Below are 228,173 nucleotides of genomic sequence, written 5' to 3'. Positions count from 1 at the left end.
AGACTTCCTCCACACCTACAACCACCACCGCACCCACACCGCACTCGGCGGCCAGCCACCCATCACCCGCGTCAACAACCCTCCAGGTCAATACACCTAGGCGTTCGCGAGGACCACGCAGGCGGTGAGGTGCCAGGTGGGGGCCGCGGAGCGGACGCGGCCGTCCGGCGTCTTCGCGCATCCGTCAGGGGTCGACTGCCGCGCGGCGGACGGGCGTTGGGGGCGGGGGCACCGCTGGCCCCAAAGGGTGAATGTCCATACATATGTGCTTGTGGTGGCGCGAGCGCGTCCCGGCCTACCGTTGATTGTTGCCCGCTGTCGCCGCGCGGCGGCGGGCACGGGTGCTTCGTGGTTCGGGTCGAGGTCGAGGGGGACCGCTCATGGCCAGCGCGTTTCAGGAGCAGAAGCTCAGGGGGATGTTCGGCGCGTTCGACGCCGACGGTGACGGCTACCTGCGCGAGGAGGACTTCAGGGCGCTCGTCGCCCGCTGGAACCGGCTGCCCGCGGTGGCGCCGGGCACGGAGTTGCGCGCACGCGTCGAGACGCTGCTGATGGGCTGGTGGGCGGCGCTGCTGGAGACCGGCGACACCAATGGGGACGGCGCGGTCGACTGGGGTGAACTGCTCGCGCTCGTCGACCGGTTGCCCACGATGATCGCGGACGTCGTCGCCACCGCCGACACCGTGTTCGAGGCCGTGGACGCCAACGGTGACGGCGTCATCTCCCCGGAGGAGCACCGCACGCTCGTGGAGACCTGGAACGGCCGGCCCGTCGACATGACCGGCGTCTTCGAACTCCTCGACCTCAACGGGGACGGCCACCTCAGCCGTGAGGAATTCACCCTGCTGTGGCGCCAGTTCTGGATCAGCGACGACCCGGCGGAGCCGGGCAACTGGCTGTGCGGACGGTTCCCGACGCAGCGGCACTGAGGTCGCCGCCGCGGGCCCGTGCGTGAGGCGCCGGGCCCGCGTCACGACGGCAGGCGCGATCACCTCCGGCATCCCCGGCAAGTGCGTCGACATCGCGAACAGCGGCACCGCGAACGGCACGGCCGTCCAGCTCTACACCTGCAACGGCACGGCCGCGCAGAAGTGGACGGTCACTCCCGGCGCGGGCGGTGCGGTCCGCGCGCTGGGCGGCTGCCTCGACATCACCGGGGCCGCCACCGCCAACGGCGCCCTCGTGGAACTCTGGGACTGCGACGGCGGCGCGAATCAGCGCTGGGTCGCGCGGTCCGACGGGCCGCTGCTCAATCCGCGGTCGGGCCGCTGCCTCGACGATCCGGGCTTCTCGACGGCCGACTGGACGCGGTTGCAGATCTGGGACTGCGACGGGGGCGCGAACCAGGCGTGGACGCTTCCGGGCTGAGCCCGGCCCGGCCTCGGGCGGGTGGGCGGCCGGTGCCCCGACAAGCCGGTGCGCGGGTCCCGGCCGCGGCGGGAGGGGCGTACGTGCCCGCGTACGTACGCCCCCGCGGTACGTCTCTACGCCCGCCCCCGACGCCCGGCCTCCCCGACCGGGCCCGGACCAGCCACCGGCCGCTCCCGGATCAGGCCCCGATCAGGCACCGGCCACGCCCCGGCCGCTCCCGGATCAGGCCCGGACCAGGCACCGGCCGCGCCCGCGGCCCCTGTGCTCACGATCACACCGCTCGGCGGCGCGGTGCCCGTGGCCGTGGCGTGCCCGGCTCCCCGCCGCCGCCCGGCCTCCCGCGGCGGGAGAATGTGGCCCGCACGGCCGCTCCCCGCCCCCGTCCGTGGTTATTGTTGCCATACGTCAAATGTTTGGCGTCCGTCGGTGTGCGCGGCGGCTCCTCTCTGGCCCCCGGTCGCGGGTGGCCGGGATCGTCCGGGAGGGCGCTGCGATGCAGGGTGTGGCTTTCCGGGGCGGGCTGCGGGCGGACGGGCTGCCCGCCGCGCTCGACGATCCGAGGCGGCTGGCCGCGGTGGCGGCGACCGGCCTGCTGGACACCGGTCCCGAGCCGGAGTTCGAGGACCTGGCGGCCCTGGCCGGTGCGGTGACCGGCTGCTCCCGGGCGTTCATCACGCTGGTCGACGAGCGCCGCTCGTTCTGGAAGTCGTGCGTCGGGGTCGACATCACGGAGATCGCGGGGCGGCAGAATCCGGTGCGGGAGAGCTTCTGCTACTTCCTGGTCGGCCTGGACGGCGAGCCCTTCGCCGTCGAGGACGCGGCCACCGACCCGCGCACCCGCGACCACCCCTCCGTACAGCCGATGAAGATCGGCGCGTGGGCGGGTTACCCGATCCTCGGACCGGGCGGCGAGGTGCTGGGCAGCATGTGCGTGATCGACGACCGCCCGCACGCCTGGCGCCCGACGGAACTGGCCACGCTGGCCACCCTCGCGCGGGCGGTCGGCAACGAGATCAATCTGCGGACCTCGCTGGAGACGGCGCGCACCGCGCTGGCCGCGACCACCGACCTCGTACGCAGCCTCCAGGACAGTTTCCTGCCGCCCGTCCTGCCGACGGTCTCCGGTCTGGACGCCGCCGCCTCGTACACCCCGGCGGACGGCGGCATGGTCGTCGGCGACTTCTACGACCTCTTCCAGGCCCGCGGCCCCTGGTGGTGCGCCACGATGGGCGACGTGTGCGGGAAGGGCCCGGAGGCCGCCAAGGTCACGGCGCTGGCCCGGTACACCCTGCGCGCGCAGGCCACGCAACACCTGTCGCCCGCCGTGGTCCTCGACCACCTCAATTCCGCGCTGCTCGACCAGCGCACGGACGGCCGGTTCCTGACCGCCGTGCACGCCACCTTCCGTACCACCGCCACCGGCGTGTCCGGCCGGCTGTGCACCGCCGGGCACCCGCCCGCCCTGATCCTGCGCGCCGACGGCCGCGTCCAGGAGTCGGGCCGCCGCGGCAGCCTGCTGGGCGTCCTGCCCGACGTGCACCTCACCGACGTCCGCTTCCGGCTCGCGCCCGGCGACACGCTTCTGCTCTACACCGACGGCGCCACCGAGGCCCGTCCCCGCCCCATCGTCCCGGGAGCACCGCGGCCGCTGTTCGGCGAGGAGAATCTCGCCGCCGCCCTCGCCGCCTGCCACGGCATGGACGCCCCTTCCGTCGTCCAGCGGATCGGCCGCGTCCTCGACGACCACAGCGGTGGGTGGGCGAGCGACGACACCGCCCTGCTGGCGCTCCGCGTCCCGCCCCGCACGGCCGGTATCTGACCCCGCCCGGCCCCCCGGGGCCGCCGCCCCCTGTTGACCTCAGCGATTCACTTCGGCGCCCTGAGGACAAAAGCCGCATAGCGCCCTAGCCTCATCTCATGGCTGACCTCCCTTTCGACGACGTCCGGGACTTCGCGAACGCCGACCGCGGCTTCGTCGCCGCGCCCGCGTCCACCGCGGTGACGGCCGAGGACGGGTCCGTGGTGTGGGACTGCGGGGCGTACGCGTTCATGACGGCGGCGCAGTGCCCGCCGACCGCGAATCCGTCGCTGTGGCGGCAGGGGCAGCTCTGCGCCCGGTACGGCCTGTACGAGGTCACGCGGGGGATCTACCAGGTCAGGGGGTTCGACCTGTCGAACATGACCCTGGTCGAGGGGGAGCGCGGCGTCGTCGTCATCGACCCGCTGATCTCGACGGAGACCGCGGCGGCGGCCCTGGCGCTGTACCGCGAGCACCGCGGCGACCGCCCGGTCACCGGATTGGTCTACACCCACTCCCACGGCGACCACTTCGGCGGCTCGCGCGCCATCGTCCCGCACGGCAGCGAGCAGGACATCCCGGTCCTGGCCCCGGCCGGATTCCTGGAGCACGCGGTCGCGGAGAACGTGTACGCGGGCACCGCGATGACCCGCCGTGCGGTCTACATGTACGGGGCGGAGCTGCCCAAGGGACCGGCGGGCCAGATCGGCGCCGGTCTCGGCGCGACGACCTCGACCGGCACGATCAGCCTGGTGCCGCCGACGGTGCACATCACCAGCACCGGGCAGGAGGAGACGGTCGACGGCGTACGCATCGCCTTCCAGCTCACCCCCGGCACCGAGGCCCCCTCGGAGATGAACTTCCTCTTCCCCGACCACCGGGCCCTGTGCATGGCCGAGAACGCCACCCACACGCTGCACAATGTGCTGACCCTGCGCGGCGCGGTCGTCCGCGACCCCCGGATCTGGGCACACTACCTCTCCGGGGCCCTGGCGATGTTCGAGGGCAAGGCGGACGTCGTCTTCGCCTCGCACCACTGGCCCACCTGGGGACAGGAGGAGATCACCGCGTTCCTCACCGGGCAGCGCGACCTCTACTCCTACCTCCACGACCAGACCCTGCGGCTCATCAACCAGGGCCTGACCGGCCCGGAGATCGCCGAGGAGCTCACCCTCCCGCCCGCTCTGGAACGTACGTGGGCGGCCCGCGGCTACTACGGCTCGGTCTCGCACAACGTCAAGGCGGTCTACCAGCGCTACATGGGCTGGTTCGACGGCAACCCGGCCCACCTGTGGGAGCACCCGCCGGTCGAGCAGGCCCGCCGCTTCGCCGCCGACTACGGCGGCACCGACGCCCTCGTGGCCAAGGGACGGGAGTACGCCGACGCCGACGACCTGCGGTTCGCCGCCACGCTCCTCAACCACGCCGTGTTCGCCGAGCCCGGACACCGGGGCGCGCGCGAGGCGCTGGCCGCCGTCTACGACCGCCTCGGCCAGGGCGCGGAGAACGGCACCTGGCGCAACTTCTACCTCACCGGCGCCATGGAGCTGCGCGGCCGCCTCGCCAAGGTCCGCCTCGACACCGCCAACCCCGAGATGGCCATGGCCCTCACCGTCGACCAGCTCATCGACTCCCTCGCCGTCCGCGTCGACGGCCCCCGCGCCTGGGACACCCGGCTGACGATGGACTGGCACGTCACCGACCACCGCCGCACCTGGCGCCTGACCCTGTCCAACGGCGCCCTCACCTACCGGTCCACTCCCGGCGCCCCCACCGCCACCACCGCGGACCTCACCCTGACCCTCACCCAAGCCCAGCTCCTCACCGCCCTCGCCACCCGGAACCTCGACAACGTCACCACCGAGGGCACCCCCGACACCCTCTCCCGCCTCCTCTCCCTCCTCGCCACCCCGGACCCGGACTTCCCCCTCGTCACGCCGTGAGCGCCGCCCGTCGTTCTGGGTGATGAGAGCGCACTGGTACCGCGGTACCAGTGCCGTGCCGAAGGGTCTCCCACGGTTCCAGGGATCGCCCCGCCCGCCCTCGTAACGTCGAAGGTGCGGGTCGCGCCGCGTTCTCGACGAGTGCGAGGAGTGCGATGAGTGCGAGGAGTGCGACGAGCGCGATGAGTGCGACGACTGCTGCGAACGCGGTGAGCGCGTGAGTTCCGTACGCGAGGCGTGCGCGCGGGACGTGAGAGGACCAGGGGACCAGAGGCCGATGATCGAAGTGCGTGAACTGACGAAGCGGTACGGGGACAAGACGGTGGTCGACCGGCTGTCGTTCTCCGTGAAGCCCGGTGAGGTGACGGGCTTCCTCGGGCCGAACGGCGCGGGGAAGTCGACGACGATGCGCATGATCGTCGGCCTGGACGCCCCGACCCGGGGCTCGGCGACCGTCGGGGGCCGCCCGTACGCCCGGCACCGGGCGCCGTTGCGCCAGATCGGTGTCCTGCTCGACGCCAAGGGGGTCCACCCGGGGCGCAGCGCGTTCGGGCACCTGAAGGCGCTCGCGCTCACGCACGGCATTCCGCGCGGCCGGGTGGACGAGGTCATCGAACTGGCGGGACTCGGCAGCGTGGCGGGCAAGCGGGTGGGCGCGTTCTCGCTCGGCATGGGCCAGCGGCTCGGCATCGCCGCCGCCCTGCTCGGCGACCCCGAGGCCGTCATGCTCGACGAGCCGGTCAACGGCCTCGACCCCGAGGGCGTGCTGTGGGTGCGCAATCTGCTGACCGGGCTGGCCGCCGAGGGCCGGGCCGTGATGCTCTCCTCGCACCTGATGAGCGAGATGGAGCTGATCGCCGATCACCTCGTGGTCATCGGGCGCGGACGGCTCCTCGCCGACACCTCGCTCAAGGACTTCACGCACCAGGCCGGCGGCGGCGGGGTGCGGGTTGTCAGCGGCGAGGCCGCCCGGCTGCGGGACGCGCTGGCCGCGCCCGGCGTCACCATCACGTCCTCCTCCGACGAGGAGTTGCTCGTCCACGGCTGGGCGGCCCGCGACATCGGTACGGTCGCCGCGCACTGCGGGATCGCGCTGTACGAACTGGCCCCGCAGACCGTCTCGTTGGAGACGGCCTTCATGCGCCTCACCCATGACTCCGTGGAGTACCACAGCGACCCCGCGGGCACTGAGCGGAAGGCCGCCTGATGACCACCGACACGATCGCCGTCGCCGTACGCGCCGACCGGGACGGGCAGGGGGTGACCGGCCGCCGCGTCCTGCGCTCGGAGCTGAGCAAGTTCCTTTCGCTGCGCTCCAGTTGGATCACCCTGGGGGCCTCGGTCGCCGTACTCGTCGCCTTCGGCGTGATCGCCGCCGCCGTCTACCGTCCCCCCGGCGCCGACGCGACCGGGACGCCCGACGACCCGGTCGGCCTCGCGCTGACGGGCGCGGGCGTCACCGGCCTGATCGTCGGCGTGCTCGGGGTGATGATGTCCGCGGGCGAGTACAGCACCGGCATGGTCCGTTCGACCTACGTGGCGGTGCCGCGCCGGTGGCCGGTCCTGGCGTCGAAGAGCGCCGTGATCGGCTCGCTGGTCCTGGTCCTCACCGCGGTCGCCGCCGTGGTCACCTTCGGCCTGGGCGCGGCGAGCCTGCGCGGCGACGACATCGCGCTGTCCCTGGGCGACGAGGGCGTGCTGCGCGGCCTGGTCGGCGCCGGTGTCTACCTCGCGCTGTTCGCCGTGTTCGGCGTGGCCCTGGGGACGCTGATCCGCTCCGCCTCCGGGAGCATCGCCGCCCTGGTCGGCCTGCTGATGCTGCTGCCCGGCCTGACCGCGCTGCTGCCCGACTCGCTCCAGGACGCGGTCGAGCGGTACACCCCCGGCAACGCGGGCTCGGCGATCTACGCCCTGCACAAGGCGTCGGACTCCCTGTCGCCCGGCGCGGGACTCGCCGTCTTCGCCGCCTGGGTGGCGGTGGCCCTGGGCGCCGCAGCCATCCGGCTGAAGCGGTCCGACGTCTGATCGTCGCGGCGGCCGACCGTTCGTCGTTCGTCGGAAGGGTCACCAGCGGTGACAATGAGGCTTATGCACCGGGACCGGGACTTCAGGGCCACGATCGCGGCCCGGGGCCGGGATGTCAGGGCCACGATCGCGGCTCGTGGCCGGGATGTCAGGGACGGGCTCGCGGCTCGTGGCCGGGATGTCAGGGCGCGGTTCCTGGCCGGGAGGCGGGATCTCAGGGTCGGGTTTCTGGCCAGGAGGCGGAACCCCCGCGTCGAGGTCTCCGCCCGGGACCGGGGCCCCGGGGCCGGATTCTCCGACCGCGACCCCCGAACCGCCTTCGCCGCCCCGGACCGGGGGACGCCGGTGCCGTCCCTCGGTCCCGAGGCCGCCCTGGGGCACCCGGTCCTGAACCTCATGCTGCGAGCCAGCGGCCTCCTGCGGGAGTACGACCGGCGGCACCCCTGGCTGCTGGACACCGCGGTCGTCCTGCTCTTCGCGGGCGTCTGCCTGCCCAACCTGCTCTCCGGCGGCGCGCCCGCGGCCGTCGCGGCGGCCGACGCGCACGGGGCGCCGTCGACCGCCACCCTCTACGTGCTGTTCGCCGCGCTCGTCCTGCCGCTGTGGTGGCGCCGCCGCGCCCCGGCCACCGTGCTGGTCGTGACGATCGCCGCCTTCCTCGTCCAGTCCGCGATGGACGCCGGGCTCGTCGCCTCGTTCAGCCCGCTCATCGCCCTGCACAATGTCGCCCGGCACAGCTCCCCGCGCGTGCTGGGCTGGGCCACCGCCGTGGCCGCCGCCGCGAACGTGGTCGACGTCTTCGCCCTGGAGCCCGCGGGCAGCGAGTTCCTCGTCCTCTTCTTCCTCCTCGGACTGGTGACCGCCGCCGTCGCCACCGGTCTGACCCTGCGGACCCGCAGGTTGTACCTGACCGCGCTGGAGGACCGCGCCCGGCGCCTGGAGGTCGAACGGGACCAGCGCGCGAGGCTCACCGCCGCCGCCGAACGCACCCGTATCGCCCGCGAGATGCACGACATCGTCGGCCACAACCTCTCCGTCATGGTCACCCTCGCCGACGGCGCCTCGACGCTCGCCGCCCGCAACAACGAGAGCTCGACCCCGGTCCTGCGCATGGTCGGCGACACCGGGCGGCAGGCGCTGGGCGAACTGCGCCGCGTGCTCGGCGTCCTGCGCGGGGACGACGACGCCGCGGACCGGCGGCTCAGACCCCAACCGGGCATCGGCGACCTCGACATGCTCCTCGCACGGGTCCGCGCGGCCGGCCTCGCGGTCACGTACCGCACCACGGGCGAACTCGCCAAGCTGGGCGAGGGCCTGCAACTCACCGTCTACCGCATCGTCCAGGAAGCCCTGACCAACACCCTCAAGCACGCCGGTACGGCCACCGCCTCGCAGGTCACCGTGACCGCCGACGCGGGGACGGTACGCATCCGCGTCACCGACACCGGCCCTCCGTCGCACGCCGCCGGCCCCGCGGCGCCCGCCACCGGGGACGACGAGCACGGCCACGGCCTCGTCGGCATCCGCCAGCGCGTCGCCCTCTACGGCGGTACGGTCACCATCGGCCCCACCACCGACCAGCCCGGATGGACCGTCGACGTCCAGCTCGACGCGACCGTCGACCCCACCGACCACAAGGCGGAAAGCCACCTGCCATGACCACCTCCGTGCTGATCGTCGACGACCAGCCCATGCAGCGCTTCGGCCTGCGCATGCTCCTCGAGGGCAGCCCCGGCGTGACCCCCGTCGGCGAGGCCACCCACGGCGCCGAGGCCGTCCGCATGGCCGCCGAACTGCGCCCCGACGTCGTCCTCATGGACATCCGCATGCCCGGCATGGACGGGCTGGAGGCCACCCGCCAGATCATCGCGGCCGGCGGCCGTACCCGCGTCCTCATCGTGACCACCTTCGACCTCGACGAGTACGCCTACGAGGGCCTGCGCGCCGGGGCCAGCGGCTTCCTCCTCAAGGACGCGGGCCCCGAGGAACTTGTCTCGGGCATCCAGGCCGTGGCCACCGGTGACGCCGTCGTCGCCCCCAGCCTCACCCGCCGCCTCCTCGACGCCCACGCCCACCACGTCCTCACCCCGCCCGACTCCCCGGCCGCCCAGGACCCCCGACTCCGCGAACTCAGCGCCCGCGAACGCGAAGTCCTCGTCGCCATCGGCAACGGCTGGACCAACTCCGAGATCGCCCGCCACCTCGTCCTCTCCGAGTCCACCGTCAAAAAACACGTCGGCCGCGTCCTCGCCAAGATCGGCGCCCGCGACCGCATCCAAGCCGTCATCCTCGCCTACGACGCCGGCCTGGTCCGCTCCAAACGCTGACCGCCGGAACGTACGGATTCCGCCGCCCTCCCGCCACGTCCCACGTCCCACGCTCGGCTCGGCCCGCGCCCGGCCCCGAGGTCTCGCGGGACGGCGGCTTCCGGCACGGAACCGATCCACCCGTACGCGCCCGGCGACGCGTACGGGCAACGGGAATCCCCGGGGCGCGGGCCCGAAACCTCGGGGTGCGGCCTTGCGCTTCGTGACCACTAGGATCCCGCCATGTCTGACGATCTCGGCTTCACGTGTTCGTGCTGCGGAAACCATCACGCGGAGCTCCCCATGAGCTACTCGACCCCCGCCCCGGACGTCTGGGACCCCGCCTTCGAGGCCGATACGAACAGCATGCTGTCGTCGGACCAGTGCGTCATCAGGGGCCAGCACTTCTTCATCAAGGGCCTGATCGAGATACCCGTGATCGGCGGCGAGGACGTCTTCTCGTGGGGCGTCTGGGTCTCCCTGAGCAAGGACAGTTTCACCCGCGCCGTCGACCTGTGGGACACCGAGGGCCGCGAGGCCGAGAAGCCGTACTTCGGCTGGCTCAGCACCGAGCTGTCCCTCTATCCCGAGAGCACCACCGACCTCAAGACCAACGCCCACACCCGGCCGCTCGGCACCCGCCCCTTCATCAAGCTCGAACCCACCGACCACCCCCTCGCCGTCGAACAGCGCACCGGAATCACGCCCGCCCGCGTCCGCGAGATCGCCACGGCGGTACTCCACCCGGCCTGACCACACCCGAGGCAAACCGGCAATGGCCCGGCGCCCGCGTTCCCGATCGCGTCAAGTACCCCACCACCGCCGGGCATCGGCTCGCCGGATCGGTGTCCCGCCAGCAGCCCGGCAGTGCGGGGGAAGGCGCGGGTGGTTCGTATCTGCGGACGATGACCTCGCTGAAGTTCTTCAAGACCGAGCGCGAGTGCACGGAGCCGTCCTACGGGTGGTGGCTGGCGGAGAAGAGCCCGGTGAAGGCGGGGTTCGGGGACATCGACGGCGACCGGTACGCGGACGTGCTGTCCCGCGACCTGGCCGGTCGGCTGTGGTTCGTTCCCGGCAGCAGCGGTCGCGGACGGCTGATCGGCCCCGGCTGGAATTCCATGACGGCGATGACCCGGCACGGCGACTTCACCGGTGACGGCATCGAGGACCGGCGCCGATTGGTACGGCCTCAACGGCACCTTCTGACCCCGGCACGCGCCAACTCCCGGCTCGCGCCGCGCAGTTGATCACCAGGTAGGAGGTGTCACTGTCGGCGTCGGCCGGGGCGCGGAGCCGCAGATCAGTCAGGTTGTCGGAGTCCGGGCCCGCCGCGCGGACCTCGGCGATCAAGACCGTGGACTGCTACGATCCTGGCGAATTCGAACGTGGGGGGCCGCCGGAGGATTCACGTTCCCGGCGGATCGGTACCGTTCGAACCGTCCCTCCTCACGCCTCACGCCTCGCGCCCCGCGCCACGCCGCCGTTGCCGGTTCCGGCGGATGTCATCAGCGCCGGTACGACCGGCTTCCTCTCGATCGGCCTGGACTCCGACCTGCTGTGGACCCGGTACGCGGGCGGCGCCACCACGCCGCTCGGCAGGGACATCGGCCGGTCCACCGCGACCTTGATGCACGGGTCGGTGTCCGACGTCGTGGCCCTGGAGCGCGGCACCGAGTACGACACGGACCACCGGGTGGAACTGCACGACATGGGGACCGGTGACATCTCGGTCGTTCCGTTGGGGAGGAACCGCTCCCTGAAAGGGGTCGTCGGATCGACGGTGGTGGCGTGCCGGGTGCCGTATCCCACGGATGACACGTGCACCGAGGCGCACTTGATGAGTGTCGCTGACGGAGTCACGACCGACCGGGTGGTCACGGGCCTGCCCGGCGGTGCCTTCGGACTGCGGGCGGCGGCCGCCACGACCGGCGCGCTCGCGCTGTCCTACAAGACCTCCGCGGCGGGCGGGACCACGGCCGACGGTCTCGCGGTGGTCGACCTCGCGTCCGGTACCGCGACCACGTCGCACCTCGCCTCGGCCGGATTCACGACCGCCATTTCCCCGGCGTACGTGTCCAGCGTGAGCACCGGGAACGCTCCGGTGCTGAGCGTGGAGAACCGGGCCACGGGCACGGTGACGCGGCTGTCCGCGCTGGGTCCCGGCTACCCCCTGACCGGCCTGGCAGGGAACTGGGCGGTGTTCGGTCCGAACACACAGCTCGGGGCGGGCTCGGCCGACTGGGACTTCTCCTTGCGGGCCGTCCCGGTGGGCGGCGGCGCCGTGCGCAAGGTCCTGGACCACGCCACCACCGTCGTCCCCGCGCCGGACGGCGCGGTGCTCGTGACGGGCGGCACCGTCGCCAAGGGCGAGGGCGTGTACCGAATTTCCGTCGGCCCCGACGGCGCGCCGGTCGCCGACATGGTCGCCAGCAAGGGAGCTCCGACCAAGCTCGCTCTCCTCGGCTCCAGCGTCCCCGCGGTGGCGACTCTCGACCCGGCGCCGTGGAAGGCGCGGTGGCAACTGTCCCGCAGTAACGCCGAAGTGACCGTCACCCTGCGCCACACCGCGACGGGAGCCGTGGGCCGGTGGCATCTGGACCGGACCGACAACACCACCGATTGGGTGCGGATGGACTGGGCCGGGCGGATCTTCATGGACTGGACGGGGGGATCGACAGCGGCTCCGCCCCCAATGGCGCCTACACCTGGCAGATCACGGCGAAGCCGTACGACAATCTCGGGCCGACGCTGAACGTGAGCGGCGGCTTCACCGTCGCGCGCCCGCCCGCTCCGCACGACTACACCGACAACGGCTCCCCGGACATCCTGGCCCGCGACAGTTCCGGCGTCCTGTGGCGCGAGGACACCGTGTACTACCCCGAGAGCCACCAACTGACCGGCTCCGACCGGGTCAAGGTCGGGCCGGGCTGGAACATCTACAGCCGGATCGTCGCGGTCGGCAACGTCGCCGGCTCCTCAGCCGGTGACCTGATCGCCCGGGACAACGCGGGCGTCCTGTGGCTCTACACCGGTACGGGCAAGGGCACGTTCGCCGCGCGGACGAAGATCGGTCCGGGCTGGAACGTCTACACCCAGATGTTCGGCATCGGCGACAGCAACATCGACGGCAAGCCCGACCTCATCACCCGGGACAGCACCGGCACGACATGGCGCTACCTCGGCACCGGAAACGCCGCCGCCCCCTTCGCCAAACGAGAGCTCACCGGCGTCCTCCCCGCCCACCCGTACAACACCGCCCTCTGACCGCCAGTTCCCCGCCGCGTAGCAACTCGCGCGCTATCCGCGTGATCCATGGGGGACGATGACCCGGCCGGATGCCCTCCGAGCCACGGCCGGACCAGTATTGGCGACCGATCCGGCGGAGTCCGTCCCCGCACTGGTCCGCTCCGCGGCACCGAACACGCCGACGAGGCGGACCAGGAACCCCTGACGGGCCCCACCCCGCCCCCCGCCGACCACGTCGTCACGGCCTCCCTGACAGCCGCTGTCACGGACATGGCCGGCGGCGTCGCCAACGCCGAACTCGCGTGTGGTTGTCCCTCCGGGCAACCTCGCTGTGATGACCGAACCGTGGACCGCCGCATACGGCTCAGCGAAGTTCCTCAGGGCATGGGCCCAACAGCCGGGCTTCCGCCTCCTGAAATAGTCGGACTCAGTCCCCCCGCTGATCGCAGCCCCATCCTTCGAACCTGCCGTCAGCACGTACCGCATCTGGGCCGCCCGCGCCTCCAACCTCGACCACCCGGGAGGCTCCCACAACGCCGTGGGGGCGGTCTTCCGCATCGGAAGACCGCCCCTCACCTGCAGTTTCACCAGTCGCAGCGGCGGGATTTGAACCCACGACCACTTCGTCCCGAATGAGGCCCTGACCCCTCCCTGACCTGCGGGATTCGGGAAACCGCAGGTCAGGGGGTTGGTAAGGGTTGGTCTGAGCGGGTCTCGGGAGGCGGGTTTTTCATGATCGTCTCCCAATTTTCTCCCAGCGGGGCCACACGAGATGTGCCGCGATGACACCCGGGCGTCGAACGGCATCGTCGGAGCCGTGGCCGGCTCCGTGCAGGGCGAGGCCCGCAACGGACCTACCCCTCAAGCCCGAACTGGGCTCTCAGCCACGGCGGGTTGAGCTTCAGTGTCTTGTTGTCAGGGAGGAGCTCGAGGACCTGGACTCCGTCCATGTTCAGGAGCTGGGTGAGGATGGCGGCGTAGCCGCGAGCCCGGGCCGGTGGCATGCCCGCGGCGGCGGCCACAGCTGTCAGAGGGAGGGTGTTGTTCTCACAGAGTGCTGCGAGGGCCTGGCGAAGTCTCTCCGGGTCCTGTTTGCGAGGGAGGAGAGCGAGCTGGTCGCTGAAGGCTCGGGAGGCGAAGAGGTCGTCCAGGAGCTGCTCCACCGGCGACTGAGCTGCCACGGCTGGCAGTGTTCCCTCGGTCGCGGAGGGTTTGGGGGACACCGCGATGTCGAACAGACCCGCGTCCTGTGGAGCGGACTTCTTTGGGGTGCGCCTAGGCTTCGTCTCCTGTGCCGTCCCGGTCTCCGTGGAGGGCGGTGTCGAGGTCGTGCGCAGGCGCGTGGTGTCCAGTTTCCACCAGTCCGGCTCGTAGGTGTCAGTGAGTTGCCGCCAACCTGGTGGGATGTGCTCGGTCGAACCGTCCGGCAGGTACGCGAGCACAGGGATGGTGAACTCGGCCGGGTGGACTCCTCCGTGGTATCCGGCGGCGCGGCTCGTGTAGCGGGTGTCGGCCGACCACAGGGCGACGATGGGGCCCCCGACCACTCGTGGGCCAGCGAGCACCGTCTCCGCTTCGCTGACCAGTGGTTCGGCGACACCGTCCGGGACGTCGCGATAGCGGGCGTTGACGGCCTCGGGGGTGGGGACCTTCACGCCCCGGTGCTCCAGTACGTGACCGTGGTCGCTGGTGATCAGTACGGCCATGCCTCGTCGGCGGGCCTCGTCCAGGAGCGGGGTCAGGGCATCGATGTCATCGATCGTCCAGTCCCATTCGTCGAGGCGTTCGTCATTCTGCAGGCCGTCGTCGACGGTATTGAGGACGACCGCGAGGTGTGAGACATCGTCGGCCAGCGCGGCCTCCAGGGCGGGCCCGAAGCGTCCACCTGTGCTGGTCGGACGGAGGTCGTCCTTGTGGAAAACGGCCGCCTTGTGCCCCGACCACAGTCGCAGGGACGGGAATTCACGTTTCTCGGTCTTCTGGTCCCCTCGTTGCAGGGTGCCGGTGAGGAGAGTGGTACGGCTGACGGCGGTGACGGTGGGCAGGGCGGCGGCCATCGCTTGGCGGGTGGGGGGCGTTTGCTTCTCGCCGGTGGGGTCGTACTCGGTCCAGTTCGCCGCAAGTTCCTCGCCGAGCTGTCCCGCCAGGGCGGCACTCATGCCGTCCACGACGAGCAGCATCAGTCGCCGCTGGGACTTCACCACAGGCTTCGCGACCCGCTCGAGGAAGGACTCGACCGTCAGCATCGAACCGGGAGCGGTACCCGCTGTAGTCCATTCGGCGACCCGCTCGGCAAAAGCCCGGTCCATGCGGCGCCGCACCTTACGCACGTCGGCGCCGAGCGCGTCGTAGGCGACGGACAGGACGGGCTCGGTATCGCCGCCCGCCTCCAGGTACTCCAAAGCACGGTCGGCCCAGGAGAGTTCGGCGTTGTAGTGGGCGAGGGCGCCCGCGACGGTGTCCGGTGTCCATTCAGGTTCGGCGGCCAACCACTGCACCAGGCGCACGGCCATCCGGGCGCGGCCGATCCGGGTGCGGGCCGTCTCGGCAAGGTGGTGCGCCTGCACTGCGCGTAGCGCCGTATGGCAGGCGTCGAGATCGCGGCCGGCAATCGCCGAACCCACGGCGGCCAGGCGCGCTTCGAGTCCTGCGGGCAGGTAGGGGCTGTGGCGTACGGCCTCGGTCGCACCCAGATGTCCGGCGAGCCGTTCGGCGTCCGGGGTGACCTCGGCGAGGAGCTGTGCGTTGCGTGCGACGAGGTTCTCGGCGGATTCCCCGTAGCGCCGCATGGCCTCGTCGGTGAACTCGCGGCCGAGTATGTTCTCCGCTCGGCCGCGCGCCCGGTAGACCTCGGGGCCGTTCGGGGCGTGCTGCCACAGCGCGGCGGCGACAAGCCCGAACGGCAGGGCGACCGACGGCTCGTCGTGCTCGGCGATCGACAGAAGGGCATCGGCGGTCGGACCGGCCTGGTCCACCTCGGCGAGGAAGCGCCGCAGCCCGGCACGCTCCCCGTCGCGCAGCGCGCGGTAGGCGCGCGGCCCCTCGGAGGAGGTGCGGCTCCACAGCAGCAGAGTGTCGATGTCGAGCTGGGCGTCCGCGCCGAGCAGCAGCCGCCGCCGCGCGAGGGCGGTGAGGGCGTGCGTACGGGACAGTACCTGCCGGTTGAGGCCGGGCCAGCCGCCCGCGGGGGTGGCTTCGAGGAGTGCCTCGGCCACCCCCCAGGTCTCGTCGCCGAGTCGTGGATCGATACCGGAGGCGGCGAAGGTCTCGCGGATGAGGTCCCAGTTGTCGACGTGCTGGATGGCGTGCCGGTACGCGCGGACCAGGATGCCGGGGTCGAGTTCGGCGTCCTCCCGGTCGGTAAGCAGGACGAGCAGCGACGGGTCCCCTACCGAACCGGGACCAGGGGCGTCGAGGTGGCTGAGCGCCTCCTCGTAGATGGCGAGCACGGACGGCGCGGCAGCCACCCGTGCGCGCCGGCCGCCGTTCCAGGGCAGGATCGCCTGCTCCTCCCACGTGGGTGCCGAACGCAGGAGCACCACCTGGCGAGCGTCGCCGTCCGGCTGCTCGGGGCCTTTGAGCAGCGCGCGCTGACCCGCAAGGTAGTTCGCGACGGCGGTGGGCGTGAGGCGGGCGATGCCCCGACCGGCCTGGGGCATCAGTCGACCACCTTCCACGTGATCTCGATGGCCTTGCCGGCATGCGCAGCCGCCACCTGGTGCAGGGCCTGCTCGACCTCGGCAGCGCTGCCCCGCACCGAGCCTGTACGAGCAGTGGTCTCGACCTTCGAGTGCGAGGTGTCGGCGGTCAGCGGCACCTGGTCCGGGGTGGGCAAGGCCGGGGTGGCAACCGGTGGTTCGGTCCGCCTCTGCTGTTGCCGCTGGACGGCCAGGGCCTGGGTGATCGCCCGCTGAGCACGCGGCAGGGCGTCCTGCAGCTTCCTGCTGAACTGGTCCTCGCGCGCGTCCTCCTGGAGGGTGGTGAGGGCATCCATGCCCGCGCCGAGTTCGAGCACGTCCCAGGACGCGTTCTGCAGGGCGGACGCCACCGCGTCCGCCGTCGTGACGGATGAGCCGATCCGTTCCGGCGTCAGTTCGCCGAGGCCGAAGGCGGCGAGGGCCTCGACGACCCGCTTGGCCCCGCGTCCCTTCTCGGCGAGCAGCTCCTCGAGCAGGGCAAGGCCGCGGCGTGCGGTGTGCAGACGGCCGGTGACGGCGGTGTCGTCGAGGCCGAGGAAGTCCGCTCGCCGCTCCAGCTCGGCCACCAGCTCGCGATTGGCCGGCAAGAGCTTGTCGACTTCGGTACGCACCAGATCGGCGAAGGAGTTGACGATCCGCCCGCGCAACTGCACGAGGGCCTTCTTGCCGAAGACCTTCTCGCAGCGCGCGCGGGCCGACTCCCAGTCCGGCTCGGAGGGCAAGGGCTGGCGCCGCAACGCCCAGCCGTCCTTGATCTCGCCCAGCTTGAGGTCGGCTACGGGGGCCCCGCCGATGACCCACACTCGGTCCTCCATCTCGCCGTACGCGGCCGCGATGAGCTGCTGGATGTGGGTCGGGAGCCCCATACGCTGCGGTTCGTCCATCCACGCGGTCAGCGAGCCGTAGCCTATGTCCGGGTTCGGGTCGTTCTTCGCGAGCCGGTTGAAGTGCTCGCGCCAATGCCCGCTGAGGGTGAAGTAGCTCTCCCCCATCGTGCCGAGCTTGAGCGGCTGTGCGACCGTCCGCATCAGCTCCTGGTCTCCGCGCGCGATCTCCGCCTTGCCCTCGCGGGCCCCGGCAGCGTCGCTGATGTACCCGAGGACGGTACGCGCCTGGGCGGGCGTGACGGCCTGTGCGCCGAGGTCGGGGTGCGCCGGGTACTGCCAGGCGAGCATCTTGCCCGCAATGTCACGGATCGCTTCGCGCGGTGCGGCGCTCAAACCGAGCGCGGGCGTGGTCGCGCCCGGCTTGGTGGCGATGTGGTCCGAGAAGTCGTCGAGGACGTCCCCCTCCTGCTTTTTTGCCAGGCCATACGCCTGCTTGAACGCGGCGAGAACCCGGTCGCGCAGGGTGTCGGCCTGCGTGGCGAGCAGCCCTCGTGCTCGCACCCGGTCGTCGGGGCCGAGGTGAGCGGCAAAACGGCTGTCGAAGTCGCTGCCGCTGTTCAGGATCCGCTTGATGACCACGTACCGGTTGAAGTCCGCATACATCGTCGTCGTCATATGGGTGGGCACCCAGGCAAGGGAGTGCTGGACTTCGGGGTGCCGCTCCCAGAAGCTGTTCATACGGTTCAGGTCCTCGCGCGGCCCGAACTCGCCCTCGTCCCACGGAAGGTCGACGACGAGTCGCCAGGTCTCTGTGTCGGTCGGAGTGAGCGTGGAGTCGGGGGTCTCCTCCCGGTCGGCGATATTGGCGAAGACGACCTCGGTACGCCGCTTGCTGCCCCGCCAGGTGAAGTCGACGGTGTCGTACGCGTCGAAACCGCCCTGCCCCTTGGCCACGGTCAGTGCGAACTCCGAGCGCAGTAGCTCGACAGCGGCATCGTGACGGTAGCGGGGCTTGTCGAAGGCTTCGCGGCCGTTACGGACGACAGAGTCGATGTCCACACCGGTCAGTTCCAGGCGTACGGTCATCGCCACGCCGTCGCCCGCGAGCTTGATCTCAGGGATGCGGCCCGCCCACTCCTTCAGTTTGTTGATCAAAGCGGGTATCTCGCCGCCGGGGAGGAGCGCCTTGATGGTGCCGGCGTTGAGGGCCAGGAGCCGCTTGACCGTCATGTTCTGGAAGGCGGGCGCGGCGGGCGCGAGGGCGGACAGGACAAGGGTCGACATCAACCGGTCGTCGTCGGTGAACTGCTTGAGCCTGCGGGAGAGGTCACCATCCTCGATGGCGGCAGGGTCCTGTTGGTACGCCGCGACCTGCCTCGGTTCGACCCGGTGCTGGTCGAGGAGGTAAGGACGCATCCGGTTGCGGTACAGCCGGTCTGCCTCCTCGAACACAGCCCGCAGCTCGTCGGTGAACGGCTTGTCGCCGCCGCCCGAGATCAGTGCCCAGACGTCGCCGAGCGGTACCAGCTCGCCAACGCGCAGCAGATTGCGCCGCGCGGCGAGGAGTTCACCCATCAGTTTGAGGCCGGTGCGCGAGCGCTGAAGGGCCGAGGACAGGTGGACGAGGGTGTCCATGAAGGCTGGCGAGAAGGGGTACGTGAAGCGGAACGCGGTCTCCGTGGCACCCACGTTGTTCCCGTCGCCGCCCAGGAGTTCGTCCCAGAACTTGGCGTTGGTGGACTTCGCCTTCTTGAACGCCTCCCCGATCACCGCATTCGCCTCGGTCGACAGCGGCCTCAGGAGGCGCGAGTGGGCTATCTGAGGAAGGTTGCGATCCTCTAGGCTGATGCGGTCGAACCGCCCCGAGGCAAGTTCCAGGTTGTCGACGATGGCGCGCTGATAGCGGCCCCCGTCCTCAGCAGACCCGACCAGGTCGCGAAGGTCGCGCTGGCGGGCGATGAACGACACGACGGGGACGGCCCGGCGTTCGTCGCCACCCTCCACCAGGTTCGTGATCTTCGCGGTCTCGCGGGATACGAACTCCGAGGAGGAGATACGGGAGGCGAACCAAAGGATCAGCTCGTCGAGGAAGAGCACGATCCCGTCGTAGTTCAGACTCTTCGCGTGCTGGGCGATCACCGACAGGCCCCGGTCGAGGCTGATGAAGCCGCCGTCCTGCTCGACGGCGCGCTCCTCGTAGCCGGGCAGCACCTTGGCGGTGTCCTGGGCAAGCCGGGCCCGCAGCTCCCCCGGGGCGGACGGGTCAGCGGGGTTGAACTCCTCTCCGACCTCCAGCTCCTCGGCGGCCATGGCCTCATCGAGCAGCTCGGAGGTCCAGGCGAAATCGGCCCCGAACTCGCCCCAGTCTCCGCTGGTTTCGGCAGGCACGGCACCCGCCAGGAACTCGATCACGGCCTCGTCGCCCAGCCGTTCCCGCATGGACTGCAGGTCTCGGAACATGGCATCGGTGCGGTACACCCGCGGGGTCGAAGCCTTGGGCTCTAACTCCTTGATCCGCTTGACGTACCCGCCGAGGATCCGCTGCTCCATCGACTTGGCGTCGAGCATGTGCACCGGCACCATCAGGAACCGCCGGTGGCCGTCCTGCAGCCACCCGTTCTTCGCGAACACCGGGTCGAAGTCGGTCTTGTTGCGAGCCGCCGGAGCCTGGTTGAGCAGGGCGTGCAGTACGGCCATGAAGTGCGACTTACCGGCACCGAAGGAGGCGTGCAGATACGCGGCCTTCGAGGAGTGGCTGTCCACCGCCGACTTGATAATGCCGAGGGCCTCGTTGAAGTGCTGCACGAGGTCGTCGGTGACGACGTAATCGGCCAGAGCCTTCTCAGCGCCCTCGGGTGTGGTGGCGTCGGCGAGCTGGAGGACGTAGTCGGAGCTGGACACCTCCGGCTTGATGTGGATCAGCTCGCGGAGGAGGGGGGTGCCGGGGTTGCCGTTTGCGGGGTTCGCTGCCATGTCTTTGTCCCTACTCACTTCGTCTTCTTGGCGCGGCCACCGCGCGCCGCCGCCACAGGCCGCCAGGCCCGGATGTCCTCGTCGGTCAGCCCAAGCCCGCCCTGGAGACCGAGACGGAAGTCGTGGTACGCCTGCGCCGCGGACTGCCCGAAGTCGGGGAGGTACTCGCCGTGCCACTGGCCCAGCCAGGGCTGGAGTTCAAGCAGGGCGGCGAGGTACGGGACGAGCTCATCCTGCGTCAGCTGGTTCTCGTTTAGATAACCGACGACGGCCTGCGCCTGCTGGAGATGGTCCCAGCCCGCCCAGCCGAGGAGCGCGGGCGTCTGGACGTTCTGCGCGCCGTGGGAGATGAAGCGCTCCTTGGGGACATCGAGCTTGCCGCGCTGCGCCCAGAAGCTGGTGCGCAGGAAGTCGGCGGAGGTGTACTTGGGCGGCACTGCGGTCGCCTCACGGATCTTCCGCTTCTCTTCCTCGGAGGCGGCGGCGTCCTCGTTGCGCTGCATCTCCCAAGTGCGCTCCCAGTCGGCGCGCTTCTTGAGGCCGGCGGGCTTGTAACGCAGGGCGGCGGCGGCCGGGACGTGCTGGTCGCTGACCAACTCGGCGACTGTCTTCGCGAAGTCGGCGCGAGGCGCGTAGAGGCTGAGGACGGCGGCGAAGTCGTCGTCCTCCTGGAGGCGGTCGGTCAGGCGAGACAGGGAGATGAGCGTGGGCTGGTCGGCACTGTCGAACCACAGCTCACGCTTGGCCTCGATCCGGTCGAGCAGCCAGGCACGGAGCGCCTGCTTCTGCATGGTGTCCCAGCCGTCGGTGGCCCAGCGCCGCTTGTACTCGGGGCGCTCGACCATGCCGATGGCGGAGTTCGAATCCATCATCGCGATGCGCTGGTTGACGATGTCCTTGTACGCGGCCGGCCAGTGGGCGGGGAACTCGGTAATGGGTGCGGAGTTGTGCCGAGTGAACCACTCGGAGGACGCCTCGCCGCGCTCGATGGCACGGGCCAGCACGATCTCGAAGGCGCGCTCGCCGAGAGCGAGGGGCGGGACGTCGGCCGGGTCGGCGGGGCGAAGGTCGGTGTCGGTGAGACCGTAGAGCACGTAGACGTGCCAGTCCAGCTCCTCTTGGAGGGCGATCATCTGGGCACGGGTGGCGTCGTAGGTGGTGCGGGCTTCGCGGAGGGCGGCGGCGCTGGGAGTGGCGGAGGTGGCTACGGCGGTGGGGGTGGTGGTGGCGAGTTGCTGTGCGAAGGTGTCTAGGGCGATGGCGAGGGTGGTGGAGTAGGCGGGCGGGAGGGGGAAATCTTGGACGTTCATACCGTTAAACTGGTAAAAGCGCTCCCATTCCCCACTCGCAATTCCACCGCCAATACCGCCATTACCCTTGTCGTGGCAGACCATTTTGAGCCAGAGCGCAGCCGTGGAGCTGTTGAGCACGCCGAGCAACTGGAGGTGCTCCTCCTCAGTCGCTTCTTCTCTCAGCTTGACCACCGGAGCAGTCCTGTTGAACACGTTTCCACTCCGGTCCAACACGAAGTGGTTATGGGTTGCGACTTCGCCCCAGGTGATGGAGAGGGGAGAACGCAGCTTGGCGGCATAGAGCTCCTGCCATTCATACCAGGCAAGTCCGCGCTCAATCATGGGAGTGCCAAAACGGCGGCGCCGCGAAATCGCCGCACGGTAAGGCGTCAGATATTTGGCGACCTCTGGGATCTCCGCCAGGGGAAGGACTTTAAACTTCTCGTCGTACGGCCAAACCGTGTCGTATGTGTAACGGATCTCGTGGTCGCGGATGGCGTCACCAGTCACAAGTGGATGAGTCTGCGGCACACCGATCCGCGACGCCGTGCAGTCGGCTGGCAGCAGGTACAAATCGTCTTCGCCTGTGACCGACATGATGCCGGCCTCGCTTGCGAGTGCGGACAGTGATCCATTCGAGCTGTCCGCAAGCCGGGACAGCATCTCTCGACCACCGGCTGCCAATACCCACGGATGCCTCCCGAAGTACTCCCCCCGGTCCAGGTCCCCCACCGAAAGCCACTGACTCACCGACCCCGGCTCATCGATCTGCTCGACGATTGCCGACCACACCAGTCCCCGTTCCGGCTCCTTCGGAGCCGAAGGCTCCCCCTGCACCGAGCGCACCGTGCGAATCGTGTCCCCCCGCCCCTGCGTCCAGTCACGGTTCCGTCCGACAAGGATGACCGTCGGCGTCCCGTGTCCTGGGACGTACGCCCCGCTCATGTCAATGACCTCGGTCAGTTCCACCGCATCACGGAAGAAGGATTCGATGAGCTTCGTCCCGAACTCCCGCTTCATAAAGGAGTTCGCCGTGATCTGGCCGACCATGCCATAGCCCTTGCCGTCGGCCCCGCCCTTCTTCGCTAACTCGAAGAAGCGCTGAGCAAACGGCACCGACAGCGCGTACTTACCTGAGCAGGCGTCGTACAACTCCCGATAGTGCTTGTTGAGTTCCTTGTCCTTGACCGTGATGTACGGCGGATTGCCCACGACCACGTCGTAGCGGCCCTCGTCCAGAAGGTGCGGACGGTCCTGGATGTCCTCGGTCGCGTACTTGAACTCGGCCAGCGGGTCGCCCTCGGCCGTGAACAGTCGGCCCGTCACCTCGCGTGGCTTTATGAGGCTGTCCCCCACCGCTAACTGCATAGGCCAATCGATCCCCGCCGCCTCCCCCAGCGTCCGCACCCCTGCCGCCGCCATTGCCGCGATCAGCAGCCGGAACCGCGCGATCGCCACCGCGAATGGGTTGATGTCCACCCCGTGCACCGACTTCAGCGCCCCGCGCACCCGCGCGTACGCATCCAGCTCCGGCCGCTGCGCAGCCCACTCCCGTACCAGCCGCCGGAAGGCACCGAGCACGAAGTGGCCCGACCCGCACGTCGGGTCGATCATCTTCAGGCCTTCGACGCCGCCCCGCTCCCGTATCACCGGGTTCATCGTCCGGTCGAGGATGAACTCCTCCACGAACTCCGGGGTCTGCAGCAGCGCGTAGTTCTTCCGGGCGGCCTCGCTCAGGTCCTGGTACAGGTCGCCCAGGAACCGGGTGTCCCACCCCTCTGTCCCGTCGCCGTCGCCCGACAGCGGGTCCGTGAAGTCATGGATCAGCGTGCCGACCTCATCGTCGATCGTGCGCTGCCAGAAGTCCCGCAGCGCTCCCGCTCCCTCGTGCGAGAGCGGGATCTGCCGTAACGGATTGTGCGGCGAGAACAGCAGTGCCCCCGCCGGCCCTTCCGCAAGTTCTTCGAAGGCTCGCTCGAACCAGCCGCGGTACGTGGGGTCCTTCGCCTTATCCACGTACTCGTCGTACCGTGCCTGCGCGACCTCGCGCCCGGCGATGTCGGGCGCGGTAATGTACGGCTCCGGTACCAGGCCGTTGTCCTCGACGAACCGTACGAAGACGGTTCCGAGCACCCACGCCACCGCCACCTGCGTGATCCGCTCATCGAGCCAGGACTGCCAGGTCGCCGCCGTACGGCCGACCTTCTTCGAGGCTTCGTACTCGGCACGGAGCCGTTCGCGTACCGCGCTTTCCCTCTTCGCCTGACCCTCGAGGTCTGTCTCCGCCGCCTTAACCTGTGCCTGCAGGTCGGATAACAGCGCCTTGCGGTCGATCACGTGGTGGCTCCTTCAAGGGCGTTCGGTTCGTGCATGCGGGTCCAGGACTTGGGAATGGAGATCCACTCCTGCTGGGCCTCGAGGTACGGGACGGGGCGTCCGGCGAATTTCGGGACAGCGGATTCGTCGTCCTGGGCGACCAAGACCCACAGGGGGCAGCCGCCACGCCTGGCGAGCGCGGTCAGCCGGTCGAGGACGTGCATGCCGTCGTAGCGGGCGAAGACGGCGGCGTCGGTGAGGAGAACGGGGCCCTGGCCGGCGTCAGCCTCGTGTCCCGTCGCCAGCTCCCCTTCCAGGACTCCCTGCACGGCCTGCCACACCGCCGCCAGCAGGTTCGCGAACCCCGTCGGCCGCTGCCCGGCCGGGAGGGTGTCCGCCTTGACGACGACTTCCCACTTCGGCATCTCGCGCCCGGGCGTGAGGTCGCCCCGCAGCCCCTTCAGGAACAATTCGGTCACCGACATTGCCCGAGCCCCGTACTGGCGGTGCAGCTCCCGTCCCACCACCGGCGCGATCCGCGCGCGCACGGTCAGCACTCGGAGCCCGTCGCGGCGTGCGGCGCCCGCCAGCTGCGCATCGGCCCGAGCTGCGGTCGACTCCCGATCCAGCAGGCCTCCGGTTCCGGAGCCGCTGCCGCTGAGGGCCGAGATGTACGACTGGACCGCCTCGAATTTCCGGGGCAGGAACGTCTTCTTGTCGGCCGCGTACTTGAGGTCGAACCCTGCCTCGCGAAGCGCCTTGAGGAGCTCTTCGGGCCTGTCCTTCATCCCGGTGAGCACTGCCAGAGCGGGGAAGCGGTCGTTGACCCGTTCGAGGACCTCGCGCAGGGGGAGCCCTGGCTGCTGCTGCTCGGGCAGACCCGGCAGGATGCGGACCAGACCCGCCTGGGTGAGCCGCAGGGCGCGATCGAGGCCCAGGTCGCGCGGGTAGATCTCGAGCCGCGGCGACAGCGCGGCGTTCTGACTCGCCTGGGCGGCGAGGGTGGCGACGCGCCGGTCGTCCCAGGGGAAGTCACCCTCGGGCAGTCTCACGGCGCTGAGCTCGGCGAGGACGGTGCTCAAGCCGGGCAGGGCGTCCCGGCCCGCGAGCCGGTCGGCGGCGTCGCCGAGCCGCTTCACATAGCTCAGCAGCGCGGGCGCGGTCGGGGTGTCGGGGCCGTCGGCTTCGTTGTCCGGGTCGACCTCCAGCGCGAGGAAGCCCGCGCGGCGCACCGGATCGGTTGCCTTGTACGGGGCGAAGTGCTGGAAGGCCCGCTCATCGACGGGCAGATGCTGCTCGCGTTCAATCAGCGCGCGCAGCACGGCGAAGGCGGCGGCCCGTCGTACCTCCGGATCGCCCAGGGAGTAGCCACGGGTGCCGAGCAGCCAGCCCGCAAGGGCATCCACGGAGGCGACTCGGCCGAGCACGCGGAGCTGCTCCAGAACCGCCGCTCGCGGCTCCAGCAGGCCCTCGTCCTCCGCCCAGCGCTTGCGTAACTTCTTCAACTCGCCCGAGATCGACGCTTGGTTGGCGAACCCGACAGCCTGCGCTGCGTCGTACTGTCGCGGCCACACCGGAAGGTTCGGTAGCGTCCCGTCGGCGCCGGGTACACGCAGCAGGTGCACGGCCACCTCGTGCAGCCGCTTCGTCCGACCGGCGGCAGGCGGGACGATCCCGACCAGGAGATGGTCGATGTCCTGGGCGTCGGAGACCACCCCGACAATGCGCTCGGGATCCGCCTCGCGCTGCGTCCTCTCCTCCGGCGACGGCTCTGGCTCCGGTTCCGGCTCGGGCCGCGAGCCAAGGCGGGCACGCCACTCCTTCTGCCGGCGCTGGATCTCCGTACGTGTCCGGGCGCCGAGCCCCGGCCGGTTGATGAACGTCTGGCTGGCCCGGTCGAGGAACGCACCGACCGTGGTGAGCTTCATGTCCCGCAGGATCGAGTAAGCGGACGGTGTCAGACCCGCACGCACCAGAGGAGTGTCACGGGTGGCGACCTCGGCCAGCTGGTCGCGCAGCTCAGCGGTGTCTGCTTCGCTGTCCGGCGCGGAGCTCTGTCCTTGCCGCCTCAGTGACTCGTGTCCGGCGCTGGCGGCCAGCCGCTGCGCGTCCTGAAACACCCTCTGCCAGGACGTCCGCATGTCCCGCAGGTCCTTGTGGCGCTGCTTCGCATCTCTACTTAACGCCTTGCGGAAGAACTCGGTCAGCCCGTCGCGCAGTTCGTCCTCGAAGCCCTCCGACTGGATCGTCGGGTACGGCCACTCCTTCGGATCCGTCATACGTGGGGTGACGGACCCGTCGCCCCACTGGGGCAGCTCGTTCGAGGCCATCTGGTGCAGTGTCACGGCGAGCGCGTACCGCTCCGCGGCGTCGTCGTACAGGTTCCGCATGACAGTGCCGACGAACGGGTCCAGATAGCCGGATGTGCCGGCGCCGGTCTCGCGGGCCGAGACGGCGGCCAGCGAGAAGTCGAGGAGCAGAGCCTGCCTAGTGCCGTTGGGACGGATCCGGATCGCGATGTTGTCCGGCTTGATGTCGCGATGCCAGACGCTCTCGCCTTCCAGGTAGTAGAGGGCGTTGAAAAGGTTGTCGCTGTAGCGCTCCAGGTCGTCCATGGTGAGACGGCCCTGGCGACCCAAGACGCGCGCCATGGTCTCGTCCCGCGCGGTGCGGTCGTCGCGCTTGTCGTCGGCCTCGGCCTTGATGTTGCCGACGTACTCGGTGGCCAGGACCGTACGCCCGCCCACGGTGAACGTGCCAGGCACGAGCAGCCGGATGATGTTCGAGTCCCGCAGTCGACCGAGGGTTTCCGCCTCGCGCTGCAATGCCTCCGACTTGTCGTCGTCGAGCGCCACCTTCAGCACCGCGAACGCGTCGTTCTTCCCCTGCTGCTCGTCGAGTACGAGGAGGGCGCGCGCCGTCGAGCCGGTACCGAGGCGGCGGCGTACCAGCCAGCGTCCCCGCAACAACGTGCCGGGTGGGACCTCCAGCGGATCGAGGTCGTCGGCGGCCTCCTCCTGCAGCGGTTGCTCGTCGTCCGGTACAGCAGCGGGCCGGAGGTCCTCCTCGACGTCCGCCAGCATCTCCAGGAAGTCGCCCACTGCGTCGAGTCGCCGGTCCGGCTGTTGGGCGGTGGCGGCATCGATCAGGTCATCCAGGAATGGCGGGATGCCGTCCTTGACCACCGACGGTGCCAGCCGCTCGCCCCTCTCCGCGCCGGCCTGCAGCTCCGCGCGGGTCGGGGCGGGAGCGCTGCCGGCGGTGAGAAGATAGGCGAGCGTGCCGATGCCGTACACGTCCATGCGCGCCGGATCGGCCTTCGGGGCGGTCAACTCCGGCGCCAGGTAAGGGTCCGAGGCGTCGTCGACACTCCCGCCCGACACGGTGGACGGCGCCAGGGACACTCCACTGGAGGTCACCGTACGCGAGGCCAACTGCCAGTCGGAGACCTGCATCACGGGCCGCCGCCAGCGCTCCTCCTCGCTCAGCTCACGCCCTGCCGCGCCCTTGGAACGGGGGATGACATGGATCGAGCGTGGGGTGAGGGCGCGGTGATAAAGCCGCTTGGCGTGTGCGTACTTGATCGCCTCGGCGATCTGGCGGACAAGTGCGAGCCGATCCTCCAGGTCCAGCTTCCCGCCCCACCGGTCGAGGAACTCGTCCAGGTGCAGCCGCTCCGGATGGTGATCGAAGGTGAGCGCCGGGCCCGCTTCATGGTCGGAGGGGTAGTAGTCCCGGATGCGCACCACACCTGGGTGGTGGATCCGCTTCAGTGTGTCGGCCTCCCGCCTCGCCGCCTCGACCAGTGCTTTGCGCGCCTCGCTGCTCGAATTACGGGGCCGCAGATGGACCCGTACCCGTACGGTCTCGGATAGTTGCTCGTGGCTGCCCACGTAATCGGCCCAGGTGGCACCAGTGTCGAAGGGCCGCTTGTCCAGGATGAACGGTCCGACCTTCGCCTCCCTGACAACTTGCTGGATACCGACCTGGGCGAGCGTCCTGTCGATGTCGACGCTGCCCTGGGACGAGATTCTGAACCGGTCCTCGCGCGGCGGCAGCTGAAGTTCTGCGAGGAGGGCCGGGATGCCGTTGTAGATGTGGGCGTTCAACTCGTGCGGCGGCAGCGCCAGGTCGAGGCCGTCCTCGGTGAAGCACACACCCTCGGTGATGTATACCTTCGCGCCGTACCTGCGCAGCAGGGAAGCCAGTTCCTTGGACTTCTGGTTGGTGAGGCGCAGGGGATCGCCGAGACCCTTGCCGTACCCGCGTCGGTTCCCCGGCGGGATCTGCACCCACTGGCCGCCACGCCGTTCCACCCGGCCGTGCAGACTCTTCAGTTCGATCATGTGCACGCCACCCGGCGTCACGACCAGGAGGTCGACCTCACGAACGTGACCCGTCTGACTGACGAAGGTGAAGTTGGACCAGGCCCGCCATGGACCGTCGTCCGGCAGAGGCGTGAGGATCCTCTCTAGGGCCGCCTGCTCGTGCGGGAACTCGGAAGGAGCGACGGCCGTCCAGCGACCCTTCTTCATCAGCCTTGCTCTCCGATCCCCCCGCGCCCTGCCGTAAGTGCTGACCCCGGTGGTGAACGGTTGCACCGAGCAGCTCGTGTCCGGCATCCCGACAGCCACCCTGATGGGTTGTCAGTTTGTCAGATTGTACGGGCGCGATCACCTTCCCCCAGCCCTTTTCCGCTCATCCCGCACATGGGCCTTCCGGCCCCGGGATCGCGGTACCGAAGTCATCGCGCACACCGACTCCCGGGCAGCAGCAGGTCAGGTTTGCGAGGATGGTGCCCGTGAATGACGTACGTGGTCAGGTCAGCGCCGTACGGCGACGAGGCGTCGTGGACGCACTGCGACGGGGAGCCGTGCCCGAGCAGGGGCTCGATCTGCTCGCGACCGGCCTCGACCGGTTCACCCCCGCTTTGGACGAGGAGCTGGAAACCGTCGCAGGCGGCGGCTCCGTTTTCAAAGCAGTGCGTGGCGAGTACGGCTCCGGCAAGACGTTCTTCACCCGATGGCTCGCCGAGCGCGGCAAGGCCCGCGGCCTTGCCGTCTGTGAGATCCAGGTGTCGGAGAACGAGACGCCGCTGCACAAACTCGAAACCGTCTACCGAAGGCTCATCGAGCGGCTCACCACTGCGGCCTATCCACCCAGTGCGCTTCAGCAGGTTGTGGACGGCTGGTTCTACGCACTGGAGGAGGATGCCCTCGCCGACGGTGTCGCCGAGGACGCGCTCGCTGACGCCGTTGAGCGTTTGATGTCGGCACGCCTCGCCGAGGTCTCCCGGCAAGCGCCGGCTTTCGCCGCCGCTCTGCGCGGCTACCGACAGGCGCTCGAGGTCGGCGACGATACATCGGCCGCCGCCGTCCTCGCCTGGCTCGGTGGGCAGCCGCACGTGTCCGCCGCGGCGCGCAAGGCGGCCGGGGTGCGCGGTGACCTCGACCACTTCGGGGCACTCGGGTTCCTCCAGGGGCTCCTCACCGTCCTGCGCGACACCGGTCACGCCGGCCTCGTCGTCGTATTCGATGAGGTGGAGACGCTGCAGCGGGTCCGCTCCGACGCCCGCGACAAGGCCCTCAACGCGCTGCGCCAGCTCATCGATGAGGTGCACTCCGGACGATTCCCCGGCCTCTATCTGGTGATCACCGGCACCCCGGCCTTCTACGACGGGCCGCAGGGTGTGCAGCGACTCGCCCCCCTCGCGCAGCGGCTCGCCACCGACTTCTCGACCGACCCGCGCTTCGACAACCCGCGCGCCGTACAGATCCGGTTGCCGGGCTTCACCGGGGAGCGCCTCGTCCAGCTCGGGCTGAAGGTCCGGGACCTTTACGCCGCCGGGGCAGGCGATCCAGTACGGATCCGGGAGGTGGCCGACGAGGCTTACATCGGTGACCTCGCCAAGGCCGTCGGCGGGCGACTAGGCGGGAAGGTCGGCGTCGCCCCGCGGATCTTCTTGAAGAAGCTCGTCGGGGACGTCCTCGACCGGATCGACCAGTTCGAGGAGTTCGACCCGCGGGTCCACTACCACCTCACCGTTTCCCGGACCGAGTTGAGCGATGTGGAACGCAACGCGGCGGCCGCCGACGACATCGGCCTGGAACTGTGATGGCATCGGACCAGGCGGAGCGCCCAGATCCGGTGAATCGCCTGCATCCCGTACTCCTGCACCACATCGTCAACACCCTCGGCTGGCCCGACCTGCGTCCCCTGCAGAAGGCCGCCATCGACCCGCTGATGGACGGGGAGGACACCGTACTGCTCGCCCCCACCGCGGGTGGCAAGACCGAGGCGGCCTCCTTCCCGCTGCTCGCGGCCATGGAAAACAGCGACTGGCAGGGCACGTCGGTGCTCTACCTCGCTCCCCTCAAAGCTCTCCTCAACAACCTCGAACCGCGCCTCGAGACCTACGCGGGATGGCTAGGCCGTACGGCGGGGCTGTGGCACGGCGACACCAGGGAATCCGCCCGCAAGCGGATGAGGGTCGAAAGCCCCGACATCCTCCTGACCACACCCGAATCTCTCGAAGCGCAGCTCATCAGCAAGAAGACTGACCACAAGCACATGCTCGGCGGGGTGCGGGCCGTCGTCGTCGACGAGGTGCACGCCTTTGCCTCGGACGACCGCGGCTGGCACCTGCTCGCCGTACTCGAGCGACTCGAGCGCCTCGTAGGGCGGCGCATCCAGCGCATCGGTCTGTCCGCCACCGTCGGTAACCCCGAGGACCTGCTGCACTGGCTGCAAGGGGCACAACCACACGAGCGCGCGGGCCGCGTCGTCGCACCTGGCGTTCATCGCACGGCGCCCGCAGGAAGCGCCCCACCACCCGGCGACATCGAACTCGACTATGTGGGCTCCCTCGACAACGCAGCCAAACTCATCTCCCTCCTCCACAGTGGCGAGAAGCGTCTCGTCTTCTGCGACTCCCGCGCCTCGGTCGAGGAACTCGGTGAGAAGCTCCGCCTCCGCGGCGTGACGACCTACCTCTCCCACTCTTCCCTCTCCCTCGACGAGCGGCGCCGCTCCGAAGAAGCCTTCGCAGAGGCCCGCGACTGCGTGATTGTCTCCACGTCGACCCTTGAACTCGGCATAGACGTAGGTGACTTGGATCGAGTCATCCAGGTCGGCGCCCCTGACACTGTCGCCGCCTTCCTGCAACGCCTGGGCCGCACGGGACGGCGCACCGGGACCATACGCAATGCCCTCTTCCTCGCCGTCGACGAGCCTGCCTTCCTGAAAGCCGCGGCACTGCTCCTGCTGTGGGGCCGTCACTGGATCGAGCCCGTCGTCCCGCCGCCACAGCCGCGCCACCTCGTTGCCCAGCAGATTCTCGCCGCGGTCCTGCAGCAGCACACGCTCGGCGACCACACCTGGCACGAGGAGTGGAACGGTCTCGCCCCCTTCGACAAGAGCGCGACGCCGATCCTGAAGTACCTGGTCGGTGAGGGCTTCCTCGACACCGACGACGGACTCCTCTTCATCGGCTCCCAGGCCGAGAAGCACTTCGGCCGCCGCCACTTCATGGCCCTCACTGCTGCCTTCACCGCCCCGCCGCAATTCACCGTCTACTTCGGCCGCAAGGATCTCGGCACTATCGACCCAGGGCTTCTGTTGGAACAGCGGGATGGGCCGCGCCTGCTACTCCTAGGCGGACGCAGCTGGCAGGTCGGCCATATCGACTTCAACCGCAGACGCGCCTTCGTCGAACCCGCCGAAGGCGGCGGTCGCGCCCGATGGGAGAGCTACGGACTCAGCGGCCTCTCCTTCCCGCTCACCCGCGCCATGCGCGACGTACTCCTCGGCGCGGACCCGCCCGTCCGCTTCACCCGGCGCGCACAAGCACGCCTCGCCGAGCTCCGCGAGAACCGCGCCGCACACGTCGACGCGCGCGGGACACTCCTGCTCCGCGAGGGTGACAAACTCGAATGGTGGACCTGGGCCGGCTTCCGCGCCAACGCCACCCTCATTGCCTCCCTCGGTGCCGTCGCTGACCCCGTACAACAGCCCGACGACGCCTGTATCCGCCTCAGTGCAGCAATGACACGGCAGAGTTGGCAGGATGCCCTCGCCGACCTCACCGAGCGCCTGGTCCTACCCGAGGTCAACCCCCGCGCCGTACAGGGTCTGAAGTTTTCGGCCGCCCTGCCCGAGCACCTCGCCGCACACACCGTCGCCGCCCGTCTGGCCGACTTCGACGGGGCCCGGTTCGTCCTTGAGGAGGCGGTGCGATGGGAGACGCGGCAGTGACAGCCCGTCGACTCAACTGCCGGGCAGGCTCAGCACGATGTACGTCATGCCCTGAAGGTTGCCCGCCTCCACCCACTGCGTGAATCCTCGCCGCAGTACGAGCTGGGCTACTGCTTGGGGCAGTTCGGGCTCGCTCGTACTGACGCTGCAGCCTGGTGCTACGTTCGCGCTATGACTCTTTCGGTGTCTCCGGTTCGCGCGGTCGCCGTGCGGCGGTCGGTGACGACGCTGCCGCCGAGGAAGGCAGCTCGTGCGTCGGGATGGTGTTCTTCCACAACGCCGCGAGCGGCGTCGATCGGTTCCATGAAGGATTCTCGGTGGCATGCGGATTGAGCGCGTCGTATTTCGTGCTGGAGCGACGGGAGCAGGGGTCCTTTGAGCCCTCGCGGACCGATCAGACCAGCAGTTCGCCCTCCTCGTTCCACGTACTGCTGCCACCCCGGAAGATGCCCGTGTCCTCAAGGATGTCTGGTACCTCGGGAACGAGGGTAGCGGTCAGGCCGTAATGGCCCTCAGCCTTCCCTCGGCCAGCTCCCGCAGCTTCTCCTGGCTCTCGGGGTCCGTTGAGTACACCACCGTGCCGACCATGCCGCGCGTGAGCAGGACCTTGTAGGTGTTACGGATCAGGCGGTCCACGTCGGCGTCGGACGTGGTCTTCTTGAAAGCCGGGTCCTTGGACTTCGTGCGGTCGGTGACCCAGCGGTCGCCGCGCCAGACGAAGTCGGGGCCGATGATGACGCCGGACCAGTCGTATTCGAACCCCTGCGCGGTGTAGACGCAGCCGATCTGGCCGAAGCCGGCCGGGTCGGTGGCCCACAGTGCGGACGGCGGGGCCCCGGAGATGGCGCGCTCGCCCTTGAGGTTCCAGGGGCGGGCCCAGTCGCCGATCACCACGTCCGCCGGCAGTGGCTGCCCGGGCTTCGCCTCGGACCAGGGCCAGCAGTAGCCCGCGGTCATGCGGGCGCCGTAGCGCTCGCCGCGCCGGTCCTGGAGGAACGCCTCCATCTCCTCCGGGCTCCCGGCGACCTGGAGCTGCATGCGGTCGTCGGGAGCCCAGGCGACCGGACCACCTGGCTCCAGGCCGAGGAGGCGCACGACCCACCGCAGATAGGCGTCACTGCCGCCGCAGCGGTACTGGCTCTCCAGACGGACGACGGAACACTCGACCCCCTTGCGGGTCGCGGCTGCCTTGATCTCGGCGACCGTCCCCATTTCGCCAGGCCGTACTACCTGGTGTTCGTCCAGGAGGAAGACCGGGACCCGGGCCACGTCGATGAGTTCGTCAATCTGCGGTCGGCCCGTCCGGTGGGCGGCAGAGGTGAAGCGGTTGGCCGAGGTCTCCCGGATGCGGTGGGCCTCGTCGCAGATCAGCACGTCGAGGGAGTTCTTCTCGGCCGTCATGAAGCCGTTGAAGAACTTGAAGAGATCCTGCACCTCGCGCTTGCGCGCGCCGGCCACCTTCCGCATGGTCTGGGTAAACGACTTGGAGCCGGTGGCGTGCAGTGCCGGGACGCCCTGCCGGTACAGCTCACCGAGAACGGACAGCGCGATGACGCTCTTGCCGGTGCCCGGCCCGCCGGTGACGACTACGACCTCCTTGTGGTCGGACTGCTTCGCCTTGCGGACCGCGTTCAGGACCATCCGATACGCGACCTGCTGCTCGTCGAGCAGAACGAACTGCTCGCGCTCCCGCACCTCCTGCGCAGCCAACGCCATGAGTTGCTTGGACGGCGCCGTCTTGCCTGCCAGCAGCTCGTCGGCCGCCCGTGCTCCCGGATGCTTGTCGCTCAGCCTGGTGCGGAGGTGGTCGAGGAACGAGCCTCGGCTCTCGGCGGTGAAGAGCTGACCCCGATCGTCGGTCTCGATCTCCCGCAGTCCGCTCATGCCGAACTCCGTTGCGTTGTGGAGGTACGCCACCCCGCTGACCCGTTTCGGGTGCTCCGCGAGGGCGCCGTTGAAGTTGACCAGGTACTCGCAGTAGCGGCGCACCTGCTCGATCGGGTTGAGTACGGGCTGCGCGTAGGCGTCGATGTGGCAGAGCAGCGGATCGTCCTCGTGCGGCTCTGCGTGGCTCCACTGCTTCAGCTCGACCACGACGTAGGACGGCTCCCCGGTGACCGGATGCACTCCGGCGAGTACGGCGTCGGCGCGCTTGCTGTTCAGCGGCAGGGCGTACTCCAGCATCACTTCGATGTCATCGAGACCGGCGTCACCGAGAGCCGAGGCCAGTGCCGGGATGCTGCGTTCCCACGAGCGAACCTCGGAGGTTCCGGGGCGGTATCCGTGCATGTGGACGAACTGTTCGGTGAGGTGCAGGAAGAGCGAGCCGTCGAGCGCCATGACGGCGACCGTCCTGGCTGACGCGCGGAACAGCAAGGATTTCCCCCAGGCAGCACGAAATGACTCGTGCGGGTGGGGGCATGTCCTTCGAGACTCCACCTGAGTGGAGCGGAAGCCCGTCGGGCCGCGATGACGACGGGGTCAGATTACCCGGAGACCGGATGGAGTAAGGAGCGCTTCGGCTATCGGCGATGGGTTCCGTTGAGGATTGCCCCGCGCTGTTCCGCATCCGTCGGTCGCACGACGGTAGGCGTAGAGGCCTTCCGATCCAGGTCATCTATGCCATCACCCAGCGGCTGGCGCGGACCGCGCGGCAGAATCGAGCGGTGACAGACGCGGGAACCGACCTCTGCAGCCTCGTATTACCGTCCATCGCCCGCACGGCCCTGGCCCAGCCGCGAGTCGAGAGCATTGACCACCATGAGGTCGCCGTCCCCACGGTTTGGTGGAATGCCGCGCTCGCCCATTACCGGCTGCCCGGCGGACCGGTCTCGGGACGCACCAGCCACGGCGGCAGAACCGTGATCAGCCGAGGGCAGCTGTTCGCGCTCGCTTCCGATGCCGATCTTGAGAGCGAGCACGACGTGCTGCGCTTGCTGTGGCACATCCTGGCCTGGGGCAGTGGCTTCAAGCTCCGCCACAATCACAAACGGCTCAGGGGCATCGCCAAGGACCCCCTTGCGGCGGCCGCCACCTTGCGCGCAGCCGCATTCCTCGCCCGAATAGACCCCGAATCCGCCTATGCCAAACTCTACCGTGCAACCGGCACCCCCATTCCCCACCTGGGGCCGGCCTTCTTCACCAAGTACCTCTACTTCGCCGGTGGCGGATTCCCCACCCATCCGAGCACCATCCTCGACAGCCGCGTCGCCCATACCCTCCACACCCGATGCGGGTGGACCTCGCTGCGGAGCGGCGGCAATTGGCCACCGCGCACTTACCAGCGCTACTGCAGCCTCCTGGCTCGCTGGGCGGCCGAAGAAAGTGCGCACCTCGGTCGGGAAGTCGGCCCGGACGAGATCGAGCGCTGGCTCTTCGGGGCTTAGACCGTGTCCTATGTGGTGAGGCGTCGTTGGTCTCGGTATGGGGCGGGGTACGTGGAGTTGGATTGTTCCGGACGGGCTGTGGGAGATCGCGAAGCCGCTGATCCCTCCGTCCAGGGTGCGGCCGCAGGGCGGCGGAACGCAGGACACGCCTGATGAGACCCTGTTCGCGGCCATCATCTACGTGCTGGTGTCCGGCTGCGCCTGGCGGGCTCTGCCGCCCTGTTTCGGGATATCGAAGTCCACGGCCCACCGCCGCTTCACGGTCTGGTCCCGCGCCGGCGTCTGGGGCCGTCTCCACGAGGCCGTGACCATCGGCTGGACGATGCCGGCCTCCTCGACGTCACCCGCGTCGTTCTCGACACCGCCCACGTCAGGGCCAAAAAGGGGGTGAACACACAGGCCCGAGCCCCGTGGACCGCGGCAAGCCGGGTTCCAAGATGCACGTCCTGTCGGACGCGAACGGACTGCCCCTCCTTGTCGGCGTCTCGGCCGGCAACACCCACGACAGCGAAGGGCTGAAGCCCATGGTCGAGGGTCACCAAACGAGACACGACCCTCATCGAGGCCGCCACTTCAAGCCTCAGCGCCTCCACGCGGACAAAGCCTACGACCGCACCGACCTGCGGAAATGGTTACGAGGCAAGCACATCGGAGTCCGCATCGCCCGTAAAGGAATCGAGTCCAGCGAACGACTCGGGCGACGCCGCTGGGTCATCGAGCGCACCATGTCGTGGCTATCCGGCTACCGCAGACTCAGCCCACGATACGAACGAAACCCCCGCAACTACCTGGCCTTCCTGGGGCTTGCCGCCGCCATCTGCTGCTACAAGCGTCTCGTTCGCCTCACCACATAGGACACGGTCTTAACGCGCGTTTCGATCGCAGCTCTCTCCGAGATCGGTCAGTTTGCCGGGCGGTTGGCCTTCGACGCGGCCGATCACGGTCTGAGCCAGCGCTATTTCGTCAGTGCCCTGCGCGCCGGGCGCCTGGTGACGACCGGCCGCGTCGGCCTGGCTTCCACGCGACCGGTTGAGTTTGACCCGTCGCTCTCGAACAGGTTCATGTCCCAACACACCTCGGCGTCTTTTCCGCCCGGCTAGGGTCGAAGACAATGACCGCAAACGATCACGTCGTTGTCATCGGAGCCGGGGTCTCCGGGCTGACCACCGCCATCGTGCTCGCGGAAGCCGGCGCGAGGGTGAGAGTGATCGCCGAGGAAGTGCCCGGCGCCACTTCCCTCGCCGCTGAAGCCATGTGGGGGCCGTACCTCGTCGAGCCGAAGGACAAGGTCGCGCGGTAGAGCCGGCGCTCCCTTGAGGTCTCCGCTCAACCCGAGCCTCTTCCAGCTGTCCTGTCCTGGCGGCGCCGACGAGGTCTTCGACACGGACTCCGGTGTCGGCAGCACACCGGACGCCCACGTGCTGTGGGGCAAGTCGCAGAGCTGGGAAGAGGCGTGTGTGTTCGCCAAGACGGCCAATAGCGTTCAGATCGAGTTGACCCCGATGGACACCTCTGGCGACGTCTGGTACCGCACAGCGATCTTCACTGGCAGTGTGCGGTAGCCCACACTTATGTGACGATCCCAAAAGGAGCCTGACCTTGAACGACGAGATACAGCTGATCAGCGACGACGACGGCCTCCTGGTCGTCGGGGAGCGAGAGATGGTCGAGCGCTTCCTCACCTCCGAGGGGCTGACACCGTCCCAGAACCTCGGACGGAGTCGGCTGCGGTTGCTCTTCGGCAGCGCGTCCGAAGCCTCCAAGCTGGGCTCCGAGATCGCCGCCGAGTCCGGGCGCTGGGTGAAGTTGACGAAGGAGTCCGCCGGGCTCATAGGCAAGCACGGTCTGCGGCGAAATGCAGCGACAGGTGTTGCCACCGGCGTGCTCAAAGGGAAGCACGGCCAGATCAAGGGCTTCGTCGAATTCGTGAAAGGGCCGGGGGCGGGGCTGACCAACCCCGGGTCTCTGTCCGGCCTGGCGGGTGTGATGTCCCAACTCGCGATGGAGCAGACCATAGCCGAGATCACCGACTACCTCGCCGCGATCGAAGAGAAGGTCGACGACGTGCTCCGGGCCCAGAAGGACGCCGCCGTGGCCGCGATGATAGGCGTGGACCTCGTGATCGCGGACGCGATGGCCGTGCGAGCGACGGTGGGCCAGGTGTCCTCGGTCACCTGGTCCAGAGTCCAGGCGGCGCCGATGGCGATCGCGACGACCCAGGCGTACGCGCTCCGTCAACTCGACGCCCTCGCCAAGAAAGTGGAAGGCAAGGCCAAGGTTGGCGACCTTGCGAAGGCGGCCAAGGCGGTCGAGCCCAAGGCCCGGGAGTGGCTCGCCGTACTCGCGCGTTGCTTCCAACTGCAGGACGAACTCGCGGTGCTCGAACTCGACCGGGTGCTGAGTTCCACGCCGGACGAACTGGACCGGCACCGCGTCGGTCTCCAGATCGCCCGGAAGAACCGCCGCGAACTCATCGCCCGCAGCACCGAGCGACTGGTGACCCGCATGCAGGTGGCCGCCGAAACGGCCAACGCGAAGGTGCTGTTGCATCCGACCACTTCCCCGGACGTGGTGCGTTCGAGCAACCACGTCGAGAGTGGCGTCATGGACTTCCACGAGCGGCTCGGCATCGAGCGAGGACGGAGGGAGCTGGAGGCGCGTCGCTGGGTCGACGCGGTCACGGACGTGCGCGACAAGGCCATCGAGAAGGGCTCCGAGGGCGCCGATGCCGCCCGGGCCCTCCGTAACGAGGCCCTCGACCGCGCCGGTTCGGCGGCGGGCCGGCTCTCCAACGGAATCGCCGAACGCGTGCGCCGCCGCCGCGGGGACATCGAAGAGGAATGACCTCCGACGGCCTCCCGTGCGCCGTCCAAGAACAACGTGGAGGCTGTGGGCCTTGAATCGCCCCCGCACATGGGAGAATTCGGGTCGATTGCCACGGTGGGAAGGCGACTCCGTCGCTCGTACACCCGCCCAGGGAGGAGCCCCCAGCATGGCCGCACTGTCGCCGAGCCTGAAGTGGCCCACCACGTTCGACTACGTCCACAACTGGGTGCTGGTGGACGTAGAGACCTCGGGACTGCGGCCGGGCCGGGACCGCGTCCTGTCGTTGGCGATCCTGAGGCTGGACGGGCATGGCCGGCAGATGGGGGAGTTCTCCACCCTGTTCAATCCTGGTTGCGACCCCGGCCCGGTGCATATCCACGGCCTCACTCCCGCCCGACTGGTGGGAGCACCGACCTTCGAGGAGATCGCTCCCCAGGTAGAGGCGTTGCTGGGCGGCGGCGTCATGGTCGCGCACAACGCCCAGTTCGACTACGACTTCCTGGCCCATGAGTTCGCCCGTGCCCGCTCCTTCGCCCCGGTCAGCAGCCGTCTGTGCACACTGGCACTCAACCGCTTAATCGGACCGGCCACCCCTGACCTCAAACTGGGCACCCTCGCCGCGTACTACGGCGTACGGCAGGAACGGGCCCACGACGCCCGGGACGATGTACGCGTCCTCTCCGGCGTGTTGCGCGGCTCGCTGGAGGCCGCCGACCAACTCGGTCTCTCCTTGCCCTTGCTGACCTGTCCGCCACGTCAGGACTACCGGCCATATGTGCCCAAGACGCCCTGCGCCTACCGCAACCCGGGTCGATGGACGGCGGGCGGACCGCTGGTGCAAGGCATGAAGGTCGCCGTTACCGGGGACACACGGGTCGCACGGGAGGACCTGATCGTCCGCTCCGTGGCTGCCGGGCTGAACATGGTGACGTCGGTCAGCGGACAAACAAGCGTCGTCGTCACCAACGACCCAGGCGCCGGGTCCAGCAAACTCCGCCGTGCCGCGACGGAGGGGGTTCCTCTCATCGACGAGTCGGCCTATCTGCGGCTGCTGGAGAACGTGCGGCCCGGTCAGTCCAAGGGAGCCGCGCTTCCGGCCCCGATGCCACGCGGCAGGGCGGGTATGCCCGGCAGGGCGACGACGGCCCAAAACCCCTCCGGTGCCGGTGCCCCGTCACCCGCCGACGGAGTGGCTCAGCTGCTGACCGGACGCCGCGTCCTGGTCCTGGGCGGCACTCATGAGGAGGCGGCAGCGGCGCGCGTGCGCGTCGTCGACTTCGGCGCGTCGGCGGCGGTCAACCTCTCGGCCAAGGTCACGGATGTCGTGGTGCTCCCCGGCGGCGAATCGGATCGGCGTATGGCCCGTATCGCATTGCTCGGGCTGCGCGTGCACGACGCCGATTGGCTTGTCGCGCCCGCGCCCCCAGGCCCTGTCGTGAACGAGTCGGACGCGGCGGAAGTACTGGTCCGCGGAGCGGTGATCGACCTGCCGGATTCCGACGGTACGGCCTGGACGGTAACCGCCGCGTGGGAGCAGCACACTGCCTGCGCGATCGACGTCGTCGCCTTCCGGCTGGACGTGCACGAACGGGTCGCGGGGGACGAGGACTTCATCTTCTACAACGCCCCCGAGCACCCGGACGGCGTCGTTCGCCTGGCCACCCACAGCCCGACCGAGCAAGCCGTCACCGTCGACCTGGAACGGCTGCCCCTGGAAGTGTCCCGGGTAGTCGTCGCGGCAGCGATTGACGGCAGCGCCACCTTCTCCGACGTCGGCGCCATCGAGGTGACCGCCACTCGTGGGATCGCCGCAGCCCCTACCGTCCGGGCAACCCTTGACGCGGCCACCACGGAGCGCACGATGCTGCTCGCGGAAATCTACCGTCGCGGCGAAGGCTGGCGCCTTCGCGCCATAGGCCAGGGCTACGACCACGGCCTCGTCGCGCTCGCCCGCGGTTACGGAGTCGACGTCGACGAATAGCACAGGAGACCGATGAGTCGCAGCCCCCGCAGATCTGGGGCGACGGTGGCTCGGTCAGGCATACGAGAGGCAAGGGCGTTCGTTACGGTGCAGGTGTGCGGCGACCCCTGGTTCTCTTCGACCTCGACAACACCCTCGTGGACCGTCGGGGGACGCTCGATGGTTGGGCTGCCGAGTTCGTTTCTCGGCACGGGCTGGGAGACGAGGCGCGTACGTACGTCCTGGGGATGGTGTCCGAGCGGACGTATCCGTCTACCTTCGACACGATCCGAACCCGCTTTCGGCTGACCGCGCCAACGGAGGAGCTGTGGCGGTTGTACTGCGCGGACATCGCGGCCATGGTGTCCTGCCCCCGTGAAGTGCTGGACGGGCTGGACGAGTTGCGTGCGGCCGGCTGGCGGGTCGGGGTGGCGACCAACGGGGCGGCGGACATCCAGTGGGCCAAGTTGCGGGCCACCGGTATCGCCAACCATGTGGACGGTGCCTTTGTCTCCGAGGAGGCCGACGCGCGGAAACCTGACGTTCGCCATTTCGCTCTTGCCGCGGAGCGGTGCGGGGTTGCGCTGGAGGATGGCGGCTGGATGGTGGGGGACAATCCCGTCAACGACGTGGGGGGTGGTCACACGGCAGGGCTGCGTACGATCTGGGTCGACAACGGCCGGCCCTGGGATTCACGGGTTCCCGCCCCCGACCACACGGTTGCCGATGTCATCGACGCTATCGACCGCCTGCTTCATATCGAGGCGGATCACGTGAGCACCGTCTCGTGACGACGGTCGGGCTGCTGCATCCGGGCAGCATGGGGGCCGCCTTCGGCGCGCAACTGCGTGCGCGCGGTCACACGGTCCTGTGGTGCCCTGACGGTCGCAGCGACGCGACCCGTCTTCGGGCGGAAGCCGCGGGCCTCCGCCCCGTCGCACTGGCGGAACTCAGTGCTCGCTCCGAGGTGCTGCTTTCCTTGTGCCCTCCGGCTGCCGCTGAGGAGGTTGCAGCTGCGGTCGCGGCAGTTCGGCCCACGAGCGTGGACGCGACCTACGTCGAAGCCAACGCGGTGACGCCCTCACGCGTGCAACATGCCGCCGATCTGCTCGCACCCGTGCCGGTGGTCGACGCTTCGGTCGTCGGCTCGCCCCCGATCGGAGGCAAGACGCCGACTCTCTATCTCGCCGGCGTCCACGACCGGACCGACCGGATCGTGCAGCTCTTTGCCGGTACGGATATTCGGACGCACGTCCTCGGCGACAGCCTCGGCGCGGCCTCCGCTCTGAAGCTCGCGTACACCAGCTACCAGAAGGTCTCCCGTGTGCTGGCCGCCGTGGCGTACGGAGCGGCCGACGCATACGGCGTCGGGGACGAGCTGCTGGCGATCGCGGTCAAGCGCACCCGCAGCTACCTCGTCGAGACCGACTACATCCCCAAGACCGCCGCCCGTGCCTGGCGCTGGGGCCCGGAGATCGAGGACTCCGCCGACCTGCTCGCCGATGCCGGGTTGCCGGACTCTCTCATGCACGCGGCTGCCGCGACACTCGCCCGGTGGGACGGCAGCAAGGACCAGCAGCTCACCATCGCCGAGGCGCTGGAAGCATTGCGCGAAGAGCCGGACGACCCGACGTAGGCCCACCGGCAGACCTGCTTCGGTCAGGACTGCGGTGCGGCGCTGCGGACGAACGCGTCGATCTGCTGGGACGCCTCCTGCGGCGTGGCCACATCTGTGTCCACCCGCACCTCCCACCTGGCCCGAGGGTATGAATGGAGGTCTTTCCGGGTGGCGTCCCACGCGGCCAGCCGCGCCGCCGTGTCCGTATCGCCCCGACGCTGCGACCGCTCGGCCGTAGATGCCCGGGAGCACCACAGCAGTACGCGTACCCAGCACACCCCGGAGAGGGCGGCGACCTGCCCCACCCCAGTCACCTGGCCGAGATGAACGACCGGCACCGCTCCACCCTCGAAGGCCCGGTCGAGCCCTGGCCGGTCGACGACGTAGACGTTGCCGTACCGCTCGTTGCGGTAGATGACGTCACCGCATGCCTCCATTTCGGCCAACTGAGCGGCCGTACTCATGCGGTAGCCCGACGACTTCCCGCTGCCGATCTTGAGCCGCCGGAAGCGGACGTACCGCCCGTCAAGTGCGGCCAGAGCCGTAGTGACCGTGTCCTTGCCCGCCGCCGGCGGCCCGTACAGCAGAATGCCCGACCTCATGGGAACAGTCTGTTGTAGGAGTTGCCTACGCAGCCCACGCCCCCGAGCGCAGTCTCACCATCGATGAACTCGTGGCCTGCGAACTCACCGTCCAGGCGCTGTGGTGTTTCTCTCGCCAGATCCAGACGCTCGTCGAGGACGGCCAGGACCCTTCCACCCCCGACGACTTCGGCTGGCGCTTCCTGCGTGCCGGCTATTCCCGCCTCACCATGGCCCGCGCTCAGGAGACCGCGCAGCACTGCCTCATGCGAGAGGCCATCATGAAGACAAGCGGTCTCGCGGAACGACTGCGCGCCGCGCAGGACGCCCTTCGGGACAGTGTCGGCTGACGACGACAGGAGACACCGCAGCCATGGACGTCGACAACGCGGCCCTGATCGTCATCGACATGCAGAACGGCTTCACCAACCATCACAGTCGGCACGTCGTCCCCGTCGTGGCCGGGCTGGTGGAGCGTTGGTCGGCCGCCGGACGCCCTGTTGTCTTCACGCGCTATCTCAACTACGCGGACAGCCCCTTCGAGCGGTTCTTCGACTGGTCCCGGCTCCGGCACGCCCCCGATACCGACATCGTCGCCGAGCTGGCGGAGCAGGCCGCGTCCGCGTATGCCGTGCTCGACAAGCCCGCGTACTCCCTCTACACCGAGGAAGGTGTCGCGCTCGTTGAGCGGGCTGGACGGACGGACCTTGTCTTCTGCGGCATCGCCACCGAGAGCTGCGTCCTCAAATCCGCCGCTGACGCGTTCGAGCGGGGCCACTCACCGTGGATCGTCACCGACGCGTCGGCCAGCGACGCCGGCCCCTCCGTCCATGACGCCGGCCTGGTCGTGGCGCGCCGCCTCATCGGGCGTCGGCAGCTCATCAGCACCGACGACGTTCTCCGTCAACTCGCACCGCGGCTCCAGGCCCCGGTGCTGGAATAGGTGTCATGGCAGTCACTCCACGTCCCGATGGTCACGTCGACCTGATCATTGTGGGCGGAGGCCCGGCGGGCTGCGCGGCGGCGCTGATGGCTGCGAGTGTCGGCATGCGCTCGGTCCTGGTCGAGGCGGGGGATGCGCTGTGCGGCAAGCTTCAGCACATCGCGGCGGTCAACAATGTCGCCGGCGGCCACACCAGCGGCCCCGAGCTGGCCGCTGACATTGGCAAGGACGTCGCCCGTACCGACCTCTGTGAAGTCCAGCTCGGCGTGCGCGCCACCGGAATCGACGCCTCCGACGATCATGTTGCCGTCACTCTCGACACGGGCCGCCGGCTGACCGCGGCCTACGCAATCGTGGCTACCGGTGTGGGGCCGTTGTCGGCAGACGACGTCTCCTGGCTGACGGTCGCCGAGGACATGGTGCTGCCCACTCTCTGGGGAGCGGCGATCCCTGGCGGCGAGCCCGGCCCGCTGCTTGTCCTCGGTGCCGACCGCCCGCTCGGAACCTTCCTACGAGCCCACGCCTTGCACTCCACCGCAGTCGTGGTGGCGTACCCGCCCGGCGACGACTACAAGGCCGACGAGGTACGGAGCGACCCCCGCGTGACGCTCCTGCCGCTGACACGACTGTCAGTACGTCCTGCCGCCGACGCCACCTTCGCCGCGGAATGGACCGACAGACAGGACCAATCCGGCACTCTGACAGCCCGCGCCGTCTACCTCAACTTGGGCAGCGCCCCCACGCCCCCACCCGGCGCTCTCATCCCCGACAGCACCGGCTACTGCCCGCCCGAGACCCAGCACCCCCACATCCTCACCGCGGGAGACCTCCGCTCCTCCCGCTTCCAACGCATCATGACCGCCACCGGATCCGGCAGCGAAGCAGCACTCCGCACCTACTACGCCCAGCAGAACCTGCCTCCGTCCGGACGAGGCCGTTACGCCACCTGACCCCGCACTTCAATTTCGTTCTGAGGAGCGTCAATTGGAGGACCCGTTGTGACGGATCAAGGCGTCGACAGCCGCCCCCGCATCTCAGCTGCGGTCGTCGTCCAGCGCGGTCGCGTACTAATGGTGCGACGGCGGATCGCGGAAGGATCGCTGTCGTGGCAGTTCCCCGCGGGCAAGATCGAGTCGGGTGAGTCGCCGGAGGGAGCCGCCGTCCGCGAGACCCTCGAAGAAGCCGGCCTCTGCGTCGCGGCGGTTCGGTCGCTGGGCGAGCGCGTCCACCCGGATACGCACCGACACATGTCGTACATCGCCTGTGAGGTCGTCTCCGGCACAGCCCACGTTGCCGACAGAGATGAAGTGGCAGAGGTGACTTGGTGTGCGCACTCCGAGATCTTGGCGTACGTTCCCGCTGGTCTTTTCCCGCCGGTCCAGGAGTATCTCGACGGCGTCCTTCCGAGATGAGGAGCGGCTTGTCCGGCCCCCCGCCGGACCAAACGTGGGAAGACCGCCCTCCGACTACGCTGCCCCCATGATCCGTGCCGTGGTGTTCGACGTCGGTGAGTGCCTGGTGGATGAGACCCGGGAGTACGGCACTTGGGCGGATTGGCTCGGTGTGCCTCGGCATACCTTTGCGGCCGTGTTCGGCGCGGTCATCGCGCAGGGGCGTGACTACCGCGAGACGTTCCAGGTCTTCCGGCCCGGCTTCGACCTCGACGAGGAGCGGGACCGGAGAGCGGAGGCGGGCAAGCCGGAGTGGTTCGGCGAGGACGACCTCTATCCGGATGTACGGCCTGCCCTGAGCGCACTGCGGTCGGCGGGTCTATGGGTAGGAATCGCAGGCAACCAGACGTCCCGCGCCGGAGGGATCCTGCGGAGCCTCGACCTGCCCGCCGACTCCATCGCGACGAGCGACGACATGGGCGTATCGAAGCCTGACGTCGCCTTCTTCGAGCACATCGTCAAGACAGCGCCCGCTGAGCCGGACGAGATTCTGTACGTCGGAGACCGTCTGGACAACGACATACGGCCGGCGGTGCGGGCTGGCCTGCTGACCGCGCTCATCCGCCGAGGACCGTGGGGAACGATCCAGCAGCACGATCCCGACGCCGCCAATGCGACGATGCGTGTCGACTCTCTCGCCGAACTGCCACATCGCATTGCCGAGTTCAACGTTGAGCGGAGTTGATGGCCGTACCTCCGGCCGTGGAAAAGAGGAGCGCGTGGTACTACCGGCCCATGTCCTGGCCTTCGTTGAGGAGGCGGTCGGGTCGGTCCACTCCGCTGTGGACTGCTCCTGGCCGCGCGAGAACTCCCGTGTCTGGCGAACCGTCGCCGGTCGGGAGAAGCGGACTTGGTACGTCAAGCAGCATCCCACCCCGAAGTTCCACGCTCGCGAGGTAGAGGCGTACGCGCGCTGGGCGCCGGCTCTCGGCCCTGGCCGCGTACCCGAGTTACAAGCCGAGAGTACGGACCTTGCCGCAATCCTCCTCAGCGCCGTGCCCGGGATCAGCCCATACCACCACAAGCCACCGCCTGGCGAAGAGTGCGAGATCCAACGCCAGTTGGGGGAGTTGCTCCGCGCCTTCCACCGCAGCGGACCGCCGCGTCCGCCTGCCGGCGCCGGTTCGAGCCTCGGCAAAGTCCAGCGCCACCTGACCGCAGCCGAACCGCATATCACTCCCGAGGCCGCCGACCTCATCACTCGTATGGCCACTCGCCTCGCCGCGCTGGCACCGCTGCCGCACGTCCCCACCCACGGCGACGCCCAGATCCGCAACACGATCTGGAACCCCGAGACCCGCACCGTCGCGCTCATCGACTTCGAACGCGCCGAGTATGGCCCTGCTGTAAGGGACTTGATCCGCCTCGAGTACGGCCCGTGGGACGGGCGTCCGGACCTGAGGGGAGCGTTCTTCGACGGGTTCGGCCGTGTCCTGACGGCAGTGGAGCGCGAGCACTTGCAGGCGATGGCAGCACTCGACGCGGTCAGCGGCATCGCCTTCGGCACGTTGGCGGGTGATGCCGAAGTTGTCAGTCGGGGCCATCGGACGCTTGACCGACTCCTTCGTGGCATCAGTTCGTAGAGACGGACAGCCGATCGTCTTCCAGCCAGGAGACTTGCTGTCCCACGGCCATCTCGAAGGGGAAGATCCGATCATGAAGAACGAGTACGAAGCGAAATTCCTCGCCGTCGACGAGGCAGGGCTTCAGGCCAAGCTCGCGGCCCTCGGTGCGGTCCAGGCGTTCCCCCGCACCCTACTCACCAGGAAGATCTTCGAGAGCGACGTCCTCGACGGCTCCCAGTGGGTGCGCCTGCGCAACGAAGGCACCCGCACGACCCTCACGCTCAAGCAGGTCACCGACGCCACGTCCATCCACGGCACGACCGAGATCGAGAGCGAGGTCGGCGACCTCCACGCCATGGCCGAGATCCTCACCAACCTCGGTCTGCGCGAGGTCCGTTACCAGGAGAACTTCCGCGAGGAATGGCAGCTCGGCGATGTCGCCTTCGACTTCGACACCTGGCCCGACCTCCCCACCTTCCTGGAGATCGAAGGCCCCGACGAGCCGTCCGTCCGCGACGCCGCAGCCCGCCTCGGCCTCGACTACTCCGACGCCCGGTTCGGCAGCGTCGACGCCATCTACAGGAGCGAGGCCAGCCGCGACATCATCGACGAGCCGACCCTTCTCTTCAATGACGACACACCGCGGTGACGGTTGGGCTGGCTGTCGCCTCGCTGCGCAGTACGGTCCGGTGTCCCCCGGCGAGAACTCGCTGGCGTGCACGCCACCTATCGTCTGAGTATGGCTACACAGGAGCACGTCGTAGTGATCGGAGCGGGGGTCTCTGGGCTCACTACCGCCATCGTGCTGGCGGAGAGCGGCGTGGCCGTCCACATCATCGCCGATGAGCTGCCTGGTCGTACGTCGCTCGCGGCAGGCGCGATGTGGGGGCCGTATCTGGTGGAGCCCAAGGAGACGGTTGGTCGATGGAGCCAACGATCTCTGGCCGTCTTCCAGGAGCTTGCTGCCAACCCGGCGACTGGCGTTCGGCTGGTCGGCGGTACGGAAGCATCGCGGCATGAAGACAGGCCGCCCGACTGGGCTGTCTCACTCCCCGGCTTTCAACCGTGCGCGATCGCTGAGTTACCCGCCGGGTTCACTGCTGGCTACCGCGCCACTGTGCCGCTGGTCGACATGCCGGTCTACCTGGGCTACCTCCAACACCGGCTGTGCGACCTCGGTGGAACCTTCGAGCAGCGACGACTCAGCTCGCTGGACGGAGTTCGACCAGTGTCGGTGGTCGTCAACTGCTCAGGGATGGGAGCCCGCTTGCTGGTCTCCGACCCGGAACTGCATCCGATCCGCGGCCAGCACGTCGTCGTCAGCAACCCCGGCCTGACCGAGTTCTTCTCCGAGGACACCGGTGCGTCGCCGGATCTCCTGTGTATCTATCCGCACGGTGACACCGTCGTACTCGGCGGCACTGCGATCGACGATGACAGCGACCTGCGTCTGGACGAGGAGGCGGCGTCGGCCATCCTCCGGCGATGCGTGGACGTGGTGCCCCGGTTGGCCGAAGCGCGTGTTCTCGCCCACCGGATCGGGGCCAGACCCACGCGTAGCCGAGTACGAGTCGAAGTCGAGCGCATGGCTGACGGCACGTGGGTGGTGCACAACTATGGACACGGAGGCGCGGGCGTCACGCTGTCCTGGGGGTGCGCAGAGACCGTTCTGAGCCTCCTCATCGATCGATGACAAGCGGACATCGCCCGGCCTGTTCGGACTTGGCCCCAGGAGACCCTGGCAGGAGAAGCTCGCGTGGCCCCAGCGAGATGTGTTCTTTCGACGGGACCTCGTCCGGATCGTGCTTCTGGCCCGTTGACACACTCGTAAAAAAGTAACTCTCAGTAGTTATTTTCGAGAGTACGTGCACAGCGTCCAGATGAGGCGTGCGTCTTCCGAGCACAATCAACTGCACTTGCGAAGTCATCCGTGATGATTCCCGTCTACCGTCCTGTGGGCCGGTAATTAATACCGGCCCACAGGACGGTTCTTGGGAGACATAATCTATCTAGCTATGAGATATTCGACTGTTTTTATCGAGAGTTATTCGTTCGCTGCCAAGCGCGGATTATTGTTGCGGCTGCCGTTCCGATTGCTGCTATGCTTACTGCGCCGGGATTTTTGAAGGCCAGTATTACGCAGAAGCCCAGGATAAGAATGAGTGGGAAGATGCCTTGCAACCACCTCTTCACGGTAGAAGCACGACCTGGGATACCCTGGATCACCTGGGCGTTCGCTTCGTTGAGCTCTACGTATGTTGGTGGCTCTTCGCTGGCGCTGCTATAATTTTCTTCGGGATTCGTTTCGCGATTCTCGTGCGCTTCGTTCAATTGGACTCACTCCACTTGTTTGAGGCAAAAGGAAGCCCCCGGATGCTCTCGACAAAGACACCTCCGGGGGCTTCCACTATAGCCGCTCTCGAGGGCGGGGCGTAGCCACCATCTGGGAATGTGAAGCCTGTTCTGCGGGGAGTGCGGCAGCGACCTGCATAAACGGCCGGGTGAGGTCTTCGAATTTGCTTGGAGTGGGTCTTCGGCAACCGTCAAGCGTCGCCCATTCGGTGTGATCATTCCCGGCCGCTTACGGCTCCATCGAGGCGCTGACCTGCGGGTATGCGAAAATTTCCCTCTACGGGGCTAGTCGCAGAGTCCGAAAGTGATTGGCCACTCGTCCTCCGGTTCTCCTCCCAGGGGGCTTCTGTGAGTTTTCGCAGGTCAGATGGATTATCGATGGCCCGATATGGAATATTTGCACCGATTTTAGCGATCCGTGATCGAGTCTGGATGTGGAGCAAGGTGAGTCATTGGTGACTCTGTGTAGTCATGAGTTTGTTAGGGTGCGGTTGCCTCAGGCAGCGCGGTTAGGCCTCGGCAGCAGTGTCGACTGCGCGGCATGGGCATCGTGGGGCCCGCTCCTACGAGTCGCATCAGCCCAAGGCCGGCCGGGAAGCCGAGCACTGTCGCTTGGAGGAGGCGCTCAGACTCCTCAGGCCTGTTGTGCACGCGAAGCGCGGGGTGATCACCGCCGTCGAGTCGAGGCCTGGCTCGGCATCGGAACTGTGGCTGGCGCTGTCGGAGCCTGCCGGCGTTGTGGCTGTCGCTGGGCCGCTGATGGTGGGGTGGCCGGGAGGTTCGCCTCGTGGCGGAGGCGCCAGAGGAGGACGTCGCTCAGGGAGTCGGCTGTGGTGAGTTCGTGGGTGTCCACGACCCTGTGGAGGAGGGCGACGGGGTCGTGGCCTGACTGGGCGGCTTCGGTGAGGGTGGCGGCCAGTGCGGGCCAGTTGGGTTCGGCCTGGATGCGGGCCGCCTCCTTGGGTAGCACCGCCTGGATGTTGGCGAATGCCTCGTGGCGGGCGGGTGCCGGGAGCGACTGGCCGGTGGTGCGCATGGTGGTGAGGGGTGCATTGGCGGCGGCCTGATAGGCCGCGCGGAGCTGGGTGGCGATCTGGCGGGAGGCGGCGGCTTGCTGGGCGTGGCCTCGGGCGGCGTGCCAGTGGGCGGCCATCACGGCGGCCGTGATCAGGATGCTCAGGAGCATGGCAGTTGCCGCGCCGTCCTCGCCCTTGCCGAGGGCCATGCCAGACTGGATGAGGGCTCGGGCGGCCCTGCGGAGAGCTTGGTTGTGAGAGTTGCTGGCCTGGATGTGGGAGCGGGTGGCGCGTTCGAAGCTGCGCGCTGCCGCTTGGAGTTCGGCGCGGGTGTTGGCGGGGCTGGTCTGTGCGAGGGCGTCGAGGACTTCGCCGATGCCGACGAGCTGGTCGGCGACTTCTCCGTCGTCGTCATCGTTCAGGGGACGGTCTTCGGCGGCGGTACGGACGGAGCAGTGCCAGATCGTCGTCTTCGGCCGCTGCTCGCGGGGGAGGGACTTGACGGGGAGGTCGAGCTGACGGGCGAGTTTCGTGATCGCCTCTCGGCTGGCGGTGGGGCCGGGGTCGGGCGCGAAGCCGTTCCAGGAGGCGACCATGTGCTGGTCGGTGTGCTCGTTGGCCTTGCCGGGACCGTAGAGATACGTGATCAGGCCGTACGTACCGCCGCTGCCCTCCGTGATCTTCGGGATCACCGGTCCGCTACTTCCCCGCCATGGCGGCTGCTGTGCGGTCGACGGCGTAAAGGGCGTAGCGGACGAGTACGAGGACGCGGTCGGCAATGGGGAGGTGCGGGAGAAGCTGGGTGAGGTTGTTGCCGACGGCGGCGAGTTGGCGATTGGAGTTCATCAGCTCTTCGAGCTGGCGACGCGTGTCGGCGATGGCTGCCCTCGGGTTCTGCGAGCGCGCGGCCACGAGCGTGGCGGCTGCCGCGTACCCGCCGGGCTTGAGGCCGCAGGCGCTCGCCGCAGCGGTGAGGTCGGCCCATTCGCTGTCGCTGAAGCAGGGGTGGGTGCGGTTCCGGCGGGCGACGCGCGATCGTCGGCGGTGGCAGCGGCCGATGTCGGCGGCTGGCGTCGTTGGCCAGGATGGCTGCTTCGTTCCGGCCGTAGGAAGGGCGGTTACGGCCGAGGCTACGTGTGTGACGGCGAGCGCGACGCTTTCGAGGAGGCGGGCGGCCGGTTCGGGGCTCGGAGTACCGGCGGAATTGACGTAGCGAGTGAGGGTGTTGAGTCGGCCGCCAATGGCGTGGAGGTCGGCGTTGGCATCCATGAGGACTACGAGCCTGCGGCGTTCATCGCTGAGGCCGGCGCGCCGCTCGGCACGGGCGAAGGCAATCGCCGCGGCGCTCGTGAAGCCGCCGGGCGTGAGCTCGCATGCCCTGGCTGCGGTGGTGATCTCCGTCCATTCGTCGTCGCTGAAGCAGGGGTCGACGCGGTGGCGGCGCGGTACGACGAGGCGTCGGCGGTGGTGCGCGATGGTTTCGGTGGGGCTGAAGGTCGCGGAAGCGGTGGCGCGCGGCGTGGGCGCCGGGTCGTCGTAGGTCCTGCTCGGCACCCCTGGGCCGAGGGTTGCCGCCGACGTCGGCCGCCCCCTGGCGGTGGCTTCGGCCCGGCCCGCCACCTCTGGGGCGGGCAAAACCCCGGGATGACTCATCCCGGGACAACTTGCTCCGCCGGACGGCGGCCCGTCGCGGTGGTCGGCGGACGTCGGTGCAGCGGTCGAGACGGGCTGGTTGGAGGAGGCTGGGCTGTGGCTGCTTGCAGGGGTCGGCATGGCGGACTCCGTGGCTGTGGGCGGCTCCGGGACGTTGGCACGGTCGGCGGCGGGGGTTCTCAGCGGGCTGGTTGCGCCGGGCCTACGCGCACCCCCGCCGCCTCGTCGGCTCAGCCCTCGGCGGACGGGGGTTGGTCCTGGGCGAGCTGGGCGAGGGCTTGGGCGATGCGGTCGTTGCCGGCGGACAGCCCGGCTGCCTGGATCGCCTCGCGGGCGGCGCCCGGGTTATCTGGCCGGATTGGCCGTGTGCGCTGGCGATGACCGCGGCCAGCTCGTCGATGGAGGCGTCGGCTCGACGGCCGGGGCGGCCGGTGCTGGTCCGCGGACCTGAACGGCTCGGGCCGGTACGGCTCGTGGACGCTTTCCGTCCGGAGGCTTCGGCGACCGGGGCCGTCGGAGATACGGCTGGGCGAGAAGTTGTCCGTTCGACGGCCGGAATGCCGCCCGGAACGGGCGGTGCCACGCTCGGCGTTCCGGCCGTCGCCGATTCCGGCCGCTGCGTGCGGCCGTGGCGGGTGACCAGGATGTGGAGGTGGGGGGTGCCGCCGAGGGCCATCGGGGTGATCGTCGAGAGGACGGCGACGGTGTGGTTGCCGAGGACCAGGACGTGGGTGCCCGGGGAGTTGAACCCGCAGCGAGTGCAGGGAGTTGGCCCACAGGCTGGCGGCGGTGGCGGCGCCGAAGAGGGTCCAGGCGTAGAGGCGGGCGCTTCGGGGAGCGTCGCGGAGCAGCAGGATCGCGCGGACGCCGTATGCGATGAAGCCGTCGATCACGACGGGGAAGAGGTAGCTCAGGTCGGCACGGACGTGGGTGGCCAGGGCGACCTGGCGCAGCGAGTCGAAGGACAGCACGCATCCGCAGGCGCCGAGCAGCAGGAGCACGAGGCGGTCGAAGGGGAGCGACCGGTGGCGTGGCCGGTCCGGCATCGGAGCGCGGTGCTCGGGCTGGGGCGGAATGGACGTGGGCATGCGGAGCTCCAGGCATGGCGGTGGGCGGCGCGGCGCGCGGGTCAGCGCGGGCAGGCGGCATCACCCGGTGGGTCGGGGGAGGGGCGCGCGTCAGGACTGGGACGGGCGCGGAGCGGCGTCAGCCGCGAAAGACGAGGTCAGGCTCTCGCGCCTGCCAACGGGCGCGGGTGACGGTCGCTGAGGGCGGCGCGGACCAAGGCGCGGCCTCGGACGGCGGTACGGGCACGCTCGTCGACGGCGTCGGGCGGTGCGGCGTCCGCGCCTGCGCAGGTGCGGCAGATGCCCTCGTACGGCGTCGGGCGCGCACATGACGAGCACTCGGATCGGCGGGGCCGCGACGATACGGCCGCCGGTTCGACGGCCGGAGGCAGCTTGCGGGTCAGACGGTCGCGCAGGAGGGCAGACGCGCTGTGGACGCGTTCGGGCAGGCCGCCCAGCAGGGCGAAGCCGAGATCACGCGGACCCAGGCCACGCTCCAGCCAGGGCTCCACCAGCGGCGCGAGCGTCATCGCCTCTGCCGCGCCGAGGCGTAGGCGGGGCTCAGCCGAGGTCACCTTGTGGAGTACTGCTGCCGCCTCGGCGAGTGCCGGACTTGAGGGTGCGGGCGGGGTCTCCCGCCGCCCGCCCAGGGCCATCCGCCGGGCGGGGAGGGTGGGTTCTTTCCCACGGTCCTTTACGGGGTGGGCGTCACGCGTGCCGTCGGCCGGTCGACCGGAGCCCGGGAGTACGGCACCCGGCACCACCTGGGCGGTCGCGTACGCGGTGTGCGGGGTGTCGTACACGTGACTTTCGCTGACGAAAGTGCCGTCCGGGCGGCGCACCCGCTCGACGCGGTAATACCCGGCGGCGGTCAGCTCGCGCAGGGCCTTGGCGACGGTGAGGCGGCCCTGGGGGCTGGTGTCGGCCATGTGGCGGCCGTCCTCGCGCCAGCCGTCGGGGCGGGAGAGGAGGTCGGCCAGCAGGCCGCGGGCGGTGTAGGACAGCCGCCGGTCCTGCAACAACGCGTTGGGCAGGACCGTGAAGCCGCGCGTATGGCGGCTACGATGAATCTGCATGGGGAGCTTGGACTCCTTGTGCCGGACCCCGGAGCGTTGGCGCGCTGCCGGGGTCACCCTATTAAGTTCGTCGGTGACAGAACGTACCACGCGGTTCGCCCAAGATCGACTGCTCTTGGGCGACTTGCGATCAGACGGAACGTTCCTCCGGAGGGCGGGGACGCCGACGCCGGCGTGAAGCGAGTGCACGGCGCCTCCCTCTGTCAGTCCGAGCTGAGCCCGATGGTGGGAGCGGCACGGTACACCCTTTTCCCGGATGGTCCTCCGACGCCGATTCCCGTATGGCCCTGGCGCCCGCGGGGGTTCACGGTCCGGCGGGTCACTCCGTGGTGAAGGGCGCGTAACCCACCGGCAGCTCGCTGACCTGCAGATCTGAGAAGACCAGGGTGAGACGGTGGGCGTTGGTCTCGATGCGGACCTCATGGAAGTCGATCCCGATGCTCTGCTTCCAACGACGTGCGGTCTCGGACTCGGAGAGGACGGTGGCGCCCGGGTAGAGGGCGTGCCACTTCACGCCCCAGACGTATCCATCGAGGTCGACGCCTTTCTCGTGGTCGATGAGGCGCTCGTCGAGCGAGATCCGCCAGATGTCGGGCCGCACCGTGGTCTCACACCGGGCCTCGACGCAGTACCTGAAGAGGTATCGGAGATGGGTCGGCTCGATGCCGCTGCTGGGAGCCGCTGTCGCGTAAACGATCACCTCGTAGTCGCGCATGTAGCTGGTGTAGCCGTGGTGCACGACGGCTGTGTCGAAGGCGTCGTCCAGTAACTGTTCGAGGAGCACGGGATCCATGTCGCTGTTCTACTGCACACGATCCCGTCCTCCCGGGGCGCGTCCAGGATTCCGTGCTACCGTCCCGCCACGACCGCCCGACCAGGGCGAAGTCGTACACGAATACGCTTCCGCAGGGCCGCGACGACGAGGTACAACAGCACCTCCGCCTCCTGACCGCCGCGACCGACCAACCGAAAGAGGAGGGCTCATGCATTCGCCAGTCACGCGCCGCTGGGCCCTCAACCAGTCTCGTAGAGCGATGCACTGACGCTTCGTCAGTCTGAGTGAGCACCCGGTCCGACCGCGCCGCGCCGCCGCGCCCGGTCGCCGGGGCCCAGGCACGCATCCGCACGCCCTCACGAGGACCCGCCATGTCTCCTCCCGATCCCGTCAACCTGCCCGTCCTCTACCAGCCCGCCCAGATCGCCGACGTCCTCGGCTGCTCGGAGTGGTGGGTCAAGGAGCAGGCCCGGCGCCGCCGGATTCCGTTCACCCGGCTCGGTGGCAGCTACCGCTTCACCGCTGGCCACCTCGCGGAGATCATCCGGATCTTCGAGGAACGGCCGCTCGCCCCTCCTGACGCCGGCACCCTGCCGTCCGCCAGGTCGGCGTACCGACCGGCCCGCGCCGCGCCCGTCGTGGCCGAGCCTCGGCTCAACGCCCGGCCGGCGCGACGGCGGAGGTCACCCGCAGGACCCCAGACCACCACTCCGGAAGGAGCCAGACGTGGGATACGGCGAAAAGCGCGGCGACTACTGGCGCGCCCGCTACAAGATCGCGCCCGGCAAGTACCGCACCCTTGCCGACGGCAACGGCGAGCTGCTGCGCTTCCGGACGAAGCGGGCCGCCGAACAGGCCGCCAACGAGGAGGAGGCGAAGGTACGTGGCGGGCGGTGGCACGATCCGGCGGCGGCGCGGATCACCTTCGGGGAGTACGCCAACCGCTGGTTCACCCTGCAGGACCTGGCCCTCTCCACCATGCAGAACTACCGGCGGCACATCGAGGAGCACCTGCTGCCGTACTTCAACGACCTGGAGGTCGGCGAGATCAACCGGCACCACGTCGAGCAGTGGGAGCGGCAGGAGCGGGGGCGAGGCTACGCGCCTGCCACCTTGAAGACCTGGCGCAGCACCCTGCACCTGATCCTCGGAGACGCCGTGGACGACGGGCTGCGGGAGACCAATCCCGCCGCCCGGCGAAGGGGGCGCGGCAAGCGGGCCGGGCGTTCGCGCAGTCGCGGCCCGGAGAAGGTGATCACCGACGCGCTCGGCATCCTGCTCATCGCCGAGCGCGCCGCGCTGCTGACCGGGCGGGACGACGAGTTCGTCGCCGTCGTCACCAAGGGCTACACCGGTGTCCGGTGGGGCGAACTCATGGGCCCGGAGACGCAGTTCATACGGACCGGCTCCCTCCGCGTCGAGTGGCAGCTCTACGAGTGGACGGAGGCGAATTCCACCGCTGCCCGCCCAAGGACGACTCCTACCGGACCATCGACACCCCGGACTTCCTGACGAGGCTGCTCACGCGGCACATCGCCGCCAAGCGGCCGGAGCCCTGCCGCTGCAACGGACTGCGCTATGCCTTCAACGGCTACAGCGCGGCCAACGGCGCCGCCCGCCGGCCGGGGGCGAAGCTCGTCGACGTCGCCCGCAAGGCCGGAGTCTCCGCCGGGACCGTCTTCAACGTGCTCAACTGGCCGGGCCTCGTATCGGAGACAGGCGGCTCCGGGTAGAGGCTGCCATCGCCGAGTTGGGGTACGTCCGAAACGCCGCCTCAGGCGAACTCGCACCCCACTGGCGGCGCAGCGGCTTCGCCTCGTGGCTCTTCTATCCGGCCACCACCGGCTCGTACCCGACCCGGGCTCCTCGCGACGCCCACCCCGTGCCGCTGCTCGCCGAGCCCTGGCCCGGCATCCCCGCCCGGGGGAGGGGCGCTGCCCGGCGTGCCCAGGCCTGCTGGGTGCCGATCGCGCCCGGGCTGACGCCCCACGGGCTCCGGCACACCCACCGGACGATCATGGAGGAGGCCGGCACCCCGCCCAAGCTCATGGACGAGCGGCTCGGACACGAGGACGGCTCCGTCCAGGCCCGCTACTCCCACGTCACCCCGCGCATGCGCGCCCGCCTCATGGACGTGCTCACCGAGCAGTGGGAGGAGGCACTCGACATACGCCGCGCAATGAGTCCCGGCTCCCCGGTCGGGGCGCTCGACGGGCTCCTCAGATCGGGAGAAAGACCAGGCCAGAAGGCGGAAGAAGAGAGCCCCCGACCAAGATCTTCTCCCAATATTCTCCCAAGACCGCCCCTCACGTGCAGTGTCACCAGTCGGGGTGGCGGGATTTGAACCCACGGCCTCTTCGTCCCGAATTCTCGGCAGGGCGGTTGCTGAGGTCATCTACGCAGGTCGGACGCGGCCGCAGGTGCAGCGAGGGCCACTTTGGGTCGGACTGGTTGCTGTACTTCGCTGCTGTACTTTCGGCCCAGAGTTCGGTGGCCATCGGGGCCAGACGCTCAGCGATGGACCTACTCTCTTTGGGCTCAGCATGTAGCGCCTACCTCGGGCGCCGTTTCGGTGGTATCGGCCCGGGAATGACGTCCAGGTTCATGTGCTCCTTGAACAGGTGCACCAAGTTCGCTCCGTCGAGGAGTTCGAGCCGTCCATGCTCGTTGGCGAACGCCTCGCTGGCCCGGCCGAACCAAGAGGTGGTCACCAGGATGCCCTTGGCCGCTCGCTTGTGTTCCACGACGCCGGCGAGTGCGGAGACGGTCTCGAAGGGGACCACGTTCTTCGTGCGCTTTGCCTGGATGATGCACAGGCCCTTCATGACCGGGTCGGTGTTCATCGCGACTGCGTCGACGCCCTCGTCTTTCGAGGGCTGGGTGTTCACGCTGTCGAGCCCGATGGCTTCGAACAGTTGCCGGATGAGGTGTTCGAACTCCGTGGGCTTCAGGTCCATCAGTACGGGGCGGCTGTCGAGGCCGGCCACGACATCCAAGCTGTCCATGAGCCGGTACTTGGAGAGGTCGAAGGTGACGAGCGGGCGTACCGGTTCGAGCTCGTACGGGTTCGGTGAGATGAGCGAGCGCAACCGCTTCAAGCAGGCCCGCGGGTCGACCTGGGTCAGCACCAGTTGGTTGAACTCGGTGCGTTCTGCCTGAAGTGTGATCAAGCACGGATGTACTTTTCGTCCTGTGGCCCGGTCGATGGTGGCTACGTGTCCGTTCAGTGCGATCGATTGGATCACGCTGTCGGTGTCGGCCACGAAGAGTTCATGCACCGTGCGCAGGGCCGTCTGCGCCAGGACCGATGCGTACAGCTCCTTCCGCTCTTTCTCGGGGCGTGAGACAGGCACCATCTCGTCGCGCGCCTTTACGTAGCGGTAGGCGCGAGCGGCCGGGACCACATCTTCCAACGGGAGGTCGATCTCAACGAGGAGGTCGCCCGTATCGGCCTGAAATGAGACCTGATGAGCCTTCGGGAAACCGTGGGGGTACGTGGAAGCGGCGAGGACTTGGTCGATGAACCACTCGACCGCTTCGACATCCCGGTCACGATAGGCGCTGCGACGCTGCTCAAGCGCGTCGTTCCACGCCTTGATCCGAGCGGCCTCGTCCTGGTTCTGCTCCGCGTGCTGAGCGCGGGCCCTCTGTAGCTTCTCACCGCGCTTCTTCTCATCGCGCGCGTGATCCCGCAGCGCCCTGTCGAAGCGCTCGTGTGCCGCTTCGACCTCCGCCTCATACCCACGCCGCCCGAAGCCGAGTGCCCCACGCAGACCGCGTGGCGGCTCCGGTTCGTATTCTTCCCAACGAGGCGTTGCTGCGGCTTTGGTACGTCCGACGGGCGGGATGAACGGGGCGGGGACGAACTCCTGCCGCAATCCGTCGAAGGTCAGCGGACGTCCATCTATCACCGCCGTACGCAACAGCGTCGACAACTGTTCGATGTCGTGCTCGGTCACGCTGGTACGGTCGACCGCTTCCTGCGCGCGGGCTGTCTCGTACGCGAGCTTCTCCTCGCGTGCCTTCCGTTTGGCCTCGGCCTCGGCCGCCTTCCGGGCCTTCTCCTGCTCCCTGGCCTGCCGTGCGAGTTCCCGTGCGTATGGGTCGTTCGCCCCCGCCACCGTGTCCCCCCAGCTCTGTGCTCGATCCTCAAATCGGAGCCATTCCGTAGTATCCCGCAGCAAGTGGATCGCGTCAGTAGGCCCTCGTCGAGGAGCTCGCTAGTCACAAACAGCCCTGATGGAGAGGCAACTGGACGCCGTGCTGTCTTCCTCGGGGGCGGGTCGGCGGCCTGCTTGACCAGTGGTGGGGCAGTCGTTCGACTGCCCCTTCAGCGTCCACCGTGGTAGCTCCTGACTGCCTGAGAGGCTGGCTTCTGCGGTCTCGACAGCGTCGGAAGCCGGACAGCGACTGCACTGGCCTCGCTGCGTGACTTCGAGATATCCCTCCACCCTTAATTTTTCCTGTGATATTTTTACGCCTGTGATTAAGCCCGAAGTCGCGCTCATCCGCGACGCCACAGCAGAGCTCTGTGAGCCGTTTCACGACGCCTTCGCTTGGGCGCACCAGCGCCAGCGCAAGCAACTGCCGGAACTTCTCAGCCCGCAGTACGGCTGGTTGAGGACCCACCTGATCCGAGGACTTGCCCACAGTCGACTGTGCAAACTCGGTCTCGGAGCGTGGACGCTGAGCGGGAACCACGCTCGTAACGGTGAGCTATGGCTGACTGGCGGAGACTACCGAGTGCGCCTACTTCACGGCTTCCGGGACGATCACGTCCCCGCCCCGGGCCTGAACCACGAGCGAAGGGCCTACTACTACAACCCGCGGCTGCCTGCGGTGCAGCAGGAACCCCTGTCGGGGCCGACGCACGACAAGCTGCTCATCCTCTGGCGCATTGATCACAAGGGCGCTCCACTCTTCCGGGTCGTTCGAACGACAAGGCCGTGGGCCTTCGGGAAGATGGCGGAAGTCGATCTAGACTTCCCCCTGCTTGCCACTGCTGAGGACCTCCGTGGGCTGCGGTTCGAGCCGCAGGACGAAGGTCTGGAACTCCAACTTCCCAACGAGGAGACACTCGATGCCGACCGCGCTGGAGGCTTCCCCCGGTGAGCGGCTCCGTACTCTTCGAGACCTCCTCGGACTGACAGGCGCCAGCCTGACTGCGATGTCCGGAGTTAGCCAGAGCTGGATCTCCCAAGTAGAGACGGGGGCACGAGAGCCTTCTGAGGATCGTCTGCGCTTGATCGCTGAAGCCACGGACACCCCGATGTCGTTTTTCCTCGCTCAGCCCTCTTCGGTCCCGCTGGACTCCCTCCGGTTCCGGAAGATGGCGTCAGCGAGCCGCACACTCACCCGGCGCATCAGTGCGTTTTACGGTGAAAGTTTTCGTGTCACGGAAGAGGTCACGACCCGATCAGGCTATCCAGCTCCGCCACTGCCTTTCGCCACCAATGCGGAAGTGAGCCGTAGCGACATCGAAGAGCTGGCCGCCCAGACGCGGGTCGCCCTACGTTTGGCGCCGGACAAGCCGATTCCCCACCTGACACGTGCTCTGGAGCGGGCTGGTGTAGCTGTCGCACCCATCGTCCTCCCAGACCCCAACGGGGAGACATCAAGCACGACGAACAAGCACTTTGGGGTGTCCTATTGGGCAGGTATCGGCGAAACTGCCCTCATCGCCTACTTCCCAGGTCAGCAGGGTGATCGTGATCGCTTCACTCTGGCCCACGAACTTGGGCACATGGTCCTGCACTCATTCCGGCCCAAGGCAGCTGACCCTGAGACCGAGGCCAACTGGTTCGCTGGCAGTCTCTTGGTCCCGGAGGGCCGTGCTGAGCAAGAGATCACCGACCGACTGACGCTTGAAGGCTACGCCCGGTTGAAGGCTACTTGGGGAGTCTCGATCCAGGCTCTGATCATGCGAGGGGCTGCCGTAGGCACCATCGACGAGAGTCGCAAGCGGTCTCTCTACGTGCAGGTAACCCAGCGAGGATGGCGCAAGAACGAGCCCGTGACAGTGGGCCACGAGTCACCTCTGCTGCTCTGGAAGCTGCTGTCCAAGCAGTTCGGCGACAAGCCGTATCTTCCAGCAGCGGAAGCGCTGGCAATCCAGCCAGCGGTGCTTCGCTCGATCGCACCCCAACCAGATTCGCGACCCTCGTCCGCCGACCAACCCCCGGCGGGACGGGTTGTCGCATTCCGCCCTCGCCCAGCTCCCTCCTTCGATGACGGCTCCGACGCTCAGGCGCGTTGAAGCTCACCACAAACTCGGGCCACCCGAAGAGGCAGGGGCTTACGATTTTCAGAAGGGCGGCTCTGCTCCATTAGTCGTTTCTTTGCGCTGACTGAGAGCCGTTGTTAGTTCGACCGTAGCCAGATACCACCAGAAGATCCAGTCGAGGAAGGCGGGATCGTAATCATCCTGCTGTGATGCGTCTCGATGGCGGATCTCGAACTTGTTGGCGATCATGAAGAGCGCGCCGTCATCAGGTTTTCCAAGCTCTGTCCGGATCAGTTCGCGTCGCTCCTCAAGAATTCCTGCCAGGACGATGATCGCAGATCGCTTTTCTTCGGTAGCGGCCCTGCGACTGCGGTAGAGGGCAATGGCGTGCTCCGTCCGCTGTTTGATGTCGGGATCGGTAACTGCCAAAGTGCGATGTACGAGGACCGTCCGTGCCTCATCCGTGATCGCCACCAGCCGTCCCTGGTCCTCGCCCTCATCGGCCAACCGATAGCGGACGCCGGCACCCGTGAGCAGCCGGTTCACCCTCCATCGATACAGGACTCGTGCGGGGCCGGAGTGGAACTCACGGTGATGCCAACCACATTGGTCCCATGAGTGAAAGGTTCGGTTTCGCGGGCGTGATACCAAGTCGTGAAAGACCTCTATCAGACCGAAAAAGGTGTCCTCGTCCCATCGTTGCGGTTTGAGGGGCCAGAGGTTCTCAGAGCCTAGTCACAGCTCCAGGATCTCGGCGGCGTCCGGCAGCTCCTCATCGACATCGACGCATTCCTCGCCGAAGTGTTCAGCAAGATAGCCGCAACTCTGCATTTCCCGGATGAGCCGTGCGAAGCCGAGCCGCAATGACTCAGGGTCCGTCGGCCCTTTGATGCCGGCATTCCCTTTGCGGTGCGGCCAGTAGGGACGGGGCTCCGTGAACTGCCGTAGCTCCTGGGCACGCTTTATCAACTCCTGGAACCAGATCCGCTGTGTGAGAACGGGGGGTAGGTCCCAGGAGGCTACGACTTCCGCACTCCAGGGATCGTCGGCCTTCGGGGCTGAGGCTGGCATACTCTCGAAATCTGAGCAGGCGCTGCCTCCATGAAATGCCTCGGTGAGCAGCCACTCGGCCCTTGATGCCCAGTCACGCTTGCCGGACATAGATATGTGGCTGGCTTCGGCAACGAACAGCGTTACGGGCCAGGTCAGTTCGTAGTTGCTGAGATCGATCACCAGGGACCTCCCACGGCTGCTGGTGACAGAGTTGCCAGGGGCAGGCCGACCAAGCGTCACGCCAGTCACCACTGTCGTGACGATACCTCTGAGGCTGAACACGCACAGCGAGTTGCCACCGCCGCTTCGTAACGTCCCTCTTGTCTCGGACTGGCAGGGTCTTTCTACGTGCTGCCCCTGGCAGCGCTGACTGTTCACATAAGCGCCGCTTCGGCGGTATCCAGCGTGGCTGCAAGGTCGGCGTAGAGGCCATCCGGGAGAGAGCCCGTTCCGAGGGCACAGGAGCGGGCCAGATTTCGGCAGCCCTGGACTTGGCTGTCCCTGGTGAGCCTGGCTGTACAGGGGTGCGCCAGGAGTTCGCGGGCGGCGTAGCCGTCACGCGCGTCCGTGGTACGGCGGGCCATGCTCTCGGTGAGACGGCGCGCTTCGGGATGATCTACGCCGCCCATCGTGTCGAGGACTGTTAGGCCGAGGCGGATGTCGAAGACGGTCAAGCCGGGCTTTGCCTCGTGGACCAGGTAGGCGTTGACCAGGTCTGCGACGTGGTTGTCCATTGGCTGGCCAGCGTCACGACGGCAGAACACCGTCAGGCACGCGGTGACGATCTGTTCCCATGACTCGCCAAGCGTTGTGTTCGTAAGCAGTTTGTTGGCGCGGTCGGGGTTGTCTTCGACCAGGGCAGCGATCACGGCGACTTGGCGGCCGTCGAGCATGCGGGTGCCGATGCCGTGGTGGCGCTCGATGTGGGCGAGGGCTTTGGGCCAGCGGCCTGTGGTGGTCAGGGTGCGGGTGCCGTCGGCCAGGAGGACGCGCCAGAGCCAGGCGTGGACTTCGCGGCGGCCTTCGTCGGTGCGGGTGAGGTCGGCCGGGACGGTGATGCCCTCGAACGTGGCCGGGGTGCCGGTGCCGACAGCTTCGTACAAGTCCAGGAGGCGTTGGCGGGCGTCGTCGGGGTGGCCGGCGCGGATCTGTAGGCGGGCGAGGTTGATCAGGGGTTCGAGGCCGCGGATGGCGCTCATGGCGGGCAGCGGGCCTGCGGTCAGGTACGCCTGGGCGTGGCGGTGGCACATCGACCGGGCGAGGTCGGGGAGGCCGACGTCGGAGGCGAGGAGGGCGGCCTGGTTGAAGACGGTGGAAGCCAGGCCTGGGTCGTTGTGCTGGGCTGCCCGAGAGGCCAGTTCGGTCAGGGCTTGCACCCGCTCGGGCAGGGGCAGACACGCGGGGCGGAAGCGGGCCACAAGCGGGAAACGTTTGGCTATCGGGCCGTGCGGGTCCATGAGATCTCCCCGAGCAACGAAGGCGCAGGTAAGCGTCGGCGGTGCCCGTCGGTGGGATCGACGGGCACCATCTGCCTCGTAACCGGCCGGGTGTTACTGCCAGTTGGCGACGATGCGGTTCAGCGGGGTGTCGATGGCGAACAGGCCCGGCTGCTGCTCGATCGGCGGGGCGTCGAGGCGCTGGATCTCGAAGGACGCCTCGCGGTTCCGGTAGTCGCGGTCCCAGGTTCGGATCGCGTCGGCGACCCGGGCGGCCAGTTCGTCGCTGCCGGGGCCGTGGCCGATGACGCCGAATTCCCAGAGTTTGCCGCCCTCGGGGGTCTTCTGTTCTGACAGGCGCCGGGCGAGGTAGGTGACGGCGCCCTTGTCGACGGCTGCTGTGGACGACGGGTAGGGGTCCTCGGTGAGCAGCGTGCCCTTGGCGTCGGCCGGGAACAGCATCCGGATCAGGCCGGAGGGCAGGGAGCAGGAGACGAACAGCTCCATCCATTCCGGGGACTCCATGGCGCGGACCGTCATGCCGGTCCACTCCTCGGTGCGAGGCTGGTCCAGTACGCCGGCCAGGGCGTCGGCGTCGATGGGCTGGCCGGCGGGAGCTTGGAGCCGCACCGTGCTGTCCGCGCTGAGGGGGATGACGCGACGGTCATCGTCGGCGATGCCGCGCCGCAGCGGCATGAAGGTGTTCATCTTGCTGCTGACGCTGGTCCAGCGGCCGTCGCACTGTTCGTAGGCGATGGAGCGGGACACGCTGCCCTTGAGCCGTTGGGGGACGACGAGCCGTCCGCCCGGGGCGAGTTGGTCGAGCCAGGCGTGCGGGACGCCGTGCGCGCCGACGGTGGCGATGATCCGGTCGTACGGGGCTCCCGCGGCATTGCCGACCGCCCCGTCACGGGCCAGCGCCTCAACGTTGCTGAACCCGGCGGTGGCCAGGTGGGCACGGGCTCCCTCCACGAGGTCGTCGTCGACGTCGATCGTGGTGACATTCCCGTCCTCGCCGACGAGGTGGGCGAGGAGGGCGGCGTTGTAGCCGGTGCCGGCGCCGAGTTCGAGGATGCGCTGGCCGGGCTGGACGTCGAGTTGGTCCAGCATGAGGGCGACGACTCCGGGTTGGGAGGCGCAGGAGATCGACGTGCCGTCGGTGTCGTACTTGATGTTGACCGGGCTGTTGGCGTAGGCGTCTTCGAGGGTCGCGTCGGGCACGAACAGGTGGCGGGGGACGGTGCGCAGCGCGGTTTCGACGGCGGGTGTGTGGGCGTATCCGGATGCGCGGATCTGGTCGACCAGGGCGTTGCGGAGCCGTACGGACTCGTCGCTCGGCGTGGCGATGGTGTGGGAGGTCACTGCCCCGACGCTAGTGGCCCCGGGCGTCCCTTCAGCGGACGACGCGGTGTTGTCATTCGATCCCATGACTGCCTCTCGTGCGGTGGTGAACAGCGCGTTCTGGTCCCCAGGGAGGAGACCGGCGCGGTTGGCGTGGAAGATCACGTGGTGGGCGATGACGGCGCGCAGACCGCGCGACAGCCCCCCGTCGGACGCGAGGTGGGCCAGGGTCGTGCCGGCCCTCTCGAAGGCGGCCACCCACTCGCCGTGCCTGTGGAGGGGACGGCCCGCGCGGCACAGGGTGAAGGCGTCGACGGTCATCAGCGTGTGCATCGCCGACATGAGGGCGGTGACCCGGTGCGGGGCGACGTCGGTGGCCGGTCGCAGTGCGGCGGCCTTGGCCCATACGTCGCCCTGCTCGAACCAGTCCAGGTCGGCGGCGCGCATCATCGCGCTGATCAGGAGGACGGCGGTCTCGCGGCGGCCGAGGTGTCCGGGGCCCGGCTGGTAGCTGAGCAGGTGGCGGCTGTCCTCGTGGAAGAGGTCGTGGGCGGCGTCCACGGCGAGGGCTCCGCCGAAGGCGGTGGCCTCCGGCTCGTAGATGCCGTGCAGCCAGTAGTCCACCGTGCCGTCGTCGACGAGCTCGCTCAGGACCGACTCGACCAGCGGTGACGGCTGCGCGGCCCGGTAGCGCAGTGGCCAGGGCTGCTTGTTCATGAACCACCAGCCGTCGAGCTGCTTCGCTTCCTCGGCCGCGAGCAGGGCGGGGCCGAGGCGTTCGGTGATGGCGCGCTTGCCGCTTTCGCGGTCGGTGAACACGACGTTGTGCTGGTGCCAGTGGTCCGGGTCCATGGGCGGGCGTCCTTCGATCGGGGAGGTCAGGCGAGGAGCAGGCAGGAGTCCCACGAGGTGGTGGGCGGGGCGCCGGATGCGGGCGCTTGGAGCGCGAGGGCAACACCTGCGGCGCCGTCGAGGAATCCCGGTCCTGCCTTCTCGTCCTGCACCAGCGCGGTGGCCGTGGTGGCTGGGTCGATGTCCGGCGGACACACCGAGGCCAGCAGCGACGGAATGGATGCGCGGAGCTGGGCGGCAGTCGAGTGGTGGGCGTCGTCGGCGGCTCGGGCCGCGATGTGGGCGAGGCCCGCGAAGCCGTGGCACAGGCCGTTGTCGGTAGTCGCCTTGAGCTGTGCGGGATCGGTGAGGGCGGACGCGAGCGCGTTCTCCGCTTCGATCTGTCGGCGTGTGTCGCCGAGCGCGAGGGCGGCGAGTTGCTGGGCGCGGGCGAGGCCGGCGGTGCCGTAGCACCACGACGGACGGCGTGGCGCGGACGGGGCGAGACGCTCTTCGCGCAGCTCGGCACGGGTGACCCAGTACGGCCAGGCGGTGCCGGAGTTCTCCTGCCGACGGTCCAGCCAGGCCAGGATTGTGCGGATGGCGTCGTGGTGTCCGCCGACCGTATTGCCGTGCCTGGCGGCGAGGGCCAGCAGCGCGAGTACGCCGCCGATGCCGTGTGCCATGCCGTTGTTGGCGTGCCCGCCGGGGAACCGTTGGTCCGGGCGACCGGAGGGTCCGGTGGCGGTCCACCAGCCGGGTACCGTCTCGCCGTCGTCGCTGACCGGTTCGGTGAGGCGGACGCAGTAGTGAAGGACCCTGTTCAGGGTTGGGCCGAGCCGGTCGCGCTGAAGCAGATAGGCGCCGTAGCCGGTGAGCCCGCGGATCACGTCGAACTCGGCCAGTTGGGGCAGGTGGCCTGCGTCGATGCGGCGGTGCGCGATGTCGAGGCGCCGGCGGACGTCACGGTCGATCTGCGCGTCGAGGTCGGCGAGGGCGCGCTGGTACGGCCTGGGTTGATGCTCGGCGACGCAGACCACGGCGTGGGCCACGGCCGGGGCCCCGTAGAAGGGGTGGCTGTCGGGTCCGCTGGTGAACGGTTCCCGAGTGGCGGCGGTTAGCCAGTCGTGGGCGCGCTGCCACGGTCCCAAGCCGACCGCGGCGCGTTCGATGTGCAGCAGCGCGACGCCGGTCGGCCCATAGGCGAGGTGCTGGCGGTACGAGACGGCAGCCGGTCCTCTCAGTGCGGTGGCCGGATCGGCCAGGAGGTCGGCGACGGCGTCCGACACCTTCAGCGCGAGGGGATCGGTCACCGCTTCCTCCGGGACAGCCACGCCAGGGCGGCGGCGCGGGTGAGGTAGAGGCAGATTTCTTCCTCGGGGAAGTCCACGGCGATGTGCCGGACGAAGTGGACGTGCAGCAGCGAGGACAGGACGTCGTCCAGGCGGATGCCTTGGGCGTCCGGGCCGGGGAGGTGGCGCCGGTAGGCGGTGAGCGCCGCGTTCCGGTCGGCCCACGTCTCCACCACGGTCTGACCGCCGGGTACGTTGCGCAGCGCCGCCCAGTCGTTGGAGGGGTCGGCCAGCCGTACAGCCTCGGTGAACTGCGGGCGCGGCGCCGGAGCGGGCGCGGTGGCGGGAATATGCGCGATCAGCCAACGCATCGCTGCCTCGGTGCTGCCCAGGAACGCGGTGACGATGGCGACGGTATGCGCGGCCACCAGCGCGCGCTGGGGCGGGCGTTGGGGCTGGGAGAGTTGGGCGACGACGGCCCGCGAGTCGGCGCGGAACACCTCTTCGGCGGCGTCCCAGGCCGGGCCGGAGCCCCAACGTCCCATCTCGCGGAAGGAGGTGGGGAAGCGCAGGTCCGACACCATTCCGGCGGCACGCAGTTCGTCGGCCCAGGCGCCGACGGTTCGGGCGGTTGCCGCGAAGGCTTCGGGATCGGGCAGGGCGATGCGCAGCCGCAGGTGGTGCTCGGGGTCGCGGAAGCGGATGAACCACCATGGCGGGCCGCCGAGTCGGTGCAGCAGGTCCGGGATGTGCTGGGCGAGGAGGGTGTCCTGCCTGCGCAGGTCGCCGTACAGGGTGGTCAGCAGCAGTGTGGAAGTGCCGGGCGTCTGGATCTGCGCCGGGGAGAAGAGGCGGGCCGGGGTGGGAGTCGGCAGCGCGGGCCAGGCCAGGAGTCGGGTTGCCTTGATCGGCACGACGATCTCGTGCGCGCGGCCGTCGCACCAGCCGTAGGCGTCGGCGTCCGGAGCTTCCACGAGGACCGCCACGGGAGCGCGGTGCAGGTGCTGGCGCAGCAGGGTTCGGTGTGCGGCTTGGTCGAGGTCGAGGAGCAGGCGTTGGTCGCCTTCGGTCAGGTGGATCCGCTGTGGCATTCGCCGGCGGGTCCTCCAGTCCTCAAGGGCGGTGTCCCATTGGGCTTGCGGCTGGTCGCGGCCGGGCAGCTCGGCGGCTTCCAGCCGCCACCGGGCCGGGGCGAGCACCGTACGGCCGTAGCGCAGCCGGGGCAGGAACGGCATCGCGTTGGCCGCGCCCCAGTCGAACATGGTGACCTGTGCACACTGGGCGCGGGACAGCTCCGTGAGGAACCGCACCAGCGGCGGCGTGTGTTCTTTCAAGTTCAGCGCGTGCATGCCCGCGGCCTCGATTCGTTGCCCGCGTGCGGGCGCGGCCAGGTACATGCGGCGTCCGTCGCAGGCCACCGCCAGGTCGGCCGGGGTGAGCACGTCGCCGGTCGGGTCACGGTGCTCCTGGACGCTGATCACGGTGGGCAGGACCTGCGGGGCGCGGGTGACGTGGGCGCTGGCGGGGTGCAGCGGCGGGAAGGACAGCTGGGCCGCGACGGTGCCGGCGTCGGCGGCCGGGAGGTCGGCCAGCTCCGCTGTCAGCCGCGCGCGGTTCTCGGGGGCCAGCACGCTGAGGAACCGGCCGGTGGTGACGCCGACGCCCCGGGACACGCTCGCGACTTCCAGCCGGAACCGACCGCGCTGCAACTCCTCCGCGCTGGCAGCTTGCACTCGGACGCCGACTTCCAAGTGCGGCGGCACCCTGGGACGTTCGGGCCCCAGGTCCATCGCGGCGATCAGTTCGTCGGTGAGGACGACCTCGTCGCAGCCGTCGAGGGCGGCGGCCTGCGCCAGTCGCACCAGGACGTCTTCCCGCGCCGAGGGGCGGGAGTGCTGCTCGGCGGCCTGGGTGCCCGGATATCCGTCGGGGTAGCCGCTGCCGCTGTCGGCGACGACCTCGGCGAGCGGCACCATCGTGCCGATGCCGTACCGCTCGTAGAACCGCCGCTGGTACGCCTTCCACGCCGCCGTCCCGTAAGGGTGGGCGCTGACCCGGGTCAGGACGTCGGCGGCGCCCTCAACCTCGCGGGCCACCTCTTCGGGAAGCTCGACCTTGGCGTCCAGGCGCAGGTCGAGGGCAAGGGGGTGGCGGCGCAGGTGCGGGACCAGGGCTCGCATCCGTGCGGCGGCTCCGGCCCGGCCGGCCCGAGAGCCACAGCCGCGTACGTCAGCTTGTGCGGAACGCAGTTCGCGAACCAGAGCGGCGACCGATGCCACGGCGTCGGCGTTCACAGCGTCGAGCTGGCCCAGCAGGTAGTCCAAGGCGTCGGTCTCGGTACTCGGCGCGTGCAGGCTGGTGATCAACACGTGGTTGTGGATCAGCCCTTGTACGAGCTGCCGGGCCCGTTCCGGACCTGCCGTGAAGAAGTCCGCGCCCAGCTTGTCCGCGAGAACGTCTACGCCGATGGGCTTGCGGGCCGCGTCCAGAACCATGCGGACCGGTTCGGTCAGGGTGATGGATGCCTCAACGGCCCGCCGCCGGCCAATGCCGGCAACGGACGTGTACGGCACGACGAGCCGATCGCCGCGCTGTGCAGCGGTGTTGTTAACGATCACCGGCACGCGCACCAGCAATTCGGTGCACGACTCCAGACGTTCGACGACAGCCGTCATCCACTCGGCGCTCGGCCGCCCCACGACCCCGTGGTCGGAGCCCCACGTCGCGTAGGCCCGCGGCCCGAAGCCGGCAGCGGCCACACCGGCGAACAGGCCGAACGGGGTCGCCCGGTGCTCGGCACGCAGCACGTAACGGACGACGGAGATGACAGCCCGGCGCACGTCACGGGCAGACGGTGCGGTGGCGGAGCACAGGGCCTGTACCTGGGAGGCGAGCGCGGGGCTGGCGTGCCCCAGCGCCTCCGCGAGGTCCTCCTCGGACCACACCTCCTGCAACCACGCCAACCGGGCAGCCGCCCCGCGCGGGGAAGGGTCGTCGAGATCAGGGACCGAGGAGACGGGCAGTTCCGGCCGGGCGACCGCACGGAGGAGCGCGGTCCTGCCGGCGCGGAACGCGGTGGTGCTCGAAGCCATCACAACCTCCTGGTCCAGATGGGCGGCCGGTGCCCTCGCACCACGGATCACGAAGACACCGGCCGGGGTTTGCGCGCGCTTGCGGTCAGGCCACGTTGGTGGTGCAGGCGCCGCAGGTCTCGCCGCAGCCGTCGTCGGTCAGGCTGATCAGGCCGGCGACGTCGCCGACCTCGACCAGAGTGACGTCGAGGTCGAAGCCGTCCGACGCGGTCGTGCCGGTGGCCGCCGGCTGCGTCTTGGTGGTGTGCGTGATGGTGGGGCTCATGCCGATTTCCTTTCTTCGGTGGGGTCGTTCTGCTGCGGGGCGGGTGCCGTCGCGGCGGTGTGGTGCGTTGCCCACTCGGCGCGGGCTGCGACGAGTTGGGGTCGGAGGACGTTCTCGAAGCGGTCGGCCAGGGTGTGCAGGGTGGCGGCGACGGCCGTGAGAGCGTCGGGGTCGAGTCCCGTCATCCAGTAGTCCGGCGTGATCTGGACCTCCGCGAAGGGGATACGGGGTTCGCCGGGCTGGTGCGGGTCGGGGTAGGGGTGGCAGACGATGCTGCTGCCGAAGACCTGGACCGCGGCGGCGGGTCCGTCGGCGCCGCCGGTCTCGGCGCTGAACGTCGTCAGCGCGGCACCCTCGAAGTCTGCCCAGTGGGTGACCCCGACGAGCACCGCCGGGAGTTCGTCTGCGCGGACGCCCTTGGCGCTGGGGTCGTCCTGGGCCCACTCGGGCAGGTAGCCGGTGACGACGGAGCCGTCGTTCGCAGTGATCGTCCACTGACGAGCCTCCGTCCTCCCCTTTCCCGTCCCGTCGAGTGTCTGGGCAGCGGAGGGCGGGAGGTGCGCGGAGATGGAACGTCGGTCGAGGAGGGCGGTGGCGGGAGGGGGCATGGAACTCGGTCCTTCTTCTTTCGTGGTTGCGTTACGTGCCGGGGTACTTGTGGTTCGCGTCGCGGGCCGTGTCCAGGTGGGGTCCTCCCGGTCCGCGTTCTGGGGGGTGCCGACGTAGCGGGATCCCGCCGAAGGCCGGCTCACGGCGACCGGGAAGCCTCGTTGAAGCACGCGGCGGCCTGTTCCAGCAGGTCCTGTACCGCAAGTGCCAGCCGTGTCAGCTCAGTTGTGCCAGGTGCTGCGATGGCGTCGTCGCCCGGATCGTCCAGCAGCGTCCGAACGACATCGGTGAAGCCGGCGCTCGGGGCCACTCGTGACGACAGGCGGCGCAACGTGCCGTACAGGCGTGGTGCCAACTCCGTTGCCCCTGGGCCGCTAACGGGCTCGCAGTCCGTTCCTTCGAGGACCGCTGCGAGAGCGTCGAGGTCGGCGTCCTCCACGGGGAGGTCAGCCAGATAGCGGTCGGCCTGCGACAGCGCCAGCAAGGTGTGCGTCCTGGTGAGCGTGGCCAGGTCGTCGCGGTACACGCCACCCAGCGGCGCGGCAGCTTCAGCTCCGCAAGCACCCGGCCAGGAGTTCGCTCGCGCTGCCGGCTCCGTGCCCGACGCGGAAAGCGTCAGGCACGCCCAGACCACCTTCCCGGAAAAGCCCTCACAGGAGGCGAAACCCCATGCGCCGTGGCTCAGGTCAGCCACGAGTTGCAGCCCCCGACCGCTTTCCGCCTTGTCGGACGGCCCCCGTGGCACGGGGATTTGCCTGCTCCCGTCCTGTACGGCGACATAGAGGCGGTCGTCGCACAACCGCAGGTCCAGGGTGAACGCGGTCGACCCCGAGGGCCCCTGTCCCATCGAGGGTTCTTCCAACCCGGTGCCCGCGTGCTGGACGGCGTTGGTCGTCAACTCGCCCAAGACGACGAGCGCGTCGTACAGCACGTCATCGGGCACGCCCCAGGAGCGGAGAATCCCGCGGGCATGACCGCGAGCGCGCGGCACGGCACCGGCCTCGCAGGCCAGTTCAAGTCGGTCGTGGAAACTCGCGGAAGCCATCGCTTCACCTCCTCATCCATCGGGGCTACCGCCCGGAGGCGTGTGATCCGCTCCGGCGTTCCGCAAGTCAACGGCGGTCCGAGGCCAAGCGGGAGTGTCCGCCGAGGGGTTCGCGCGCACAGGGAGGTTCACCGTTCACCGAGGGGGTTCGTCCGTGAACCCCTGCCGCGGGCCGCCACAGCGTGACAGCATTGCCACATGCCGTCACCGTCCGATGGCAGGGGGACCATGGACAGAGAGCCCAACCAACGGCTGGCCGCGCTGATGGCCGAGGCCCGCGCGACCAACAAGGGCCTGGCCCGCCGGGTGCGAGACGCCGCCCAACGCCACGGCGTACGCCTAGGCACCACGCACGTGTCGGTGCAGCGCTGGCTCGACGGCGCGGGCATCCAAGCGGAGACCGCGTCCTACGTCGCCGAAGCGCTCGGCGCCAAGTTAGGCCGCCGGATCACCACGTCCGACCTCGGCTTCGCCGGACTGACGATGAGGCCGGCACCTCTCGGCGCCAGCTATGCGACATCTCTGGCGGACGCCCTCGGAGTCCTGGACGGCCTGACACAGCTACGCCCGGAAGAGAAGGTGTCCGCCAGCGACTTGCTGCACGACAACGAGGTGGACTCCGCCGTCCTGTCGTGGCTCGTCTCCCGCCCGGATGGCCTGCCGACCAGCGGGGCCGGGGCACCGCGCCGCGTCGGGATGCGCGACGTGGCGGCAGTTCGGACCGCGAACGCGATGTTCATGCGGCTGGACTTCCTCTTCGGTGGAGGCCACGGCCACGCCGCGCTTCGGCACTACTTCCGCCAGGAGGTTCTGCCGTTGCTGAACGCCGGTTATTCCGAGAAGGTCGGCCAAGCCCTGTTCACGGCAGCGTCCGAGATGGGCGAAGTCCTGGCGTGGACGGCCTACGACGTCGGCAACCACCACCTGGCCAACCGCTACCTGCTGGCTTCGCTCCGCCTTACCCAGGCAACCGACGACCGCATGATGGGCGCCACCATCCTCGCCAACATGAGCCACCAGGCCAACTACCTCGGAGAGGTCCCGCGAGCCGCCCGGCTTGCGCGCGCCGCCGTCGAAGGCGGCCGAGGCCGGGCGACACCCCGAGCCCAGGCCATGTTCGCCGCCCACGAGGCGCGTGCGCTGGCCAGCGCTCACGACCTTGTCGGCGCCTCGCGTGCCATGAACGAGGCCGAACGCCACTTCGAACGGGCGGATTCCGCCACCGACCCGGACTGGCTCGCCTACTTCGACGAGGCAGAGCTGATCGGTGAGTTCTCGCACTGCTTCCGCGACCTCGAACGCCCAGCAGACGCCCTCCGGTTCGCGGAACTCGCCGTCGAGAAGACGGAGCCCCAGTACGCGCGAACACTGGCGTTCTGCCGAATGGTGCTCGCCCAGAGCCAGTACCTGCACGGCGAGGTGGAAGCGGCGATCACCACGGCGACAACAGCCGTCCGTGAGGGCGAATCCGTACAGTCGGCCCGGTTCCGCCACTACGTCTCAGAGTTCCAGCGGAAGATCTCACCGCATGCGGCAAACGCCGCTGTACGGGACTTCAATGATCATGTGCGGCTCGCATTCGCCGATCCTGCGGACGAGTAGCGGGCGTCACCCTGGATGCCAGTTGCGGGGTGCGCGGTCATCCCGAAGTGAGGCTATGCGCCGCGCGTACTCGGCGGCGGTCTCACTGCTCTCGCCGACGTTCTGCATGAGCCAGGTCGTCATCTTGAACTCCTGTACCGCGCACAGCGTTTCGAAGCCCGGCCACTCCCTCAGGTCCCTTCCGTATGCGCTGGTGAACGCCGCGTACTGCTCGTCGGTCACCCACCCCAAGCGGTCGTACTCGTGAGCGGCCACCATGAGGTCCCATTCGCTGTGGTCGCAGCAGAAGGTCTCGAAGTCGATCAGGCGGATATGACCCTGATCGTCGACCATCAGGTTGCTCGTGTGCGCGTCGCCATGAACCGGCCCGCGAGGCGACGCGCACTCCAACTCCGACATGCGGCTGCTGAGTTCGGCGTGGTGCTCTCGCAGGAAATCCCGGTCCTCCTCCGGGATGCCGGCCGCCTTCTCGATCCTCAGCGCCGACCGGCCAAGTGCGTCGAACCGCGGCAGATCCAGACTGTCCGGCACTCGCAGCGCGTGCAAGTCGCGAAGCACAGAGCCGAGTTCACCGTATGTCGCCTTCCTGTCACTCTCCTCGATCAGGTGCCAGAACGTCACTGGATGCCCGGACACCACGACGGCCTGCTCGATGTCTTCCACGACGCATGCAGCGGGGAACCCCTCTGCCGCGAGCCACTGCGAGACGCGCACCTCGACGCGCGCGGTGCCCAGATACTCCGCAGACCGAGCGATCCGTACGATCACCGGCCGACGCACCAGCCGGAACAGCGCGTTCTCGCCGAGCCGGATGAGCCGCGCACCTTCGGCGTCCAGACCCGCTCTGGCGCACGCCTCCGCCATCACTTGATAGGCGCGAGCCGAGGTGAACCCCCCGTGCCCGAGCGCAGCACCTGACGACGACGGCATTCCGCCACCACTCCAAAGACTCGTTCCATGACGTACTGCTGGAGGCCGTTCGCCGCGGAGACCTCCGCGACGTGCTGTGCCCGCGACTCCGACGGTACAGAAGAACCAGAAGCCGACTCGCACGCCGAGTGCGGCGCATCGAACGGCAGCGCTGGTACCGACCGGGACTGTCTGGGACGAGCCTTCGGCGATTGCCGTTGGAGCCACGGCTATGCCGACTGTCAGCCGGGAACATCTGCCCGGCGAACCGAAGCGGTCATCGGCGCGGACAGCACTATCGCCGTGATCGGAAGCGGTCAGGCGCCGATACTGAAGTCGAGGGTGGCGTCCGTGCCTCCGTCGTCGGCTGGGGCCGGGAGGCGAATGTCTGAGAGCGGAGGCGGGCGGCCTCGGCCCGTCGGTTGGGTGCGGGGTTGCGTGCTGTGTGCTGGATACGGGAGATCAGGACGCGGGCGGGTTGGCGGGCAGTGTGGAGTTCGCGCTGGGCTGCGGCTTCTTTGAGGAGGCGGGCTGGTCGGTGGCCGCCGGCTTCTGCGTCGGCGAGGACGGTGGCGAGGGCGGGCCAGTCGGGGTCGGCGAGGATGTGGGCGGCGTGGTCGGGGACGGCGGCTCGTACCTCGTTGGTGAGAGTGGCGCGGGTGTCCGGGTTGGGCTGGCGCTGGGCGACGGCGGCGAGTTGGGGTGCGGTGGACTGGGCGTAGGCGGCTTGCAGGTGCTGGACGGCCTGGTGGGCTGCGGCGGCTTGTTGGGTGTGGCCTCGGGCGGTGTGCCAGCGGCTGGCGAGGATCGCGGACCAGACCAGGGCGGCGAGCAGGACAGCGAGGGCGCTGCCGTCCTGGCCGGTGCCGGCGTTGACGAGGTCACGGGCGGCGCTGCGCAGACCGGCTGCCGTGCTGTGCTCGGCGCGGATCTGAGAACGTTGCGCGTGGGCGAAGGCTCCTGCTGCCGTTCGTAGTTCCGCGCGCAGTTCCGCGGGGGCGGCCTGGGCGGTGGCCTCGATCAGTTCTCCGAGGGCGGCGATCTGGGCCTGTCCGCGAGTGTCAGAGCTGTCACCGGTGCCGGTGATCTCGGCGTGGAGGGTGTCGAGGGTTTCGGTGGCGTGCTGCCAGGGTGTGCCGGGCCGGTTGCGGCGGGCGGTGGGGTACTCCTCGGGTGTGCTGGCTTCCAGGTGGGCTTTCAGCTTGGGCAGGGTGAGGTCAGGGGCGATCTTCCCGCCGGGGTGGTAGATCTGCTCGCCGTCGTTATTGAGGTCGCCTGGGCGGCCGGCGGCGTAGCCGAGGAGGTCGCCAGACGGCCCGCGCCGTGGCTTGACGATGACGTCGCCGGCTTCGAGGTAGGCGAGGAGTTCTTCGGCGGTGGTGGCGTGGGGGATGGCGGCGCGGATGCGGTCCTGGAGCCAGGCGCGGCTGGTCTGTTCCCAGCCCAAGCGCGCCGCCTTGTGCATCTCGGCCTGGCTGGGGGCACGGGTGGCGGTGCGGTCGCCCTTGTTCAGGCGGCGCAGGCCGTAGTCCTTCTCGATCTCGCGGCATTCGTTGCCGACACGGATGCCGCTGTCGTGGAGTTTGGGCCGGCGGCCGTCTTCGCGGACGGTGGTGGCGAGGATGTGGATGTGGTCGTCGGCGTGGCGCACCGCGATCCACCGGCAGGCGAGGTCGTCGCCTTCGGGGGCGATGCCGGCGGCGGTGACGATGCGCCGGGCGATCTCGCCCCACTCGGTGTCGGAGAGGTAGCGGTCTTCGGGGGCTGCGCGGACGGGGCAGTGCCAGACATGGTCGGTGAACGGCTTGCCGAACTCGCTGTTGCGCAGCTTGACGGGTGCGTCGAGGTAGCGGCCGAGTTCCGTCAGGGTGGCGCCTTGGTCGCGGCCGGGTTCGGGCATGCCGAGCATGGCGAAGCCGGCCACGAGGTGCGGGTCGAGGTGCTCGTCATGACGGCCGGGGCCGTAGAGGTAGGCGAGCAGGCCTCGGGTGTTGGCGCCGGCCGGCTTGATGGCGGCGATCACGGTCGTCCCACCTCCGCCTCGTCGGCCGGTTGACGCAGGGCCTCGGCGATCGTGGCGAGCAGGTGGTATAGGTCGTCGAGACGTTCGCGGATGTCGGGCGGGGTGTAGTCGCTGTTGAGGGCGCGGGCGATCTGGTTGATGTTGTTGCCGATGCGGCTCAGGGCGCGCAGGACCTGGGCGCGGAACATGTGGGTACGGCGCCGGTCTTCCGAGAGCGGGAGGTTAGCGGTGAACCGACCGGTGAGGAAGGCCAGGACGATGTCGGCGGCGAGACCGGATTCGCCCTTGTAGCCGTGCTCCGCAGCGGCTTCGCGGAGGAGGGTGTGTTCGTCGGGGGTGAAGCGCAGGGGGCCGACGCGTACGGTGCGCTTGTCGCCGGTGAAGCGGCGGATCGTGGGCTGCACACTGTGCACGCTCGGCGGGGCGAGCTCAGCGGACGCGCGGTCGAGAACGGCGCGCTGGGCGGTGTGGAGCGTGTCCGAGTCGGGGCCAGCCCCGGCGTCCTGGCTCGGCGCGCCCTCGCGCCGGGCCGCCTCCGCCACCCCAGGGGCGGAGATCCCCCCGATCTGGCCGCGAGTCGGACTCGGGGTACTACTGGCTCCGCCAGGGGCCGTCTTCCCGAACGCCCGCTGCCAACGCTCCCTCAGCGTAGAAGACGTCCCGGGCTCATCGGGGCCTTTGTCAGTGGGCTCGACAAGGGATCGGCTCCGGGGCATGGCTTTCCGCTCCTGTAGATGATCGGCGTGTTGAGCAACGAGGCGAAGAGGGGCCCGGCTCCGGAGAACTCAGGCGATGAGCCCGGCGGGCGCGTTGGCGGAAGTCGGCCAGCCTCCTCCGGACTTCCGCCAAAGGGAACGCTGTTCCGTTCGGACACTTCCCCGCTTGGAGGAGAGTCCGTTCAGTCCACGCCGGGGTGAGCCCGCCCCCGTTGGGAGAGGCTTTGGTCCTGTTCAGTGCGCAGCCGCTTCATGAGTTGCGTGAAGCGCGCGCTGCCTACGGGAAGGTCGGCGGCGCGGACCGCGTCCTTGACCACGGCGACGGTGAGGCCATGCTTCTCGACCGCAGGGCGCGCGGCGGCCAGGAGCTGTTCCATGGTCGCTCCCGGAGGGCGACCGGTCCGCCTGCGCCGAGCGGTCGGTTCGCGGTCCGTCCTGGTCTTTGCCGTGGCAGTTGGCTGGCTGATGCGATCGGCGTTCTTCGGAGTGATCTGCGTCGGAACACCATCCGGGCCACCCGGTTGCCCAGCTTTGGATGCGGGGCGATTCGGGGTGTCGGGGTCCCCGTCAGCCGCGTGCCGAGCGATGAGAATGCCGAGATGGACCGCTCCCGCCAAGGCCAGCGGAGCGATCATCGACAGGGCGCCGACAGCCGTGTCGCCGAGGCGGAGTCCTGATCCGGCGGAGGTCTGCTCGTTGAGTCGAACGGCGTGCAGTGTGTTGGCCCAGACGCTGGCGGTCGTGGAAGCTAGGAAGAGCGCCCATGCGTAGGCGCGGGCGCTGAAGGGAGCGGTCCGCAGGACGAGCAGTGCCCGTATTCCGTAGGCGATGAACCCGTCGATGATCAGCGGGAAGACGTATGTCAGGACGTGCCGGACGTGGATGGCCTCGGCGGTCTGCCGCAGAGCGTCGTACGACAGCGTGAAGCCGGCCAGTGCGAGGACGGCGATGGCGGCGCGGTCCCAGTACGTCATGGTCTTGGCGGGCTGGACGGTTCGGGCGGGCGTCACAGGTGCTGGTCCTCCTGAATGGTCGCGTGCCGGGGCATGAGGCCGAGCGCGGGGGAGTTCACGGCGGGCCTGGCCGAGGGGCGGTGCGCTCGTCGGGGCCGTACACGCGGGGGCGTTCACGCGAGCCCCCTTCTAAAGGGGGGCTCGCGCGTGAACGCTCCGCCGTGTGAACGCCGTGAACGGTCGCGTGATCGCTCTACCTGCGGTTTGTCGGCACCGCGTGAGGTGTGGGAACGGGACGGGGGAGGCCACCACCGACGGGTGCGCGTGGACGCTCCCGTGATCGTTTGACTCGGTCAGCCGACGCCGTCGCGTCGGTCTCCGATGGGGCTGCGCGGCCTGCGGCCACTGCGAGCGCAACCGCGGGCTGACCTGCGAGGTCGGCGGTCGGCTGAGGGCCGCTGGGCGCGATGTGGCGGCTGGATGCCCGGTAGCGGGCCTTCTGACCGCCTCCGGTGCCTCCGGCGGCGCCGCCGTCCCGGACGGCGAGCCCGGCCCTGACGAGGCCGTCGAGGTGGCGACGGGCCTTCTCGATGGCACCCGGTCCGGGTTTGGCCTCTCCGGTGAGGACGACGGCCAGCTCTTTGACGGTGAGGCCCTCGGCGGCGGCTTGGAGCAGGACGACGGGGTCGAGGGTGTCCTCGACCTGGGTGGTGCCGCGGGTGTGGTCGTGGACGACGTTGAGCGGGCCGATCTCGCCGGTCACCGTCTTCAGGTGGTGGATGGTGACGGCGGGATCGCCCGCCTCGCCGGAGATGAACAGGACGCTGCCCGCCCCGGACGTGAGCCAGGTGGAGCCGTACACCCGGTCCAGCGTGGGGCGTTGACCGCGCGGTGCGTCGGCGGTGGCCTTGCGCTGGTGGTGGAGTTCCATGATCTGGAAGCCCTCGCGGAGGGCGTGGTTGCGGGCGTTGTTGTAGGCGATGGCGAGGGTGTCGTCGACGAGGGTACTGACGGCGTCTTTCAGGCTGTCGATGACGATGCTGTCCGCGCGATGGGCAGCCGCCAGCTCGGCGAGAAGGTTCGGCTCCTTGTCGAGGCCGGCCGGAAGCGGGCCTTGCCAGACGACGAGGCGGTCGCGGAGGCGGGCTTCGTCGTACGCGGTGATGCTGCGGGCCATGGCACGGGCGATCTGCTGCGGCCGGTCCATGGCCAGGTACAGCACGCGTTCGCCTTCGGCGACAGGCATGCCGAGGGTTCCACCCTGGACGCCGATCCGGGCGAGGACGACCTGGTGGGCGAGGGTCGTCTTGCCGACACCGGGTGCGCCGACGATCATCAGGCTTTCCCCGGCTGCCCAGGCGGTCTGCTCCCGGGTGCCCCACAGGGGTTCCTTGTCGGCACCGGTCTTGGTGACGAAGTCCCAGCCGTTGACGGCGTAGCGCGACAGGCGGCTGCTGCCCGAAGCGAGGGCGCGTTCGCGTTCGTCGCGGAGGTCGGCCTCGACGGCGCTGCGGATCTCGTCGGGGTCCGCGCCCGGGGTCAAGGCGCGCTGGACGGTACGGATCCCTGTGGCCTGCAGGGCGCGGAGGGCAGCCTGTCGGCGGACGATCGCGGCGTAGCGGTCGGCGTGGATGGTCGAGGCGGTGGCGACGAGAGCGTGCAGGTAGGAGGCACCACCGACCCGGGTGAGGTCGTCGTTGCTCCGGAGACGGTCGGCAAGGACTACGGGGTCAGTTGGCGCGTTTTCCGCGTGCAGGGCCAGGATCGCGCGCCAGATCGTCTCGTGGGCAGGGCGGTAGAAATCTCCGGCTGCCAGCACGTCCCGGACGCTTTCGACCGCTGTGCCGCCGCGCATGCAGGCGCCCAGGACCGCCCGCTCGGCGTCGAGGTCGTGCGGCGGTCCTCCGAGCCCGTCGTTGAACGACGGCGGGACGTTCGCCGGAGGGGCGCCGTGCGGCTGGTTTGTCGACGGTCCGCGAGGCGGGACCGTAGGCTGGGACATGGAATCCCTTCCCGGAGCGCATCCGGCCCTGGCAGGCCCGCGCTCCGGTTGATCGTCTTGATGGGTGGTCATCAGGGAGCCCTACGGCCCTCGGTGCGCTAACACCGGGGGCCGACCCCGTTCTGCGGCTGCTGTTTCGGTGGCCCCTTCCCGAAGATCGCCGACGTAGGTACTCGCTAGAGCATCCACACGCGGAACGACACAGTCAATAGTGATTCGTGTGTCGATTCAGAACATCGACTGTGCTGTCGCGTGTCAATCTCTCGCGATCCATGTCTTGCCATGAGCAGCGACGGCAAGGTATGCCTGTACCTATGACGCAGATCGACTGGCAGGCGCGGCTGACCGGCCGCGTAGCCGACACGGTCCGACGCCTCCGGGAAGAACGCGGGATGACCGCCCAGGAGGTCGCTGACGCCTGTGCGGCCCTCGGGCACCGCATGCCGCGCAGCGTGATCGCCAACCTGGAGAACGGTCGTCGGTCCGGCATCGACCTGACCGAGCTCCTGGTACTCGCCAAGGTGCTGGACGTGCCGCCGGTCGCCCTCCTGGTTCCTGCCGGACAGGTCAGCTCCGTCGAGCTGCTACCTGGCCGGGACATGCCGACGGACGAGGCACTGGAGTGGGTCAGCGGTGAACTGCCGCTGGGTACCGAACCGGAAGAAGACACCCTCGAAGAACGCTACGACCAGCTCCGCCGCCACGCCCAAGGCGTGCGGAACGTCCTGCTCGCCACGAAGACGGCGGACGAGTACCGGCGCGCCCTGACCCTCATCCGCGACCCCAAGCAGCGGGCTGCCCAGGAGGACTGGGTCGGGAAGATGGACATGTACACCAGCCAGACCGTCCACGACCTCCAGGACTACCGCGCCGCGATGCGGGCGAGAGGCATCACGCCGCCGGCCCTGCCGGAAGAGCTGGACCACCTCGATCTGATCCAGACCGAGGACGGCTGGGTGCCCATCGACGACAGCCCCAAGCCCGACGAGAGCTGAATTGCTCCCGACCCCTTCATCTGCGGACCTGCGTACGTCCGCCCCAATGACTCCTGCGGCGCCTCGCCACGGCCCGCAGGCCGACCTCCGCTCCAGACGTTAGCGCGCCCCGAGCGGAGCGATCCGCCACGACGACCACCCATCAACATGATCACGCCGCTGGGGTGCCAGCCCCGTACAAGCGGCGAGGAGGCCCATGCCCCGGTCAAGCGCGCCCGAGCGCGACCTGACGACCATCACCGTTCCGACCCCGCAAGCCGACGCCTCACTCTCGACCAGCCACTCCACCGTCATCGAGCGGAAGTGGTACACCACCGCCGAAGTCGCGGACATGCTCGGCTTCGGCCTGTCCAAGACCAAGACCCTCGTCCTGACCGGCGAAATCCGCTCCGTACGCATCGGCCGCAACCGACGCATCCTCCCGACCTGGGTCGACGAGTACGTCGCCCGCGTGGTCGCCTCGGCTGAGCAGGTGGCGGCTTGAGCGGCAAGCGCGGCAACGGAGAGGGGTCCATCTACCCTCGCGGCAACGGCTTTGCCGCGTACACCTGGGTCACCACCCCCACGGGCAAACGAGCGCGGAAGTACGTCTACGGCAAGACGCGCGCCGAGGTCCACGACAAGTGGATCAAGCTCCACACGGCCGCCAAGGCCGGCCCCGTAGCCACCAGCAGCCCCACGCTGGACCAGTACCTCGCCTACTGGATCACCGACGTCGTGGAGCGCAACCTCAAGCCCCTCACCGCGGCGACGTATGAGACCGCTGTCCGCCTCTACATCGTCCCCTTCATCGGCGCCAAGCGCGTCGACAAGCTCACCGTCCGCGACGTGCGCGAGTGGCTGAACAAGCTGGCCGACACGTGCCAGTGCTGCGTCCAACGCAAGGACGAGGCCCGCCCCCAGGAGCGGCGTCGCTGCTGCGCCCTCGGCAAGTGCTGCCACAAGACCCTGTCCCAGCGCTCGGTCGGCGACGCCCGCACCGTCCTGCGCAGTGCCCTCACCTACGCCATGACCGAGGAGATGATCGCCCGCAACGTCGCCCAGCTCGTCAAGCTCCCCAAGCCCCGCAGCCGCAAGCCGGTTCCCTGGTCCGTCGAGGAGGCCAGCCGCTTCCTGGAGTCCGCCCGCGCCGCCCGTGATCCGCTGTACGCGGCCTATGTGCTGATCCTGGTCCTCGGCCTGCGCAAGGGGGAGGTGCTGGGGCTGTCCTGGTCCGACGTGACCTTCGACCGCCACGAACTCCACATCCGCAAGCAGCTCCAGCGCGTCCGCCGCCGGCTACTCCACTCCGAGACCAAGACGGAGGCATCAGAGGCCGTCCTCCCGTTGCCGGACATCTGCGAGGCGGCACTCCACATCCGCGAGAAGCGCCGCGACGCCCACAAGCTGGCCGCCCGCGAACTGTGGACCGAGTCCGACCTCGTCTTCACCACCCGGTACGGCACCCCGGTCGAACCTCGGAACTTCAACCGCCGCTTCGCCTTCCGCTGCGAGCAGGCTGGCGTCCGCCTGATCCGCGTCCACGACACCCGCCACACCTGCGGCTCCCTGCTCGCGGCCCTGGACGTCCACCCACGCGTCGCGATGCAGATCCTCCGCCACACCCAGATCGCCGTAACGATGGAGGTCTACACGCACGTCCCCTCGGAGGAAACCCGCAAGGCCCTCCGCAAGCTCGGTGTAACCCTAAATGGTTGTCATAACGAGATATCCGGTGACGAAAAGAGAGTATCCGTGCGATCTGGCCCTGAGGCGTAGCACGTCAACCCCTTCTGTGATTGCCGCACCCGTTGTACCTGTCGCAGGTCCAACGGGTGCGGTTCGTGGGGTGGAACTATAGCGGCGCGACCTATGTCAGGTCTCTCGCTAATGCATTGGTCAAGGTTCGTCGCGCCACTCATAGTGTGGTTGCCGTGAAGTGAACGGAGTGCGCCCGCAGCCTCTGTGCTCTCCATCAATCCACTTGGCAATTTCATCTTCGATAAAGTCGAAGCACATGATGAGCGAATAGCTATCCAATTCAATCAAGGTGCGGGCATTTTCCTCTGCGGTGCGTTGAGGGTCGAAAGTGAGGGCGTCGTCGTCGCATATAAATCCGAGATCAGTTCTATCGACTTTCAGATCGCTGATCGCGTACGATTCTTGACGGACCATCTCAAGAGCGCAGTTGGTAGCTGTTTGGAGGTAGCTCAGGCCCACCAAGTCACGTCTGAGCCAGCGTCTGCACCGAGAATCGAATGCGGGTAGAACATTTACTCGGGTGACCTCCTCTTCGTCGAGAAAGGGGGAAAAGCGCGCGATCCTCTGAAGGGCTTCGATTGCCTCCTTCGGTGTGATCCGGAAAAATTCTCTGCGGTTATTTACTCGCTGATGAGAGAATTTCTCGTGCAGGCGCCTCTCGACTCCTACACAGTCGGCCACTAGTTCGTCATAGGCGACAACGAACGGCGTTGGAACTCCAGTGCTATATAGATCACTTGCGCGCAATTTTGACGTGCCCCTGGTTAAGCCAATCTTAACGAGGTCGGTCAAAGATGAGTTTACAAGGATATAGACGTAACCGGGTGTCTGATCGTCGTCATCCGTCATGGTCATGTTGTACCAGTAGGGACTGACAGGTAAGGTGTTATTGACCGCGATCAAGAACATCTGCACATGTCGGACGGCGAACTGGCAGAGCAGACGTTGAACCTAGCTGGGTTCGGAGTGGTGTTTCAGCTGCCGAAGACAGTGCGATACGCCTCTTCACCTTGGTGGATCACTGTGGCGAGACCGGCAGTGGCGGTCGTGATCGCGCTTAGTCCGCTGAGGACGCGGTGGTAGGCGGCCCGGACTCGGCTGGGTTCTGGATTTTGGGCCGCTGTTTCCTCGCCGAGGACTTCGGCGTCGTGGATCAGCTCCGCCTGCTGGGCTGGCTCCATACCGAAGGTCGGGGCGAACTGCTGCACCACGGCGGCGAAGTCGCGCAGCGCCGTGGGGTCCAGGCCGAAAGTATTGCTTTGCACTACTCGGTTCTCTCGCCCGGCGACAAAGCCCTGAGAGTTGTTGATGGTATAGCTGTCGCCAGCCCTCGGCCGGTTCAGGTAGTCGGACACGGTTCCTCCGGATAGGACGCACTCGATGCCGTCGGGCGTGATGGCAACGGTCGGCGGATCGGTGTTGATCCCCGCGACGAACCCCGCGTGATTCAAGCGCGCTACGGCTTGATGCAGCTCATCGCCGGTGATCCCGTCGCCGGCGTAGTAGGCAGCGGGGACAGCGAAGAAGCCGACGGGATCGACCGGCTTCTGATCGTGGGCTGCGGTGTAGAGCCAGCGGAGGAACGCTTCGGCGGCGTAGCGGTGCCGGGCGGCGTGATCTTGTTGCAATTCCTTCAGGTGGTGCACAGCCACACGGCCGTCGTCGGTGAGGTGCACATCGGGTGTCCCCGCCAGATTTCGGGCGATGGTAACCAGCCCGCGTTGCTCGAGTTGGAAGGCGAGTACGGCCGCGTCCTGAGCTGGCAGCCCTTGCTCTTCGACGAACTGGGTGACGTCTACGAATTGGGCTGGGTATTGCTGTGCGTAGGTGTCCAGCCACATGAGCAGCAGGGCCACATATGGACTGTTTCCGATCGCAGTACCGCTGTCCCAGCCGCCCCCATGCACCGACGCCTCTGCACCGACGGGCATACGGATGGGGTGCTTCCTGGAAGCGCGCTCGAACTCCTTGGCGATGTCCTTCACGAACTTGTCGATCGCACGCCGGTCGATCCCTGGATTCTGGGGCACGTGGGCCTCCTGTACGCCTCACCTTTGCTCCAGCCTAGCGAGTGGGACCGACAGCGACGCCGCTATGGAGAGGTGTGCTCGGCAGCCCAGCAGCGGGCGTCTGTAGGTTCCCCCGGCTTTGAGGGGGCCGCAGTCGGTTTGACACATGATCGTTACCCCCGCCAGCGCTCTCCGCCAGCAACGCAGTCCCGGGCACCTGCTGCTGTGATGCAGCAGTGCACGCTTGCTGAGCGCCGCACTGGGCTGCTGGTGGCCGAGGAGGGCCAGGCGGTTGCTGTACTTCGCTGCTGTACGGGTACGCCAGAGGCCCTGCAGGATGATCCTGCAGGGCCTCTGACCTGGGTCGGGGTGGCGGGATTTGAACCCACGGCCTCTTCGTCCCGAACGAAGCGCGCTACCAAGCTGCGCCACACCCCGGTGCAACGGGGTTTACTTTAGCGGACGGGGGGCTGAGGGCGAAATCCGGTTTCCTCGGGGGGCGGGGCGGTGGTGGTCGAGGAGGATCAGGAGGAGGGAGAGGGCGGCGAAGGCGAGGGCGAGGAGGAGGGCGGTGAGGAGGGTGGCGGGGTAGCCGCGGGTGTCGACGTCGAGGAAGGGATAGGGGTAGCCGGAGAAGGGGCCGCGGATGAGGGCGAAGGCGAAGTAGGCGAGGGGGAGCAGGAGCCATTGGCCGGCGTAGCGCCAGGGGAAGCGGCCGGGGGCGGTGAGCAGGAGCCAGTCGAGGACGACCGTGAGGGGGGTCACGGTGTGGAGGAGCTGGTTGGAGAAGGCGAGGGCGCCGGTGCGGGCGCCCAGGGCCTCGGACTCGGAGAAGTCGCTCGCGTCATTGGCGAGGACGAGGTGGTAGACGAGGCCGGTGATCACGATGCAGAGCAGGACAGCGCCGTGGATCAGCGGGGGGATCGGGGGACGCCGGGTCCAGGTGCGGTACGCGGACCAGGCGAAGGTCAGCGCGATCGCCGCGTTGGTGAGGACCGTGAAGTACGTGAAGACCCGCAGCGCCGGGAAGTGCGCACACTCGATGGTGATTCCCGTCACCGCCGCTGCCGCGATCAGCAGCCGGAAGGCCGCCACGTACGAACGGGGGATTGCAGGCATGCCTCACCGTACGAGACGGCGGACGGCGGGACGGGTCAGCGGCTGGTGAGCGTCAGGAGTGTCGCCTCGGGCGGGCAGGCGATACGGACCGGGGTGAAGCGGTTGGCGCCGCAGCCCGCGGAGACGTGCAGGTAGGACGTGGAGCCGGTGGCCGTATGGGTGGACAGGCCCTTGACGCGGTCGGTGTCGAGGTCGCAGTTGGTGACCAGCGCGCCGTAGAAGGGGACGCAGATCTGGCCGCCGTGGGTGTGCCCGGCGAGGATCAGCGGGTAGCGGTCGGAGGTGAAGGCGTCCAGGACGCGCAGGTAGGGCGCGTGGACGACCGCCAGGTTGAAGTCGGTGTCCGGGTCGGGGCCGCCCGCGACCGCGGCGTAGCGGTCGCGCTTGATGTGCGGGTCGTCCAGGCCGGTGAGGCCGAGCACGGGGCCGTGGTCGAGCTTGAGCTGCCCGCGGGAGTTGCTGAGGCCGACCCAGCCCGCCGCGTCGAACGCGTCGCGCAGCTCGCCCCAGGGGTTGCGCAGGACGCCGTGCGCGGCGCGGTCCTTGCCGTTCAGCCCGTGCTGGCCGCGCGCCTTCTCCACCAAGTACCGGGCGGGATTACGGAACTTGGGGCCGTAGTAGTCGTTCGACCCGAAGACGTACGTGCCGGGGAACTGCATCAACGGGCCCAGCGCGTCCAGGACTTCGGGTACGGCGGTGGGGTCCGACAGATTGTCGCCGGTGTTGACGACCAGGTCGGGGCGCAGGCCCGCCAGCGACTGGAGCCAGCGGCGCTTCTTGTCCTGGCCCGACACCATGTGGATGTCGGAGACCTGGAGGATACGGATCGGGCGCATGCCCTCGGGCAGCACCGGGACGTCGACGCGGCGCAGGCGGAAGGACCGCGCCTCGAAACCGGCCGCGTACGCCAGGCCGGCCGCGCCGGCCGCCGTCACACCGAGGGGAATTCCGTATCGCGCGCGCATACGTCCATCGTGTCAGAGTCCGGGCCGTACGCGCGCCAAGGCCCCTCGACCGGCGCCGGGCGCATCCTTCAGCCGGGCGCACCCTTCAAACGGGCGCCCTTCAGCCGGGCGCACCCTTCAGACAGGAGCCCCCTCCAGCCGGGCACCCTTCAGCCAGGGCGCACCCTGCCACGGCCAGCCGCACAGACCCCCCGACGGGCAGTCGCCCCCCGCCTCCCTCGTATATGCGGCGCGACCGCCGCGCAGGGATGCGAAACTCGGCGTATGACCACCACGCTCAAGCAGCGACTGCACGACGACCTCACCAAGGCGATCAAGGGACGCGACGAACTGCGCTCCGCCACGCTCCGGCTCACCCTCACGGCCATCACGAAGGAGGAGGTCGCGGGCACCACCGCGCGCACCCTCTCCGACGACGAGGTGCTGAAGGTGATCACGCGCGAGGCGAAGAAGCGGCGGGAGGCGGCCGAGGCCTTCGCGCAGGGCGGCCGGGCGGAGTCGGCGGAGCGGGAGCGCGCCGAGGGCGAGGTGCTGGCGGAGTACCTGCCCAAGCAGCTCGGGGACGAGGAGCTGACCGCGATCGTCCGGGACGCCATCGCCGAGTCGGGGGCCGAGGGACCGCGCGCCATGGGCGCCGTCATGAAGATCGTCAACCCGAAGGTGGCCGGGCTCGCGGAGGGCGGCCGGGTCGCCGCCGAGGTGAAGCGCCAGCTCGCGGGCTGATCCGCGCACTCATCAGCAGACCTCACGCGTAAGGGGCGCCCTCCCAGGAGGGCGCCCCTTACGACGTCACTTATGCGCGGGCCGACGCCTCACACCTGCGCCGACCTGCGCCGACCTGCGCCGACCTGCGCCGACCTGCGTCGGCCCGCATCGGCCCGCGTCGACCCCTACGTCGCCCCCGTCGTACCCCCCGCCCGGCCGTTCCCGCCGCCTGTGGTCAGGCCGGGGAAGGTCGGGAAGGGGTTGGGGCTGCCGTTGGTGGCGCCGTTGGCACCGGTCGCGCCCACGGTCGTACCCGTCGTCGTACCGCCGTTGGTGCCGCCGCCGGCGGCGCCCGCCGTGATGGCGCCGGTGGTCGTGCCCATCGTGGTGACGCCGCCGGGGCCGTGGCCGCGGCCCTTGTGCTTGTCGTCGGTGTTGGTGGCGTTGCCCGGGTTGTTCGGATCGGGCGACGCCGGGGGGTTCTTGCCCTTGTCCTGGATGTTGAGCGGCACCGTCACGAAGCTGAGCACCGGCTTGCCCTCCAGGGACGCGGAGACGGCGTCCTTCCAGATGGGGGCGGGGCCGTCGGCGCCGTACACCAGCGGGTAGTACTTGCCGCCGATGGTGATGTTCTTCATCTTCTTGGAGTGCTTGGGGTCACCCATCCATACGGCCGCCGCCATGTTCGGCGTGTAGCCGGCGAACCAGGCCGCCCACCGGTCGTCGGTCGTACCGGTCTTACCGGCGGTGTCCCGGCCGTCGTCCAGGTTGGCCGCCTCGCCCGTACCGTCGTCGACGACGCCCTTGAGCATCGTGTTGATGGTGTCGGCCGTGTTCTGCGACATGGCCTGCGAGCAGAGCGACTTGGGCACCGTCAGCTTCTTGCCGCCCGCGGCCGTCACGGACTGGATGGCGATCGGCGTGCAGTAGACGCCGCGGTTGGCGAAGGCGGCGTACGCGGCGGCCACATTGAGCGGCGACACCTCGTTGGTGCCGAGGGTGAGCGAGGCGATCTGGTTCAGCGGCTTGCCGTCGGCGCGGTTGAGGCCCAGCTTGGTCGCCATGTTGACGATCGGGCAGAGCCCGGTCTGGCTCTCGAGCTGGAGGAAGTAGGTGTTGATCGACTTCTTCAGCGCCTCGGGCATCTGGTACGGGCCCACCTCGGACGGGTCCTCGTTGCCCGTCTCGTCGGTGCCGTGGATCGTGTTGTTGTCGCAGGTCGTGACGTCGGGGTACGTCATCTTGTTCGGCGACGGCTCCGACTGGTCCGGCTTGTAGCCCGCTTCGAGCGCCGCGGCGGCCGTGATCGGCTTGAACGTCGAACCGTTCTGGAAGCCCTGGCCGCCGCCCATGTTGGCGTTGACCGAGAAGTTGATCTGCGTCTCGTTCTTGCCGAAGCCGTACGGCTTGCTCTGGCCCATCGCGACGATCTTGCCGGTGCCGGGCTCCACCAGGGTGACGGCGGCGGCGATGGCGTCGCTCTTGTAGACGTGCTTGCTGATGCCGTCCAGCACACCCGCCTGCGCCTTGGGGTCGAGCGTGGTCTTGATGGTCAGACCGCCGGTGTCCCAGGTCTTGGCGCGCTCCTCCTTCGTCTTGCCGAAGGCGGCGTTGGTGAGGAAGGTGTTGCGCACGTAGTCGCAGAAGAAGCCCGCGCCGTTGACGGCGGTGATGCAGCCGTTCTTCGGCGAGCTGACCTTCAGGCCGAGCGGCGCCTTCTGCGCGGTGGCGGACTGCTCAGGGGTGATGTCCTTGAGCTGCGCCATGCGCGCCAGCACCGTATTGCGGCGCTTGAGGGCTTCCTGCTCGTCGTTGATCGGGTCGTAGCGGCTCGGCGACTGGACCAGGCCCGCCAGCAGCGCGGCCTCGGTGAGCGACAGGTTCTTGGCGTGCTTGCTGAAATACCGCTGTGAGGCCGCCTCGACGCCGTACGCCTGCTCGCCGAAGAAGGTGATGTTGAGGTAGTTCTCCAGGATCTTCTTCTTGCCGAGTTCCTTCTCGACCTGGATCGCGTACTTCATTTCCTTGATCTTGCGGCCGATCGTCTGCTGGGTGGCGAGGGCGACCTTGTTGGGGTCGTCGCCCGCCTCCTCCACGAAGACGTTCTTCACGTACTGCTGCGTCAGGGTCGAGGCACCCTGGGTGCCGCCCTCCGACGCGTTGTTGCTGAGCGCGCGCAGGATGCCCTTGGGGTCGAGCGCGCCGTGCTCGTAGAAGCGCGAGTCCTCGATGGCGACGATGGCGCTGAGGACATTGGGGCTCATGTCCTCGATCGGGACGACGGTGCGGTCGCGCGAGTAGACCGTGGCGATCAGGCCGCCGTGCGCGTCCAGGATCTTCGACGCCTGGCTGAGCGGCGGGGTCTTCAGCTCGCCCGGCAGGTCGTCGAAGCCGGCCGCGGTGCCCTTGGCCGACAGGCCGAGCGCGCCCACGGCGGGCAGCGCGATGCCCGCGAGGACCACGCCGGAGAGCACGCTGACGCCGAGGAACTTGGCGGCCTGCTGGGCTGTGCTCAGCCCCCCGCCCGATCGCTTGTGTGCCATGGAGGCAGCCTACGTTGCGATTCCCCGGACGTGCGCCCAACTGTTCGCCTACTCTGTAACGGACAGGGCGCGATCGTCGGGCGCGTTCCTGCCTTCCTTCGTCACTCTTGTGAGTGATGAGAACTGCCCGAAATTCGGCATATGCCGAGGGACTTGTCCCTTATGGCGAGACGATGTGTGCTACTTCGCCTCTTAAGTCCGATATTGGTGCCACATAAGCCCGCCTCACTCCGTTGGGTGATCTCCCGCGCACGCATAGTCCGTTCGGGCCATGCAAGATTGGGCCGGAAAGGGCTGTTGCGCCGCGCCTACCTTCCGTAACGTCCTCAACTGGCAACGGTGAATATGCCGCTTGCCGCCGTGGGGGAGCCTCGATTCGGGAGAGGACGGCGCCAGCATGAGTAGCTGGGTAACCGACTGGAGCACGCAGGCGGCGTGCAGGACCACAGATCCGGACGAGCTGTTCGTCCAGGGCGCGGCTCAGAACAGGGCCAAGGCGGTGTGCACCGGCTGCCCGGTGCGGACCGAGTGCCTGGCGGACGCGCTCGACAACCGGGTGGAGTTCGGCGTGTGGGGGGGTATGACCGAGCGTGAACGCCGTGCGCTGCTGCGACGGCGCCCCATGGTGACCTCGTGGCGCAGACTGCTGGAGACGGCACGCACCGAGTACGAGCGCAGCACCGGCCTCATCCCGCTCGACGACGAGGACGACTACGCCGCCGCGGGCTGACGACCGGTCAGAACCGCACCATGACGTACGTGGTCCGGCCCCGCGTCACCGCGCGGTCCGACCTCGCACCACTACGCGGCCGCGGGCCGACCGTCCGCCAACTGCTCGCCGATCGCCCGCAACCCGGTCAGATCGTGTACGTCACCGGGCAGCGCTGTCACGTCCACCATGGGCACCTCCGGGTGGACGGACACAAAGCGGTCGCGCGTGCGTCGTTCACGCGCGACCACCTGCATGCGTTCGGCATGGAGGCGCAGCAATCCGGCGGCCAGCCGTTCGGTACCGGCCGCGGTCGCTGTGCTGGACGTGCTCGCTGTGCTGCCCGTGCTCGCAGTGCTGGACGTGCCTGAGCCGCTGGCGCTCGAGCTGCCGGCGGTGCTTGCCTGACTGGACGCGGAGGCCCGCTGGGAGTCAGCCTTCCCGGTCGGATGATCCACAATGCCGCCGTCCGCAAGATTTTCTTCCAGCGCCTCCTCCAGGGCCTCGGCGGCGGCCAGCGCCCGCTCCGCGGTGAGGTGCGCGGCGCCGCTGCCGTGGACGCGGTTGAGGACGAGACCGGCGAGCGGCATGTCCTCGGCCGCCAGGCGTTCCACGAAGTAGGCCGCCTCCCGAAGGGCGTCCCGCTCCGGGGCGGCGACCACCAGGAAGGCCGTGCCCGGCGCCTGGAGCAGCCGGTACGTGGCGTCGGCGCGGGTCCTGAAGCCGCCGAACATGGTGTCCATGGCCGCCACGAAGGTCTGCACGTCACGCAGCAGTCCCGCGCCCATCACCTTGCTGAGGGTGCCGGTCATCATCGACATCCCGATGTTGAGGAATTTCACCCCGGCCCGGCCGCCGACCTTGGCCGGGGCCATCAGCAGCTTGATGAACTTGCCGTCGAGGAAGGAGCCGAGCCGCTTGGGCGCGTCCAGGAAGTCCAGCGCGCTGCGGCTCGGCGGGGTGTCGACGATGATCAGGTCCCAGGCGTCCTGGGCCCTGAGCTGGCCCAGCTTCTCCATCGCCATGTACTCCTGCGTGCCCGCGAAACCGGCCGACAGGGACTGGTAGAAGGGGTTCTCCAGGATCGCGCGGGCCCGCTCCTGATCGGAGTGCTGGACCACGACCTCGTCGAAGGTCCGCTTCATGTCCAGCATCATCGCGTGCAGCGAACCGCCGGCGGACCGATCGATTCCGGCCACCTCGCGCGGGGTGTTGTCCAGTTCGGTCAGGCCCATGGACTGGGCCAGCCGCCGCGCCGGGTCGATCGTGAGTACGACGGCCGTACGGCCGCGCTCGGCCGCGCGTACGCCCAGGGACGCGGCGGTCGTCGTCTTGCCGACACCGCCGGAACCGCAGCACACGATGATCCGCGTCTTGGGGTCGTCGAGCAGCGGGTCGATCTCCAGCACGGGGCTCTCCAGGCTCATGGGTCAGGCCTCGTCTCCGGTGTCGGTGTCTTCGTCCGGGTGAGCGGCGGATTTCCCGCGGGCGCCGTCCTTGGCGAAGGTGCCGCCGAAGCCCGGCACGGCCTGCTTGCGCAGGCTGTCGGCCAGCCGGTAGAGCCCGCCGAGGTCCACGCCCTCGCCGATCAGCTCCAACTCCCGTACGGGAAGGCCGAGTCCGCCGATCTCGGCGCGCTGCTCGCGCTCCAGGACCACCCGCTCGGCGTGCTCGTACGCCTGGGCGAGCAGCGGGTCGACCAGCCGCTCGGCGACCCCGCCGCGCCGGGCGCCGCCGAGCCCGGCCTGGGACAGCGCCTTGGCGACGGCCGTGCGCCGCTTGCCGACGCCGCCACCGCTGCCGCCCGCCGGGAGGTCGGTGACCTGGGCGAGGGCGGCGTCCTCCAGGAGGACGGGGCGCACCATGTTGACGATGACGGCGCCCACCGGCAGCCCGGCGGAGCGCAGGTCCGCGACGCCGTCCATCGTCTCCTGGACCGGCATCTCCTCCAGGAGCGTCACCAGGTGGACGGCGGTCTGCGGGGACTTCATCACGCGCATCACGGTCTGCGCCTGGTTGTGTATGGGGCCCATCCGGGCCAGCCCGGCGACCTCGTCGTTGACGTTGAGGAAGCGGGTGATCCGCCCGGTGGGCGGGGCGTCGAGCACCACCGCGTCGTACACCGGCCAGCCCGCCTTGTCCTTGCGGCGGACGGCCTCGCAGACCTTGCCGGTCAGCAGCACGTCCCGCAGCCCGGGGGCGACGGTGGTGGCGAAGTCGATCGCGCCGAGCTTCTTGAGCGCGCGCCCGGCGCGGCCGAGCTTGTAGAACATGTCCAGGTAGTCCAGCATCGCCAGCTCGGCGTCGATGGCCAGCGCGTGCACCTCGCCGCCGCCGGGTGCGGAAGCGATTTTCCGCTCCTGGTACGGCAGCGCCTCGGTCTCGAAGAGCTGGGCGATGCCCTGCCGCTCCTCCACCTCGGCCAGCAGCACACGCCGTCCCTCGGACGCGAGCGCGAGGGACAGCGCGGCGGCGACCGTGGTCTTTCCCGTGCCGCCCTTGCCCGTCACGATGTGGAGCCTGACGGCGGAAGACTGTTGAGGGCTCACCTTGCGAGCCTAACCACTGAAGGCACCACGTACTCGGGCGGCCGTGCGGTTGGGGTGACGGCGCGATGACCGCCGGGTGTCGATCCGGGGCGGCGGCGCGATGACCGCCGGGTGTCGATTCGGGGCGGCGGCGCGGGGCCGAACGGGGGGCGCGGCAGTGGTCCGCGGGTGGTCCGCGTACGGTCCCCGCCGGTCGGGGAGCGCCGTGCCGGACGGCCGCCGGGGAGGCACTACAGTCGCCGTATGGCGAAGAAGTGGGAATACGCGACCGTGCCGCTGCTCGTGCACGCGACGAAGCAGATCCTCGACACGTGGGGCGAGGACGGCTGGGAACTGGTGCAGGTCGTGCCGGGGATGAGCCCCGAGCAGCTCGTGGCGTACTTCAAGCGGGAGAAGGCCGCGTGAGCGGCGCCGTCGACGCGCGGCTCGCGGAGCTGGGGCTGACGCTGCCGGACGTGGTCCCGCCGCTGGCGGCCTACCAGCCCGCGGTGATCTCCGGGCGGTACGTCTTCACCTCGGGGCAGCTCCCCATGGTCGAGGGCAAGCTCGCGCTGACCGGCAAGGTCGGCGCCGAGGTCACCGCCGACGAGGCGAAGGACCTGGCCCGCATCTGCGCGCTCAACGCGCTGGCCGCCGTCCGCTCGGTCATCGGTGACCTCGACCGGATCGCCCGTGTGGTCAAGGTCGTCGGCTTCGTTGCCTCCGCCCCCGACTTCACCGGCCAGCCCGGTGTGATCAACGGCGCCAGCGAGCTGCTCGGCGAGGTCCTCGGTGAGAAGGGCGTGCACGCGCGCAGCGCCGTCGGCGTGGCCGTCCTCCCGCTGGACGCCCCGGTCGAGGTCGAGGTTCAGGTCGAGCTGACGGACTGAGTCCGCCTGTCCGCCGGTCCGCCGCCCGCGGGGGAGGTCCCCGCGGGCGGCGGCTCTCGAACGTCGCGGGGAGGTCCCTGCGGGCGGCGGCTCTCGAACGTCGCGGGGAGGTCCCCGCGGGCGGCGGCTCTCGAACATCGCGCCGGATGGACGTAGCATCCCGCCCATGACCAGGACCGACGGACAGATGTTCCCCGCCTCGTGGCCGGACCGCATCCGGGCGCTGACGAGCGGGGAACTGGTCCCCGTCACGCCGCGGCGGGCGGCGACCGTACTGCTGCTGCGGGACACCGACGCCGGCGGACCGGCCGTCCACATGCTGCGCAGACGCGCCTCCATGGCCTTCGCCGGGGGCGCGTACGCGTATCCGGGCGGCGGCGTGGACCCGCGCGACGAGCGTCCCGTGGGGTGGGCCGGGCCGTCGCTGGAGGCGTGGGCGGCGGCGCTGGGGGCGAGCGAGGCGGTCGCGCAGGCCGTGGTGTGCGCGGCGGTGCGGGAGACCTTCGAGGAGTCGGGGGTGCTGCTCGCCGGGCCCGACCCCGAGACCGTCGTCGCCGACATCACCGGGGCGGACTGGGAGGCGGACCGGGCCGCGCTGGCCGCTCACCACCTGTCCTTCGCCGACTTCCTGGCCCGCCGCGAACTCGTCCTGCGCTCCGACCTGCTCGGCCCCTGGGCCCGCTGGATCACCCCGGAGTTCGAGGAGCGCCGCTACGACACCTGGTTCTTCCTCGCCACCCTCCCGGCCGGGCAGCGCACGCGGGACGTGTCGGGCGAGGCGGACCACACCGTGTGGCTGCCGCCCGCCGAGGCCGTCGCGGGCTACGACCGCGGCGAGCTGAGCATGCTGCCGCCGACCGTCACCACACTGCGCGACCTGCTGCCGTACGCCTCTGCCGCGGACGCGCTCACCGCCGCGGGTGACCGGGACCTCACCCCGGTCCTGGCCCGCGCCGCCCTCGACGAGCACGGCGACGTCGTCCTGACCTGGCCGGGACACGACGAGTTCACCCGCTTCATCCCGGGCACGGCGGGCCCGCTGCCGGACCGGGGCCAGGGCCAAATCCAGGGTCAGGGCCGGGACCCGGACCCGGCTCAGGACCAGGGCCAGGGCCAGACTCAGGACCGGGGCCGGGCTCAGGACGCGGCGCGGAGCGAGGACCCGGACCGGGCCCAGGACGAGGGAGCGGGCCGATGACCGCCGCGAAGCCGCCCGGCGAGCCGCAGGCCACCATCGGCGGCCGGGCCACCGCCCGCGCCCTGTGCGTGCTGGCGCCCAACCCCTCGGCGATGACCCTGGACGGCACCAACACCTGGATCGTGGCAGAACCCGACTCACCGCTGGCCGTCGTCATCGACCCCGGCCCGCTGGACGAGGGCCACCTCGCCCACGTCGTGGAGGTCGCCGAGCGGGCGGGCAAGCGCGTCGCCCTCACCCTGCTCACCCACGGCCACCCCGACCACGCGGAGGGCGCGGCCCGCTTCGCCGAACTGACCGGCACCCGCGTACGGGCCCTGGACCCGGCGCTGCGGCTCGGCGACGAGGGCCTGGCCGCGGGCGACACCGTCACCACCGGCGGCCTGGAACTCCAGGTCGTCTCCACACCCGGCCACACCGCCGACTCGCTCTCCTTCCACCTCCCGGCCGACGGCGCCGTCCTGACCGGCGACACCGTGCTGGGCCGCGGCACCACCGTGGTCGCGCACCCCGACGGGCGGCTCGGCGACTACCTGGACTCGCTGCGGCGGCTCCAGGCCCTGACGGTCGACGGCGGGGTGGACACCGTGCTGCCCGGGCACGGCCCCGTGCTCACCGACGCCCGCGGCGCCGTCGAGTACTACCTCGCCCACCGCGCGCACCGGCTCGCCCAGGTCGAGACCGCTGTCGAGTCGGGGCTGCTCACCGCCGCCGACGTCGTCGCCCATGTCTACGCCGACGTCGACCGCTCCCTGTGGCCCGCCGCCGAGCTCTCCGTCCAGGCCCAGCTGGCCTACCTACGCGAACACGGACTCATCGATCTGCCATGACACCCACCCCTCCCGCGTCACCCGCCGCCCCTTCGTCCGGACCCGCCTTCGAGCCCTGGTCGCCCTCCTTCGTCGCCGACCCCTACCCGGCCTACGAGGCCCTGCGCGCGGCCGGCCGCGCGCACTGGTTCGAGCCGACCAGGCAGTGGCTCATCCCGCACTACGACGACGTCAACGCCCTGCTGCGCGACCGCCGTCTGGGCCGCACCTACCTGCACCGCTTCACCCACGAGGAGTTCGGCCGCGAGGCGCCGCCCGCCGAGCACGAGCCGTTCACCACGCTCAACGGCAACGGGATGCTGGACCTCGAAGCCCCCGCGCACTCCCGCATCCGCCGCCTGGTCGCCAAGGCCTTCACCCCGCGCACGGTGGAGAATCTGGCCCCCACCGTCGAGCGCCTGGCCGCCGGACTCATCACCTCCCTGCACGCCGACGGCGGCGGCGACCTGCTCTCCCGGGTCGCCGAGCCGCTGCCGGTCGCGGTCATCGCCGAGATGCTGGGCATCCCGGCCGCCGACCGCGGTCTGCTGCGGCCCTGGTCGGCGGCGATCACCGGGATGTTCGAGCTGAACCCCACCGAGGAGAGCGCCCGCCGCGCGGTCACCGCCAGCGAGGAGTTCTCCGCGTATCTGCACGAACTCATCGCCGCCCGGCGCACCGACCCCGGCGAGGACCTGATCAGCGCGCTGATCGCGGCCCGCGAGGACGGGGACGTGCTCAGCGAGCAGGAGATGATCTCCACCATCGTGCTGCTGCTGAACGCGGGCCACGAGGCCACGGTCAACACCACCACCATCGGCTGGCTCACCCTCTTCCACCACCCCGACCAGCTCCAACTCCTCTACGACGCCCCCGAGCGGCTGCGGGACGGCGTGGACGAGATGCTGCGCTACGACACCCCCTTGCAGATGTTCGAACGCTGGGTGCTGGACGACATCGAGGTCGGCGGCACGGTCATCCCGCGCGGTTCCGAGGTCGCCCTGCTCTTCGGCTCCGCCAACCGCGACCCGGCCCGCTTCACCGACCCCGACCGCTTCGACGTCACCCGCCCCGCCGCCGACAACCGCCATGTCAGCTTCGGCGCGGGCATCCACTACTGCCTCGGCGCCCCGCTGGCCCGTCTCGAACTCGGCGCGTCCTTCGGCACCTTCCTGCGCCAGGCGCCCGGCCTGCGGCTGGTCGCCGAGCCCGCCTGGAGCCCCGGCTATGTGATCCGCGGACCGGAGGAGCTGCTGGTCACCTGGTGACGGCGCGGAACCGCGCGCAGGGCCGTGGGGTGGACGGGCCCAGGACCGTACGGGCAGCCGTGCGCGGGACCGTACGGCGGGCCCGCGCGCACGGCCCCCTGCGCGGATCGCCGCGGGTCAGCCGGTGACGAGGTCGCGGCGGCGCAGCCCGGCCAGGCCGGCCGCGAGGGTCCCGGCGGCCACGAGTATCAGCCAGGCGTACGGCGTCGCGGTGATATCGCCGCCGGGCAGCTTCGGCACGTGGGTGAACGGCGACAGGTCGAGCAGCGGCTGCGGCAGCCGCAGCACCGGGCCGAGCTGGCCCATCATCACGAAGAGCCCGAGCAGGCCCCAGGCGGCCGTGGACGCCCTCGGCAGCAGGCCGAACAGCAGGGTGCCGAGCCCGATCAGCACCCACACGGCGGGCGCCTGCGCGACGGCCGCCCCGATCAGCCGGGGGACCTGCCCGCCGATGTCGTCGATGGCGCCGCCGTAGGCCAGGCCCATCAGTAGGCCGCCGGTGGCCAGCAGGACGACCGTGCCGAGCAGCGCGTGGACGATGTGGCTCGCGGCCCAGCGCACCCTGCCGACCGACTGGGCGAGCACGGCCTCCGCGCCCTGCCCGGTCTCCTCGGTGCGCAGCCGCAGCACGCTCTGCACGGCGAAGACGGCGGCCATGATGCCGAGCAGGCCCATCGCGGTCGACAGGAACGCGTCGGTCAGGCCCTGGTGGCCGCCCATCCGCTGGAAGATGTCGTCCACCTGGCCGTTGCCGCCGATCAGGTCCCCGACGGAGTCGGTGACCGAGCCGTAGACCCCGCCCGCGACCGCCAGGCCCGCGGCCCACGCGTACAGGGTGCCGCGCTGCAACCGCCAGGCCAGGGCGAGGGGTCCGTTCAGCGAGCGGGCCGCCCGCGCGGGTCCCGGACGGGCGGGCAGCAGACCGGCCCCGGTGTCCCGGCGGGCGACCAGCGCGTACGCGGCGCCGCAGGTCAGTACGGCGAAGGCGGCGGCGGGCAGCAGCACCCACCACGCCTCGTCGGCGTACGGATGGAGGTGTTCGAGCCAGCCCAGCGGCGAGATCCACACCAGGGGCGAGGAGGAGTCGGTGGTCGCGGCGTCCCCGGCGGCGCGCAGCAGGAAGGCGCCGCCGAGCACGGCTCCCGCGACGCCCTTGGCGAGCCGCGCGGTCTCGGTGACCTGGGCGGTCACCGCGGCGACCCCGGCGAACATCATGCCGCCGACCGCGAGGGCGAGGGCGAGCGCGACCGAGCCCGTCAGGCTCTGGCCGAGCACGGTCATGCCGCACAGCACGACCAGGGCGATGGCGACGTCGGCGGTCGCGGCGGCCGACAGGGCGGCGGTGAGCGGGGCCCGGCGGTCGACCATGGTCGCGCCGAGCATGTCCTGGCGGCCGGTCTCCTCTTCCTCACGGGTGTGCCGGACGACGATCAGCATGCTCATCAGCCCGGTGAGGGACGCGCCGAGCACGCCCATCCGCCAGCCGGTGAGCGCGCCGATCGTGTCCCAGTCGTAGATGGGTCCGAAGAGCGCGCGCAGCGGCGCGCTGGCGTTGGTGCTGCGCGCGAGGTCCGCGCGTTCGGCCTGGTCGCCGTAGAGCGTGCGGAAGGAGGCGGCGGTGCCGATGACGGACGCGGCCAGCACGTACAGCCAGGCCGGGATCATCAGCCGGTCGCGGCGCAGGGCCAGTTGGGTGAGGGCGCCGGTGCCCGCGAAGCCGCTCATCGGGGCGTCGCCTTACGCGGACCGGTCGCGGACATCCCGTCGGGTCCGGACGGCGTACCGGCCCGGCCCTCGGCAGCCGACGCGTGACCGTCGGCGTCCGGGTCCTCGTAGTGCCTGCGGAACAGCTCCTCCAGGGTGGGCGGGCGGCTGGTGAGGCTGCGGACGCCGGCGTCGGCGAGGGCGCGCAGCAGGGCGTCGAGCTTGTCGGTGTCGGCCTGGAGGGTGACGTGGTGCCCGCTGACGTCCACGTCGTGCACGCCGGGCAGTTCGTCGAGGCCGCGCGGTGGGGCGGCCAGTTCCGCGGTGACGCTGGTGCGGGTCAGATGGCGCAGCTCGCCGAGGGCGCCGGTCTCCACGGTGCGGCCCTGGCGGATGATGCTGACCCGGTCGCAGAGCGCCTCGACCTCGCTGAGGATGTGGCTGGACAGCAGCACGGTCGCCCCGCGGTCCCTGGCCTGCTCCACGCAGCCCTGGAAGACCTCTTCCATCAGCGGGTCGAGTCCCGAGGTCGGCTCGTCCAGGATCAGCAGGTCGGCGTCCGAGGCGAAGGCGGCGACCAGGGCGACCTTCTGCCGGTTGCCCTTCGAATACGCGCCGCCCTTCTTCGTCGGATCCAGCTCGAACCGGTCGAGCAGTTCCTGTTTCCGGCTCGCGGCACCGCCGTCGCCCCGCTCGCCGGTCTCCCCGCGCCCGCGCCCGCGCCACCGGCCGCGCACAGCGCCTCCGCCGCCCCCGCCGCGCAGTCTGCCGAAGAGGTCGATGATCTCGCCGCCGCTGAGATTGGGCCACAGCGTGACATCGCCCGGCACGTAGGCGATCCGCCGGTGCAGGGCCACCGCGTCCCGCCACGGGTCGCCGCCGAGCAGCCGGGCCTCGCCGCCGTCGGCTCTGATCAGGCCGAGCAGGACGCGGATCGTGGTGGACTTCCCCGCCCCGTTGGGACCCAGGAAGCCGTGCACCTCGCCGGTGCGGACGGACAGGTCGAGTCCGTCGAGTGCGTGTGTGCGGCCGAAGGTCTTGTGGAGCCCGGCCACCATGATTGCGTCCGTCATGCTTGTGAAGCTACAGTACATTCAGAAATTTGTGAAGATGACGAAGCGGATAAACTTCACTCAGCGTGACGTGATCGGATCGGACGAGGGAGGCGGCGGCCATGGCGGACCCGCGGGACGAAGAGAGACCTGCGGAGGTGCTGACCTTCATCGAGCGCTTCGCCGCCGAGATGGTCGAGGCCGGAATGCAGCGGATGGCCGCCCGGGTCTTCTCCGCGCTGCTCGTGTCCGAGAACGGCGCGCTCAGTTCCGCCGAGCTGAGCGAAAGGCTCCAGGTCAGCCCGGCCGCGGTCTCCGGCGCCGTGCGCTACCTCGCCCAGGTCGGCATGGTGCACCGCGAGCGCGACCCCGGCTCGCGCCGAGAGCTGTACCGGGTGCACCACGACCAGTGGTACGAGACGTTCACCAGCCGCAGCGGCGTCCTCGCCCGCTGGGAGAACACCTTGCGCACCGGAATAGACACCGTCGGCGAGGAGACGGACGCGGGTCAGCGGCTCGCCGAGACCGCCGCCTTCTTCGACTTCCTGCAAAGGGAGCTCGGCGCGATGATGGACCGCTGGCGGGAGCACAAGGCCACGATGTGACGCGCGGCCCGCTGAAACGCTCCTGCCGCCCTCAGCGCGGCACCGTCAGCCGCCACGCCGACCGCTCCACCGTCCACGTACGGCTGCGCACCGGCCCGGTGACGGCGGAGTCCGCGCGGTAGCGGAAGTCCCGGCCCGAGACGGTGATGGTCCGCGCCTGCGCGCGTACGTGCTCCGCGCCCTCCGTACGGCGGACGAAGACCTCCGCCACGCCCGACGGCGAGGTGCGGACCGAGATCTCCTGCACCGGCTGGTCCAGATCGGCCAGCAGCACCCCGTCGGCCTCCACGCGCAGCCGTTGCCGCGGCTGCTGACCGTTGACCGGGATCGGCGCGGTGAGGGTGCGGACCAGGGAGCGGGCGGTCTTCTCGACCGGCGTCCACCAGTGCGCGGCGGTCTGCGAGACCGGGGTGCCGCACGGGATGCTCAGCGTGCCGAGCACGATCCCGCCGCTCTCGTCGACCAGCAGGTCGAGCTCCCGCTCGACGCCGTCGAGCACCGCCCGCGCCGCCGCCAGCACCTGGCCCGGCACCCCGAGGCCGCGGGCCAGCGCGGACCGCGGCCCGATCGGCACCAGCGCGACCGGCGCCTCCCCGAGCGTGCGGTCGCGGTGCAGCGCGCGCACCATCCGCAGCAGCGCCGCGTCGTCGCCGAGCACCACAGGGTGACGGCGACCGCGGTGCGCCAGCGCGCGCTCCGCCTCCTCCGCGGAATCCGGGACGCAAACTTTTACGGAGTACGCGCCCGCGCACAGGACATCTTTGGCGATCCGCACGGATTCGCCGTCGACCGCGCGTGCCGCGGGGTCGATGACCAGGAGCAGGGGGTGCCCCCGGTCGGAGTCCGGGGGAGGATGCCCAGGAGACACGGCCGACACCTTGGTCCTTCCTCAGGTAAAATCTCGGTGCAAGAGCCCCTTGCGCCTTTGCGTCAGGGGCTTCGTCTATTCCGGGGCAGGTTCGACGGCTCTCTGCACGTTGGACATGCCCCGCCCGGAAGGGGTGTACGCCTGTGCCCGCACTTGTGCTGCTCGGTGCTCAGTGGGGTGACGAGGGCAAGGGGAAGGCCACCGACCTGCTCGGTGGCTCCGTGGACTATGTGGTGCGATACCAGGGCGGCAACAACGCCGGCCACACGGTCGTCGTCGGCGACCAGAAGTACGCACTGCATCTCCTCCCCTCCGGAATCCTGTCACCGGGGTGCACCCCGGTCATTGGGAACGGTGTCGTCGTCGACCCGGCGGTCCTGCTCTCCGAGCTGAGCGGGCTGAACGAGCGCGGTGTCGACACGTCCAAGCTCCTGATCAGCGGCAACGCGCACCTGATCACGCCGTATCACCAGACCATCGACAAGGTGACGGAGCGGTTCCTCGGCAACCGCAAGATCGGCACCACCGGGCGCGGCATCGGCCCGGCCTACGCCGACAAGATCAACCGGGTGGGCATCCGCATCCAGGACCTGTTCGACGAATCGATCCTCCAGCAGAAGGTCGACGCGGCGCTCAGCGAGAAGAACCAGGTGCTGGTCAAGCTCTTCAACCGGCGCGCGATCAGCACCGCCCAGGTCGTCGAGGAGTACCTCGGCTACGCGGAGCAGATCAGGAGCTACGTCGCCGACACGACCCTGATCCTCAACAACGCGCTCGACGAGGGCAAGGTCGTCCTGATGGAGGGCGGCCAGGGCACGCTCCTCGACGTCGACCACGGCACGTACCCCTTCGTCACGTCGTCCAACCCGACGTCCGGCGGCGCCTGCACCGGCAGCGGTATCGGCCCCACGAAGATCAGCCGGGTGATCGGCATCCTCAAGGCCTACACCACGCGTGTGGGCTCCGGGCCGTTCCCCACCGAGCTGTTCGACGCGGACGGCGAGCGACTGCGCACCGTGGGGCACGAGTTCGGCGTCACCACCGGGCGCAACCGGCGCTGCGGCTGGTTCGACGCGGTCATCGCCCGTTACGCGACCCGGGTCAACGGCCTCACCGATTTCTTCCTCACCAAGCTGGACATCCTCACCGGCTGGGAGCAGATCCCGGTCTGCGTCGCGTACGAGATCGACGGCCGCCGGGTCGAGGAACTGCCCTACAGCCAGTCCGACTTCCACCACGCCAAGCCGGTCTACGAGTACCTGCCCGGCTGGACGGAGGACATCAGCAAGGCCAAGTCGCTCTCCGACCTGCCGAAGAACGCGCAGGCGTACGTGAAGGCGCTGGAGGAGATGTCGGGCGCGCCGATCTCCGCGATCGGCGTCGGCCCCGGCCGTACCGAGACGATCGAGATCAACTCGTTCCTCTAGAACGGCCCCAGGTCCCGGGCCCAAGCCCGCTTCCGGTTCCACAGGTAAGCCCCGCCCACCCAGGTGAGCGGGGCTTACCTGTGTCCGTACGCGGTCAGCGGTCGACCTTGGTGTACGTCAGCGGCGCCTTGCTCGTGTCGAGGTTGTCGCGGCGCAGATGGGTGCCGTCCACCAGGGTGAGCGTGGTGCCGTCGCCGGGGCTGCACGAGGACGCGGGCGTCCCCGTCACCACCTGCGACGGGCTCAACTCGACCGGCGGGCCCACCGAGACGACGTGCATGGACCAGAAGCAGGCGTAGGAGGCGCTGTCGCCCGACAGTTCCACGGAGCCGTCCGCCTTCACCGTCAGCGTCCGGGTGTTGTCGCCCGCGTCGTCACTGGTGAAGGAGGTCCGCCAGGTGCCGACCATGCCGCTGGGCACCGCCGCGTTCGCGGGGTCCGCCTGGCCCGGCGACGTCCGCGCGGGACCCGAGACCGGCGGGGACGTCGGACCGGTGGGTGTGCTCACACCGGGGTCCGGATCGGCCGTGTTCTTCGTGCCCCCCTGGCCCGCGATGTACGCCGTCACGCCGCCCGCGACGACCACCAGGGCGACGATCGCCGCGATCAGCGGCCCGCGCCGCGTCTTGCGCGGCCCGCCCGCGTCCGGCCCTGCCGCCTGCGGTTGCGTGTACGTCGGCGGGGGCGGCGTCGGACCGGCCGGTGCCGCACCGGCCGGGGGCGCGTACGAGCCGTAGGTCGGTGAGTACGCGGTCGGCGGCGGTTGCCTGACCGGGGTCGCGCCGTCGGTGCGCGCGCCGGTGTCCGAGAGGTGGCCGGGGTCCGCCCGTGTCGGCGTGGGGGCGCCCGGTCCGCCCGCGGCCACGACCCCCACGTCCAGCTCCGTGGGCGTGGGGGACTCCGCCGCCGCCTCCACCTCCAGCAGCCGCACCGCGTGCCGTCCGAGCTGCGCCACGATCGCGCCGGACAGCCACGGCTCGGCCCTCGAGTCCTGCGCCGCGCTGTCGTCGCTCCCGCCGTCCGCCTCGCCCAGCCGCTCCAGCACCCGCGCCAGCGAGGGCCGCTCCTCGGGCTCCTTCACCAGGCAGGCGGCCACCAACTCGCGCAGCCCGTCGGGCACTTCGTCCAGGTCGGGCGGCTCCTGCACGATCCGGAACATCTGGGCGTGCACACCGCTGGCCGCCGCGCCGAACGGCTGGAGACCGGTCGACGCGTAGGCCAGCACCGAACCGAGGCAGAAGATGTCGCAGGCGGGCGTCACCCGGTCGCCGCGCACCTGCTCGGGCGACATGAAGCCGGGGGAGCCCACCATGGCGCCGGTATAGGTGAGGGAGCCGCCGTCGACGACCGTCTCCAGGGCGCGCGCGATTCCGAAGTCGATCACCCGCGGACCGTCGATGGTGATCATCACGTTCGAGGGTTTGAGATCGCGGTGCACCAGACCGGCGGCGTGGATGTCGCGCAGCGCGTGCGCGAGCCCGGAGGCGAGCACCCGCACCGAACGCTCCGGCAGCGGACCGTACTCCTTGACCACCTGGCTGAGCGAGGGCCCCGCCACATAACCGGTCGCCACCCACGGGACCTCGGCCTCGGTGTCGGCGTCCAGCACCGGCGCGGTCCACTTCCCGCCCACCCGGCGCGCGGCCTGCACCTCACGGCGGAAACGGGTGCGGAACTCCTCCTGGGACGCCAGTTCGTCGCGGACCAGCTTCACCGCCACCGTGCGCCCGCGCTCGGAACGCGCCAGGTAGACGATGCCCATCCCGCCCACCCCGAGCCTGCCCAGGAGGCGGTACGCGCCGATCGACCGCGGATCGCCGGACCTCAGCTCGTCCATCGTCGCTCTTCCCCGTCCCGCTCCGCACTGTGCGGCTCCGTCCCGGCACCGCGCCGCCGCCCACCCGTACGGCGAAGAATAAGCGTATGAACGGCAGGGGGTCAGAGGTGTTCCCCGTTCCGCTCGCCGCGCATACGCGTACGGGCTTCGCATATCGTGTGCGGCAGTCACCCGCGCGTACGAACGTACGAATCACCGGAGTACGTGGGCGCGCGCGACGCACAAGGACGACGAAGGAGACGGCATGCCGGACGGCGGCGTATCGCCTGTGCGGCGCAGCAGTCTGCGCCAGCAGATCGCCGACGCCCTGCGCGACGAGGTGCTGACCGGACGGCTCCAGGCCGGCCGCCACTTCACCGTCAAGGAGATCGCCGAGCTGTACGGCGTCTCCGCGACCCCCGTCCGCGAGGCCCTGGTCGACCTCGCGGCACAGGGACTGCTCGAAGTCGAGCAGCACCGCGGCTTCCAGGTCCGCCGTTTCACCGCGCAGGACTTCCGCACCCTCACCGAAGCGCGGCTCTTCGTCGTCGAGGCGTCCTTCCGGCGGATGGCCGAGGTCGGCATGGGCGACGTGCCGCCCGACGCCATCGCGTCCGTGCGGCGCCGCGCCGAAGCCGCGGCCCGCGCCGCCCGCTCCGGTGTCCTCGACATCCTCATCGGCTGCGACCTGCGCTTCTGGCGCGAGTTGACCGCCCTCGGCGGCAACCCGCACATCTGCGAATTCCTCGACCGCATGCGCACCCAGACCTGGATCTACGCCGTCCCCCACCTGCGCGCCCTGCACGACACCGCCGGGGTCTGCTGGTCCGACCACGTCGCCCTCGTGGACGCCGTCGCCGCCCGCGACACCGCGACCGCCCGGCAGCTCACCCTGGAGCACAGCGACCACACCAGCGCCCTCATCGAAAAGCTCGTCCCCGCCCGGCCATGACGCGACCGGCACGGGCGTTTTAGGCTGTACGCCCCCGACCGGATGGAGTGTTCGTGGCCTGCGACTTGTGGCTGGTGCCCCTCGTGGACGTGCTCTGCCACAGCCCGGAAAACCCCTTCTCCGAGGAACTCGCCCGATACGACAAGGCGTTGAACGACGCCGGACAGCCGCCCGTCCCCGTCTACAACTACATGCCGGGGCTGTCGGGCGACGTCGGCCCGATCGCGTGCTTCGACTACGACGCGCTGCACTTCCTGCGCCGCGCCTATCTGCTCAGCCTCCAGGGGCTCGAGGTCACCCCGGTCGACGCCCTCGGCGGCGACTACGAACAGCTCCTGGAGATGTTCGAGGCCACCGCCCAGCGGTCGCACCTGGTCTGGCACTACGACCACGCGGGCGCGTACGTCCCCCTCGACTTCCCCCAGCCCGTCGTCAACGACGAACTCCTCGAAGGCGGCGGCCCCCTCGGCTCCAGTCACGGGCTGCTGCGCGAACTCGAATTCGTGGCCCCCGTCATCGGCATCGACCCCGCCAACCCGCCGCTGCCGCCCGCGCCGCCCGAACACCACACCACTCTTGAGGAGCCGGCCGTCTCACCGGTCGTGGGCAACGGGCCGTTCGCGCGGGAACACCACGTGTGGCTCGGCCTGCACGCGGCGGCGACGCGGAGCCTGGGCCAGGGCTCGATGATCGTCTTCAGCTAATCGCACCGGGCTCCTTGGTGAGCCGCACCGCGCTGCCTGGCGAGCCGCACCCGGCCACCCCGGCCACTTGGTGAGCCGCCCCGGCTACCTCGGGCTCTCCGGCGGCCGTTGGCGCGGCATGCTGGGGCGCGTGCTCGGGTGCGCCAGGCGCGGACCCGGCGACGGCTCCTGGCGGCTCGGCCACCAGGCGGCGGACTGGGTGCGCAGCGGAGCGCCGGAGGTGTGGCCGCCGAATTCGACGATCCAGTCGGACGTCTCCATCCGGACGAGGTCGGCGAGGTCGTCGCAGAAGCGGCGCAGGATGGCCAGACAGCGTTCCGCGGCCTCGGCGGCGGTGCCCTCGGTGGGGCCGAGGACCTCGCGGACGCTCTCGGAGGCCCAGTCGAAGCGCAGGGACTCCAGGCGGCGCTGGACGGCCTGGGCGGTGGCGACGTCCCGCATCCACCCCGAGGTCAGGCCGAAGAGGCGGTCGGTGCCGAGGCAGACACCCGCCAGGAGCAGCGCGAGATAGCCCCAGCTCGCGCTGGTGTCCGCGGTGCCGGTCAGCTCCACCAGCGGCAGGGCGGCGCCGGCGGTGCCGAAGAGCACGGCGCCCAGACGCAGGGCGCGGGCGCCGCGGCGCTTGCGGATACGGTCGTCGAGGTACCAGTCGGCGGTGCGCAGGGCGCCCGTCTCGGCCCAGCGGTACAGCTCCGCCAGGCGTTCCGCGGGCTCGCCCCAGTCGCCGAGCGGGAACGGCAGCGCCCGCAGGTCCTCGTGCTGATGGTGCAGCGCCCGCCGCTGAGGCTCGTCCCGAGGTGCTTCCTCGGGAAACATGTCCGGCTGGCTCACTGCACGCTCCCTCGTATGGCCCCAAGGGCCCCTCGTGGACCTCATATGCGGCTTTCGGCGCCGGATGTCCGGCCCGGTGGTGAAGCACTCTTCTTACCGCCGAACGGCTGAGCGCGGGGTAGCGATCTCCGGATATCCGCCCATACGGGCAGCGTGATCAGGTATAGGCCGATGAATGCGGTCGCTCGAAAGAGTGAGGGCGGCCCGCCGCCCCGCGGCCCACTACCCTGGTGCGCGTGAAGGTCCTTGTCATCGGCGGCGGCGCCCGCGAACACGCCCTGTGCCGCTCCCTCTCGCTCGACCCCGACGTCACCTCGCTGCACTGCGCGCCCGGCAACGCCGGAATCGGCGAGGTCGCCGAGCTGCACCAGGTCGACGCCCTCGACGGCGCGGCCGTCGCAGAACTCGCCGTCTCCCTCGGCGCCGACTTCGTGATCGTGGGGCCCGAGGCCCCGCTGGTCGCCGGGGTCGCCGACGCGGTACGGGCCAGCGGCATCGACTGCTTCGGCCCGACGGCGCGGGCCGCGGAGCTGGAGGGCTCCAAGGCGTTCGCCAAGGACGTGATGGCGGCGGCCGGGGTGCCGACCGCGCGCAGTTACGTCTGCACGACGGCCGACGAGGTCGACGTGGCGCTCGACGCCTTCGGCGCGCCCTATGTCGTCAAGGACGACGGGCTCGCGGCGGGCAAGGGCGTGGTCGTCACCGGCGACCTGGCCACCGCCCGCGCGCACGCGCTGAGCTGCGACCGGGTGGTCATCGAGGAGTTCCTCGACGGGCCCGAGGTGTCGCTGTTCGCGGTCACCGACGGCGAGACGGTCGTACCGCTCCAGCCCGCGCAGGACTTCAAGCGGGCGCTGGACGACGACGAGGGCCCCAACACCGGCGGTATGGGCGCCTATTCGCCGCTGCCGTGGGCCGACCCCAAGCTCGTCGACGAGGTCGAGCGGACCGTGCTCCAGCCGACCGTGGACGAACTGCGCCGCCGCGGCACGCCCTTCGCGGGCCTGCTCTACGCCGGTCTCGCCATCACCTCGCGCGGTGTGCGGGTCATCGAGTTCAACGCGCGCTTCGGCGACCCCGAGACGCAGGTCGTACTCGCCCGGCTCAAGACGCCGCTGGCCGGACTGCTGCGGGCCGCGGCCACCGGGCAGCTCGCCGCCTTCCCGCGGCTGCGCTGGAGCGACGGCGCGGCGGTGACCGTGGTCATCGCCTCGTACAACTACCCGGACACCCCGCGCACCGGCGACCCGATCTCCGGGCTCGCGGACGTCGCCGAGAAGGACGAGCACGCGTATGTCCTGCACGCGGGCACCCGGGAGGACGACGGGCGGATCGTCAGCGCGGGCGGCCGGGTGCTGTCGGTCACCGCGACCGGGTCCGACCTCGCCAAGGCCCGTGACCGGGCCTACCGCGCGGTCGACCGGATCGGTCTCGACGGTGGCCACCACCGTACGGACATCGCCGCGAAAGCGGCCGGTCTCTGACCAAAGCCACTCCAAGGAGTGATGACTCGGCCATAAGGCTGACTCCTTCCCGGCGCCGAACTAGGGTGCCCCGAAAGCGCACTGCGGGACATTGCGGCAATCAGCCGTACGGCCATTGCGATGTCCGTGGGCGGTGCGACAGTGGGGGGAGGCCGCCATCGGGGCGGTCACCACAGCGCAGGGGGTGAGTCGCCGATGGCCGGAGAAGCAGGTGAGGCGGTCGCGCGCTCCCGTGCCCTGGCGGTGCTCCGGGTCCGGGGCGCCGCGCTCGGCGCGGCCCTGCTGCCCGCCGCCGTCGCCGTCGTCCTGCACGCGGGCGGCGCGACCGGCCGGATCGGCTCGCGCTGGGACGGTGTGCGCTGGGGGATGACCGGTGGCGCGCTCGTGGTGCTGCTGGTCGCGGCGGCCGTCGCGGCGGTGATCGTACGGGCCAGGCCCGCGGTCAGTCCCGCGGTGCCGGTGGCCGAGACCGCCGCGCCCGACCTCTACCGGATGGTCCGCGACCTGGCGGAGCGGATGGAGGTGCCCGCGCCGTCGGCGATAGAGCTGACGCCGGACTGCGACAGCTGGCTGGAGGAGCGCAGGGCCGACCGGCCCGCGGGCCGCAAGGCCAGGAAGGCCGCCAGGGAAGAGGGCAGGCGGACCGCGCCCGTGCTGGTGATCGGCTCGCCCTTCATGTGGTGGATGCGGATCGCGGAGCTGCGCGCGCTGCTCGCGCCCGTGGTGGCGGGCACGGGACCCGCCGCCGATCCGGAGATAGCGGCCGCCCGCCGCTTCGTGCGCGGCCTCGACGCGGCGGCCGGAGTCGCCGCGCACGGCCGCGAGGGCACTGTGCTGCTGCGACCGGTGTTCGGCGTCCTCGGCTGGACGGTCCGGCTGCTGCTGAACGGCTGCCGTGTCCATGTCGCCGAGATGGAGCGGGGCGTCGCCGCCTCCGCCTCCGAGCGCGCGCAGGCCGTCGACTACGGGCTGCGGATCGTCGCCCAGGAACAGGTGGGCCTGGCATACGCGGGCTGGGACCGGCTGCTCACCCGCGTCGCGCTGCCCGCCTGGCGGATGGGCCGCTGGCCGTCCCGGCTGGACGCCGGGGTGGTCGCCGCGCTCACCGAGCTGTCCCGGCGCGACCGGCTCGCCGACGGCTTCGAGACCCGGCTGGGCGAACGCCCGGCCTGTGATCTCCTGGAGGAGCCCGGCGCGATGGACGAGGCCGTCTCGCTGCTGGCCGCCCGGCTCTTCCACGCGGGCCCGCAGCGGCCCGGCCCCGACTGGGCGCCGGTGAGCTGGAACGGCTATCCGGACGAGGTCGTCGACCGCATCTGGCGCACCGAGGCCGCCCGGTTGATACGCGTCCTGGACGAGGTGCCGCCGCCGGAGCCCGGCATCGCCGCCGCGGCCGAGGAAGAGGACGAGGGACCGGCCGCGATCGGCGGCGGGCGCCGCAGCGGCCTGCTCCTCGGCGACCGGGCCATGACCGGGCCGACCGCCGCCGCCCGCACCTCGGCGGCGGAACGGGCCGCCGCCGCGCTCGCCGACGAGCCGGGCCGCGCCACCCTCACCCGCGTCATCGACCGGCTCTCACGCGGCGGCAGCGAGGAGCTGGCCGCCAGGATCGGCGCGCTCGCCGCCCGCGACGAGGCGGCTCGGCACGCCGCGACGGCCGAGAACGCCAAGGGCGGCGGCGGAACCGGCGGCGGAAACGGTGGCGGAACGGGCGGCGGTACGGAGGAAACCCCGGTGCCCGTCTCCCCGTTGCTGCCGCCCCGCACCGGCCGTGAGCTGCTGACCGACCACGTCACCGCCGTCGTCTGCTGCGCCGCCGTGGACACCGCGGGCGCCGACGCGGGCCTGGACTGGCTGGACGGCCCCACGCTGCTCGTCGGCGGCGCCCGCCGGGCCGATCTGACCTGGCCGGTGCTCCGCCTGGTCGAGAACGGCGACGCGGCACCGCTGCGCTCCTGGCTCAGGGCCGTCGGCGTCCGCCCCGACAAGCCGATCCGGCTGGTGTGATCAACCGACGTAATGCGCCGTCGTGATCGACGGACGTGACCCGCCGTCGTGATCGACCGACGTGACGCGTGGTCGTGACCAACCGACGTGACGTGCCGTCATGATCAACCAATGTGACAAGCGCCACGTCGCCCCCGCGCGAGCGCCGTCCGGGGGCGACGCGTTTCGGCCACGACCGCACACCGCCCGGCACCGCCTCGCGCACAGCCCCGCGGCGCGCCACACGGCGTGGAACCCGCCCGGCTTCTGGCCCGTACCGCCCGCTCCCGACCGCTCGGAGCGTGCGGCGCGACCTCTTGACCTGGGTCATGTGACGTTCACCACACGCCGGTTGACCGAATCTGCTTCACTCGTCGCCCGATCCGTTCCGATAATTCACCACGAACGGTAACCGGTGCGGTGCTTTCTGTGATGTGCTGGGTATGTGCGCCGCACTATTGCACCGCATGGGTGAACCACGGGTGGAGCGGGGAACCGCGGGAGCCGGCGCGGCCGGGGATCGGTGAGGGAGGGGCTTCGATGAGTACGGACCAGATCCGACGGTGGGAGTCCGGAGCGCATGCCCACGGGGTCTCCGACCCCTTCGGCCAGGGCCCGCTGCCCTGGCTGCGCGGCGCCTCCCAGTACCTGGACGACGACGGCCAGGTCGTCCCCTGGTACGTCGACCTGGCCGTGAGCAGCGGCGACGCCGCGCACCGCCCGCGCTTCCCCGGACCGCGTACCGCCGACGACGTACGCCGTCAGATCAAGGGCTTCGCCTCCGCGGGATCCGTCGTGCCCGGCGAGGCCATCGACTTCCGGATCACCGTGGACCCGCCGCAGGAGTTCACGGTCGACGTCTACCGGATCGGCCACTACGGCGGCGACGGCGCCGCGAAGATGTCCGCGAGCCCCCGGCTGTCCGGCATCGTCCAGCCCGCGCCGCTGGCCGCCGGAAGGACGGTTTCCTGCCACCACTGGTGGCAGTCCTGGCGGTTGCAGATTCCCACGTACTGGAACACCGGCGCGTACGTGGCCGTCCTCACCACCGCCGACGGCTACCGCAGCCACGTCCCCTTCACCGTCCGCGCCACCCACGAGGCGGACCTGCTCCTGCTGATGCCCGACGTGACGTGGCAGGCGTACAACCTCTACCCCGAGGACGGCAGGACCGGCGCCAGCCTGTACCACGCGTGGGACGAGAAGGGGCAGCTCCTCGGCGAGGAGCAGGCCGCCACCACCGTCTCCTTCGACCGCCCCTACGCGGGCGCCGGGCTCCCGCTGCACATCGGCCACGCCTACGACTTCGTACGCTTCGCCGAGCGCTACGGCTACGACCTCGCGTACGCCGACGCCCGCGACCTGCACGCGGGCCGTATCGACCCCACGCGCTACCGCGGCCTGGTCTTCCCCGGCCACGACGAGTACTGGTCCAAGCCGATGCGCCGGGCCGCCGAGACCGCGCGCGACGCGGGCACCTCGCTGGTCTTCCTGTCGGCCAACACCATGTACTGGCAGGTCGAGCTGGCCGCGTCCCCGGCCGGGGACGCGGACCGGCTGCTGAGCTGCCGCAAGCGCCGCGGCGACAACAAGGGCCGCACCGCGCTCTGGCGCGACCTCGGCGAGCCGGAACAGCTCGTGCTCGGCGTGCAGTACGCGGGCCGCGTCCCCCAGCCGTCGCCGCTCGTCGTCCGCAACGCCGAGCACTGGCTGTGGGAGGCCACCGGCGCCACCGAGGGCGACGAGATCGACGGCCTGGTCGCGGGCGAGGCCGACCGCTACTACCCGCGCGCCCCGCTGCCCGAGAGCATCGAGCGCATCCTGCTGGCCCACTCGCCGTACGAGTCCACCGACGGCCGCCGCTGCCACCAGGAAACCTCGCTCTACCAGGCCCCCAGCGGCGCGTACGTCTTCGCCTCCGGCACCTTCGCCTGGTCCCCGGCGCTCGACCGCCCCAACCACGTCGACCCGCGCGTCCAGCGCGCCACCGCCAACCTCCTCGACCGCATCTGCAAGCACGACTGAGGGGTGGGTCCGCCGGAGCCTGCGAGCCGGAGGCGGCGCGCCGGGTCCAAGCCGCCGGAGGCGAGCGGGCGGCGAAAGGAGGAGCCCCCGCGCGCTCCAGCTGTCCCGATAAGCGAGAATCGGGAGCTGAACCGCCGAGTGGGGAGGACGACCCGTGTCCGGATTCGTCGAGAAACCCGAGCCTGTCCAGGTGCCGGGACTGGTACATCTGCACACCGGCAAGGTGCGCGATCTGTACCAGAACGCGGAGGGCGACCTGGTGATGGTCGCCAGCGACCGCACCTCCGTCTACGACTGGGTGCTGCCCACCGAGATCCCCGACAAGGGCCGGATTCTCACGCAGCTCTCGCTGTGGTGGTTCGACCTGCTCGCCGACATCGTGCCCAACCACGTGATCTCCACCGAGCTGCCCGAGGGCGCCCCCGCGCAGTGGGCGGGCCGCACCATGGTGTGCCGTTCGCTGCGCATGGTGCCGGTCGAGTGCGTCGCACGCGGCTATCTGACCGGCTCCGGCCTGGTCGAGTACAACCGGGACCGCACGGTGTGCGGCCTCGCGCTCCCCGAGGGCCTGGTGGACGGCTCCGAGCTGCCCGCGCCGATCTTCACCCCCGCCACCAAGGCCGAGGTCGGTGAGCACGACGAGAACGTGTCGTACGAGGAGGTCGCCCGCGAGGTCGGCGCCGAGACCGCGACGCTGCTCCGGCAGACCACGCTGGCCGTCTACGGCAGGGCCCGCGACATCGCGCGCGAGCGGGGCATCATCCTGGCCGACACGAAGTTCGAGTTCGGTTACGACGAACAGGGCACGCTGGTCATCGCCGACGAGGTGCTGACCCCCGACTCGTCCCGCTTCTGGCCGGCCGACCTGTGGGAGCCGGGCCGCGCGCAGCCGTCCTTCGACAAGCAGTTCGTCCGCGACCACCTCACCGACCCGGCGCTGGGCTGGGACCGCAACGGCGAGGAGCCGCCGCCCGGCCTGCCCGCCGAGGTCGTCGAGCAGTCCCGCGCCCGCTACGTGGAGGCGTACGAGCGCCTCACCGGCACCGCCTGGTCGTAGCACCCCGGCGCGGAAGCGGAGAGACGACGAAGGCCCCGGTCGTGGTGACCGGGGCCTTCGCGATGCTGGAGCGGACGACGAGATTCGAACTCGCGACCCTCACCTTGGCAAGGTGATGCTCTACCAACTGAGCCACGTCCGCAGGCCGTGCAGACACTGTACCCGATCGGACGCGGCCATTAGAAACCGATATATCCCGTCGCCCCGTGACGCGCCGAGCGGCCGCCCGGCGACGCGCCGAGCGGACGCCCGGGTACGACGAAGGCCCCGGTCGTGGTGACCGGGGCCTTCGTGACGCTGGAGCGGACGACGAGATTCGAACTCGCGACCCTCACCTTGGCAAGGTGATGCTCTACCAACTGAGCCACGTCCGCATTGCTGCGGTCACTCTACCCGATCCATAGGACCGGCCGGAGCGACCAGAGCGGGCGACAGGAATTGCACACTGCCCCTCCCCCCTGGAAGGGGGGCGCTCTGCTACTGAGCTACACCCGCGTGACCTCCGCTGACCTGGCCTTTCCGGCCCTGCCCTCGGCGTGCTCCACACACTAGCGGAAGGGTGGGGGTGGCTGTCCAGTCGGCACCACCGCCCCCGCCCGTTCGCCCGGCGGTTGTCAGTGAGTTGTCGCGGAACCGTCAACTGGCCTTGTTGAACGCTTCGTAGACCTTCTTGGGGATGCGCCCGCGGGCCGGGACCTCGAAGCCGTTCGACTGCGCCCAGGCGCGGACGGTGGCCGGGGTCGGGGCGATCGGCGTGCGCTTGTAGGCGCGGCCCGAAAGGGTGCGGCGGCGGCCGGCCTCCACGTAAGGAGCCAGGTCATTGCGCAGCTTGTCCGCGTTCTGGGACGAGAGGTCGATCTCGTACCACTGACCGTCGACGCCGAATGCGATGGTTTCCGCCGCTTCTCCGCCGTCCAGGTCGTCGGCGAGGGTGACCAGTACGCGTTGCGCCATAGGGATGTGGTCCTTTCGTACGCCATCGGCCTTGCCGGGGCCCGGCGATCGCACGCGGCCCGTGTGTCGTGGCGGTCGCGAGCGGGAACGGTCGCGACCGGACGCCGGGCCCCGGTGTCACGGGTGGGCCGACAAGTCGAGTGTCGACAAGTTTTCATTTGTACGATGCCACGAAATGGGCACCGCGTGATACATCGTGACACCTGTTAATTCCCCCGGGTGCCGCTTCGTAATCGGGACCCTATGTTTCACCTACGGGTTTCCCCAAGCATTTCGGCGGCCGATACATAAACGTGATCAGTGATCTAGGGGTGCGCTAGGGGTCGCGTTCATATCTACTCGCGTAGATTTTCGCACCGGGTACGCTGAGAGAACCTCACGCACCACACCACCGGGAGTGCAAGTGGCACGCGTCGTAGTCGACGTCATGCTCAAGCCGGAGATCCTCGACCCCCAGGGCCAGGCGGTGCAGCGAGCACTGCCGCGCCTGGGCTTCGACGGGATCTCCGACGTCCGCCAGGGAAAGCGCTTTGAACTAGAGGTCGAGGGGCCGGTCGACGACGCCGCCCTCGCCCGCATTCGCGAGATGGCGGAAACCTTTCTCGCGAACACCGTGATCGAGGACTTCGCCGTAAAGGTGGAGTCGTGACTGCGCGCGTTGGCGTCGTCACATTCCCCGGCACGCTCGACGACCGTGACACACAGCGCGCCGTCCGGGTCGCGGGCGCCGAAGCCGTACCGCTGTGGCACCGTGACAAGGATCTCCAGCAGGTCGACGCGGTGGTTCTGCCGGGCGGCTTCTCGTACGGCGACTATCTGCGGGCCGGCGCGATCTCGCGTTTCTCGCCGGTGATGGAAACGATCATCGAACAGGCGAAGGCCGGAATGCCGGTTCTCGGCATCTGCAATGGGTTCCAGGTGCTCACCGAGTCGCATCTGCTGCCAGGCGCGATGCTGCGCAACAACCACCTCCACTTCGTCTGCCGCGACCAGAAGCTGCGGGTCGAGACCACCGCCACCGCCTGGACGTCGCAGTACGCGGACGGCCAGGAGATCTCCATCCCGCTGAAGAACATCGACGGCCGCTACACCGCCGCCGAGCGGGTGCTGGACGAACTGGAAGCCGAGGGCCGGGTGGTCTTCCGCTATCTGGACGGCAATCCGAACGGGTCGCTCCGTGACATCGCGGGCATCAGCAATGCCGCGGGCAATGTCGTCGGCCTCATGCCGCACCCCGAGCACGCCGTCGAGCCGCTGATCGGCACCGGCCGCACCGACGGCCTCGGATTCTTCACCTCGGTCCTGAAGAAGTTGGTCTCCGCATGACCCTCGATACCGTCAAGCACGCCGCCGAGACGCCCGAGGCCGGGCAGCCGTGGAAGGAACTCGGCCTCAAGGAGGACGAGTACGCCCGGATCCGCGAGATCCTGGGCCGCCGCCCGACCGGCGCGGAACTGGCGATGTACTCGGTCATGTGGTCGGAGCACTGCTCGTACAAGTCGAGCAAGGTGCACCTGAAGCAGTTCGGCGAGAAGGCCCCGCAGACCGACGCGCTGCTCGTCGGCATCGGTGAGAACGCGGGCGTCGTGGACGTCGGCCAGGGCTACGCCGTCACCTTCAAGATCGAGTCGCACAACCACCCGTCGTACATCGAGCCCTACCAGGGCGCGGCCACCGGCGTCGGCGGCATCGTCCGCGACATCCTCGCGATGGGCGCGCGGCCGGTCGCCGTGATGGACCCGCTGCGGTTCGGCGCGGCCGACCACCCCGACACCCGGCGCGTCCTGCCCGGCATCGTCTCGGGCGTCGGCGGCTACGGAAACTGCCTCGGCCTGCCCAACATCGGCGGCGAGGTCGTCTTCGACCCCTGCTACCAGGGCAATCCGCTGGTCAACGCGCTGTGCGTGGGCGTCATGAAGCACGAGGACATCCACCTCGCGCAGGCGTCGGGCCCCGGCAACAAGGTGATCCTGTACGGCGCCAGGACCGGCGGCGACGGCATCGGCGGCGTCTCGGTGCTGGCCAGCGAGACCTTCGACTCGACCGGCCCGTCCCGCCGCCCCGCCGTCCAGGTCGGCGACCCCTTCCAGGAGAAGCTGCTCATCGAGTGCACCCTGGAGATCTTCCGCGAGCAACTGGTCGCGGGCATCCAGGACCTCGGCGGCGCGGGCCTGTCCTGCGCCACCAGCGAGCTGGCCTCGGCCGGCTCCGGCGGCATGCGCGTCGAACTGGACACCGTGCCGCTGCGCGACGCGACGCTCTCGCCCGAGGAAATCCTCATGAGCGAGTCGCAGGAGCGCATGTGCGCGATCGTCGAGCCCGACAAGGTCGAGCGCTTCCTGGCGATCTGCGAGAAGTGGGACGTCATCGCCACCGTCATCGGTGAGGTGACCGAGGGCTCGCAACTGGAGATCTTCTGGCACGGCGAGCAGATCGTGGACGTGCCGCCGCGCTCGGTCGCGCACGACGGGCCGACGTACCACCGCCCGTACGCCCGGCCGGACTGGCAGGACGCGCTCCAGGCCGACGACGCGGGGAAGCTGCCGAGGCCCGGTACCTCCGCCGAACTGCGCGAGCAGGTGCTCAAGCTGGTCGGCTCGCCGAACCAGGCGTCCAAGGCGTGGGTCACCGACCAGTACGACCGCTTCGTGCAGGGCAACACGGTGCTGGCGCAGCCCGAGGACTCCGGCATGATCCGGATCGACGAGGAGACCGACCTCGGCGTGGCCATCGCCACCGACGGCAACGGCCGCTTCGCGAAGCTCGACCCGTACACGGGCGCGCAGTTGGCGCTCGCGGAGGCGTACCGCAATGTCGCCGCCTCCGGGGCCAAGCCGCTGGCCATCTCGGACTGCCTGAACTTCGGCTCGCCCGAGGACCCGGCCGTGATGTGGCAGTTCGCCGAGGCCACCCGCGGTCTCGCCGACGGCTGCCTCCAGCTCGGCACCCCGGTGACCGGCGGCAATGTGTCGCTGTACAACCAGACCGGCGACGTGGCGATCCACCCGACCCCGGTGGTCGCGGTGCTCGGCGTGATCGACGACGTCAACCGGCGTACGCCGATGGCCTTCCAGGACGAGGGCCACCTGATCTACCTGCTCGGTGACACCCGCGAGGAGTTCGGCGGCTCGGCCTGGTCGCAGGTCGTCCACGACCACCTCGGCGGTCTGCCGCCCGCCGTCGACCTGGACCGCGAGCGGCTGCTCGGCGAGATCCTGATCTCCGCGTCGCGCGACGGCATGATCGACGCCGCCCACGACCTCAGCGACGGCGGTCTCGTCCAGGCGGTCACCGAGTCCTGCCTGCGCGGCGGGCACGGCGCGCGGCTGGTCGTCCCGGACGGTCTGGACGCCTTCACGTTCCTGTTCTCCGAGTCCGCGGGCCGCGCCGTCGTCGCGGTGCCGCGCTCCGAGGAACTGCGCTTCACCGACATGTGCGGGGCGCGGGGGCTTCCGGCGGCGCGGATCGGCGTCATCGACGGCGACGAGATCGACGTGCAGGGGGAGTTCAGCATTCCGCTGGGCGAACTGCGCGCCGCGCACGAGGGGACGATTCCGGCGCTGCTCGCCTGAGCGTTCCGCTGATGTGACGGGAAAGTCCACCGGGTGCCCCGGCCGCGATGACGCGGCCGGGGCATCTGTGTGGTGCGGCGTGGACCGGCGATGGTCTTAACGGTGTGATGAACGGCTTGACGTTTTACGGGAATCGGGCGTCTTGGCAATTGCCGGAGGCGTCATAAGACGGCATGTGCCGGATCCACCCGTATGGCGGTGCTCGGGGCTGTGCGCCGTCACGCATGATCGTTTCGCGCGCTCGCACGTTGGCGCACGAAACGAGGGGAATGTGCAGTGATCACACGTAAGAACATCGCCGTGCTGCTGTCCGCCGCCGTGATGACGGCGGGTCTCGCCATGACCGGCGGGGCCTCGGCCACGGCCGCCGCCGCAGCTCCGGCGAAGGAGAAGGTCAGGCCGGCCGCCGAGTGCGGTGTCCGCTCCGACGGCCGTCTGTACTGCGGCAACAAGGTCGGGGCCAGGGGCTTCGCGGACCGCTCCTACCGCTCGGCGACCCGCGGCACCCTGACCACCGGCTTCAACTGGTTCGTATGCTGGGGCCACGGCGACCCGCACGCGGGCCAGAACGACATCTGGTACTGGACGCAGCTCGACAACGGCGCCTGGGGCAACGTCCCGGCCGTCGACCTCTACACCGGCCAGGACCCGGCGCCCGGCCTGCGGGAGTGCTGAGACCGTTCGCCACTCGGGGATGACCGCCGCCCGGTGCCGCGGGCGCCGGGGGGCCGGGGGGCCGGGGGGCCAGGGTGCCGGGGGGCCGGGGTGCCGGGGGCCGGTCAGAATGGACCGTGACCTCAGAGCAGACCGAGACCCCCGACCCGCGCACCGGCCCGCCGACCACGGGCGGTGAGCGCGAGACGCTGCGCGGCTTCCTCGACTACCACCGCGAGACCCTCGCCATGAAGTGCGACGGCCTCACCGACGACGAACTGCGCCGCTGTTCCATGCCGCCGTCCACCCTCAGCCTGCTCGGGCTCGTCCGGCACATGGCCGAGGTCGAACGCGCCTGGTTCCGCCGGATCATCGACGGCGAGGACATCCCTCTCGTCTGGTCCGCCACCGGCGACTTCCAGGAGGCGTACGACGCCTCCGGCTCCACCCGCGACGAAGCCTTCTCCGCCTGGCACGCCGAGGTCGCCCACTCCCGCCGCATCGAGGGCGCCGCCCCCACCCTCGACCTCGTCGTCCACAACTCCCGCCACGACGAGGACGTTTCGCTCCGCCTGGTCATGCAGCACGTCATCCTCGAATACGCCCGTCACAACGGCCACGCCGATCTGCTCCGCGAGGCCATCGACGGCACCGTCGGCGCCTGACGGCGCCGTTCCGCGTGGGCGCGCTCACCCACCACGCTCCCGCAGGTCACCACCCGCCCCGGGCGGGGCAGTTCGGTTGTTCCCGGACCACCGACCGGTGGGGGCTCGCCGCGCAGTTCCCCGCGCCCCTGAAATGCCCCGCCTTGCGCAAGGCCAGCGACCCTCGTCCTCATCCGCGAGGGCCCGCGCCCCTGACGGGGCGCATTGTCTTTTGTCCGGGCGGTGAGCCGATCTTTTGAGGGGCGCGGGGCTGTGTTTGATGTGCGGCTGCCGCCGCGTGGGCGCGCTCAGCCATGACGCTCCCGCAGGTCACCGCCCGCCCCGGGCGGGGCGGTTCGGTTGTTCCCGGACCACCGACCGGTGGTGGCTCGCCGCGCAGTTCCTCCCCCAGCCTTCGGCCGGGAGGTGCCCCCAGCGCCCCTGACGGGGCGCACTGTCTTTTGTCCGGGCGGTGAGCCGATCTTTTGAGGGGCGCGGGGAACTGCGCGACCAGCCACGGGGTTGGTGCGCCTTTGAGAACCGGCCTCCGTGGGGCAGATGCGGTTGTTTTCGGGCTGGCGGCCCGGCGGGGGTGGGTCGCGGCCCCTGGCGGGGCACGTCGTGGGTGAGGGCGGCGAAGTTCACGGGGCCGCCCGCCGCGCCCCGGTGGTGCCGCCGCTTTCGGTGCGGCGGCACGGGAGTTGGGGCTACCGTCGAAGAGTGACCGGTGTGGAGATTGCGATCGGGTACGTGTGCGCGTGGCTGGTGGCCAAGGCGCGGCGGGTGGCGGGGCGGGCGGACGCGGAGGTGGACCGGGGTCTGGACGCCGGAATGGACCGGCTGCACACGCTGGTCTCCGGAGCGCTGGGGGAGGACCCGGCGCTGGAACGGGCGGCGCGGGAGGCGGACGCCGGGGAGGTGTCCGCCAGGACGCGCCGTCGTCTGACCGACGCGCTGGACGAAGCGGTCGAGCAGGACGGGGAGTTGGCGGAGGCACTGCGCCGCGTCGTTGACGAGGTACGGGCGTTGACGCCCGCCACGGCCTCGGCGGAAGGCGACGGCGTCGCCATCGGGGGAAACGTCGAGATCCGCGCGGACGGCGGCTCGGCCGCCGCCGTACGGATGGGTGACGTGACGATCGGAAACCCCCCGGCGCCGGACCCTCAGGTGCCGGGTCCGCCACAGGGCTGAGCGCACCCGGCGCTCCACCCGAAGAGCCCACGAGGACGCCAACGGCCGTCACGATAACGGCCGTTGACGGCTCCGTCGCGGCCCACACCGTCCACGGCGGACTCCACCAGCACCACCACCCGCCCCCGCGCCCGCCCGCCGCCTGGCCCGTACAGATCGGCGTCGTCCCGCGCGAGGCGGACTGCTTCCAGGACCGCGCGGCCGTCGGCGCCCTGGACGCGGCGCTCACCGACGCCGGTACGGCCGTGGTCGGCCAGGTCCTGACCGGCATGGGCGGCGTGGGCAAGACCCAACTCGCCGCGCGGCACGCCCGGGACGCGTGGCGGTCCGGCCGCCTCGACCTGCTGGTGTGGGTCACGGCGACCAGCCGCCAGGCGGTGGTGGACGGCCTCGCGGAGGCCGCGCAGACGCTGCTCGGGGCGGACCGCGAGGACCCCGAGCGCGCCGCCCGCGCCTTCCTGGCCTGGCTTGAGCCCAAACCCGCCCCGCAAGCGCCGCGTTGGCTCGTCGTCCTGGACGACGTCACCGACCCCGCCGACCTCACCGGCCTGTGGCCGCCCGACAGCCCCACCGGCCGTACGGTCGTCACCACCCGCAGCCGCGACGCCGCCCTCACCGGCCGGGGCCGCCGACAGGTCACCGTCGGCGTCTTCACCGAAGAGGAGAGCGAGGGCTATCTGACCACCGCCCTCGCCGCCCACGACCGCGAGCCGCTGCGCGAACTCATGGCGCTGGGAAGCGCATTGGGCTGGCTGCCGCTCGCCATGTCCCAGGCCACGGCGTACGTCGTGGACGCCGGAATCACCTGCGCGACCTACCGCGCCCGCCTCGCCGACCGCGCCCAGCGCCTCGCCGACCTGCGCCCCACCGCCCTGCCCGACGACCAGACCACCGGCGTCGCCGCCGCCTGGACCCTGTCGCTCGACCGCGCCGACCACCACGCCCCGGTCGGCCTCGCCCGCCCCATGCTCCAACTCGTCTCGATGCTCGACCCCAACGGCATCCCCGAGGCCGTCCTCACCGGCGCCCCGGCGCTCAACTGGCTCGCCCGAGAAGCCCCTTCCCAGGACACGGTCTCCTCCGACGACGCCGTCCGCGCCCTCCGCGTCCTCCACCGCCTCAGCCTCCTCGACCACAGCCCCCGTACCCCGCACCGCGCCGTCCGCGTCCACCGCCTCGTCCAGCGCGCGGTGCGCGACACCTTGACCGAGGCGGAACAGGACGCGCTGGCGCGGGTGGCCGCCGACGGGTTGGTGGAAGCCTGGCCCGAGGTCGAGCGGGACACCGAACTGGCGCAGTCGCTGCGGGCGAACACGGCCGCCGTGATCGGGGTCGCGGAGAAGGCGCTGTACGAGCCCGCGTCGCACGTCGTGCTGCACCGCTACGGCAGGTCCCTGGGAATGGCGGGCCAAGTCTCCGATGCCATCGCCTACTACGCGAACGTCGTACGCGTGTCGCACACGCTTTTGGGCCCCGCCCACCGGCACACCTTGTTCAACCGTGCCGTCCTCGCCAACTGGTACGGGCGGGCGGGAGACGGTACGGCCGCCGCCGCGCTCGGGGAGTGGCTGGAGAGCCCGCATCTGAAGGTGAGCCCCGACGATCCGCTCACGTTCGCCATCCGCAGCGACCTCGCTCACCAGGAAGGCGGCACAGGCGATCCGTCCTCAGCCGTCGCGACGTACGTCGCACTCCTGGCGGACGCCACGCAGGTGCTCGGCCCCGATCATCCGCACACCTTCCTCCTCCGTGCCAGGCTTGCCAACTGGCTCGGCGTGGACAGCAGCGCCGCCGCCGCTGTCACCGCTCTCACGTCGGTGCTGGACGACATGGCCAAGGTGCTCGACCCCGAGCATCGCGACCTCCTTCTCGTACGCGAGCGGCTGGCCCACTGGCAAGCGAAGTCCGCCACTGACCGGACGCGTTGAAGCACCCGCTCCCGCGGCCTCCTCGAACACGAGGTGCCCCCGCCGGTCGGCAACGCGCTCAACCACAACCTCATCACCGACCTTCTGCTCACCACCACGATCACCAAGGCCGACCTGACCTCCTGGCCGACTGACGACGGCGAATAACGACGCCCGCCCGGTGAAGTGGCTTGGTCAGCCCGCCAGTTCGCCGAGGAGCCTCCAGGTGCGCAGGCGGTCCGCCTCGCCCGCGATGTCGGTGCCCGAGAACACCACCTCGGTCGCGCCGGCGTCCCGGTAGCGCCGTACCTCGGCCGCGACCGTCTCCTCGTCGCCGATGACCGCGACGTCGGAGGCGCGCCGGCCGCCGGAGAGTTCGATGGCGCGCGCGTAGGAGGGGATCTGCTCGTAGAAGGCCAGTTGCTCGGTGGCCTTCGCCCGGACCGTGTCGACGTCGTCCGTCACCACGCCGGACACCAGGGCCACGATCCGGGGCGCGGGGCGGCCCGCCGCCCGCGCCGCCGCGGTGACGGCCGGGACGATGTGCTCGCTCAGGGCGCGCGGCCCGGCCAGGTAGGGCAGGATGCCGTCGGCGAGTTCCCCGCTGACGCGCAGGGCCTGCGGCCCCATCGCGGCGACCAGCAGCGGAACACCGCCCTCGGCGCCCGGCACGCGCGCGGGAACCGGGGTGGCGGCGGTGAGCAGTTCGCCGTGGAAGTCGGCGGCACCGGTCTGCGTCAACTGCCGCAAGGCGGTGAGGAATTCGCGCAGGCGGGCCACGGGCCGCTCGAAGGGGATGCCGAATCCGGCCTCGGTCAGCAGCTTGGTGCCGAGCGCGAGCCCGAGGTGGTAGCGGCCGTGCGTGGCCGCCTGGGCGGTCTGGGCCTGGCTGGAGACCAGCAGCGGGTGCCGCCCGAAGACCGGGATCGCGGAGGTGCCGACGTGGAGGCCGGGCACCTCACGTCCGACGATCGCGGCGAGCTGCGGCGAGTCGGCGCCGAAGGTCTGCCCGAACCAGGCCGAGCGCAGGCCGTGGGCCGCGGCCTCACGGGCGAGTTCTACGGTGGCGTCGACCTGGTTCGCCGCCTCGGACGCGTGGAGTGTCACTCCTACAGTCATGGTGGTGAGAACCCCGCGCTCCTGACCAGGTATTCCGCCGAGTGTGACGGCGTCGTGTCAGGTGTGTGAACCGGGGGCGGAAGGACACCGGGCCGGGTCACGGTCGGCCGGCGTCCGGCCCCGCCTGCCCGCCCGCGGCGCGCGTCCGCACCGGCCGACCGGCTCACTTGTGGCGAACCGGTGCCGGGCGCGCGCCCGGCTGTGACACGATCCGGTGAGACCGTGTTCTGGTGGGCGCGGGAACGGACGCCGGGGGGTGGCGGTAGTGCGGTTGAGTATTGCGGCGGTGGACGAGGACGGGGCCGCTGAGCTGCGGGAGCTGTCCGAGTGGCTGCGCACCGACGAGGACGGTCCCGACGAGGTCCGGCTGGCGACGCGGACCGGCGGTAAGGCCGGGGAGATGGGCCCCGTCGAGGTCATCGACCTCGTGCTCACGCACGCCGTGGCCCTCGCCAACCTCGCCGTGGTGTACGCCGGTTGGTGGAAGTCGCGGGCGCCGCGCCCGCCGGGATCGGGCTTCACCTTCACCCGTGAATCCGACGGGCTGACCGTGACCGTGTCGGGGCAGGACGGTTCCGAAGAGGCCGTACGCCGCCTGCTGGCCGTCCTCGCGGAGCCGCAGCAGCCGCCCGCGGGGCCGCCCGAGGTGGAGTAGGGCCGTGGAACTCGCCGACCCGCTCCGCTCGTACGCCGTCCTCATCGGCTCCTCGACCTTCGCCGACCCGGGCCTCGACGACCTGCCGGCCGTCGCGAACAACCTCGCCCGCTTAGGGGAGTTGCTCGAAGACCCCACCGTCTGGGGCCTGCCGCCCGACCGCTGCGTACGGGTCCCGGAACCCGCGTCGCCGGGCGAGGTGCTGGACGCGGTCCACGACGCGGCCCGCAGGACCGAGGACACGCTGCTCGTGTACTACGCGGGCCACGGCCTCAGCGACGCCGACGGCCTGCTGCTGACGCTGCCGTCCACCGACCCCCAACGCCCCTACACCTCGGTCGGTTTCGACTCCGTGCGCCGCGAAGTCCTCACCGCCCGACGGGACGCGAACCGCATCGTGATCCTCGACTGCTGCTACAGCGGCGGCGCGCTCGTCGGCGGCATGAGCAGCGGCGGCGCGGCGAACGCACCGGTCGAGATGGCCGAGCAGACCCGTATCGCCGGGTCGTACCTCCTCACCGCGAGCGCCGCCACCCGCAAGGCGCTCGCCCCGCCCGGCGAGACCTACACCGCCTTCACCGGCGAGCTGATCCGCCTCCTCGACCAGGGCCTGCCCGGCGGCGACTCCCTGATCGAGGTCACCAGCGTCTACGAGCGGCTGCGCGGCGAACTCCTCGCCAAGGGACGGCCGTTGCCGCAGCAGCGGCTGAGCAACACCGGCCGCACGCTGGCCATCGCCCGCAACCGGTACGGGGCGGCGCACGCGGCGCCGCCGCCGTCCGAGACGCTGCCGGGCCCGAAGCCCGCCCCGCCCGCCCTCACGATCCCGGACGACCTGAAGGAGGCGCTGCGAGGAAAGCCCCGCGCCCTCGCGAGGGAGTACGTGCGGTTGGGGCAGACCGAAGGCGGACGCGCGCACGCCCGGGAACTGCTGCGCCTCGCGGGCGCGTTGCGGCCCCCGCAGGAGGTCGCGGCGCTCGTCGCCCTTCTGAACGGGGACAGTTGGGGCATCCCCTTCCAGGAAGTCGCCGCGCGCGGCCCGCAGGCGGTCGTGGAGTGCCTGGAGGCGCTGTACGCGGTGGACGGCGCGGAAGAGGCCCCGCACGGGCTGATCGAGGTGGTGACCACCCAGATCCCCGAAATCGTCGTGGGCACGGTGCGGGCGCTGCGCGCCGCCGGATACCCGGCCGAGGCGGACCGGCTGCTGTCCAGGACGGTCGCGGAGAACGCGTACACCGAGTACGTCCTCGGCCTGCTCGGCGCCCTGTGGTCCGCGGAGCTGGACGCCGACGCCGACCGCGTCCTGGCCGAGGCCACCACCGAGTCGGACGAGGAGGCCGTACGGTTCGCGGACGCGCTGCTGACGATGGGCCGTCGGCAGAAGGCGTTCGAGCTGTACGTGCGGGCCGCGGCGGTCGTCGTCCGAAGGTCGCCGGGCGACCTCATCGGCGTCTTGAAGGCGTTGGACGAGGAGCGGGAGGAGGAGCGGACCGGGGGCCGGCCGCCCGAGGCGGCGGACGCGCGGATCGTCCTGCTCCAGGGATTCGCGACCACCCTGCTGGACACCGCCGTCGCGGAGGCCGAAACACCTGCCGGGCTGGCCGAGTTGTGCGAGGCGCTGTGGAGCGCGGGCATGGAGGGCCGCGCGCTGATCGCGCTCGCGGCAGCCGCCGAGTCGTACGACGCCCCCGCCGTCGTGGAGCTGGCCGACGCCCTCCGCGAGAGCGGCCACGCGGACGGCGTACGCCACCTGATGCGCGCCGCCGCTTTCACGCATCCCGTCGAGACGACCCCCTACTTCGTGGAGGCGCTGCGCGACATGGGCTGGCCGGTGGACGCCAACCGGCTGCTCGCCACCGCCCTGACCCGCTCGCCCGAGGAGATCGCGGCGCTGCTCGCGTCGTTCGGGCCGGGCCGGGAGCGGGACCGCGCCCAACTGGTCACGGCCGTCAACAGCCGCCCGGTCGCCGACCGGCTCCGGCTCCTCAGCGGTCTGCTGGCAGCGCCGGGCGACTACGAGGACTTCCTCGCCTCGGTCGCGCTCCTGCCGGACGAGGACTTCCTGGAGGTCCTGGAGGCGCTGCGCGCCGCCGACGACCCGACCGCCCTGGTCACGCTGTTCCGTTTCCAGATCCGCGCCGACCCGATGGGAGCCGCGAGGCGGCTGCTCTTCCTCATCGACAACGCGGAGGCGTTCGGCGTCGAGAGGGCGGTGCTGGCCGCGCTCGCCGCCAAGGAGCGGGACGGCGACAGCGAGCTGTCGGTCGCCGAGGTGAGCCGTCTGGTCGGTCCGACCGCCGCCCTCGAAGCGCGCGTCTACGCCACCGCCGCGCTGTGGGCCGCCGGATACGGCGAGCAGGTCCGCACCGCCCTGTCCCGCCAGCACTACGTGGCGACAGGCACCTACCTGGTGAGGTGGCTCGTCGCCCTGCACGACCACTCCCTGCCGGAGTGCGTCAACGCGGTCATCGCCAGCCGCTCCCTCACCGAGAGCAGCCCGCCCATCCTGGCCGACCTCGTCGCCGGTCTCGCCGAGGCGGACATGAAGGACGCCGCCACCTTCGCCCTCAAGCGGTACGCCTTCGCTCTCGGCCCCCAACAGGTCAGCGCCCTCGCCCGCCGTCTCGCCCTCATGCCCGCCCTCCCGGCCCCGTCCCGCCGATGACCGTCGCTGTCAGTGGGCCCGTATAACCTCGGGCGCATGCCCGTTGAACGGCGCCGACGCGCGCGGACGTATGAGCCCGACCGGACATGGGGGGCGCTCACCGCGCAGGCGGGGCATCTCCGGTCGGCCGTGAGCGCCCTGACGGGGGAGCGGCTCCAGCGGGAGAGCGGGCTGCCCGGCTGGGACGTACGGACGCTCGTCGCGCATGTCGTACGGCAGACCGTGGTGCTGCCGCGTTACGTGGCCGAAGCCGTGCCCGCCGGGAAAGGGCAGCTGACCGACCTGGACACCTGGGCCGTCTCGACGGCCGGGATCGCCGACCGGCTGGACGCCACGACCAAGGAGGCCGCCGCGGCCATGGGGGACCCGGCCGAGGCGATGGCGGCGGCGGCCGAGGAACTGGCCGGGTGCAGGGAGCGGGCGCTGCGGACGGATCTGGTGGTGCCGGACGTGTTCGGCGGGATGCGGGCGCTGGACTTCACCGTGACGCGGCTCGTGGAGCTGGTGGTGCACAGCGACGACCTGGCGCGGGCGACCGGCGTGGACGTGCCGCTGGACCGGCACGCCGTCGCGGCCGTCGTCCGGCTGCTCGCGGACGCGCTCGCCGTCAAGGCGCCGGGCAACTCGGTGGAGGTCCGCGTCCCGCCGTACGCGGCGGTGCAGTGCGTCGAGGGCCCGCGGCACACCCGGGGCACGCCGCCGAACGTCGTGGAGACCGATCCGCTGACCTGGATCCGGCTGGCGACCGGCCGTACGACCTGGGCGCGGGAAGTGGACGCCGCGACCGTGAGCGCCAGCGGCGAGCGCGCCGACCTGGACGCGTACCTCCCCGTCCTGGGCTGACCTCCCCACCGGACGACGACCCGGCCCCCGGACCGGTGGCACCCGAACGGCGGGGCCCACGTCACATGCCCTTGCCCCGCAAGGCACTACGCGCATAGAACCTGGAGATGCAAGGGTCGCCCGTTCGGACGATGGGCAATCCTGCCCTAGACTCGTGAACGTGCCTCGTGGTGATGGACGACTCAGCCACGACCTGCTCCCCGGTGAGAAGGGCCCCCAGGACGCCTGCGGCGTTTTCGGTGTCTGGGCCCCCGGTGAAGAGGTCGCCAAACTCACCTATTTCGGGCTGTATGCCCTGCAGCACCGCGGTCAGGAGTCCGCGGGCATCGCAGTGAGCAACGGCTCCCAGATTCTGGTCTTCAAGGACATGGGCCTGGTCTCCCAGGTCTTCGACGAGACCTCCCTCGGCTCGCTGACCGGCCACATCGCCGTCGGCCACGCCCGCTACTCGACCACCGGCGCCTCCGTGTGGGAGAACGCGCAGCCCACCTTCCGCGCCACCGCCCAGGGCTCCATCGCCCTCGGGCACAACGGCAATCTGGTCAACACGGCCGAGCTGGCCGAACTGGTCGCCTCCCTCCCGCAGGGCCCGGGGCGGGCCACCAAGGTCGCCGCCACCAACGACACCGACCTGGTCACCGCGCTGCTCGCGGGCCAGGTCGACGACGAGGGCAACCCGCTCTCCGTCGAGCAGGCCGCCACGAAGGTGCTGCCGCAGGTCAAGGGCGCCTTCAGCCTCGTCTTCATGGACGAGCACACCCTGTACGCGGCCCGCGACCTCCAGGGCATCCGCCCGCTGGTCCTCGGCCGGCTGGAGCGCGGCTGGGTCGTCGCCTCCGAGACCGCCGCCCTCGACATCTGCGGCGCCAGCTTCGTCCGGGAGATCGAGCCCGGCGAGCTGATCGCCATCGACGAGAACGGCCTGCGCACCTCCCGCTTCGCCGAGGCCGCCCCCAAGGGCTGCGTCTTCGAGTACGTCTACCTCGCCCGCCCCGACACCGACATCGCCGGGCGCAACGTCTACCTCTCCCGCGTCGAGATGGGCCGCCGTCTCGCCAAGGAGGCCCCGGTCGACGCCGACCTGGTGATACCGACTCCGGAGTCCGGCACCCCGGCCGCCGTCGGGTACGCCGAGGCCAGCGGTATCCCGTACGGCTCCGGGCTGGTCAAGAACAGCTACGTCGGCCGTACGTTCATCCAGCCGTCGCAGACCATCAGGCAGCTCGGCATCCGGCTCAAGCTCAATCCGCTCAAGGAAGTCATCCGCGGCAAGCGCCTGGTGGTCGTGGACGACTCGATCGTCCGCGGCAACACCCAGCGCGCCCTGGTCCGGATGCTCCGCGAGGCGGGCGCCGCCGAGGTGCACGTACGGATCTCGTCGCCGCCCGTGAAGTGGCCCTGCTTCTTCGGCATCGACTTCGCCACCCGCGCCGAACTGATCGCCAACGGCATGACCGTGGACGAGATCGGCACCTCGCTGGGCGCGGACTCGCTCGCGTACATCTCCATCGACGCCATGGTCGAGGCGACCACCATCCCCAAGGACAACCTCTGCCGCGCCTGCTTCGACGGCGTGTACCCGATGGACCTGCCCGACCCGGAGCTGCTGGGCAAGCAGTTGCTGGAGACCGAACTGGCCGGTGGCGCGGACGCCGCGGACGCGCTCCGCCGCCCGTAGGCTCCGCGGCAGCCACGCAGCCCTCCGCACGAACGACACGAAGGTTCCCCAGCTATGTCTGAGTCAACCGGCGCCGCCTCCACCGGCGCTGACTTCTCCGGTGCCAGCTACGCCTCCGCGGGCGTCGACATCGAGGCCGGCGACCGTGCCGTCCACCTGATGAAGGAGTGGGTCCGCAAGGCCACCCGCCCCGAGGTGGTCGGCGGGCTCGGCGGCTTCGCCGGACTCTTCGACGCCTCCGCGCTCAAGCGGTACGAGCGCCCGCTGCTCGCCTCCGCGACCGACGGCGTCGGCACCAAGGTGGACATCGCCCGCCGTATGGGCGTCTACGACACGATCGGCCACGACCTGGTCGGCATGGTCGTGGACGACCTCGTGGTGTGCGGCGCGGAACCGCTGTTCATGACCGACTACATCTGCGTCGGCAAGGTCTACCCCGAGCGGGTCGCGGCCATCGTCAAGGGCATCGCCGAGGGCTGTGTGCTCGCGGGCTGCGCGCTGGTCGGCGGCGAGACCGCCGAGCACCCGGGGCTGCTGGCCGCGGACGACTTCGACGTGGCGGGCGCGGGCACCGGAGTGGTCGAGGCCGACCAGGTGCTGGGCGCGGACCTGATCCGGCCCGGTGACGCGGTCGTCGCCATCGAGTCGTCGGGGCTGCACTCCAACGGCTACAGCCTGGTCCGGCACGTGCTGTTCGACCGGGCGGGCTGGTCGCTGGACCGGCAGGTGCCGGAGTTCGGCCGCACGCTCGGTGAGGAGCTGCTGGAGCCGACGAAGATCTACTCGCTGGACTGCCTGGCGCTGACCCGTACCACCGAGGTGCACGCCTTCTCGCACATCACCGGCGGCGGGCTCGCCAACAACCTGGCGCGGGTCGTCCCCGACCACCTGCGGGCCACCGTCGACCGCTCCACCTGGGAGCCCGCGCCGGTCTTCGGACTGGTCGGGGAGCTGGGCGGGGTCGAGCGCCTGGAGCTGGAGAAGACGCTGAACATGGGCGTCGGCATGATCGCCGTCCTGCCGCAGGAGTCCGTGGACGTCGCGCTCGCGACCCTCGCCGACCGGGGCGTCGGGGCCTGGGTGAGCGGCGAGATCACGGCACGCGAAAGCGGCACGGCGGCCGTCGAACTGACCGGCGACTACGCGCGGTAGAGCGGTGGGGTCCTCAGCGCCGACGAGCCGACGACGAAACCCGGTCCGGGGCGGGACCCCCGAACCGGGCCGACGTGACATGCGGTGATGTGCGTCTACGTGACAGGTGTCAAGCGTGACGGCGCTGGGGGGATGACTCGGACTCGTCGTCCTCGTCCCCGTCGTTGTTGTAGCGATCCGCGTACTGTGCGTACGGGTCGTCATCCTCGTCGTCATCGTCCTCGACAGGCTCCGGATTGACCGGAAGCGGTGACGATGCGCCCAGCTCGTCGGCCAGACGTGAGAGATCCGTGCCGCCGCTGTTGTACTTCAGCTGGCGGGCGACCTTCGTCTGCTTGGCCTTGGCCCGGCCGCGCCCCATGGCTCGACCCCCTTAACGGCGGGGCTCAGCGGCCCCGAGTCTTGACACGCGTTCATGATTCGGAGCGGCCTCCCCGGAGAGAGACCGGTCCGTAGGCCCACAACGGTACCTGCTTCCGACGCCGCACGGTACGTCGCCCGCACGACACGCGTCGGAACAGGGGTCGTTCACGGCCCTGTTCTGCCTGGTCAGGGCCGATTTTACCTTCTTCTAGCGCGAACTTGCTATCGGGCCGTGCTGTGGGTCACGCGGACCCCTCCGGACGCAGCCATTCCGAAGCCGGTGTACGGTCCGCGATCCGCTGTTCCGCGAGCCTGTCCGCGGCCACGGCCGGGGGGACGCCGTCGGTCCTGGCCCGGTCGAAAATGGCCAGAGTCGTGTCGTAGATCTTCGTGGCCTTGGTCTTCGCGCGGTCAAAATCAAAACCGTGCAGCTCGTCCGCGACCTGGATCACGCCACCGGCGTTCACCACGTAGTCCGGCGCGTAGAGGATGCCGCGATCGGCGAGGTCCTTCTCGACGCCGGGGTGGGCGAGCTGGTTGTTGGCCGCGCCGCAGACCACCGTGGCGGTCAGCGCGGCGACCGTCGCGTCGTCCAGGGCGCCGCCGAGCGCGCAGGGCGCGTACACGTCGAGCGGGGTGCGCACCAGCACCTGCGCGTCGCTCACCGAGGTGACCCGCGGGTGACGGGCGACGATCCGGTCGACGGCGTCCGCGCGGACATCGGTGATCACGACCTCGGCGCCGTCCTCCAGCAGGTGCTCCACCAGGTGGTGGCCGACCTTGCCGACGCCGGCCACGCCGACCCGGCGGCCGCGCAGCGTCGGCTCGCCCCACTGGGTCTTCGCGGCGGCGCGCATGCCCTGGAAGACACCGAAGGCGGTGAGCACGGAGGAGTCGCCGGCGCCGCCGTTCTCCGGCGAGCGGCCGGTCGTCCAGCGGTTCTCGCGGGCCACGACGTCCATGTCCGCGACATACGTGCCGACGTCGCACGCGGTGACGTACCGGCCGCCGAGCGAGGCCACGAACCGGCCGTAGGCGAGCAGCAGTTCCTCGGTCTTGAGCGTGTCGGGGTCGCCGATGACGACGGCCTTGCCGCCGCCGTGGTCGAGCCCGGCGAGCGCGTTCTTGTACGACATGCCGCGGGAGAGGTTGAGCGCGTCCTCGACGGCCTCCTCGTCGGAGGCGTAGGCGTGGAAGCGGGTGCCGCCGAGGGCCGGGCCCAGGGCGGTCGAGTGGAGCGCGATGACGGCCTTGAGGCCGGTTGCGCGGTCCTGGCACAGGACGACCTGCTCGTGCCCGCCCTGTTCCGATCGGAACAGTTTGGCGAGGACGGTCGACGCGGTGGAGCCGGTCGACTCGACTGACGAGGAGCGGTCGGTCTGTCGTACGTCGGTCACGGTGGTGACTCCCATAGTCCAGTTTTTCCGGGCGAACCCGGTTGGCCTTGCTGGCCTCCGGCTCCCCGTGCGGGTGGCGGGAGGCCGGATATGCAGAAGGGTAGGCCCTGGGCGGGCGATCATGGGACCGCGTACATGTGTGGGTTTCCGGTGATCCCGCGACGGTTTTTCACAGTGGCCGGGATCACCTCCGGGGCGGGGGGTCGCGTGGGACGATCGGAGCATCAAGGCCGTGACGAGGGAGCGGGTGTGGGCGGTTCACCGGTACTGGTCCCGTACGCGGCCTATTTGCGGGTCTACGAGCCCCTGGCGGCCTTTCCAGAGCCCGAACGCACCCACTGGTACCGGTATGCGTCGGCCGGGCTGACGCGTACCGCTCAGGACGAGCTACGGCAGTCCCTGGCCGACCTCCTGCCGGTGCCCCCGGTGGCCGTCCCGGTGCACGAGAGCGGCGACGCCTTCGTGGCCGTGGTCTCCGGTGTCACCCACATCTGCCCCTGGCGCACCCGGCTGCGCGGCTGGCTCGCCCTGGAGAACGTGGGGGAGCTGCTGCCCGAGCCGGTGCTGGACGCGATGCTGCCGCCGGTCGTACGCCGGCAGGCCGCCGCCGACCACGAGAGCTGGCGGGAGCGGAATCCGGACGCCCGGCCGTGGATCCGCTCGGCCACCTGGCACGTGCCGGTGCGCTGGTTCGCCCTCGTCGGGGACGACGAGCGGGAGTACGAGCCGTCGGGCGCGGGGGAGTCGAAGGAGCCGCTGCTGCGGTACCGCACGCCCATGGTCCAGGCCAGGCGGCGGGTCGCGCGGGCGCTGCGGGTGCTCAAGGACGCCCTGGACGAGGGCCCGTTGATCGACGGGCTGATCGATGTGGGGCGCTGGCTCGAGGAGTTCCACCCGCGCTCGCTGGTCGAGCTGGACTACGGCGGCCTGGTGCACGTGATGGGCCAGGACACGCTCGCGGAGGACCACTCGGCGGCCGATGTGGCCGAGGGGCTCGCCGCGCTGCGGGCCGGGGACTCGGCGGCGGCCGGGGTGGCGTACGAGCGGCTGACCGACCGGTGGCGGGCGGTCAGGGAGCTTCAGTTCTCCAGTTGAGGGCAGGCGGGACGTGACGCGGGTCACGGTCGGGACTCCGGCGGAATGTGCGCCGAAGCTCTGGCCCTGGCATCGACTCCGCGTTCGACGCATGGGCCGATGTGACCTTCGGCGCAGGGTTCGCGGGTCCTCTGTTGTCTCGTTGTGTCTCTTCCGCCTCTCAGCTTGCCTTTTGGCATCGAGAGCGGCGGTAATGGCCCAAGCGTGACGGAGAGCACGTAAGCGGACTCTTGCCTGCATCACCATGTCTCGTGTCAAAATGGGACATCGGGTCCTCCTCGGACTCGTTTCGAAGGTGGGGATGGGGCAGATGATCAGGTTGTGACTGATCGTCACGTTGGTGTGACTGTCCGCTATGGCATGGTCCATCGGCTTCCGCCGAGCTTGAACACCTGAGAGGGCAATTCCATCGGTTTGGCCGACGAGGCTGGACGGATGGTGTAGTTGTAGTGCCGAGGACAAGCCGTTCGTCCTATTACCGACTCGGCCCGCGTCTGCCATTTCGGGCAACGTGGGTCAAGGTGCAGAATTTAGAGGAAAGAACCGCGTTGGTTCGGTTCTCTCGAGGAGGCCGCTCATGACCGCTCGCACCCCTGATGCCGAGCCGTTGCTAACCCCTGCTGAGGTCGCCACCATGTTCCGCGTCGACCCGAAGACGGTCACGCGCTGGGCAAAGGCCGGCAAGCTCACATCCATCCGCACGCTCGGCGGGCACCGCCGCTACCGCGAGGCGGAGGTCCGCGCGCTGTTGGCGGGCATTCCGCAGCAGCGCAGCGAGGCCTGACAGCCCTTTTGGGCGGCTAACGGGGCCCCCACCCCATACGTCGCCCGGCCCGAAGGCCACCTGCCCCCATCAGGGACGCCGGAGGGAGCTACGAGCTCTACCAGCTCCACCCAGCTTCACCAAGACCGCATCGGACTCCGCCGGGTCCGATGCGGTCTTTTTCGTGCCCGCGGCGGCCCGGGGCGGCGCCGGGGCGGCGCGGGGTCATGTGGGGCCGCGCGGGCGGTTTGTGGGCGTTCCGTGCGCGCCGGGGGCGTGGTCTGTGGGGTCCTGGGGGCGGTTGCGTGCTAGCGCCGGAGTCGTCCCCAGGGAGGTGCAATTGCACATATTAAATCGAGAGCCTTCCGGAGGGCGTCGAGTTCCCCACTCCCGAAACGGGTTTCCGTGACTCCCGTCACACGCCGGGCTCTTGTGGATCTTGATCCCCGTGCGCTAATGAACTCCCCCCGGTGCGGAGGGAGTAGGCCGAGAGCGCTCTCCGCGCCGACGCCGGTGCCCCGCCCGCGGCGGTACGAGGAGGCCGTAGCGGGCGCGGCTTCGGGGGACAGCGAAAGGGCCCGCACCTTGAGGAGGCACGGGCCTTGCGACGTACTGTGGTGCGGTCTGCGGGGACAGCGAAAAGACCCGCACCTGAGCAGGTGCGGGCCTAGTGGCAGACGGTACGGCGGTCCTGACGGGATTTGAACCCGCGGCCTCCACCTTGACAGGGTGGCGAGCACTCCAAACTGCTCCACAGGACCTGGTGTCACAGCCTGTTGGGCTCGGCTGCGAGACAGACTGTACAGCAGGTCAGGGGGTGGGGTCGAACTCGTTGCCGGGGGGCGGCCGGGCGGTGCGGGGCGGTCAGGCCCAGGCGTCGTCGAGGGCCTTGAAGACGCGTTTGTCGGAGACCGGGAACGCCGTGCCCAGCGCGTGCGCGAAGTAGCTGACGCGCAGCTCCTCGATCATCCAGCGGATGTCCCGCACCGCGGCCGGCACCGGCCGCCCGGCCGGCTGGGCGGCCAGCAGCTCGCCGTACTCGGCCTGGATCTCCCGGACCTTCTCCATCCGCGTGGTGTCCCGCTGGACCCCCGTCGGCATCTGCTGGAGGCGGCGGTCGACGCCGACCAGATACCGCATCAGGTCGGGCAGCCGCTTGAGCCCCGCCTCGGTCACGAAACCGGCGTGCACCAGGCCCGCGAGCTGCTCCCGTACGTCCTGGAGGTTGGCGACCAGCGCGAGGCTCGTGGTGTCCTTCAGGCGCCGCTCGCAGGACTGCCAGGCGGCCAGCACCTGCTGGACCCGCTGGACGCTGCGCGAGGTCAGCTCGACCAGATCGGCGCGGACCGCGTCGTACAGCTTGCGGAAGGACTCCTCGTCCCACGCGGGCCCGCCGTGGTCGGCGATCAGCCGGTCGGCGGCGGCGGTCGCGCAGTCCTCGAAGAGCGCCTGCACGCTGCCGTGCGGATTGCGCGAGAGCGCCAGCTTCTGCTGGTTGGACAGCTTGTCCGCGGCGAACTTCGCCGGATTCACCGGCACGTTGAGCAGGATCAGCCGCCGTGTGCCCCGCCACATCGCCGCTGCCTGCTCCGGCTCGGTGTCGAAGAGCCGTACGGCCACGGTGGCGCCCTCGTCGACGAGCGCCGGGAACGCCTTGACGGGCTGGCCCGCGCGCCGCGCCTCGAAGGTGCGCGGCAGCGCGCCGATCGTCCAGTCGGTGAGCCCGGTGCGCTGCTGGACCGAGGCCAGCGCGGGGTCGGAGGCCGACTCGAAGGCCCTGGTGATCGCCTCCCGCGTCTTCGGCTTCAGCCGCAGCCGCAGCGCGTCCAGGTCCTTGTCCTCGGCGAGCTTGCGGCGCCGCTCGTCCACCACCCGGAAGGTGATCTTCAGATGCTCGGGCACCTTGCCGAGGTCGAAGTCCTCCCCGGTGACCGGCACCCCGACCATCTTCTGCAACTCCCGCGCCAGCACGGACGGCAGGGGGTCGGGCCCGGCGACCGCGCGCTCCAGGAACTTCTTGGCGTAGTTCGGCGCGGGGACGTAATGCCGGCGGATCGCCTTGGGCAGCGAGCGGATCAGCTCGGTGACGACCTCCTCGCGCAGGCCCGGGATCTGCCAGTCGAAGCCGTCGGCCGAGACCTGGTTGAGGACCTGGAGCGGGATGTGGACGGTGACGCCGTCGGCGTCGGCGCCCGGTTCGAACTGGTACGTGACGCGGAATTTGAGCGCGCCCTGCCGCCAGGAGTCCGGGTAGTCGTCCTTGGTGACGGCCTCCGCGTTCTCGTTGATCAGCATGGAGTGCTCGAAGTTCAGCAACTCCGGCTCTTCGCGCCGCTTCTGCTTCCACCAGGAGTCGAAGTGGGCGCCGGAGACGACGTCCTCCGGCAGCCGCGCGTCGTAGAAGTCGAAGAGCGTCTCGTCGTCCACGAGGATGTCGCGGCGCCGGGCGCGGTGCTCCAACTCCTCGACCTCGCCGAGGAGTTTGCGGTTGTCGTGGAAGAACTGGTGGTGGGTGCGCCAGTCGCCCTCGACCAGCGCGTTGCGGATGAACAGCTCGCGGGAGACCTCGGGGTCGATCCGGCCGTAGGTGACCTTGCGCTGGGCGACCAGCGGGACGCCGTAGAGGGTGACGCGCTCGTACGCCATCACGGCCGCCTGGTCCTTCTCCCAGTGCGGCTCGCTGTAGGTGCGCTTGACCAGGTGCTGGGCCAGCGGCTCCACCCACTCCGGCTCGATCCGCGCGTTGACCCGCGCCCACAGCCGGGAGGTCTCCACCAGCTCGGCCGACATGATCCAGCGCGGCGGCTTCTTGAACAGCGCCGAGCCGGGGAAGACGGCGAATTTCGCGCTGCGGGCGCCCAAGTACTCGTTCTTGTCGGTGTCCTTGAGCCCCAGGTGCGACAACAACCCCGCCAGCAACGACTGGTGGACCCGTACCGGATCGGCCGCGTCGTCCTCGGACCTGGGCTCGGTGACCGTGATGCCCAGGGACTTGGCGACCGTACGGAGCTGGCTGTAGATGTCCTGCCACTCGCGGATGCGCAGGTAGTTCAGGAACTCCGAGCGGCACATGCGGCGGAAGGCCGACGAGGACAGGTCCTTCTGCCGGTCGCGGACATAGCCCCACAGGCTGAGGAAGGACAGGAAGTCGCTGGTCTCGTCGCGGAAGCGGGCGTGCTGCTGGTCGGCCTGCGTCTGCTTGTCCGCGGGGCGTTCGCGCGGGTCCTGGATGGACAGCGCCGCCGCGATCACCATGACCTCGCGCGCGCACCCGTTGCGGTCGGCCTCCAGCACCATACGGGCGAGCCGCGGGTCCACCGGGAGCTGCGAGAGCTTGCGGCCCAGCGGGGTCAGCCGCTTGCGCGGGTCCTTCTCCTTGGGGTCCAACGCGCCCAGCTCTTCCAGGAGTTGGACACCGTCCTTGATGTTCCGGCTGTCCGGCGGGTCGATGAAGGGGAAGCGCGCGATGTCGCCGAGCCCGGCCGCCGTCATCTGGAGGATGACCGAGGCCAGGTTGGTGCGCAGGATCTCGGCGTCGGTGAACTCCGGCCGGGACAGGAAGTCGTCCTCGTCGTACAGCCGGATGCAGACGCCGTCCGACGTACGGCCGCAGCGGCCCTTGCGCTGGTTGGCGCTGGCCTGGCTGATCCGCTCGATCGGCAGCCGCTGCACCTTGGTGCGGTGGCTGTAGCGGGAGATCCGGGCGGTGCCGGGGTCGATCACGTACCGGATGCCGGGGACGGTCAGCGACGTCTCGGCGACGTTCGTGGCCAGCACGACGCGGCGCCCGCTGTGCTGCTGGAACACGCGGTGCTGCTCGGCCGACGACAGCCGCGCGTACAGCGGCAGCACCTCGGTCGAGCGGAGGTTCTTCTTGGTCAGGGCGTCCGCGGTGTCGCGGATCTCGCGCTCGCCGGAGAGGAAGACCAGGATGTCGCCCGGCCCCTCGGCCTGGAGTTCGTCGACCGCGTCGCAGATCGCGGTGATCTGGTCGCGGTCGTCGGCCCCCTCGTCACCGTCCGCGCCCTCGTCGGCCAGCGGCCGGTAGCGGACCTCCACCGGATACGTCCGGCCGCTGACCTCGACCACCGGCGCGTCCCCGAAGTGCCGGGAGAAGCGCTGCGGGTCGATCGTCGCCGAGGTGATGATCACCTTCAGGTCCGGGCGGCGCGGCAGGAGTTGGGCCAGGTAGCCGAGGATGAAGTCGATGTTGAGGCTGCGCTCGTGCGCCTCGTCGATGATGATCGTGTCGTACGCGCGCAGCTCGCGGTCGGTCTGGATCTCGGCGAGCATGATGCCGTCGGTCATCAGCTTGACCAGCGTGGAGTCGCCGACCTGGTCGGTGAAGCGGACCTTCCAGCCGACCGCCTCCCCGAGCGGTGTCGCCAGCTCCTCCGCCACGCGCTCGGCGACGGTACGGGCCGCGATCCGGCGCGGCTGGGTGTGGCCGATCAGGCCGCGCACCCCGCGGCCCAGCTCCAGGCAGATCTTCGGGATCTGCGTCGTCTTGCCCGAGCCGGTCTCGCCCGCGACGATCACCACCTGGTGGTCGCGGATCGCCGCCAGGATGTCGTCCTTCTTCTGGCTGACCGGCAGCGCCTCGGGATAGCTGATCCTCGGCACGGCGGCGCGGCGGGCCGCCAGCCGCGCCTCGCCCTTGTCCATCTCGGCGGCGATCTCGGCCAGCACCGCGGCCCGCGCCTCCGGCTTGCGGATACGGCGGGCGCCGTCGAGCCGGCGGCCGAGCCGCTGCTCGTCGCGCAAAGTCAGCGACGGCAGCCGTTCGGCGAGATCAGCGGAGGTGGGTTGGGTAGACATACGCGGTCCAGGATCGCATCTGCGGCGGGCGCGCGGCGAACGCATTTCCCCGCGGCGGTACGCACGGTGACGGTGGGGCGCATGGCGCACGGGAACGACGTAGGCCCCGTCCGGAGACGGGGCCTACGTCGTGCGGTGGCTGGGGCCGGGGTCGAACCGGCGACCTACCGCTTTTCAGGCGGTCGCTCGTACCAACTGAGCTACCCAGCCGCAGCGGTCCTGACGGGATTTGAACCCGCGGCCTCCACCTTGACAGGGTGGCGAGCACTCCAAACTGCTCCACAGGACCAAGCTTGTGCGGGATAATTCTCGCACAGGATCTCGGGTGCTCCGTACCGCTTGTCCGCCGCTGATCCGGGACCAGAAAGTGACCGCAGGATCACGCTGGGACAGGGGCACGTCGCTGGATCAGCGTAGCAGACCCCCGAGGTGGTCCTTTTCGGTGAGCGGGCGGAGCGGGGTGCCGGTGAGCAGGCGAGGGCGAGGCCGTCAGACCGTCTCGTCGCGGAACACCGCGCGCACGATCCGGCCGATGCCGTCGCGGCCCGGAGCCACTTCCCACTCGTCGCACACCGCGTCCACCAGCAGCAGCCCGCGGCCGTTGACCTCATGGGTGCCGCTGTCGCGCATCACCGGGCCCTCGCCGACGTTTCCGTGGTCCTCGACCTCGATACGGACTCGTACGCCGTCCCGCCGGACGGAACAGATGACGGTCGGGCTCGTCGTATGACGCACGGCATTGGTGACGAGTTCACTCACCAACAGAGCGGCCGTATCGCAGGCGTCCAGCCCGCATCCGCGCGCGGTCAGATATGCGCGCGCACGGCGCCGGGCCTCGGAAACCGACGCGCCGCATGCCAGCAGTTCGAAAGTACAGCCGTCGGCACGGGGGCGGGGCGTACGGGAAGCGGAGCCAATGCCGGGAGTAGTCAGGCGGGAACTCACGGTATCGGTGGTAGGTGAACCCACAGCGGAGATTCCTCTCCATCGCGTGTGCGTGAACGTGGTCACCTGGCCACTATGCGCCCCGACGCGCTCAGTGGGCAAGGTTAATCTTGATAATTTCACCGAGAAGGCAATCGAGGTGTGGATATCACTGAGGGGGTGGCACACTTCTCCCATGGACTCGGTGAGAGGAGCCGGGGCGTGACCGCTGCGCAGTCGTCGGGCGGCTCGACCGTTCGGCTGATGGTGCTCGGCAGACGATTGCGCGACCTGCGGGTCGCCGCCGGGAAGTCGTTCGAGGACGCCGCCGTCGTCCTCGACGTGGCTCCTCTGACGATCCGACGCATGGAGCTGGCCAAGGGCAAGTGGAAGCTCCCCTACGTCAAGACGCTGCTGGAGGAGTACGGCGTCCCGGGCGACGAGGCCAGGACCTTCCTCGCCCTCGTCCGCGAGGCCAACCAGCCCGGCTGGTGGCACCGTTACCGGGACGCCCTGCCCACCTGGTTCAGCGGTTACGTCAGCCTGGAGGAAGAGGCCAGCCTCATCCGGGCCTACGAACCCCACTACATCCCCGGCCTGCTCCAGACCGAGGAATACGCGCTGACCGTGCTGCGGGCCGGCCTCCACGACGCGGAGGAGAAGGCCGCCCAGGAGGTCGAGCGCCGGGTCGCCGTCCGCAAACAGCGGCAGCAACTGCTCACCTCCGCGAATCCGCCCGAATTGTGGGTGGTCATGGACGAGACCGTGTTCCGCCGTCCCATGGTGCCCGCCGAGATCATGCGGGCCCAGATCGACCGCCTCATCGAAGCGGCCGAACAGCCGAACATCAAGCTTCAGGTGATGCCTTTCGGCATCTGCGCGCACGAGGGCATGTACGGGTCGTTCCACATCTTCCGATTCCCGCACGAGGAGATCTCCGACATCGTCTATGTCGAGAATCTCGTCGGTGCCGTCTATCTCGACGAGTACGACGATGTCACGACGTTCCAGGAAGCCCTGGACCGTATGTGCGCCCACGCCCTGCCAGTACAACGCACCGGAGAATTCCTCGGTGCCATTCGCAAGGAGCTCTAGGCCAGTGAATCGCATACACAACGCTGTTCTCACGCTGGGAGCGGAAGGCTGGCACAAGCCGTGGAGCGGGAGCAACGGCGGCAGTTGCGTGGAGGTCCGCAGGCTTCCCGACGGCCGTTACGCGGTCCGCCAGTCCACTGATCCGGAAGGTCCCGCGCTGATCTTCACGCAGATCGAACTCGACGTCTTCTCCCAGGGCTGGGAGGCTGGACAGGCCAGCCTCCCGGTTTCCTGACGCTCATCACTTACTTAACGCAGGCGTACTCAGGAGGAACAGCGGATGCCCGACGACATGGCCTGGACGCGGCGGCCTGCGAACTACGAGCCGCCCGAGATCGACACGAGCGTCGCGCACTCGGCACGCGTGTACGACTACATTCTCGGCGGCAAGGACAACTACCCGCTGGACCGCGAGGCCGCCGAGCAGATGCTGAGCGGCTGGCCCAGTCTGCGGATATCGATGCGTGAGAACCGTAAATTCATGCACCGGGCCGTCCGCTTCATGGCCGAGCAGGGCATCGACCAGTTCCTGGACATCGGCACCGGCATTCCGACCTCGCCGAATCTCCACGAGGTCGCGCAGGGCGTCACCCCGAGCGCGCGCGTGGTCTACATGGACAACGACCCGATCGTGCTGGCCCACGCGGGCGCCCGGCTGACCAGCACGCCCGAGGGCCGTACCGCCTACATCCACGCGGACATGAAGGACCCGGCGGCGATCCTGGGCTCGGCCGAGCTGGCCGAGACCCTGGACCTGTCCCGGCCGGCCGCCCTGTCGATCATCGCCGTGCTCCAGTTCGTCACGGACGACCAGAAGGCGTACGACCTGGTCAAGCAGTACGTGGACATCCTGCCGTCCGGCAGCTACCTGGCGATCTCCACGGTCACCACCGACTCCAGCCCGAAGCCGATCGGGGGTGTCGTCGCCGAGTACACCAAGCGCGGCATGCCCGCCCGCAACCGGACCCACGCCGAGGTGCTGCCCTTCTTCGCGGGCCTCGACCTGGTCGAGCCCGGTGTCACCCTCGTCCACAACTGGCGCCCGGACCCGGCCGCCGAGGGCACGGTCGACGACTCGCAGGTCGCGATGTACGGGGGAGTGGCGTACAAGCCGTAACGGCTCGTACGTCCTCGGCTCGTACGTCCTTGGCTCGTACGTCCTGGGCCGGTGCAGGTTCCCGCGCCGATACCCTCCCGCGCCGATACGTTCCGCGCGGATGTGTCCCGCCCGGCCGCTCCCTGAGCGGCCGGGGGGACGGTGACGCCGACGGCCGCCGATGAGGCGCCGCGGCCCAAGCGGGACAAGGTTTCCCGCCACCCAAGACGGCGCTTCCGACGATAACCACAGGTCGGCGGGGCGCGCGGGCGTGGCCGGAAAATGCGGTCCATCCTCTTGACGTGACGCGTGGCAAGGTCCACAGTGCTCGTTAATGCGCATTACTAATGCGCATTAACGAAGGAGGAGCACAGGTGGACGAACCCAGGAAGCGATCCCGGCCGGGCCGGGCGCCCTCGCCGACCGGGCGCACGTCACGGCCGCGCCAGGCGGAGGTCGCGCGGCTCGCGGGCGTCTCGCAGGCCACGGTCTCGCTGGTGCTCGGCGGCAAGCGGGAGGGTGTTGCGATCTCGGAGGAGACCCGGCGCAAGGTGCTCGACGCCGCGCGCAGCCTCGGATACGTCCCCGACCCGGCCGCCCGCAGGCTGGCCGCCGCCCGCAACGACCTGCTGGGCGTCTTCAGCTTCACCGCGACCTTCCCCACCGACGTGCAGCACTCGTACTACCCGTTCCTGGTGGGCGTCGAGCAGGAGGCCGCCGCGCGCGGCTACGACCTGGTGCTCTTCACCGGCTCCAGTTCCGGCGGCGCGGGGGCCGCCGGACCCGAGGCGCTGAGCCGGGTCCGGCTGGCGGACGGCTGTCTCTTCCTCGGCCGTCACGCGCCCGCGCAGGAGCTGAGCCGCCTGGTCGGCGACGGCTTCCCCGTGGTCCACATCGGCCGCAGGGACGAGCTGGAGGGCCTGCCCTGGGTCGGCGCCGACTACGTCAACGCCACTCGTGAGGTCGTGGCCCGGCTCGCGGAGCTCGGCCACCGCCGGATCGTGCTCGTACGCGAGGACGACGAGGCGCCCGCGTCGACCGACCGTGAACACGGCTTCCTCAAGGGCCTGGAGGCGGCCGGGCTGCCCGGCGGCCCCGCGGCCGTCTTCCGCTCGGCGGCGCCCGAGCGCGAGCTGACGCCCGAGCGGCTGCGCGGCTGGCTCGCCGAGGGCGTCACCGCGTTCGTCGCCGAGGAGACCGACACCGGCAGCGCGTGGCGGGCCCTGCGCGGCGCCGCCCGCGCCGCCGGGATCGAGGCCCCGCGCGACGCCTCGCTCGCCCTGCTCGGCAGCCCGCCGCCCGACCTCGCGGGCGAGCCGGTGCCCACCGGATTCGACATCCCCCGGCCGGAGTTGGGCGCCGCGGCCGTCCGCATGCTGGCCGCCCTCGTGGCGGGCGAGGACATCGCGGCGGCCACCGAGCCGCTGGTGGCCTGCCCCTTCCGGCCGGGCGCCAGCGCGGGACCGCCTCCGGCGCGGCCCCGGGACCCACGCCCATGACCCCCCACCCGCCCTGCCCGCCGCCCGCGAGCCCTCGCCCCGGGGGCCCGGTGCTCGGCGGACTGCTCGCCGCGAGCCCACGCGCCGGGGGGCCGGTGCTCGGCGGACTGCTCGCCGCGAGCCCTCGCCCCGGGGGGCCGGGGTCTTTGGGGGCGGAGCCCTTAACGGGCGGGGGCCCCGCGGCCGGTCGGCGCCAGGGCACGTGGCCGTAGGGCGTCCTCGGCGAACCGGACGCCGGAGGGTCCGGGGTACCGGGCAGAGCCGTCATCCGACGCACCGCGCAATCTTTCGACAGCACCGCCGCAGGCGGTACGCACCACCTCAAGGAGACTCGTGAAACCCGGACCGGACATTCTCATCGTCGGCGGCGGCCTCGGCGGCGTGGCGGCGGCACTCGCCGCGTGCCGCGCCGGGCGCGGCGTCGTACTGACCGAGGAGACCGACTGGATCGGCGGCCAGCTCACCTCGCAGGCCGTCCCGCCGGACGAGCACCCGTGGGTGGAACAGTTCGGCACCACCGCCTCGTACCGCCACCTGCGGGAATCCATCAGGTCGTACTACCGCCAGTGGTACCCGATGCGCTCGGAGGCGCTGGCCCTCACCGAGCTGAACCCCGGCGCCGGACGGGTCAGCAAGCTCTGCCACGAGCCGCGCGTCGGCCTCGCCGTGCTGGAGTCGATGCTCGCGCCGCACCTCGCGTCCGGCCGCCTCACGCTGCTGACCGAGCACCGCCCGGTCGCGGCGGCGGCCGAGGACGACACCGTACGGTCCGTCACGGTGGAGAGCCTGCGCGACGGCAGCCGCCGCACCATCGCGGCGCGGTACGTGATCGACGCGACCGAGACCGGTGAACTGCTGGAGCTGGCCGGTGTCGAACACGCCGTCGGCGCCGAGTCGCGCGACGAATTCGGCGAGCCGCACGCCCCGGAGACCGCCGACCCGCTCAACCAGCAGGGCATCACGGTGTGCTTCGCGCTCTCGCACCACGAGGGCGAGGACCACACCATCGACAAGCCCGCCGACTACGAGTTCTGGCGGGACTACCGCCCCGACTTCTGGCCGGGCCCGCTGCTCGGCTTCCTCGCCCCCGACCCGCGCACGCTCGAAGCGGTGCCGCGCACCTTCGTCCCCAACCCCGACCTCGACCCGCTCGACGTCAACGCCGACCAGTCGGAGGACGCGGGCGACAAGGAGCTGTGGGGCTTCCGCCGCATTCTGGCCCGCCGGTTGCACCGGCCCGGCGCCTTCGACTCCGACATCACGCTCGTCAACTGGCCGCTCAACGACTACTGGCTCAAGCCGCTGATCGGCGCGGGCCCCGAGACCTCGGCCCAGGCCGTGGCCGAGGCGCGGCAGCTGTCGCTGTCCGTCCTGTACTGGCTCCAGACCGAGGCGCCGCGCGCCGACGGCGGCAAGGGCTTTCCCGGCCTCAGGCTCCGCCCCGACATCACCGGCACCGCGGACGGCCTGGCCAAGGCGCCGTACGTCCGCGAGTCCCGCCGGATCAAGGCCGTCACCACCATCACCGAGCAGGACCTCGCGATCGACCTCGTCGGCCCGCACGGCGGCACCACGTACCGCGACTCGGTCGGCGTCGGCGGCTACCGCATCGACCTGCACCCGTCCACCGGAGGTGACAACTACATCGACATCGGCTCGGTGCCGTTCGAGATCCCGCTCGGCGCGCTCATCCCGCGCAGGGTCCGCAATCTGCTGCCCGCGGGCAAGAACATCGGCACCACCCACATCACCAACGGCTGCTACCGGCTGCACCCGGTGGAGTGGAACATCGGCGAGGTCGCCGGTGCCCTCGCCGCCCACTGCCTCGCCGAAGGCGTGGAACCGCACCGGGTCCAGGCCGAGGACAAGCGGTTCGACGCGTTCGCCGCCGTGCTCGACCGCGCCGGGATCCAGCGCCACTGGCCCGACGTGCGCGGCTACTGAGCGGGACCTGCCGCCCCCAAGGGAGAACGGCCGGACGGAAGCAGCTCCACCTGCCCCGCCCGGCCCACCGCCCGCGTATTCGCCAACACTGCACAAGGAGGTGCCCAGACCATGACCACCCACCGTATCCGCGTCGGCATCGACGTGGGCGGGACCTTCACCGACGCCGTGGCCGTAGACGCCGCGACCCTCGAACTCCGGGGGCAGGTGAAAGTGCCCACCAGCCACCACCACGAGGACGGCGTAGCCCACGGCATCGTCGAAGCGCTCGACCGCCTGCTGGAGCAGACCGGGAACGCCCCTGAGGACGTCGCCTTCCTGGCCCACGGTACGACCCAGGCTACCAACGCCCTCCTGGAGGGTGACGTCGCCACCGTCGGCCTGATCGGCATCGGTACGGGTCCGGGGGCCGCGTTCACCCGTCGGCTCGCGTCCTTCCGCAACCTCGAACTCACCCCCGGCAAGCGGCTCCCGCTGCACTACGCCCATGTCGCCGACCCCGACGACGCGGCCGATGTGCGCAGGGCCGTCGACGAGGTCGTACGGGAAGGCGCCGAAGTCCTCGTCGCCAGCCAGCCGTTCAGCGTCGACCGCCCCGAGGGCGAGGAGGCCGTGCTCGAAGCGGCCCGCGGCAAGGGCCTGCCGATGACGGCGGCCCACGGGATCACCTCGCTGTACGGACTCCAGAAGCGGACCCGTACCGCCGTGGTCAACGCCGCGATCCTGCCGCGCATGCTCGCCACCGCCGACCTGGTCGACGCGGCCATCACCAAGGCGGGCGTCACGGCCCCGCTCATGGTGATGCGCTGCGACGGCGGCGTGATGTCGCTGGACGAGATGCGGCGCAGGCCGCTGCTGACCGTCCTGTCGGGACCCGCGGCCGGCGTCGCGGGCGCCCTGATGCAGGAGCGGATCAGCGAGGGCCTGTTCCTGGAGACCGGAGGCACCTCGACCGACATCAGCGTCGTACGGCGCGGCAAGGTCGCCGTCCGGCACGCCACGATCCTCGGCAAGACGTCCTATCTGTCCGCGCTCGACGTGCGGACGGTCGGCGTCGGCGGCGGGTCCATGGTCAGGATCAGCGGCGGCACGGGCGGCACGGGCGGCACGGGCGGTACGGGCGGGACGGGCGGGACCGGCGGCTCTGGCGGCTCCGGCGGGACCGGCGGCTCCGGCCGGAAGGTCACCGCGGTCGGACCGCGCAGCGCCCACATCGCGGGCCTGCCGTACGCCTGCTTCGCCGACCCCGACGACCTGCGCGACGCCGCGCTCGCCACGGTCAGCCCGCTCGCCGACGACCCCGCCGACTACGCGGTCCTCGACGCCGCGGGCGGCCGGTTCGCGATCACCATGACCTGCGCGGCCAACGCGCTCGGCCGGGTCCCCGAGGGCGACTTCGCCCGCTCGGACCAGGAGACGGCCAAGGCCGCGCTGGCGCCGCTGGCCGCCGCGCTCGGCGTGGACGTCGCCACCGCCGCGACCCAGGTGCTCGACGCCGGTACGGCCCAGGTGAAGGCCGTGGTCGACACCCTGATCTCCGAGTACCGCCTGGACAAGGACAACGCCGTCCTGGTCGGCGGGGGCGGCGGCGCCGCGTCCGTGACACCGCACCTGGCCGTCGTCTGCGAACGCGAGGGCAGGATCGCCGCCCACAGCGAGGTCATCAGCCCCATCGGGGTCGCCCTCGCGCTGGTCCGCGAGCAGATCGAGCGGATCATCCCGGGCGCCGGACAGGAACAGATCCTGGCCGTACGGGCCGAGGCGGAACGCGCGGTCGTCGCCCAGGGCGCCGCCGCCGACGGCGTCGAGGTCGAGGTCACCGTCGACCCGCAGACCAGCACCGTACGCGCGGTCGCCACCGGCGCCACCGAACTACGTACCCAGGACCGGACCCACCGCGCCGACGACGGGGAACGGCTGCGCGCCGCCGCCGCCAGCCTCAAGGCCGACCCCGCCGAGGTGCGGGTGCTCGCGGGCACGCCCTCGCACACCGTGTACGGCACGGAGCTGCGCCGCCGGTACCGCGCCACCCGCCACCCCGTGCGGGTCGTGGACGCCGACGGAGTGGTCCGGCTGCACTCGCCCGACGCCCGCGTCGAGACCACCACGGCGGGCGCCGCGCCCCAAGTCCTCGCCACGCTCGTGGACGAGGTCACCTCGTACGGCGACGGCGGGGTCCGCGCGCCCGCGCTGCGGCTGCTCATCGGGTCCCGGATCTCCGACCTGTCGGGCGTCGTGGAACCGCAGTCGCTGCTCGCGCTCGCCCGCAGCGAACTGAGCAGCCGCGCTGCCGACGAGCCGGTGGTGGCCGTTGTGGAGGCACGGACATGACGGCATCCGTCCTGACCCGTACGCCCGACCTGGCCGCGCTGCGCCGCCTCGCCGACCTGGACGACGTCGAGTTCGGCGTGCGGCTGCTCGCGGGCACCCCGACCCACGAGGGCCGCGACCCCGCGCTGCTGCGTCAATGGGCCCGCGCGGCGGCCGAGTTCGGTGCCGCGCTCGCACCCGTCGCCTGCGCGGCGGACGTCGTGGAGAGCGACGGCGGCCTGGAAATGGGCCTGTTGGCGCGCTACACCTCGCGGCCCGACGCCATCGAGCTGTTCACCGACACGATCGCGGCGGCCGACGGCCTCGCGGAGCGGCTCGGCTGGCGCGACTGGTACCCGGCCGGTTCCGTCCGCGCCGCGGCCGTCGCCCACGAGGCCGCGCACGCGCGGCTCCACCACGGGCCGGCCAAGGCCGAGTTGAGGCGCGCGCTCGGCCATGTCGTGCTGCGGCTCGGCAGCCGCCGCTGGTACGGGCACGTCGCCGGCGCCGACGAGATCGCGGCGCACGCGTACGCCCGTACGGTCTGCGGTCTCGGCCGCAGTCCGCTGCTGCTGACGGCGGCGCTCGCCGAGTGGGTGACCGCGTCGCCGCAGACACGCGCCCCTGGGGCGACCACCCCGCAATCACGTACCCCGCAATCACGTACCCCGCAAACACGGACCCCGCGGAGACGCACACCGCACGGAAGAGAGAAGTGACGCCATGGGTGTCGTCATTCTGCTGATCATGGCGGCGGGTGTCGCCGCGATGCTCACCCGCAAGCTCCCCACGGCCTTCGCACTCATCCTGCTGGCCGTCGCCATCGCCCTGGTCTCCGGGGCGCCGCTGACCGGCAAGAACAGCGTGCTGGACACGGTGCTCCAGGAGGGCGCCCCGGCGCTGGCCGCCACCATGATCGCGATCCTGCTCGGGTCGTGGCTCGGCAAGCTGCTGGACGAGACGGGCATCGCGGGCACCCTCGTCCGCAAGATCGTCGAATTCGGCGGCGACCGGCCCGTGGTGGTCGCGCTCGGCGTACTGGCCGTCTCCACGCTGGTCGGCACGGTCACCGGCTCGGCGCCCGCCGCGATGCTCGCGGGCATCATCGGCATCCCCGCGATGATCGCCGTCGGCATCCCCAAGGCCACCGCCGCGGGCACGATCCTGATGGGCATCGCCGCCGGCATGCCGTTCGAACTGCCCGTCTGGCAGTTCTTCTCCACGGCGCTCGAACTGCCCGTCCACACCGTGCGCGGCTTCATGATCAAGCTGTTCCCGTTCGCGCTGGTCGCCGCGGTCCTCTTCGTCCTGATCGAGAACCGCCGCAAGGGCGTCGAGCACTCCTGGTCCCTCAAGTCGGTGGCCGAGCGGCCCGGGCCGAACTCCGGCACGCGCCGCAAGCAGCTCGGCGACGCGCCCTGGTACGCGCTGTTCACCCCCGCCGTGCCGCTGATCCTCGCGCTCGGCTTCGACATCGCGATTATTCCGTCGCTGCTGGCGGGCGTGCTCTACGCCCTGGTCACCACCACCCGGCCGCGCGAGATGAACAAGCGGCTGCTGCGTACGCTCTACGCCGGATTCGAGGTCGCGGCGCCGCCGATCACGCTCTTCATCTCCATCGGCATCCTGCTGGCGGCGGTGAAACTGCCCGGCGCGGTCGACGCGCTCGAACCGCTCGTGAAGGCCGTCAGCCCGCAGAACGCCGTGCTGTTCGTCCTGGTCTTCACCGTGCTCGTGCCGCTGTGCCTCTACCGCGGGCCGCTGAACGTGTTCGGTCTCGGCGCGGGCATCGCCGGGGTCCTGATCGCCGCGGGCGTGTACCCGGCGATCGCCGTCCTCGGCCTGACCACCTCGTACAACCAGGTCTTCGGCGTCGCCGACCCGACCAGTACGCAGACGGTCTGGGCCGCTCAGTACGCGGGCGTCACCCCGCAGACGGTGATGGTCCGCACGCTGCCGTACGTCTGGTGCGTCGCGCTCGGCGGCTTCTGCGTCACGGCCGTGCAGTACCTCTGAGCGGCTCGTCCGCGTTCCTTCGTACGTCCCGTACTTCCTTCCCGCTTCCCGCACTTCCCGCTTCCCGTACTTCCCGCACTTCTGCCCTTTCCGACATCCCTCCGGGACGGAGTTCCCCATGTCAGAGCAGCAGAACCCGCAGAGTCCGCAGAGCCCGAGCCGTCGCGTCATCCTGCGCGGGGCCGTCGCCACCTCCGCCGCCCTCGCCGTGGGCACGACGGCGGGCACGGCGACGGCCTCGGCCGCCACCCCCGGCGGATTCCCCGACTACCGTTACGTCAAGACCCTTCTGACGCCGTCTCAGCTCGCGTACAACCCGACCGGCGAGATCATCTTCCCGTGCATACGCGGCACGGTCGGTCGCCTCACCGCGCCGCTCGGCCGCTACTACCTCTACTACGCGCCGCACGACGCCCCCGGCGGCGTCTGCCTCGCCTACGGCGACCACATCGAGGGCCCGTTCACGGAGTACGCGGGCAACCCGGTCGTCTCCCGCACGTGGTCGCCCCACTACTCGGTCAGCCATGTCTCGTCGCCGCACGTCATATGGGTCGAGGGCGCCAAGGAGATGTGGCTCTACTTCCACGGCGAGAACACCACGACCCGGCTCGCCCGCTCCAAGGACGGCATCCACTTCACGTACGACAAGGTGGTCCTGTCGACCTCGATGCTGCCGTCCGGCACCACCGAGACCTCCTACGCCCGGGTCTTCGCCCACGAACTCCCCGCGAAGAACGCCCACTTCGTCATGCTGTTCATGCTGGACAACACCACCAACCACCGTGACATCGGCTGGGGCTGGTCGGCGGACGCCCGCAACTGGACCTTCTCCCAGACGCCCCTCATCCGCCACACCGACGTCGGCGCGGGCGACGTCGGCGGCCCCCACCTGCTCACCCGCGACGGCAGCGCGTACGTCACCTACAACAAGGACAAGGCGCACGGCGGCGACCTGATGATCACCGAGGTCGGCAACGACTTCAGCCTCCGCAAGCACCTCGGCGTCTTCTTCAACTCCTCCGACGGAGCCCCCGACAACGGCCGCAGCGCCGCCCCCAGCTTCGGCACCGAGAACGGCGTCCCCTACATGGTCTACGAGTCCGGCGAACGCCTGGCCGGCAAAATCGCCGTAGCCCGCGGCTGACCCCGCCCCTCACCCGCCCCCACCCCGAACCGAGCCCGGCCCCGACGCACATCGCGCCGGGGCCGGACTCGTCGGACCGAGATCTGTGGTGCCCCCAACGGGATTCGAACCCGTGCTACCGCCTTGAAAGGGCGGCGTCCTGGGCCACTAGACGATGAGGGCTGGATGGCCGACCGTGGGCGCCGAGGCGCACGTCGGGGACGGGTGCAGCATATGGGATGGGCCGGGGGTTCGCCAAAACGCTTTTCGCGGCGGGGTGGCGGACAATGGGCAGCGTGCTGGAGATGACGCGTGAGGAGTTCGAGGAGCTGGTCGGGGAGGCGCTCGACCGGATTCCCGGCGAGCTGACCCGGCTGATGGACAACGTGGCGGTCTTCGTGGAGGACGAGCCCGCGCCGGGGGAGCCGGACCTGCTCGGGCTGTACGAGGGGACGCCGCTGACCGAGCGCGGCGAGTGGTACGCCGGGGTGCTGCCGGACCGGATCACCGTCTACCGGGGCCCGACGCTGCGGATGTGCGCCACGCGCGAGGAGGTCGTCGCCGAGACGGAGGTGACCGTCGTGCACGAGATCGCCCACCACTTCGGCATCGACGACGAGCGGCTGCACGCCCTGGGGTACGGGTGACGGTTTCGGGGGCCCTTTCGCGCTGACGGCCGCGGGCGGCGGCCCGGCTGCGCGCCACGGGTGACGCCAGGGACGCGGGGCGTGTCCTGGCGGGAGGCGCGGCGTTGGACACGGCGATCCGACCGCCGACCGGTGCGTACGGACGTGCGGCGGTACGACGACCGTACGACCGTACGCGTCCGCCTGTACCGAGCCCGAGGTGCGTACACGTGCTCCCTGCCCCAGACCGCCCCCGCGACCCCCGCCGCGACCGGGCCCGAGCCGTCCGTACGGGGCTGCGGTCCGCCGTCCTCGTCACGCTGGTGGCCGCCGGGGTCGCGGCGTGCGTGAGCGCGGGGAGCGAGTCCGACCCCAAGGCGCCGAAGCACGCGCCCGGCGTGAGCGCGGGGACCGTCGCGGACGGTGCGCGGGTCCCGCAGGGCGCGGGCGACCCGCACCGCGGCGGCGGCCCGATGTCCCCGTCCCCGTCCGTCACCGGTACGGCCTCGCCCGGCGACACGCGGGCCCCCGCGACGGCCCGGGCGGGCGGCGCGGGCGGCGGCCCGGCAGGACCCGGCGGCGTACCGACCGCGTCCGACGGCACCTCGGCGCCGCAGCCGACCGCCCAGCCCTCGCCGACGGCCTCCCAGCCGACCGGCCAGCCGACGACGGACGCGCCGACCGCGCCGCCGACCACCGACCCGCCGACCGCCAGCCCCAGCTCCGACCCCAGCGGGTCGCCCGACCCGAGCGCCGAACGGCGCGGGGACCGCCGCGACCGCTGACCGCATCGTGGCGGTATCGCCGCTGGTCAGCGCCCCGTCCGGAAGGCGATTGGCAAAGGCGCCGACAGATGCGTATGCTGGTAGATCGTTTGATCCCACTGCCTGGCGCCTGATCCGATGTGCGCCGCGTGGCGCGTTCCTTTTCTCCTGTGGCTGACCGCATCGAGGCGGTTGTAAGCAACCTACGGAGCTGGCGCGTGCCGTAAGTCTCCGAGAGGTTTAGCTTCAGCATGTCCATTGACAGTGCCGACCGTTCCGTCATGCCCGAGAACGACGAGATCCTCGCCGTAGCGGACGTGGTGGACATCACCACCGCCGACACCGCAGAGAACACCGACATCACCGGCGCCGGCATCACTACCGGCATCACCGACGTCATCGACGCGGACACCGAGGCCGACGCCGAGGACGACACCGACACCGACGCCGAGCCCACCGTGACCTTCGCCGACCTCGGCCTCGCCGACGGCATCGTCCGCAAGCTCGCGCAGAACGGCGTCACCACCCCCTTCCCGATCCAGGCCGCGACCATCCCGGACGCGCTGGCGGGCCGGGACATCCTGGGCCGCGGCCGTACCGGCTCCGGCAAGACGCTCTCCTTCGGCCTGCCGCTGCTGACCCTGCTGTCCGGCGGCCACACCGAGCGCAAGCGCCCCCGCGGCGTCATCCTCACCCCGACCCGCGAGCTGGCCATGCAGGTGGCCGACGCGCTCCAGCCGTACGGCGACGTCCTCGGCCTGAAGATGAAGGTCGTCTGCGGCGGCACGTCCATGCAGAACCAGATCTACGCGCTGGACCGCGGCGTCGACGTCCTCGTCGCCACCCCCGGCCGGCTGCGCGACCTGATCAACCGCGGCTCCGCCGTGCTCGACCAGGTGCAGATCGCGGTCCTCGACGAGGCCGACCAGATGGCCGACATGGGCTTCCTGCCCGAGGTCACCGAGATCCTCGACCTCATCCCGGCGGGCGGCCAGCGCCTGCTGTTCTCCGCGACGCTGGAGAACGAGATCGACAGCCTCGTCCGCCGCTACCTGGTCGACCCGGTCACCCACGAGGTGGACGCCGCCCAGGGCGCCGTCACCACCATGAGCCACCACGTGCTCGTCGTGAAGCCGAAGGACAAGGCGCCGGTCACCGCCGCCATCGCCGCCCGCAAGGGCCGCACGATCATCTTCGTCCGCACCCAGATGGGCGCCGACCGCGTCGCCGAGCAGCTCATCGAGGCCGGTGTCCGCGCCGACGCGCTGCACGGCGGCATGACCCAGGGCGCCCGTACCCGCACCCTTGAGGACTTCAAGGCCGGTCAGGTCAACGTCCTGGTCGCCACCGACGTCGCCGCCCGCGGCATCCACGTCGACGGCATCGGCCTGGTGCTCAACGTCGACCCGGCCGCCGACCACAAGGACTACCTGCACCGCTCGGGCCGTACCGCCCGCGCGGGCGAGTCCGGCACGGTCGTCTCGCTCGCCCTGCCGCACCAGCGCAAGCAGATCTTCCGGCTGATGGAGGACGCGGGCGTCGACGCCTCGCGCCACATCATCGGCGGCGCGGGCGTCTTCGACGAGGACGTCGCCAAGATCACCGGCGCGCGCTCGCTGACCGACGTCCAGGCCGACGCCGTACAGAACGCCGCTCTCCAGGCGGAGCGCGAAGTCGCCGACGTCACGCGTCAGTTGGAGCGGCTCCAGCGCCGCGCGACCGAACTGCGCGAGGAGGCCGACCGCCTCACCGCCCGTTCGGCCCGTGAGCGCGGCGAGGACCCGGAGGAGGCGGTGGCCGCCAAGGCCGCCGAACTCGCCGCCGAGGCCGCCGCGTTGGCCGCCGCCGCCCCGGCCCCCGTGCCGGAGCAGCGCGAGGACCGCCGCGACGACCGCGGCAACTTCGACCGCCGCAACGACCGTTCGTCCTACGGCAACCGCGACTCCCGCCCCTCGTACGGCAACCGTGACGACCGTCGTGACAGCCGCCCGTCGTACGGCAACCGTGACGACCGCCCCTCGTACGGCAACCGTGACGAGCGCCGTGACAGCCGCCCGTCGTACGGCAACCGCGACTCCCGTCCGTCGTACGGCAACCGCGACGGCAACCGCGACGACCGCCGTGACAGCCGTCCGTCCTACGGCAACCGTGACGACCGCCGCGGCGACGACCGTCGTGACTCCCGCCCCTCGTACGGCGAGCGCAGCGGCCGTCCGTCCACCCCGTACACCAGCCGCGACAGCCGCGACTCGCGCCCCTCGTACGGCAACCGTGACGACCGCCGTCCCGCGTACAACAGCCGCGACGACCGCGACCGCCCCTTCAACCGCGACCGCCGCGACAGCAGCCGTCCGTCCACGTCGTCCTCGTACGACCGCCGCGACAGCCGCCCCTCCTACGGCGACCGCGACTCGCGTCCCTCCTACGGCAACCGTGACGACCGCCGCGCCCCCGGCGCCGCCCCGGCCGCCGGCTCCTCCTACGACCGCAAGCCCCGCTGGAAGCGCAACGGCTGACCGCTGACCGCCCAGCCGCAGAACGGGCCCGCCCGGTGTGATCACTTCACGCCGGGCGGGCCTGTTTGCGCAGGTGGGGCGAGTGTTAGAGTGCGGTCACTTGCATGGGGGGTACAGCCGGGGGGCTGGGGGGCTTCACCGCAGTGCGCTGACGCGGCCGGACAGGCCGGGGTCCCGCCATGCCGTGTTCTTGATGACCTCAGGAGGAACGGGTGGCACAACGCCCCCGCGCGCACGGTGCTCTCGCCGCGCTCGCCACTTTCGCTCTGGCCGTGTCGTTCGGGGCGGGGACCGGGACGGTGACCACCGCGGCGGCGGCCGACGTACCCGCGGGCGGCGCTCCGACGTCGTTCCAGGCGGCGGTGCCGTGGTCTCCCGACGCCCGGACCGTCTTCGCGGGCGCGTCGGGCGTGCTGCGCAAGTCCCAGGACGGTGAGCACGAGTTCTGGACTCGCTACGCGGACGGCTCGTCCACCGAGGTGCCTCCGGTGGCCAACGACTGGGTCACCGCGAGCCGCGTGTCCATGGGCAGCGACATCCTGACCACACTGAACACGGCGGACGGCGGCAAGCGCCTGCTGCTGCGGGACATGGCCGACGGCGGCACATCGGAGATCGCCATCCCGGCCGGGCAGAATTTCCGGGCGATGGCGGGCAGCGCCGCACTCACCGATTCGGGCGACCGTACGGCGGGGACCTGGCGACTGCACATCCTGCGCGCGGGCGAGCGAGCGGGGGACGCCACGACCGACACCGCGGTGGCCCTGCCGGACGATGTCAACGTCTTCAGCGTGGACGGCGGCGACGACCGGGGCGCGGTGCTCACCTACCGCATGCCGTCGGGCGCGCTCCACATCGGCTACGTCGATCTGGCCGCCGCCGCCTTCCACGCCCTCGGCGACGCTCAGACCGGCACCGCCCACCCCATGCTCCTGCTCACGCCCAACAGGCTTGCCTGGTACTACGGTTCCACGATCCGGTCCGTGGGCCGGGACGACCTCGGCGGCCCACGGACGACCGCCACGCTTCCCGCCCAGGCGCAGTCGACGCGGCGGTCCGTGAGCCTGGTCGGCGACTCCGCCCTGGTCTCCGACGCCCCGACCGCGACCGCGACGCCGACCGACACCCTCACGCCGTGGGGCGTTCCGGTCGTGGCCGTACCGCTTGCAGGCGGCGCGCCGGTGACCGTACTGCCGCGCTCCACCGGCCGCCTGCTCGCCACCGGCGACGGGCGGGCGCTCGTCGAGGGCGGCGCGGACGCCGCCGACTGGGCGGTACGGGTGCTCGCGGCCGACGGTGGGCCGATCGGCACGGGCGTTCCCGTCCTGCCCATGAGCCCCGCCGCGGTACGGGTCGACGGCATGACGATGGACCGCGGTGTGGTGCGGTACGCCACGGCCGCCGCCCGCTACGACGGCTCGCTCGGCCGGAATCTCTACAGCCAGGAACTCGGCCTCGCCGATGGCCTGCCCACCGGCCCGGCGGTCCCGAAGGGCGCCGTCGCCGCAACCGCCGTCCCCTGCGAGCCCGGCTCGTCCTGCGTCCGGCTCTTCGGCGGCAGTCAGCAACTCAGCTATCTCTCCACCGGTCCCGTCACGGACGGCGGCTACGACACGATCGGCCCGCGTACGACCCCCGGCAAGGGCGGCCGACTGGTCGACGCCTGGGGCCCTTACGTCGCGTACGCCAGCGGCACCCCCGCGCGGCTCTACGTCTTCGACAACAACAGCTCGAACCACACACCGGTCGACCAGCCGCTTTCCGCCGCCACTGTGCGCGGCGACATCCTCTGGCGGCCCACTGCCGCCAAGGGCGTGCTGACCGCCGATGTGATCCGCGAGTTCGGACACGGCCCGAAGCGGACCGTCGTGACCAACGCCCCTTGCGTTCCGACGGAGTTGCAGAGCGCCGGACGCTGGCTGTACTGGTCCTGCGGCCCGACCGGCCCGGCGGGTGCGTACGACCTGACCGCCAACAAGAACGTCGCGCTCCCGAGCGGCACCGCGCTGCTGGGCGACGGCTACCTGGTGCGCCACATCGGCGACCACCTGGTGCTGAACGACTTCCACGGCGGTACGGCCGCCGGCCCCGACCGGACGATCGCCGACCTTCCGGCGGCCTCGCTCACCGACGACCGCGGCTGGCACTGGACGGTCGACCGGTTCGGCGGCGGCGTGGCCTGGGCGGACGGCGCGGGCACTTTCCACGTCCTCGGGACCGGGGTGCCCGGCTCTCCGCTGGAGAACGTCGGGGCGGGGGGAGCGTGGTACCCGAGCAGGCCGGTCGGCTCGTGGAAGGTCGACTACATACGGAAGGTGACCGGCGCGCGGGTCGCCACCCGCAGCTTCGGGGCGGTACGGGAGTACTACCTGGCGGCGAACTGGGACGAGCGGACCGACGCCGGCGTCCCCGTGCCCGACGGGCTGTACCGCAGCGAGGTGACCGCGAGGCCCGCCGACGGTCAGGGCCCCGACCTGGCCTTCGACGGGGGAACGCAGTTCGCCCAGCACGGCGCGCCAGTGGCGCACGACTACACCAAGGACGGCTTCCCCGACCTCTTCCTGACGGGCGTCGAAGCGGACCTCGACACCGTCTTCCGGGGCACGGAGAAGGGCGACTTCACGCCGTACCCGCTGCGCATCGCGGGCTGGGGCAAGGGCTCGCTGCTCGTCCCGACCGGTGACGCCGACGGAGACGGGATCAACGACCTGCTGATCCGTACCACCTCCGGTGAACTGCGCCGCCTCCCGGGCCGGTCGGACGGGACCCTTCCCGACATCTCGGGTCCGTCCGTCCTGATCGGTCCCGGCTGGAACATCTACAACGCGATCGTCTCGCCGGGCGACCTGAACCGGGACGGCTTCCCCGACGCGGTGGCCCGGGACGCCGCGGGCGTGCTGTGGCGGTACGACGGCACGTCACGCGGGACCTTCGCCCCGCGGGTCAGGATCGGTCCCGGCTGGAACATCTTCAACAAGATCGTCGGAGCCAACGACCTCAACGGCGACGGCGCGGCGGACCTTCTCGCCCGTGACACCGCGGGCGTGCTGTGGCGCTACGACGGCTCCGGCCGCGGCACCTTCGCGCCGCGCGTGCGGATCGGCGCCGGCTGGCAGATCTACAAGGACATCGTCGGCATCGGCGACCTCTCCCAGGACGGCCGCAACGATGTCCTCGCCGCCGACGCCTCCGGCGTTCTGTACCGCTACGACGGCAGCGGCAAGGGGACGTTCGCGCCGCGGAAGAGCCTCGGGGGGTCGTGGAGCATGGTGAAGGCCCTGTACTAGACGACGCGTGCATGTCATGCCCTGGGTGCGGGAAGCCTGGGGCATGACACCTGAGGACGTCCCTGTCTCCGCCTCTTCCGTACCCCCGGATTCCGCTCCCGTCTCCTCCTCCGTCCCCTCTCCCGTCCCCTCTCCCGTCTCCTCGTCCGTTTCCTCGTCCGTGTCGGACGAGGAGCGGCTCGCGCAGCTCGGCTACACGCAGAATCTGGCGCGACGGATGTCGGCGTTCTCGAACTACGCGGTCTCGTTCACGATCATCTCGGTGCTGTCCGGCTGTCTGACGCTGTACCTGTTCGGGATGAACACCGGCGGCCCGGCCCTGATCACCTGGGGCTGGGTCGGGGTCGGCCTGATGACGCTGGTCGTCGGGCTGGCGATGGCCGAGATCTGTTCGGCGTACCCGACGTCCGCGGGCCTGTACTTCTGGGCGCACCGGCTGGCCCCGGAGCGCAGCGCCGCCGCGTGGGCGTGGTTCACCGGCTGGTTCAACGTCCTCGGCCAGGTCGCCGTCACCGCGGGCATCGACTTCGGCGCGGCGTCGTTCCTGGGCGCGTATCTGAACCTCCAGTTCGACTTCCGCGTCAGCCCCGGCCGGACGATCCTGCTCTACGCAGCGATCCTGCTCCTGCACGGCCTGCTCAACACCTTCGGCGTACGGATCGTCGCCGTCCTGAACAACGTCAGCGTCTGGTGGCACGTGCTCGGCGTCGGCCTGATCGTCGGCGCGCTCGCCTTCGTGCCCGACCACCACCGCTCGGCGAGCTTCGTGTTCACGCACTACGTGAACAACACCGGCTTCGGCAGCGGCATTTACGTGGTGCTGATCGGCCTGCTGATGGCGCAGTACACATTCACCGGGTACGACGCCTCCGCGCACATGACCGAGGAGACGCACGACGCCGCCACCGCCGGTCCGCGCGGCATCGTCCGTTCCATCTGGACGTCCTGGATCGCGGGCTTCGTTCTGCTGCCAGCTCTTCTGCGGCATGGCGTCCGTGACCGCCAACAGCCGTATGATCTACGCCTTTTCACGCGACGGCGCGCTGCCCTACTCGCGCGTCTGGCGCACCGTCAGCCCGCGCACCCGTACCCCCGTCGCCGCCGTCTGGCTCGCCGCGGCCGGCGCGCTCTGCCTCGGCCTGCCGTACCTCATCAACGCCACCGCCTACGCCGCCGTCACCTCGATCGCCGTGATCGGCCTCTACATCGCCTACGTCATCCCCACCCTGCTCCGCCTCCGCAAAGGCCCCGCCTTCGAGCCCGGCCCCTGGCACCTCGGCCGCTGGTCCCGCCCCATCGGCGTCGTCGCCGTCGCCTGGGTCGCCCTCATCACCGTCCTCTTCATGCTCCCCCAGCTCTCTCCCATCACCTGGAAGACCTTCAACTACGCCCCCATCGCCGTCCTCGTCGTCCTCGGCTTCGCCACCACCTGGTGGCTCGTCTCCGCCCGCCACTGGTTCCTCCGCCGCCCCACGGACACCCCCCAGCCCTAGGGCCTGTCCGGCGCCAGGCGCCGCCTGGACCGCCCATGATCCGCCGGACAGGCCCTAACCGGTTCGGCCTCCCCCGCAGGTCCCAGCTATGCTGCGGGGAGCGGGCCCTTAGCTCAATTGGCAGAGCAGTGGACTTTTAATCCATTGGTTGTGGGTTCAAGTCCCACAGGGCCTACGGGGTCAGGTCTCGTGACGAGGCGCTGACCTGCGGTTATGGTGCCCCGGTCGCCTGATGGCGGCCGGGGCACCGTCGCGTGCGAGCCTGCCTGCCAGTGTCGTCGCGTGCTGCGCCATCGCCCTTTTCCACGGCCTGGCGTTCTGCTCGGCGATCTCCCGCCACAGAGTCGCGGTCGCCGTGCCGAACGCCGCGAGGGCCTCGGGCGCCGCGCTGCGCCAGGACGGGAAGCGGGCGGCGTATTCGATCGCGGCCTCGGCCGGGTGGCCTGCCTCCATGAGACGCAGGGCCAGGGCGCCCGGGTCGATCCAGGCGGCGCCGCGCGTCGGCCACGCCCAGTCGACGAGCCGCGCCCGCTCTCCGGCGATCAGGACGTTGTCCGGGGCGAAGTCCGTGTGCAGCAGCGCGTCCCCGTCGAAGTGCTGAACGGTGCCTGGCGGCGCGTACGGCGCCCACCGGTCGACTGCCTGTTTGATCTCGACGTCCGCCGGTGCGGTGATCCCTTGCAGTTCGGAGAGTGCCGCTTCCACGAGGGGCAGGTCGGGGGAGCCGGGCGCGTAGTCGGCGTGGCGGCCGTCGATGACCTCGTAGCCGAGGAGGCTCCAGCCGTCGAGTTCCAGGTGCCAGTACAGGCGCGGGCAGGAGGCGGGCAGGTGCGCGGCCACCGCCGCCTCACGGCGCTGCGCACCGACCTGGGGATGGTCGGCCCGGATGCCCTTCACGAAGACGGGGCCGCTGTCCGTGTCGAGCACGCAGGCGACGCCGGAGTTCATGCCGCCGGGCGCGGTCACCGCCTCGCGTAGGAAGCCGGTCTTGTCGGCGACAGCCTGGCGGACGTCGGCGGGAAGCTGCTCGAAGGGGATACGGGACATGGACACGACGCGCGGTTCCTTGGCTGCGGGGGGAATGGGGGGTGGGCATCTCCTCTGGGGTTAGTACGGTTGATCGTCGCCTGCCGAGCACGAGCACTCTGCTCCTTCGGCCGCTTCGTCAAGGTCGGCGATGATCTGGAACTCGTCGTCGCCGATCGGAGCGACGGTCAGCGGTACCGGCAAGACGCCCCTCGGTTCGGCAGGCGGTCGCAGGCCGATGGCGACCATCACCGGTTCGCGCGGCGGGGCCGGTGCTGCGGTTGGTGGTGTCATGATCCATAACCTCCGTGTTGGCAGTAGAGATCTCTGCGGTCCCCCGCCTCCTGGTAGAGCTTGGCCAGCGGCCGACACGTACGGCACGCGCCGGTCTTTGTACAGCCGGAGCAGCCACCGGTGCGGAGCTGTAGGGACTCGGCGATCGCGCCGAGCCGGGGGAGGGCTTCGACGCCCTCGGCGATGAGGTTCACGCTCGGATCGCGGCCGACCTTGCAGATCGACGCGATGCCGTGCGGGTCGACGTGAAAGAACGTGTGTCCCGCGTTGCAGCCGGTGAAGACGCTCCGGGGCCGCAGGTGGTCGTACGCCTGGGTCGCCAGCGGGTTCGCCGCGCCGTCGATCGTGTGCGACCGTTGGCGGTGACGCCCCGCAGCTCCTCGTAACGGACTTCGGGGATGCGTATGCCCGCCGCGTGACCGGGCTGGACGAGCAGGTACTGGCCGAGGAACGGACTGGCGACGAGGCGCGGTGTCTGGCTGACGAGCGGGTATCCGGTCATGACGACCTCCACGGGTAGGCGAGCGGTTAATCCGGATGGTGGGCGGCCCAGTCCTCGCGGGCGGCGACGAGCGCGGGGCGCACCTTCGTGTCGAGGAAGTCGGCGTGCGCTCGTAACTTCGCGGTGACCTCGGCCAGCCCCTGCGGGTCCAGGGCCGGAATCCAACGTCCGACGGCGACATGAAGGTTGACCACCGGCATGCGGAGGCGGGGGTCCTCGTCGTACGGATCGCAGTCGATGCTCCCCTCGAAGACCGCGTCCTCTTCGACCCCGTCCCATACGTCCGGGGCGGCCAGCGGCAGCATGGGGCCTTCGAAGAGGCTCCGGTGGTTGATCTGCGCCAGCAGCGACGGGAGCAGATCCGGCGGCACGCCGACCTCGGTGGGGTCGTCCTCGGCCCATTCGGGAAGGTACCCGGACACCACGGCGCCACCCTCGGTGGCGATGGTCCACGTCCCTGGCGCGGTCCACGGTGCGGGCCGACGCGCGGCACAGGTGTCAGACTCGCCCACGGCTCCCGGTGATGCGGAGGAGCGTGGCTCGGTCACGGCCGCGCCCTCGGACGGCCAGGCGTCGGCCATGGTGAACGAAACGGCTGTTCCGCCGTACTGACTTGGCCTCACCTGCCAGGAATCCGACAGGGCGTCCACCAGCCACAGGCCGCGGCCATGCTCCGAATCCTCCAGAATCGCCGGGCGCTTGAGCAACTGCACCTTGAAGGGCGATCCCGGGTTGTGCACCTCGACGCGAAGGTCTGTCCTCTCGCGCCACCACTCGATTCGTACACGCCATGCGTCTTCTGACTCGCCGTAGAGGACCGCGTTGGTGACCAGCTCCGAGATCATCAGAACGCAGTCGTCAACGGAACACGCGAGTCCGTGGGGTTCGACGAAGTGCCGGAACCAACGACGCGCCCGACCCACGGACTCCGGGACGGGATAGAGCGTCATCGTCCCGTTCGGCTCCGGGCTTGTGTCGGAGCCGTGGGGATCAGCTGTGACGTCATTCATCGGGTGTGCTCCTTTACGCATGCCGATTCGGCCAAGGCGGCGCTCGGCGCGAGTTCCGCACAAGTGGCCTTAGCCACTTACTGGATAGTGGCATTAGCCACTTGCGGTGCGCAAGCGGATCGGCACACACGGTGCCGTACGTCAGGTCAGTTCGTAGCCCTGCTCGAACGCCCACCGGTCGGGCGGGTACGTGGCCTCGGCGAACTCCAAGGGCCGGTCCTGTGCGTCATAGACGACGTGATGTACGACGAGAACCGCCGACGCCGCCTCCAGTCCCAGGTCCGCGGCCTCCTCGTCCGTCGCCGCGCGGGCGCACATCCGGTCCTCCGCGTAGCTTCCCCGCCGACCCGTAGCGCGCTCGACGTACAGGAGCGTTCCTTCCCGGATGCGTTCCGGATTCAGGAGCTTCGGGGCCTGCTGCCCGACGTCGGCCGCGAACCAGGACGTGGACAGCGTGATCGGCCCGGTCTCGTTGTTGGTCACGCGCCGACGCTGGACGACTCTGCGGTCGTTCGTCAGCCCCAGCGCCGTCGCGACATGATCCGGGGCCTGCGACCACGCGGCCATGGTGATCACGGCGTATTCGCCGGGTGTGTAGATGTGCCCGGTCTGACGCGCCCGTCCGTACAACTCCCTTGCCCGCCGGTTGACTTCGAGACCCCGTACGTAGGTGCCCGAACCCTGCCGCTTCTCGACCAGGCCCTGACTGCTCAACGCTTCCAGCGAGCGGGCGGCTGTTGGGCGGGACACGTTCCACGAGGCCGCGAGCTGCCGTTCCGAGGGAACCTCGTCTCCGGGCCGCAAGTCGCCGCGCAAGATCTGGTCGCGGATGTGGTGCGCGATCTGGAGGTACTTCGGCTGAGCCTCCTCGATCTGCGGCATCACGCCTCCTCTTGTCCACAAGTGGCTATTACCTCTGGCCACTATAGGTGAGTGGCCAACCTCCGAGGCTCGTACGCTGGCCGCATGACGCGCTTGATCGTGGCAGCCGGCGGCGGGGGCGACGCGGTCGCCGCCGCGGTGGTGGACGCCGCCCTCTATGGAGGTGACGAGCCTGCCGTGATCCTCACGTACGCGTGGGACCGTCTGATCGTCGATCCCGTGCCGGGGCCCCGCGGGGCGGCGGATTTCAGGGGCCTTCGGCGGCTTACGCACAGCGTCCGGGCGGTTCCCGCCGACGCCAGGCCCGTCGCGCCCGCCGGTTCCACGCTGCCGCGGCTCGCGGCGGAGCTGACCTACACGTTCGCTCTTTTGGACCCGCATCACGGCGTCGAGGGCATGACACGTCAACTGGACGAGCTGATCGCGGAGTTCTCACCGTCGACCGTCGATCTCCTGGACGTCGGGGGCGACATCCTCGCGCGCGGTGACGAGACCGGGTTGAAGAGTCCGCTCGGGGACGCGCTCTCTCTCGCAGCCTGCGCTCGGGCCGACGTGCCGATCCGCCTGTTGGTGGCCGGACCCGGTCTCGACGGCGAGATCCCGGCCGATGTCCTGCGCGATCGCCTGGGCTCTCGCGTTCATACGCTTACGGCCGAGCAGGTCGAGCCCGTCAGCGCCGTCCTGGAGTGGCATCCCTCCGAGGCCACCGCGATGCTGGCCGCCACAGCCCGAGGCATTCGCGGCCTCTGCGAAATCCGGGACTCCGGACTCCCCGTCCCGCTCACCGACGAGGGACCGGCCGTCTACGAGGCCGACTTGGGGGAGGCGGCCGAGCGCAACGCACTGGCTCGCGCGGTCCGCACCACGACGAGCCTGGCTGAAGCCGAGCGGCACAGCCGCGAGGTCTGCGGCTTCTCGGAGATCGACTACGAGCGCGCCAAGGCCCAACGGCTCTCCGACCGGACGTCCGTGGCGTTCGATGATGCCGCCGTCCTGGCCCGCGTCGCCCACATCGCGGCAGCGGCCCGGGCCCGGGGCGTCACTCATACGACCTTCCGCCGCCTCACCGAAGCCCTCGGACTGCCCGGCACCCAACGCCGTGACCTGCGCGCGCTCCTGATCTCCACCCGCCCGGAGAACTACACGCCACCCCTGTGGCACTTCGGAGGGCAGGAGTAAGCAACAGTCGCCGACCTCACTCGCGCACCCTGCGGAGGGACCGCCCCCATGAAGCCGAGCCCCGCCGACCCCGAAGCCTGGAACGCCTATCTCGCCGAGGGCAATGCCACGCAGGCCCGTAAACGGGTCTCCGCCGACGTTCTCCTGCGCGATGAGGCAGGCCGGGTCCTGCTCGTGAAGCCCACCTACAAGCCGGGTTGGGACCTCCCGGGCGGGATGGCCGAGTTTGTGTCCCCGCCCGAAGCCGCACCAGCGCACGCGACCGGCCGGCGACCCACGCGGCCATCGCCGAGGCGCAGTTGCAGTTCGGGCAGGTCGGATCCGCGGACGACGACCCGCCTTGGGTGAGTTACTTCGACCGGACCAAGCTCACCGTGGACATCGGCATCGCGCTCGGGCAGCTCGGGGACGTGGATGCCGCCGAGCCGTTGATCGCGGAGGCGCTGCGCGATGAGCCGGAGACCAATCTGCGCGGCCGGGCCTTCCATTCCTTCTGGCTGGCGAGGACCCGGTTACAACGCGGCCTGGTGGAGGAGGCATGCCAAGCGGCCAGTGACGCCCTGAACCTGTCCGCGACCATCGACTCGCCCCGTGTGACCGCGCATTTGCGGGACTTCCGTCGCCTGCTCACACCATTCCGCATGTTCCGGCCAGTCGCGGAACTGGACGCCCGGCTGCCGGGGGCAGCGGGCTGACTAGAGTCCGGCCTCGTCCAGCAGCAGGTAAAGGACTCCCACGAGTGTCCCGCTGCTGACGATTTCGCGGCGGTCGATCATGCCGCGCAACGTGGACAACGGGACCCACTCAAGCCGGTCGGACTCGTTGAGTTCGGTCGGCGGACCGGCGTACTCCACCGCGTCGGCGCGGAAGACGAAGTGCTCCGAGTCGGTGATCCCGTTCGCCGGCTGGGCGTAGATCAGGGGCGTCATCTCGCCGGTGCGCCAACCCGTCTCCTCCATCACCTCGCGGGCGGCGGCCTCGGCGGGGGTCTCGTCGGCCTCGACCAGACCCATGGGCAGTTCCCAGGCCCAGGAGTCCGTGATGAAGCGGTGGCGCCACATCATCAGCACCTGCTTCTCGCTGTTCACCACGGCTGCCACTGCCAGGTGCCGCAGCTTGAGCACATGGTGCTCCCACCGCCGCCCGTCCGGCTGCTCGACATCGACCAACCACACGTTCACCCAAGGGTTCTCGTAGATCGGACGTTCCCCGTGGATCTTCCACTGCATCGCTGCGGCCCCTCTCGATCGCCCTCAGCATCCCAGATCCGGGACTGTTGGGCCGCTGTTCAGGGCGACTTCACGTCATGCTGACGAGTACCGGGCGAAGCGACGGCCGGGGAAGGCGGCTGGCTTTGTGGCGCGCGGGTGCGGTGGAACTTCGCGGACGGGCTTCGAGTGGAAGGGCTAGGCGTTGGCGTCGGTCTCGGGCTCCTCGTCCGAGGCGCCGTACATCGCTTCGACCAGCCGCTGTCTGGCTTGGTCCAGCCTGAGGTTGTAGTCCGGCATGAAGAGCTCTACGAGAGCCTTTTCGAGCGTGCCCGAGATGGCGTGCAGCGGAGACCAGACCGCTCGGTCGTTCACGATGGTGTCGAGAGCGCCGGAGCTCTCCACCTCGTAAAGCCAGTGGGACAGCACGAACGCCTGGTCATGCGACAGCTTGATGGTCACCTCTTCGTCCACCTGGGCACCGTAGCGCGCGGGATCAACGGCGTCGCCCGAGTAACAAGCGTGGAGCCCAGCCCGACAGGTCGCACCGGTCCGTGCGGCCGGCGTGGAATCTGCCGCTCGGGGCTCGGGGCTCGGGGTTCGGGCTCGGGGACGGGCCCGCTTCAAGACGGGGGCGGGGGCAGGGGCGTTGGCGGGAATTGGGGGGAAACCGTCGTCGTACGGGAGGTGTCACATGCCAGGCGTTCCGCCGCCCACGGCGCGGTAGCGGATGAACGCCTCGCGTCCGTCGGGCACGAACTCCGGCCCCTGGGCGAGGGATTCGAGTTCGGAAGCGGTCAGCCAGGTGTGCCAGGGGACTTCGTACGGGTCGGGCCGGATCGCCGTGGTGACGACGGTCTCGTGGAGGCCGAGCCAGTAGGGGCTGATGGCCCCGGCGCAGCGGAACTTGAGGACGAAGCGGGGCGCGGCCCGCACGCCCAGCTCCTCCGATAGCTCGCGGGCCGCGGCCTGTTCGTACGACTCGCCGACGTCGGCGGCGCCGCCGAGGAGCCAGTTGTACTGGCCGGGGAACCGCGAGGAGTCCCGCGGGCGGCGGTGCACGAGGAAGCGCCCGGCCGGGTCGCGGCACACGATGGTGGCGACGCGGTGCAGCCAGCCCTCACGGATCGCCTCCGCCCGGTCGACGACCGCCAGGACGCGGTCCTGCTCGTCGACCCGGTCGACCAGTTCACTCATGCGACGTCACGCCTACGCGGTCACGCATGCGTCGTCCCCCACCCGGCCCGCGCTCACCGGAGCGTGAAGACGGCCACGTCGTAGCGCTCGTCGACCGGGGCCGGCGCGTCGTACGGCTCGCGGTCCGCCGCCGCTGCGAGCCGGTCGAGGCCGGAGGAGAACTGAATCGGCGTCAAGTGGGCGAATTTCGACTGGGGTTGGGTCGTCATACGGGCGTGGTAGTCGCGCAGGCTGCGGGTCACGGGCTGGACGAAGGAGCGGATCTCGCGCAAGTCGAAGCCGGCGGCGGTGAATTCGGCCGTGACGTCGTCCTCGGCCGGAAAGCGGAGGGCGTCGGTGGCGCGCAGGGGCGGCCAGTAGTCGTAGACGACGGCGTCCAGGCGCTCCTTGAACGTGGTGCGGACGACGACCGAGCCGCCGGGGCGCAGGACGCGGGCGAGTTCGCGGGCGGCGGCGGTGCGGTCGGGGAAGTGGTGGATCACCCGGGAGAGCAGGGCGAGGTCGAAGGCGTCGTCGGCGGCGGGCAGCGCTTCGGCGGTGCCGTGCGCGTACCGCACCGACGGGTGCGGGTGGTGCCGCCGGGCCTCGGACAGCATGGCCTCGGAGGCGTCCACGCCCAGGACGCTCGCGCCGTCGATCCACCGGGCCATCGCCGCCGCGAACATCCCGGTCCCCGAACCGACTTCGAGCACGTCGGGCGCCGGGCGGTCGACGTAGGAGCCGATCAGGCCGACCCACGCGCGCAGGGCGTCATCGGGCATCTCGTTGCCCGACTCGTAGGAGCGGGCGAGCCGTTCGTCGTCGTAAGCACGCTTCATGCGGAACCGTCCTCAGGGTTGGCGGGCAGCGGCGTCGTACGTGGCCTGGCTCTGTTCGATCGCCGGATTGTTGTCGACCGCCCACTCGGCCAGGGCCACTGCGGGGGCGATGAGCGTGCGGCCCCGCGGGGTCAACTCGTACTCGACGCGGGGCGGGACCTCGGCGTAGACGGTGCGGGAGACCAGCCCGTCGCGTTCGAGGTGGCGCAGGGTGCGGGTGAGCATGCGCTGGGAGATGCCGGGGACGCGCTGCTGGAGCTCGGTGAAACGCAGGCGCTCGCCGTCGAGGGTGGCGACGACCAGCAGCGTCCACTTGTCGCCGACACGGTCGAGGATGCCCCGGATCGCACGGCCGCCGTCGCCGCGGATGAGGCAGGAGTGGCGGTACTTCGACATCGGCGCCCCCCCGTCGCGTGGTCACACAGCACAAGCCCACAGCACAAGCCCACAGCACAAGCCCGGAGCACACAGACCGTCGTACAACAGCCGGCACCGCGGCCGGTCCGTGTGCGTAAGGCACACCCATGTGCCTTTTGTAAGCGCCTCCATAGTCACCGATCATGTGCTTACTTACAAGTCGTAACCATGACGGAGGACGCACCCATGGAGACCGCCTACTGGATCCTGGCCGGGCTGCTCGCGGTCTTCTACCTCTACGCGGGCGGCAAGAAGACCGCGCAGAGCAAGGAGCGGCTCGCGCCCATGATGGGCTGGGTCGACACCGTCCCGATGCCCGCGGTCCGCGCCGTCGGCGCCGTCGAGATCCTGGGCGCCGCAGGGCTGCTGCTCCCGCCGCTCACCGGCGTCGCCCCCGTCCTCGCGCTGGTCGCCGCGCTCGGCTTCCTCGTCCTCCAGGTGCTGGCCACCGCCCTCCACCTCTCCCGCGGCGAGGCCAGGGTCACCGGCCTCAACATCGCCCTCATCGCCCTCGCGGCCGTCACCGCCTGGCTCGCCACGGCCTGGTGAGCGACGGCGCGCCGCCGTCCCGGCCAGTGATGTTGGCGAGTTGAAGCGGGTGGGAAATGTGGGCGTCACAGTCCGGGGTTAAGGTGCGCTCACACATGATCGGGGAAAGGCGCGCGGCCTCGGGGTTCCAGGGCCGTCGGCGGCTCGCGCCCGCATGGTCGGACGGCGGGCTCTGGGGGGTTCGCACGGAGGGCGAAGGAGTATCGCGATAGCACTTCGGATATGGCTCAGCAGCGCGGGGGTGGCCACGACCCAGGTGATGGGGATGCTGCGCGACAACCCGGACGCGGTGGACGTACGGATCTACGGGACCAATGTGCTGCGGGACGCGCCGGCGCTCGCGGCGTGCGATGTGGGGGAGTCGGAGCCGCGGTACGTCGGCGACGACGAATACGCCGCCTTCGCGGTCGAATTCTGCCGGCGGCACGCGATCGACGTGCTCATCCCGCCCAGACGGCTTGCGGCGCTCGCCGGGCGGGCGGAGGAATTCGCGGCGGTCGGCACGCGCCTGATGTGTTCACCGCCCGAGGCGGTCGAGGTGCTGACGAGCAAGGGCCGTACGTACGAGGCCGCGCGGGCGGCCGGGGTGCCGGTGCCGCCGTGGCGCGTGGTGTCGGACGCCGAGGGGTTCCGGGCGGCGGTCGGGGAGTTGGGGGAGACCGGGGAACGGATTTGCGTCAAACCCGCCGGTGAGTTCTCGGCGTTCGGCTTCCGCATCCTGGAGGACCGGCCGCTGCGGCTCAAGGATCTGCTGGCCGCGCCCGTACCGCTGGCCTCGGTGGCCTCGGTGGCGGGCGCGCTGAAGCGGGCGGCGGACGAGGGCGAGGCCGTACCGGAATTCCTGGTGATGCCGTATCTGGACGGGCCCGAGGTCAGCGTGGACTGCCTGTCGGCTCCGGGCGGCGCCATGCTCACCGGCATCGCCCGCTCCAAGCAGGGGCGTTACCGGCTGCTGCTGGACGATCCCGCGCTGGTCGCCATCGCGCGGCGGCTGGTCGGGCACTTCCGGCTCGCGTATCTGTCCAACGTCCAACTCCGTTACCGCATGGGGCGACCGGTGCTCCTCGAGGCCAACCCCCGTGCCTCCGCGGGCATTTTCCAGACCGCCTTCACCGGGGTGAACCTGCCGTGGTCGGCGGTACGGCTGCTGCTGCGCGGTGACGCGGGCGCGCTTCCGGCGCCACGGCTCGGCGGGCGGATCGCGATCACGGAGAGCGCGACGGAGATGGCGGCGGCCATCCAACTCCCAGAGCCTGCACCGCCTCTGGAGCCCGCACCGCTTCTGGAGCCCGCGGCGCTTCTGGAACCGGCGGCGCTTTTGGAACCGGCGGCGCCGCTCCCCGAGCCCGTACGCGTCCTCACCGGCATCGACGGCGCCCGCAGCGCCGCCCTGCGCACCGCCGCACGGGACGCCGTCCCGCCGGCACCGCTCCTCGGAGAGACGGCCACAGCGGCGAGCTGAGCCCCCTCCAGGGGCCGGCGCGAGGCCCCGCGCAAAAGGCCCCGCCCAAGGCCCCCCGACCCCGCCTCAGTCGATCGTCCCGCCCGACCCGTCCGACCGCCACAGCACACCGGGCGCCGTCTCCTTCGGCTCCTCGTACCACCCTTCCGGCCGCTGCGGCCGGGGAATCTCGCCGCCCTGCCGCAGCATCCGCCCGTCCCGCACATGCCGTCCGAGCAGCGCGCCGCCGAAGACGACGAAGCCGACGCCGACCAGCCAGGTGACGACGGTGAGCACGGTCCCGACGGGGCCGTACGTGACGGCGTTGGAGACGATCATCGGGGCGAAGAAGAGGTGCGAGAAGAGCCGGAGGCCTGCGAGGCCGAGCATGGTGAACACGGCGCCGGGCAGGGCGGTGCGGACGTCCACGCCGCCGCCGAGCAGGAAGCGCTGGCCCCAGGCGAAGAAGACGACGCCGAGGACGAAGGTGAGGACGATGCGTACGCCGCCGCGCAGCAGCCCGCTGCCCATGAGCGCGGCGCTCTGCGACTCGCAGAACAGATAGGCGGTGAGCACCGCGAGCCACACCGCGCGCCGCACGTCGCGGTGCCACGGCCCGGACGGCAGGTCCCAGATCTTGCGGTAGCCGGTCTCGACGCTCGCCACGAAGGTGAGGCCGAAGTAGGCGAGCGAGGCCAGGCTCCACGCGCTGGTGGCGCTCAGGATGTTGCGCGGCGCCGCGAACAGGCTGCGGACGCTGTGCGAACCGTCCGCGTTCAGGCCCATGCCGTCGACGACCCACTGCGCGAAGCCGGGCCGGTTCTCCCACGGCGTCGCGGCGGCGACCACGACCAGCAGCGGCATCAGCGTGACGAAGCCGAGCGCGGCGAAGCCCATCGAACGGTGCATCAACTCTATGTGGGTGGCCTGCTTCCACAGCCGTCCCGGCGCGGACCGCTTCCAGGCAGCCGTCAGTCCAGCCATGGCCATGGTGTCACCTTCCCCCGCAGCATCACCGCTTGTGGATACCTGGCGGAGGACCCCGCGCGCAACTCGGGCCCCACAAAGCGCCGTTACGGGACACCGAATCGGGACAAGTGGCAGGGGCGGGCCGAGGGGCGGGGCCGCCGGGGGCTACTCCGGGGCCGCGTCCGCCGCCACCGCGTCGTCGATGGCCTGGTGCACCTTCGACACCAGGGTGTCCGTGTCCAGCGCCGGATTCGCGGTGGCCAGCGCCTGCGCGAGGGTGTTGACGGTGGCGGTGAGCGCGGTCAGGCGCGTGATCAGCGTCTTCACGTCGGCGTTGGTGCCGCGCAGATAGCTGTACGCGTCGTGCGGGTCGGCCTTGCCGTTGATCTGGCCCTTGTAGGCCCACAGGTCCTTGGGATCGGGCATGTCGTCCTCCGGGGTGCCGCTCGCCCACGCGCGCAGGGCGGCGGGGGAGAGATAGGCGAGATTGCGGTCGGTGGGAGTGCTGGTGAACTGCCAGAACAGCGGGCGCAGTCCGGACGGCGACGGCTGGGCGCGCTTCTCCGCGTCGGCGTACGACATGGCGCCCGCCGGATACGCCGGGTACCAGAGGAAGGCCGAATTGGCGGGCAGGTGCTTGGCCGCGATGTCGTCGGCGGAGGTGTAGACGCCGACGCGCTGTCCGGGGAACGCCTTCTGTACGGCGGTGATCCAGGTCTGCGCGTAGGCGCGGATCTGGGCGGCGGTACGGCCCGAGTAGTTGGCGCCGTCCGAACGGCGCTCCAGGTCCAGGACGTGCAGGAAGCCTTTTCTGGCATGGGACTTCACGGCGGCGACGTAATTGGCGGCCTCCGTGGCCGCGTTCTGGTTCGGCCAGCCGAAGTGGTAGGCGCCCGGCACGAGTCCGGCGCCGATGATGCCCGCGATGTGCGTGGCGAAAGCGCTGTCCTTGGTGTGCTCGCCCTCGCTCGCTTTGGCGAAGGCGAAGGTGATGCCGCTCCGGGCCAGGGCCTTCCAGTCCTGATTGCCCTGGTACGACGAGACGTCGAGACCGCGAGACGTCGGCATGAGCCCTCCGGGTGGTCGTGGCGGGGCAGGCGTACAGTCCACCGTCACTCGCGGTGTCCGCGCAAGCGGAACGGGAAATGCCGCTCCACCAGAGGGCGTACGCGCAAGGGCTCGCGCCGGGCGCACTCCGCCGGTGACATCGCTCACCGCCTGTCACACCGGATGCCTCAGGTCACGCCCTGCCTCATGCGTCACGGGTACGTACGCGTCAGCCGCCCGGCCGCTCCAACAGCCCGCGCGCCGTGGCGAGTCCGTACGCCGACAGCGTGTAACCGTCCGAGATCGCGCCGTCCACCAGCATGGTGTGGAACGCCTCGGGGGTCAGCGCCAGCCTCCGGGCGATGCCCTCCTCCAGCGCGCCCTCGTCCGGCTCCTCGCTGAAGTCGTCCGCGTCGACGCGCGCGAGGTACAACTGGTCGGCGATCGAGCTGAGTCCGGAGTCGGAGACGAAGGCGCCGAGGTGCACGACCTCGCGGACCTCGCAGCCCAGCTCCTCGCGGGCCTCGCGCCGCGCGGTCGCCTCGCCGCCCTCGCCCGCGTCCCCGAAGCCGCGCGGGATCTCCCAGTGCCAGGCGCGGGTGGCGTGCCGGAAGTGGTGGAGCAGGACGATCCGCCCGTCGCTGAGCACCGGCAGCGCGGCGGCCCCGCCGATCGCGGTGTCGCCCACCGCGCGGATGTACGTACCGAGCCGCCCGCTCCTGAACCGGACCGCGTCGCGCACCAGCCGCAGATACGGGTCCCGGTAGACCACGCCGATGTCCCCGACGTCCTCCGACAGGCCGCAGGCGACCGCCGACTCGGCCGTCTGCCGCATCACTTCGTCCTGGTCCGCGCTGTCGAGCAGGATCTCGACGGCCGCACCGGGCGGATTCTCGAACAACTCGGGCCGCAGGGAACGCAGTTCGTCGTACGCCGCCAGCCGGGCGCGGCGCCGCTCCCGGACCCGGTCGGCCTCACGGGCGGCGTCGGCCCTGTCGGCGGCGGAGGCGGACCCCTCCGCGCCGCTGGAACCGCTGTCCGACGTCTCGTCCTCGGCGATGCCCATCCCCGTCTCCTGCCCCGTCGTCGGTGATCGGCGGCCTCCCGGCCGTCGCCTGGCCCGATCATAGATTCACAAGTACAGCGCCAGCGGCAGGCGTTCGACGCGCGCGGCGAGCCCGTCGTACGTCTCGATGTCCTGCCGGTAGTGCCGGTGCAGGGCCTCGACCACGTCGAAGACGCCGGTGCCGGCCGGACCGGGGCCCAGCACGCGGCGGCTCTCGCGCAGCAGGGCGCGCACGGTGGCCACCATCGTGGTGTCGAGGACCTTCCACAGCGGGACGCCGATCGCGCCCGCGCCGCTGACCATCAGCGACCGCATGAAGCCCAGGACGTCACCGCCGTCCGAGCGCATGCCCTGGCCCGCGAGGCACGCGCCGAGCACGGTCAGCTTGTTGCGCGGCAGGCTCAGGTGCAGGGCGAGGTCGAACTGCGTGAGGACGTCCTCCTGGCCGAGGTTGAGCAGCGGCCCCGCGCCCTCGGCGGTGTCCACGTACGTGCCGTGCCCGGCGTAGACGAAGAACTCGGGCTTGCACTCCACGAGCGCCGCCACCCCCGACCAGTCGGCCGGGTGCCGCTGCGCGGCGCCGGGGGCCGTCGTGGGGTCGGGGAAGCCGCCGAAGACGTCACCGGCCAGCACGATGTGGTCCGGCGGCCAGCCGGTGCCGACGACCTCGCGGCCCGTCGCGTGCGCGTCCGTCACCAGCAGCGCCGCCAAGTCGTCGTCCCGCTCCGCCAACTGCCGCTTGAGCAGGTGCCGTCCACGGGTCACGAAGGCCGCGACGCTCACCGAGTGCGACAGCGGTACGCGCGCCGCCAGCGGCCGGGCGTCGCCGCGCTCGGTCGCGACATGCAGCGGCATCGCGAAGAGGTCGTCGGTCGGGACGATCGTGAGATGCGTCAACGGGCCGCCGCGCGTGGCGTGTTCCCAGACCGGCGCGATCAGCAGGTCCCAGATCCGGTGGCAGGTCTCGGCGCCGGGCGCGCCCGCCTCCAGGTCGGCGGTCACCTCCCGCGCCAGCGCGGTCACGTCGTCGTACGGGACGGCGGGCAGCAGCGTCAGCAGGCCGTCGCGGCACACCATGACCCCGAGCCGGTCCGCGACGGCGGCACCCGCGCCGCCGTCGCGGCGCACCCCGTCCGGCGCCACGTAGCTGAAGTACCGCACCACACAGGACCCTTGGTGGTTGAGGGTGTACTGCACGAGCTGGTGGGCGATGTCCTCGTCGTGCGTGACCGAGGTGAGCGGGTGCTGGAGGAACCACTCCTCGTACTCCTGCTCGCGCCGCACGATCAGCGTCCGCAGCCGCTCCGCCTCCTCGTCCGCCAGGGTGCCGGGAGCGGCGCGCCGCCCCGTGCCAGGCGACGGCTCCGCCCCGGACTCGGCTACCTCGGCGCCCGCCTGACGGGCCGTCGGCGGCGCGAGCAGCGGCGGCCGTGAGGAGCCGAGCAGGTCGAGCAGTTCACGCCCCGAGGACTCCTCGACCAGCGACAGGATCTGCTCCAGATTCTCCCGCGACCCGTCGCCCGTCTCGACCCGCGCCGCGATGGCCTGGAGGTACGCGGGCCGCATGTGCCGCGCGTAGGCCCGCTTGTAGACCGGCAGCGCGACCGCGCCGCGTACGGTCCTGGCCATCGTCAGACGGCGGTCCAGGACGTCGGCGGGACGGCTGTCCTCGGGGAGCTGCCCCGCCACCCGCGCGTAGCCGCGCACCGTGTACGCGTAGAAGTCGACGTCCATCCCGGTCTGCCGGCCGATACCGCTGTCGTCCTGCTCCAACTCGTCCAGCAGCGCCGCCAGTTCGGCCAGCCCCTCGGGGCCGCCCCTCCTGATCGCGAGATTCTGCCGGGCGATCCGGGCACCGCGCGCCCAGGGCTGGTCGAGCAGGTCCTCGTAGTACGCGACGGCGTTCGCGGGGTCGCACTGCGCGCTCAGATTCGCCGACTGGGCGACCCGGTAGGAGTCGCCGAGGGCCCGACTGACGACCAGCGACTCGCCGATGACCTCCAGCGCCCGGCCCGCGTCGCCGTCCTGCCGTACCGCCGTCGCCAGATTGTGCAGGGCGTTCGCGTAGCCGCGCAGGAACTCCCGGTGCCGGGGCGGCGCGTCGGGCGAGGTGGGCAGCGCGATCCCGAACTCCGCCAGACCGGCGCGGACATCGGCGCACAGCGCCTCCAGCTCCGGTACGAGACCGTGCGCGTCGGTGCCTCCCGGGCGGTCGCGCGCGGTCTGGCTGCGCTCCTCGAAGGCGGCGCGCGCCTGATTGCTCCGCAGGTCGGGCAGCACCCACCACAGCCCGGCCGTCACGGCCGTGCGCACGGCCGTGCCGAAGGCGATCCTGGCCGGGGTGAAGTCGCCCAGCCGGTACCGGATACGGCCGACGCCGTCGTACCAGCGGGCCACCGCGTAGGAGGCGAACTCGTCGGGCGCCTGCGCCAGGCGCGCCAGGAGCCCCTCGGCGTCGGCCCTGGACGCGTCGATGAGCTGGAGGCCGGTCAGCGGCTCGTACGCCATGTCCGCCCGGACGATCTCGCACCAGTACGCGCCGACGCGCCGCGCGGTCGTCCGCGTGCCGCCGCCGGGGGCCGGGCTGTGCGCGTCCGCGAGCCGCAGCATGCCGACGGCGTCGGACTGGCGCATGGGGATGTCGAAGTCGACGTCGAAGCGGGTGATCAGGTCCTCGACGTCCAGCGTCTCGACGAAGGCGCGGATGGCGGAGGAGGCGGATCGGCCGCCGGGGGCGGGGCGGGACGCCTGGCCTAAGGCGCCTTCTGGGGAGGGTGACGCGGATGTCATGGGAAACCTCGGTGCCGTCGGGTGAGCCAGCGGGATGCGCCGTACGCGATCAGCCCCGACACCACGGCGCAGGGCAGTGTCACGGCGACGGGGAGCGGTCCGAGATCGAGGTGGCGGCGGACCAGGACGGTCACCAGCCAGCACAGGGACGCGCCGACCAGCCCGGCCGCCCAACTGACCAGCCACGCGTACGAGGTGGTCGCCCTGACCCCCGCCCAGCGCAGCACGGTCAGCGGCAGCGCCAGGGCGAGCGCGGTGAGCACGGCGATGGTGGGGGACTGGAGGAAGCGGGAGAGCGGTACGTGGTACGAGAACGACTGGACGGCGGCGAGCGCGGTGGCCGCCGCGCCCAGCACCGAGCCCTGGATGAGCGTCAGCTTCCCGCGCCGGTCGTCGAAGGCGCGGTCCACGATGGTGGTCGCCAACGCCCGTGCCGCCTCGGCGCGTTCGCGCGTCGTCTCCAGATACACCTGGTCGCTCTCGGCCTGCGCGATCAGCGCCTCGGCCGCCGCGAGGTCGGCCTCGGGCCAGGACGCGCCCGGGCCCCGGCGGTGGACGACGGGCGCGTGGATGCGCATGTTGGCGGCGGCGATGGCGACCGTACGGCTCAACTGCCGCAGCCCGGTGATCGTCCACGTCATGCCCTGCGCGCCGAGCTGCGTCCCGTCCAGCAGCGCCGCCGCGCGCAGCACCCGGCCGAGCGCGATCGGCTGCCCGGAAGCCGCGGGCTCCAACTCCCGCAACAGCTCGCGCGTATGACGCTCACTCACTTCCACCCGTACGTGCACCGGCTCGTCGGCCGCGTACTGCCGTGCCTCGTACCGCAGTTTCGAGGTGTGCAGCAGATAGCGGGTCAGCGGCCGCAGTCCGCTCTCGCCGTCCACGGCCCACGCCCAGGCGTCCAACTCGGCCTCCAGCGCGGCCGGGGCGAGCACGTAGAGGTGGGAGACGGCGTCGTGCGCCGGGTCCTCCTCGGGCCGCCACACGTCGAAGCCGTGGTCGGTACGGTCGAAGCCGCGCCACCAGGCGCCGTCGCGGCCCGAGCCCGAGGCCGTAGCGCCGAAACCCGTAGCGCCGGAGCCCGTACCGCTGACCGACCCCGTACCGCTGACGGAACCCGGTCCCGGCACCGGCGGGCCGTACCGGCGTATCTCCTCGCACACCGTGTGGTCGTTCACGCCGACAGTGCGCCGGCGCAATGCCTCGAAGACGCGGAATTCGCCGAGGATTCCGTCCGGCGGGGGCCCGGCGCCCGGCCGTCCGGTGCTCGCGACCGCCGTGTTCCATTCGGTCAGCAGGTCATTCCACTGTTCGAGGCCGGAATGGGTGTCATTCGGGGCGAGCAGCGCGATCAGGCCAACGGTGTCGTGTTCCGCGAAGACGAAGGCGGAGTGAACGGAGGTCGCGCCGCCGCGTTCGGCCGCCGCGAGGATTTCCAGGTCCTTCGTATGGCCGGGAATGGCCGGTAAGCGGGCCGCGTGAAACGGAAGTCCGGTAATCGGCGATGTCATGCCGAGCGCCCGGCACGCCTGCCAGAGATCGTTGAGATAGGCATGTGCGGATTCGTCGTCGGCGGAGGCGGTCGGGGCGAAGCAGGCGATGAGCAGGGCCGGTTTGACGATGCCGCGCATCAGGCGGCGGGGCCGGTCGACGAGGGACCGCCCGTCGAAGGCCCGGCCGCCGGGCCCCGGTCCTCGCTGCTCAGGTCCAACGTGAGCCGCCGCACGAGGATGTTGCGCTGCTCGCGCTGCCGCTGCGGGATGAAGGACTTCACCGGGCCGGGACGCGCCAGCGCGCGCCGCGACTCCTCCAGCCTCTGGAGCGCGCCGAGCGCGTCGCGCACGCCCTCCTCGCTCCCGTCCGCCAGCGCCGTACTCAACGCGTCCAGCGCGGCCCCCACCGCACCCCATTCCTCCGAGGTCAGCAGCCAGTCCTCAATGGCCTCGACCCGCCCGAGAACGCTCCGCACACTGAGCCGGTCCGTCATGGCCCTCCCCCCTGCCCCGAGAATGCGAAAGCCCCCCGGCACGCGCATCCGTTTCGGCGGAAGCGTATACCGGAGGGCTGACGGCGCACCCGGGAAATACCCGGAAGGATCTCTCCGCGGATCTCGGTACGGATCTCGGTACGGATCTCTGTACGCCGATCGCCACGGGTTCAGTGCCGCGACGCCAACGCGCGATTGAGGTCGAGGACATTGACGTGCTTCTGGCCGAGAAAGCCCAGCTCGCGCCCCGACACATGGTCGGCCACCAGTTCGCGTACCGCGTCCGCGGAGAGCCCGCGGGCCTTGGCGACCCGGTTCACCTGCTCGTACGCGTACGCGGGCGAGATGTCCGGGTCCAGGCCGGAGCCGGAGGCGGTCACCGCGTCGACCGGGACCGAGGCCGGGTCGACACCGTCGAAGGCGGCGACGTCCTTGCGGCGCTGCTCGATCGTCTTGACCAGGCCCGGGTCGTTGGGGCCGAGGTTGGACGCGCCCGAGGCCAGCGGGTCGTAGCCGCCGGCCGACGGGCGCGGCTGGAACCACTTGGGGTCCGGACGGGCCGCCTCGTCGGCGTCGTCGGGGTTCTTCTTCGGCAGGTCGAAGCTCTGCCCGATCTGCCGGGACCCGACGACCTGGCCGTTCTGCGTGACCTCGGAGCCGTTCGCCCGGTCGCTGAAGGCGACTTGGGCGACGCCCGTGACGGCCAGCGGGTAGACGATCCCCGCGATCACGGTCATCAGCAGCAGGACGCGGAGCGCCGAGAGGTGCCTGCGGACCGCGCTGGAGTGGAACGTGAACATCGTGTCGCACCTTCCTTTCGTGAAGAGGTGTCGCTCGCCCGGAGGCGGCGGTCAGCGCAGTCCGGGGATGAACTGGATGATCAGGTCGATGAGTTTGATGCCGATGAACGGCAGGGCGAGGCCGCCGAGTCCGTAGACCCAGATGTTGCGGTTGAGCAGGGCGGCGGCGGACGACGGCCGGTAGCGGACACCGCGCAGCGCGAGCGGGATCAGCGCGACGATGATCAGCGCGTTGAAGATGATCGCGGAGGCGATGGCCGACTGCGGGCTGTGCAGGCCCATGACGTTGAGCTTGTCCAGGCCCGGATAGGCGACGGTGAACATCGCGGGGATGATCGCGAAGTACTTCGCCACGTCGTTGGCGATCGAGAAGGTCGTCAACGCGCCACGGGTGATGAGCAGTTGCTTGCCGATCTCGACGATCTCGATCAGCTTGGTCGGGTTGGAGTCCAGGTCCACCATGTTCCCGGCCTCCTTGGCGGCCGAGGTGCCGGTGTTCATGGCCACGCCGACGTCTGCCTGCGCGAGCGCGGGCGCGTCGTTCGTACCGTCGCCGGTCATCGCGACGAGCTTGCCGCCCGCCTGCTCCCGCTTGATGAGCGCCATCTTGTCCTCGGGGGTGGCCTCGGCGAGGAAGTCGTCCACGCCCGCCTCCTCCGCGATGGCCTTGGCCGTCATCGGGTTGTCGCCGGTGATCATCACCGTGCGGATGCCCATCGTCCGCAGCTCCGCGAAGCGTTCGCGCATCCCGGCCTTGACGACGTCCTTGAGGTGGATCACGCCGAGCACGGTCGCGGTCGTCCCGCCGTCGCGGCGCACGATCTCGCCGACGACCAGCGGTGTGCCGCCGCTCGCCGAGATGCCGTCCACGATCTCGCCGACCTCGGGGCTCGGCTGTCCGCCCGCGTCGCGGATCCACCGGATGACGGCGGAGGCCGCGCCCTTGCGCAGCGACCGCTGGCCGCCGTCCTCGACGAGGTCGACGCCGCTCATCCGGGTCTGCGCCGTGAACGGCACGAACTCCGCGTGCGGCAGCTCCCCTTCGGCCCGCGCGCGCAGCGCGTACCGCTCCTTGGCGAGCACCACGACGGACCGTCCCTCGGGCGTCTCGTCCGACAGCGACGAGAGCTGCGCCGCGTCGGCCAGCCGGCCGATGTCGGCGCCGCCCAGCGGCAGGAACTCGGCGGCCTGCCGGTTGCCGAGGGTGATGGTGCCGGTCTTGTCGAGCAGCAGGGTGTTGACGTCGCCCGCCGCCTCGACGGCCCTGCCCGACATGGCCAGCACATTGCGCTGCACCAGCCGGTCCATGCCCGCGATGCCGATCGCGGACAGCAGCGCCCCGATCGTGGTCGGGATGAGCGCCACGACCAGCGCGACGAGGATCACGATGGACTGCTCGGCGCCCGCGTAGATCGCCATCGGCTGGAGCGTGACGACGGCCAGCAGGAACACGACGGTCAGCGAGGCCAGCAGGATGTTCAGCGCGATCTCGTTCGGCGTCTTCTGCCGTGACGCGCCCTCGACCAGGGCGATCATCCGGTCGATGAACGTCTCGCCCGGCTTGGAGGTGATCTTGACGACGATACGGTCGGACAGCACGCGGGTGCCGCCCGTCACCGCCGACCGGTCACCGCCCGACTCCCGGATGACGGGAGCCGATTCACCGGTGATCGCGGACTCGTCCACCGACGCGATGCCCTCGACGACGTCACCGTCGCCGGGGATGATCTGCCCGGCCTCGACCACCACGTGGTCGCCGAGCCGGAGTTCGGCGGCGGGCACGGGCTCCTCGGCGACCGCCCCCGCGGACCCCGCGGCGGAAGTGCCCTGCCCGTGACTCCAGTTGGCCAGCCGACGCGCCACCGTCTCGGTCTTCGTACGCCGCAGCGTCTCCGCCTGCGCCTTGCCGCGGCCCTCGGCGACGGCCTCCGCCAGATTGGCGAAGACGGCGGTCAGCCAGAGCCACGCGGTGATCACCCAGGCGAAGATGCTCGGGTCCTTGATCGCGGAGAGCGTGGTCAGCACCGCGCCCGCCTCGACCACGAACATGACCGGGTTCCTGGCCATGACACGCGGGTCGAGCTTGCGGCACGCGTCGGGCAGCGAGATCAGCAACTGCTTGGGATCGAGCAGCCCGCCGGAGATCCGGTGCGACGGCTGCGCCGCCGCGGCGCCGTGGCCCCCCGAGGGGGACGGCGGCCTGTCAGTGGTGACGGACATCAGTGCAGACCTTCCGCGAGCGGGCCCAGCGAGAGTGCGGGGAAGTAGGTGAGGCCGACGACCACGATGATCACGGCCGTGAGCAGGCCGACGAACTGCGGCCGATGGGTGGGCAGCGTGCCCGCGGTGACGGGCACCGGCTGCTGTCCGGCGAGCGAACCGGCCAGCGCCAGCACGAAGATCATCGGCAGGAAGCGGCCGAAGAGCATCGCCAGACCGAGCGCGGTGTTGTACCACTCGGTGTTGACGCTGAGGCCCGCGAACGCCGAGCCGTTGTTGTTGGCGGCCGAGGTGAAGGCGTACAGCACCTCGGAGAAGCCGTGCGGACCGGAGTTGAGCATCGCGGCGCGCTCGCCGGGCAGCGCCATCGCCGTACCGGTGCCGATCAGGACGACCGCGGGCGTGGCCAGGATGTACAGCGACGCGAATTTCATCTCGCGCGCGCCGAGCTTCTTGCCCAGGTACTCCGGCGTGCGGCCGACCATCAGCCCGGCCACGAACACCGCGATGACCGCGAGGATCAGGATGCCGTAGAGACCGGAGCCGGTACCGCCGGGCGCGATCTCGCCGAGCATCATGTTGAAGATCGTCATGCCGCCGCCGCCCGGCGAGAACGAGTCGTGGAAGGAGTTGACGGCGCCGGTCGAGGTCAGCGTGGTCGAGGCCGCGAAGAGCGTCGACGCCCAGATCCCGAACCGCTGTTCCTTGCCCTCCATCATCCCGCCCGCCGCGTGACCGGCCGAACTGCTCACACTGTGCAGCTCGTTGACGGTAATGAGCGCCACCGACGCGGCCCAGATCAGACCCATCACGGCGAGGATCGCGTACCCCTGGCGGTGGTCGCCGACCATCTTGCCGAAGGTGCGCGGCAGCGAGAAGGAGATCACCAACAGCAGGTAGATCTCCAGGATGTTGGAGATCCCGTTGGGGTTCTCCAAGGGGTGGGCGGAGTTGGCGTTGTAGAACCCGCCGCCGTTGGTGCCCAGTTCCTTGATGACCTCCTGCGAGGCCACGGGACCGCCGGTGATCGACTGCTTGTCGCCGATCAGCGTGGTGATCTCGTGGACGCCGTGCAGATTCTGCACCGCGCCCGCCGCGACCAGCACGATCGCGAAGACGAACGCCATCGGCACCAGCAGCCGTACGACGATCCGCGTCAGGTCCACCCAGAAGTTGCCGACCCGGTCCGTCCTGCGGCGCGTGAAGCCGCGGATGAGGGCGGCGACCACGGCGATGCCTACGGCGGCCGACACGAAGTTCTGCACCGCCAGACCCGTCATCTGGACGAGGTGACCCATCGTCACCTCGCCCGAGTACGACTGCCAGTTGGTGTTCGTCACGAACGAGGCGGCCGTGTTGAACGCCTGGTCGGCCTTGACCGGCGCGAAGCCCAGCGACAGCAACAGGTGGTTCTGAAGCCGCTGGAAGGCGTAGAGGAAGAGCACGGACACCACGGAGAACGCCAGCACGCCCCGCAGATACGCCGACCACTTCTGGTCCGCGTCGCCGTCGACGCCGCCGAGCCGGTAGATGCCGCGCTCGACGCGCAGGTGCTTGGCGGTGGTGAGGATGCGGGCGATGTAGTCGCCCAGCGGGCGGTAGGACAGCGCCAGTGCCGCGATCAGGACGGTGATCTGGAGCCAGCCCGCGAGAGTGTCGTTCACTAGAACTTCTCCGGGAAGATCAGGGCCAGCACGAGGTAGACGAGCAGGCAGGCAGCCACGACGAGGCCGACGACGTTCTCGGCGCTCACAGCTTCTCGACCCCCTTGACCACCAGGGCGAGCACGGCGAACACCGCGACCGTCACGAGGACGAAGACAACATCGGACATGGGCGAGAACCCCGGATCGTGTGGAGAGGTGAACGGAAGGACATCGCTCATGAGACGGCCTGACCGGGGCCCGTCCGGCGCTGTTAACGCTTCCCTGGCGCGGCGGACGGCCACGTTGACACCGTCTTGACGGCGCAGGCCGTGTCCTGCCGGGCTCTGCCGGGGTGTACGGCCGCGCCGCAGGTCAGCGGGGCGGCGCGCGAACGATTACGGCAGCCGGGTGAGCGAGGGCGGGCTGGTGTCCGGGGGCCCGGCGTCGCGGTCGTGTGGGCGCGGCGGGCTGGCGTCGGGGTCGCGGGGGGCGCGGCGGCGCGGCGTCAGGGTCGCGTCAAGACCGCGGGCGGGCGCGTCAGGGCCACGTCAGCGGTCGGTACGGGGCCGCCGGACGCTCGTAGCGTCGGAGACATGGGATACGGCGAGGCGGTCGAGACGGCGCGGTCGGGGGCTTCCCCGGTGTCGGCCGGGCACGCGCCCGCGGCCGGGCACGGGTACGGGCCCGCGGCCGGGTACGGGCCCGGTTCGGCGTACGGACGCCCGCGCCCGCGCGGCGCCGCGCACGTATCAGCGCACGTATCCGCGTACGGGCGGCTGCCCGGTCAGGTGCGCGTCCATCGGCCCGCGACGGCGTACGACCACGGATGGCGCGCCGGATTCCGGGTCGCCCTCGGGGTGGCGGGCGGCCTGCTCGCCGCGCTGACCGCGGCGGACTGGGCGCTGGGCACCCTCGACCCCGTGCGGGCCGCGTTCTGGACCGCGCTGGCCGCCGCCGTCTTCGGGGCGCTGTGTCCGCCCCTGGTCACGGCGGGTGACGGCTGGCTCCGGGTGCGGGGCGTGCTGCGCGGCCACCGCGTCCGTACCGACCGCCTGGTCCGTATCCACCTCTTCCCCGGCCGCACCCCCCGGCTCGTCCTCATCGACGCCGAGGGCGGGCGCGCCGCCTTCGACCCGCGCGTGCTCGCGGCCAACCCCGGCCTGTGGCGCCTGCTGGAGGCGGGCGGGCGGCGGTCGTACGGCAGGGGGCTGCTGGTGGCGGGGCTGCCGGTGCTGGACGGACTGGCGGCCGAGGCCGCAGGGGGCGCGGGGCGGGAGCCGGGACCGGAACCGGGCGCGGAACCGGGTCTGGAATCGGGTCTGGAATCGGGTGCGGAATCGGGGCGGGTGCCGGGTCCGGGGTCGGGCGGCGGGCCGGGCCGGTCGGGTCGCGGCTGATCCGGGGTGCGGACCCGGGGCAGGCGGGGCAGGCTGGTGTCATGGACACTCCGCCGATCACCGTGCACCCGCCGGGCCCCGGCGGCGGGCGGCGGGTCACCATCCGCGGCACCGACGTGGGCCGCGCCCACCGCATAGCCGACCTCGTCGAATTCCTCCGCCGCGCCGGTCTGGACGACATAGAGGTCGAGGAGACCGACCTGATCCAGTGGGTCGGCGGCGACGCGGACACCTGGTCGTAGCCGATACGAGGCCGTCGGCCGTACGGCCCACGGCGCACGTGTCGGTGCGGGTAGGTTCGGACCCGGCGTAACGCCCAACGGGGGCGTCGGCGACATCCTGGAGGACCGGGCCGGTGTCAGAGCGAGTCGAGCGCAATCAGTTAATCATTGACCAATTCCGCGCCAACGGAGGCCAGTTGGGCGGCGGAGGTCTCCCTCTGCTGCTCCTCACCACCACCGGCGCCCGTACCGGCCGCCGCCTCACCTCCCCGATGGCCTACGCCACGGACGGCCCGGACCTCGTCGTCTTCGCCGCCAACGGGGGCCGTCCCACTCATCCCAACTGGTTCTACAACCTCCGCGCCTACCCCGCCGCCCACGTCGAGGTCGGCACCGAGTCCTTCGACGTCACCGCCACCATCACCGAGGGCGCGGAGCGCGACCGGCTCTGGGCGCAGCAGTTGCGCGCGGCGCCGTTCTTCGCGGACTTCCAGCAGCGTGCGGGGCGCACGATTCCGGTCATCACGTTGAGCCGCTGAGCCGCTGAGTCGCTAGGGCGCTGAGCCGCTGAGCCGCTGAGCCGTTGGCCCGCTGGATTTCGGGCCCGCGCCGCCGAGGCCCGACGTGCGTCCTTCGGGGTGTTCCGTGATCGCCGCCGCTACGTGTCAGTTCCGGCGGTGGCTCGTTGACCAGGGCGTGGCCCCGCGAATATGCGGCGGGCATGGTCGGTGTCAGCGGCGGGACTCGGTCCCGGACCAAGGAGGTGCGTGATGGGCGCAGAGGTGCGGGACATGGTCGGCGGCGTGGGCAAACTGGGCGCGCGGGCCGCCGTGCTGGGCGCGGTCGCGGGAGCGGCGCTGCTTCCGGCCGGTGTCGCGCACGCGAGCGTCCTCGGGGTGGGCGACGCGGTGTTCGGCAACGCCTGCGTCAACCAGGACCACGGCGTGCGGTCGGCGGGCGCGACGGTCGCGGGCAGCGGGGTGGGCGGCGGCAACCAGACCGGTCTGCCGCTCAGCCTGCCGCGCAACCACTGCGGCGGCAGCGGGATCGTCTGCACCGCCGTCTTCATGTCGTCCGTCTGACCCGGGCGGGAGCGGCGGAGCGGCGAGCGGCGGCCGGTCGGATGACGGCAACGGCGGGCACAACGGTGGTTACGGTGGCGGGCGTTGGTACGGGCGGGGGTACGTGCGCTGCGCCGGGTGTCGGTACGGGTGTGGCCGCGAGTGCCGCGCCCGGCGACCGGGCGGTGGCCGAACTGCTCGCCCTCAGCGGGCAGGCGCTGCCGTCGCTCCGCCGGTGGGCGGCCTCGGAACCGGACTGCGGCCTGGCCCGTGCGCTGCTCACCCTGGCGACCGGCGACGGCCTCGGCGACGCGGAGCTGAAGGCGGAGTTGGCCGTCGCGTACCGCGACGCGCAGGCGGCCGGCGAGCGCGAGGCGAGCGTGGTGTACGGCGTGTTCCTCTTCACGCACCGGCAGTACGCGCTCACCGCGGACCACCTGGTGGCGCACTTCGCCCGGTGGCCGGCCGACGAGGTCGCCGGGCTCATGCTCGGCGCCTTCGCCGCGGACGCGGACCCGGCCGGACGCGCGCGGGGCGAAGCCCTCGTCGAGGAACAGGCCGCCCTCGCGGGCCCCGCCAACTGGCCCTGGACGAGCTGGCTGGCCGCCGCCCGCGCCGAGCAGGGGCGGGTACGCGACGCCCACCGGCTCGCGGTACGCGCCCTGGAAATCTGCCCGCGCTCGGGCGTCGCCGCCCACGCCCTCGCCCACGCCGAGCACGAGTTGGGCACCGGGCGGGCGGGCACGGAATTCCTCGACGCGTGGCTCGCGGCGGACCCCCGCGCGGTGCAGTCGCGCCATCTCACCTGGCACGCCGCGCTCCAGTCCATCGCCTGCGGCGACTTCGCCGACGCCCGTCGCCGCGCGGACGCGGCCCTGTCCAGGTCCGACGTCGGCATGCGGGCCGCGACCAACTGGCGCCTGCTGCTGGCCGGACAGGAACCGGCCGGGCGCAACGACCCCGCGCACGTACGGGAGTTGCTGGCCGGACCGGGCGGCATGGCGGAGGTCTTCCACACCTTCAACCTCGCCCTCGCCCTGGCCGTGGAGGCCGCGACCGACGACCTGCACGCCCTGGCCCGCCGCGCCGCCGCCGACCCGCGCACGGAGTTCCGCGACGTACTGGCCCCGGTGGTACGGGCGTTGGCGGAGATCACCGCGGGCCGCTCCCGGGCGGCGGCCGACCTCCTCACCGACCTGGGCGAGGCGGCGGACCGGATCGGCGGGGTGCGCGTGGAGCGCGAGATCATCCACGACACCCTCGCCCGCGCCCTCGCGGACGCCGGAGAACCCGCCCGCGCCGCCGCCCTGCTCCACGACCGCGTCACGGCCCGCCGCCACCACGTATACGAAGACCTTCTCCTTACGCCGGGCGGCCCGGTCGTCTCCGCTGACCCGGCGGCCGACCGCCGACCGCCACCTACTCCGGCGTGACCGCCACACCGCCGACCGCGTACCCCCGCGCCGTCCGTGGCCGTCCCGTCCGCCCGGGCGGCCGACCGCCCCTCGCCCCGCGCGTCCCCGTGCGCCGCACGCCTGGCCGTGTCCCGGCGGCCTTACTCGTGCGTGCGCGCCACGCCCAGGGTGGCTCCGACCGGGCGGCCGCACCAGCCGCGCGGGTGCGGGCGCGGGCACCACGCGCTACGTACGTCGGTGTGACTCGCGTACTGGTGGCCCGTCGCGGGTGGCGACCCACCGTTTGGCCGCGCACCCGCGTGCACCACGCGCAACGTACTCCCGTGCGGCCCGCATACCGGTCGGCCACACGCGGGTGGTCACGTACCCGCGACCGGGCCCCGTGGCCGTGAGCGCCACGCGCCCACGTACCCCCGCCATGGCGCGCTCATCGCCGGGCATCAAGCCCGGCCCGCCCCGACTTCTTCGGAGAGTTACATGTCCGCTGCCCACTTGATCGTCGTGTCTTTGCCGGGCAGTGGGACGCCGGTGGTGGCCGGGATCACCGGCGCGCTCGGGTATGCCTCGCTCGGCACGATGAGCGGAGATCAGTCGGCCGGGCCGCGGCAGCCCGGTCCTGGCGAGGTGTATTCGCTGCTCACGGCCGCCTACGGTCCCGAGAGGGCCGCCCGCCTGCTGAACCCGAATCCGAGTCCGAACCCGAATGCGGAGCCCGCTTTTCACGAGGCGGTCAGCGCCCTGTGGCGGGTGTGGTGGACGCGCCTGGGCCAGCCGGTCACGCACGGCTCACCCGTGGACCCCGGCGCCGAAGCCCGGCTGGCCCGGCTGCCCGCCGCCGAACTGCTCGATCTGCTTCCGGGCAGGGGCTGTTGGTACGTCACCGGCCTGGACCTGCGCCGGGCCGACGCCGACCTTCTGCGCGTCTGGCACTCCGGCGGACGGCCGCCGATCGTCTTCCACCACCGGGACATCCGCGACCGGATCATCAGCCAGATCCGCGCCCTCACCCGGCCCGAGGGCCAGGTGGGCTCCCTGCCGGAACACCTCGTCTACCGCGACATCCTCACCGCCCTGCCGACGCTGGACGCCCGTATCACCCTCGCGCTGACCGACCCCGGCTTCCCCGGCATGCACGAGGCCCGCCGGAGCCAGTGGCTCATCCGCCACCCGGCGGTCTGCGTGATCACCGACGAGGAACTGGCGGGCCCCGCGCGCGAAGAGGCACTCGCCCGCCTCCTGCGCGCGACGGGCCACACGTCCCTCCCGGCCACCGCACTCCCCCCGCCGGCCGCCCCGGCGACGTACCGCCGGACACCGGCCGCGCGCTCTTCACCCCCGCCCACGACCGGCTCCTCCGCCTCCACCACGGCGACCTCCTGCCTCCCCTGGACGCGGCCACGTCCACGAGGTGAAGGCCGCCGTGCGCTCGGGCACCGTCCCCGGAATCCGCGCCGATTCCGCGCCGATTCCGCGCCGGAGGCGTCAGGTGCCGTTGACCAGGCGGATGTAGCGGACCCAGTCCCAGTTGGGTCCGGGGTCGGTGTGGTCGGTGCCGGGGACCTGGACGTGGCCGATGATGTGGTCGCGGTCCTTGGGGATGCCGTACTTGTCGCAGATCTCGGCGGTGAGGGCGGCCGAGGAGTGGTACATCGCGGTGGTGAAGTAGGCGGGCTGGTCGACCCAGCCCTCGTGCTCGATGCCGATGCTGCGGGTGTTGTAGTCCCAGTTGCCCGCGTGCCAGGCGACATCGCGCTCGCGGACGCACTGGGCGATGGCGCCGTCGCCCGAGCGGACGACGTAGTGGGCCGCCGCCGCGTGGGAGGGGTCCTGGAAGAGGCTGATGGTGTCGGTGAAGGACTCCTGGGTGACGTGGATCACCACGAGGTTGATCGGGTAGGTCGAAGTACGGTTGGACGCCGTGTAGTTGCCGGAACTGGCCGGGGTCCAGGAGGCCGACGGGTAGTCCACGGTGGCGGCCGACGCGCGGCCGATCCCGGACGTCAGGTCCGCCGTGACGCCGACGGTGACGGCGGCCCCGAAGGCGAGGGTGCCGCGCAGCAGCGAGCGCCGGGTGGGCGTCTCCGCCGCGAGCGGGGGCCCGGCGGGGGCGCCGGGTATGCGCCCGGGTGAGCCGGTGGGTTCGGTGCCGGAGACAACCCCGGACGGGACCGGGACCCCGGACACGACCCCGGACGTACCCGTGGACGTCACGCCGGGCGTGCCCCCGGACGTACCCGAGGACGTAACCCCGAGCGTGCCCGAGGCGTCGACTTCGCGCCCAACCTGGCCGGATTCACCGGCCGGGCTCAACCGGCTTGACGGCGCAGGTACTTGGGGGTCGCTGGGGCGTGCCATGAAAAGCTCCCTTGGGCGTCATGGAGAGGACGAGTGCATGACAGAAGTGCGGGGCCTGCTCATGGTGGGGTCCGGGTGCGTGACCTGCCAAGCGATTCGCGAATTGGCAGAGGTCCACACCGGTGGCGGGACCGCGGCGGCCCCGTCGCCGCCCGTTGCTTGGCTGCCGGACCCCGGCCGTCGGTCGACGCCGTACACAGCCATACACGCGGAATCGGCGCTGCGCCCTGACCGTACGTAATCGAACCGTCCCCCTGTGCATAACAACTGACACACACTCACATCACTACCCGGCCACATCCGGTGCCGGGTTTACCCGTATCACGCACTCCGTGACCGTTTGGTTCCCGACGTCAACTCTTTGATTCGGCTTGGAAAACGACCCCGGCTCTATTAACGTTCGATAACGCAGCGCGGTTGTCACCACCGCCACAGAGGCGGCACCGCGCGCTTGCCGAATCCCGTCCGCGGGAACCGGGGACCCGCCCTCCTGCTCGCCACACCCTGGCGTACGGGAGGGGTCCAATGGGGTGAATCGGGCAGCATCCAGGCCCGTAGGAGACCTTCCTGCTCCGAACCCGTCAGCTAACCCGGTAGGCGACAAGGAAGGAAAGGAGTGCGCCCGCGTGGCGTCCAACCAGCCTGCCTACGCTCCCGCCCCGGCGGCCCCAGCGGCCGATCCCCCCGGCGAGTGGGACGACTGGAATTCTCCAGGGGATTCCGCCGCCTCTGCCGAAGCCACTGCTTCTGCTTCTGTTGCCTCTGTCTCTGCCACTGCCGAAGCCGCCGCGTACGTCGCGGCCCAGGGCGACGCCGGTGCCGTGGGCGCGCAGGGCGGATACGGCGCGTACGGCGTTCAGGGCGCGAACCGTCACCGGCTTCCGCGCCAGCGCTCCGTCGGCTCCGTGGCCCGTGGCTCGACCGTCCTCGGCGTCGCCGCGATGGCCGCCGTAGGGGCCGGGGGCGTGGCCGTCGCGGCCGACGCCGTACCCGCGCCCATAGCGGTCCCGGACCTGCCGGAAATTCCCGACTCCCTTGACCTGCCCCCGAGTTCGACTGGGGTCTCGCCCGCCGGTTCCCCCGGCGTCTCGGCGCTGCCCACGACCGGTGACTTCTTCGGCGCGGCGGTACGGGACGTGTCGGCCCCCGACACCTCCGTGAGCACGGCCGCCGATACGGCCACGGCCACGGACTTGGCTCCGGACCCCGACTTGGCTCCGCCCACGGACTTGGTTCCGGCCACGGACTTGGCGCCGGTTTCGACCACGGCTCCGACCGCCGTGGTGGCCGCCTCCTCCGTCGACGTCGCGCCGTCCGCCGCCCCCGTGCCCACCGACCCCGGTGAGGCCCTGCGCGCCCGCATCATCGACGAGGCCACGCGGCAGCGGGACGCCGCCGCGCGGGCCGAGCGCGAGGCGGCCGAGAAGGCGGCGGCCCAGCAGGCCGCCCGCGAGGCCGCCGCGCAGAAGGTACGCGAGCAGGCCGCCGCCGCGAAGGCCGCGGCGGAAGCACAGGCCAAGGCCGATGCCGAGGCCGCCGCCAAGGCCGAGTCCGAGCGCCTGGCCCACCTCGCGGTCTCGTACCTCAAGCCGCTCGCCTCGTACACGCTCACCGACAGCTTCGGCGAGGCCAGTTCCCTGTGGGCCAACACCCACTCCGGCCAGGACTTCGCCGCTCCCACCGGCACCCCGGTGCACGCCATCCACACCGGTACGGTCACCTCGGCCGGGTGGGCGGGCTCGTACGGCTACCGCGTGATCCTCACCCTCGATGACGGCACCGAGCTGTGGTACTGCCACCTCTCCACCATGGTCGTCACCTCCGGCGAGGTCATCACCGGCGACACCATCGGGCGCGTCGGCGCCACCGGCAACGTCACCAGCCCCCACCTCCACCTGGAAGTCCGCCCCGCCGCCGGGGCCGCCCCCATCGACCCGGCCGTCTGGCTCCGCGCCCACGACATCGCCGTCTGAACCATCCGGGACGGTCCCGCTCCACCCGGGACCGCTCCTCCGGTTAACCCCGACGGCCCTGGCGCTCCCCCCCCGACGCCAGGGCCGTTGGCATGCGGCTCGTTCGGTCAGCCCTTCCGGTCCAGCGTCGCCGACAGCACGGCGATACCCGTCCCGCCCTCGTCGAACTGGCGCAGGACATCCGCCAGCGTGGCGGCGGCATCGGTGTGCTCGATGACGAGCAACGGCTGCGCGCCGTCGTCCTGGACCGCCGGCACGAAGTCGGTGACGATCTCGCCCCGCAGCAGGACCAGACGGTCGGCGTCGAGCGGATCGCGGGCCAGCCCGGCGAGGTGCGTCCGCAACTCGTCCGTCTCGCCCAGATCGGCGTCCAGCACCGCGCGGTGCGACAGCACCGTCACGGCCAACCGCTCGCCGATCCGCTCATAACGCGCCGAGAGGTCGTCCGGCAGCAGATAAAAGACGCCCTCCTCGCCCTCGTGCCCCCGGTTCAGCAGCAGACGGATCATCCGCTCCGCCGGGTCGGGCGAGTCCAGATCGAGGTCCAGAATCACTTCCACGCCGTCCGGATCCACCGACGGGATCGCGCCGATCCATATCCGCGCCGACCCGGAACCGGCGGCCCCGCCGCCGGTCGTGACATCGTCGTCGTCCATGCGCGGCATTCAAACACGCGGCTCTCAGCCGCGCGGGCCCGTCACGGCCGGGGACGTGGTCTCAGGGGTGGCGGCCACGTCGCCGTTCAAGCGCGGGGCCTCAACGGCGTCGGCCCGTCGCGGCCGGGGCGTGGTCTCAGGGGTGGCGGCGATGTCGGCGTCGGCCCGCGACCGCCCTGGGCGCGTCGCCCGCGTCGGCGTCCGCGTTCAAGCGCGCCGCCTCAGCCGCGTCGGCCCGTCACGGCCCAGGACGCGGCGGCCACGCCACCCGCGACGGTGAAGACGGCGGGCCAGGCGCCGAGCTTGCGGGCGAGAGGGTGCGAACCCGCGAAAGCCGCCACGTAGACGGTGGTCAGCGTCGTGGCGACCGCCGGACCCGAGCGCGCGTGCCACTCGCGGGCCGCGAGCGTGCCCGCCGCCGCGAGGGCCACGCCCCCAAGGGCCCGCTTCCGCGTCCACCGGGCCACCCCGTAGCCGCCGATCAGCCCGCCCGCCGCCACCACACTCGCCGGAACCCCAGCCATCCCGTCCTCCTCCTCACGCACCAACCCCGAAGCCTTGCCTCCGAGGCTAACCGCCCCGGCCCACGCGACGGGCATGGGGCCACTCGGGCCGCTTCGCCCGCCGCCGGTCACACTCCGCGCACTCCTCTCAGGCTTTTGCTGCCCGTCCGGAGGCAACCACCGGCCGTGGCAGCAATTTCCGCGTCAACCGCGACGCCAGCAACTTCACTGGTGCGTATACCCTGCGACGGCGCCGAATCCGCGACCCAGCGCTCTCGCCACTGCGCGATCAGAGGCACCAAGACCACCTCGGCCTCTTCGACGGCGCCCAGCTTCATGGCGGACATGCTTCACGCTCTCGACGTGAACGAAGGATCCTGCACTCATCCACGCCGTTCATTCCGTTCAGGGAACAGTACGGAAAAAGCCTGCACCCGTGCTGCCGTACTTCCCCGAGCATCTGAACGCGTACCGAACTCTACGGTTGCGCGCTGGACGACTGGACCTTCTCCTTCTTTGCTCAACTGCACATGCCCCCGGACTCATACGCACCCATGCGCAAACGGAAGCTGGCCTCTACGTATACCCTGAATGACTCGGCCAACGGCGCCACAATCCGAATCCAGGTCGTCCCGCGCGGCCGTCGGCGCCAACCGAGGCCGCCGACAAACAGTGGCGCCAACTCAACAGCCCCCGCCGCGAGTGGTTCACCATCGGAGCCACCCCGACCGCTTGCGTAGCGTCAGAGAAATGTGAGTGACGTATGATCATGTCGGATGAACAAGTTGCCGCTGTCTCTGAGGAGGCCGCAGAGTTCAGCGGTAGGTGGAGCGGTTCTTTCTGCTTGGAACCTCTGATATCCACAGCCCACGAAAACGGCGTTGTCTGTGACGTATGGCTTTACCAGACCCTCGACGACCGGGATTTTTTTGGTGTCCGTAGAGGTTTCCACCGGTCTTTGAGCACGAGATGCCAGTGATCTTGCACGGCATCCGCCCTGATCGCGACGAACAGGGAGCGGACGCCGTTGGGCAGGTGTGGAACGACTCGGCCCAAGCTCGTCCTGGCGATCCGAAGTTTTCAGGTTGCGCTGAGCCCGTCTACACGGTGGTGGTCATGGTGTGACACATACTGCTCAGGAGGCAGTCGCGCGCGCTCCGCGTCACTGGGCGTGGCTTGCCCCCGGCCTTCGGATGCCATGGGGCCAGCCCCGGCGAAACCGTCAACTCCACCTGCAACTGCCAGCCATCACACGGTGAAACCCCTGGCCTGACGTGATGTGTAGGACATGCGCGCTAGGATCTTTCTGGGCGTGCCGGCTGGGCAGAGAGAGGCGCAGACATGCAACGATGGACTTTTGCTGACCTATTCAGTGGTGCCGGAGGTATGAGCTACGGATTTCATGCCCATGGCGACTACGAAATGGTGGGCGCCGTGGACGCGCAGGTCGGGAAGCCGAGCAGCGGCCGCGGGACGCTCGAGTGCAACTCCACTTATGCGGCAAACATGGGTATTGAGCCCTTCGGCCGAGACATCGCCACACTTTCCGGCATCGAATTGCGTGGACTGCTGGACGAACGTCTCAAAGGTCGTCGCCTCGACGTGCTGAGCGCATGTCCGCCCTGCACCGGCCTTTCGAGAGCCAATCCGAAGAACCACATGGAAGACGATGCCCGGAATTCGCTGATCGCAAAGACAGCCGAATTCGTGGCCGCGCTGACTCCTTCGGTTCTGGTGATGGAGAACGCCAGAGAAATGGTGCAGGGCAACTTTCGACATCACTTCAACGCCCTTCACGCTGATCTCAGCGAGATGGGGTACAAGGTACATCATGGCGTTCACATGCTCTCCAGGTTCGGCCTCCCGCAGCAACGTGAACGCGCTTTGGTTATTGCAGTACGCCAAGACCACGAGTTGCACACTCTCGAAGAGCTATGGGATGGGGATTCTGTCCGGCCGGAGGCTTTGACGGTTCGTCGTGCTATTTCTCATCTCCCCAGAGTTGCGGCAGGAGAGGGTCATCCCGATGACCCAATGCACGTTTCTCCATCCATTGGGAGCGAAGTGACGAGGCGTCGTCTGGAGGCAATGCCCCACGATGGCGGTTCGTGGGTGGACATGCTCAAGCACCCCGATGCAGACGTAGTTCTTACACCTGCGATGAAGAAAACGATCGCTGCTGGTAAATTCGGCTCTTACCCTGACATCTATGGACGCCTGTGGTGGGACCGCCCTTCGCCAACCATCAAGCGTGAGTGCTCACATTTCGGAAACGGCCGCTATTCTCATCCGGAGCAGGATCGGCTGTGCACTGTGCGCGAGCTGGCACTGCTCTCAGGATTTCCGGCGAACTATCAATTCAAGGCGCGAGCGGTTTCCAATATGTACCGACACATCGGTGACGCCGTACCCCCGATGGTCTCCTATCAACTGGCGAAAGTTGCGGAGTGGGTTCTCACGGGCGAACGTCCTGAAATCGACTCACTGATCCTGCCAGGGACTACGCTCCGGCCCGGAGACATCGTTTCCTCCGGCAGGCTCACCCAGTTGGATCTCGCCGTGGCCTGAGCAGTGGGCGTGCGGGTTCCGGCGCCCACCTCATTTGTGTCGCGTAGGTGTGACTATTGAGATGAATCCGGGATGGTGGGTACCGTCCAAATTGCATGTTGTACGCATCGATCGAGCCTGATTCGCGTCAGAGTTACCTTCTCGACGCTGCCGTCGAGCACAACTCGAAACGCTATACCCGAATGGTCCTGAACCAACGCTGAGCTCCCGCCGCCTTTTGTTCTTTCAGAGAAATTTTCTGCTTTAAGGGTGGCAGCCAGGGACAAGAAATCTTTAGGGATTTCTACCAGGTGATAGCGGACTTTATCCTCGTTCGGTACACTGAAGGCTCTCAGGGTTATCACTCGGTCGTATTCGCTCAAATGCCTCATGAAGCGTGAGACGAACTCACTTGCAAAATCCTCGGGAGTGCGGCAATCTCGGATCCAACGAGCCTCGGAAAATTTTGAGATAACGATGTTTTCCGGGTTCATTTTTGCTGCCGCTTCCGTTTTCAATGACCACTTCGTGTCATCGACAACGACGTCCGCCCCCTGGTGAACTTGTGAACGAGTCTTGTGGGCTTTTTTCCCGGAGTACCTTGCTGCAGCTACAAATGCGTACTCAAATGGCGCCTTCTTGAATTTTTCCTCCGACGTTGCGTGGTGCAGTTTGAGGCGATTCGACATTGAGCTGCTGAATTCATCGGAAACAAAATCCGACATATGGTTCACCCAGGCGCCGTGAGGCTTCAACAGGGCATCGGACATTTCGCACATGAGCTGAATCTGTGCTTCGTCCAGGTTTTGGGCATGTTCCATCAGACGCTCAACCGTCATTCGGCACCTCGTCCTTCCTCGGCATGGTGACTCTTGTGTGGCTACCCTAATTCGATCAGGCGATCATATCGTTACCCGGCCGGGTAGTCAGGCGATGAACCTTTCGAACATCGTCGTCAAGGTGTCGATCGAGGTTCGACGTGCGGCACCATCGTCAGGTCCGTCGGGAAGACGGTCCCAGGGAACGGCCGGTGCGGCGTCCGCCTGGTCGATCCACTCGATCAGCGCGTCCTGGAGCGGGAGGTCGTCGGGGGCAAGCGCCTCGTACATCAAGGTGCTTCCGGCTATATTCACAGCAGACGTAAGCGCTAGGCCCAGCTCATCGGTCCGTGAGACGCTCGACTCGATCAGCCGGTGCACGATCCGGGCGATCGCAAGTGCGGTCGGTTTGTGTCCGACGACATCCAGACCAAGCAGCAACTCGAGCAATTTCTCGTCCGCGCAAGCGACCTCCGCCAGTCGATAGTCCGGCCCGTCACGGAACATCTCCGCAGCCCACCACAGACGGGAGAACGCCTGGCGGTGGTCGGGGCCGATGAACCGGGTGGAGTCGACTTTTCCCGAGGAGCCGCCCGCGGTGTTACCTGCGTCGAGATGCCGCCACACCACGTAGTCCGGAGCTACAGCCAAGGCGAGGAAGTTCCAGATCTCCGGGCGTGCGGCTTCGGCCCGCGTCATGCGCAATGTCGCGTGGAGTCGGGGCGCCAGCCACGCGTCTGCTGCCGTTTGTGACGCGTTGAATCTCCGCACCGCCTCATCCACAATCTCGCGTATGGGGGCGGCTTCCCACCGGGCGGATCGGTCCTCCAACGGCAGGCTCGCACGCTGGATCGCCATCGTCGGAGGGCGTTGCCGCCCGGCCCTGATGCCGTCTGTCAGATAATTGGCCGCAGCGTCGGCAGAGAGCAGACCGAGCCTGTCGACTGTATCGATATGAGGATTGCTCAACGGGCCCGACCTTCCTGGGCACGGGCGACAGCGCGAATGGCGTTCGTGAGGTTCCTGGAATTCGCGGCACGCTGCGCGGCAGCGAACTGGATTCGTGGCTGGAGCTCTGCCCAGCCCCGGCCCTCGGTCCTACGGCTGTGTACTTCGAACAGCGCGTCCTCGAGTGGTCGCCCCGAGAGGATGTCGGGCAGCATTGTCCGAAGTACAGGTTCCTTCCAACCGCCGGGGAGCCGGGGGGTGCCGTCCTCGTCGAATTCCAGCTCCGCGAGTGCACAGTGAAACATCACCGTCCACGCCTCTCCTGCGATCTGCGATGCCACAACGCCGGCAAGGGCCTTCTCCAAAGGTCCGCGAGGTGCCCCCAGAAGGTCAGCGACGCCCTCGAAGGAGGTGTTGAGCAGGACTCGGGGCATATAGGGGTCCGTATCGATGAGCCAGGGCGCGTCTTTGAACGGTCGCAACCGTTCCTGGCCTTCGGCGCGGAAGTCCACCTTGACGACATCGATCTCGGGTTGACGGATCGGGGCCGGCTCAAGGAGGTCGACGAACCACGGCATCTCGCCCACGCCGATGATCCGGCCGTCGACTCCTCCGTAACCACCCACGACGTTCACTTCAAGAGTGGCCCGTCGTAGGTGCATGAAGCGAAGGACTCGCACTTCGCCGCGCCAGGGACCCTCGCCGGTGCCTCGTTCGAGTCGGCTGACGACACGGGTGTGCGTCGCCCTCTCCGTCAGGATGGCGACGCATCCGACCGAGGTCCATGGACTCTCAGTGAGCTCGTCCTGAGGAAGAGTGACCTCGAGTTCGATGACGCCCTCGCGCCAGTTGTCCCGTCCGGCCTGATGGAAAGAGAGGACTTGCTCGTGCTGTGAGATCAGGGAGAGGGGGAGCGGCTTACGATCGACAGTCGCTCTCAGCACTCTGACCTCGACATGCCCGAGGAGGGTTGGATATGGGGGATCGGTGCTCACGCCGAAACCTCCCAAGCCTGACGAACCTCAACGGACACACGGCCCAGAACCTTTGCGGCCGAACCGTTGGTGACCGCCGTCCTTCCCCGGAACGTCGCGGACCTGCTATCGGGAGCTACAAGGATCATGTCGTCAACGACGGTGCAATTCTCTCCTGCGAGGAGCTCCGCCCATGCGAGTGCCGGGCGTCCTCCGGACCGAACATCGAGTTTGGCGACAGGCACGACCGACCACGCGTTCTCCCGTTGCGGGACGCCGAGGGTTATCTCAAGGTCCCAAGCACCTGAAGGTTCGACCCGTGCATGTGTCCGCTCAATGACCGGATACCTCGAGGTCTCTTGGATACGGGACGCGGGAGGGTCGAGTCGGAGGAGATTCCGAAGCAATTCCTGGCCCGTCACGTCCTGGTGAGCGGCGCGGCGGCTCATGATTCCACGCAGCACCTCGTCCACACCCGCTGTGAAGTCCGCAAGCCTTTGAGGGCCGCCGAAGTATGCGGCGGCGAGTTGTTCGGTCGGACCCCATCGGTTGTGTGCGGGGGGCTCGGCGGTACGGAGGAACACTTCCGCGGCGTGTGCCGCCTCGTCCACCTGTCCCGTGGCGAAGCCTGCGAGCAGTACGGCATGGAAGGGCGCCGACCCCACACGGAAGTCGCGGGGCTGTCGAGTCATGACGGTCGTTCGAGTACCACGCATATGGACGATGCGGCTGTGGCCCTCATCCGAGGCGGCAGCCGGGGCGACCAGGAGGAGAGCGTTGTGTGAAAGGCACCCGGCTCTTCCGACGGCGGTTGCGGATGAAGGGGGGGGAACGTGGAGCGTCACCTCTGCGGCGACGACCTGATCACCGGTTGTCGGCACAGCCACGGTCTCGCCGTCGAGGTGTGCCCGCAGTGCAGCTACGAGGGCGGGGTGTCGATCGGACGGATTGACCCGCTCCTCGTAGAGCTCGCCGTTCAGCGGGGAGCACACGGACGCTTCGAGGAGTGCCTGAGTCGAGCCGCTACCGGTCATCGCCGCCCAGTGATCGTCGGCCAGCGCCGAGACGAGACTCTCGTGCATCTCCCTCAAGCCGGCGCTGCCGTCCGAGGGGTCGTACGCTCCCACGATCAGCAAGGACGTGCCCGGCTCGTCGCCCTTTCGATCCAGGTGCAAGTCCGCCACGGTCTTCTCGTCGGCCCACCACGAGCGGGAGGTCCCCTCGTGTTCCTTCTCGGTGTCCCGTTCCCCGAGCCAAGCCGGCCCGGCGTAGGCGATGCCGTCGACAGTGCGCCAGGGCAGATCGAGTCGACCGACGGCCCGGCGCGCGGTGCGACCCTCATGACTCACGGAAAGCGTGCTGTTGATCAGCACGAGGCCGAATCGGCTTGCGGCCCAGAGTGTGGCCTTCCCCAGCCCGTAGGAGCCTCCGGCATGGTCGGTGGTCTTATAACTGGCGAGTCGGCGGCGTACGAAGGCGGAATACCTCCCGTCCTCGTACTCCGGCCCGGTGAGGCCCGAGGTGTTGTAATCGTCCACGCGCAGCAACACCAGGGGAGACCCGTCCCGAAGCTCTCGCAGAGCTCTCGCCGGATCGTGTCCCGACCAGCGCCGGGACCGCGCCGCTTCCTCGTAATGCGGTTCGAGCTGATCCCACTTGAGCGCTGCGAAGAAGGATCTGAGCCGCTCGCCCGTCAACTCTTGCAGTGTGAAACGCATGCGGACGGGCCGCCCGTTGTCCAGTCCCTCGTCCAAGCTGTTCTGCACGGCTTGACGGGCAAGTATCGCCAGTCCCGCATCGGAAGCGAAGGCCGCGGAGTCGCCGTACTCCCGGACCCCGTCGCTTCGGGCGACGGAGTGGTGCCACTGGATCGGGAAAGCGCTGACAGCATCGGTATCCCTGTGATGGAGTATCGCCACGTCGACACCGAGTTCATCGGCGATCTTGGGGAAAAGCTCCACTCGGGGCTTGGCGCGGCCGGTGACCCAGGCTGATACGGCAGCCCGAGTCACCCCGATGCGCTTGGCGAAGTCGGTCTGGCTGGTTCCCAGGCGTCGTAGCTGTCTGGCCAGCCAAGGCCCAAATTCCTCGCCGTTCTCCATGCGTTTGCTCCCGTCCTGATCACGTGTTGACCGCGAGCACGCGGGCGTCCCAGCATAATCGTGTTTGACAACCTGGTGCGTGTCAATTGACGGTAGACATCGATGTTCTTCGTTGGCGCCAGCGGTCAAGGTAGTAATTCTCTACAGAATCGGACAGATGGGTACCGTGTGCCCCCGGTCTCGCTCGCGTTGAACTGCCCCTTGTGGTCGGGCAGTTGACCTGCGAGACTAAGCGCGCACTGATGGCGAGTCAGCTCCACGAGGCTTGTTTTCCCTGTTCAGGGGCTATTTGCGCTGCGCGCATCAGCCGACGGGCGGGTCATGACCGATGCATGGTTGGCGAGGAGCGGTGGGGATCGACGTGAGCGATCCCCACCGCGACGTGGGCATTTGACAAGAGCATCCCCCGAGGCTGGAGAGAGGAACCGTGTGAGCGGGATCGAGTACGAGGCGGACAGGATCATCACTGAGATCGTCGCGCAGCACGACGGCTACGAGACCGAAGCGGCGCGTGCCAAGTTCCGAGACGATATGAGAATCAAGCTCTCGGACGTCATCGAATGGCGCAGGAGGGTGGACGAGATCGCCTCGAAGACGATCCGTCCCACGCCCAAGGCTCCCCCCGGCCGCCCGTTGTCACCGATCGGTAGCGGCTCGGAGACTGCCCGTCGCGCGCGCCGCGGGCGTAGTCGGCCTCCACGCGGTCCGCGTTCCGCCGAGTGACCGACAGGAGCCGCTGGGCGCGATGCGTCGTCATCCTCGTCCTCGTCTGCTCGGAGTAGGCGGGGGACCGGGTCGGCCGGTCCCCCGCCGCAAGCCATAAGCACTCGTGTGCTCCGCGGGCCGCCGGCGTAGCCCTCTGCTCGCCTGGGTGGTCCGCTCCTCCTGCAAAGTGGTCCTCGCCCAGAAACCTGGTACTTCGACATGCAACCCACCGGATCCTCCATCTCCCCTGTCATCGCTACCGTGTTGCGTCAGTCGGCAGTCGTGCTGGAGACCTACCGAGTTGACCCGGGGTTGGTCCAGGAGCACGCGAACGGAGAGCGCCGCATCACCCAAGGCGGCTACGGTGATCGCCAGTTGTTCGAACTCGTGCAGAACGCTGCGGATGAGATCGCGGCGAAGCCCGGCGGCAGACTTCAGGTCGTCCTGAACGACGAGTACCTCTACTGCGCGAACGAGGGTTCGCCGGTCACCCCGGAGGGTGCGGAGACCATCCTTCGGATGGGCGTCTCGCGCAAGCGCGGTGGACAGATCGGCCGCTTCGGGGTCGGCGTCAAGTCCGTCCTTTCGGTGAGCGACGCGCCGCAGTTCTTCAGCAGTAGTGGGAGCTTCGGGTTCGACCGGTCCTGGTCGGCCGGTGAGATCGCCCAAGTACTCAATGGGAGAGGCGAGTCGGACGGGAACATGCCCGTCCTACGGATGGCCCGGCCACTCGACATGGAGAAGGAGCGTGCCGACGACCCAGTGCTGGACGACCTTCTGCGCTGGGCCACGACGGTCGTCCGCCTGCCGTTGCTGCCTGGTGCGGCTGAGCGTCTGGGTCACGACATCACCGGTCACCGGCGACGCGACGGCCAAGGAATCGATCCGTTCCCGGCCCACTTCCAACTCTTCTCCTCGCACGTCGGGAAAGTTCTGTTGATCGACCATCGACCGATGCCCCCGGTCCGCCGCGACATCTCGGTGGAGCGGAACGGAATCCACCGAACCCTGAAGGAGGTGGCGCGCGGTGCGAAGTCGACGGTCGAGCGGTGGAAGGTCTACTCCGTCGCGCATACTCCCAGTGCTGATGTCCTCGACAGCGCCGGCGAACTCCATGACCGCCCGGAACTCGACATCTCGTGGGCGTTGCCGGGGTACACGGTCCGCGAAGAGGGACTGCGTACCGTACCGACCGGCAAGGGACAATTCTGGGCATTCTTCCCGACCAAGTACGAGGTGTCGCTCAGCGGCATCCTCAATGCGCCCTGGAAGACGAACGAGGACCGCCAACACCTCCTCGACGGCAACGCGTTCAATCTTGAGTTGCTCCGTGCGGCGGCCGAGTTGGTCGTCGACACGATCCCGGAACTGGTGCCGGCCGAGGACCCGGCCGCCTATCTCCCGCTGCTCCCCGGTCGTACCAAAGAGGATCTGAACTGGGCCGACGACTACCTTCTGCGCCAGGTCTGGGCGCTGACCGCGCAACGCCCGTCCCTGCCCGATCAGAACGGCGAGTTGCAGCTTCCCCAGGATCTGCTCATCACTCCGCAGGGCCTGGACAAGAAGTGGCTCCGAATCTGGTCCGCGTATCCGGGTCGACCCGTCAACTGGATCCACCCCTCGGTCGACGCCGCCGACACCACTCTGCGGCGCGGCAAGATGAACCACATCATCGAAGCGGCGGGCGTGCGACCGCAGAGCGTGCGAACTTGGCTGGAGGCGTTGGTCGCCGACGGCACGCCGGAAGCATCCCGGCACGCGATCGAGATCCTCGCGTTGATGGTGCTCAAGGAGCAGGCGGGACGTCATCGGGTGGATCCCGAGATGATGACGGAGGCCCGCAAGGCCAAGATCGTCCTCACCGAAGATCACGGCATGGTGGCCCCGGTCGCCGGCGAGATCTTCCACCGTACTTCGGACGACGCTCTGCGGGACGACATGGTCTACGTCGACCGCCGGATCTCCGAGCGTCCGGAGATGGCACGACACCTGCTGACCATCGGCATCCGTGTCGCGGACGCGCAGGGCCGTTTCGAGGGTGTGCTCGACCAAGGCTTCGAAAACTATGACAGCCAGGCTTGGACGACTTTCTGGATCCTCCTGCGGAGCGCAGGCGGGAATGCCCAAGTTGAGCCGATCCGCCGCAGATTCCATGATCCGTTGGACATCCTGCACGTCCGGACGCTCGACGGTCGCTTCCGTCGGATGCGCGACTGCCTCCTCCCGGGCCCGGTCGTGCCGGCCGACGGCAGTCGCGACGCCTCCATCGCGGTGGACCTCGACTTCCACGGCAGCGACAAGGCGCTTTTCCGTGACCTCGGGCTCTTCGACCGCCCGACGCCAGGGCATCGCCCAGAAGTCGAGACGTGGTTCAAGGACTACCAGGAGGCCGTCCACAACAGCCATCTGCGTGGTCTTCCCGCGAACGCGCCGAGACCGAGCATGAGTCGCCTGGTCGTGGAAGGCGGTGCCACTGCCGGCCCGCTACGTCTGCTGCGGACGCTCTCGGAGGAGGGATGTGCCGCGTTCGTCTCGGCGCTCCCCGAGAACGGCATCGTGCAGAACTGGAACAGCCAGTACGGAGCTCAAACGTCCACGCGCAAAGCGATTGTGTCTCCCCTACGTTGGATGATCGGCAAGTACGGTCTGGTACGGACGTCTCTCGGACTCACCCGCGTCTCCGAGGCCGTCGGACCTCAGCTCAAGGAGTACGCCTCGGTTCTGCCAGTGGCCGACATCGGCCCAGAGGTCGCGCGTGGCCTCATGCTCCCGACCGCGCCCGACGACGTACCCATTGCGCGCTGGGGCAAGCTGCTCGACCGGGTCCTGGAGAGCGAGGACGATGCTTTCGTCGGTCGCGCCTACGCCCTCCTGCTTCGTGTCGGGTTCGAATTTCCCGACGGCGTGGCCACGCGATGTCGGGTGGGCGAGGCATGGGAGTGCCGGCCCGATGCCGAGATTGCGGTCGCCACGAATGAGACGGAGTACAAGGAGCTGATCCGCGAACAGCTGCCGGCGCTTCTCGTCTCTGACAAGTCGGACGCGGCCACGGCGAAGGACATGGTCGAGGAATGGGGAATGCTGAAGGTCGGCGACGTGATCAGCAAGGAGATCCGTCGAATCAAGAGCGGTCCCCAAGTTCCCTTGCTCGATGAGTTCCCCACGGTCCGTGCACGGGTAGGCGCCCCCGCCGGCAACATCCGCATTCAGCGCTGCTCGGAACTGGAACAGGTCGTGCGTACCCCGATGGGGACTACCGCCCTGCCGTTGAAGGCGGCACGCAAGGGAAACACCCTGAACGTGCTCGACTCCCTCGACCGCCCGCAGGTGCTGGCCGCTGCCGATCGGGAATTCAAGTGGGAGTTCGGCGTGGCGGGATGCCGCCAGGCACTCGAACTGCAGGAGAGACAAGAGCAGGATCAGCAGCTGCAGGCTCGGCTGCGCGCGGTGCGGGAGAGCGAGAGCATCATCGACAAGATCGCCCTCCTGATCGGTGCCGAAGCGCTCCGGCTGGGGCTCCCCCCCGGTCTCATGGAGAGCGAGTTGAATGAGCGGGGGGCCGAGCCGGACGCACGCCGTATAGCGGAGATGGCATTTAATGCGCACGACGACGGAATTCTCCGCGAGCACACACGTGACCTGACGCTGGCGTTCCCGAGCCGTGCCCCCACCTCCTTCAACGGCAACGACAAGGCTCGCCAATTCGTCACGAATCTGGGTTTCCCCGACTCTTTCGCAGGTTCGCGGGTTCCCGCCCTCGAGGCCAGGTTGGAAGTGGACGGTCCCTCGGAGTTCCCGTCCCTTCACGCCTACCAGGAGCAACTGGCCCAGGCAGTGTTCGCCGTGCTGGACAATCCCGTGCCACAGCGCGGAATGCTGAGCCTGCCAACGGGTGCAGGAAAGACCCGGATCACGGCCGAAGGCGTGATCCGGTGGATCCGGGACAACGCCGAACTTCCTGGGCCCGTACTGTGGATTGCCCAGACCGAGGAGCTGTGCGAACAAGCGGTGCAGAGCTGGAAGTTTGTATGGTCGAAGGTCGGGCCCGAGCTTCCGTTGGTCATCAGCCGACTCTGGTCGGGGAACTCGGCGACACCGGTCGACGACCGTGCACAACTGGTGGTGGCGACCGATGCGAAGCTCGACGAGTGCCTGGCGACCGCCGACTACAGGTGGCTTTGCGAAAGGGCGGCACTTGTCGTGGTCGACGAGGCGCACACGGCGATCTCGCCGCGCTATACGCGGTTGCTCGAACTCCTTGGGCTGACCCATCAGCGCACCAGCCGCCATCTCGTCGGACTGACCGCGACGCCGTACCGAAACGACGAGGAGCTGACCCGCCGACTGGTTCAACGGTTCGGACACCGCCTGGACACCGGCGTGTTCGACGGTGATCTGTCCGACGCCATCAAGCAGCTCCAGGGCTTGGGCGTCCTGGCTCAGGTACAGCACAGCGAACTTACCGGCGGCACAATCTCCCTCAATGCCGACGAGCTGAAGCGGTCGGAGACCTTCTCCACCCTCCCCAAGGGGGCTGAGCAACGTCTTGCAGACGACCACGACCGGAATCAGCGCATCATCGACAGGATTACGGAGATGCCGTCGGACTGGCCGGTCCTGGTCTTCGCCACCTCGGTCGCCCACGCCAAATTCCTCGCTGCGAAACTCGGCGATCGGGGCGTGAACGCTACGGCGATCGACGCGAACACCCCGATCGCCGAGCGCCGCCACCGCATCGACGCCTTCCGCAAGGGCAAGATCCAGGTGATCACGAACTACAACGTGCTCACCCAGGGATTCGACGCTCCGGCGACGCGTGCCGTCGTCGTCGCCCGCCCGACCTACAGCCCCAACGTCTACCAGCAGATGATCGGTCGCGGGCTGCGGGGCCCGAAGAACGGTGGCAAGGACACCTGCCTCATCCTCAATGTCCGCGACAACATCACGAACTACGGAGAAAAACTCGCCTTCACCGAGTTCGAGTACCTGTGGGAGGAGCAGCAGTGACGTCCCCACTCAGCGACGATCACGCCCTGACCGCAGAACAACAGGCCGTCGTGAATCAGCCCTGGGACGCCCGCGTGCTGGTCACGGCGGGCGCAGGCACCGGGAAAACATACACGCTCGTGCGCCGGCTCGACGTGCTCATGGGGCGCGAGGAGTTGGAAGCCGCCGAGATCCTGGTGCTCAGCTTCTCCCGTGCAGCGGTCCGGGAGCTGACCGATCGGATTGCGCGCCACGCGACGGGGGCCCGACGAGTGCGGGCCCAGACGTTCGACGCATGGGCGTCCGGACTGCTCAGGCGCGCGTTCCCCGACACGGACTGGAGCGCTTCCACATTCGACCAGCGCATTGCGGCAGCCACGGACGCAATAGAACAGGGAGCTGTCGAGGTCGGCGAACCCGGCGTTCCGGCACACGTGGTCATCGACGAGGTCCAGGACCTCGTCGGCGTCCGCCGGGAGATGGTCGAGACCCTTCTCGATCGATTCCAGGAGAACTGCGGTTTCACCGTGGTCGGTGACTCGGCGCAGGGTGTGTACGGGTTTCAGGTGTCCGACCCGGAGCAGCGCGCCGCAGAGACGGATCGCTTTCTGGACTGGGTACGTATCAGTTTCGGCGAGGATTTGGTCGAGCTGCACCTCACTCGCAACTTCCGCGCCCGATCCGAGTCGGTCCGCTTTGCGCTTCCGTTCGGTGCGGACTTGCAGCGGCTTCCGCGCGACCAGGCCGAAGCGGCGAAGGAAGCGGAGCGTATTCACGGTGACTTGAGGTCACTGCTCATGTCCGCGTCGATCTTCGGCAGCCTGGACACGGAGTTCGTTCAGGCCGCACTGCGCGACTACCCCGGTGTCACCGCGATCCTGTGCAGGGACAACGGCCAGGCGCTGACTCTATCCGGCCGTCTCGCAGATGTTGGGGTTCCGCACACCTTGCAACGCTCCGCGTACGATCGCTCGGCTCCGGTATGGATCGCGGAACTCCTTGCGGCGACCTTCGCTCCCACGCTCAACTTCGAGCGCTTTTCGGAGCTTTCGGATGGTATCGCCCTACCGGACGGGGCTACTCCCGATTCGCTGTGGCGGTCCGCGCGCAAGGTCGCGCGAGGCGGGCGTGGCACGATCGACGTGCCGGCACTGCACCGCGCCCTCGCCGAAGGTCGGCTTCCGGACGAGCTGACCGTGACGGGCCCCTCGTCGCTCATCATCTCGACCGTGCATCGTGCGAAAGGGCTGGAGTTCGACCGTGTGCTGGTCGTGGAACCCCGCGTACTCAAAGAACCACGACGGGTCGACAAGAAGAGGTACGACTACGATCCGGTGGCAGAAGCACGCCTTCTCTACGTGGCTCTGACCCGAGCCCGTGACGATCTGCACGTCATCGACGCACCCGTCACCTGGCAGGTACGGAAGGACAGGCGTCTGGACCGTTGGTACCTCGGCGGGAGGAGCACATGGGCCAGGAATGGCATGGAGATCCTCGGCGACGACGTGTCGCATGAGCAGCCGCCTGGAGCGGAAGACGTCAACGAGGACTGCGCGCATCTCCAGATGCATCTGCGGGCGGACGTCTTTCCAGGCTGTCCGGCCGAGCTGGTGCTGCTCCACGGGATCCCTGTCGCCGCCGACCAGTCGCCGCCCTACGCAGTGATGGCCGCGGGGCGACGGATCGGTGTCGTGTCCGAGCGGTTCCGCACCGACCTGTGTCGCTTGCTGTATCGCGGGTCTCAGGGCCGGGCCGAGAATTGGCCACCACTGATCACGGGAGTACGGATCGACTGCGTCGAGAGTGTGGCGGGAAGCGGCGCAGCGAGCGGGCGCGCGGGTATCGGGGACCGAGGTGTCTGGCTCGCTCCTCGCCTGAATGGGCTGGGACGTTTCCAGTGGTACCCCCCCGACACCGCCGAGCCGGTCGGACCGGAAGAGGTGAAGACGTGACGAAGACTGGCCACCAGGCGCATTACGGGATGCGTGACTCTCTCCTCGACGCGCTACGCAGGGATCTTCTGGGCCCGGTTAGTGGCGCCGACGAGATCCTCAAGGACGACGCACCCATCACCATGTACCCGGTCGGAGTCCTGTTCCCCCGTCCGCGACCCCAGGACGGGCCCGTCGAGCCAGCGGATCTGGAGGCCGTGAGAGACGGGCTGGATGCTGCACCGCTCACCGCAGGAGGAGAACGTGACGAACCGTCCGGGGACCTGGGCCTGGCTCTGGCCAACGTGCGAATGCCCTCGTCGATCGGGCTGACCTTCGCGGTGGATCCGGCTGTTTGCCCACAGGTACGGTTCGATGTCCAAGCAGCCGTCTACACACCGGAGGACGCCGAGGGGCAACCTGTCGCGGCCAGACGGACCGAGGCGCGCAGCACCGAGGCACAGCGGGAGCAATGGCGCCGTATACCGCTCCGGATCGATCCAGTCGTCGTGGACGTCACCGCTCCCCTCACCCACGATCCACACGTCCTCCACCCCGGCCTCGAACTGCGGGTGCTTGTGCGTCACGTGTCAGGGCCCGGCCGAACCGTGACGGTGACAGCCACTGTGGTCAACAGCCTTGAAGTAGGTCGATACGACCTGCGTGACGCGCACTGCTTCTACCAACCGGTACTGGAAGTCACCGCCGCCGACAATGACTGCGCTGCCTTCGTCGAGCGGCCGGCGATGCTTGGCGCCGTGGACTCCGAGCAGGCGTTGAGCCGCATGATTCACCATCATGCACCGAGCTTTGCCACCGGACATGGGTGCGCCGCCCACTGGGACTGGACGCCGCCCTCAGTCGGGCTCGCGACCAGATCCCGATCAGCCGTCAAGTCGATCAGGACCGAGTTCGTGCCGTCCCACGAGGTGCTGTTGACCGACTCGAATCCGGAGATCGATGACAGCGCCCTCACCATGCAAAGTCTGGGTACCGCTTCCGCCGAGGACACCGTGGCCGCACTGCGCCGGATGCTGGCGGGCTACGAGGGTTGGATCGACGCCAGGACCGAGGAGACCCGGCACTTGGGTGGTACGGACTACGAGGCGCCCGCGGTTGAGCAGATTGCCCGCTGCCGTCGGGCACTGCGACGAATGCACCGAGGCCTTGACCTGTTGGCGGACCGCGACAGGCCCGAGAACCTGCGGGCCTTCCAACTCGCCAACCTTGCAATGGCCGAACAACGCGCACGCTCCTCCTGGATCAAGAGCGGTAAGCCGGGTCTCCTTGATCTCGGCGGCGGTAGATGGCGCCCGTTTCAGGTCGCCTTCATTCTTCTCTGCCTTGGCGGCATCGTCGATCCAGAGTCCGAAGACCGGTATGTGGCCGATCTGCTCTGGTTCCCCACGGGTGGCGGCAAGACAGAGGCATACCTTGGGCTGATCGCGTTCACCACCTTCCTGCGCAGGCTGCGCGACGGCGCGACTGGAGGGGGAGTGACCGTGCTCATGCGCTATACGCTCAGACTCCTGACTCTCCAGCAGTTCGAGCGGGCCGCCACACTGATCTGCTCGATGGAACTGCTGAGGGCACGTGATCCCTCGTCGCTGGGAGAGGAGGAGGTGTCCATCGGAATGTGGGTCGGCCGATCGTCAACGCCCAATACCCTTAAAGTCGCGGCCCAGAAGCTCGGCGAGCTGCGGACGAACCCACTGAAGCCGATCCAGACGGACAACCCGGTGCAGCTCCGCAGCTGCCCGTGGTGCGGAGAGCCACTTTCTCCCCACAATTATTCAGTCGACCAGGACGACACGCGCATGACCATCAAATGCCCGGCCGTCGACTGCGACTTCGCCTCAGGCTCCGGCCTTCCCATTCACTTGGTGGATGAAGCGGTGTACTGGGCACGCCCGACCCTGGTGATCGCCACGGTCGACAAATTCGCCGCCATGCCCTGGAGACCTGCGTCCGCAGCACTGTTCAACCGTGACCGGGAGGACGGCACTCGGCCTCCCGAACTTGTCGTCCAGGACGAACTCCATCTGATCTCCGGACCGTTGGGCACGCTGACCGGTCTGTACGAGACCGCCGTGGACACCCTCGCGTGCCGGCCGAAGGTCGTCGCGTCGACCGCGACCATCCGCCGCGCTCACGAGCAAGGCTCTCGGCTGTTCGCGCGGACGGTCGAGCAATTCCCCCCAGCGGGGTTGGACTCGCGCGACTCCTGGTTCGCCGTGGAGACGCCGAGGGACCGCAAGGCCGCCCGCCGATACGTCGGTCTGTTGACTTCTAGCACCAGCCAGTCGACCCTCCTCATCCGTGTCTACGCCGTACTGCTCCACCGAGCGCTGACCTACCAGGCACCGGACGAGGTCAAGGACGCCTACTGGACCCTGGTCGGCTACTTCAACAGTCTCCGGCTGTTGTCGGCCGCGGAATTGCAAGTGCTCGACGACGTCCAGGATCGTCTCGACTACTTGTCAGTCCGCGACGGGGTCCCGGCACGCCGTATCGACGGACTCACGGAGCTGAGCAGCCGAGCGAACGCCGGCGACATCTCCCGACGCCTCAAAGACGTGGAACGGCGGCTGCCCGAGACGGACGTCCTCGACGTGCTGCTCGCCACCAACATGATCTCGGTCGGCGTGGACGTAGACAGACTCGGATTGATGGCAGTCATGGGCCAACCCCAGACGACCGCCGAATACATCCAGGCCACCAGCCGCGTCGGTCGTCAGCATCCCGGGTTGGTCGCCGTGATGCTCAACTCAACCCGCTCGAGAGACCGTTCGCACTACGAGTCCTTCCAGCACTACCACTCGGCCCTGTACCGCGAGGTGGAGTCCACCAGCGTCACACCTTTCTCCGCCGGAGCTCGGGACCGCGGACTTCACGCCGTGATCGTCGCACTGGCGAGGCTGATGCTGTCTGCCGCACGCCCCAATGAGGCCGCCGCACGGATCGAGGACTTCGTGGACGATCTGAACGAGATCGTCCGGCCTGCGGTACTGGACCGGGTGGCGCAGGTCGAGAAGTCCGAACTGGGCGCAACAACGAACGCCTTCGACGAATTCGTCACCTGGTGGCGGGAAGAGGCCGATGTACACCCCCGGCTTGTCTACGAAGCGCCTCGCGCCGGCAGAGCCCCGGCGCTGCTGAACGGCTATGAGAATGTATCCGGGAACTCGGCCGGTTGGCCGACCCTTTGGAGCCTTCGCGATGTCGACGCCTCGTCCAGCTTCTTCGAGGAGCGATAAGCCGTGCCCCCAGTACCGCCACGCGTGCGCCGACGAGCAGGCGGCTCCGCCCCGATCCGTGCCGCACGTCGACTCGGCGAGGTCCGACGCGCCCAACTGATCACCACCTACGGCGTAGGCGCCATGATCGCAGTCGAGAACGAGTCGTTCCTCGTGCGAGGCATCGACTCGTGGGACATCTCCAAAGCCCCCTTCGTACGGGAGCCCCGCCTGGCGAACCACTTGCACGTCAAGGGGTTCCGACTTCCCCCGGCCCTCGATGCGGACGAGGCGACCGATGGCGTACGTGCGATCCGTTTCCCGACCATGTACTCCTGTCCTCAATGCCGGACGCTACAGCCGTTTCGCAAATTCAACTCCCGTGCTGGGAAAGCGGAATGCGTTGTCTGCCAGGAAGACCTCGTGCCGTCGCGCTTCGTGATGGCCTGCGTGCATGGCCATCTGGAGGACTTCCCCTACTGGAAGTGGGTGCACCGCGGTAAGCAACGTACCGAACCCGGTCTGTGCGGAGGGGAATTGCGGTTCCGCGCCGATGGTTCGACTGCGTCGCTGCGCGCCGTCCTGATCAGCTGCACTTGTGGAGCCGGAGAAGTCTCCATGGAGGGTTCCTTCAGACGGCAAGCGCTCAAGGACCTCGGTATTCGCTGCGGTGGTCGCCGCCCCTGGCTGAAGGACGCCAAGCCCGTGAACTGTGAGGAGCAACCCCGGACGCTTCAGCGAGGCTCGTCGTCCGTCTGGTTCCCCGTGATGCACTCGGCGCTGTCGATCCCACCATGGAGCGAACCGCTCGCGAAACTCGTCGCACCCTTGTACGAGAAGCTGAAGAGGGAGAGCGACGAAGGCATTCGTGCTTACCTTCGCATTGAAGGCGTGCTCAGACATCATCCGGGAAATACTCCCGACGATGTCATTGGCCACATAGAAAAATTGCGGCAGTTGGAGAGTGCTGCCGTCGATCCCGCGATCCCCTCGGTGTCGGGGGAGGCGCGCACTCAACTCTATCGGGACGAGTACGACCGCCTTGGCAGAGCCCATGCGGAGTGCGACGATGTCCAGAGTCAGGACTTCGTCTGCGAATTCCCCGAGGGCGCCGTCGAACCGCTTACCGGCTCACACGGGATCGAACAGGTGATGCTGGTCAAGCGACTCCGCGAAGTGCGCGCGCTCCAGGGGTTCACTCGAGTCGAGGAGCCGCGTCAAGAGGCGGTCACCGACGTCCGCCGAGCCGAGATCGCGCTGGACAAACCCGCCTGGCTGCCCGCGTTCGAAGTCATTGGTGAAGGTGTCTTCCTGCGTCTCGACGGTGATCGGCTGCGGTCGTGGGAACAGCAGCCGGGACCGATCGCACGAGCCCAGCGGATCAGGGCGAACCACGAAAGGCTTCTGCACGAACGGGCCGGTACTGCTGGATCCGCCGTACCGGCATCCCCCGCCACCCCACGCTTCCTGCTGATTCACGCGCTTGCACACGTACTGATCAACGAGTGGAGTCTGGACGGCGGTTACCCGGCATCCGCCCTGCGCGAGCGGCTCTACGTGGACAAAGACATGGCCGGTGTCCTCCTTTACACCGCAACCAGCGACTCTGCGGGCAGTCTCGGCGGCATCGTGGCCCAGGGCGAACCGGAGCGACTCGTGAAAACCCTGCACGCAGCACTCCAACGGGCGAGTTGGTGCTCCAACGACCCGCTCTGCATGGAATCCGAGGCCAGCGGCGTCGACAGTCTCAACCTGGCCGCCTGCCACGCATGTCTTCTACTGCCCGAGACCAGCTGCGAGAACAACAACATCCTGCTCGACCGCGCTGCGCTCGTCGGCACACAGGACGGCGGTGTCCCCGGCTTCTTCTGATCACGATCCGTTTGAGGGCTGCCACCGTAGTCTTGCCGGACCGGAGCATCCAACGACGAGACGAGATCCTACGGCGCCGATACAAGAGACGGCGTGTGTTTCACCACACGGCGCTGGGCCCGCGGAGGTAGGGCCGGAATTGCCCGATCCCTGGGCTGCGCCAGGAGCAACGGCGCGAGGTGTTCTGCGATGGCACGGGCCAGACCCACGGGAACAGCGTTACCGATCTGCCGGGCGATCTCGTTCCGGGACCCGCACCATCGATAGTCCTCAGGGAAACTCTGCAGAAGAGCCGCCTCCAGGTGCGTGATGGGGCGGTCCAGCCAAGGATGGAGGTAGCGCCCCTTCTCCGGCTTGAAGAACTCGGTACGGATCGTCACTGACGGCTTGTCTCGGAACAGGCGTCCCATGACGTCGGTGGACCCGGTCCTGTGCTTCTTCCAGCAGGGAGAGAGCAAGTGTTCAGGGATGTCGAACCGATTCCCGCGTTCCGGGATCGTGGCGTAGCGCTCCTTCGAACGTGCGGTGATTCCGCTGCGTTGGAGGTGCAGTTCGTCCATCCGGAACGGACCCTCGATGAGAGCGCCGTTGATCTCGTTCCGGCGATTCGCCATCGTCGAATCGAGTTTCTTCAGGACGAGATGTGAAATGGTCCCCCACACCGTTGACGGAGTACGTACGGTGGGGTCCGGGATCAGGAGAGCCTGCTGTTCGAGTTCCGACAGATCATCGATACGCCGTTGCGATCCAGGTGCGACGACCAGATCTTTCCGTGCTCCGACGAGGATGATCCTCTTACGATGCTGCGGCACGCCGTGGTCAGCGGCGCTGACCACGGCGTCACGGATGATGTAATCCTCGAGGAGACCTCCCGGACGTGTTTCGTCGACGAGCAGAACGAACTCGGGTGCTTTCCGGAAGGCGTCGACGTTCTCCATCACGAATACCTTGGGCTTCACCCAAGCGACCACATCCAGATAGTGACGCCACAACTGGTTGCGCTTGTCGAGCGGATCCCTGCTGCCCAGTCGGGAGAATCCTTGACAAGGAGGGCCGCCGAGGACGACGTCCGCCGTAGCGATGGCCTGCTTGCGACGCACCCAGTCGGCGATGTCTCCGTTGTGGACGTGAGGTCCGAAGTTCGCCGCGTACGTCGCCGCAGCAGCACGGTCGATCTCCACGGCTGCGACGGGAGTGAAGACTGGGCTGCCCTTGTGCCTGGCGTCGACAAATCCCTTGGTCAACCCACCGCAACCTGCGAAGAGGTCGATCATGCGGAACCGATCCGATGCAGATTGGACACCACTAGCGGGTGCACCAAAACCGCTGGTCAAGCGTGGGTCTTCGGCCATGGACGAACTGTAGCCGGCTACGATCACCTGAGACAACACTCACCATCACTGTACTGCTCTGGGCCGCCGTTCCGCGGGCCCGGATTCCGAACCACCCGGTCCGACAGGTCAGTTGGGAAGGCAACCAGCATGGCCGCCGTGAGCGCGTCGCCTATGAGGTCCCGGTCAAGTGCCGCACGCGCACACACCCATGTTGCCCATTCGGCTACGCGGCGAAATTGAGCACGAAGTTCATCCGAAGGGCGAATCGTCATCTCTCTCAGCCATGACGTCCGCGGGCCTTCTCGACCACTTCGGCAACATGTTCTGCCACGGCCAGCGGATCCTCGTGTTCCCAGAAGCGCAGTACGGTCCAGCCTTCGCCGGACAACTGCGAAGTGGTCTCGAGGTCGCGTTCCATGTTGCGGTCGAGCTTCTCCCGCCACCATTCGGCGTTGGACTTCGGCCGCGTGGCGTGTGCCGGACAGCCGTGCCAGAAGCAGCCGTCAAGGAAGACGGCAATTTTTGGTCCGGGGAATACGATGTCGATCGTGCGCCGCCGAAGGCCAGGGACGGGGCGATGCAGCCGGTACCGGTATCCGGCCGCGTGCAGGAGCCGCCGTACGGCCACTTCCGGCGTGGTGTCTCGACTGGCTTGACGCCTCATCCGGGCCGAGACGCTGGGTGAGGAAGGCTTCACGGGCACAGGATCATACGGCGGATACGGCGTTGAGCTTGCCCATTCATGGGCTGAATCCTACTCGTCTGAAACGGAGTTCAGCTCGCGGCTACTGGCACAGATCCGTGGTGGGGAGAGACCCAGCCGTGCGGAGGCCAGGGCGACGCGGTGGGCGCGAGGTGCGGAGATTAACGGTGCTTGCCGGGTCCGGGGGCGCCCCACGTGCCGGGTGCCTGCGCGTGCCATCCGCCGGGCGCACCCCACTGGCCGGGCGCCTGGCCGTCCCACGGCCGGGGACCCCACATCGGGGCCTGGCGCGGATGCGGGAAGGGCGCCGTCCAGGCGGCGGGCGGGAGGTGCGGCGTCGCGGCCTGGGCGAGCGGGATTCGCACCAGGGACTTGCGCTGCCAGAGGTGATGGAGGAGTTCGGCTTCGCGCGCGGTGAAGTCCGGCGCGGGCATGCCGCGGGTGGCCGCCGCGCGCAGGAAGGCGAGGTGCGTGGCGAAGGCGGTGTAGTCGCGTACCGCGCGCGCCCCGCTCTCGCCGTAGTAGCGGCGCGCGGTGTCGCGGGCCTGGCTGCGGGCCTTCATCGAGGCCAGGGCGGTCGGCTCGGGCAGCGTCAGCCAGCCGGCGGCGGCGTAGACGGGGAGGTTGGTGCGGATGGTGCGCAACTCGCGGGCGCGGGCCCAGAAGGCGAGCCAGACGACGAGGCCGAAGACCGGGATCATGACGGCCACGTAGACGGTCAGGAAGCCGACGGGCGAGAGCATCGAGGAGCTGTTCCACAGGCCGTGCAGCACCATCGCGAGCAGCCAGCCGCCGAGCGGCGCGAGCCAGCGCCACACACTGCGCGGGCGGCTGGTGGCGGCGATGGCGAAACCGATGCCGGTCATCGCCGTGAAGAGCGGGTGCGCGAAGGGCGTCATCAGGACGCGGACGAAGAAGGTCGCGGCGGTCGCCGAGTCGAGTACGGAGGAGCCGAGCGCCTTGTCCTCGCCGAAGGCCGAGCCGATGTACAGGATGTTCTCGGTGAAGGCGAAGCCGGTCGCGGCCAGCCCCGCCAGCACGATGCCGTCCACGACGGACTCGATGTGACGGCGCCGGAAGAGGAAGAGCAGCAGGAGCGCGGCGCCCTTCGCCGTCTCCTCCACCAGCGGCGCGACGAAGGTCGCACCCCAGTGGTCGGTCTGCGTCGGAGTCGCGGAGAAGGTCGTGGCGATCAGCTTGGCGCCGTACTCGTTGGCGAACAGCGCGACGAGGGTCGCCGCGCACGCGCCCCAGGAGAAGGCGAAGACCACGTTCTGCCAGGGGCTCGGCGCCACGTGGTCGAGCCACAGGAACGCCCAGACCAGCAGCGGCACCGGCAGGACGGCCAGCACCAGGCCGACCAGGAAGCTCTCGGTGCCTATGTGCTGGCGCACGACCGCGAGGATGATCACACCGCAGACGGCCAGCGCCGTGAACAGCGCGCCCGTACGGACCGCCCGGCTCTCCCAGAACGGACGGCGGGGCGCGTACTGCCAGGTCTCGGGAGCGGGCGCGGGCGCGAATCCGGGCGGCGGCCCGGCGGGTGCGGCCTCCGACGCGACGGGACCGGATACGGCGGGACCGGATACGTCGACACCGGATACGTCGGGACCGGATACGTCGGAACTCGATCCGGCGGAACCTGATCCGTCGAAGCCCGATCCGCCGGTCCCGGACTGCAGTCCCGGCGCGGCGGACCCGGGCGGCGGCCCCGACGCGGGCAGGGCGGCGGCCTCCTGAGGACCCGCGGCCCCGGCAGCCGGGTGCGAAAACATGGACACCCGTCGACAGTACGGGGGCCGGGCGGCCGTACGCGAGGGTGCGTCGGCATCGGTTCGCGCAGGTGACCGCCGCTGCCCGGCCCGAACGGGCGGGTCAGGGGCGGTTCCGGCGGCGGCTCAGGGACCGGGCCAGGGACGTGGCCAGGGGCAGGCCAGGAGACGGTTCCCGGAGCGCGCGCCGGTCGCGTACGCCGGACGTCCCCGCGCCCGTACGCCGGTCGCGCCCCGCGCCCGTACGCCCGTCGCGCCCCACCCGCCTACGCAGGACACCCCCCGCCGCCTCCCTCAGATACGGGTGAACAGCAGGTCGCGTACGACGTGCCCCTTCGCCAGCCCCTGCCGCTCGAACTTCGTCATCGGCCGGAAGTCCGGCCGGGGGGCGAAACCTTCCGCCGGGTACCGGTTCGCCAGCCCCGGCTCCGCCGCCAGCACCTCCAGCATCTGCTCGGCGTACGGCTCCCAGTCCGTCGCGCAGTGCACGACCGCGCCGGGCCGCAGCAGCGGCAGCACCATGGCCAGGAAGTCCGGCTGGATCAGCCGCCGCTTGTGGTGCTTGGCCTTCGGCCAGGGGTCGGGGAAGTACACGCGCAGGCCCGCGAGCGAGGCGGGCGGCAGCATGTCCCGCAGCAGGACGACGGCGTCGCCGTTGGCCACCCGGACGTTCGTCAGGCCGAGGCGGTCGGCGAGCGCCAGCAGATTCCCCTGGCCGGGGGTGTGCACATCGACGGCCAGGATGCCGGTCGCCGGGTCCGCCGCCGCCATCGCGGCGGTCGCGTCCCCCATCCCGAAGCCGATCTCCAGCACAACGGGCAGCTCGGGGTCGCCGAAGAGCGCGCCCGGATCCAGCGGCGCGCCGTCCAGCTCCACCCCCCACGCCTCCCAGTGCCGCTCGATCGCCGCGGCCTGCGCCTGCGTGATCCGCCCCCGCCGGGCATGGAACGACCTGATCCGGTGCTCCTCCCGCGACCCCGCCGGATCGGGCGCGGGCCCGCTGGGAAAGCGCTGCTGCTTGCCGACGCCGGAGACGGCCTTTCCGGCGTCGGCTTCCGTGACGGATACGGCGTCGGCTTCCGCTACGGCTACGGCTACGGCATCGGTCTCGCGTACGGCGGGCGCGCTCGTACGCGTGGCGGGGGGAGTGGGTGACGTGGACACAATGCCGTCGATTCTACGGGGCGCCCGCGGCCCCCCGGCGCGGCTGCCAGCGGCGTACGGGCTCACGTACCGGTGCGCGGACGCGCCGCGTAAGGCCAGGTCCGGGGCCGTACGGCGGCCGGGGGCGCAGGCGCGAACCGTGAACGCCGTCCGGCGGGGCTACGCGGCGCGCAGGGCCTCCAGGGCCCGGCGGGCGACCTCGCGGCCGATCGGGAGCGAGGCGGTGGCGGCGGGGGAGGGGGCGTTGAGGACGTGGACGAAGGGGGCGGTCCCGGCGAAGAGGAAGTCGTCGACGAGGGTCCCGTCGGGGAGTACGGCCTGGGCGCGGACTCCGGCGGGGGCCGGGACGAGGTCGCCGGGGCGCAGCGCGGGCAGCAGGCGGCGGGCGTCGGCGGTGAAGGCGCGCTTGGACAGCGAGCGGTGGATCTCGCCCGCCTCCTGGCGCCAGTGGCGGCGGGCGATCCGCCAGGTGCCGGGGAAGCGGGCGGTCGCGGCGAGGTCGCGCAGTCCCACGGTGCCGCGCCGGTAGCCCTCGCGGGCGAGCGCGGGCACCGCGTTCGGACCGAGGTGGACGCCGCCGTGCACATCACGGGTCAGGTGGACGCCGAGGAAGGGGAAGTCCGGGTCGGGCACCGGGTAGACAAGACCGCGCACCAGCCCGCGGCGGACCGGGATCAGCTCGTAGAACTCGCCGCGGAAGGGCACGATCCGCATGCCCGGGTCGTCCCCGGCCAGCTCCGCGATCCGGTCGCTGTGCAGCCCCGCGCAGTTGACCAGCACTTTCGTACGGATCTCGGGGCGCGGGCGGCCCTCGGCGTCGCTGCTGCGGACGGCGACCAGGCCGTCGGCGCGGCGCTCGATCGTACGGACCCGCTCGCCGTAGCGGACCCGGCAGCCCGCGTCCCCGGCCAGCCGGGCCAGGGTGGCGGCGACCTCGCGGAAGTCGCAGATGCCGGTGGTGGCGACGTGGATGGCGGCCAGCCCCGCGACCTTCGGCTCGTACTCGGCGATCTGGGCCGGGCCCAACTCCCTTACCGGGATGCCGTGTTCGCGGCCCCGCTGGACCAGGGCGTGCAGCCGCGGGAGTTCGGCCTGGGCGGTGGCGACGATGAGCTTGCCGGTGGTCTCGTGCGGGATGCCGTGCTCGGCGCAGAATTTGCCGATCTCGGCCGAACCCGCCAGCGCGTACTGGGCTTTGAGGGAGCCGGGGCGGTAGTAGATGCCGCTGTGGATCACTCCGCTGTTGCGGCCGGTCTGGTGGCGCGCGGGGCCCGGTTCCTTCTCCAGGACGGTGACGCGGATGCCGGGGGAGGCGCGGGTGAGCGCGTAGGCGGTGGAGAGGCCGATGATGCCCGCGCCCACGACAAGGACATCCTCCGGGCGGGAGTCGGGTGCGGTGCTGCGGGTCATGACGCCTCCTGCCTGTGGGGCCCTCATAGCCCGGCGGCCCGCTCCTCAAACGCCGTACCGGCCGGAAACCGCCGGACGGCCCGGAATTCGCTGCTGGCGCATCCGCGCCGCCGCTACGCCCGTGCTGCCGGCCTTCCCACGCTGCTGGCGCATCCGCGCCGCCGGTCCGCCCGCCCGCGCCGCCGGTCCGCCCGCCCGCGCCGCCGGTCCGCCCGCCCGCGCCGCCGGTCCGCCCGCCCGCGCCGCCGGTCCGCCCGCCCGCGCCTGCCGGCCCGCCCGGCTGAATCGTTTACGCCGGGGCCGCGAGCAAGGGCCTGGCCCGCTCCCGCAGCTCCAGCACCCGCGGCTCGTCGTTGTACGGCTCCAGGCGGTGCAGCAGGTCGCGGACGTACTCCGTGGTGCGGGCCGAGGAGATGCGGCCCGCGACCTCGACGGCCTTGGTGCCCGCGGCGCACGCGGCGTCCAGGTTCCCGGACTCCAGTTCGGCGACGGCGGAGACGACCAGGCGCAGGCCGTGGGAGCGGACGAACTCCTCGGTGGGCCGGGCGAGGGCCTGCTCGGTGAAGCGCTGCACCTGGCGCGGGACGCGCAGGTCGCGGTAGCACTCGGCGGCGTCGGCGGCGAGCCGGTCGTAGGAGTAGAAGCCGAGCCACTGCGGGTCGGCGTCGCCCTCGCGGGAGCGTTCGAGTAACGCCTCCGCGGCGGCCAGCGAGGCCCCGCAGGCGGCGGCCTCGCCCGCCTTGGCGTGCGCGCGGGCCTCCACGAGGTGGAAGAAGCTCATCGTGCGGGCGGTCGCCAGACCGCGGTTGCGCTCCAGCGCGGCCTGGGCGAGGTCGACGCCCTCGTCGGAGAAGTTGCGGTACGTGGCCTGGAGCGACATCGAGGCGAGCACGTAACCGCCGAGCGGTACGTCGGCGGCGGCGCGGGCCATCCGCAGCGCCTGGATGTAATACCGCTGGGCGGCCTCCTGTTGGCCGGTGTCGAAGGCCATCCACCCGGCGAGGCGGGTGAGTTCGGCGGTCGCGCCGAACAGCGCGCGGCCCACGTCGTCGCTGTAGGAACCGAGCAGCAGGGGCGCCGCCTCGACCCGCAGGCACTCCGGGACCATGCCCGAACGCCAGTCGCCGCCACCGTACTTGGAGTCCCAGCGGCGGGCGTCCTCGGCGGCTTCGCGGAGCTTGGTCACGTCGTTGTGACCGACGTGGTTCATGCCCGGCGCGGGCGCGTCGCGGGCCACGGTGGCGTCCGCGGGGGTGATCAACCAGCGCGACGCGGGGGTCACGTAAGCGCTCACTGCGAAAGATCCGGCCAAGCTCTGCCAGATGCCGGTGCCGCCGGGTCCGCGCCGTCCGGCGAGATCCAACCGCCACAGATCGGTGGCCGATTTCACCGCCTCGCCGACATCGCGCGGGAAGGCGAGACCGACCTCGGGCGCCGGGTCCGCGTCGGCCAGACCGATCTCGTGCAGCGGCACGGGACGGCCGAGCTTGGCGCCTATCGCCGCCGCGATCAGATGCGGCGCGGCGCCCTGCGGGACCATGCCCTTGGCCACCCACCGGGCGACCGACGTCTTGTCATAACGCAGGGTCAGGCCGCGTTGGGCGCCCAAGTCGTTGACCCTGCGGGCCAGTCCGGCGTTGCTGATGCCCGCCAGAGCGAGAAGGGTGCCGAGCTTCTCGTTCGGCCCGCGGTGTTCTCTGTTCACTGCGGTTCACCTCGTGATGCCGCTGGGGGGCAGGCCGGCCGGCCTGGTCTTGTCGTGGGGTACGGGGGTCACCCTCCCCTGGAGCCCGATTCAGCCACCGCGGTGACCGCTCGGCGGCCGGTGCGGCGCATGCGCCGGACACCCGAGCCGCGCGTACGTGTGCGAACCGGGTACACCCAGCGTAGTTCGCCGCATCCCGACCGTTAAGAGTCTCGTCCCGGATGGCGAGATTCCTGCCCCTTACTCGCCACCTCATTGGACCGTGCTCCCGGTATATGTGGCCGTGCGCCCGGCCGTGCGCTCTGTGCCGTCCGGGACGGCGGCGCTTGCATAGGGTCCGTGGGTCGGCCCGCGGCCCCGGCAGGCGGCTATGGCGGTGGTACGGCGGGCCAGGGGGTTCCGTTGCCACAATCCCCGCGGGCGGCGGACCGGCCCGGGAGGTGCGTCAGCGCCCTCCCGGGCCGTGGACCTCCCCTTGCGCCGAAGCCTCCCCGCGACGGCGCGCCCGCGCCCGGCCCCGCCCTCGCCGCCCGGCGTCCGCGGGAGGTGCTCCACCAGCGGTCCACGCCTGCTCCACACCTTCTCCACGGCTCTCACCACTGTCTCCTTCACCACATTCACCGCCCCCGCCCGCGCCGGAACGTGCCCTTAATGTCCCGCATGCCGACCTCGAACGGTCCTCAACCGGTCCCTGGTCGCGTACGTGGCTTTCCGGCATATCAACTCCGGCATGTGCCGCAGACTTTGGCGCGAATCAGACGTTTCGGCTGATGCGTGTTTCACACTCGCCTCGCGGCTGCCCTCAGCGCGCGACCCGGCGCTCCTTGGTGCACCCATGCGCCGCTTTGCGCGCCTTCACGTGGCAGCATGGTCTTTCGGACGTCAGACGTGGCAGCGAAGCGGTAGAGCAGTGGGGCGGCGGCAGAGCGGCCCCCCGCGTACCGGCTGTCCACAGCCTGTGGAGGCGGCGATGCGGTGGTTGGTGGGGTGGAGCAGTGCCACCGCGGGTCCCGTTCCCGGCAGCAGGACCCGTACGCTCCTGCCCGTCGGTGCCCAACTCCTGTGGTCGGAACCGGATCCGCTGTGGGCCGTCGGTGACTGGCGGCCCGACGAGGTCCGTGTCGTCCAGGCCGATCCGGGCGGCGGCGCCGCGTACGCCTTCGGCGGCGGCAAAGGTGCGGCGTACGGCTCCGCGGGCGCGGCCTACGGGGACGGTTACGGCGACACGTACGGCGGGGCGGGTGCCGCGTACGGCGACGGCGGCGCGTACCGCAACGGCGCCCGGGGCGGCGGCGGTTCGAACGGCTCCCACAGCAACGGCTCCCATGGCAACGGGCACGGCGGGGGCGCCCCGCACACCGTCGCCCGGCTCGCCGTACTCGGCCGATGCGGCGCCAGCGACGCCGAGTTGCGGCTCGGCCTGGTCGCCGCCCGCGGCGGCGCGCTGCGCCATCTGACGGCCTGGTCGGGCAGTTACACCGCCGTACTCCAACTCGGCCGCCGCATCACCGTGTTGGGCGACCTCGCCGGGGCCAGGCCGGTCTTCCACACCCGTTGGGCGGGCGGTACGGCGTACGCGACCGCCGCCCTCCCGCTCGCCGACCTCATCGAGGCCGGGCTCGACGTCACCCACCTCGCCGCGCTCCTCGCCTGCCCCGACTCGCCCGAAGCGCTCGGCGACGGCACCCCGTACCTCGGCGTCCGCCGCGTCCCGCCCGGCCACGCGCTCATCCTGCGCGACGGGGCCCCGGAGATCAGCGGCTACGAACAGACCGCCTCGCTGGCCGTCGGCCACCAGCCCACCAACAACGCCGACGCCACCGCGGCCGTCGAGGGCATACGGGACGCGCTCGTCGACGCCGTACGCGCCAGGCTCTCCCAGGCCCGCTTCGTACCCGACCCCGGGGACGGGCCCGCGCCCGGCATCGGCGCCGACCTCTCCGGCGGCAGCGCCTCCGCCACGCTCGCGCTGCTCGCCGCCGGGCTGCCCGGCAACCCCGGCATGCTGCCCGGCGCGCCCGGCTCCCTCGCGGGCGAGCGGCTGCTGGCCGTCACCTTCAACGACCTCGCGGGCGGCGGACCTCCGGGGTCCTCCGGCGGGGAGCCCTCGGGCGGCGGACTCCACTCCAGGGAAGCGCAGTTGGAGCGGGCGCGGATCATGGGCGCCGACCCGCGGCTGCGGCACGTCGTCGTCCCCGGCGGCCCCGAGGCGCTGCCGTACGCCGACCTCGGCGGCGGCGCGCTCACCGACGAGCCCGCCCCCTCTCTCGTCGACGCCGAACGCAACCGCCGGCGGCTCGCCGCGGGCGGCGCCGACCACCTCATCGGATACGGCGCCCGGCAGGTCCTCGACGCGCATCCCGCGCGGCTCGCCGACCTCCTGATGGACCGGCGCCGCCGCCACCTCGTACGGCCGGTGGCCGCGCTCACCCGCGCCGACGGGGCCCTCGGGCACCCGGCGCTCGTGCCCTTCACCGTGCCGATCACCGTCTACCGCGCCGCCCGGCGGCTCGCCCGCACCCCGTATCAACAGGGTGTGGAGGACGCGGCGGCGCGGCTCCAGCGGCATGAGTTCGGCTCCGCCGGCAGTGGGCCGCTGGCCGCGTCCCTCGCCGCGATGACCTGGGTACGGCCGGGGCCCGCCGCCCGCTGGCTCACCGGGGAGGCGCTGGCCGAGGTGTCGGTACGCCTCCAGGACGCCGCGCGGCGGCCGTGGCCGATGGACCGGCCGGGGGAGCGGCGCGCCCGCGCCGTGCTGGCGCGTACCGCCGCGGATTTCCGCGCCTTCGAGCAGGCCGCGGCGGTGCCCAGCCAGCGGCTGCACGCGCCCTTCCTCGACAACCAGGTCGTCCGGGCCTGCCGGGCGCTGCCCGGCGCCCTTCGCGTACGGCCCGGCGCCCGGGCCGACGTCCTGCGCGACGTCCTCGAAGGCGCCGGGGTCCGTGACCTGCCGCCGGGGTGGGGCGCCAACTCCCACTCCACCGCTGCCGCGGCGGCCCGCACGGGGTTGCGCTTGGCGCTGGACGACCTTCTGGACCTTTTTGACGCGCCGCTGCTTGCCGATGCCGGGCTCATCGACGCTCGCGTGGTGCGCTCCGCGCTGGTCGCTGTCGCGGACGGGGGTGGGGTGCCGGCGGATCTCGACGGGTTGGGCGACCTTGTCGCCACTGAGGTCTGGCTGCGGCGGCTGCTTGCGCGGCGGGGGTCGTGCTGGACCGATCCCGCCACTCCCACTGATCCCCGCGCCCTCTCCTCCGGCGTCCAGCGCCTCTCTCTCTGACCTCGCCTTCTCCTTTTCCCGCCCGCCCACCCGTGCGGGTGTTTTCTTCGTCTGCGGGTGCCGCCTGTGCCTGGGTCGGTGCCGGTCCGGGGCACCTCCTCGAAATGCGGCTACCTGGTCCCGCGTATCCGGTGCCGTTCTTGTCACCGCATTTCTGCGGGGGCACCCCGGCCCGTCCCCTCCCGGTACGTCGGCGTCCGCCCGCCGGTGGGGGTTGCCGGGGAGGTTAGGGGGTCTTTTCGGCGTGCCGCCCTGCGCCGGTGGCCCCTCCCGGTGGGGGGCCCTTCCCCAAGCGCCCCACGACGCCCCTGCGCCCACCCCACTCCGACACCCCTCACCCCTTAGGTCCCGCACCTCCCCCCACCAGGCTGGAGGGGGTGGTGTGAGGCCCCCTTTCGCCCACCCGGCTGGGCGGTCGGGCGATGCAGGTCCCGCACCTCACCCACTCACCCCCTTCCGCCGCCCCGCCGGAGGGGGTGGCGTGAGGGGCCCGACTCCACCCACCCCCTTCCGCCCGCCCCGCCGGGAGGTCGGGGGGCGCAGGGGTCGGGCTCCCACCCACCCCCTGCCCGGCCACCCCAATGGACCGTCTTGCGTACAGGTCCGGCACCCCACCCACCCCCCTTTGCCCACCCACCCCCTCCTCCCGCCCGGCTGGACGGTCGGTCGCGCAGGGCCCGGCCCCCCACCCACCCCTTCCCTCCTCAGCTACAGCGGACAGGCGGGTGCCGGCGGACCGGAGGGGTCGGGGCGGGGTGCCCCCGCAGGGGGACGAACGGGCAAGGGCTGGACGTCTTCGAAGTGGCCGCAGGTTCGTCGCCCGAGGAGGTGCCCCGGGCCGGGACCGACCAGGCACGGGCGGCACCCGCAGACGAAGAAAGCACCCGCACGGGTGGGCGGGTGGGAAGGCCCAGGCACCGCAAAGGCGCCCACCCCTGTCAGTGGGGTGACGCAGAATGGTCCTCGGGGAACCGACGGGGACACGGCGAAGGGAGGTCGACATGACGGTATGGGACGACGTCGTCGGCCAGCAGCGCGTAGTCGCGGAGCTATCAGCGGCGGCGGCAGACGCAAACGCCTTGGTGACGGCCCACGAAGAAGGCCGTCCACAACCCGAGGCGTCAAGAATGACGCACGCCTGGCTGTTCACCGGCCCCCCCGGCTCGGGCCGATCCACCGCCGCCAGAGCCTTCGCCGCCGCACTCCAATGCGTCAGCCCCGACCGAGCCCTCGGCGCCGCCCCCGGCTGCGGCTTCTGCGACGGCTGCCACACCACGGCCGTCGGCACCCACGCCGACGTGGAATTCGTCCGCACGGACCTCCTCTCCATCGGCGTCAAAGAGACCCGTGACCTGGTGCGGCGCGCCGCGCTGTCCCCGGCCGGAGGCCGCTGGCAGGTCATCGTCATGGAGGACGCGGACCGCCTGACGGAAGGCGCGGGCAACGTACTGCTGAAAGCCGTCGAGGAGCCCGCCCCCCGCACGGTGTGGCTGCTGTGCGCGCCGTCGGTGGAGGACGCGCTGCCGACGATCCGTTCGCGGTGCAGGCTGCTGAGCCTGCGTACGCCCTCGGCCGAGGCGGTCGCGGACGTACTGATGCGGCGCGACGGCATCGACCCGGCGCTGGCGGAGCGGGTCGCGCGGGCGACCCAGGGCCACATAGGGCGTGCGAGGCGGCTGGCGACGGACGAGCAGGCACGGTCCCGCCGCGCCGCGGTGCTGCGCGTACCGCTGCGGGTCGCGGACATCGGCGGGTGCCTGCGCGCGGCGCAGGAGTTGGTGGACGCGGCGCAGGAGGACGCGAAGGCGGTCGCGGAGGAGGTCGACGGCAAGGAGACCGAGGAGATGCGGGCGGCCCTCGGCGCGGCGGCGGGCGCGGGCAGCCGGATGCCGCGCGGCACGGCGGGCGCGATGAAAGAGCTGGCGGACCGGCAGAAGCGGCGTTCGACGCGTACGCAGCGCGACACGCTCGACCTCGCGCTCACCGACCTCGCCGGTTTCTACCGCGACGTGCTGTCGTTGCAGCTCGGGTCGGCGGTCGGCATCGCGAACACCGAGGTCCGCGAGGGCATCGAGCAGATCGCGTCGTCGTCCCGGCCGGAGAACAGCCTGCGCAGGATCGAGGCCGTGCTCGCCTGCCGCGACGCCCTGGACCGTAACGTCGCCCCGCTGCTGGCGGTGGAGGCCATGACCCTGGCGCTACGAGCGGGCTGAGGGCCGAGCCGCGGCTCGGGGTCCGTCCGCCGGTAGGCCCCGGCGGCCGGAGGGTTCGTCCGCCGGAAGGGCACCCCGGCGGTCCGGGGCTCATCCGCCGGAAGGGCACCCCCTTGGTCCGTCCGGGTGATCCCGCCCCCGCCCCCGTAACGTCTCCCACCCCACGGCCCGCAGCCGTTGCAAGGTGCAGACAGCGTTCCCGCGCTTCCGCCGCCGTACGGGATCACCAACCGCCCCGGGGGTCATCCCACCCCGAGGACCGACCCGAGGACCTGACCAGGCCCAAGGGTCCGGCCCAAGGCCCCGGTCCAAGGCCAAGGCCCAGGCCCAAGAACCTGGTCCAAGGCCCCGGCCCGAGGACCAGCCCCCGTACCCGGCCGCACCGTCCCAGCGGGAGCGCACCCGCACCCGAGGGGTTCCGCCGTGGCCGACGTCGTCCTGTCCGTCCTGCTGCTCGCGGCGACCGCCGCCGCCGTACTGCTGGCCCACCGCGCCTTGCGGCACTGGTGGTCAGAGCGCGCCGGGCGGCCGTACGAACTGCCCGCCGACCGCCTCGGCACCGCCCTGCGCGCGGGGGCGGCCGGGGTCGCGGCGCTCACCGCCCTGTCGCTCGCCGTGCCGTTGCTCAGCGACTCCCGCGACACCGGCCGCGCCGACCGGGCCCCCGCCGGGGAGTCGGCCGAGTCCACGGCCACCGTGCCGCCCGCCCCCAGCCGTACCCCCGCCCCCGCCCCGCCGGCGCCCGAGATGCGTACGGTCGGCCACCCGGCGGGCGGCACCCTGATGGAACTGCGCGACGGCATCCGCGTCTGGCTGCCGCCGCGTTACGAGTCGACGGGCGCGGCGAGCCTCGCGTACCCCGTCGTCCTCGCGCACCTGCCCGCCACCGGCGCCCCCGACCTCTTCGAGGGCTTCGCCGTACAGGCCAAGCGCGGCCTGGCCAATCCGTTCCTGCTGGTCATGCCGCGCGACTGCGGTCAGGACCCGGTCGCCGTCCTGGCGGAGGCCGCCCGCCACTTCCGCGCGCTGCCCGCGAGCGGCGCGCACGCCGTCATCGGCCTCGGCGCGCAGGCGCCCTGCGCGGTGCACGAGGCGCTGACCCACCCGGGCCGGTACCGCGCCGCCGCCGGGATCTCCGGTACGTATCCGCCGCTCGCCCCGGCCGCGGGCCCGCATCCGGCCCTGCTGCTGGCCGCCACCACCGGCGAACTGGCCCCGCGCGCCTCGGCGTTGCGCCTGCGCGCCGCCCTGCGCCCGCGCGGCGACCAGGTCCGGATCATCGACGGCGTACGGGTGCGGCGCGAGATGTACGCGCTGGTCGCGGGGTATCTGACGGAGAAGCTGGAGGGGCCGAGCCGTAAAGCCGCCTCGGCCGTATCGAAGCCGCGCGCCGCCTCGGCCGTACCGGAGGCGCACGGGACCTCGGCCGTATCGAAGGCGCGCGCCACCTCGGCCGTACCGGAGGCGCCCGGCACCTCGGCCGTATCGAAGGCCGGTCACGCGACAGCCGTACCGGAAGCCCACGCCGCGACCGGGGCGGCGCCCACCCCCACCCCCCTCAAACGCTCATAATCGTGCGTATCACTCGTAAGGGGACAGCTTGAGCGTCTGTCCCCGCCCCCCGGCCGATACGCTCGCAAGCACCCGACGGGAGGATCCGAGCCGCCGATGCACTCCAAGCGCCTGCTCCGCATCCCGGCCACCGTGATCGCGGTGACCGGACTGCTGCTGTCCGCATGCACCTCAGAGGGGGGCGGGCACAAGGCCGCGGCGTCGTCGCCGGTCCCCGCCACCACCTCGCTCACACCGCTGCCGTCCGAGAGTCCCGCGGACCTGGCGCCGTACTACGGACAGAAGCTGTCGTGGCACGACTGCGGCGTCCCCGGCTTCCAGTGCTCGACCATGAAGGTCCCGCTGGACTACGCGCACCCCGTCACCGCCGACGACCTCAAGCTCGCCGTCGCCCGCAAGAAGGCGACAGGCC

The 228,173-nt window shown here is 70.1% G+C and carries 171 protein-coding genes, 9 tRNA genes, 10 pseudogenes and 1 riboswitch (1 of these 191 cut by a window edge); of the genes and pseudogenes, 104 read left to right on the top strand and 86 right to left on the bottom strand.

The genetic code is table 11. From position 1 onward, the window contains the following. The 14 genes and pseudogenes from ACIO6U_RS09795 to ACIO6U_RS09730 all read left to right on the top strand — a co-directional run. Window positions 1-100 (top strand): annotated as a pseudogene (locus ACIO6U_RS09795) (IS481 family transposase); the annotation flags it as partial. Between the two features lie 280 nt (window positions 101-380). Beyond that, entirely contained in the window at window positions 381-929 is a 549-nt protein-coding gene (locus ACIO6U_RS09790; RefSeq protein WP_355335982.1) for an EF-hand domain-containing protein, read from the top strand. Window positions 930-951: 22 nt separating this feature from the next. Next, window positions 952-1,368 carry a ricin-type beta-trefoil lectin domain protein gene (locus ACIO6U_RS09785; protein WP_401717102.1) on the top strand — a complete coding sequence of 139 codons (417 nt, stop codon included), beginning with the start codon at window positions 952-954 and terminating at the stop codon, window positions 1,366-1,368. Window positions 1,369-1,864: 496 nt separating this feature from the next. Next, the gene (locus ACIO6U_RS09780; protein ID WP_401717099.1) at window positions 1,865-3,190 is read left to right on the top strand and encodes a PP2C family protein-serine/threonine phosphatase; all 1,326 of its coding nucleotides are present in this window, start codon (window positions 1,865-1,867) and stop codon (window positions 3,188-3,190) included. A 98-nt stretch (window positions 3,191-3,288) separates the two neighbouring features. Beyond that, window positions 3,289-5,112, top strand: a complete 1,824-nt coding sequence (locus ACIO6U_RS09775; protein WP_401717096.1) for an alkyl/aryl-sulfatase — start codon at window positions 3,289-3,291, stop codon at window positions 5,110-5,112. 277 nt (window positions 5,113-5,389) lie between these two features. After that, window positions 5,390-6,319 carry an ABC transporter ATP-binding protein gene (locus tag ACIO6U_RS09770; protein WP_355335988.1) on the top strand — a complete coding sequence of 310 codons (930 nt, stop codon included), beginning with the start codon at window positions 5,390-5,392 and terminating at the stop codon, window positions 6,317-6,319. After that, window positions 6,319-7,137, top strand: coding sequence for an ABC transporter permease subunit (locus ACIO6U_RS09765; RefSeq protein ID WP_391042550.1), 819 nt, complete (start codon window positions 6,319-6,321; stop codon window positions 7,135-7,137). The genes ACIO6U_RS09770 and ACIO6U_RS09765 overlap by 1 nt, the downstream gene beginning before the upstream one ends. 396 nt (window positions 7,138-7,533) lie before the next feature. Further along, complete coding sequence (locus tag ACIO6U_RS09760; RefSeq protein WP_391159316.1) at window positions 7,534-8,796, top strand: histidine kinase; 1,263 nt, start codon at window positions 7,534-7,536, stop codon at window positions 8,794-8,796. Next, entirely contained in the window at window positions 8,793-9,464 is a 672-nt protein-coding gene (locus ACIO6U_RS09755; protein ID WP_355335994.1) for a response regulator transcription factor, read from the top strand. Before ACIO6U_RS09760 ends, ACIO6U_RS09755 begins: the two co-directional genes overlap by 4 nt. Before the next feature lie 282 nt (window positions 9,465-9,746). After that, window positions 9,747-10,196: a DUF2199 domain-containing protein gene (locus ACIO6U_RS09750; RefSeq protein WP_391042555.1), complete on the top strand. Its 450-nt coding sequence runs from the start codon at window positions 9,747-9,749 to the stop codon at window positions 10,194-10,196. A gap of 152 nt (window positions 10,197-10,348) precedes the next feature. Beyond that, window positions 10,349-10,690 (top strand): FG-GAP repeat domain-containing protein, encoded by a 342-nt coding sequence (locus tag ACIO6U_RS09745; RefSeq protein WP_401717091.1) that lies wholly within the window; start codon window positions 10,349-10,351, stop codon window positions 10,688-10,690. Window positions 10,691-10,926: 236 nt separating this feature from the next. Then, window positions 10,927-12,195, top strand: coding sequence for a hypothetical protein (locus ACIO6U_RS09740; RefSeq protein ID WP_401717088.1), 1,269 nt, complete (start codon window positions 10,927-10,929; stop codon window positions 12,193-12,195). A 2-nt stretch (window positions 12,196-12,197) separates the two neighbouring features. Beyond that, window positions 12,198-12,707, top strand: coding sequence for a hypothetical protein (locus tag ACIO6U_RS09735; protein ID WP_401717086.1), 510 nt, complete (start codon window positions 12,198-12,200; stop codon window positions 12,705-12,707). A 286-nt stretch (window positions 12,708-12,993) separates the two neighbouring features. After that, complete coding sequence (locus tag ACIO6U_RS09730; RefSeq protein WP_401717083.1) at window positions 12,994-13,110, top strand: DUF6368 family protein; 117 nt, start codon at window positions 12,994-12,996, stop codon at window positions 13,108-13,110. Between the two features lie 433 nt (window positions 13,111-13,543). Here the strand turns inward: ACIO6U_RS09730 and pglZ are convergent, their stop codons facing one another. Genes pglZ through pglW form a run of 4 tightly spaced genes read right to left on the bottom strand, consistent with a single transcriptional unit; the run spans window position 13,544 to window position 28,330 of the window. After that, the gene (gene pglZ, locus ACIO6U_RS09725; protein WP_401717080.1) at window positions 13,544-16,348 is read right to left on the bottom strand and encodes a BREX-2 system phosphatase PglZ; all 2,805 of its coding nucleotides are present in this window, start codon (window positions 16,346-16,348) and stop codon (window positions 13,544-13,546) included. After that, window positions 16,348-20,187 carry a DUF6079 family protein gene (locus ACIO6U_RS09720; RefSeq protein WP_391042564.1) on the bottom strand — a complete coding sequence of 1,280 codons (3,840 nt, stop codon included), beginning with the start codon at window positions 20,185-20,187 and terminating at the stop codon, window positions 16,348-16,350. The genes pglZ and ACIO6U_RS09720 overlap by 1 nt, the downstream gene beginning before the upstream one ends. Window positions 20,188-20,201: 14 nt before the next feature. Next, on the bottom strand, window positions 20,202-23,816 hold the full coding sequence (gene pglX, locus ACIO6U_RS09715; RefSeq protein ID WP_401717077.1) for a BREX-2 system adenine-specific DNA-methyltransferase PglX: 3,615 nt from the start codon (window positions 23,814-23,816) through the stop codon (window positions 20,202-20,204). Beyond that, complete coding sequence (gene pglW, locus ACIO6U_RS09710; protein WP_401717074.1) at window positions 23,813-28,330, bottom strand: BREX system serine/threonine kinase PglW; 4,518 nt, start codon at window positions 28,328-28,330, stop codon at window positions 23,813-23,815. Before pglW ends, pglX begins: the two co-directional genes overlap by 4 nt. A gap of 257 nt (window positions 28,331-28,587) precedes the next feature. Between pglW and brxD the strand changes: the two genes are divergently transcribed. Both brxD and ACIO6U_RS09700 read left to right on the top strand, forming a co-directional pair. Beyond that, a complete protein-coding gene (gene brxD, locus ACIO6U_RS09705; protein WP_391042571.1) occupies window positions 28,588-29,910 on the top strand; it encodes a BREX system ATP-binding protein BrxD in 1,323 nt (440 codons plus the stop codon). Further along, the gene (locus ACIO6U_RS09700; RefSeq protein ID WP_391042573.1) at window positions 29,910-32,048 is read left to right on the top strand and encodes a DEAD/DEAH box helicase; all 2,139 of its coding nucleotides are present in this window, start codon (window positions 29,910-29,912) and stop codon (window positions 32,046-32,048) included. Before brxD ends, ACIO6U_RS09700 begins: the two co-directional genes overlap by 1 nt. A gap of 495 nt (window positions 32,049-32,543) precedes the next feature. Here ACIO6U_RS09700 and ACIO6U_RS09695 read toward each other — a convergent pair whose 3' ends face one another. Beyond that, the gene (locus tag ACIO6U_RS09695) at window positions 32,544-34,424 is read right to left on the bottom strand and encodes a DNA/RNA helicase domain-containing protein (protein WP_401717071.1); all 1,881 of its coding nucleotides are present in this window, start codon (window positions 34,422-34,424) and stop codon (window positions 32,544-32,546) included. A gap of 155 nt (window positions 34,425-34,579) precedes the next feature. Here ACIO6U_RS09695 and ACIO6U_RS09690 point away from each other — a divergent pair, with 155 nt between their 5' ends. From ACIO6U_RS09690 to ACIO6U_RS09655, 8 genes and pseudogenes are all read left to right on the top strand, one after another. After that, window positions 34,580-35,434, top strand: coding sequence for a hypothetical protein (locus ACIO6U_RS09690; protein WP_401717068.1), 855 nt, complete (start codon window positions 34,580-34,582; stop codon window positions 35,432-35,434). A 37-nt stretch (window positions 35,435-35,471) separates the two neighbouring features. Next, a pseudogene (locus tag ACIO6U_RS09685) lies at window positions 35,472-36,288 on the top strand (IS5 family transposase). A 257-nt stretch (window positions 36,289-36,545) separates the two neighbouring features. Continuing rightward, window positions 36,546-36,725 (top strand): annotated as a pseudogene (locus ACIO6U_RS09680) (FAD-dependent oxidoreductase); the annotation flags it as partial. Between the two features lie 22 nt (window positions 36,726-36,747). Then, window positions 36,748-36,996: a hypothetical protein gene (locus tag ACIO6U_RS09675; protein WP_401717065.1), complete on the top strand. Its 249-nt coding sequence runs from the start codon at window positions 36,748-36,750 to the stop codon at window positions 36,994-36,996. A 37-nt stretch (window positions 36,997-37,033) separates the two neighbouring features. Next, window positions 37,034-38,278, top strand: a complete 1,245-nt coding sequence (locus ACIO6U_RS09670; RefSeq protein ID WP_401717063.1) for a hypothetical protein — start codon at window positions 37,034-37,036, stop codon at window positions 38,276-38,278. Window positions 38,279-38,426: 148 nt separating this feature from the next. Further along, complete coding sequence (locus ACIO6U_RS09665; RefSeq protein WP_401717060.1) at window positions 38,427-40,241, top strand: TerD family protein; 1,815 nt, start codon at window positions 38,427-38,429, stop codon at window positions 40,239-40,241. Window positions 40,242-40,336: 95 nt separating this feature from the next. Further along, on the top strand, window positions 40,337-41,011 hold the full coding sequence (locus ACIO6U_RS09660; RefSeq protein WP_401717057.1) for an HAD family hydrolase: 675 nt from the start codon (window positions 40,337-40,339) through the stop codon (window positions 41,009-41,011). 251 nt (window positions 41,012-41,262) lie between these two features. Beyond that, window positions 41,263-41,856 carry a DUF1932 domain-containing protein gene (locus ACIO6U_RS09655; RefSeq protein WP_401717054.1) on the top strand — a complete coding sequence of 198 codons (594 nt, stop codon included), beginning with the start codon at window positions 41,263-41,265 and terminating at the stop codon, window positions 41,854-41,856. A 23-nt stretch (window positions 41,857-41,879) separates the two neighbouring features. Here ACIO6U_RS09655 and ACIO6U_RS09650 read toward each other — a convergent pair whose 3' ends face one another. Then, entirely contained in the window at window positions 41,880-42,440 is a 561-nt protein-coding gene (locus tag ACIO6U_RS09650) for a guanylate kinase (protein WP_401717051.1), read from the bottom strand. 17 nt (window positions 42,441-42,457) lie between these two features. On the opposite strand from ACIO6U_RS09650, the pseudogene ACIO6U_RS09645 reads away from it, so the two are divergent. The 8 genes and pseudogenes from ACIO6U_RS09645 to ACIO6U_RS09610 form a co-directional block, all read left to right on the top strand. Beyond that, window positions 42,458-42,769, top strand: a pseudogene (locus ACIO6U_RS09645) (hypothetical protein); the annotation flags it as partial. A 23-nt stretch (window positions 42,770-42,792) separates the two neighbouring features. Beyond that, window positions 42,793-43,362: a cysteine hydrolase family protein gene (locus ACIO6U_RS09640; RefSeq protein WP_401717048.1), complete on the top strand. Its 570-nt coding sequence runs from the start codon at window positions 42,793-42,795 to the stop codon at window positions 43,360-43,362. A 5-nt stretch (window positions 43,363-43,367) separates the two neighbouring features. Then, entirely contained in the window at window positions 43,368-44,312 is a 945-nt protein-coding gene (locus tag ACIO6U_RS09635; protein WP_401717045.1) for an FAD-dependent oxidoreductase, read from the top strand. A gap of 48 nt (window positions 44,313-44,360) precedes the next feature. Then, a complete protein-coding gene (locus ACIO6U_RS09630) occupies window positions 44,361-44,774 on the top strand; it encodes an NUDIX hydrolase (RefSeq protein ID WP_401717044.1) in 414 nt (137 codons plus the stop codon). Window positions 44,775-44,841: 67 nt separating this feature from the next. Beyond that, window positions 44,842-45,498: an HAD family hydrolase gene (locus ACIO6U_RS09625; RefSeq protein WP_401717042.1), complete on the top strand. Its 657-nt coding sequence runs from the start codon at window positions 44,842-44,844 to the stop codon at window positions 45,496-45,498. Beyond that, on the top strand, window positions 45,425-46,396 hold the full coding sequence (locus tag ACIO6U_RS09620) for an aminoglycoside phosphotransferase family protein (RefSeq protein WP_401717040.1): 972 nt from the start codon (window positions 45,425-45,427) through the stop codon (window positions 46,394-46,396). Before ACIO6U_RS09625 ends, ACIO6U_RS09620 begins: the two co-directional genes overlap by 74 nt. Window positions 46,397-46,469: 73 nt before the next feature. Next, the gene (locus ACIO6U_RS09615; protein WP_401717037.1) at window positions 46,470-47,027 is read left to right on the top strand and encodes a class IV adenylate cyclase; all 558 of its coding nucleotides are present in this window, start codon (window positions 46,470-46,472) and stop codon (window positions 47,025-47,027) included. A 90-nt stretch (window positions 47,028-47,117) separates the two neighbouring features. Then, window positions 47,118-48,071: an FAD-dependent oxidoreductase gene (locus ACIO6U_RS09610; protein ID WP_401717034.1), complete on the top strand. Its 954-nt coding sequence runs from the start codon at window positions 47,118-47,120 to the stop codon at window positions 48,069-48,071. Window positions 48,072-49,397: 1,326 nt separating this feature from the next. Here ACIO6U_RS09610 and ACIO6U_RS09605 read toward each other — a convergent pair. From ACIO6U_RS09605 to ACIO6U_RS09585, 5 genes are all read right to left on the bottom strand, one after another. Continuing rightward, the gene (locus ACIO6U_RS09605) at window positions 49,398-50,438 is read right to left on the bottom strand and encodes a hypothetical protein (RefSeq protein WP_401717031.1); all 1,041 of its coding nucleotides are present in this window, start codon (window positions 50,436-50,438) and stop codon (window positions 49,398-49,400) included. Between the two features lie 7 nt (window positions 50,439-50,445). Then, a complete protein-coding gene (locus ACIO6U_RS09600) occupies window positions 50,446-51,300 on the bottom strand; it encodes a hypothetical protein (RefSeq protein ID WP_401717028.1) in 855 nt (284 codons plus the stop codon). Between the two features lie 329 nt (window positions 51,301-51,629). Then, the gene (locus ACIO6U_RS09595) at window positions 51,630-52,445 is read right to left on the bottom strand and encodes a DUF2637 domain-containing protein (RefSeq protein WP_401717190.1); all 816 of its coding nucleotides are present in this window, start codon (window positions 52,443-52,445) and stop codon (window positions 51,630-51,632) included. A gap of 179 nt (window positions 52,446-52,624) precedes the next feature. Continuing rightward, window positions 52,625-53,542: a hypothetical protein gene (locus ACIO6U_RS09590; protein ID WP_401717025.1), complete on the bottom strand. Its 918-nt coding sequence runs from the start codon at window positions 53,540-53,542 to the stop codon at window positions 52,625-52,627. Between the two features lie 319 nt (window positions 53,543-53,861). After that, a complete protein-coding gene (locus tag ACIO6U_RS09585) occupies window positions 53,862-54,335 on the bottom strand; it encodes a hypothetical protein (RefSeq protein ID WP_401717022.1) in 474 nt (157 codons plus the stop codon). A gap of 708 nt (window positions 54,336-55,043) precedes the next feature. On the opposite strand from ACIO6U_RS09585, the pseudogene ACIO6U_RS09580 reads away from it, so the two are divergent. Continuing rightward, window positions 55,044-56,661: pseudogene (locus tag ACIO6U_RS09580) on the top strand (LacI family DNA-binding transcriptional regulator). Window positions 56,662-56,869: 208 nt separating this feature from the next. Here the strand turns inward: ACIO6U_RS09580 and ACIO6U_RS09575 are convergent. After that, on the bottom strand, window positions 56,870-58,438 hold the full coding sequence (locus tag ACIO6U_RS09575) for a restriction endonuclease (RefSeq protein WP_401717019.1): 1,569 nt from the start codon (window positions 58,436-58,438) through the stop codon (window positions 56,870-56,872). Window positions 58,439-58,799: 361 nt separating this feature from the next. Between ACIO6U_RS09575 and ACIO6U_RS09570 the strand changes: the two genes are divergently transcribed. Both ACIO6U_RS09570 and ACIO6U_RS09565 read left to right on the top strand, forming a co-directional pair. Further along, a complete protein-coding gene (locus tag ACIO6U_RS09570) occupies window positions 58,800-59,429 on the top strand; it encodes a hypothetical protein (RefSeq protein WP_391042453.1) in 630 nt (209 codons plus the stop codon). Next, entirely contained in the window at window positions 59,398-60,573 is a 1,176-nt protein-coding gene (locus tag ACIO6U_RS09565) for an ImmA/IrrE family metallo-endopeptidase (RefSeq protein ID WP_391042454.1), read from the top strand. The genes ACIO6U_RS09570 and ACIO6U_RS09565 overlap by 32 nt, the downstream gene beginning before the upstream one ends. A gap of 48 nt (window positions 60,574-60,621) precedes the next feature. Here ACIO6U_RS09565 and ACIO6U_RS09560 read toward each other — a convergent pair. From ACIO6U_RS09560 to ACIO6U_RS09525, 8 genes and pseudogenes are all read right to left on the bottom strand, one after another. Beyond that, window positions 60,622-61,776 (bottom strand): annotated as a pseudogene (locus tag ACIO6U_RS09560) (hypothetical protein). 191 nt (window positions 61,777-61,967) lie between these two features. Then, a complete protein-coding gene (locus ACIO6U_RS09555; RefSeq protein ID WP_401717015.1) occupies window positions 61,968-63,050 on the bottom strand; it encodes a hypothetical protein in 1,083 nt (360 codons plus the stop codon). A 93-nt stretch (window positions 63,051-63,143) separates the two neighbouring features. Beyond that, window positions 63,144-65,222: a methyltransferase, FxLD system gene (fxlM, locus tag ACIO6U_RS09550; protein WP_401717012.1), complete on the bottom strand. Its 2,079-nt coding sequence runs from the start codon at window positions 65,220-65,222 to the stop codon at window positions 63,144-63,146. A 26-nt stretch (window positions 65,223-65,248) separates the two neighbouring features. After that, window positions 65,249-66,514, bottom strand: coding sequence for a lanthionine synthetase C family protein (locus ACIO6U_RS09545; protein WP_401717010.1), 1,266 nt, complete (start codon window positions 66,512-66,514; stop codon window positions 65,249-65,251). Beyond that, window positions 66,511-69,585, bottom strand: coding sequence for a lantibiotic dehydratase (locus ACIO6U_RS09540; protein ID WP_401717008.1), 3,075 nt, complete (start codon window positions 69,583-69,585; stop codon window positions 66,511-66,513). Before ACIO6U_RS09540 ends, ACIO6U_RS09545 begins: the two co-directional genes overlap by 4 nt. Before the next feature lie 85 nt (window positions 69,586-69,670). Continuing rightward, entirely contained in the window at window positions 69,671-69,850 is a 180-nt protein-coding gene (locus tag ACIO6U_RS09535; protein WP_401717006.1) for an FxLD family lanthipeptide, read from the bottom strand. Beyond that, window positions 69,847-70,458 (bottom strand): DUF6907 domain-containing protein, encoded by a 612-nt coding sequence (locus ACIO6U_RS09530; protein WP_401717003.1) that lies wholly within the window; start codon window positions 70,456-70,458, stop codon window positions 69,847-69,849. The genes ACIO6U_RS09535 and ACIO6U_RS09530 overlap by 4 nt, the downstream gene beginning before the upstream one ends. A gap of 140 nt (window positions 70,459-70,598) precedes the next feature. Next, window positions 70,599-71,504, bottom strand: a complete 906-nt coding sequence (locus ACIO6U_RS09525) for an ATP-binding protein (RefSeq protein WP_401717000.1) — start codon at window positions 71,502-71,504, stop codon at window positions 70,599-70,601. A 228-nt stretch (window positions 71,505-71,732) separates the two neighbouring features. Here ACIO6U_RS09525 and ACIO6U_RS09520 point away from each other — a divergent pair, with 228 nt between their 5' ends. After that, on the top strand, window positions 71,733-73,106 hold the full coding sequence (locus ACIO6U_RS09520; protein WP_401716998.1) for a sporulation protein: 1,374 nt from the start codon (window positions 71,733-71,735) through the stop codon (window positions 73,104-73,106). A 6-nt stretch (window positions 73,107-73,112) separates the two neighbouring features. Here the strand turns inward: ACIO6U_RS09520 and ACIO6U_RS09515 are convergent, their stop codons facing one another. The 5 genes from ACIO6U_RS09515 to ACIO6U_RS09495 all read right to left on the bottom strand — a co-directional run bounded on the left by ACIO6U_RS09515 (window position 73,113) and on the right by ACIO6U_RS09495 (window position 79,709). Continuing rightward, on the bottom strand, window positions 73,113-74,036 hold the full coding sequence (locus tag ACIO6U_RS09515; RefSeq protein WP_401716995.1) for a phosphotransferase enzyme family protein: 924 nt from the start codon (window positions 74,034-74,036) through the stop codon (window positions 73,113-73,115). A 274-nt stretch (window positions 74,037-74,310) separates the two neighbouring features. Continuing rightward, complete coding sequence (locus ACIO6U_RS09510; RefSeq protein ID WP_401716993.1) at window positions 74,311-76,038, bottom strand: relaxase/mobilization nuclease domain-containing protein; 1,728 nt, start codon at window positions 76,036-76,038, stop codon at window positions 74,311-74,313. Continuing rightward, window positions 76,035-76,580 (bottom strand): MobC family plasmid mobilization relaxosome protein, encoded by a 546-nt coding sequence (locus tag ACIO6U_RS09505; protein ID WP_401716990.1) that lies wholly within the window; start codon window positions 76,578-76,580, stop codon window positions 76,035-76,037. Before ACIO6U_RS09505 ends, ACIO6U_RS09510 begins: the two co-directional genes overlap by 4 nt. A 356-nt stretch (window positions 76,581-76,936) precedes the next feature. Further along, on the bottom strand, window positions 76,937-77,764 hold the full coding sequence (locus ACIO6U_RS09500; RefSeq protein WP_401716987.1) for a DUF2637 domain-containing protein: 828 nt from the start codon (window positions 77,762-77,764) through the stop codon (window positions 76,937-76,939). 196 nt (window positions 77,765-77,960) lie between these two features. After that, window positions 77,961-79,709 carry a DnaB-like helicase N-terminal domain-containing protein gene (locus ACIO6U_RS09495; RefSeq protein ID WP_401716984.1) on the bottom strand — a complete coding sequence of 583 codons (1,749 nt, stop codon included), beginning with the start codon at window positions 79,707-79,709 and terminating at the stop codon, window positions 77,961-77,963. A 314-nt stretch (window positions 79,710-80,023) separates the two neighbouring features. On the opposite strand from ACIO6U_RS09495, the gene ACIO6U_RS09490 reads away from it, so the two are divergent. From ACIO6U_RS09490 to xerC, 3 genes are all read left to right on the top strand, one after another. After that, window positions 80,024-80,704 carry a helix-turn-helix domain-containing protein gene (locus ACIO6U_RS09490; RefSeq protein WP_401716982.1) on the top strand — a complete coding sequence of 227 codons (681 nt, stop codon included), beginning with the start codon at window positions 80,024-80,026 and terminating at the stop codon, window positions 80,702-80,704. A 235-nt stretch (window positions 80,705-80,939) separates the two neighbouring features. Then, window positions 80,940-81,188, top strand: coding sequence for a helix-turn-helix domain-containing protein (locus ACIO6U_RS09485; protein ID WP_401717188.1), 249 nt, complete (start codon window positions 80,940-80,942; stop codon window positions 81,186-81,188). Further along, a complete protein-coding gene (gene xerC, locus ACIO6U_RS09480) occupies window positions 81,185-82,462 on the top strand; it encodes a tyrosine recombinase XerC (RefSeq protein WP_401716979.1) in 1,278 nt (425 codons plus the stop codon). Before ACIO6U_RS09485 ends, xerC begins: the two co-directional genes overlap by 4 nt. A gap of 120 nt (window positions 82,463-82,582) precedes the next feature. Here the strand turns inward: xerC and ACIO6U_RS09475 are convergent, their stop codons facing one another. The 5 genes from ACIO6U_RS09475 to ACIO6U_RS09455 form a co-directional block, all read right to left on the bottom strand. Next, entirely contained in the window at window positions 82,583-83,293 is a 711-nt protein-coding gene (locus ACIO6U_RS09475) for a GIY-YIG nuclease family protein (protein WP_401716976.1), read from the bottom strand. A 125-nt stretch (window positions 83,294-83,418) separates the two neighbouring features. Beyond that, window positions 83,419-84,474: a hypothetical protein gene (locus tag ACIO6U_RS09470; RefSeq protein ID WP_401716973.1), complete on the bottom strand. Its 1,056-nt coding sequence runs from the start codon at window positions 84,472-84,474 to the stop codon at window positions 83,419-83,421. 343 nt (window positions 84,475-84,817) lie between these two features. Next, window positions 84,818-84,891 (bottom strand) — tRNA-Pro (locus tag ACIO6U_RS09465). A gap of 12 nt (window positions 84,892-84,903) precedes the next feature. Beyond that, the gene (locus tag ACIO6U_RS09460; protein WP_401716970.1) at window positions 84,904-85,572 is read right to left on the bottom strand and encodes a Pr6Pr family membrane protein; all 669 of its coding nucleotides are present in this window, start codon (window positions 85,570-85,572) and stop codon (window positions 84,904-84,906) included. Window positions 85,573-85,607: 35 nt separating this feature from the next. Next, window positions 85,608-86,537, bottom strand: coding sequence for a metallophosphoesterase (locus ACIO6U_RS09455; protein WP_401716967.1), 930 nt, complete (start codon window positions 86,535-86,537; stop codon window positions 85,608-85,610). 264 nt (window positions 86,538-86,801) lie between these two features. Here ACIO6U_RS09455 and ACIO6U_RS09450 point away from each other — a divergent pair, with 264 nt between their 5' ends. Beyond that, window positions 86,802-87,260, top strand: a complete 459-nt coding sequence (locus ACIO6U_RS09450) for a GatB/YqeY domain-containing protein (RefSeq protein ID WP_391042635.1) — start codon at window positions 86,802-86,804, stop codon at window positions 87,258-87,260. A 167-nt stretch (window positions 87,261-87,427) separates the two neighbouring features. Here the strand turns inward: ACIO6U_RS09450 and ACIO6U_RS09445 are convergent, their stop codons facing one another. Beyond that, window positions 87,428-89,785: a transglycosylase domain-containing protein gene (locus tag ACIO6U_RS09445; protein ID WP_355336102.1), complete on the bottom strand. Its 2,358-nt coding sequence runs from the start codon at window positions 89,783-89,785 to the stop codon at window positions 87,428-87,430. A gap of 397 nt (window positions 89,786-90,182) precedes the next feature. Here ACIO6U_RS09445 and ACIO6U_RS09440 point away from each other — a divergent pair, with 397 nt between their 5' ends. Further along, window positions 90,183-90,515, top strand: coding sequence for a WhiB family transcriptional regulator (locus ACIO6U_RS09440; protein WP_093716024.1), 333 nt, complete (start codon window positions 90,183-90,185; stop codon window positions 90,513-90,515). 71 nt (window positions 90,516-90,586) lie between these two features. Here ACIO6U_RS09440 and ACIO6U_RS09435 read toward each other — a convergent pair whose 3' ends face one another. Together ACIO6U_RS09435 and ACIO6U_RS09430 are read right to left on the bottom strand one after the other, a co-directional pair. Beyond that, window positions 90,587-91,921, bottom strand: a complete 1,335-nt coding sequence (locus ACIO6U_RS09435; RefSeq protein ID WP_355336104.1) for an ArsA family ATPase — start codon at window positions 91,919-91,921, stop codon at window positions 90,587-90,589. Window positions 91,922-91,924: 3 nt separating this feature from the next. Next, the gene (locus ACIO6U_RS09430) at window positions 91,925-93,043 is read right to left on the bottom strand and encodes an ArsA-related P-loop ATPase (protein ID WP_355336106.1); all 1,119 of its coding nucleotides are present in this window, start codon (window positions 93,041-93,043) and stop codon (window positions 91,925-91,927) included. 243 nt (window positions 93,044-93,286) lie between these two features. Here ACIO6U_RS09430 and ACIO6U_RS09425 point away from each other — a divergent pair, with 243 nt between their 5' ends. The 5 genes and pseudogenes from ACIO6U_RS09425 to ACIO6U_RS09405 all read left to right on the top strand — a co-directional run bounded on the left by ACIO6U_RS09425 (window position 93,287) and on the right by ACIO6U_RS09405 (window position 97,187). Then, window positions 93,287-93,448 (top strand): DUF4177 domain-containing protein, encoded by a 162-nt coding sequence (locus tag ACIO6U_RS09425; protein ID WP_188284144.1) that lies wholly within the window; start codon window positions 93,287-93,289, stop codon window positions 93,446-93,448. After that, window positions 93,445-93,912, top strand: coding sequence for a RidA family protein (locus ACIO6U_RS09420; RefSeq protein ID WP_355336109.1), 468 nt, complete (start codon window positions 93,445-93,447; stop codon window positions 93,910-93,912). The genes ACIO6U_RS09425 and ACIO6U_RS09420 overlap by 4 nt, the downstream gene beginning before the upstream one ends. Window positions 93,913-94,078: 166 nt before the next feature. Beyond that, window positions 94,079-94,939 (top strand): annotated as a pseudogene (locus ACIO6U_RS09415) (NUDIX hydrolase); the annotation flags it as partial. Window positions 94,940-95,106: 167 nt separating this feature from the next. Continuing rightward, window positions 95,107-95,940 (top strand): MBL fold metallo-hydrolase, encoded by an 834-nt coding sequence (locus ACIO6U_RS09410; protein WP_401716961.1) that lies wholly within the window; start codon window positions 95,107-95,109, stop codon window positions 95,938-95,940. Then, the gene (locus ACIO6U_RS09405; RefSeq protein ID WP_391159355.1) at window positions 95,937-97,187 is read left to right on the top strand and encodes a cytochrome P450; all 1,251 of its coding nucleotides are present in this window, start codon (window positions 95,937-95,939) and stop codon (window positions 97,185-97,187) included. Before ACIO6U_RS09410 ends, ACIO6U_RS09405 begins: the two co-directional genes overlap by 4 nt. 117 nt (window positions 97,188-97,304) lie before the next feature. On the opposite strand, the gene ACIO6U_RS09400 is transcribed toward ACIO6U_RS09405, so the two are convergent. Both ACIO6U_RS09400 and ACIO6U_RS09395 read right to left on the bottom strand, forming a co-directional pair. Further along, window positions 97,305-98,912 carry an ABC transporter permease gene (locus ACIO6U_RS09400; protein ID WP_401716959.1) on the bottom strand — a complete coding sequence of 536 codons (1,608 nt, stop codon included), beginning with the start codon at window positions 98,910-98,912 and terminating at the stop codon, window positions 97,305-97,307. Next, entirely contained in the window at window positions 98,909-99,964 is a 1,056-nt protein-coding gene (locus tag ACIO6U_RS09395; protein WP_401716956.1) for an ATP-binding cassette domain-containing protein, read from the bottom strand. Before ACIO6U_RS09395 ends, ACIO6U_RS09400 begins: the two co-directional genes overlap by 4 nt. Before the next feature lie 101 nt (window positions 99,965-100,065). Between ACIO6U_RS09395 and ACIO6U_RS09390 the strand changes: the two genes are divergently transcribed. Further along, the gene (locus tag ACIO6U_RS09390; RefSeq protein WP_355336119.1) at window positions 100,066-100,548 is read left to right on the top strand and encodes a helix-turn-helix domain-containing protein; all 483 of its coding nucleotides are present in this window, start codon (window positions 100,066-100,068) and stop codon (window positions 100,546-100,548) included. Window positions 100,549-100,579: 31 nt separating this feature from the next. Here ACIO6U_RS09390 and ACIO6U_RS09385 read toward each other — a convergent pair whose 3' ends face one another. Further along, the gene (locus tag ACIO6U_RS09385; RefSeq protein ID WP_355336121.1) at window positions 100,580-101,425 is read right to left on the bottom strand and encodes a diacylglycerol kinase family protein; all 846 of its coding nucleotides are present in this window, start codon (window positions 101,423-101,425) and stop codon (window positions 100,580-100,582) included. Between the two features lie 134 nt (window positions 101,426-101,559). Between ACIO6U_RS09385 and ACIO6U_RS09380 the strand changes: the two genes are divergently transcribed. Next, a complete protein-coding gene (locus ACIO6U_RS09380) occupies window positions 101,560-102,843 on the top strand; it encodes an adenylosuccinate synthase (RefSeq protein WP_355336123.1) in 1,284 nt (427 codons plus the stop codon). Between the two features lie 94 nt (window positions 102,844-102,937). On the opposite strand, the gene ACIO6U_RS09375 is transcribed toward ACIO6U_RS09380, so the two are convergent. Continuing rightward, window positions 102,938-104,680 (bottom strand): protein kinase, encoded by a 1,743-nt coding sequence (locus ACIO6U_RS09375; RefSeq protein WP_401716951.1) that lies wholly within the window; start codon window positions 104,678-104,680, stop codon window positions 102,938-102,940. 244 nt (window positions 104,681-104,924) lie between these two features. Between ACIO6U_RS09375 and ACIO6U_RS09370 the strand changes: the two genes are divergently transcribed. Both ACIO6U_RS09370 and ACIO6U_RS09365 read left to right on the top strand, forming a co-directional pair. Then, on the top strand, window positions 104,925-105,611 hold the full coding sequence (locus ACIO6U_RS09370; RefSeq protein ID WP_401314282.1) for a GntR family transcriptional regulator: 687 nt from the start codon (window positions 104,925-104,927) through the stop codon (window positions 105,609-105,611). 53 nt (window positions 105,612-105,664) lie between these two features. After that, window positions 105,665-106,315 carry a hypothetical protein gene (locus ACIO6U_RS09365; protein WP_188284155.1) on the top strand — a complete coding sequence of 217 codons (651 nt, stop codon included), beginning with the start codon at window positions 105,665-105,667 and terminating at the stop codon, window positions 106,313-106,315. Between the two features lie 84 nt (window positions 106,316-106,399). Here the strand turns inward: ACIO6U_RS09365 and ACIO6U_RS09360 are convergent, their stop codons facing one another. After that, window positions 106,400-107,146, bottom strand: a complete 747-nt coding sequence (locus ACIO6U_RS09360; RefSeq protein WP_401716947.1) for an SLATT domain-containing protein — start codon at window positions 107,144-107,146, stop codon at window positions 106,400-106,402. A 236-nt stretch (window positions 107,147-107,382) separates the two neighbouring features. On the opposite strand from ACIO6U_RS09360, the gene purD reads away from it, so the two are divergent. The 4 genes from purD to ACIO6U_RS09340 all read left to right on the top strand — a co-directional run bounded on the left by purD (window position 107,383) and on the right by ACIO6U_RS09340 (window position 113,698). Next, on the top strand, window positions 107,383-108,630 hold the full coding sequence (gene purD / locus ACIO6U_RS09355; RefSeq protein ID WP_401716944.1) for a phosphoribosylamine--glycine ligase: 1,248 nt from the start codon (window positions 107,383-107,385) through the stop codon (window positions 108,628-108,630). A 195-nt stretch (window positions 108,631-108,825) separates the two neighbouring features. After that, on the top strand, window positions 108,826-110,637 hold the full coding sequence (locus ACIO6U_RS09350) for a hypothetical protein (RefSeq protein ID WP_355336132.1): 1,812 nt from the start codon (window positions 108,826-108,828) through the stop codon (window positions 110,635-110,637). Between the two features lie 519 nt (window positions 110,638-111,156). Continuing rightward, window positions 111,157-112,641 (top strand): N,N-dimethylformamidase beta subunit family domain-containing protein, encoded by a 1,485-nt coding sequence (locus ACIO6U_RS09345; protein WP_391042664.1) that lies wholly within the window; start codon window positions 111,157-111,159, stop codon window positions 112,639-112,641. Between the two features lie 154 nt (window positions 112,642-112,795). Next, window positions 112,796-113,698 carry a phosphoribosylaminoimidazolesuccinocarboxamide synthase gene (locus ACIO6U_RS09340; RefSeq protein WP_355336135.1) on the top strand — a complete coding sequence of 301 codons (903 nt, stop codon included), beginning with the start codon at window positions 112,796-112,798 and terminating at the stop codon, window positions 113,696-113,698. Window positions 113,699-113,764: 66 nt separating this feature from the next. Here the strand turns inward: ACIO6U_RS09340 and ACIO6U_RS09335 are convergent. The 4 genes from ACIO6U_RS09335 to ACIO6U_RS09320 all read right to left on the bottom strand — a co-directional run bounded on the left by ACIO6U_RS09335 (window position 113,765) and on the right by ACIO6U_RS09320 (window position 114,652). Continuing rightward, window positions 113,765-113,840, bottom strand: a tRNA-Gly gene (locus tag ACIO6U_RS09335). Between the two features lie 156 nt (window positions 113,841-113,996). Further along, a tRNA-Gly gene (locus ACIO6U_RS09330) sits at window positions 113,997-114,072 on the bottom strand. A 49-nt stretch (window positions 114,073-114,121) separates the two neighbouring features. Beyond that, window positions 114,122-114,193, bottom strand: a tRNA-Gly gene (locus ACIO6U_RS09325). A gap of 141 nt (window positions 114,194-114,334) precedes the next feature. After that, window positions 114,335-114,652 carry an Lsr2 family protein gene (locus ACIO6U_RS09320; protein ID WP_188284161.1) on the bottom strand — a complete coding sequence of 106 codons (318 nt, stop codon included), beginning with the start codon at window positions 114,650-114,652 and terminating at the stop codon, window positions 114,335-114,337. A gap of 403 nt (window positions 114,653-115,055) precedes the next feature. On the opposite strand from ACIO6U_RS09320, the gene purS reads away from it, so the two are divergent. From purS to ACIO6U_RS09285, 7 genes are all read left to right on the top strand, one after another. Next, window positions 115,056-115,301, top strand: coding sequence for a phosphoribosylformylglycinamidine synthase subunit PurS (gene purS, locus ACIO6U_RS09315; RefSeq protein WP_093716007.1), 246 nt, complete (start codon window positions 115,056-115,058; stop codon window positions 115,299-115,301). Then, window positions 115,298-115,978: a phosphoribosylformylglycinamidine synthase subunit PurQ gene (gene purQ, locus ACIO6U_RS09310; protein ID WP_401716939.1), complete on the top strand. Its 681-nt coding sequence runs from the start codon at window positions 115,298-115,300 to the stop codon at window positions 115,976-115,978. Before purS ends, purQ begins: the two co-directional genes overlap by 4 nt. Then, window positions 115,975-118,224, top strand: a complete 2,250-nt coding sequence (purL, locus tag ACIO6U_RS09305; RefSeq protein WP_401716936.1) for a phosphoribosylformylglycinamidine synthase subunit PurL — start codon at window positions 115,975-115,977, stop codon at window positions 118,222-118,224. Before purQ ends, purL begins: the two co-directional genes overlap by 4 nt. Before the next feature lie 276 nt (window positions 118,225-118,500). Beyond that, entirely contained in the window at window positions 118,501-118,899 is a 399-nt protein-coding gene (locus tag ACIO6U_RS09300; RefSeq protein WP_391159372.1) for a hypothetical protein, read from the top strand. 116 nt (window positions 118,900-119,015) lie between these two features. Next, entirely contained in the window at window positions 119,016-119,543 is a 528-nt protein-coding gene (locus ACIO6U_RS09295; protein ID WP_391130444.1) for a DUF664 domain-containing protein, read from the top strand. Between the two features lie 708 nt (window positions 119,544-120,251). Continuing rightward, on the top strand, window positions 120,252-120,713 hold the full coding sequence (locus ACIO6U_RS09290; RefSeq protein WP_355336145.1) for a hypothetical protein: 462 nt from the start codon (window positions 120,252-120,254) through the stop codon (window positions 120,711-120,713). Between the two features lie 245 nt (window positions 120,714-120,958). Continuing rightward, a complete protein-coding gene (locus ACIO6U_RS09285) occupies window positions 120,959-122,641 on the top strand; it encodes an NB-ARC domain-containing protein (RefSeq protein WP_401716933.1) in 1,683 nt (560 codons plus the stop codon). Window positions 122,642-122,815: 174 nt separating this feature from the next. Here the strand turns inward: ACIO6U_RS09285 and ACIO6U_RS09280 are convergent, their stop codons facing one another. Continuing rightward, window positions 122,816-123,772: a TIGR03564 family F420-dependent LLM class oxidoreductase gene (locus tag ACIO6U_RS09280; protein ID WP_401717185.1), complete on the bottom strand. Its 957-nt coding sequence runs from the start codon at window positions 123,770-123,772 to the stop codon at window positions 122,816-122,818. A 253-nt stretch (window positions 123,773-124,025) separates the two neighbouring features. On the opposite strand from ACIO6U_RS09280, the gene ACIO6U_RS09275 reads away from it, so the two are divergent. The 5 genes from ACIO6U_RS09275 (at window position 124,026) to purM (ending at window position 130,732) form a co-directional block, all read left to right on the top strand. After that, on the top strand, window positions 124,026-124,394 hold the full coding sequence (locus ACIO6U_RS09275) for a hypothetical protein (protein WP_355336154.1): 369 nt from the start codon (window positions 124,026-124,028) through the stop codon (window positions 124,392-124,394). 4 nt (window positions 124,395-124,398) lie between these two features. Then, complete coding sequence (locus ACIO6U_RS09270; RefSeq protein WP_401716931.1) at window positions 124,399-127,059, top strand: caspase family protein; 2,661 nt, start codon at window positions 124,399-124,401, stop codon at window positions 127,057-127,059. A gap of 36 nt (window positions 127,060-127,095) precedes the next feature. Then, on the top strand, window positions 127,096-127,902 hold the full coding sequence (locus ACIO6U_RS09265) for a sterol carrier family protein (protein ID WP_355336158.1): 807 nt from the start codon (window positions 127,096-127,098) through the stop codon (window positions 127,900-127,902). 160 nt (window positions 127,903-128,062) lie between these two features. Then, the gene (purF, locus tag ACIO6U_RS09260; protein ID WP_355336160.1) at window positions 128,063-129,580 is read left to right on the top strand and encodes an amidophosphoribosyltransferase; all 1,518 of its coding nucleotides are present in this window, start codon (window positions 128,063-128,065) and stop codon (window positions 129,578-129,580) included. Window positions 129,581-129,634: 54 nt separating this feature from the next. After that, window positions 129,635-130,732, top strand: coding sequence for a phosphoribosylformylglycinamidine cyclo-ligase (gene purM / locus ACIO6U_RS09255; RefSeq protein WP_355336161.1), 1,098 nt, complete (start codon window positions 129,635-129,637; stop codon window positions 130,730-130,732). A 109-nt stretch (window positions 130,733-130,841) separates the two neighbouring features. Here the strand turns inward: purM and ACIO6U_RS09250 are convergent, their stop codons facing one another. Continuing rightward, window positions 130,842-131,093: a DUF3073 domain-containing protein gene (locus ACIO6U_RS09250; RefSeq protein ID WP_355336163.1), complete on the bottom strand. Its 252-nt coding sequence runs from the start codon at window positions 131,091-131,093 to the stop codon at window positions 130,842-130,844. Between the two features lie 244 nt (window positions 131,094-131,337). Further along, window positions 131,338-132,492 carry a Leu/Phe/Val dehydrogenase gene (locus ACIO6U_RS09245; protein WP_401716927.1) on the bottom strand — a complete coding sequence of 385 codons (1,155 nt, stop codon included), beginning with the start codon at window positions 132,490-132,492 and terminating at the stop codon, window positions 131,338-131,340. A gap of 249 nt (window positions 132,493-132,741) precedes the next feature. Here ACIO6U_RS09245 and ACIO6U_RS09240 point away from each other — a divergent pair, with 249 nt between their 5' ends. Both ACIO6U_RS09240 and bldC read left to right on the top strand, forming a co-directional pair. Beyond that, window positions 132,742-133,587: a hypothetical protein gene (locus tag ACIO6U_RS09240; protein WP_401716925.1), complete on the top strand. Its 846-nt coding sequence runs from the start codon at window positions 132,742-132,744 to the stop codon at window positions 133,585-133,587. Between the two features lie 577 nt (window positions 133,588-134,164). Then, window positions 134,165-134,371: a developmental transcriptional regulator BldC gene (bldC, locus tag ACIO6U_RS09235; RefSeq protein ID WP_003949541.1), complete on the top strand. Its 207-nt coding sequence runs from the start codon at window positions 134,165-134,167 to the stop codon at window positions 134,369-134,371. Between the two features lie 665 nt (window positions 134,372-135,036). On the opposite strand, the gene ACIO6U_RS09230 is transcribed toward bldC, so the two are convergent. The 5 genes from ACIO6U_RS09230 to ACIO6U_RS09210 all read right to left on the bottom strand — a co-directional run bounded on the left by ACIO6U_RS09230 (window position 135,037) and on the right by ACIO6U_RS09210 (window position 140,113). Beyond that, window positions 135,037-135,111: transfer RNA gene (locus ACIO6U_RS09230), tRNA-Asp, on the bottom strand. Between the two features lie 103 nt (window positions 135,112-135,214). Beyond that, window positions 135,215-139,168 (bottom strand): ATP-dependent RNA helicase HrpA, encoded by a 3,954-nt coding sequence (hrpA, locus tag ACIO6U_RS09225; RefSeq protein WP_391159393.1) that lies wholly within the window; start codon window positions 139,166-139,168, stop codon window positions 135,215-135,217. Window positions 139,169-139,304: 136 nt separating this feature from the next. Beyond that, a tRNA-Phe gene (locus tag ACIO6U_RS09220) sits at window positions 139,305-139,378 on the bottom strand. Between the two features lie 4 nt (window positions 139,379-139,382). Further along, window positions 139,383-139,457 (bottom strand) — tRNA-Asp (locus ACIO6U_RS09215). 200 nt (window positions 139,458-139,657) lie between these two features. Continuing rightward, a complete protein-coding gene (locus ACIO6U_RS09210; protein WP_401314302.1) occupies window positions 139,658-140,113 on the bottom strand; it encodes an ATP-binding protein in 456 nt (151 codons plus the stop codon). Between the two features lie 201 nt (window positions 140,114-140,314). Here ACIO6U_RS09210 and ACIO6U_RS09205 point away from each other — a divergent pair, with 201 nt between their 5' ends. From ACIO6U_RS09205 to ACIO6U_RS09165, 9 genes are all read left to right on the top strand, one after another. Continuing rightward, entirely contained in the window at window positions 140,315-141,187 is an 873-nt protein-coding gene (locus ACIO6U_RS09205; protein ID WP_355336173.1) for a helix-turn-helix transcriptional regulator, read from the top strand. A gap of 4 nt (window positions 141,188-141,191) precedes the next feature. Continuing rightward, entirely contained in the window at window positions 141,192-141,422 is a 231-nt protein-coding gene (locus ACIO6U_RS09200) for a DUF397 domain-containing protein (RefSeq protein ID WP_355336175.1), read from the top strand. A gap of 45 nt (window positions 141,423-141,467) precedes the next feature. Then, window positions 141,468-142,304: an SAM-dependent methyltransferase gene (locus tag ACIO6U_RS09195; RefSeq protein ID WP_401716920.1), complete on the top strand. Its 837-nt coding sequence runs from the start codon at window positions 141,468-141,470 to the stop codon at window positions 142,302-142,304. Window positions 142,305-142,657: 353 nt separating this feature from the next. Further along, window positions 142,658-143,782 (top strand): substrate-binding domain-containing protein, encoded by a 1,125-nt coding sequence (locus tag ACIO6U_RS09190; protein WP_391159396.1) that lies wholly within the window; start codon window positions 142,658-142,660, stop codon window positions 143,780-143,782. A gap of 333 nt (window positions 143,783-144,115) precedes the next feature. Further along, a complete protein-coding gene (locus ACIO6U_RS09185; protein WP_355336180.1) occupies window positions 144,116-145,726 on the top strand; it encodes an FAD-dependent oxidoreductase in 1,611 nt (536 codons plus the stop codon). A gap of 111 nt (window positions 145,727-145,837) precedes the next feature. Then, entirely contained in the window at window positions 145,838-148,057 is a 2,220-nt protein-coding gene (locus tag ACIO6U_RS09180) for a hydantoinase/oxoprolinase family protein (protein ID WP_401716917.1), read from the top strand. Beyond that, entirely contained in the window at window positions 148,054-148,755 is a 702-nt protein-coding gene (locus tag ACIO6U_RS09175) for a hypothetical protein (RefSeq protein ID WP_401716914.1), read from the top strand. Before ACIO6U_RS09180 ends, ACIO6U_RS09175 begins: the two co-directional genes overlap by 4 nt. A 4-nt stretch (window positions 148,756-148,759) precedes the next feature. After that, window positions 148,760-150,052, top strand: a complete 1,293-nt coding sequence (locus ACIO6U_RS09170) for a transporter (RefSeq protein ID WP_355336186.1) — start codon at window positions 148,760-148,762, stop codon at window positions 150,050-150,052. A gap of 118 nt (window positions 150,053-150,170) precedes the next feature. Further along, complete coding sequence (locus ACIO6U_RS09165) at window positions 150,171-151,196, top strand: hypothetical protein (protein ID WP_401716911.1); 1,026 nt, start codon at window positions 150,171-150,173, stop codon at window positions 151,194-151,196. 86 nt (window positions 151,197-151,282) lie between these two features. Here ACIO6U_RS09165 and ACIO6U_RS09160 read toward each other — a convergent pair. Further along, a tRNA-Glu gene (locus ACIO6U_RS09160) sits at window positions 151,283-151,358 on the bottom strand. A gap of 113 nt (window positions 151,359-151,471) precedes the next feature. Here ACIO6U_RS09160 and ACIO6U_RS09155 point away from each other — a divergent pair. The 6 genes and pseudogenes from ACIO6U_RS09155 to ACIO6U_RS09130 all read left to right on the top strand — a co-directional run bounded on the left by ACIO6U_RS09155 (window position 151,472) and on the right by ACIO6U_RS09130 (window position 160,036). Beyond that, window positions 151,472-151,822, top strand: a complete 351-nt coding sequence (locus ACIO6U_RS09155; RefSeq protein ID WP_355336196.1) for a metallopeptidase family protein — start codon at window positions 151,472-151,474, stop codon at window positions 151,820-151,822. 209 nt (window positions 151,823-152,031) lie between these two features. Beyond that, on the top strand, window positions 152,032-152,586 hold the full coding sequence (locus tag ACIO6U_RS09150) for a hypothetical protein (RefSeq protein ID WP_391159408.1): 555 nt from the start codon (window positions 152,032-152,034) through the stop codon (window positions 152,584-152,586). A 230-nt stretch (window positions 152,587-152,816) separates the two neighbouring features. Next, window positions 152,817-155,081, top strand: a complete 2,265-nt coding sequence (locus ACIO6U_RS09145) for a DEAD/DEAH box helicase (protein ID WP_401716907.1) — start codon at window positions 152,817-152,819, stop codon at window positions 155,079-155,081. A gap of 212 nt (window positions 155,082-155,293) precedes the next feature. Continuing rightward, a complete protein-coding gene (locus ACIO6U_RS09140) occupies window positions 155,294-158,368 on the top strand; it encodes an FG-GAP-like repeat-containing protein (RefSeq protein ID WP_401716904.1) in 3,075 nt (1,024 codons plus the stop codon). 43 nt (window positions 158,369-158,411) lie between these two features. Then, window positions 158,412-159,884: pseudogene (locus ACIO6U_RS09135) on the top strand (amino acid permease); the annotation flags it as partial. 79 nt (window positions 159,885-159,963) lie between these two features. Further along, a tRNA-Lys gene (locus tag ACIO6U_RS09130) sits at window positions 159,964-160,036 on the top strand. Window positions 160,037-160,041: 5 nt separating this feature from the next. On the opposite strand, the gene ACIO6U_RS09125 is transcribed toward ACIO6U_RS09130, so the two are convergent. The 5 genes and pseudogenes from ACIO6U_RS09125 to ACIO6U_RS09105 form a co-directional block, all read right to left on the bottom strand. Then, window positions 160,042-160,908, bottom strand: coding sequence for an aminoglycoside phosphotransferase (locus ACIO6U_RS09125; RefSeq protein WP_401717182.1), 867 nt, complete (start codon window positions 160,906-160,908; stop codon window positions 160,042-160,044). A 60-nt stretch (window positions 160,909-160,968) separates the two neighbouring features. Then, window positions 160,969-161,181, bottom strand: a complete 213-nt coding sequence (locus ACIO6U_RS09120) for a hypothetical protein (RefSeq protein ID WP_401716901.1) — start codon at window positions 161,179-161,181, stop codon at window positions 160,969-160,971. Next, window positions 161,178-161,534 (bottom strand): annotated as a pseudogene (locus tag ACIO6U_RS09115) (radical SAM protein); the annotation flags it as partial. The pseudogene ACIO6U_RS09115 and the gene ACIO6U_RS09120, both read right to left, overlap by 4 nt. Before the next feature lie 175 nt (window positions 161,535-161,709). Beyond that, a complete protein-coding gene (locus tag ACIO6U_RS09110) occupies window positions 161,710-162,633 on the bottom strand; it encodes an ATP-binding protein (RefSeq protein ID WP_401716899.1) in 924 nt (307 codons plus the stop codon). A 201-nt stretch (window positions 162,634-162,834) separates the two neighbouring features. Further along, window positions 162,835-163,575: a GntR family transcriptional regulator gene (locus ACIO6U_RS09105; RefSeq protein ID WP_401309558.1), complete on the bottom strand. Its 741-nt coding sequence runs from the start codon at window positions 163,573-163,575 to the stop codon at window positions 162,835-162,837. A gap of 84 nt (window positions 163,576-163,659) precedes the next feature. Here ACIO6U_RS09105 and ACIO6U_RS09100 point away from each other — a divergent pair, with 84 nt between their 5' ends. From ACIO6U_RS09100 to ACIO6U_RS09090, 3 genes and pseudogenes are all read left to right on the top strand, one after another. Beyond that, window positions 163,660-164,754: a DUF1152 domain-containing protein gene (locus ACIO6U_RS09100; protein WP_401716896.1), complete on the top strand. Its 1,095-nt coding sequence runs from the start codon at window positions 163,660-163,662 to the stop codon at window positions 164,752-164,754. Between the two features lie 48 nt (window positions 164,755-164,802). Further along, window positions 164,803-165,003: pseudogene (locus ACIO6U_RS09095) on the top strand (NUDIX domain-containing protein); the annotation flags it as partial. A gap of 95 nt (window positions 165,004-165,098) precedes the next feature. Then, window positions 165,099-165,449 (top strand): hypothetical protein, encoded by a 351-nt coding sequence (locus ACIO6U_RS09090; protein ID WP_401716893.1) that lies wholly within the window; start codon window positions 165,099-165,101, stop codon window positions 165,447-165,449. Here ACIO6U_RS09090 and ACIO6U_RS09085 read toward each other — a convergent pair whose 3' ends face one another. From ACIO6U_RS09085 to ACIO6U_RS09065, 5 genes are all read right to left on the bottom strand, one after another. Next, window positions 165,450-165,983 (bottom strand): NUDIX hydrolase, encoded by a 534-nt coding sequence (locus ACIO6U_RS09085; protein ID WP_401716890.1) that lies wholly within the window; start codon window positions 165,981-165,983, stop codon window positions 165,450-165,452. It lies immediately after the preceding gene. Window positions 165,984-166,160: 177 nt separating this feature from the next. Continuing rightward, entirely contained in the window at window positions 166,161-166,436 is a 276-nt protein-coding gene (locus tag ACIO6U_RS09080) for a hypothetical protein (protein WP_401309566.1), read from the bottom strand. Window positions 166,437-166,652: 216 nt separating this feature from the next. Further along, window positions 166,653-167,159 carry an NUDIX hydrolase gene (locus ACIO6U_RS09075; protein WP_401716887.1) on the bottom strand — a complete coding sequence of 169 codons (507 nt, stop codon included), beginning with the start codon at window positions 167,157-167,159 and terminating at the stop codon, window positions 166,653-166,655. A gap of 53 nt (window positions 167,160-167,212) precedes the next feature. Beyond that, window positions 167,213-167,977: a class I SAM-dependent methyltransferase gene (locus tag ACIO6U_RS09070; RefSeq protein ID WP_401716884.1), complete on the bottom strand. Its 765-nt coding sequence runs from the start codon at window positions 167,975-167,977 to the stop codon at window positions 167,213-167,215. 12 nt (window positions 167,978-167,989) lie between these two features. Beyond that, window positions 167,990-168,373 (bottom strand): helix-turn-helix domain-containing protein, encoded by a 384-nt coding sequence (locus ACIO6U_RS09065; RefSeq protein WP_355336221.1) that lies wholly within the window; start codon window positions 168,371-168,373, stop codon window positions 167,990-167,992. A 207-nt stretch (window positions 168,374-168,580) separates the two neighbouring features. Between ACIO6U_RS09065 and ACIO6U_RS09060 the strand changes: the two genes are divergently transcribed. Continuing rightward, a complete protein-coding gene (locus ACIO6U_RS09060; RefSeq protein WP_391159589.1) occupies window positions 168,581-168,943 on the top strand; it encodes a DoxX family protein in 363 nt (120 codons plus the stop codon). 241 nt (window positions 168,944-169,184) lie between these two features. Continuing rightward, window positions 169,185-170,405, top strand: a complete 1,221-nt coding sequence (locus ACIO6U_RS09055) for an ATP-grasp domain-containing protein (RefSeq protein ID WP_401716881.1) — start codon at window positions 169,185-169,187, stop codon at window positions 170,403-170,405. A 66-nt stretch (window positions 170,406-170,471) separates the two neighbouring features. Here the strand turns inward: ACIO6U_RS09055 and ACIO6U_RS09050 are convergent, their stop codons facing one another. From ACIO6U_RS09050 to ACIO6U_RS09000, 11 genes are all read right to left on the bottom strand, one after another. After that, complete coding sequence (locus tag ACIO6U_RS09050) at window positions 170,472-171,374, bottom strand: YhjD/YihY/BrkB family envelope integrity protein (RefSeq protein WP_355336225.1); 903 nt, start codon at window positions 171,372-171,374, stop codon at window positions 170,472-170,474. A gap of 144 nt (window positions 171,375-171,518) precedes the next feature. Continuing rightward, the gene (locus tag ACIO6U_RS09045; RefSeq protein WP_401716876.1) at window positions 171,519-172,421 is read right to left on the bottom strand and encodes a glycoside hydrolase family 25 protein; all 903 of its coding nucleotides are present in this window, start codon (window positions 172,419-172,421) and stop codon (window positions 171,519-171,521) included. A gap of 208 nt (window positions 172,422-172,629) precedes the next feature. Continuing rightward, window positions 172,630-173,466: an NUDIX hydrolase gene (locus tag ACIO6U_RS09040; protein ID WP_401716873.1), complete on the bottom strand. Its 837-nt coding sequence runs from the start codon at window positions 173,464-173,466 to the stop codon at window positions 172,630-172,632. Between the two features lie 66 nt (window positions 173,467-173,532). Next, window positions 173,533-176,256 (bottom strand): CHAT domain-containing protein, encoded by a 2,724-nt coding sequence (locus ACIO6U_RS09035; RefSeq protein WP_401716870.1) that lies wholly within the window; start codon window positions 176,254-176,256, stop codon window positions 173,533-173,535. Then, a complete protein-coding gene (locus tag ACIO6U_RS09030) occupies window positions 176,253-177,887 on the bottom strand; it encodes a CATRA conflict system CASPASE/TPR repeat-associated protein (RefSeq protein WP_401716867.1) in 1,635 nt (544 codons plus the stop codon). The genes ACIO6U_RS09035 and ACIO6U_RS09030 overlap by 4 nt, the downstream gene beginning before the upstream one ends. Next, on the bottom strand, window positions 177,887-178,243 hold the full coding sequence (locus tag ACIO6U_RS09025) for a CATRA system-associated protein (RefSeq protein WP_401716865.1): 357 nt from the start codon (window positions 178,241-178,243) through the stop codon (window positions 177,887-177,889). The genes ACIO6U_RS09030 and ACIO6U_RS09025 overlap by 1 nt, the downstream gene beginning before the upstream one ends. A 170-nt stretch (window positions 178,244-178,413) precedes the next feature. Next, window positions 178,414-179,043 (bottom strand): potassium-transporting ATPase subunit KdpC, encoded by a 630-nt coding sequence (kdpC, locus tag ACIO6U_RS09020; RefSeq protein WP_355336237.1) that lies wholly within the window; start codon window positions 179,041-179,043, stop codon window positions 178,414-178,416. A 51-nt stretch (window positions 179,044-179,094) separates the two neighbouring features. Next, a complete protein-coding gene (kdpB, locus tag ACIO6U_RS09015) occupies window positions 179,095-181,263 on the bottom strand; it encodes a potassium-transporting ATPase subunit KdpB (RefSeq protein ID WP_355336239.1) in 2,169 nt (722 codons plus the stop codon). Continuing rightward, window positions 181,263-182,927 carry a potassium-transporting ATPase subunit KdpA gene (kdpA, locus tag ACIO6U_RS09010; RefSeq protein ID WP_401716862.1) on the bottom strand — a complete coding sequence of 555 codons (1,665 nt, stop codon included), beginning with the start codon at window positions 182,925-182,927 and terminating at the stop codon, window positions 181,263-181,265. The genes kdpB and kdpA overlap by 1 nt, the downstream gene beginning before the upstream one ends. Further along, on the bottom strand, window positions 182,927-183,016 hold the full coding sequence (gene kdpF / locus ACIO6U_RS09005; RefSeq protein ID WP_188283652.1) for a K(+)-transporting ATPase subunit F: 90 nt from the start codon (window positions 183,014-183,016) through the stop codon (window positions 182,927-182,929). Before kdpF ends, kdpA begins: the two co-directional genes overlap by 1 nt. Then, the gene (locus tag ACIO6U_RS09000) at window positions 183,013-183,147 is read right to left on the bottom strand and encodes a hypothetical protein (RefSeq protein ID WP_355336243.1); all 135 of its coding nucleotides are present in this window, start codon (window positions 183,145-183,147) and stop codon (window positions 183,013-183,015) included. The genes kdpF and ACIO6U_RS09000 overlap by 4 nt, the downstream gene beginning before the upstream one ends. Window positions 183,148-183,501: 354 nt before the next feature. Here ACIO6U_RS09000 and ACIO6U_RS08995 point away from each other — a divergent pair, with 354 nt between their 5' ends. The 5 genes from ACIO6U_RS08995 (at window position 183,502) to ACIO6U_RS08975 (ending at window position 187,020) form a co-directional block, all read left to right on the top strand. Next, on the top strand, window positions 183,502-184,305 hold the full coding sequence (locus tag ACIO6U_RS08995) for a hypothetical protein (RefSeq protein ID WP_401716858.1): 804 nt from the start codon (window positions 183,502-183,504) through the stop codon (window positions 184,303-184,305). Between the two features lie 41 nt (window positions 184,306-184,346). Continuing rightward, window positions 184,347-184,547, top strand: a complete 201-nt coding sequence (locus ACIO6U_RS08990; protein WP_355336247.1) for a hypothetical protein — start codon at window positions 184,347-184,349, stop codon at window positions 184,545-184,547. A 113-nt stretch (window positions 184,548-184,660) separates the two neighbouring features. Next, window positions 184,661-185,065 carry a nitroreductase/quinone reductase family protein gene (locus tag ACIO6U_RS08985; protein WP_401716855.1) on the top strand — a complete coding sequence of 135 codons (405 nt, stop codon included), beginning with the start codon at window positions 184,661-184,663 and terminating at the stop codon, window positions 185,063-185,065. Between the two features lie 231 nt (window positions 185,066-185,296). After that, window positions 185,297-185,608 carry a hypothetical protein gene (locus tag ACIO6U_RS08980; RefSeq protein WP_355336251.1) on the top strand — a complete coding sequence of 104 codons (312 nt, stop codon included), beginning with the start codon at window positions 185,297-185,299 and terminating at the stop codon, window positions 185,606-185,608. Window positions 185,609-185,739: 131 nt separating this feature from the next. After that, complete coding sequence (locus ACIO6U_RS08975; protein WP_401716852.1) at window positions 185,740-187,020, top strand: hypothetical protein; 1,281 nt, start codon at window positions 185,740-185,742, stop codon at window positions 187,018-187,020. Between the two features lie 768 nt (window positions 187,021-187,788). Here ACIO6U_RS08975 and ACIO6U_RS08970 read toward each other — a convergent pair. Both ACIO6U_RS08970 and ACIO6U_RS08965 read right to left on the bottom strand, forming a co-directional pair. Next, window positions 187,789-188,256, bottom strand: a complete 468-nt coding sequence (locus ACIO6U_RS08970; protein ID WP_401716849.1) for a hypothetical protein — start codon at window positions 188,254-188,256, stop codon at window positions 187,789-187,791. A 228-nt stretch (window positions 188,257-188,484) separates the two neighbouring features. Continuing rightward, window positions 188,485-189,120, bottom strand: coding sequence for an N-acetylmuramoyl-L-alanine amidase (locus tag ACIO6U_RS08965; protein WP_401717179.1), 636 nt, complete (start codon window positions 189,118-189,120; stop codon window positions 188,485-188,487). Window positions 189,121-189,799: 679 nt separating this feature from the next. Further along, window positions 189,800-189,972, top strand: a riboswitch (cyclic di-AMP (ydaO/yuaA leader). A 206-nt stretch (window positions 189,973-190,178) separates the two neighbouring features. On the opposite strand from ACIO6U_RS08965, the gene ACIO6U_RS08960 reads away from it, so the two are divergent. Beyond that, window positions 190,179-191,330, top strand: a complete 1,152-nt coding sequence (locus tag ACIO6U_RS08960) for a peptidoglycan DD-metalloendopeptidase family protein (protein WP_401716847.1) — start codon at window positions 190,179-190,181, stop codon at window positions 191,328-191,330. Window positions 191,331-191,437: 107 nt separating this feature from the next. Here the strand turns inward: ACIO6U_RS08960 and ACIO6U_RS08955 are convergent, their stop codons facing one another. Both ACIO6U_RS08955 and ACIO6U_RS08950 read right to left on the bottom strand, forming a co-directional pair. Further along, window positions 191,438-191,986: a hypothetical protein gene (locus tag ACIO6U_RS08955; RefSeq protein WP_401716844.1), complete on the bottom strand. Its 549-nt coding sequence runs from the start codon at window positions 191,984-191,986 to the stop codon at window positions 191,438-191,440. Between the two features lie 221 nt (window positions 191,987-192,207). Continuing rightward, window positions 192,208-192,510, bottom strand: a complete 303-nt coding sequence (locus ACIO6U_RS08950; protein ID WP_355336261.1) for a hypothetical protein — start codon at window positions 192,508-192,510, stop codon at window positions 192,208-192,210. A gap of 1,320 nt (window positions 192,511-193,830) precedes the next feature. Between ACIO6U_RS08950 and ACIO6U_RS08945 the strand changes: the two genes are divergently transcribed. Next, window positions 193,831-195,057 carry a DNA cytosine methyltransferase gene (locus ACIO6U_RS08945; protein ID WP_401716841.1) on the top strand — a complete coding sequence of 409 codons (1,227 nt, stop codon included), beginning with the start codon at window positions 193,831-193,833 and terminating at the stop codon, window positions 195,055-195,057. 53 nt (window positions 195,058-195,110) lie between these two features. Here the strand turns inward: ACIO6U_RS08945 and ACIO6U_RS08940 are convergent, their stop codons facing one another. The 4 genes from ACIO6U_RS08940 to ACIO6U_RS08925 form a co-directional block, all read right to left on the bottom strand. After that, a complete protein-coding gene (locus tag ACIO6U_RS08940; RefSeq protein WP_401716838.1) occupies window positions 195,111-195,875 on the bottom strand; it encodes a hypothetical protein in 765 nt (254 codons plus the stop codon). Window positions 195,876-195,962: 87 nt separating this feature from the next. Further along, window positions 195,963-196,823 carry a DUF6339 family protein gene (locus ACIO6U_RS08935; protein ID WP_401716835.1) on the bottom strand — a complete coding sequence of 287 codons (861 nt, stop codon included), beginning with the start codon at window positions 196,821-196,823 and terminating at the stop codon, window positions 195,963-195,965. Continuing rightward, on the bottom strand, window positions 196,820-197,797 hold the full coding sequence (locus ACIO6U_RS08930) for a hypothetical protein (RefSeq protein ID WP_401716832.1): 978 nt from the start codon (window positions 197,795-197,797) through the stop codon (window positions 196,820-196,822). The genes ACIO6U_RS08935 and ACIO6U_RS08930 overlap by 4 nt, the downstream gene beginning before the upstream one ends. Continuing rightward, a complete protein-coding gene (locus ACIO6U_RS08925; protein WP_401716830.1) occupies window positions 197,794-199,878 on the bottom strand; it encodes a helix-turn-helix transcriptional regulator in 2,085 nt (694 codons plus the stop codon). The genes ACIO6U_RS08930 and ACIO6U_RS08925 overlap by 4 nt, the downstream gene beginning before the upstream one ends. A gap of 429 nt (window positions 199,879-200,307) precedes the next feature. Here ACIO6U_RS08925 and ACIO6U_RS08920 point away from each other — a divergent pair, with 429 nt between their 5' ends. The 5 genes from ACIO6U_RS08920 (at window position 200,308) to drmB (ending at window position 212,608) form a co-directional block, all read left to right on the top strand. Then, window positions 200,308-200,601 (top strand): hypothetical protein, encoded by a 294-nt coding sequence (locus ACIO6U_RS08920; protein ID WP_401716827.1) that lies wholly within the window; start codon window positions 200,308-200,310, stop codon window positions 200,599-200,601. A gap of 201 nt (window positions 200,602-200,802) precedes the next feature. Further along, window positions 200,803-205,590, top strand: a complete 4,788-nt coding sequence (locus ACIO6U_RS08915; RefSeq protein WP_401716825.1) for a DEAD/DEAH box helicase — start codon at window positions 200,803-200,805, stop codon at window positions 205,588-205,590. Next, the gene (locus tag ACIO6U_RS08910) at window positions 205,587-207,521 is read left to right on the top strand and encodes a UvrD-helicase domain-containing protein (RefSeq protein ID WP_401716822.1); all 1,935 of its coding nucleotides are present in this window, start codon (window positions 205,587-205,589) and stop codon (window positions 207,519-207,521) included. The genes ACIO6U_RS08915 and ACIO6U_RS08910 overlap by 4 nt, the downstream gene beginning before the upstream one ends. 29 nt (window positions 207,522-207,550) lie before the next feature. Beyond that, window positions 207,551-210,757, top strand: a complete 3,207-nt coding sequence (locus ACIO6U_RS08905) for a helicase-related protein (protein WP_401717177.1) — start codon at window positions 207,551-207,553, stop codon at window positions 210,755-210,757. Window positions 210,758-210,760: 3 nt separating this feature from the next. Beyond that, on the top strand, window positions 210,761-212,608 hold the full coding sequence (gene drmB, locus ACIO6U_RS08900; RefSeq protein WP_401716820.1) for a DrmB family protein: 1,848 nt from the start codon (window positions 210,761-210,763) through the stop codon (window positions 212,606-212,608). Window positions 212,609-212,676: 68 nt separating this feature from the next. Here drmB and ACIO6U_RS08895 read toward each other — a convergent pair whose 3' ends face one another. From ACIO6U_RS08895 to ACIO6U_RS08870, 6 genes are all read right to left on the bottom strand, one after another. Continuing rightward, entirely contained in the window at window positions 212,677-213,960 is a 1,284-nt protein-coding gene (locus tag ACIO6U_RS08895; RefSeq protein WP_401716817.1) for a DNA cytosine methyltransferase, read from the bottom strand. Window positions 213,961-214,219: 259 nt separating this feature from the next. Continuing rightward, a complete protein-coding gene (locus tag ACIO6U_RS08890) occupies window positions 214,220-214,606 on the bottom strand; it encodes a very short patch repair endonuclease (RefSeq protein WP_401717174.1) in 387 nt (128 codons plus the stop codon). Between the two features lie 200 nt (window positions 214,607-214,806). Continuing rightward, the gene (locus tag ACIO6U_RS08885; RefSeq protein ID WP_401717171.1) at window positions 214,807-216,420 is read right to left on the bottom strand and encodes a PrsW family intramembrane metalloprotease; all 1,614 of its coding nucleotides are present in this window, start codon (window positions 216,418-216,420) and stop codon (window positions 214,807-214,809) included. A 291-nt stretch (window positions 216,421-216,711) separates the two neighbouring features. Continuing rightward, on the bottom strand, window positions 216,712-217,581 hold the full coding sequence (gene trmB / locus ACIO6U_RS08880; protein ID WP_401716815.1) for a tRNA (guanosine(46)-N7)-methyltransferase TrmB: 870 nt from the start codon (window positions 217,579-217,581) through the stop codon (window positions 216,712-216,714). 159 nt (window positions 217,582-217,740) lie between these two features. Further along, complete coding sequence (gene lhgO / locus ACIO6U_RS08875) at window positions 217,741-218,991, bottom strand: L-2-hydroxyglutarate oxidase (protein ID WP_401716812.1); 1,251 nt, start codon at window positions 218,989-218,991, stop codon at window positions 217,741-217,743. Between the two features lie 289 nt (window positions 218,992-219,280). Then, the gene (locus ACIO6U_RS08870) at window positions 219,281-220,696 is read right to left on the bottom strand and encodes an MFS transporter (protein ID WP_188283634.1); all 1,416 of its coding nucleotides are present in this window, start codon (window positions 220,694-220,696) and stop codon (window positions 219,281-219,283) included. A 970-nt stretch (window positions 220,697-221,666) separates the two neighbouring features. Between ACIO6U_RS08870 and ACIO6U_RS08865 the strand changes: the two genes are divergently transcribed. The 4 genes from ACIO6U_RS08865 to ACIO6U_RS08850 form a co-directional block, all read left to right on the top strand. Next, a complete protein-coding gene (locus tag ACIO6U_RS08865; protein WP_401716809.1) occupies window positions 221,667-223,976 on the top strand; it encodes an asparagine synthase-related protein in 2,310 nt (769 codons plus the stop codon). A 1,001-nt stretch (window positions 223,977-224,977) separates the two neighbouring features. Next, window positions 224,978-226,189, top strand: coding sequence for a DNA polymerase III subunit delta' (locus ACIO6U_RS08860; RefSeq protein WP_391042814.1), 1,212 nt, complete (start codon window positions 224,978-224,980; stop codon window positions 226,187-226,189). Window positions 226,190-226,612: 423 nt separating this feature from the next. Next, window positions 226,613-227,761, top strand: coding sequence for a hypothetical protein (locus ACIO6U_RS08855; RefSeq protein ID WP_401716806.1), 1,149 nt, complete (start codon window positions 226,613-226,615; stop codon window positions 227,759-227,761). A gap of 96 nt (window positions 227,762-227,857) precedes the next feature. After that, on the top strand, window positions 227,858-228,173 hold the 5' end (the start) of the coding sequence (locus ACIO6U_RS08850) for an alpha/beta hydrolase (protein WP_401716804.1). The gene runs 1,250 nt beyond the window's last position; 316 of the gene's 1,566 nt are visible here — the first part of the coding sequence; the start codon lies at window positions 227,858-227,860; the stop codon falls past the right edge of the window.

It is taken from the genome of Streptomyces sp. NPDC087422, from assembly GCF_044744145.1.
In the GTDB taxonomy this organism is placed as follows: Bacteria; Actinomycetota; Actinomycetes; order Streptomycetales; family Streptomycetaceae; genus Actinacidiphila.
This window is presented reverse-complemented; position numbering and strand designations above follow the sequence as displayed.

Bases quoted from the DNA above. Each gene is read 5' to 3' on its own strand.
- ACIO6U_RS09765 (WP_391042550.1), top strand. From the start codon at position 6,319: ATGACCACCGACACGATCGCCGTCGCCGTACGCGCCGACCGGGACGGG.
- ACIO6U_RS08950 (WP_355336261.1), bottom strand. From the start codon at position 192,510: ATGGCTGGGGTTCCGGCGAGTGTGGTGGCGGCGGGCGGGCTGATCGGC.
- ACIO6U_RS09720 (WP_391042564.1), bottom strand. From the start codon at position 20,187: ATGGCAGCGAACCCCGCAAACGGCAACCCCGGCACCCCCCTCCTCCGC.
- brxD (WP_391042571.1), top strand. From the start codon at position 28,588: ATGGTGCCCGTGAATGACGTACGTGGTCAGGTCAGCGCCGTACGGCGA.
- ACIO6U_RS08895 (WP_401716817.1), bottom strand. From the start codon at position 213,960: ATGGCCGAAGACCCACGCTTGACCAGCGGTTTTGGTGCACCCGCTAGT.
- ACIO6U_RS09195 (WP_401716920.1), top strand. From the start codon at position 141,468: ATGCCCGACGACATGGCCTGGACGCGGCGGCCTGCGAACTACGAGCCG.
- ACIO6U_RS09700 (WP_391042573.1), top strand. From the start codon at position 29,910: ATGGCATCGGACCAGGCGGAGCGCCCAGATCCGGTGAATCGCCTGCAT.
- ACIO6U_RS09110 (WP_401716899.1), bottom strand. From the start codon at position 162,633: ATGACGCTCTATCCCGTCCCGGAGTCCGTGGGTCGGGCGCGTCGTTGG.
- purL (WP_401716936.1), top strand. From the start codon at position 115,975: ATGACCCTCGATACCGTCAAGCACGCCGCCGAGACGCCCGAGGCCGGG.
- pglZ (WP_401717080.1), bottom strand. From the start codon at position 16,348: ATGCCCCAGGCCGGTCGGGGCATCGCCCGCCTCACGCCCACCGCCGTC.
- lhgO (WP_401716812.1), bottom strand. From the start codon at position 218,991: ATGACCCGCAGCACCGCACCCGACTCCCGCCCGGAGGATGTCCTTGTC.
- ACIO6U_RS08945 (WP_401716841.1), top strand. From the start codon at position 193,831: ATGCAACGATGGACTTTTGCTGACCTATTCAGTGGTGCCGGAGGTATG.
- ACIO6U_RS08955 (WP_401716844.1), bottom strand. From the start codon at position 191,986: ATGGACGACGACGATGTCACGACCGGCGGCGGGGCCGCCGGTTCCGGG.
- ACIO6U_RS09175 (WP_401716914.1), top strand. From the start codon at position 148,054: ATGACGGCATCCGTCCTGACCCGTACGCCCGACCTGGCCGCGCTGCGC.
- ACIO6U_RS09640 (WP_401717048.1), top strand. From the start codon at position 42,793: ATGGACGTCGACAACGCGGCCCTGATCGTCATCGACATGCAGAACGGC.
- bldC (WP_003949541.1), top strand. From the start codon at position 134,165: ATGACCGCTCGCACCCCTGATGCCGAGCCGTTGCTAACCCCTGCTGAG.
- ACIO6U_RS09755 (WP_355335994.1), top strand. From the start codon at position 8,793: ATGACCACCTCCGTGCTGATCGTCGACGACCAGCCCATGCAGCGCTTC.
- ACIO6U_RS09120 (WP_401716901.1), bottom strand. From the start codon at position 161,181: ATGACACCACCAACCGCAGCACCGGCCCCGCCGCGCGAACCGGTGATG.
- ACIO6U_RS09770 (WP_355335988.1), top strand. From the start codon at position 5,390: ATGATCGAAGTGCGTGAACTGACGAAGCGGTACGGGGACAAGACGGTG.
- ACIO6U_RS09045 (WP_401716876.1), bottom strand. From the start codon at position 172,421: ATGCCGACGTCTCGCGGTCTCGACGTCTCGTCGTACCAGGGCAATCAG.
- ACIO6U_RS09475 (WP_401716976.1), bottom strand. From the start codon at position 83,293: ATGACGGATGACGACGATCAGACACCCGGTTACGTCTATATCCTTGTA.
- ACIO6U_RS09025 (WP_401716865.1), bottom strand. From the start codon at position 178,243: ATGACGGACCGGCTCAGTGTGCGGAGCGTTCTCGGGCGGGTCGAGGCC.
- ACIO6U_RS09265 (WP_355336158.1), top strand. From the start codon at position 127,096: ATGCCCGTTGAACGGCGCCGACGCGCGCGGACGTATGAGCCCGACCGG.
- ACIO6U_RS09435 (WP_355336104.1), bottom strand. From the start codon at position 91,921: ATGAGCCTGGAGAGCCCCGTGCTGGAGATCGACCCGCTGCTCGACGAC.
- ACIO6U_RS09455 (WP_401716967.1), bottom strand. From the start codon at position 86,537: ATGCGCGCGCGATACGGAATTCCCCTCGGTGTGACGGCGGCCGGCGCG.
- ACIO6U_RS09105 (WP_401309558.1), bottom strand. From the start codon at position 163,575: ATGCCGCAGATCGAGGAGGCTCAGCCGAAGTACCTCCAGATCGCGCAC.
- ACIO6U_RS09180 (WP_401716917.1), top strand. From the start codon at position 145,838: ATGACCACCCACCGTATCCGCGTCGGCATCGACGTGGGCGGGACCTTC.
- ACIO6U_RS09440 (WP_093716024.1), top strand. From the start codon at position 90,183: ATGAGTAGCTGGGTAACCGACTGGAGCACGCAGGCGGCGTGCAGGACC.
- ACIO6U_RS09145 (WP_401716907.1), top strand. From the start codon at position 152,817: ATGTCCATTGACAGTGCCGACCGTTCCGTCATGCCCGAGAACGACGAG.
- ACIO6U_RS09530 (WP_401717003.1), bottom strand. From the start codon at position 70,458: ATGCCCCCTCCCGCCACCGCCCTCCTCGACCGACGTTCCATCTCCGCG.
- ACIO6U_RS09075 (WP_401716887.1), bottom strand. From the start codon at position 167,159: ATGAGTGAACTGGTCGACCGGGTCGACGAGCAGGACCGCGTCCTGGCG.
- kdpB (WP_355336239.1), bottom strand. From the start codon at position 181,263: ATGTCCGTCACCACTGACAGGCCGCCGTCCCCCTCGGGGGGCCACGGC.
- ACIO6U_RS09170 (WP_355336186.1), top strand. From the start codon at position 148,760: ATGGGTGTCGTCATTCTGCTGATCATGGCGGCGGGTGTCGCCGCGATG.
- ACIO6U_RS09650 (WP_401717051.1), bottom strand. From the start codon at position 42,440: ATGAGGTCGGGCATTCTGCTGTACGGGCCGCCGGCGGCGGGCAAGGAC.
- ACIO6U_RS09035 (WP_401716870.1), bottom strand. From the start codon at position 176,256: ATGACATCCGCGTCACCCTCCCCAGAAGGCGCCTTAGGCCAGGCGTCC.
- ACIO6U_RS08865 (WP_401716809.1), top strand. From the start codon at position 221,667: ATGCGGTGGTTGGTGGGGTGGAGCAGTGCCACCGCGGGTCCCGTTCCC.
- ACIO6U_RS09760 (WP_391159316.1), top strand. From the start codon at position 7,534: ATGCTGCGAGCCAGCGGCCTCCTGCGGGAGTACGACCGGCGGCACCCC.
- ACIO6U_RS09060 (WP_391159589.1), top strand. From the start codon at position 168,581: ATGGAGACCGCCTACTGGATCCTGGCCGGGCTGCTCGCGGTCTTCTAC.
- hrpA (WP_391159393.1), bottom strand. From the start codon at position 139,168: ATGTCTACCCAACCCACCTCCGCTGATCTCGCCGAACGGCTGCCGTCG.
- ACIO6U_RS09450 (WP_391042635.1), top strand. From the start codon at position 86,802: ATGACCACCACGCTCAAGCAGCGACTGCACGACGACCTCACCAAGGCG.
- ACIO6U_RS08885 (WP_401717171.1), bottom strand. From the start codon at position 216,420: ATGTTTTCGCACCCGGCTGCCGGGGCCGCGGGTCCTCAGGAGGCCGCC.
- ACIO6U_RS09050 (WP_355336225.1), bottom strand. From the start codon at position 171,374: ATGGCCATGGCTGGACTGACGGCTGCCTGGAAGCGGTCCGCGCCGGGA.
- ACIO6U_RS09425 (WP_188284144.1), top strand. From the start codon at position 93,287: ATGGCGAAGAAGTGGGAATACGCGACCGTGCCGCTGCTCGTGCACGCG.
- ACIO6U_RS09590 (WP_401717025.1), bottom strand. From the start codon at position 53,542: ATGCAGATTCATCGTAGCCGCCATACGCGCGGCTTCACGGTCCTGCCC.
- ACIO6U_RS08980 (WP_355336251.1), top strand. From the start codon at position 185,297: ATGGGCGCAGAGGTGCGGGACATGGTCGGCGGCGTGGGCAAACTGGGC.
- ACIO6U_RS09370 (WP_401314282.1), top strand. From the start codon at position 104,925: ATGCCGGACGGCGGCGTATCGCCTGTGCGGCGCAGCAGTCTGCGCCAG.
- ACIO6U_RS09490 (WP_401716982.1), top strand. From the start codon at position 80,024: ATGACGCAGATCGACTGGCAGGCGCGGCTGACCGGCCGCGTAGCCGAC.
- ACIO6U_RS09400 (WP_401716959.1), bottom strand. From the start codon at position 98,912: ATGAGCGGCTTCGCGGGCACCGGCGCCCTCACCCAACTGGCCCTGCGC.
- ACIO6U_RS09555 (WP_401717015.1), bottom strand. From the start codon at position 63,050: ATGGACCCGCACGGCCCGATAGCCAAACGTTTCCCGCTTGTGGCCCGC.
- pglW (WP_401717074.1), bottom strand. From the start codon at position 28,330: ATGAAGAAGGGTCGCTGGACGGCCGTCGCTCCTTCCGAGTTCCCGCAC.
- ACIO6U_RS08995 (WP_401716858.1), top strand. From the start codon at position 183,502: ATGGGATACGGCGAGGCGGTCGAGACGGCGCGGTCGGGGGCTTCCCCG.
- ACIO6U_RS08905 (WP_401717177.1), top strand. From the start codon at position 207,551: ATGCGTGACTCTCTCCTCGACGCGCTACGCAGGGATCTTCTGGGCCCG.
- ACIO6U_RS08940 (WP_401716838.1), bottom strand. From the start codon at position 195,875: ATGACGGTTGAGCGTCTGATGGAACATGCCCAAAACCTGGACGAAGCA.
- ACIO6U_RS09250 (WP_355336163.1), bottom strand. From the start codon at position 131,093: ATGGGGCGCGGCCGGGCCAAGGCCAAGCAGACGAAGGTCGCCCGCCAG.
- ACIO6U_RS09520 (WP_401716998.1), top strand. From the start codon at position 71,733: ATGGACAGAGAGCCCAACCAACGGCTGGCCGCGCTGATGGCCGAGGCC.
- purM (WP_355336161.1), top strand. From the start codon at position 129,635: ATGTCTGAGTCAACCGGCGCCGCCTCCACCGGCGCTGACTTCTCCGGT.
- ACIO6U_RS08890 (WP_401717174.1), bottom strand. From the start codon at position 214,606: ATGAGGCGTCAAGCCAGTCGAGACACCACGCCGGAAGTGGCCGTACGG.
- ACIO6U_RS08990 (WP_355336247.1), top strand. From the start codon at position 184,347: ATGGACACTCCGCCGATCACCGTGCACCCGCCGGGCCCCGGCGGCGGG.
- ACIO6U_RS09445 (WP_355336102.1), bottom strand. From the start codon at position 89,785: ATGGCACACAAGCGATCGGGCGGGGGGCTGAGCACAGCCCAGCAGGCC.
- ACIO6U_RS09745 (WP_401717091.1), top strand. From the start codon at position 10,349: ATGACCTCGCTGAAGTTCTTCAAGACCGAGCGCGAGTGCACGGAGCCG.
- ACIO6U_RS09100 (WP_401716896.1), top strand. From the start codon at position 163,660: ATGACGCGCTTGATCGTGGCAGCCGGCGGCGGGGGCGACGCGGTCGCC.
- ACIO6U_RS09375 (WP_401716951.1), bottom strand. From the start codon at position 104,680: ATGGACGAGCTGAGGTCCGGCGATCCGCGGTCGATCGGCGCGTACCGC.
- ACIO6U_RS09165 (WP_401716911.1), top strand. From the start codon at position 150,171: ATGTCAGAGCAGCAGAACCCGCAGAGTCCGCAGAGCCCGAGCCGTCGC.
- ACIO6U_RS09615 (WP_401717037.1), top strand. From the start codon at position 46,470: ATGAAGAACGAGTACGAAGCGAAATTCCTCGCCGTCGACGAGGCAGGG.
- ACIO6U_RS09540 (WP_401717008.1), bottom strand. From the start codon at position 69,585: ATGGCTTCGAGCACCACCGCGTTCCGCGCCGGCAGGACCGCGCTCCTC.
- ACIO6U_RS09070 (WP_401716884.1), bottom strand. From the start codon at position 167,977: ATGAAGCGTGCTTACGACGACGAACGGCTCGCCCGCTCCTACGAGTCG.
- ACIO6U_RS09350 (WP_355336132.1), top strand. From the start codon at position 108,826: ATGGCCGGAGAAGCAGGTGAGGCGGTCGCGCGCTCCCGTGCCCTGGCG.
- ACIO6U_RS09525 (WP_401717000.1), bottom strand. From the start codon at position 71,504: ATGGCTTCCGCGAGTTTCCACGACCGACTTGAACTGGCCTGCGAGGCC.
- ACIO6U_RS09125 (WP_401717182.1), bottom strand. From the start codon at position 160,908: ATGTCCCGTATCCCCTTCGAGCAGCTTCCCGCCGACGTCCGCCAGGCT.
- ACIO6U_RS09790 (WP_355335982.1), top strand. From the start codon at position 381: ATGGCCAGCGCGTTTCAGGAGCAGAAGCTCAGGGGGATGTTCGGCGCG.
- ACIO6U_RS09620 (WP_401717040.1), top strand. From the start codon at position 45,425: ATGCGACGATGCGTGTCGACTCTCTCGCCGAACTGCCACATCGCATTG.
- ACIO6U_RS09585 (WP_401717022.1), bottom strand. From the start codon at position 54,335: ATGGATCCCGTGCTCCTCGAACAGTTACTGGACGACGCCTTCGACACA.
- ACIO6U_RS09610 (WP_401717034.1), top strand. From the start codon at position 47,118: ATGGCTACACAGGAGCACGTCGTAGTGATCGGAGCGGGGGTCTCTGGG.
- ACIO6U_RS09030 (WP_401716867.1), bottom strand. From the start codon at position 177,887: ATGCGCGGCATCGTCAAACCGGCCCTGCTCATCGCCTGCTTCGCCCCG.
- ACIO6U_RS08860 (WP_391042814.1), top strand. From the start codon at position 224,978: ATGACGGTATGGGACGACGTCGTCGGCCAGCAGCGCGTAGTCGCGGAG.
- ACIO6U_RS09405 (WP_391159355.1), top strand. From the start codon at position 95,937: ATGACACCCACCCCTCCCGCGTCACCCGCCGCCCCTTCGTCCGGACCC.
- ACIO6U_RS09635 (WP_401717045.1), top strand. From the start codon at position 43,368: ATGGCAGTCACTCCACGTCCCGATGGTCACGTCGACCTGATCATTGTG.
- ACIO6U_RS09460 (WP_401716970.1), bottom strand. From the start codon at position 85,572: ATGCCTGCAATCCCCCGTTCGTACGTGGCGGCCTTCCGGCTGCTGATC.
- ACIO6U_RS09750 (WP_391042555.1), top strand. From the start codon at position 9,747: ATGAGCTACTCGACCCCCGCCCCGGACGTCTGGGACCCCGCCTTCGAG.
- kdpC (WP_355336237.1), bottom strand. From the start codon at position 179,043: ATGTTCACGTTCCACTCCAGCGCGGTCCGCAGGCACCTCTCGGCGCTC.
- ACIO6U_RS09690 (WP_401717068.1), top strand. From the start codon at position 34,580: ATGGGTTCCGTTGAGGATTGCCCCGCGCTGTTCCGCATCCGTCGGTCG.
- ACIO6U_RS09065 (WP_355336221.1), bottom strand. From the start codon at position 168,373: ATGTCGAAGTACCGCCACTCCTGCCTCATCCGCGGCGACGGCGGCCGT.
- ACIO6U_RS08915 (WP_401716825.1), top strand. From the start codon at position 200,803: ATGCAACCCACCGGATCCTCCATCTCCCCTGTCATCGCTACCGTGTTG.
- ACIO6U_RS09665 (WP_401717060.1), top strand. From the start codon at position 38,427: ATGGCCGCACTGTCGCCGAGCCTGAAGTGGCCCACCACGTTCGACTAC.
- ACIO6U_RS09085 (WP_401716890.1), bottom strand. From the start codon at position 165,983: ATGCAGTGGAAGATCCACGGGGAACGTCCGATCTACGAGAACCCTTGG.
- ACIO6U_RS09775 (WP_401717096.1), top strand. From the start codon at position 3,289: ATGGCTGACCTCCCTTTCGACGACGTCCGGGACTTCGCGAACGCCGAC.
- fxlM (WP_401717012.1), bottom strand. From the start codon at position 65,222: ATGGACCCGGACCACTGGCACCAGCACAACGTCGTGTTCACCGACCGC.
- ACIO6U_RS09565 (WP_391042454.1), top strand. From the start codon at position 59,398: ATGCCGACCGCGCTGGAGGCTTCCCCCGGTGAGCGGCTCCGTACTCTT.
- ACIO6U_RS09595 (WP_401717190.1), bottom strand. From the start codon at position 52,445: ATGCCGGACCGGCCACGCCACCGGTCGCTCCCCTTCGACCGCCTCGTG.
- ACIO6U_RS09515 (WP_401716995.1), bottom strand. From the start codon at position 74,036: ATGCCGTCGTCGTCAGGTGCTGCGCTCGGGCACGGGGGGTTCACCTCG.
- ACIO6U_RS09495 (WP_401716984.1), bottom strand. From the start codon at position 79,709: ATGTCCCAGCCTACGGTCCCGCCTCGCGGACCGTCGACAAACCAGCCG.
- ACIO6U_RS09040 (WP_401716873.1), bottom strand. From the start codon at position 173,466: ATGGGCATCGCCGAGGACGAGACGTCGGACAGCGGTTCCAGCGGCGCG.
- ACIO6U_RS09535 (WP_401717006.1), bottom strand. From the start codon at position 69,850: ATGAGCCCCACCATCACGCACACCACCAAGACGCAGCCGGCGGCCACC.
- ACIO6U_RS08925 (WP_401716830.1), bottom strand. From the start codon at position 199,878: ATGGAGAACGGCGAGGAATTTGGGCCTTGGCTGGCCAGACAGCTACGA.
- ACIO6U_RS09410 (WP_401716961.1), top strand. From the start codon at position 95,107: ATGACCGCCGCGAAGCCGCCCGGCGAGCCGCAGGCCACCATCGGCGGC.
- ACIO6U_RS09780 (WP_401717099.1), top strand. From the start codon at position 1,865: ATGCAGGGTGTGGCTTTCCGGGGCGGGCTGCGGGCGGACGGGCTGCCC.
- ACIO6U_RS09345 (WP_391042664.1), top strand. From the start codon at position 111,157: ATGAGTACGGACCAGATCCGACGGTGGGAGTCCGGAGCGCATGCCCAC.
- ACIO6U_RS09625 (WP_401717042.1), top strand. From the start codon at position 44,842: ATGATCCGTGCCGTGGTGTTCGACGTCGGTGAGTGCCTGGTGGATGAG.
- ACIO6U_RS09320 (WP_188284161.1), bottom strand. From the start codon at position 114,652: ATGGCGCAACGCGTACTGGTCACCCTCGCCGACGACCTGGACGGCGGA.
- ACIO6U_RS09395 (WP_401716956.1), bottom strand. From the start codon at position 99,964: ATGACGGACGCAATCATGGTGGCCGGGCTCCACAAGACCTTCGGCCGC.
- ACIO6U_RS09000 (WP_355336243.1), bottom strand. From the start codon at position 183,147: ATGAGCGATGTCCTTCCGTTCACCTCTCCACACGATCCGGGGTTCTCG.
- ACIO6U_RS09390 (WP_355336119.1), top strand. From the start codon at position 100,066: ATGGCGGACCCGCGGGACGAAGAGAGACCTGCGGAGGTGCTGACCTTC.